General features: G+C 45.4%; 192 protein-coding genes, 1 tRNA gene, 1 pseudogene and 2 riboswitches. Of the genes and pseudogenes, 89 read left to right on the forward strand and 105 right to left on the reverse strand.

The window, feature by feature from the left end:
- Positions 1 to 180: 180 nt before the first annotated feature.
- Complete coding sequence (gene tyrS, locus C3Y98_RS03475) at positions 181 to 1,380, reverse strand: tyrosine--tRNA ligase (RefSeq protein WP_135276728.1); 1,200 nt, start codon at positions 1,378 to 1,380, stop codon at positions 181 to 183.
- A gap of 105 nt (positions 1,381 to 1,485) precedes the next feature.
- Between tyrS and C3Y98_RS03480 the strand changes: the two genes are divergently transcribed.
- The 3 genes from C3Y98_RS03480 to gltA all read left to right on the forward strand — a co-directional run bounded on the left by C3Y98_RS03480 (position 1,486) and on the right by gltA (position 5,367).
- Entirely contained in the window at positions 1,486 to 2,868 is a 1,383-nt protein-coding gene (locus tag C3Y98_RS03480; protein ID WP_135276729.1) for a M23 family metallopeptidase, read from the forward strand.
- A gap of 23 nt (positions 2,869 to 2,891) precedes the next feature.
- Positions 2,892 to 3,992, forward strand: coding sequence for an anhydro-N-acetylmuramic acid kinase (locus C3Y98_RS03485; protein WP_135276730.1), 1,101 nt, complete (start codon positions 2,892 to 2,894; stop codon positions 3,990 to 3,992).
- 76 nt (positions 3,993 to 4,068) lie between these two features.
- Positions 4,069 to 5,367: a citrate synthase gene (gene gltA, locus C3Y98_RS03490; protein ID WP_135276731.1), complete on the forward strand. Its 1,299-nt coding sequence runs from the start codon at positions 4,069 to 4,071 to the stop codon at positions 5,365 to 5,367.
- A 287-nt stretch (positions 5,368 to 5,654) separates the two neighbouring features.
- Here gltA and erpA read toward each other — a convergent pair whose 3' ends face one another.
- The 6 genes from erpA to rplM all read right to left on the reverse strand — a co-directional run bounded on the left by erpA (position 5,655) and on the right by rplM (position 8,898).
- Positions 5,655 to 6,020 carry an iron-sulfur cluster insertion protein ErpA gene (gene erpA, locus C3Y98_RS03495; RefSeq protein ID WP_135276732.1) on the reverse strand — a complete coding sequence of 122 codons (366 nt, stop codon included), beginning with the start codon at positions 6,018 to 6,020 and terminating at the stop codon, positions 5,655 to 5,657.
- An 89-nt stretch (positions 6,021 to 6,109) separates the two neighbouring features.
- Entirely contained in the window at positions 6,110 to 6,481 is a 372-nt protein-coding gene (locus C3Y98_RS03500) for a bactofilin family protein (RefSeq protein ID WP_135276733.1), read from the reverse strand.
- A 77-nt stretch (positions 6,482 to 6,558) separates the two neighbouring features.
- A complete protein-coding gene (locus C3Y98_RS03505) occupies positions 6,559 to 6,909 on the reverse strand; it encodes a DUF6776 family protein (protein ID WP_135276734.1) in 351 nt (116 codons plus the stop codon).
- 4 nt (positions 6,910 to 6,913) lie between these two features.
- Positions 6,914 to 7,963 (reverse strand): N-acetyl-gamma-glutamyl-phosphate reductase, encoded by a 1,050-nt coding sequence (argC, locus tag C3Y98_RS03510; RefSeq protein WP_135276735.1) that lies wholly within the window; start codon positions 7,961 to 7,963, stop codon positions 6,914 to 6,916.
- A 104-nt stretch (positions 7,964 to 8,067) separates the two neighbouring features.
- Positions 8,068 to 8,460: a 30S ribosomal protein S9 gene (gene rpsI, locus C3Y98_RS03515; RefSeq protein WP_135276736.1), complete on the reverse strand. Its 393-nt coding sequence runs from the start codon at positions 8,458 to 8,460 to the stop codon at positions 8,068 to 8,070.
- Positions 8,461 to 8,469: 9 nt separating this feature from the next.
- Positions 8,470 to 8,898, reverse strand: coding sequence for a 50S ribosomal protein L13 (rplM, locus tag C3Y98_RS03520; RefSeq protein WP_135276737.1), 429 nt, complete (start codon positions 8,896 to 8,898; stop codon positions 8,470 to 8,472).
- A gap of 335 nt (positions 8,899 to 9,233) precedes the next feature.
- On the opposite strand from rplM, the gene C3Y98_RS03525 reads away from it, so the two are divergent.
- Positions 9,234 to 11,516 carry a type IV pilus assembly protein FimV gene (locus C3Y98_RS03525; protein WP_135276738.1) on the forward strand — a complete coding sequence of 761 codons (2,283 nt, stop codon included), beginning with the start codon at positions 9,234 to 9,236 and terminating at the stop codon, positions 11,514 to 11,516.
- A gap of 54 nt (positions 11,517 to 11,570) precedes the next feature.
- Here C3Y98_RS03525 and ubiA read toward each other — a convergent pair whose 3' ends face one another.
- The 13 genes from ubiA to C3Y98_RS03590 all read right to left on the reverse strand — a co-directional run bounded on the left by ubiA (position 11,571) and on the right by C3Y98_RS03590 (position 25,646).
- Positions 11,571 to 12,464 carry a 4-hydroxybenzoate octaprenyltransferase gene (gene ubiA, locus C3Y98_RS03530; RefSeq protein WP_135276739.1) on the reverse strand — a complete coding sequence of 298 codons (894 nt, stop codon included), beginning with the start codon at positions 12,462 to 12,464 and terminating at the stop codon, positions 11,571 to 11,573.
- Positions 12,461 to 13,009, reverse strand: coding sequence for a chorismate--pyruvate lyase family protein (locus tag C3Y98_RS03535; protein WP_209308735.1), 549 nt, complete (start codon positions 13,007 to 13,009; stop codon positions 12,461 to 12,463). Before C3Y98_RS03535 ends, ubiA begins: the two co-directional genes overlap by 4 nt.
- A 41-nt stretch (positions 13,010 to 13,050) precedes the next feature.
- A complete protein-coding gene (gene recG, locus C3Y98_RS03540) occupies positions 13,051 to 15,093 on the reverse strand; it encodes an ATP-dependent DNA helicase RecG (RefSeq protein WP_135276740.1) in 2,043 nt (680 codons plus the stop codon).
- 84 nt (positions 15,094 to 15,177) lie between these two features.
- Positions 15,178 to 15,564: a RidA family protein gene (locus C3Y98_RS03545; protein ID WP_135276741.1), complete on the reverse strand. Its 387-nt coding sequence runs from the start codon at positions 15,562 to 15,564 to the stop codon at positions 15,178 to 15,180.
- A 59-nt stretch (positions 15,565 to 15,623) separates the two neighbouring features.
- Positions 15,624 to 17,870 (reverse strand): RelA/SpoT family protein, encoded by a 2,247-nt coding sequence (locus tag C3Y98_RS03550; protein WP_135276742.1) that lies wholly within the window; start codon positions 17,868 to 17,870, stop codon positions 15,624 to 15,626.
- Positions 17,871 to 17,922: 52 nt separating this feature from the next.
- Complete coding sequence (gene rpoZ / locus C3Y98_RS03555; protein WP_135276743.1) at positions 17,923 to 18,135, reverse strand: DNA-directed RNA polymerase subunit omega; 213 nt, start codon at positions 18,133 to 18,135, stop codon at positions 17,923 to 17,925.
- A 77-nt stretch (positions 18,136 to 18,212) separates the two neighbouring features.
- The gene (gene gmk, locus C3Y98_RS03560) at positions 18,213 to 18,824 is read right to left on the reverse strand and encodes a guanylate kinase (protein ID WP_135276744.1); all 612 of its coding nucleotides are present in this window, start codon (positions 18,822 to 18,824) and stop codon (positions 18,213 to 18,215) included.
- A 76-nt stretch (positions 18,825 to 18,900) separates the two neighbouring features.
- Entirely contained in the window at positions 18,901 to 19,635 is a 735-nt protein-coding gene (locus C3Y98_RS03565; RefSeq protein ID WP_135276745.1) for a proteasome-type protease, read from the reverse strand.
- A 133-nt stretch (positions 19,636 to 19,768) separates the two neighbouring features.
- The gene (locus C3Y98_RS03570; RefSeq protein WP_135276746.1) at positions 19,769 to 20,977 is read right to left on the reverse strand and encodes a hypothetical protein; all 1,209 of its coding nucleotides are present in this window, start codon (positions 20,975 to 20,977) and stop codon (positions 19,769 to 19,771) included.
- Positions 20,978 to 21,026: 49 nt separating this feature from the next.
- Positions 21,027 to 21,932, reverse strand: coding sequence for a transglutaminase family protein (locus C3Y98_RS03575; protein ID WP_135276747.1), 906 nt, complete (start codon positions 21,930 to 21,932; stop codon positions 21,027 to 21,029).
- A 22-nt stretch (positions 21,933 to 21,954) separates the two neighbouring features.
- The gene (locus C3Y98_RS03580) at positions 21,955 to 22,911 is read right to left on the reverse strand and encodes an alpha-E domain-containing protein (RefSeq protein WP_135276748.1); all 957 of its coding nucleotides are present in this window, start codon (positions 22,909 to 22,911) and stop codon (positions 21,955 to 21,957) included.
- A complete protein-coding gene (locus C3Y98_RS03585) occupies positions 22,905 to 24,395 on the reverse strand; it encodes a circularly permuted type 2 ATP-grasp protein (RefSeq protein ID WP_135276749.1) in 1,491 nt (496 codons plus the stop codon). The genes C3Y98_RS03580 and C3Y98_RS03585 overlap by 7 nt, the downstream gene beginning before the upstream one ends.
- 384 nt (positions 24,396 to 24,779) lie before the next feature.
- A complete protein-coding gene (locus C3Y98_RS03590) occupies positions 24,780 to 25,646 on the reverse strand; it encodes a YicC/YloC family endoribonuclease (protein ID WP_135276750.1) in 867 nt (288 codons plus the stop codon).
- Positions 25,647 to 25,901: 255 nt separating this feature from the next.
- Here C3Y98_RS03590 and C3Y98_RS03595 point away from each other — a divergent pair, with 255 nt between their 5' ends.
- The 8 genes from C3Y98_RS03595 (at position 25,902) to C3Y98_RS03630 (ending at position 32,885) form a co-directional block, all read left to right on the forward strand.
- Positions 25,902 to 26,876, forward strand: coding sequence for a serine/threonine protein kinase (locus C3Y98_RS03595; protein WP_135276751.1), 975 nt, complete (start codon positions 25,902 to 25,904; stop codon positions 26,874 to 26,876).
- Positions 26,873 to 27,784, forward strand: a complete 912-nt coding sequence (locus tag C3Y98_RS03600) for a PP2C family protein-serine/threonine phosphatase (RefSeq protein ID WP_135276752.1) — start codon at positions 26,873 to 26,875, stop codon at positions 27,782 to 27,784. Before C3Y98_RS03595 ends, C3Y98_RS03600 begins: the two co-directional genes overlap by 4 nt.
- A gap of 50 nt (positions 27,785 to 27,834) precedes the next feature.
- Complete coding sequence (rph, locus tag C3Y98_RS03605; RefSeq protein WP_135276753.1) at positions 27,835 to 28,560, forward strand: ribonuclease PH; 726 nt, start codon at positions 27,835 to 27,837, stop codon at positions 28,558 to 28,560.
- A gap of 4 nt (positions 28,561 to 28,564) precedes the next feature.
- Positions 28,565 to 29,188 carry an RdgB/HAM1 family non-canonical purine NTP pyrophosphatase gene (gene rdgB, locus C3Y98_RS03610; protein ID WP_135276754.1) on the forward strand — a complete coding sequence of 208 codons (624 nt, stop codon included), beginning with the start codon at positions 28,565 to 28,567 and terminating at the stop codon, positions 29,186 to 29,188.
- The gene (locus C3Y98_RS03615; protein WP_012777539.1) at positions 29,181 to 29,402 is read left to right on the forward strand and encodes a hypothetical protein; all 222 of its coding nucleotides are present in this window, start codon (positions 29,181 to 29,183) and stop codon (positions 29,400 to 29,402) included. The genes rdgB and C3Y98_RS03615 overlap by 8 nt, the downstream gene beginning before the upstream one ends.
- 6 nt (positions 29,403 to 29,408) lie before the next feature.
- Positions 29,409 to 30,653, forward strand: a complete 1,245-nt coding sequence (gene hemW / locus C3Y98_RS03620; protein WP_135276900.1) for a radical SAM family heme chaperone HemW — start codon at positions 29,409 to 29,411, stop codon at positions 30,651 to 30,653.
- 231 nt (positions 30,654 to 30,884) lie between these two features.
- The gene (locus C3Y98_RS03625; protein ID WP_135276755.1) at positions 30,885 to 32,222 is read left to right on the forward strand and encodes an ammonium transporter; all 1,338 of its coding nucleotides are present in this window, start codon (positions 30,885 to 30,887) and stop codon (positions 32,220 to 32,222) included.
- Between the two features lie 21 nt (positions 32,223 to 32,243).
- Positions 32,244 to 32,885 (forward strand): hypothetical protein, encoded by a 642-nt coding sequence (locus C3Y98_RS03630; protein ID WP_135276756.1) that lies wholly within the window; start codon positions 32,244 to 32,246, stop codon positions 32,883 to 32,885.
- 56 nt (positions 32,886 to 32,941) lie between these two features.
- On the opposite strand, the gene argH is transcribed toward C3Y98_RS03630, so the two are convergent.
- The gene (argH, locus tag C3Y98_RS03635) at positions 32,942 to 34,387 is read right to left on the reverse strand and encodes an argininosuccinate lyase (protein ID WP_135276757.1); all 1,446 of its coding nucleotides are present in this window, start codon (positions 34,385 to 34,387) and stop codon (positions 32,942 to 32,944) included.
- Between the two features lie 277 nt (positions 34,388 to 34,664).
- Between argH and C3Y98_RS03640 the strand changes: the two genes are divergently transcribed.
- Complete coding sequence (locus tag C3Y98_RS03640; RefSeq protein ID WP_135276758.1) at positions 34,665 to 35,684, forward strand: sensor histidine kinase; 1,020 nt, start codon at positions 34,665 to 34,667, stop codon at positions 35,682 to 35,684.
- Complete coding sequence (locus C3Y98_RS03645; protein WP_135276759.1) at positions 35,662 to 36,432, forward strand: LytR/AlgR family response regulator transcription factor; 771 nt, start codon at positions 35,662 to 35,664, stop codon at positions 36,430 to 36,432. The genes C3Y98_RS03640 and C3Y98_RS03645 overlap by 23 nt, the downstream gene beginning before the upstream one ends.
- 101 nt (positions 36,433 to 36,533) lie before the next feature.
- Here the strand turns inward: C3Y98_RS03645 and C3Y98_RS03650 are convergent, their stop codons facing one another.
- Positions 36,534 to 37,214: a mechanosensitive ion channel family protein gene (locus tag C3Y98_RS03650; protein WP_135276760.1), complete on the reverse strand. Its 681-nt coding sequence runs from the start codon at positions 37,212 to 37,214 to the stop codon at positions 36,534 to 36,536.
- A gap of 154 nt (positions 37,215 to 37,368) precedes the next feature.
- On the opposite strand from C3Y98_RS03650, the gene hemC reads away from it, so the two are divergent.
- From hemC to C3Y98_RS03670, 4 genes are read left to right on the forward strand one after another with little or no spacing between them, the layout of a single operon-like run.
- Complete coding sequence (gene hemC / locus C3Y98_RS03655) at positions 37,369 to 38,310, forward strand: hydroxymethylbilane synthase (RefSeq protein WP_135276761.1); 942 nt, start codon at positions 37,369 to 37,371, stop codon at positions 38,308 to 38,310.
- Between the two features lie 34 nt (positions 38,311 to 38,344).
- A complete protein-coding gene (locus tag C3Y98_RS03660; RefSeq protein WP_135276762.1) occupies positions 38,345 to 39,121 on the forward strand; it encodes a uroporphyrinogen-III synthase in 777 nt (258 codons plus the stop codon).
- A complete protein-coding gene (locus C3Y98_RS03665; RefSeq protein WP_135276763.1) occupies positions 39,114 to 40,151 on the forward strand; it encodes a uroporphyrinogen-III C-methyltransferase in 1,038 nt (345 codons plus the stop codon). The genes C3Y98_RS03660 and C3Y98_RS03665 overlap by 8 nt, the downstream gene beginning before the upstream one ends.
- Positions 40,152 to 40,157: 6 nt before the next feature.
- A complete protein-coding gene (locus C3Y98_RS03670; RefSeq protein WP_135276764.1) occupies positions 40,158 to 40,580 on the forward strand; it encodes a heme biosynthesis HemY N-terminal domain-containing protein in 423 nt (140 codons plus the stop codon).
- A 30-nt stretch (positions 40,581 to 40,610) separates the two neighbouring features.
- Here the strand turns inward: C3Y98_RS03670 and C3Y98_RS03675 are convergent, their stop codons facing one another.
- A complete protein-coding gene (locus tag C3Y98_RS03675) occupies positions 40,611 to 41,639 on the reverse strand; it encodes a CDP-6-deoxy-delta-3,4-glucoseen reductase (RefSeq protein WP_135276765.1) in 1,029 nt (342 codons plus the stop codon).
- A gap of 40 nt (positions 41,640 to 41,679) precedes the next feature.
- The gene (locus C3Y98_RS03680; protein ID WP_135276766.1) at positions 41,680 to 42,084 is read right to left on the reverse strand and encodes an FxsA family protein; all 405 of its coding nucleotides are present in this window, start codon (positions 42,082 to 42,084) and stop codon (positions 41,680 to 41,682) included.
- A gap of 35 nt (positions 42,085 to 42,119) precedes the next feature.
- Between C3Y98_RS03680 and cutA the strand changes: the two genes are divergently transcribed.
- The 9 genes from cutA to C3Y98_RS03725 all read left to right on the forward strand — a co-directional run bounded on the left by cutA (position 42,120) and on the right by C3Y98_RS03725 (position 51,092).
- Complete coding sequence (cutA, locus tag C3Y98_RS03685) at positions 42,120 to 42,449, forward strand: divalent-cation tolerance protein CutA (RefSeq protein ID WP_135276767.1); 330 nt, start codon at positions 42,120 to 42,122, stop codon at positions 42,447 to 42,449.
- A gap of 8 nt (positions 42,450 to 42,457) precedes the next feature.
- Positions 42,458 to 44,314 (forward strand): protein-disulfide reductase DsbD, encoded by a 1,857-nt coding sequence (dsbD, locus tag C3Y98_RS03690; protein ID WP_135276768.1) that lies wholly within the window; start codon positions 42,458 to 42,460, stop codon positions 44,312 to 44,314.
- Entirely contained in the window at positions 44,308 to 44,850 is a 543-nt protein-coding gene (locus tag C3Y98_RS03695) for a TlpA family protein disulfide reductase (protein ID WP_135276769.1), read from the forward strand. The genes dsbD and C3Y98_RS03695 overlap by 7 nt, the downstream gene beginning before the upstream one ends.
- 190 nt (positions 44,851 to 45,040) lie before the next feature.
- A complete protein-coding gene (gene aroQ / locus C3Y98_RS03700; protein ID WP_135276770.1) occupies positions 45,041 to 45,490 on the forward strand; it encodes a type II 3-dehydroquinate dehydratase in 450 nt (149 codons plus the stop codon).
- A gap of 35 nt (positions 45,491 to 45,525) precedes the next feature.
- Positions 45,526 to 45,978, forward strand: a complete 453-nt coding sequence (gene accB / locus C3Y98_RS03705; RefSeq protein ID WP_135276771.1) for an acetyl-CoA carboxylase biotin carboxyl carrier protein — start codon at positions 45,526 to 45,528, stop codon at positions 45,976 to 45,978.
- A gap of 87 nt (positions 45,979 to 46,065) precedes the next feature.
- Positions 46,066 to 47,415 carry an acetyl-CoA carboxylase biotin carboxylase subunit gene (gene accC / locus C3Y98_RS03710; RefSeq protein WP_135276901.1) on the forward strand — a complete coding sequence of 450 codons (1,350 nt, stop codon included), beginning with the start codon at positions 46,066 to 46,068 and terminating at the stop codon, positions 47,413 to 47,415.
- A gap of 105 nt (positions 47,416 to 47,520) precedes the next feature.
- Positions 47,521 to 48,417, forward strand: coding sequence for a 50S ribosomal protein L11 methyltransferase (gene prmA, locus C3Y98_RS03715; protein WP_135276772.1), 897 nt, complete (start codon positions 47,521 to 47,523; stop codon positions 48,415 to 48,417).
- Complete coding sequence (locus C3Y98_RS03720; protein ID WP_135276773.1) at positions 48,405 to 49,415, forward strand: DUF3426 domain-containing protein; 1,011 nt, start codon at positions 48,405 to 48,407, stop codon at positions 49,413 to 49,415. The genes prmA and C3Y98_RS03720 overlap by 13 nt, the downstream gene beginning before the upstream one ends.
- A 105-nt stretch (positions 49,416 to 49,520) precedes the next feature.
- Positions 49,521 to 51,092: a sensor domain-containing protein gene (locus tag C3Y98_RS03725; protein ID WP_135276774.1), complete on the forward strand. Its 1,572-nt coding sequence runs from the start codon at positions 49,521 to 49,523 to the stop codon at positions 51,090 to 51,092.
- Here the strand turns inward: C3Y98_RS03725 and C3Y98_RS03730 are convergent.
- Positions 51,061 to 51,963 (reverse strand): hydrogen peroxide-inducible genes activator, encoded by a 903-nt coding sequence (locus tag C3Y98_RS03730; RefSeq protein ID WP_135276775.1) that lies wholly within the window; start codon positions 51,961 to 51,963, stop codon positions 51,061 to 51,063. The two genes, C3Y98_RS03725 and C3Y98_RS03730, sit on opposite strands and share 32 nt — an antisense overlap.
- A 359-nt stretch (positions 51,964 to 52,322) precedes the next feature.
- Between C3Y98_RS03730 and katG the strand changes: the two genes are divergently transcribed.
- Positions 52,323 to 54,518 carry a catalase/peroxidase HPI gene (gene katG / locus C3Y98_RS03735; protein ID WP_135276776.1) on the forward strand — a complete coding sequence of 732 codons (2,196 nt, stop codon included), beginning with the start codon at positions 52,323 to 52,325 and terminating at the stop codon, positions 54,516 to 54,518.
- A 159-nt stretch (positions 54,519 to 54,677) separates the two neighbouring features.
- Here the strand turns inward: katG and C3Y98_RS03740 are convergent, their stop codons facing one another.
- The gene (locus C3Y98_RS03740) at positions 54,678 to 56,342 is read right to left on the reverse strand and encodes an electron transfer flavoprotein-ubiquinone oxidoreductase (RefSeq protein ID WP_245234309.1); all 1,665 of its coding nucleotides are present in this window, start codon (positions 56,340 to 56,342) and stop codon (positions 54,678 to 54,680) included.
- A gap of 14 nt (positions 56,343 to 56,356) precedes the next feature.
- On the reverse strand, positions 56,357 to 57,283 hold the full coding sequence (locus tag C3Y98_RS03745) for a LysR family transcriptional regulator (RefSeq protein WP_135276777.1): 927 nt from the start codon (positions 57,281 to 57,283) through the stop codon (positions 56,357 to 56,359).
- A gap of 102 nt (positions 57,284 to 57,385) precedes the next feature.
- Between C3Y98_RS03745 and C3Y98_RS03750 the strand changes: the two genes are divergently transcribed.
- The 3 genes from C3Y98_RS03750 to C3Y98_RS03760 are packed head-to-tail and all read left to right on the forward strand — an operon-like array spanning position 57,386 to position 59,871.
- Positions 57,386 to 58,138, forward strand: coding sequence for an electron transfer flavoprotein subunit beta/FixA family protein (locus C3Y98_RS03750; RefSeq protein WP_135276778.1), 753 nt, complete (start codon positions 57,386 to 57,388; stop codon positions 58,136 to 58,138).
- Entirely contained in the window at positions 58,135 to 59,067 is a 933-nt protein-coding gene (locus C3Y98_RS03755) for an electron transfer flavoprotein subunit alpha/FixB family protein (protein WP_135276779.1), read from the forward strand. Before C3Y98_RS03750 ends, C3Y98_RS03755 begins: the two co-directional genes overlap by 4 nt.
- Positions 59,068 to 59,094: 27 nt before the next feature.
- The gene (locus C3Y98_RS03760) at positions 59,095 to 59,871 is read left to right on the forward strand and encodes a ferredoxin--NADP reductase (RefSeq protein WP_135276780.1); all 777 of its coding nucleotides are present in this window, start codon (positions 59,095 to 59,097) and stop codon (positions 59,869 to 59,871) included.
- 26 nt (positions 59,872 to 59,897) lie between these two features.
- On the opposite strand, the gene C3Y98_RS03765 is transcribed toward C3Y98_RS03760, so the two are convergent.
- From C3Y98_RS03765 to C3Y98_RS03790, 6 genes are all read right to left on the reverse strand, one after another.
- Positions 59,898 to 60,539 (reverse strand): VTT domain-containing protein, encoded by a 642-nt coding sequence (locus tag C3Y98_RS03765; protein ID WP_135276781.1) that lies wholly within the window; start codon positions 60,537 to 60,539, stop codon positions 59,898 to 59,900.
- Positions 60,540 to 60,765: 226 nt separating this feature from the next.
- Positions 60,766 to 62,277: an NADP-dependent phosphogluconate dehydrogenase gene (gndA, locus tag C3Y98_RS03770; RefSeq protein ID WP_135276782.1), complete on the reverse strand. Its 1,512-nt coding sequence runs from the start codon at positions 62,275 to 62,277 to the stop codon at positions 60,766 to 60,768.
- Between the two features lie 299 nt (positions 62,278 to 62,576).
- Entirely contained in the window at positions 62,577 to 62,795 is a 219-nt protein-coding gene (locus C3Y98_RS03775; RefSeq protein ID WP_135276783.1) for a hypothetical protein, read from the reverse strand.
- A gap of 165 nt (positions 62,796 to 62,960) precedes the next feature.
- Positions 62,961 to 65,765, reverse strand: coding sequence for a bifunctional diguanylate cyclase/phosphodiesterase (locus C3Y98_RS03780; RefSeq protein ID WP_135276784.1), 2,805 nt, complete (start codon positions 65,763 to 65,765; stop codon positions 62,961 to 62,963).
- Positions 65,766 to 65,920: 155 nt separating this feature from the next.
- Positions 65,921 to 66,283 carry a hypothetical protein gene (locus C3Y98_RS03785; protein WP_135276785.1) on the reverse strand — a complete coding sequence of 121 codons (363 nt, stop codon included), beginning with the start codon at positions 66,281 to 66,283 and terminating at the stop codon, positions 65,921 to 65,923.
- Between the two features lie 67 nt (positions 66,284 to 66,350).
- On the reverse strand, positions 66,351 to 67,334 hold the full coding sequence (locus tag C3Y98_RS03790) for an L-threonylcarbamoyladenylate synthase (protein WP_135276786.1): 984 nt from the start codon (positions 67,332 to 67,334) through the stop codon (positions 66,351 to 66,353).
- A gap of 118 nt (positions 67,335 to 67,452) precedes the next feature.
- Between C3Y98_RS03790 and C3Y98_RS03795 the strand changes: the two genes are divergently transcribed.
- On the forward strand, positions 67,453 to 67,779 hold the full coding sequence (locus tag C3Y98_RS03795; RefSeq protein WP_135276787.1) for a cupin domain-containing protein: 327 nt from the start codon (positions 67,453 to 67,455) through the stop codon (positions 67,777 to 67,779).
- Between the two features lie 8 nt (positions 67,780 to 67,787).
- On the opposite strand, the gene alkB is transcribed toward C3Y98_RS03795, so the two are convergent.
- A complete protein-coding gene (gene alkB, locus C3Y98_RS03800; protein ID WP_209308741.1) occupies positions 67,788 to 68,423 on the reverse strand; it encodes a DNA oxidative demethylase AlkB in 636 nt (211 codons plus the stop codon).
- Between the two features lie 83 nt (positions 68,424 to 68,506).
- Here alkB and C3Y98_RS03805 point away from each other — a divergent pair, with 83 nt between their 5' ends.
- Complete coding sequence (locus C3Y98_RS03805; protein ID WP_135276789.1) at positions 68,507 to 69,115, forward strand: DNA-3-methyladenine glycosylase family protein; 609 nt, start codon at positions 68,507 to 68,509, stop codon at positions 69,113 to 69,115.
- Positions 69,116 to 69,121: 6 nt separating this feature from the next.
- Here the strand turns inward: C3Y98_RS03805 and C3Y98_RS03810 are convergent, their stop codons facing one another.
- Positions 69,122 to 70,063: a P-loop NTPase family protein gene (locus C3Y98_RS03810; RefSeq protein WP_245234310.1), complete on the reverse strand. Its 942-nt coding sequence runs from the start codon at positions 70,061 to 70,063 to the stop codon at positions 69,122 to 69,124.
- Positions 70,064 to 70,373: 310 nt separating this feature from the next.
- Here C3Y98_RS03810 and C3Y98_RS03815 point away from each other — a divergent pair, with 310 nt between their 5' ends.
- Positions 70,374 to 71,594: an MFS transporter gene (locus C3Y98_RS03815; protein ID WP_245234311.1), complete on the forward strand. Its 1,221-nt coding sequence runs from the start codon at positions 70,374 to 70,376 to the stop codon at positions 71,592 to 71,594.
- A gap of 14 nt (positions 71,595 to 71,608) precedes the next feature.
- Positions 71,609 to 71,959: a DUF4186 domain-containing protein gene (locus C3Y98_RS03820; protein WP_135276791.1), complete on the forward strand. Its 351-nt coding sequence runs from the start codon at positions 71,609 to 71,611 to the stop codon at positions 71,957 to 71,959.
- Here the strand turns inward: C3Y98_RS03820 and C3Y98_RS03825 are convergent.
- The 8 genes from C3Y98_RS03825 to C3Y98_RS03855 all read right to left on the reverse strand — a co-directional run bounded on the left by C3Y98_RS03825 (position 71,956) and on the right by C3Y98_RS03855 (position 81,891).
- A complete protein-coding gene (locus C3Y98_RS03825) occupies positions 71,956 to 73,161 on the reverse strand; it encodes an NnrS family protein (RefSeq protein ID WP_135276792.1) in 1,206 nt (401 codons plus the stop codon). The two genes, C3Y98_RS03820 and C3Y98_RS03825, sit on opposite strands and share 4 nt — an antisense overlap.
- 109 nt (positions 73,162 to 73,270) lie before the next feature.
- Positions 73,271 to 75,559: an EAL domain-containing protein gene (locus C3Y98_RS03830; protein WP_135276793.1), complete on the reverse strand. Its 2,289-nt coding sequence runs from the start codon at positions 75,557 to 75,559 to the stop codon at positions 73,271 to 73,273.
- Positions 75,552 to 75,779, reverse strand: a complete 228-nt coding sequence (locus C3Y98_RS03835) for a DUF3820 family protein (RefSeq protein ID WP_135276904.1) — start codon at positions 75,777 to 75,779, stop codon at positions 75,552 to 75,554. The genes C3Y98_RS03830 and C3Y98_RS03835 overlap by 8 nt, the downstream gene beginning before the upstream one ends.
- 261 nt (positions 75,780 to 76,040) lie before the next feature.
- Positions 76,041 to 78,086, reverse strand: a complete 2,046-nt coding sequence (locus C3Y98_RS03840) for a putative bifunctional diguanylate cyclase/phosphodiesterase (RefSeq protein ID WP_135276794.1) — start codon at positions 78,084 to 78,086, stop codon at positions 76,041 to 76,043.
- A 1-nt stretch (position 78,087) separates the two neighbouring features.
- Positions 78,088 to 79,812 carry a putative bifunctional diguanylate cyclase/phosphodiesterase gene (locus tag C3Y98_RS03845; RefSeq protein ID WP_135276795.1) on the reverse strand — a complete coding sequence of 575 codons (1,725 nt, stop codon included), beginning with the start codon at positions 79,810 to 79,812 and terminating at the stop codon, positions 78,088 to 78,090.
- A gap of 18 nt (positions 79,813 to 79,830) precedes the next feature.
- Entirely contained in the window at positions 79,831 to 79,995 is a 165-nt protein-coding gene (locus tag C3Y98_RS12820) for a response regulator (protein WP_245234312.1), read from the reverse strand.
- Between the two features lie 5 nt (positions 79,996 to 80,000).
- On the reverse strand, positions 80,001 to 80,282 hold the full coding sequence (locus tag C3Y98_RS12825; RefSeq protein WP_245234313.1) for a response regulator: 282 nt from the start codon (positions 80,280 to 80,282) through the stop codon (positions 80,001 to 80,003).
- Positions 80,272 to 81,891 (reverse strand): protoglobin domain-containing protein, encoded by a 1,620-nt coding sequence (locus C3Y98_RS03855; protein WP_135276796.1) that lies wholly within the window; start codon positions 81,889 to 81,891, stop codon positions 80,272 to 80,274. The genes C3Y98_RS12825 and C3Y98_RS03855 overlap by 11 nt, the downstream gene beginning before the upstream one ends.
- Positions 81,892 to 81,988: 97 nt before the next feature.
- A riboswitch (cyclic di-GMP riboswitch) is annotated at positions 81,989 to 82,076 on the reverse strand.
- A 289-nt stretch (positions 82,077 to 82,365) separates the two neighbouring features.
- Here C3Y98_RS03855 and C3Y98_RS03860 point away from each other — a divergent pair.
- Together C3Y98_RS03860 and ubiM are read left to right on the forward strand one after the other, a co-directional pair.
- Positions 82,366 to 84,684, forward strand: a complete 2,319-nt coding sequence (locus tag C3Y98_RS03860) for an HDOD domain-containing protein (protein ID WP_135276797.1) — start codon at positions 82,366 to 82,368, stop codon at positions 84,682 to 84,684.
- Positions 84,685 to 84,821: 137 nt separating this feature from the next.
- Complete coding sequence (gene ubiM, locus C3Y98_RS03865) at positions 84,822 to 85,997, forward strand: 5-demethoxyubiquinol-8 5-hydroxylase UbiM (protein WP_135276798.1); 1,176 nt, start codon at positions 84,822 to 84,824, stop codon at positions 85,995 to 85,997.
- Positions 85,998 to 86,044: 47 nt separating this feature from the next.
- Here ubiM and C3Y98_RS03870 read toward each other — a convergent pair whose 3' ends face one another.
- Together C3Y98_RS03870 and C3Y98_RS03875 are read right to left on the reverse strand one after the other, a co-directional pair.
- Positions 86,045 to 88,267 carry a putative bifunctional diguanylate cyclase/phosphodiesterase gene (locus C3Y98_RS03870; RefSeq protein ID WP_135276799.1) on the reverse strand — a complete coding sequence of 741 codons (2,223 nt, stop codon included), beginning with the start codon at positions 88,265 to 88,267 and terminating at the stop codon, positions 86,045 to 86,047.
- A gap of 552 nt (positions 88,268 to 88,819) precedes the next feature.
- Positions 88,820 to 88,896: transfer RNA gene (locus tag C3Y98_RS03875), tRNA-Pro, on the reverse strand.
- Between the two features lie 149 nt (positions 88,897 to 89,045).
- On the opposite strand from C3Y98_RS03875, the gene C3Y98_RS03880 reads away from it, so the two are divergent.
- A complete protein-coding gene (locus tag C3Y98_RS03880) occupies positions 89,046 to 90,017 on the forward strand; it encodes a quinone oxidoreductase family protein (RefSeq protein WP_135276800.1) in 972 nt (323 codons plus the stop codon).
- Between the two features lie 28 nt (positions 90,018 to 90,045).
- Here the strand turns inward: C3Y98_RS03880 and C3Y98_RS03885 are convergent, their stop codons facing one another.
- Positions 90,046 to 92,046: a RelA/SpoT family protein gene (locus tag C3Y98_RS03885; RefSeq protein ID WP_135276801.1), complete on the reverse strand. Its 2,001-nt coding sequence runs from the start codon at positions 92,044 to 92,046 to the stop codon at positions 90,046 to 90,048.
- Between the two features lie 6 nt (positions 92,047 to 92,052).
- Positions 92,053 to 92,262: a dodecin gene (locus tag C3Y98_RS03890; protein WP_135276802.1), complete on the reverse strand. Its 210-nt coding sequence runs from the start codon at positions 92,260 to 92,262 to the stop codon at positions 92,053 to 92,055.
- A gap of 232 nt (positions 92,263 to 92,494) precedes the next feature.
- Between C3Y98_RS03890 and C3Y98_RS03895 the strand changes: the two genes are divergently transcribed.
- Both C3Y98_RS03895 and C3Y98_RS03900 read left to right on the forward strand, forming a co-directional pair.
- On the forward strand, positions 92,495 to 92,761 hold the full coding sequence (locus C3Y98_RS03895) for a hypothetical protein (protein WP_135276803.1): 267 nt from the start codon (positions 92,495 to 92,497) through the stop codon (positions 92,759 to 92,761).
- A gap of 37 nt (positions 92,762 to 92,798) precedes the next feature.
- Entirely contained in the window at positions 92,799 to 93,194 is a 396-nt protein-coding gene (locus C3Y98_RS03900) for a surface-adhesin E family protein (RefSeq protein ID WP_135276804.1), read from the forward strand.
- Positions 93,195 to 93,345: 151 nt separating this feature from the next.
- Here the strand turns inward: C3Y98_RS03900 and C3Y98_RS03905 are convergent, their stop codons facing one another.
- The 5 genes from C3Y98_RS03905 to C3Y98_RS03925 all read right to left on the reverse strand — a co-directional run bounded on the left by C3Y98_RS03905 (position 93,346) and on the right by C3Y98_RS03925 (position 98,862).
- Positions 93,346 to 94,062: a class II aldolase/adducin family protein gene (locus tag C3Y98_RS03905; RefSeq protein ID WP_135276805.1), complete on the reverse strand. Its 717-nt coding sequence runs from the start codon at positions 94,060 to 94,062 to the stop codon at positions 93,346 to 93,348.
- Between the two features lie 30 nt (positions 94,063 to 94,092).
- Positions 94,093 to 95,169, reverse strand: a complete 1,077-nt coding sequence (locus C3Y98_RS03910; protein ID WP_135276806.1) for an ABC transporter substrate-binding protein — start codon at positions 95,167 to 95,169, stop codon at positions 94,093 to 94,095.
- A 4-nt stretch (positions 95,170 to 95,173) separates the two neighbouring features.
- On the reverse strand, positions 95,174 to 96,328 hold the full coding sequence (locus C3Y98_RS03915; protein ID WP_135276807.1) for an LLM class flavin-dependent oxidoreductase: 1,155 nt from the start codon (positions 96,326 to 96,328) through the stop codon (positions 95,174 to 95,176).
- A gap of 20 nt (positions 96,329 to 96,348) precedes the next feature.
- Positions 96,349 to 97,416 (reverse strand): LLM class flavin-dependent oxidoreductase, encoded by a 1,068-nt coding sequence (locus C3Y98_RS03920; protein WP_135276808.1) that lies wholly within the window; start codon positions 97,414 to 97,416, stop codon positions 96,349 to 96,351.
- 237 nt (positions 97,417 to 97,653) lie between these two features.
- A complete protein-coding gene (locus C3Y98_RS03925; RefSeq protein WP_135276809.1) occupies positions 97,654 to 98,862 on the reverse strand; it encodes an MFS transporter in 1,209 nt (402 codons plus the stop codon).
- A gap of 23 nt (positions 98,863 to 98,885) precedes the next feature.
- Here C3Y98_RS03925 and C3Y98_RS12880 point away from each other — a divergent pair, with 23 nt between their 5' ends.
- Positions 98,886 to 99,011, forward strand: a complete 126-nt coding sequence (locus tag C3Y98_RS12880; protein WP_280818741.1) for a hypothetical protein — start codon at positions 98,886 to 98,888, stop codon at positions 99,009 to 99,011.
- Here the strand turns inward: C3Y98_RS12880 and C3Y98_RS03930 are convergent, their stop codons facing one another.
- The 5 genes from C3Y98_RS03930 to C3Y98_RS03950 all read right to left on the reverse strand — a co-directional run bounded on the left by C3Y98_RS03930 (position 99,012) and on the right by C3Y98_RS03950 (position 105,489).
- On the reverse strand, positions 99,012 to 101,381 hold the full coding sequence (locus C3Y98_RS03930) for a TonB-dependent receptor (protein ID WP_135276810.1): 2,370 nt from the start codon (positions 101,379 to 101,381) through the stop codon (positions 99,012 to 99,014).
- A gap of 332 nt (positions 101,382 to 101,713) precedes the next feature.
- Positions 101,714 to 102,496 (reverse strand): ABC transporter permease, encoded by a 783-nt coding sequence (locus C3Y98_RS03935; protein ID WP_245234314.1) that lies wholly within the window; start codon positions 102,494 to 102,496, stop codon positions 101,714 to 101,716.
- A 12-nt stretch (positions 102,497 to 102,508) separates the two neighbouring features.
- The gene (locus C3Y98_RS03940; protein ID WP_135276811.1) at positions 102,509 to 103,285 is read right to left on the reverse strand and encodes an ABC transporter permease; all 777 of its coding nucleotides are present in this window, start codon (positions 103,283 to 103,285) and stop codon (positions 102,509 to 102,511) included.
- 2 nt (positions 103,286 to 103,287) lie between these two features.
- Positions 103,288 to 104,379 (reverse strand): ABC transporter substrate-binding protein, encoded by a 1,092-nt coding sequence (locus tag C3Y98_RS03945; RefSeq protein WP_135276812.1) that lies wholly within the window; start codon positions 104,377 to 104,379, stop codon positions 103,288 to 103,290.
- Positions 104,380 to 104,433: 54 nt separating this feature from the next.
- On the reverse strand, positions 104,434 to 105,489 hold the full coding sequence (locus C3Y98_RS03950) for an ABC transporter substrate-binding protein (protein WP_135276813.1): 1,056 nt from the start codon (positions 105,487 to 105,489) through the stop codon (positions 104,434 to 104,436).
- A gap of 401 nt (positions 105,490 to 105,890) precedes the next feature.
- On the opposite strand from C3Y98_RS03950, the gene C3Y98_RS03955 reads away from it, so the two are divergent.
- From C3Y98_RS03955 to C3Y98_RS03970, 4 genes are read left to right on the forward strand one after another with little or no spacing between them, the layout of a single operon-like run.
- The gene (locus C3Y98_RS03955) at positions 105,891 to 106,784 is read left to right on the forward strand and encodes an ABC transporter ATP-binding protein (RefSeq protein WP_135276814.1); all 894 of its coding nucleotides are present in this window, start codon (positions 105,891 to 105,893) and stop codon (positions 106,782 to 106,784) included.
- A 39-nt stretch (positions 106,785 to 106,823) separates the two neighbouring features.
- Positions 106,824 to 107,633 carry an energy transducer TonB gene (locus tag C3Y98_RS03960; protein ID WP_135276815.1) on the forward strand — a complete coding sequence of 270 codons (810 nt, stop codon included), beginning with the start codon at positions 106,824 to 106,826 and terminating at the stop codon, positions 107,631 to 107,633.
- 13 nt (positions 107,634 to 107,646) lie between these two features.
- Positions 107,647 to 108,372 (forward strand): MotA/TolQ/ExbB proton channel family protein, encoded by a 726-nt coding sequence (locus tag C3Y98_RS03965; RefSeq protein ID WP_135276816.1) that lies wholly within the window; start codon positions 107,647 to 107,649, stop codon positions 108,370 to 108,372.
- Positions 108,372 to 108,779 (forward strand): ExbD/TolR family protein, encoded by a 408-nt coding sequence (locus C3Y98_RS03970; RefSeq protein ID WP_135276817.1) that lies wholly within the window; start codon positions 108,372 to 108,374, stop codon positions 108,777 to 108,779. The genes C3Y98_RS03965 and C3Y98_RS03970 overlap by 1 nt, the downstream gene beginning before the upstream one ends.
- Before the next feature lie 103 nt (positions 108,780 to 108,882).
- On the opposite strand, the gene C3Y98_RS03975 is transcribed toward C3Y98_RS03970, so the two are convergent.
- Together C3Y98_RS03975 and C3Y98_RS03980 are read right to left on the reverse strand one after the other, a co-directional pair.
- The gene (locus C3Y98_RS03975) at positions 108,883 to 109,431 is read right to left on the reverse strand and encodes an NAD(P)H-dependent oxidoreductase (RefSeq protein ID WP_135276818.1); all 549 of its coding nucleotides are present in this window, start codon (positions 109,429 to 109,431) and stop codon (positions 108,883 to 108,885) included.
- A 179-nt stretch (positions 109,432 to 109,610) separates the two neighbouring features.
- Positions 109,611 to 110,729, reverse strand: a complete 1,119-nt coding sequence (locus C3Y98_RS03980; RefSeq protein ID WP_135276819.1) for a sigma-54 interaction domain-containing protein — start codon at positions 110,727 to 110,729, stop codon at positions 109,611 to 109,613.
- A 281-nt stretch (positions 110,730 to 111,010) separates the two neighbouring features.
- Here C3Y98_RS03980 and C3Y98_RS03985 point away from each other — a divergent pair, with 281 nt between their 5' ends.
- From C3Y98_RS03985 to C3Y98_RS04000, 4 genes are all read left to right on the forward strand, one after another.
- Entirely contained in the window at positions 111,011 to 111,490 is a 480-nt protein-coding gene (locus C3Y98_RS03985; protein WP_135276820.1) for a MarR family winged helix-turn-helix transcriptional regulator, read from the forward strand.
- A gap of 53 nt (positions 111,491 to 111,543) precedes the next feature.
- Positions 111,544 to 112,563 carry a catalase family peroxidase gene (locus C3Y98_RS03990; protein WP_135276821.1) on the forward strand — a complete coding sequence of 340 codons (1,020 nt, stop codon included), beginning with the start codon at positions 111,544 to 111,546 and terminating at the stop codon, positions 112,561 to 112,563.
- 278 nt (positions 112,564 to 112,841) lie between these two features.
- On the forward strand, positions 112,842 to 115,166 hold the full coding sequence (locus C3Y98_RS03995; protein ID WP_135276822.1) for an ATP-binding protein: 2,325 nt from the start codon (positions 112,842 to 112,844) through the stop codon (positions 115,164 to 115,166).
- A 14-nt stretch (positions 115,167 to 115,180) separates the two neighbouring features.
- Positions 115,181 to 116,371 carry an EAL domain-containing response regulator gene (locus C3Y98_RS04000; protein WP_135276823.1) on the forward strand — a complete coding sequence of 397 codons (1,191 nt, stop codon included), beginning with the start codon at positions 115,181 to 115,183 and terminating at the stop codon, positions 116,369 to 116,371.
- A 103-nt stretch (positions 116,372 to 116,474) separates the two neighbouring features.
- Here C3Y98_RS04000 and C3Y98_RS04005 read toward each other — a convergent pair whose 3' ends face one another.
- Positions 116,475 to 117,710, reverse strand: coding sequence for a sensor domain-containing diguanylate cyclase (locus tag C3Y98_RS04005; protein ID WP_245234315.1), 1,236 nt, complete (start codon positions 117,708 to 117,710; stop codon positions 116,475 to 116,477).
- A 474-nt stretch (positions 117,711 to 118,184) separates the two neighbouring features.
- On the opposite strand from C3Y98_RS04005, the gene ycaC reads away from it, so the two are divergent.
- The 3 genes from ycaC (at position 118,185) to C3Y98_RS04020 (ending at position 121,428) form a co-directional block, all read left to right on the forward strand.
- Positions 118,185 to 118,811, forward strand: a complete 627-nt coding sequence (gene ycaC / locus C3Y98_RS04010; RefSeq protein ID WP_135276825.1) for an isochorismate family cysteine hydrolase YcaC — start codon at positions 118,185 to 118,187, stop codon at positions 118,809 to 118,811.
- Between the two features lie 95 nt (positions 118,812 to 118,906).
- Positions 118,907 to 120,421, forward strand: coding sequence for an alginate export family protein (locus C3Y98_RS04015; RefSeq protein WP_135276826.1), 1,515 nt, complete (start codon positions 118,907 to 118,909; stop codon positions 120,419 to 120,421).
- 143 nt (positions 120,422 to 120,564) lie between these two features.
- Positions 120,565 to 121,428, forward strand: coding sequence for a bestrophin family protein (locus tag C3Y98_RS04020; RefSeq protein ID WP_135276827.1), 864 nt, complete (start codon positions 120,565 to 120,567; stop codon positions 121,426 to 121,428).
- A 40-nt stretch (positions 121,429 to 121,468) separates the two neighbouring features.
- Here the strand turns inward: C3Y98_RS04020 and C3Y98_RS04025 are convergent, their stop codons facing one another.
- The gene (locus C3Y98_RS04025; protein WP_209308736.1) at positions 121,469 to 121,990 is read right to left on the reverse strand and encodes a DNA-deoxyinosine glycosylase; all 522 of its coding nucleotides are present in this window, start codon (positions 121,988 to 121,990) and stop codon (positions 121,469 to 121,471) included.
- 167 nt (positions 121,991 to 122,157) lie between these two features.
- Entirely contained in the window at positions 122,158 to 122,493 is a 336-nt protein-coding gene (locus C3Y98_RS04030; RefSeq protein WP_135276828.1) for a hypothetical protein, read from the reverse strand.
- A 371-nt stretch (positions 122,494 to 122,864) separates the two neighbouring features.
- On the opposite strand from C3Y98_RS04030, the pseudogene C3Y98_RS12830 reads away from it, so the two are divergent.
- The 3 genes and pseudogenes from C3Y98_RS12830 to ptuB all read left to right on the forward strand — a co-directional run.
- Positions 122,865 to 123,149, forward strand: a pseudogene (locus tag C3Y98_RS12830) (translation initiation factor IF-2 associated domain-containing protein); the annotation flags it as partial.
- Positions 123,126 to 124,634: an AAA family ATPase gene (locus tag C3Y98_RS04035; protein WP_245234318.1), complete on the forward strand. Its 1,509-nt coding sequence runs from the start codon at positions 123,126 to 123,128 to the stop codon at positions 124,632 to 124,634. The pseudogene C3Y98_RS12830 and the gene C3Y98_RS04035, both read left to right, overlap by 24 nt.
- A 4-nt stretch (positions 124,635 to 124,638) precedes the next feature.
- Positions 124,639 to 125,268, forward strand: a complete 630-nt coding sequence (ptuB, locus tag C3Y98_RS04040; RefSeq protein ID WP_135276830.1) for a retron Ec78 anti-phage system effector HNH endonuclease PtuB — start codon at positions 124,639 to 124,641, stop codon at positions 125,266 to 125,268.
- Positions 125,269 to 125,399: 131 nt separating this feature from the next.
- Here the strand turns inward: ptuB and C3Y98_RS04045 are convergent, their stop codons facing one another.
- Positions 125,400 to 126,098, reverse strand: coding sequence for a TSCPD domain-containing protein (locus C3Y98_RS04045; protein ID WP_135276831.1), 699 nt, complete (start codon positions 126,096 to 126,098; stop codon positions 125,400 to 125,402).
- A gap of 161 nt (positions 126,099 to 126,259) precedes the next feature.
- A complete protein-coding gene (locus tag C3Y98_RS04050) occupies positions 126,260 to 128,425 on the reverse strand; it encodes an adenosylcobalamin-dependent ribonucleoside-diphosphate reductase (RefSeq protein WP_135276832.1) in 2,166 nt (721 codons plus the stop codon).
- Positions 128,426 to 128,803: 378 nt separating this feature from the next.
- On the opposite strand from C3Y98_RS04050, the gene waaA reads away from it, so the two are divergent.
- Both waaA and C3Y98_RS04060 read left to right on the forward strand, forming a co-directional pair.
- Positions 128,804 to 130,078 (forward strand): lipid IV(A) 3-deoxy-D-manno-octulosonic acid transferase, encoded by a 1,275-nt coding sequence (gene waaA / locus C3Y98_RS04055; RefSeq protein WP_135276833.1) that lies wholly within the window; start codon positions 128,804 to 128,806, stop codon positions 130,076 to 130,078.
- A gap of 37 nt (positions 130,079 to 130,115) precedes the next feature.
- Positions 130,116 to 130,616, forward strand: coding sequence for a hypothetical protein (locus tag C3Y98_RS04060; protein ID WP_135276834.1), 501 nt, complete (start codon positions 130,116 to 130,118; stop codon positions 130,614 to 130,616).
- 43 nt (positions 130,617 to 130,659) lie between these two features.
- On the opposite strand, the gene C3Y98_RS04065 is transcribed toward C3Y98_RS04060, so the two are convergent.
- The 5 genes from C3Y98_RS04065 to C3Y98_RS04085 form a co-directional block, all read right to left on the reverse strand.
- Positions 130,660 to 131,217, reverse strand: coding sequence for an isochorismatase family protein (locus C3Y98_RS04065; RefSeq protein WP_135276835.1), 558 nt, complete (start codon positions 131,215 to 131,217; stop codon positions 130,660 to 130,662).
- A gap of 1 nt (position 131,218) precedes the next feature.
- On the reverse strand, positions 131,219 to 132,574 hold the full coding sequence (locus C3Y98_RS04070) for a TolC family outer membrane protein (RefSeq protein WP_135276836.1): 1,356 nt from the start codon (positions 132,572 to 132,574) through the stop codon (positions 131,219 to 131,221).
- A gap of 32 nt (positions 132,575 to 132,606) precedes the next feature.
- On the reverse strand, positions 132,607 to 133,296 hold the full coding sequence (locus C3Y98_RS04075; protein ID WP_135276837.1) for a protein-L-isoaspartate O-methyltransferase family protein: 690 nt from the start codon (positions 133,294 to 133,296) through the stop codon (positions 132,607 to 132,609).
- A 110-nt stretch (positions 133,297 to 133,406) separates the two neighbouring features.
- Positions 133,407 to 134,780: a sigma-54-dependent transcriptional regulator gene (locus C3Y98_RS04080; RefSeq protein ID WP_135276838.1), complete on the reverse strand. Its 1,374-nt coding sequence runs from the start codon at positions 134,778 to 134,780 to the stop codon at positions 133,407 to 133,409.
- 26 nt (positions 134,781 to 134,806) lie between these two features.
- Positions 134,807 to 136,549 carry a sensor histidine kinase gene (locus C3Y98_RS04085; protein WP_245234316.1) on the reverse strand — a complete coding sequence of 581 codons (1,743 nt, stop codon included), beginning with the start codon at positions 136,547 to 136,549 and terminating at the stop codon, positions 134,807 to 134,809.
- Positions 136,550 to 136,711: 162 nt separating this feature from the next.
- Here C3Y98_RS04085 and C3Y98_RS04090 point away from each other — a divergent pair, with 162 nt between their 5' ends.
- From C3Y98_RS04090 to C3Y98_RS04115, 6 genes are all read left to right on the forward strand, one after another.
- Positions 136,712 to 137,722: a hypothetical protein gene (locus C3Y98_RS04090; RefSeq protein WP_135276839.1), complete on the forward strand. Its 1,011-nt coding sequence runs from the start codon at positions 136,712 to 136,714 to the stop codon at positions 137,720 to 137,722.
- Positions 137,722 to 138,201, forward strand: a complete 480-nt coding sequence (locus C3Y98_RS04095) for a type 2 periplasmic-binding domain-containing protein (RefSeq protein WP_135276840.1) — start codon at positions 137,722 to 137,724, stop codon at positions 138,199 to 138,201. Before C3Y98_RS04090 ends, C3Y98_RS04095 begins: the two co-directional genes overlap by 1 nt.
- 546 nt (positions 138,202 to 138,747) lie before the next feature.
- On the forward strand, positions 138,748 to 139,392 hold the full coding sequence (locus C3Y98_RS04100; RefSeq protein ID WP_135276841.1) for a thermostable hemolysin: 645 nt from the start codon (positions 138,748 to 138,750) through the stop codon (positions 139,390 to 139,392).
- Between the two features lie 20 nt (positions 139,393 to 139,412).
- The gene (locus tag C3Y98_RS04105; RefSeq protein ID WP_245234317.1) at positions 139,413 to 140,897 is read left to right on the forward strand and encodes an AMP-binding protein; all 1,485 of its coding nucleotides are present in this window, start codon (positions 139,413 to 139,415) and stop codon (positions 140,895 to 140,897) included.
- A gap of 5 nt (positions 140,898 to 140,902) precedes the next feature.
- Complete coding sequence (locus tag C3Y98_RS04110; RefSeq protein ID WP_135276843.1) at positions 140,903 to 141,580, forward strand: iron-containing redox enzyme family protein; 678 nt, start codon at positions 140,903 to 140,905, stop codon at positions 141,578 to 141,580.
- Positions 141,581 to 141,591: 11 nt separating this feature from the next.
- Entirely contained in the window at positions 141,592 to 142,392 is an 801-nt protein-coding gene (locus C3Y98_RS04115; protein WP_135276844.1) for an SDR family oxidoreductase, read from the forward strand.
- A 46-nt stretch (positions 142,393 to 142,438) separates the two neighbouring features.
- On the opposite strand, the gene C3Y98_RS12740 is transcribed toward C3Y98_RS04115, so the two are convergent.
- A complete protein-coding gene (locus tag C3Y98_RS12740) occupies positions 142,439 to 142,585 on the reverse strand; it encodes a hypothetical protein (RefSeq protein ID WP_012777404.1) in 147 nt (48 codons plus the stop codon).
- Positions 142,586 to 142,855: 270 nt separating this feature from the next.
- Positions 142,856 to 142,956: riboswitch (TPP riboswitch) on the forward strand.
- 64 nt (positions 142,957 to 143,020) lie between these two features.
- Here C3Y98_RS12740 and thiC point away from each other — a divergent pair.
- The 10 genes from thiC (at position 143,021) to C3Y98_RS04165 (ending at position 154,656) form a co-directional block, all read left to right on the forward strand.
- The gene (thiC, locus tag C3Y98_RS04120; protein ID WP_019896733.1) at positions 143,021 to 144,904 is read left to right on the forward strand and encodes a phosphomethylpyrimidine synthase ThiC; all 1,884 of its coding nucleotides are present in this window, start codon (positions 143,021 to 143,023) and stop codon (positions 144,902 to 144,904) included.
- 202 nt (positions 144,905 to 145,106) lie between these two features.
- Positions 145,107 to 146,750: a hypothetical protein gene (locus tag C3Y98_RS04125; RefSeq protein ID WP_209308737.1), complete on the forward strand. Its 1,644-nt coding sequence runs from the start codon at positions 145,107 to 145,109 to the stop codon at positions 146,748 to 146,750.
- A gap of 214 nt (positions 146,751 to 146,964) precedes the next feature.
- Entirely contained in the window at positions 146,965 to 148,224 is a 1,260-nt protein-coding gene (locus C3Y98_RS04130; protein WP_135276846.1) for a pseudouridine synthase, read from the forward strand.
- 46 nt (positions 148,225 to 148,270) lie between these two features.
- On the forward strand, positions 148,271 to 148,660 hold the full coding sequence (locus C3Y98_RS04135; protein WP_135276847.1) for a YidB family protein: 390 nt from the start codon (positions 148,271 to 148,273) through the stop codon (positions 148,658 to 148,660).
- A gap of 163 nt (positions 148,661 to 148,823) precedes the next feature.
- Positions 148,824 to 149,651 (forward strand): undecaprenyl-diphosphate phosphatase, encoded by an 828-nt coding sequence (locus C3Y98_RS04140; protein ID WP_135276848.1) that lies wholly within the window; start codon positions 148,824 to 148,826, stop codon positions 149,649 to 149,651.
- Positions 149,652 to 149,731: 80 nt separating this feature from the next.
- The gene (locus C3Y98_RS04145) at positions 149,732 to 152,404 is read left to right on the forward strand and encodes an AsmA family protein (RefSeq protein WP_135276849.1); all 2,673 of its coding nucleotides are present in this window, start codon (positions 149,732 to 149,734) and stop codon (positions 152,402 to 152,404) included.
- 52 nt (positions 152,405 to 152,456) lie between these two features.
- Positions 152,457 to 153,509: an A/G-specific adenine glycosylase gene (mutY, locus tag C3Y98_RS04150; RefSeq protein ID WP_135276850.1), complete on the forward strand. Its 1,053-nt coding sequence runs from the start codon at positions 152,457 to 152,459 to the stop codon at positions 153,507 to 153,509.
- A 131-nt stretch (positions 153,510 to 153,640) separates the two neighbouring features.
- A complete protein-coding gene (locus C3Y98_RS04155; RefSeq protein ID WP_135276851.1) occupies positions 153,641 to 153,967 on the forward strand; it encodes an ElaB/YgaM/YqjD family protein in 327 nt (108 codons plus the stop codon).
- 5 nt (positions 153,968 to 153,972) lie between these two features.
- Positions 153,973 to 154,356: a phage holin family protein gene (locus C3Y98_RS04160; RefSeq protein WP_135276852.1), complete on the forward strand. Its 384-nt coding sequence runs from the start codon at positions 153,973 to 153,975 to the stop codon at positions 154,354 to 154,356.
- 9 nt (positions 154,357 to 154,365) lie between these two features.
- Positions 154,366 to 154,656: a YqjK-like family protein gene (locus tag C3Y98_RS04165; protein WP_135276853.1), complete on the forward strand. Its 291-nt coding sequence runs from the start codon at positions 154,366 to 154,368 to the stop codon at positions 154,654 to 154,656.
- 102 nt (positions 154,657 to 154,758) lie between these two features.
- Here the strand turns inward: C3Y98_RS04165 and fae are convergent, their stop codons facing one another.
- Positions 154,759 to 155,310 carry a formaldehyde-activating enzyme gene (gene fae, locus C3Y98_RS04170; protein ID WP_019896743.1) on the reverse strand — a complete coding sequence of 184 codons (552 nt, stop codon included), beginning with the start codon at positions 155,308 to 155,310 and terminating at the stop codon, positions 154,759 to 154,761.
- Positions 155,311 to 155,560: 250 nt separating this feature from the next.
- Here fae and C3Y98_RS04175 point away from each other — a divergent pair, with 250 nt between their 5' ends.
- A complete protein-coding gene (locus C3Y98_RS04175; protein ID WP_209308738.1) occupies positions 155,561 to 156,745 on the forward strand; it encodes an HPP family protein in 1,185 nt (394 codons plus the stop codon).
- A 2-nt stretch (positions 156,746 to 156,747) separates the two neighbouring features.
- On the opposite strand, the gene C3Y98_RS04180 is transcribed toward C3Y98_RS04175, so the two are convergent.
- The gene (locus C3Y98_RS04180) at positions 156,748 to 157,935 is read right to left on the reverse strand and encodes a GGDEF domain-containing protein (RefSeq protein ID WP_135276855.1); all 1,188 of its coding nucleotides are present in this window, start codon (positions 157,933 to 157,935) and stop codon (positions 156,748 to 156,750) included.
- Between the two features lie 205 nt (positions 157,936 to 158,140).
- Between C3Y98_RS04180 and pqqA the strand changes: the two genes are divergently transcribed.
- Entirely contained in the window at positions 158,141 to 158,212 is a 72-nt protein-coding gene (pqqA, locus tag C3Y98_RS04185) for a pyrroloquinoline quinone precursor peptide PqqA (protein ID WP_012777389.1), read from the forward strand.
- An 85-nt stretch (positions 158,213 to 158,297) separates the two neighbouring features.
- On the opposite strand, the gene C3Y98_RS04190 is transcribed toward pqqA, so the two are convergent.
- Complete coding sequence (locus C3Y98_RS04190) at positions 158,298 to 158,774, reverse strand: GNAT family N-acetyltransferase (RefSeq protein ID WP_135276856.1); 477 nt, start codon at positions 158,772 to 158,774, stop codon at positions 158,298 to 158,300.
- A gap of 39 nt (positions 158,775 to 158,813) precedes the next feature.
- On the opposite strand from C3Y98_RS04190, the gene C3Y98_RS04195 reads away from it, so the two are divergent.
- Positions 158,814 to 159,188: a DoxX family protein gene (locus C3Y98_RS04195; RefSeq protein WP_135276857.1), complete on the forward strand. Its 375-nt coding sequence runs from the start codon at positions 158,814 to 158,816 to the stop codon at positions 159,186 to 159,188.
- Between the two features lie 52 nt (positions 159,189 to 159,240).
- Here C3Y98_RS04195 and C3Y98_RS04200 read toward each other — a convergent pair whose 3' ends face one another.
- A complete protein-coding gene (locus C3Y98_RS04200; RefSeq protein ID WP_135276858.1) occupies positions 159,241 to 160,179 on the reverse strand; it encodes a quinoprotein relay system zinc metallohydrolase 2 in 939 nt (312 codons plus the stop codon).
- A 112-nt stretch (positions 160,180 to 160,291) separates the two neighbouring features.
- Here C3Y98_RS04200 and C3Y98_RS04205 point away from each other — a divergent pair, with 112 nt between their 5' ends.
- Positions 160,292 to 160,888, forward strand: a complete 597-nt coding sequence (locus C3Y98_RS04205) for a cytochrome b (protein WP_135276859.1) — start codon at positions 160,292 to 160,294, stop codon at positions 160,886 to 160,888.
- A 59-nt stretch (positions 160,889 to 160,947) separates the two neighbouring features.
- On the opposite strand, the gene C3Y98_RS04210 is transcribed toward C3Y98_RS04205, so the two are convergent.
- Positions 160,948 to 161,913, reverse strand: coding sequence for a TerC family protein (locus C3Y98_RS04210; RefSeq protein ID WP_135276860.1), 966 nt, complete (start codon positions 161,911 to 161,913; stop codon positions 160,948 to 160,950).
- 149 nt (positions 161,914 to 162,062) lie between these two features.
- Positions 162,063 to 162,935 (reverse strand): protease HtpX, encoded by an 873-nt coding sequence (gene htpX / locus C3Y98_RS04215; protein ID WP_135276861.1) that lies wholly within the window; start codon positions 162,933 to 162,935, stop codon positions 162,063 to 162,065.
- Between the two features lie 139 nt (positions 162,936 to 163,074).
- Between htpX and nhaR the strand changes: the two genes are divergently transcribed.
- Together nhaR and C3Y98_RS04225 are read left to right on the forward strand one after the other, a co-directional pair.
- Positions 163,075 to 163,962, forward strand: a complete 888-nt coding sequence (gene nhaR, locus C3Y98_RS04220) for a transcriptional activator NhaR (protein ID WP_135276862.1) — start codon at positions 163,075 to 163,077, stop codon at positions 163,960 to 163,962.
- An 81-nt stretch (positions 163,963 to 164,043) separates the two neighbouring features.
- Complete coding sequence (locus tag C3Y98_RS04225; RefSeq protein WP_135276863.1) at positions 164,044 to 164,805, forward strand: hypothetical protein; 762 nt, start codon at positions 164,044 to 164,046, stop codon at positions 164,803 to 164,805.
- 38 nt (positions 164,806 to 164,843) lie between these two features.
- Here C3Y98_RS04225 and C3Y98_RS04230 read toward each other — a convergent pair whose 3' ends face one another.
- Together C3Y98_RS04230 and C3Y98_RS04235 are read right to left on the reverse strand one after the other, a co-directional pair.
- Positions 164,844 to 165,275: a UPF0158 family protein gene (locus C3Y98_RS04230; protein WP_135276864.1), complete on the reverse strand. Its 432-nt coding sequence runs from the start codon at positions 165,273 to 165,275 to the stop codon at positions 164,844 to 164,846.
- 31 nt (positions 165,276 to 165,306) lie between these two features.
- Complete coding sequence (locus tag C3Y98_RS04235) at positions 165,307 to 165,711, reverse strand: winged helix-turn-helix transcriptional regulator (protein WP_135276865.1); 405 nt, start codon at positions 165,709 to 165,711, stop codon at positions 165,307 to 165,309.
- Between the two features lie 93 nt (positions 165,712 to 165,804).
- Between C3Y98_RS04235 and C3Y98_RS04240 the strand changes: the two genes are divergently transcribed.
- The 7 genes from C3Y98_RS04240 to C3Y98_RS04270 all read left to right on the forward strand — a co-directional run bounded on the left by C3Y98_RS04240 (position 165,805) and on the right by C3Y98_RS04270 (position 175,328).
- Positions 165,805 to 166,653, forward strand: a complete 849-nt coding sequence (locus tag C3Y98_RS04240) for an SDR family oxidoreductase (protein ID WP_135276866.1) — start codon at positions 165,805 to 165,807, stop codon at positions 166,651 to 166,653.
- 100 nt (positions 166,654 to 166,753) lie between these two features.
- A complete protein-coding gene (locus C3Y98_RS04245; protein WP_135276867.1) occupies positions 166,754 to 169,858 on the forward strand; it encodes a type I restriction endonuclease subunit R in 3,105 nt (1,034 codons plus the stop codon).
- A complete protein-coding gene (locus tag C3Y98_RS04250) occupies positions 169,852 to 171,486 on the forward strand; it encodes an HsdM family class I SAM-dependent methyltransferase (protein WP_135276868.1) in 1,635 nt (544 codons plus the stop codon). The genes C3Y98_RS04245 and C3Y98_RS04250 overlap by 7 nt, the downstream gene beginning before the upstream one ends.
- Positions 171,479 to 172,741 carry a restriction endonuclease subunit S gene (locus tag C3Y98_RS04255; RefSeq protein WP_135276869.1) on the forward strand — a complete coding sequence of 421 codons (1,263 nt, stop codon included), beginning with the start codon at positions 171,479 to 171,481 and terminating at the stop codon, positions 172,739 to 172,741. The genes C3Y98_RS04250 and C3Y98_RS04255 overlap by 8 nt, the downstream gene beginning before the upstream one ends.
- Position 172,742: 1 nt before the next feature.
- The gene (locus C3Y98_RS04260; protein WP_135276870.1) at positions 172,743 to 173,588 is read left to right on the forward strand and encodes a hypothetical protein; all 846 of its coding nucleotides are present in this window, start codon (positions 172,743 to 172,745) and stop codon (positions 173,586 to 173,588) included.
- A gap of 207 nt (positions 173,589 to 173,795) precedes the next feature.
- Positions 173,796 to 174,848 (forward strand): helix-turn-helix domain-containing protein, encoded by a 1,053-nt coding sequence (locus C3Y98_RS04265; protein WP_135276871.1) that lies wholly within the window; start codon positions 173,796 to 173,798, stop codon positions 174,846 to 174,848.
- Complete coding sequence (locus tag C3Y98_RS04270; protein WP_135276872.1) at positions 174,849 to 175,328, forward strand: PIN domain-containing protein; 480 nt, start codon at positions 174,849 to 174,851, stop codon at positions 175,326 to 175,328.
- 416 nt (positions 175,329 to 175,744) lie between these two features.
- Here the strand turns inward: C3Y98_RS04270 and C3Y98_RS04275 are convergent, their stop codons facing one another.
- The 5 genes from C3Y98_RS04275 to C3Y98_RS04295 form a co-directional block, all read right to left on the reverse strand.
- Positions 175,745 to 176,809, reverse strand: a complete 1,065-nt coding sequence (locus tag C3Y98_RS04275; RefSeq protein ID WP_135276873.1) for a DUF3800 domain-containing protein — start codon at positions 176,807 to 176,809, stop codon at positions 175,745 to 175,747.
- Positions 176,810 to 176,846: 37 nt separating this feature from the next.
- Entirely contained in the window at positions 176,847 to 177,653 is an 807-nt protein-coding gene (locus C3Y98_RS04280) for a hypothetical protein (protein ID WP_135276874.1), read from the reverse strand.
- A gap of 207 nt (positions 177,654 to 177,860) precedes the next feature.
- Complete coding sequence (locus C3Y98_RS04285; protein ID WP_135276875.1) at positions 177,861 to 178,532, reverse strand: hypothetical protein; 672 nt, start codon at positions 178,530 to 178,532, stop codon at positions 177,861 to 177,863.
- Positions 178,529 to 178,963, reverse strand: a complete 435-nt coding sequence (locus C3Y98_RS04290) for a hypothetical protein (RefSeq protein ID WP_135276876.1) — start codon at positions 178,961 to 178,963, stop codon at positions 178,529 to 178,531. The genes C3Y98_RS04285 and C3Y98_RS04290 overlap by 4 nt, the downstream gene beginning before the upstream one ends.
- A gap of 33 nt (positions 178,964 to 178,996) precedes the next feature.
- Positions 178,997 to 179,668 (reverse strand): RipA family octameric membrane protein, encoded by a 672-nt coding sequence (locus C3Y98_RS04295; RefSeq protein ID WP_135276877.1) that lies wholly within the window; start codon positions 179,666 to 179,668, stop codon positions 178,997 to 178,999.
- A gap of 224 nt (positions 179,669 to 179,892) precedes the next feature.
- Between C3Y98_RS04295 and C3Y98_RS04300 the strand changes: the two genes are divergently transcribed.
- Positions 179,893 to 181,128, forward strand: coding sequence for a hypothetical protein (locus C3Y98_RS04300; protein ID WP_135276878.1), 1,236 nt, complete (start codon positions 179,893 to 179,895; stop codon positions 181,126 to 181,128).
- Positions 181,129 to 181,134: 6 nt separating this feature from the next.
- Here C3Y98_RS04300 and C3Y98_RS04305 read toward each other — a convergent pair whose 3' ends face one another.
- From C3Y98_RS04305 to C3Y98_RS04345, 10 genes are all read right to left on the reverse strand, one after another.
- The gene (locus tag C3Y98_RS04305) at positions 181,135 to 181,626 is read right to left on the reverse strand and encodes a hypothetical protein (protein ID WP_135276879.1); all 492 of its coding nucleotides are present in this window, start codon (positions 181,624 to 181,626) and stop codon (positions 181,135 to 181,137) included.
- Between the two features lie 29 nt (positions 181,627 to 181,655).
- Positions 181,656 to 181,985: a hypothetical protein gene (locus tag C3Y98_RS04310; protein WP_135276880.1), complete on the reverse strand. Its 330-nt coding sequence runs from the start codon at positions 181,983 to 181,985 to the stop codon at positions 181,656 to 181,658.
- A 28-nt stretch (positions 181,986 to 182,013) separates the two neighbouring features.
- Positions 182,014 to 182,448 (reverse strand): ubiquitination-like system serine protease family protein, encoded by a 435-nt coding sequence (locus C3Y98_RS04315; protein WP_135276881.1) that lies wholly within the window; start codon positions 182,446 to 182,448, stop codon positions 182,014 to 182,016.
- A complete protein-coding gene (locus C3Y98_RS04320; RefSeq protein WP_135276882.1) occupies positions 182,445 to 183,644 on the reverse strand; it encodes a ThiF family adenylyltransferase in 1,200 nt (399 codons plus the stop codon). The genes C3Y98_RS04315 and C3Y98_RS04320 overlap by 4 nt, the downstream gene beginning before the upstream one ends.
- On the reverse strand, positions 183,619 to 183,876 hold the full coding sequence (locus C3Y98_RS04325) for a multiubiquitin domain-containing protein (RefSeq protein WP_135276883.1): 258 nt from the start codon (positions 183,874 to 183,876) through the stop codon (positions 183,619 to 183,621). The genes C3Y98_RS04320 and C3Y98_RS04325 overlap by 26 nt, the downstream gene beginning before the upstream one ends.
- Complete coding sequence (locus tag C3Y98_RS12745; protein WP_167759892.1) at positions 183,873 to 184,049, reverse strand: hypothetical protein; 177 nt, start codon at positions 184,047 to 184,049, stop codon at positions 183,873 to 183,875. Before C3Y98_RS12745 ends, C3Y98_RS04325 begins: the two co-directional genes overlap by 4 nt.
- A gap of 121 nt (positions 184,050 to 184,170) precedes the next feature.
- Positions 184,171 to 184,725, reverse strand: coding sequence for a helix-turn-helix domain-containing protein (locus C3Y98_RS04330; RefSeq protein ID WP_135276884.1), 555 nt, complete (start codon positions 184,723 to 184,725; stop codon positions 184,171 to 184,173).
- A 28-nt stretch (positions 184,726 to 184,753) separates the two neighbouring features.
- Positions 184,754 to 185,839, reverse strand: coding sequence for an ATP-binding protein (locus tag C3Y98_RS04335; protein WP_135276885.1), 1,086 nt, complete (start codon positions 185,837 to 185,839; stop codon positions 184,754 to 184,756).
- 63 nt (positions 185,840 to 185,902) lie between these two features.
- Positions 185,903 to 186,523: a hypothetical protein gene (locus tag C3Y98_RS04340; RefSeq protein WP_135276886.1), complete on the reverse strand. Its 621-nt coding sequence runs from the start codon at positions 186,521 to 186,523 to the stop codon at positions 185,903 to 185,905.
- A 165-nt stretch (positions 186,524 to 186,688) separates the two neighbouring features.
- Positions 186,689 to 187,696 (reverse strand): DUF697 domain-containing protein, encoded by a 1,008-nt coding sequence (locus C3Y98_RS04345; protein ID WP_135276887.1) that lies wholly within the window; start codon positions 187,694 to 187,696, stop codon positions 186,689 to 186,691.
- A gap of 299 nt (positions 187,697 to 187,995) precedes the next feature.
- On the opposite strand from C3Y98_RS04345, the gene C3Y98_RS12750 reads away from it, so the two are divergent.
- A complete protein-coding gene (locus C3Y98_RS12750; RefSeq protein WP_167759893.1) occupies positions 187,996 to 188,136 on the forward strand; it encodes a hypothetical protein in 141 nt (46 codons plus the stop codon).
- Here the strand turns inward: C3Y98_RS12750 and C3Y98_RS04350 are convergent, their stop codons facing one another.
- Both C3Y98_RS04350 and C3Y98_RS04355 read right to left on the reverse strand, forming a co-directional pair.
- The gene (locus tag C3Y98_RS04350; protein WP_135276888.1) at positions 188,137 to 189,237 is read right to left on the reverse strand and encodes a hypothetical protein; all 1,101 of its coding nucleotides are present in this window, start codon (positions 189,235 to 189,237) and stop codon (positions 188,137 to 188,139) included.
- Complete coding sequence (locus C3Y98_RS04355; RefSeq protein ID WP_135276889.1) at positions 189,234 to 190,235, reverse strand: hypothetical protein; 1,002 nt, start codon at positions 190,233 to 190,235, stop codon at positions 189,234 to 189,236. The genes C3Y98_RS04350 and C3Y98_RS04355 overlap by 4 nt, the downstream gene beginning before the upstream one ends.
- Positions 190,236 to 190,533: 298 nt before the next feature.
- On the opposite strand from C3Y98_RS04355, the gene C3Y98_RS04360 reads away from it, so the two are divergent.
- Positions 190,534 to 190,929 carry a YccF domain-containing protein gene (locus C3Y98_RS04360; protein WP_135276890.1) on the forward strand — a complete coding sequence of 132 codons (396 nt, stop codon included), beginning with the start codon at positions 190,534 to 190,536 and terminating at the stop codon, positions 190,927 to 190,929.
- 40 nt (positions 190,930 to 190,969) lie between these two features.
- Here C3Y98_RS04360 and C3Y98_RS04365 read toward each other — a convergent pair whose 3' ends face one another.
- The 10 genes from C3Y98_RS04365 to C3Y98_RS04405 all read right to left on the reverse strand — a co-directional run.
- A complete protein-coding gene (locus C3Y98_RS04365; RefSeq protein WP_135276891.1) occupies positions 190,970 to 191,722 on the reverse strand; it encodes a metallophosphoesterase in 753 nt (250 codons plus the stop codon).
- Between the two features lie 400 nt (positions 191,723 to 192,122).
- Positions 192,123 to 192,545, reverse strand: coding sequence for a metallophosphoesterase family protein (locus tag C3Y98_RS04370; protein ID WP_135276892.1), 423 nt, complete (start codon positions 192,543 to 192,545; stop codon positions 192,123 to 192,125).
- Positions 192,546 to 192,641: 96 nt separating this feature from the next.
- Positions 192,642 to 193,085: a metallophosphoesterase gene (locus C3Y98_RS04375; RefSeq protein WP_135276893.1), complete on the reverse strand. Its 444-nt coding sequence runs from the start codon at positions 193,083 to 193,085 to the stop codon at positions 192,642 to 192,644.
- A 9-nt stretch (positions 193,086 to 193,094) separates the two neighbouring features.
- A complete protein-coding gene (locus C3Y98_RS12885; protein ID WP_280818742.1) occupies positions 193,095 to 193,220 on the reverse strand; it encodes a hypothetical protein in 126 nt (41 codons plus the stop codon).
- Between the two features lie 82 nt (positions 193,221 to 193,302).
- Positions 193,303 to 195,165 carry a TniQ family protein gene (locus C3Y98_RS04380; RefSeq protein ID WP_135276894.1) on the reverse strand — a complete coding sequence of 621 codons (1,863 nt, stop codon included), beginning with the start codon at positions 195,163 to 195,165 and terminating at the stop codon, positions 193,303 to 193,305.
- Complete coding sequence (locus C3Y98_RS04385) at positions 195,158 to 196,198, reverse strand: TniB family NTP-binding protein (protein ID WP_135276895.1); 1,041 nt, start codon at positions 196,196 to 196,198, stop codon at positions 195,158 to 195,160. Before C3Y98_RS04385 ends, C3Y98_RS04380 begins: the two co-directional genes overlap by 8 nt.
- Positions 196,195 to 198,207 (reverse strand): Mu transposase C-terminal domain-containing protein, encoded by a 2,013-nt coding sequence (locus tag C3Y98_RS04390; protein ID WP_167759894.1) that lies wholly within the window; start codon positions 198,205 to 198,207, stop codon positions 196,195 to 196,197. Before C3Y98_RS04390 ends, C3Y98_RS04385 begins: the two co-directional genes overlap by 4 nt.
- Positions 198,149 to 198,787, reverse strand: a complete 639-nt coding sequence (locus C3Y98_RS04395; RefSeq protein ID WP_135276897.1) for a TnsA endonuclease N-terminal domain-containing protein — start codon at positions 198,785 to 198,787, stop codon at positions 198,149 to 198,151. Before C3Y98_RS04395 ends, C3Y98_RS04390 begins: the two co-directional genes overlap by 59 nt.
- A 301-nt stretch (positions 198,788 to 199,088) precedes the next feature.
- Positions 199,089 to 199,463, reverse strand: coding sequence for a helix-turn-helix domain-containing protein (locus C3Y98_RS04400; protein WP_135276898.1), 375 nt, complete (start codon positions 199,461 to 199,463; stop codon positions 199,089 to 199,091).
- A gap of 232 nt (positions 199,464 to 199,695) precedes the next feature.
- A partial coding sequence (locus C3Y98_RS04405) for a restriction endonuclease subunit S (RefSeq protein ID WP_209308739.1) occupies positions 199,696 to 200,067 on the reverse strand: 372 nt, incomplete at its 5' end.

Consider the following 200,067-nt stretch of genomic DNA (forward strand, 5'->3'; position numbering starts at 1 on the left):
GGTTTTAAATCTCGTCAACAGTAATTTTGAAATAAATCTAATTAATATTGAATATAGTTTTTACGGCACTTTTTATTACTTTTAATTCTTGCATTTGCTGCTAATCGTTAACAGTACTTCGTTAGCGAAGGCGCGCATTCTACAGGGCTAAACTATTTGGTCAACCCCAAATACACGCCGTTACAAAATTGTTACATTTGCAAACTTACGTTTACCTACCTGGGCGACAACGGCACTACCTTTATTCAGCACAAACGCTTTATCCGATATCTTTTCACCATCCAATTTAACACCCCCCTGCTCAATGGCACGGAATGCTTCTGAGGTGCTAACCACCAAACCAGCCAATTTAAGCATCTGTGCAATACCAACTTGCTCAGTATCAATCGTCACTGTTACTTCTGGCACATCGTCCGGGATGCCCCCTTTTGAACGCGTTTGAAAATCAGCTAAAGCCTTCTCGGCATCCGCTTGCGAATGGAAACGCGTTACGATCTCTTGCGCGAAGCGCACTTTAATGTCGCGCGGGTTACTGCCTGCAGCCACATCCGCTTTCCATTGCGCAATGGTTTCTAAGGACTCAAAAGAAAGCAGCTCTATATAACGCCACATTAACTCATCTGATATCGACATAATTTTAGCGAAGATGATTTCTGGCGCTTCTGCGATACCTATATAGTTACCTAAAGATTTGGACATTTTATTGACGCCATCCAAACCCTCTAGCAATGGCATCGTCAGCACACACTGAGGAGTCTGCCCCGCTTGCTTTTGTAGCTCGCGCCCCATGAGCAAGTTAAACTTCTGGTCGGTGCCGCCCAACTCTACGTCTGCACTCAGTGCAACAGAATCGTAGCCCTGCAATAAAGGATAGAGGAACTCATGAATCGCAATCGGCTGGTTACCCTTAAAACGCTTAGAGAAGTCATCACGCTCTAGCATGCGCGCCACTGTGTGGCTAGCTGCCAGCTTGAGCATACCTGCAGCCCCAAGCTCGGTGAGCCATTTAGAGTTGAACACCACCTCTGTTTGCTCAGGCTTAAGTATCTTGAAAACTTGCGCAGTGTAGGACTTGGCGTTCTCCTGCACCTGCTCGGCCGTTAATGGTGGACGCGTTGCACTCTTACCGGTAGGATCCCCGATCATGCCCGTGAAATCACCAATCAAGAACAGCACTGTATGCCCAAGCTCTTGAAATTGACGTAGCTTATTAATAAGTACAGTATGTCCAAGATGCAAATCTGGCGCTGTTGGGTCAAAACCGGCCTTAATTCTTAATGGCTGACCTTTTTTTAGCTTTTCAATTAACTCGGCTTCGATTAACAATTCATCTGCGCCGCGTTTAATCACCGCAAGCTGTTGGCTGATTTCAATATTCACGTTTTAACGTCCTTAAACTCTATGGTTTTTTACCGCTAGTTTATTTGTATAAACTTAATTTTCTGTTAGTATCAAGAGCTGAAATAATTAAGTAAAGGTTAGCCCGTGGATATTAACGAGCCCAATCATCACCAATCACCCCAAAACGCTATTTTAACGCAAAACGCCAATAAAGCTGAACGCAAGCAACAACGCTTATCAGAGCGCAAATTTAAGCTGCGTTGGGTATTGGCAATTTCTTGCTTACCATTATTTGGCATTTACACCGCATTTGGTATCGCACCACAAACAATCACAACGAATATTGCAACTTCTATGGTGCTTGAAGAAGTGGCACTGCCTGCACTTGAGCAGGCCTTAGATAAGGACGCCAACTTAACCGAGAAATTTTGGTATAAAGATTACGTACGCAGAGACGATACACTACAAAGCGTATTAGCTAGGCTCAACATTCGCAGTCGTGATGCTTTGGAGTTTATTCGCACAGATAGCGTTGCCAGTGAAATTGCGCGTTCAATCATCCCCGGTCGCCAAGTTAAGGCAGAGACTGATGCGGATGGTAATTTGTTTCACTTCGAATACCAAGTCAGTACTGACACATTTTTAACAGTATCTAAAACTGATGATGGCTATACGGCCAAGCAAGATGATCGCGTGTTAGAAGTGCGCCCTGTATTAAAATCAGCAAAAATCACCAGTTCGCTATTTGGCGCAACAGATGCAGCCAACATTCCAGACAATATCGCAATCCAGCTCGCAGACATTTTTGAAAGTGAAATTAACTTTCATACTGACTTGCGCCGTGGTGATCACTTCAATGTGATTTATGAAGGCAGCTACGATCAGGGTGAACTGATTAAAGTAGGTGAAGTGCTGGCGGCAGAGTTTGTGAACGACGGTAAGGTTTACCACGCGGTCGGCTTCCGCGACAGCAATAATCAAATGCAGTACTACACACCTGAAGGTAAAAGCACGCACAAATCGTTTTTACGCTCACCTTTGGAGTTTAGCCGTGTAAGTTCTGGTTTTAGCGTTGCAAGATTTCATCCGGTGCTACAAAGAATGCGTGCACATAAAGGCGTGGACTTTGCCGCACCTACCGGCACACGTATTAAAGCATCTGCGGATGCTGTGGTTGACTTTGTTGGGCAAAAAGGCGGTTATGGCAACGTGATTATCCTGAAACATGCAAATGGCGTAAGCACTTTGTACGGACACCTCTCACGCTTTGCACCAGAGTTACGCCGTGGCTCAAAAATCACGCAAGGACAAATGATAGGATTTGTAGGGATGTCGGGCGTGGCGACAGGCCCACATTTACATTATGAGTTCTTAATCAATGGTCAGCACCAAGACCCTATGAAAGTTGCATTGCCTAAAACCAATATCATTCAAGGCAGCAACAAAGCTAAATTTGAAGCGATCAGCAGTCAAATGACAGCTCAGCTTAGATTGCTAGGCACCAGCAATATTGCGGCCTTAGAATAATTTAGTAGCATTACATCACCATCATGGCTAGCGAGCTTTTTATCGGCTTAATGTCGGGTACTAGCCTAGATGGGGTGGACGTTGCCTTAGTCACGTTCAATCAAGCACAGCAACCAAAACTGCTGAATACACATTTCGTGGCTTATCCTGCCGATTTACGCACGCAGATCCTCGCTTTACAACATCCCACCACAAACGAGCTAGAAACAACCGCACAAATGGGCAACACCCTTGCCCGTTTGTATGCAGATGCAGTGAATGCAATGCTTGCAACCGCGCAAGTGGAGGCAGCTACCATCACCGCAATAGGTTGTCACGGCCAAACCATCAGACATCGCCCAGAACTGGGCTTCACCATGCAAATTGGTAATGCAGCCCTACTGAGCGAACTGACCGGCATCACCGTAGTGAGTGACTTCAGGAGCAGAGACCTTGCAGCAAGTGGACAAGGCGCACCGCTGGTGCCTGCATTCCATCAGGATGTTTTTAGCAGTAGCGCCCATGATCGTGCGATTATCAATATCGGCGGAATTGCCAATATTACTTACCTGAGCACTACAGGTGATGTATTCGGCTTTGACTCAGGCCCCGGCAACATGCTACTGGATGCATGGATTAAACAGCATTTAGGCTTAGACTACGATGCGGATGGCCAATGGGCTAGCACTGGCAAAACTATTGAGCCGTTGCTCACTGCGATGTTGAATGAACCTTACTTTACAGCCGCACCACCCAAAAGTACGGGCCGTGATTTATTTAATGCGACATGGCTAAACCATTATCTCACTCAACCCGATTATGCAGCTCAGGATATTGCACGTACTTTAGTGGCCTTAAGTGCACACTCCATTGCCAATGCCGTCCATCAATTTTGCGGCTCAGTCGATGAAATATATCTATGCGGCGGCGGCGCAAAAAACAAACTCTTGCTGAGTGAATTACAATCGCTCATGGGCACAACCACCATTGCAACCACAGACCAACTAGGCATGGGTGTGGATTGGGTTGAGGCGATTGCCTTTGCGTGGTTAGCAAAGAAATGTATCGCCAAAGAAACGGCAAACCTACCGCAAGTCACCGGCGCCAAAGGCTTACGCATTTTAGGTGCGATTTACCAAGCTTAGTAAGCTTTTTACATTCATCTGCTCGCCTTGATAAAGTATAATCACAGTCAATGATGATTAGAACTGCAAAAACACCATGAAAAACAATACAAGTACCGCAACACTCAGCTTTGAAAATGGCAAGTCACCGATTGAATTGCCTATACTTTCAGGCTCACTGGGCAACGATGTGATTGATATCCGCACCTTAGGCAAGCACGGCGTATACACTTACGACCCAGGCTTTATGTCTACTGCTGCCTGCAACTCCAACATTACTTTTATTGATGGAGAACAAGGCCTACTGTATCACCGTGGTTACCCGATTGAAGAGTTAGCTGAGCACTGTGACTACTTAGAGGTTGCTTACCTGTTAATGCACGGTGAGCTACCGAATGCCGCGGAAAAACAGCAGTTTACCGACACCATCACCGGCAGCACCATGCTGCACGATCAGCTCAGCAATATTTTCCGTGGCTTTAGACGTGATGCTCACCCGATGGCAGTCATGGTAGGTGTGGTTGGCTCACTCTCGGCATTTTACTTTGACTCAATGGACATTCTTAACCCTAAGCATCGCGAGATCTCCGCGCACCGCTTGCTGGCTAAAGTACCAACCATTGCAGCCTGGAGCTACAAGTACAACATAGGCCAGCCATTTATGTACCCGCAGAACCATTTGAACTATGCGGAAAACTTTATGTACATGATGTTTGCTACGCCATGTGAGCAATATGTACCTAACCCTGTATTGGCAAAAGCATTTGAACGCATTTTAATCTTGCATGCAGACCACGAACAAAACGCATCGACATCGACAGTGCGTCTAGTAGGCTCTAGCGGCGCTAACCCGTTTGCTTGTATCTCTGCGGGTATTGCATCGCTATGGGGGCCTGCACACGGCGGCGCGAATGAAGCTACGCTGAATATGCTGGAAGAAATTGGCGACGTTTCACGCATTGGTGAGTTTATTAACCGCGCCAAAGACAAATCAGACAGCTTCAGACTCATGGGCTTTGGTCACCGCGTTTACCGCAATATGGATCCGAGAGCCGCTATCATGAGAAAAACATGTCATGAGGTGCTAGATGTATTAGGCCTCAACAATGACCCTATGTTTAAGCTTGCATTAGCCTTAGAGAAGATTGCGCTGGAAGACGAATACTTTGTGTCACGTAAACTCTACCCTAACGTAGACTTCTACAGCGGCATTGTGATGCGTGCGATGGGTATTCCCAATAGCATGTTTACCGCTATCTTTGCACTTGCCAGAACAGCGGGCTGGATTGCACAGTGGTCTGAAATGCATTCTGACCCTGAAGCTAAAATTGGCAGACCACGCCAGCTTTACACAGGCTCAGCAAAGCGCTCATTTGTGGAATTAAATAAAAGATAGAAATTAACCTGAGGTGCAACACAGTAGTGAAGTGACAGCTGGGTTGCACCTAAGTTAGCGCCCATTTCAATAAAGACTATTGAATTGATGTCGATTTAAAACCTAGCCCACTCAACTACCGCAGCTAACGCCCTTGGCCTGCCTTATCTGAGAGATGTAATAACAAAGGGCTGGTAAGGCTCCAGATAACAAAACACGCTCTGCTAATCGGGTACTTATACCTGCAAGCAACCAAATTAACACAAGCGCGTCATTGTAAATTTAGCAGTTCTAAACTGAGCTAAATTTTAAACCGAGAAAGATGAACCACAACCACAAGTTGTTTGTGCATTTGGGTTACGAATCACAAATTGTGAACCCTGCAAGCTATCTTGGTAATCGATCTCTGCACCCATCAAATATTGCAAGCTCATTGGATCGATCAGTAAGGTAACTGAGTCTTTTTGTACTTGTGTGTCGTCATCGTTCACTTCCTCTTCAAACGTAAAGCCGTATTGAAAACCTGAACAACCGCCACCGCTAACAAAAACACGCAACTTAAGATCTGGTGATCCTTCTTCTTCAATTAATTCTTTTACCTTTTTAGCCGCATTATCGGTAAAAACTAAAGGTGAAGGAATGTCTAATTCCTGAACTTCTGCAACTGTACTCATGGTGTACTCCTAAAATTTCAATTAAATATCTCTGTTAATATGCGACCTAACGCACTGAATTTCAATAGCAAAAGCCTATATGCACTAGCTTATTCTGCATTATCATCCAAATAAACCAATTTCCCCTCAATCACTGCACCGGTATGCATTTCTAGGGTGTTGTAATAAACATCGCCAGTCACTCGCGCCTTGGTTTGTAGCTCTATAAACTGCGCCGCCTTCACCGGGCCAATCACAGTCCCGTTCACCACAACCTTAGATGCAGTAATCGCACCCTCGATACGGCCTAACTCACTAAGTATTAGTGTACTTGGCTGGTCATTAGGTTCAGACACTGTGCCAATTACTGTACCATCTACACGCAAACCGCCAGCAAAATGAATATTGCCCTCAACTCTAGTTCCTACGCCAATCAAGGTATCAATGGTATTTTGTACACGGTTACTTTTTTTAAAAAACATCGTAAATCCTCTAAACTTTGATAGCTAACTCATTCATAAACTACTACGCATGATACTGCCATAAAAAGTAAGTACGATTACCTTTTACTGTTCGTCATATTCTTATAAAAAGCCAAATCCTCTTTAAGATGAATATTTTCATCTTGAACATCACGTAATTCTTTAGTTAAAACACTCTGTGCCGCTTGTTCAATTTGCAGTTGCCGCTCTACTTGTATCACCTTGGTATTCAAGGCCTGATTATCAAGCATGGTCTGACGTAAACTCTCGCTGCCCGTTGCATACTGCCAGTAGGCGACAGCATAGCCCAGCCCGACAAACACAAACGCTGCACCGGTCTGAAAATACCATGGGCGCTTGGATCTGACGGCCACTTGTTTGGCTGTTAACCCAAAATGACGACGAATTCTGCGGCGAACTGGCTTCATTCAGTTAAGGCAATAAGGGTAAAACTTCTAAACCACTGCGCTCATCAAATCCAAACATGATGTTCATATTTTGCACGGCCTGACCCGCTGCCCCTTTTACTAGGTTATCTTGCACTACTATCAAGGTCAAATAGTCAGAGCCTTGCCTATGCAGGGCGATACGCAATTGGTTGGAACCACGTACTGAACGGGTTTCTGGCAACGCGCCCGCTGGCATTACATCGACAAAGCGCTCATGTTGATAACGCTGCTCATATAAAGCATGCAAATCCACAGCTTTGGCAGCATCAGTCAGTTTAACGTAAATTGTTGATAGCATGCCACGTATCATCGGAATTAAATGTGGCACAAAAATAAACTGAATGTCTGCATTTGCTAATTGCGTCAGCTGCGCATGAATCTCAGGATGATGACGGTGCCCAGCCACACCATACGCCTTCATGCTATCACTGGACTCCGCAAACAAAGTTGCGACTTCCGCTTTTCTGCCTGCGCCAGACACGCCAGACTTAGCATCAGCCACAATCGGTGCAGAAAAATCAATATAACCCTTCTCTAGCAATGGCGCCAAACCCAGCAATACCGTGGTCGGGTAACATCCTGGATTACCAATCACCTTCGCCGATTTAATATTCTCGCGATTTAGCTCAGGGATACCATACACCGCCTCACTGAGCACATCAGGGCAGCTATGTGGCATTTTGTACCACTGCTCAAACACAGCGGTATCTTGCAAACGGAAGTCCGCGGCAAGGTCAATCACCTTAACATTGGCAGCCAACAGCGCTTGCGCCTGACTCATAGCCACGCCATGTGGCGTTGCAAAGAACACGACATCGCAAGCACTTAAATTTGCAGTGGCCGGATCAGAAAATGCTAAATCAATATAGCCACGTAAGCTAGGGAACATATCAGCAACGGGCAGACCTGCATCACCACGCGAGGTAATCGCCGTTAACTCCACCTGTGGGTGCAGTGCTAATAGGCGCAACAGCTCAACACCTGTATATCCGGTGCCGCCAACAATCCCTACTTTTATCTTTTTCGATGCCATGTTGTTTATATTCATTTACCAAGTGTTCTGATTATAAGCGCTCTATCTTTTTCATCCAATAAAAAAGGCCGCCAAAGCGACCTTTTTCCAATCCAACCGCCTGATTAGCGTTTAGAGAATTGTTTACGACGACGCGCTTTGCGTAGACCAACTTTTTTACGCTCAACTTCACGTGCATCACGTGTTACATAACCAGCGTGTGACAATGCACTTTTCAGTGTAGCGTCAAAGTCGATCAAAGCACGTGTAATGCCATGACGAACTGCACCAGCTTGACCAGACTCACCGCCACCAATCACGTTAACCATGATGTCGAAGCTGGCTGTGTTGTTTGTTAACTCTAAAGGTTGACGCAAAATCATGCGTGATGTCACGCGTGAGAAATATTCATCAACTGGCTTGTCATTAACAATGATGTTGCCTTTACCTGATTTCAAGAACACGCGCGCTACTGAACTTTTGCGGCGGCCTGTACCGTAGTTATATTTACCGATCATTTTTTATCCTTAGATGGTCAATGGTTGCGGTTGTTGTGCCGCATGGTCATGCTCACTACCTGCATAAACCTTCATTTTTTTGATCATTGCATAGCCTAAAGGACCTTTAGGCAACATGCCTTTAACCGCTTTTTCTAAAGCACGACCTGGGAAACGATCTTGCATTTTAGAGAATGTTGTTGTTGTGATACCACCTGGATAACCAGAGTGACGGTGATAAAGCTTGTCATCTGCTTTATTACCAGTTACTTTTAATTTGTCGGCATTAATAACAACTATATAATCACCTGTATCAACGTGAGGCGTATAAATTGTTTTATGTTTGCCGCGTAAACGGTGTGCAATTGCGCTAGCTAGACGGCCTAGCACTAGGTCTGTGGCATCAACCACAAACCAATCGCGCTTCACTTCGTGTGATTTTGCTGAAAAGGTTTTCATCGTGTTACCAATACTATGAGCTAAAAAAATTAAGAGGCGGATTTTATGCTAAATAAATACGTCTTGTCAAACAGTATTATACTGTTCTCCAGATATTTTTAAGTTTATTGCTGACTTACAGCAATATGTTTAGCGCCATATCAAACAACTCGCATCCATATATTGCTTGATATTCACACCAACACTTATGTTGGCATGAGTTGTGCTTTTTGTTATGGTAGTGTTACATTGCTCTATACGCGCTTTACCATAGTATGTCAGCACAAACGAGATTCTAACAGACCAGCTTAACAATGCAATAAAAATCAGCATAACAATTTGAAAACAAACATATTTTGAGATTATTCATACCCATTATTTTCGTCCTCTACGCCAATGCGAGCTTCGCATTAGGCCTAGGCGAAGCTACGCTTAAGTCGTACCTGGGTGAATCGCTCATTGTTAAATTAAATGTCACTGACGTTGAAAAGTCGCCAGACACCAGCTGTTTTACAATATCAGACACTAACGACACCCCGGCTTTTAAAAGAGCATTTTCTTCATTAAGCGCACAAAAAGATGGCTTTTTACTTACCATCACTACGCAATCTGTCATTACAGAACCCATTCTGAGCTTGCGCGTTTCTTATCATTGCGAACCACAGCTACACCGTGACTACGTTTTGTTATTAGATCCTGCATCGACTCTTAGCGAAACCTCTGCTAACAACGTCGTCGCCAACACGACAAGCATGGTTGGCAAGCAACAAAGCAACAAAACCAAGCCTTCAAGTAATGCAGACAATAGTGCTGTGAGCTTATCTAGTGACGACACGGGCAGCTATACACCTCCAAAGGCAAAGCGCAAGCTGAAAAAACGCCACGCCAATGTCGCATCCAGCGCTGACGAAAAAATTATGGAGGCCTATGTCGGCAAACAACAAAGCGCCGCAAAACCAACGGCACCAGCTAGCGTAACTACCAGCGAACCGCCTGTACCAGCCAAACCAGACACCTCAAGCAAGCCATACTTAAGCATTTCTGGGGGCAGTCTGGCATCAGATGCATCCGCAGGGAAACATAGCATCAGCTTGCAGTTTGAAACACAAATCGACCTTAATCGCGCAGCGCCAAGCAACCCACCTAGCAGCACGGACTTGCAGGATGAAGCGACCGTGATGTCCAATCGACTGGCTCACCTAGAAAAACAGATTATCAGCCTGCAAACACAAAATACGCAGTTAAGAAGCGAAGCAGCACAGGCAAAAAATGCGTTAGCAGAGCAGCAATCTGGCTGGCTCAACTACTTATGGGTGGTAGTTGCAGCAATACTTGGATTAGCCGCACTTGAATGGCTACGCCGCATCATCATGACTAGACGCATGATTAAGCAAGAGCAGCATTGGTTTGACGCGGACGAAAATGCCAATAGCGAACAAGCATCCTTTGCCGCCACTACTCCGGCAACTGCCGATTACAAAGCGAGCAAGCACAACACGTTCTCGGATAGCTTTCTTGACGATGAGACTGACGATGAAGAGGAAAAAGCTACGCCAGCTAAGTCCGGCATACTATCGCCCGCGGAGCATGTAAGTGATGAGCACGACAGCATTATCGATAATGCCGATGTGTTTATAGAGCATGAACGCCCACTATTAGCCATTCAGTTACTGCAAAACCATTTGAATGATTTTCCAGCAGAATCGCCCAAAATCTGGCTTAAGCTGCTATCACTGATTGCCAAAGAAGGAACGGAAGCAGAATACGAGGCAACCGTGATGGAAGCCAACAAACACTTCAATATCAAAGCGCCGAACTTTGCAGAGGCTAATCTCGAAGACAATTCTTCAATTGAAGAATACGCCAACATTGTTGCCAGACTTGAAGGGGTTTGGGGCTCACCATTTGCTGTTAAGTTTTTAAATGATTTGATTTACGATCATTATGCACAGCCAGCTGAAGGCTTCTCACCCAACAATTATGAGGAATTATTCTTCCTGAAAAGGATCGCAGAACTGCTCAACACAGGCATTTCAACTAGCCAGCACACTCTGTATCGAAGCGCGCCCCCTAAAACAGAGAGCGAACATACAAACTCTGCACCCAGCAATTTAGATAACACAGTACTTAACACCGTAGCATTTAACAGTGTCGCTTTTGGCGATGATATTTCTGTTGATGCAGACACCACGAGCCTAAGCACGGCAAAACCCAAAACCAGCACAATCAGCGATGCAGATTTCACTGTTGCACCATTTCCAGAGATGCCGGAACAGGCCGCTTGGAGCAGACCTACACAGGAAGAAATGAATGCTCAGTTCGCGAATTCGCCTTTTCAAAAAGTACCGTCTTACGAAGTGGACATGCTCGCCGACTTTGATGACCACATTGAGGTGATTGCACCGACCTTTGGCAAAGACAAAGATGCTACGCATGCAACTGAGGAATCAGCTGCGCCTACCTTGGCAAAGACTGCATCGACCGAAATGGCGGAGGAGTTTCTCTTCCCTGCAGATATCTACCTAGAGGAAACAGTCTTAACAGACACTGCGACAAGCAAACCTGAGGAGGAGTTGGAGACCAAAAAAGCTAAAGACTCCAACATTATTGAGTGGGATTTGCCTAAATCAAATACTTAATTTAAGCCAAATACTTAAAATGTATAGGCTAACTAATACGTTTACGCTTAATCACTAATGCGCACGAATCAAGTAATGCGCAAGCAACCCAGCAAACACAAAAAAACCAAACCAGTTATTACCTAAAAACGCCTGAAAGCATTTTGCTCTGATACGCGCTCTGATCAGGTAATAGTGATATAGCGCAACACACGCGGCCAAGCCCAAACCAACATAATACGCATACGACAGTTTGAGCTGATAACCTGCCAGCCCGAGCAATGCCAAGGTCAAGCCATAACATAACATAATGGCAATAACATCAAAACGGCCAAACGTAATGGCAGATGATTTAATACCTATTTTCAAGTCATCTTCCCTATCTACCATTGCGTACTCAGTATCGTAGGCAATCGCCCAAAACACATTGGCACACAACAGCAGCCATGCAACAGCAGGAACCGCATCCGTGACCGCTGCGAACACCATGGGGATACCAAAACCAAAAGCCACGCCTAAATATGCTTGCGGCATCACAAAAAAGCGCTTGGTTAACGGGTAAGTCATGGCTAAAAACAGTGCCAGCACGGATAGCTTAATTGTTAACACATTCAGCAAGCAGACAAGCGCAAATGCCATGACACTTAACGCCAACGCCAATAAGTACGCTTCTTTTTTAGTGACTTCTTTATTGGGCAAAGGGCGATGCTGTGTACGCTCAACCAACCCATCGTACTGACTATCGGCAATGTCGTTCATCACACAGCCAGCGCTACGCATTAACACTGTACCAGTGATAAATATCAACACAATAATCCAGTCGGGCTTACCGGCTGAGGCAATTAAAAGCGCCCACAAAGTAGGCCACAGCAACAGCAAAATACCTATCGGTTTATCTAAGCGCATCAGGCGCTCATAGCTGTTAATCTTGTTTACCAAGTCTTGTATTTTTGGGGTTTGTATTTTCATGTGGCAACGATACTCGGCAAGAAAACTTCAGTAACCATAATACTAGCGCAGTTCAGACTAAACGCTGAACGGCGCGCCCAAAGATAGCCGGGTTTAACCATTAAATGCCTGCTCGCGTGCTGATACAGCACGTGATTGGATGATAGTTTTTTATAACTTAATGCAGTACGTTTAACTTTGGGGTTGGCAAACAAGGTGGCGCCCAGTGGCTTACTACCCAGTTTACCCAAGCCGTGCCACACACCACGTAAACGCTTAGTAGGCAAAACACTGTGCGCAAACACCACCGGCTCTGCTCCGCCACACAGCAACACATCGCGCACCAGCACCAATTTATCCGCACATAAACTTAACAGTGCGGCCTCATCACGGATAGGTTTACGCAAAGCTACAGTGAGCGGCATCACGTAAAAATCCGGATAGCATTGCTGCAACTTAGCAGTTAAGGATTGACCATGCATTAGCCATGAACGATAGCGATGGCTATGCAACGGTTTTACTAACCAGCGATAACGCGCTTGTGGGGTGCTTTTACGTATTTTCACGGCAGAATTATCGCATGTAGTGAATAAAATCAGACATGTTGTTACACTTTCACCAATTCGCCCGCCGTACTCATCCAGCGATCTAGATGCTGCTCAACTTCGGCTGGATAGTTTTGCAGCAGTGTATCGGCCATATCTTTTGCTGCTTCCAGTAAATCAACATCTCGCTCTAAGTCTGCAATTTTAAGCATAGGCACACCGCTTTGACGCACCCCTAACAACTCACCCGGGCCGCGAATCTGCAAGTCCGCTTGTGCAATGGCAAAACCATCATTACTTTCATAAATCACTTTTAATCTGGCACGTGCAGTGTCTGACAATTTGTTCTGGTAGAGCAAAATACAAGTGCTTTTTGTCGCGCCCCTACCCACTCGCCCACGTAATTGGTGCAGCTGTGATAACCCCATGCGCTCCGCATGCTCAATCACCATCAAGCTGGCATTTGGCACATCCACGCCCACCTCAATCACGGTGGTGGCCACTAAAAGCTGCGAATGCCCGGCACTGAACTCAGCCATGACCGCCTGTTTCTCGGTTGGCTTCATGCGACCATGTACCAAACCAACCTTTAACTCTGGGAACTCCTGTTGCATCAGTGCGTAAGTGTCATTGGCCGTTGCCAATTGCAAGGCTTCAGACTCCTCAATCAACGGGCAGACCCAATAAGCCTGATTGCCCTGCAAACACGCCTCACGCACGCGCTGCAAAATTTCGTCGCGCCTAGCGTCAGACACAATTTTGGTGACGATAGGCGAACGCCCGGGTGGTAGCTCATCTATCACCGACACATCAAGGTCCGCGTAATAACTCATAGATAACGTACGTGGAATCGGTGTTGCAGACATCATCAGCTGGTGCGGCTCTGGCTGTCCTTTCTGGCGCAATGCCAAGCGCTGATGCACACCAAAACGATGCTGCTCATCGATGATGGCTAAACCCAGGCTTTTAAAACGCACCGATTCTTGAAACAAGGCATGCGTACCCACCACTAATTTTGCTTCGCCACTGGCAATAGATTCAAGCGCAGCATCACGGTCTTTTTTGTTTTGGCTGCCAGTGAGCCATGCAATCTTGATATCCAGTGGCTGTAGCCAGCTAAGCATTTTACGGTAATGCTGCTCTGCCAATATCTCCGTGGGAGCCATTAAAGCAACCTGCCAGCCATTTTCCACACATTGCAATGCCGCCATGCACGCCACGATGGTTTTACCGCTGCCGACATCGCCTTGCAGCAAGCGCTGCATAGGGTGTGCTTGCGTTAAATCGCGCTCGATTTCCAACGCCACTTTTTGCTGTGCACCAGTTAACGCAAACGGTAAACTTTTCAGTAAAGCAGAAACCAACTTTGTAGAACGCTTAAATTGCGGAGCACTCACGCTACGACGACGTGCGTAATGCTTACGCATGGATAGCTGCTGCGCCAGCAATTCATCAAATGCCAAACGCCGCCAATGTGCCGTGGTTTTATTATCCAGTGCGCGCAGACTCACATCGGGGCTAGGATGATGCAGTGCCGTCAAACTTAAAGCAAAACTAGGGAGATTTAAATCGGCATAAATCTGTGCAGGCAATGTTTCTAGCATCTCGCCTTGCTGCTGCAAGGCAATGCCTATGGCCTTACGTAGACTAGCCTGGCCCAAGCCGGCAACCGTAGGGTAAACCGGCGTTAAGGTTTCTGCGACGATGGTTTTTTCACCCACTGCTTTACAGGTAGGATGCACCATCTCATAGCCAAAAAAGCCACTACGCACCTCACCATAAACACGTAGCTTAGCGCCCACTTTAAGGGCATTAATCTGGCTGGGATAGAAATGTAGAAAACGCAGGGTGAGCTGTCCACTCGCATCCTCCAACCTGGCAATTAGTGCTTTGCGTGGCTTGTAAGTCACTTCTGCATGAACGATATCACCTTCAACCTGTGCAGACTCACCCATACGTAAATCACGCACCGCCGTCACATGGGTTTCATCAATATAACGTAAAGGTAGATGTAGCAATAAGCCTTGCAGATTACTAATGCCCAACTTTGCCAAGTTGGCAATCAAGGGCTTACTGAAGGCTTTAATTTGAGTGAGTTGCGTCACATTGAATGTGGCTGACCGAAAGCACAGAAAGGCATTTACTTAAAATAACGTAAAGGCACGCGCCCTAAGCCAGCATTGAGCTGATTAAAGCACCATCACGGCATCAGCTTCAACCAGCGCAGCGCGTGGTAATGAAGCAACGCCTACCGCAGCACGTGCTGGATATGGCTGGCTAAAGTACTCAGCCATAATGGTATTCACCAAAGCAAAGTGAGATAAGTCTGTCAGGAAAATATTAAGTTTAACCACATCAGCCAAACTACCGCCTGCAGCATCAGCCACCGCTCTTAGGTTTTGAAATACGCGATGCACTTGTGCTTCAATGCCGTCCACCATTTGCATAGTGACTGGATCCAGCCCGATTTGACCAGATAGATAGACAGTATCGCCTACTTTCACAGCTTGCGAGTAAGTGCCAATAGCTGCTGGTGCGCCTTGTGTTTGAATAATTTGTTTTGTATTAGTTGTCATTTAATTAAACCACGGTTTGTTAAAGAAATCATGCATTGCGACTACTGCTTGCTTTGCCTCTACTGAGAGTATAGTTTTACATTCGAGTTTTTACGATTGCCGGGAGCACTGCCTTTGGTGCGATTAATACGCACCACATCGGGAATCTTGCGCAGGCCACGCATCAACTCGGCCAAATGCACACGGTTTTTTACCTGTACGGTAAAGTATAAATTAGCATATGCGCTGCCATCTGCCTCCTCAACACTGACGTTATCAATGTTAGAGCCTGCATCTGCAATGCCTGAGGCGATTTGCGCCAGCATGCCAGGCTGGTTTGCCACCGTCAGATTTAAATTAGTTTTGAATAAGCGCGAGCTTTCTGGCTCCCACTCTACATCCAGCCATTTATCCGGGTCTAGTTTAAATTTACGCACACTCGGGCAATCGTGTGTATGAATCACCAAGCCTTTATCTTTATTGATAAAACCTAAAATCGGGTCACCCGGAATCGGTCTGCAACAAGGTGCAAACTGTACTGCCATGCCTTCAGTACCACGAATGGTGATGGTATCCAGCGAGGCCGCTGGCAACTTGGTATGCTTCTCGGCATGGTCATCGGTCATCGCCACCAATTGATGTGCCACCATCACGTTTTGGCGCTTACCTAGGCCAATGTCAGAAAGTATTTCAACTTTTTTCTTCACGCCATAGTCACGAATCAGCTTTTGCCAATGCTCTTCTGAAATATGGCTAGGGTCTACATGCAAGGCACGCAAGGCTTTATTCAACAAGCGCTCACCCAAGTGCGCGGACTCAGTAGATTGCTGTGATTTTAAGAAGTGGCGGATATGCGCACGGGCACGTCCGGTCACTACGTAATTAAGCCAAGCAGGGTTAGGTTTGGCTAAAGAACCAGTAATAATTTCAACGTGGTCGCCATTATGCATCTCGGTACGCAATGGGGCTAAGTCGTGGTTAATCCGCACCGCCACGCAGCTATTACCAATGTCAGAATGTACCGCATAGGCAAAATCAACCGCAGTCGCGCCTTTAGGCAAGGCCATGATAGAGCCCTTGGGTGTAAATACATAAACCTCGTCTGGGAACAAATCAATTTTAAGATGCTCAAGAAAATCGAGAGAATCTGCGCTCTCGCTTTGGATATCCAGCAAGCGCTGTAACCACTGGTGGGTTTGCTGCTGCAACGCGGTCAGCTGCGCGTCGCTTGCCTTATACAGCCAATGCGCGGCAACACCCGCATCTGCAATATTATGCATGTCGGCACTACGAATCTGCACCTCAATTGGCGTACCAAATGGGCCAAATAAAGTGGTGTGTAACGATTGATAACCATTTGCTTTAGGGATAGCGATATAGTCTTTAAACTTGCTAGGAATCGGCTTATACAGCCCATGCAACGCCCCTAACGCCAAATAGCAGCTAGGTAAATCTTTGACAACAATCCTAAAACCATAAATATCATACACTTGTGAGAACGGCGTTGCCTTACTTGTCATCTTTTTATAGATGCTATACAAGTGCTTTTCGCGCCCTGACACTTCCGCTTCAACATTAAAACTACTTAACTGCTGCTTGATTGACTCTAATATTTTGCTAATAACTTCTTTACGATTACCACGCGCGGCCATAATCGCTTTAGAAATCGCGTTATAGCGCATAGGGTGAAGGTATTTAAAACTGAGATCCTCTAAGGCCTGATAAACATCATTTAAGCCTAAGCGATTGGCGATTGGCGCATAAATATCCAGTGTTTCTTTGGCAATGATGCGTTGCTTTTCTGGTCGCATCGCCTCCAACGTTTGCATGTTGTGCAAGCGGTCTGCCAGCTTAACCAGAATAACACGTACATCTTGCGACATCGCCAACAGCATTTTACGGAAGTTTTCCGCCTGCGCCTGACTCGCGCTTTGGAATTCGATTTTATCCAGCTTGGTCACGCCATCTACTAGTTCAGCGACTTGCGGACCAAACTTTTGCTTGATATCTAAAGTGGTAATGTCGGTATCTTCGACCACATCATGCAGCAGCGCGGCGAGAATAGTTGGCACATCCATATGCAAATCGGCCAGAATGCAGGCAACAGAGACAGGATGCGTGATATACGGCTCGCCCGTTTTACGCACGACGCCATCATGGGCAGCAAACGCATAGCGATAGCCTTCCCATACTTGTTCTATATCTTGAGGTTTTAAATACGAGTGTAATCGTATACTTAAGGCTGAGCCCTCGCTGTCCGCTGGCAGCAAGGGAGCCGATGTTAACTTTGATAATTCCGCTTTAAGATTGTTTGCGGTTTTTGGCATGCCGGTGTCACTATTTTTACGAATAAATTAATAAATGCCAAGACACGGCAGATTACGCATGCCCGCGCGCTAAAATTTCCACACCAATTTTACCAGCAGCAATTTCACGTAATGCAATCACTGTTGATTTGTCGCGTGTGTTTTGCACGTTCACTTGTGGTTCTGCGCCATTGTGCAACTGACGGGCACGATATGCAGCCACTAAAGTTAATTGGAAGCGGTTTGGGATTTTTTCTAAACAGTCATCTACCGTGATACGTGCCATGATGATATTTCCTAATGATAAACAAAATTAATTACTAAAAGACCAGCAAGCGCGCTAAGCAATATACAACTTAGCAATTAAGTAAGCGCTTGAATTAAACTGGCATAACGTTGCAACTGTGCGGCACCAACTAGGCGATGTGCGCGGATGATAGCGCGAATGTCCTGCAACGCTACGTCAAAATAGTTGTTAATTGTAACATAATCGAACTCGCTCACATGGCGCATTTCAGCACGTGCAGCGGCAACACGTTTAGAGATAGTCTCTTGGCTATCCTGCCCGCGGCTATTCAAGCGCTGTTCCAATGTTTCGATGGAAGGCGGCAATACAAAAATGCTGATGGCATTGGGATACAGCTGACGCACTTGCGCAGCGCCCTGCCAGTCAATCTCCAAAATCACATCATGTCCAGCTTGCAGTGGCGCATCCACGGCAGACTGCGAAGTACCGTAACGCGCGCCATGCACCTCTGCACTTTCCAAGAACTTTGCTTCGCCTAGCATCTGCAAAAACATGGCGTCATCCACAAAGTGGTAGTCAACGCCATTCTGCTCACCCGGACGCGGCTTGCGCGTGGTGTGCGAGATAGATAATTTCAAATGCGTATCTTCAGCCAGCAATGCCTTAATTAGGCTGGTTTTACCCGCGCCTGATGCTGCGGTGATGATAAAAAGATTACCTGGAACCATTCAATGACAACTCTCTATAGCGATATGTTCGGATTATTAAAAAATTCTAATTATTAAAATAATCTAGCAAGCTAGATTAACACCAATCTGGACTCGGTAATGCACTAAATACTGAGCGCAAGCCATCTGCCCAACCTTGGCGAATTTGTACGTAATATGGGTCAGTTTCTGTAATGCGCTGCTGACAGTCAGCATGCAGGCTATCTACCCGATAAATCAGCAAGTCTATCGGTGCAGCCACAGAAACATTGCTGCGTATGGTGGAATCAAACGAAATCAGCACACATTTCACCGTATCCATAATGTCGCTATTCTGCGCCACCACGCGGTCGATAATCGGTTTGCCGTACTTAGTTTCACCAATCTGAAAATACGGTGTTTCCTGCGTGGACTCAATAAAGTTACCTGCCGCATACACATTGAACAAACGCGGCCTTTCACCTTTAATTTGGCCGCCCACAAGGATGCTCGCGTTGAAATCAATCTGATGGTTTTTAAAGTGCTCACCGTCACGTTCAAACGCTGCTCTTAGTTCAGCGCCCACTAACCCTGCCGCATCAAACAAGCTGTCCACATTGTGCAAGTGCTTACTATCCGGCACATTTTTCTCGACACGCGCTCTCAGTGCGTTCACCACAGACTGGGTAATCGCAAGATTACCAGCCGTTAGCAACACAATCACGCGCTCGTTTTTAAGCTCAAAAATATGCATTTTAGGCGTAGAAGCCACCTGATCCACACCTGCATTCGTGCGTGTATCAGATGCCAACACCAATCCTTGTTTCAGTAATAAACCGACACAATAAGTCATAATTTTTGTTTAATTTGGAAGAATTGCCATCATACCATTTTGCGTAATCGCTCGCCAAAAAACTGCGGCACATCAATGCACATAATCACGGCAAAGGTTATCAAGTTGCATGCGGGCAACCATTCATCGGCTTTTACATAAACCCTGCAGCTTCAGTGAGCTTAGCTACATTCTCTTTAGTAAAAAATCCATCAAAGTTGCCATAACGCTGCACGTATTCGATAATCAGTGAAGAGTGTTCGGAGGCATTGGAGAATATCTGCTTTAGCCCTTGCTCTTTGGAGCCAATCACATCCAACAAAAAGCCTTTGCCGTTTTGTGAAATCGCATCGACAACGATATCGATGTGCTCTTTGCCATGACGCTCACCATCTTTTACGGCGATTGCCATGTGATGCAGGCGCGGCCCGTAGTTACGCACAAAAATCTCGGTGGGTGATGGCAGGTGCTCTAGATGGCTGATGAAATAAGGCGTGTTATTGGCGGTAAACACTTTGGCCGGACTTTTAGACTCGGGGATGGCATGGGTGCTTTTAGTCACATTGGTCGATGAGTTCTGGTCTTTAATATTATATGCACCCCAGAAGTAATAACTAGACCATGATAAATATTCCAAAATGGCAACTTCACGGTTTTGGCTATAAACACGGGTTGCCAGATGATCCAGCGGTAACAACAAATCGCTGATACCCAGCTTAGTCTGTAAAGACTTTGCATTTTCATAAGCGGCCTGCGCCTCGGGCGAAATAGTGCTTAAACCTAACGAGTACACGCGCGTTTCGTCAGAAGCCCTTTCCAAATAAGCGACAATATTATGGGTATACGGAGAGGGCTTGCTTACCGCAAGGTTACCCGGCAGCTCTAACTTACGCACTTCATCCTGACTGAAAAACCTGAAATCGCGCGCTTGCTGTAAATCCACCACACCATGTAAATCAGTCACCCGCAGTATCTCCCCCATATAACGGCTATTCGGCCGTTTAGCACCGATGGGGTAAACCTCGTTCAAGCTTCTAAAAATATCGCGAAGACTAGGGTCTTTTACCTCGCGCAATAGAATATCCGGTGAATTTAAATCAATACGCAACACATGCGTGAGGTGCTGCTCACTCTCTAGCGTGACCAGATAATGGTAAGGCGTCATTAACGCCAGCTCTGCAATATATTGGATAGCGTGCCCGGGGTCGACTGAAATCATGAGCGCATCAATTTCATGAATCATGGCAGTTAAACCTAGTGCATCACGCTCTTCTAACAAGCGAATCAGGTTTTCTTCAAAAAATGTAGAATTTACTTTGTCACCATGACGTTCATACATGAGCGAGCTAACAGGTTTTTTCATCAGTAGTTTGCTTTCATTGATGGCTTGCTTGCAAGCCTGACACTAAACGCTATTGCTGCTGCGCATACTGCGACTGTTTTTCCAACACAGCTTCAGCACGTGCTACACGGTTTAGTTGTGCCTGCTCCAGTAACTGCACTGTATTTATTTTTTTCGGTTGCTCTACGACCAAACCAGCCTGATTCACAATCACGCTAGAGGCCATGCCTTCAATACCGCCACCCGAACGCATACCGCTAATCGGGCTGGCGCTACGGTAATCCAAGCCGGTGGCAAGACGCACATGGGTTTCACCCGCACGGCAGCCATTTGACACATCAAAACTCTGCCAACCTTCGCCAGCGACAAACACATCTGCCCACGCATGAGTCTGCATTAAACTGCCATCTTCTGTAAACAAATATCCGCTCACATAGCGCGCAGGCAGCGCTATAGCGCGGCAACAGGCGATGAACACATGAGCGTGATCCTGACAGACACCTTGCCCTAGCGCAAACGCCTCAACCGCCGAAGTAGTCACCTGCGTTGCACCTTTAATATATTGTACGCGCGACAACAACGCGTGCATCATCTCCTCTAGGGCTGCATTCTGGCGCTGAGGCTGCAAGTACTGTTGGGCGAACGCGACCATCTCTGCACTGTACTGCGTGAGGGCTGTATCGCGTAAATAAATAGGCAGGGGTAATGCCATATGCTGCGACACCGCATCCAGCCCGGTTTCAATTTGCCCGGCGGCAACAATCAGCAACTCGCTATGCGGTGCATCCACCACCAACGTATGCGTCACATTGCCATAAGCATCTTGCGAAGGCTGCAGCTCACCATTGACTTTAATGTCCCAGTGCCGCACATGCTGGCCAAAGCCATGCTGCGGAGTGAGGCGCAACTCCTGTATGGTGTAGTTCACATCTTCACTATAAGCGTAGCGCGTGTGGTGTTCTATGTTAAGTAACATGATAGTCCTGCCTGAATTGAGGTTAAGAAATGCTTAAAAAGGTTTTATGCACTTCCACACCCAATTTGTTATTGGCGGAAATAAAATCACTTAAAAACTCATGCAAGCCACGCTGAAAAATATCGCGCATTTTGCCGAAGCGCAATTTTGAATGCAGCTCGCCCGCCATACGCTTGCATTCACCTGCACGTGAGCTGGACAATTGCTCCAGAATTGAAGTAATTTCATCAAAACAGGCATGCAAAGACCTTGGCATATCACGCCTCAGCACTAGTAGCTCTGCCACCCGCCACGGCTCTATCGTGTCGCTAAATATTTTTTGGTAGGCCTGAAACGCAGAAACCGAACGCAGCACCGCACTCCACTCGTAATAATCAACCGCACCACCCACCTCCTCTTGCTCCGGCAGCAACAAGTGATACTTCACATCCAGCAAGCGTGCAGTATTGTCTGCACGTTCGATAAAGGTACCTAAGCGCACAAAGCTAAAGGCGTCATCGCGCAACATCGTGCCAAAACACACCCCCCTGAATAAATGCGAGCGGGCTTTTACCCAATCACAAAACTCACTCAATCCACTTTGCGATAAATCCTGTCCAAAAAACTGCCCAAACTCCAGCCACAGTGAGTTAATGTTCTCCCACGTTTCCGAGGTCATGGCGACGCGCACTGCGCGTGCGTTTTCCCGAGCACTGCGCAATGAGCTATAAATACTGGAGGGGTTGTTCATATCCATTGCCAGATAATGAATCACATCTGCCGCCGTATACTCCTGCTGGGTTTCATTAAAATAATCGCGCTCGTATGCTTCTACATTGCCAGAAATCTCTAATGCAGGCAGCCACAGCGCAGCCTCACTCTCAGCCGCATTCGGCACTAACGACATGTTGTAGGTTACGTCCAGCACGCGTGCCATGTTCTCGGCACGCTCAATATAGCGCGCCATCCAATAAAGGTGATCTGCTGTTCTGCTTAACATAGCATTTCCTCTGCCTGATTAACGTTAGCCTTGCTTGGCATCGCCACATCCTCCTCCAGTACCCAAGTATCTTTGGTGCCACCACCTTGCGATGAATTCACGACTAGCGAACCTTCTTTCATGGCAACTCGGCAAAGTGCCCCTGGCACCAACGTGCAGGTTTTCCCCGAGAGCACGAAGGGTCGCAAATCCACATGCCGCGGCGCAATGCCCTCTGCCACCAAGGTTGGGCAGGTAGAGAGCGCCAGCGTAGGCTGTGCAATGTAGCTGGCAGGGCTAGAGATGATGCGTAAACGGAACTCTTCTAGCTCTTGTTTGCTGGCGGCGGGGCCTACCAACATGCCATACCCACCGGAGCCTTGGACTTCTTTCACCACCAACTCATGCAAGTGCGCCAAGGTATAGGCTAAATCATCTTCTTTGCTCAGCTCATAGGTAGGCACATTTTCCAGCAGCGGCTCTTCACCCAAGTAAAAACGTATCATGGCTGGTACGTGAATATAAGTGGCTTTATCATCTGCCACGCCGGTACCCACCGCATTAGCCAAAGTCACGCCACCATTGCGGTATACGGACAGCAGACCGGGCACCCCCAGCATAGAGTTGGCGTTAAACACTAAGGGATCGATATAATCATCATCAATACGTCGGTAAATTACATCCACGCGTTGCGGCCCCTCTGTGGTGCGCATATACACTGCATTATTACGCACGAACAAATCCTGCCCCTCTACCAGCTCAATACCCATTTGCTGCGCTAAAAACGCATGCTCAAAATACGCGCTGTTATATGCCCCTGGCGACAGCACCACTACCGTAGGCTCTTGCACATTGGTTTGCGCCACAGCGCGCAGATTGTTAAGCAACACTTGCGGATAATGTTCAACCGGCGCTATCGGATATTGACGGAATAACTCAGGAAATAATCGCATCATCATTTTGCGGTCTTCCAACATGTAGGACACACCAGACGGCGTACGCAAATTATCTTCCAGCACGTAAAACTGCGATTCACTAGTGCGCACTAAATCCACACCTGCAATATGCGCATAAATCTGGTTAGGCACATCCACGCCAAACATCTCAGGGCGGTATTGGCTGTTGGCTAAAATGGTCGCCGGCATGATGCCTGCTTTGATAATGTCCTGATCATGATAGATATCATGCAAAAACATATTCAACGCTTTCACCCGCTGAATTGAGCCTGCGGATAAATGGCGCCACTCGGCTGCCGACAAAATGCGCGGCAGCACATCAAATGGGATCAAGCGTTCTGCGCCATCATTCTCGCCATACACATTAAACGTAATGCCTACGCGGCGAAACAACAGCTCAGCCTCCATGCGTTTGCTGTTAAGCTGGTGATGCGGCACATTCTTGAGCCACTGGTGATAGGCTTTATAAATCTCACGCACGCCCTCGGGGCTGCTTGCGGCTAAATCCAGTTGCATTTCATTAAAAAATTGCGGTTGTGATTTTTTCATGATGTAAGCCTTCCCTTGATACATAAAGCATAAGCAAGGGGCATACCAGATAATTAACTGATTAAAATCATTAGGTTAACAACAACACAAACAATTAACTCAGCATAACGCCCACAATAAGTGCATTAATACATAGCATCCAGCAATTACGCTAGATTAGTGTGCAGATATGGTGAAAAATTGATATGTAACATCAGCAGGCCACTGGCAAAACAGCGCAATGCAACAACTATGCTTGACGATTTAAGGTCAGGCAGTGAAGAAAACTTAATGGGAGGGAATGGATATTTACCACATGATGCAAAGGATGCATTAGCAAAAGGCGGCGCATGCGGGTTTACTGCTGAGCGCCACCCGCATACCTCAAACTTAATCTATAAAAAATTACTCAATATTTTGAATCTGCTCACGCATTTGCTCGATCAGCACTTTCAGCTCCATAGACACTTGGGTAGTGTGCACCGATACTGACTTGGAGCCTAAGGTATTCGCCTCACGATTCAGCTCCTGCATCAAAAAGTCCAAGCGCTTGCCTGCCGGCGCATCACTACTTAAAATGCGCTTTACTTCTGACACATGCGCAGTTAAGCGGCCAAGCTCTTCATCCACATCAATACGCTGTGCAAACAGCACTAACTCTTGGGCGATGCGGTCTTGATCTATGGTTTTTAGTGTTTCGTGTAACTTATGCTCAAGCTTTAACTGATACTCTTTGTTTAGGGCTGGCAATAGCGGCTTAACCTTAGCTACCAAGGTCTCAATTTGCAGGATGCGGTCTAAAATAATGACTTTTAGCTTTTCACCCTCACGCTGGCGTGAAGCGTTCAAATCTTGCAAGCCACGTTCCACCAGTTGCTTTACATCTTCTATCAATGATTCCTGGCTTAAACCATCTTGCATCACCACGCCAGGCCAGCGCAGGATATCTGCCACGCTGAGTTCACGGCTTGCAGGGAACAAGGCCAGCGTTTTTGCCTGTAATGTCGCTAGCTGCTGCATTAGCTGCTCATCCAGCTTAGGGGCCTGATTGGATTGTGAACGCTGGATAAGATTAACCTTACATTCCAATTTGCCACGGCTCAAATGCGCCGCGATAAGTTCACGGATCGCTGGCTCTAAACTGCGGATGCTTTCATCCAATTTAAAATGTATGTCTAAGTAGCGGCTATTAACTGCGCGCAACTCTAATAACAGCGTGGCATTTTCTATCGGCTGCTCTAATGCCGCAAAACCCGTCATGCTAAAAATCATCTTAAGATTTTCCAATGAATAAAATAAATTGGCATCATGTTATCAAATACTAGGCGTTAAGCACTAAAAGTTTCATCACCACACAATCCATCACCCTAAATTTAAACATTGCATCAAAAAACTTTAACTTAAGCCCATTACGCGCTATATTGCTGTAGTAAATTTAGACAAAAGTAGCCCACCCTGAAAATGCAGGCTTGCGCGCATGATGCACACAAGCTTAATGGTAAATATCATCAAAGAAATCAATTTAAAGTGACCTCTACCAAGAATTTATCGTCAGTGAATTTAGCGTTAACTGCTGGCTACAAACTACATGACTATGAAATTACCAAAGTACTAAGCTCTGGTGGCTTCAGCTTTGTTTACCTTGCGCGCGATAAAGAAAAAAATATCGTTGCTATCAAAGAGTACTTGCCGACCTCTATCGCCACTCGCGCAGATAGCGCCACCGTACTGCCCAACGCAGACGATGTAGCCTTGTTCCGGCACGGCTTAAAATGCTTTTTTGACGAGGGCCTGGCGCTCGCAAAAATTGAGCACAAAAACATTGTGCGGGTGCTTAACTTCTTCCGCGCCAATGAGACCGTGTATATGGTGATGCAGTACGAACGCGGAAAATCGCTGCAAGAATATATCTTGAGTCAATCAGAGCCGGTATCAGAAAAGTTTATACGGCGCGTGTTCAGCGAGTTGTCGAACGGCTTGCGCGAGGTACACACACAAAAGCTGCTGCACTTGGATATCAAGCCGGCCAACATTTATATTCGCCTAGATGGCTCACCGGTACTGCTAGATTTTGGCTCATCACGCCAAGCACTCACCGAGAACCAAGCTAAAGTTTCACCAAGCTACACGCCGGGGTTTGCACCACCCGAGCAGTATTACGACAGAAAACTACTAGGGCCATGGAGCGACATTTACAGTATAGGCGCCACCATGTACTCCTGCTTAACACGCACCTCACCGCTGGCGGCTAATCAGCGGATTAAAAACGATTTACTGGTACCAGCGGTTAAAATCGGTAAAGACCATTATTCGCAAGACTTGCTGCAAACCATCGACAAGTGCTTAAGCTTAGATTACCTTAAGCGCCCGCAAAGCGTATTTTCACTACAAAAATCACTGCTGGAAAACATGCCTAAGACTGACAAAAAGGCTGGCCTAGTACATAGAGTGATGAATGTTCTAAACAAATCAATATCGCTAAACAGCAATAAATCACAATGAAATTCACCATTTTCCAGAATAGCCGTCAGGGTCCGCGCCCTTACAACCAAGACAGGCTCGCTTACTCCTATAGCAAAGATGCGCTACTGCTTGTAGTGGCAGATGGCATGGGCGGCTATCGTCACGGGGAGATTGCGGCACAGCTCGCAGTAACCACCATGACTGATGCCTTTCAACGCTTGGCAGTGCCTGCACTATCTAATCCGGCCAAGTTTTTAACTGACCATATCCAGCAAGTGCACGACATGATAGACCAGCTCACGCAAGAGCGAGAGATGCTAGAAGCACCGCGCACAACTATCGTGGCAGCTATCGTACAACGCGGCATGTTGTATTGCGCACACGTAGGTGACTCACGGCTTTATCATTTTCGTGATGGGCATTTACTCTACCGCACTGAAGATCACTCTGTCGTACAGTCGCTCTACAATCGCGGCATGATCGAAAAAAGCGACATGTCCACGCACCCATACCGACACAAAGTCTATAGCTGCCTGGGCGGTGATGTCCCACCTAAAATCACACTGTCAGATAGGCAGGAGCTGATAGAAGGCGACACTGTGCTACTTTGCACCGATGGCGTATGGGGCGCACTGACCGATGACCAGATCAAACTCATGCTAAATGGCCCCTCCATTTCGGACAACGTAACTCAGTTACTTGACGAAGCTGAAGCTGTCAGCCAAGAACGAGGCGATAATATGAGTGCAATTGGCCTACAGTGGGGCGATAAGCAACATAGCCAACTAGCCGTTTCCACCATTACCATGCCGATGGGCGCAACCACTACCATCATGAATCCCATCACGCGCCCAGACAATCAGGCTAATCTGGATCTCTCCGATGATGACATTGAGAGAACCATTGCCGAGATTCAGCAGGCTTTACGCAAAACCAAACGCGTTTAAACATTTATACATTTCTAGAAATTTCAGGATTTAACTTCAGGATTAAAATCATGCAACAAAATATTAGACCCAGCCAACGCGCCTGTAACCAACTTAGACCGGTTGAGATTATTCGCCATTACACCAAGCACGCAGAAGGCTCGGTATTAGTGAAGTTTGGCGACACGCACGTGCTGTGTACCGCCAGTGTGGATGAAAAAGTACCGGGTTTCCTTAAAGGCAAAGGCCAAGGTTGGGTCACCGCAGAATATGGCATGTTGCCACGCTCTACAGGTAGCCGCATGGACCGAGAAGCCGCGCGTGGTAAACAATCTGGCCGCACCCAAGAAATTCAGCGCCTGATCGGGCGCTCGCTACGTGCCATTATCGATTTAGAAAAACTAGGCGAACGCAGCATTCAAATTGACTGTGACGTAATTCAGGCAGACGGTGGCACCCGCACCGCCAGCATCACAGGCGCCTACGTAGCCTTGCACGATGCAATTTCATTTTTGCTGAAAAACGGTAAAATCAGCGAATCACCATTAAAAGATTCTGTTGCGGCAATTTCTGTAGGGGTGTATCAAGGTACACCAGTATTAGACCTAGACTATATTGAAGACTCTGACTGCGACACCGACATGAATGTAGTCATGACCGGCAAAGGCGGTTTTGTAGAGATTCAAGGCACCGCAGAGGGTGAACCTTTTGAGCGTGATGCAATGAATGCGATGCTGGACTTGGCTGCACACGGTATCCAACAATTAATTATTGAACAAAACAAAGCACTCGGTTAAACACATGGCACTTCCATTTAATCAACTTGTCATTGCCACAGGCAACAAAGGCAAATTACGCGAAATTCAGCACTTACTCAGCCCACTCGCGATTGCAATCACTCCGCAGTCAGCGCTGAACGTGCCTGAGTGCGAAGAACCATACTGCACTTTTATCGAGAATGCATTAGCCAAGGCACGCCATGCCAGCAAACATACTGGCTTGCCAGCACTGGCAGATGACTCCGGCCTGTGCGTGGATGCATTGTTAGGCGCACCCGGTGTGCGCTCAGCCAGATATGCAGAAGCAGCCCCTGCCTCTAGCCTAAGCCAAGATGCACGCAATAACCAAAAACTGCTCAATGCTTTGCAAGGTGAAACCAATCGCCACGCACATTTTTACTGCGTGATGGTACTGGTGCGCCACGAGCACGATCCTGAACCTATCATTGCAGAAGGCCAATGGATAGGCGAGATACTCCACGAACTGCGTGGCACGGATGGCTTTGGTTATGACCCCTTGTTTTTGGATGCAAAAACCGATAAAACAGTAGCCGAACTACCCTTAGATATTAAAAGCCGCATTAGTCACCGTGGCCATGCCATGGTAAAACTACTGCAAAAGCTAGAAAGGCTGAGCCATGACTAAGCCAGAACAAGCATGGCCTAAATGGTTACGTGATGATGGCAGCGTAGTCTCATGCACAGAAAAAGTTAAAGTGATGACAGAAAACTTTGACGAGCTGAAACAGATTGCACAAGATGCGCTTGAAGACGGCTTACTGATGGAAGTATCCGAACAGCAAATGCGCGAAGCACTACACCAACTGGTCGATGCGCTTATCAATCCCTACCAAAGGTAATTGACCATTAAAAAGATTATTGAAATCAAAGCTGCGGCTGAATTTAAGCCGCAGTCGATTAATACCGTAGCACCATTGGCGGGTGCTGCCACCCTGTCTGGCCTGAGCAATCCACCCCCGCTGGCTTTATACATCCACATCCCTTGGTGTGTGCAGAAATGTCCATATTGTGACTTTAACTCCCATGAAAGCAAGCACAAAAACGGCGAACTACCAGAAGCGACTTATGTTGAAGCGCTTATCAAAGATTTAGAGCTTGCCACCCCAAAAGTGTGGGGCAGAAAAATCAAAAGTGTATTTTTTGGCGGCGGCACACCTAGCTTATTTTCACCTGCGGCTATCGATACCATTTTAAGCCAAGTGCGTGCGCTCACCCCCCTAGAGTACGATGCGGAAATCACACTGGAGGCCAACCCAGGCACAGTGGATATTGCCAACTTTGCTGGTTATAAACAGGCTGGCGTCAACCGGCTTTCGCTAGGTATACAAAGCTTTAATGCCGGCTATTTAAAGGCACTAGGTCGCATTCATGATGACAAGCAGGCGATTAAGGCCGCAGAGCTAGCACTCGCCACCTTTGATCGCGTGAATCTGGACGTGATGTACGGCTTACCTCAACAATCACTGGCCGACGCACTGGCCGATGCCAAACAGGCGGTGATGCTTAATCCCGATCACCTCTCGTTTTATCATTTGACGCTAGAGCCCAATACACCGTTTTACCATACCCCACCCAGCCTGCCGGATGACGACACCAGTGCGGAAATGCAAGTGGAGATTGAGAACTTCTTAGCACAGCATGGTTATGAACATTATGAAACCTCCGCCTTCGCTAAAAAGGGCAGTCAGGCACGGCATAATCTCAATTACTGGCAGTTTGGCGACTACTTGGGCATAGGTGCAGGTGCACATAGCAAATTAAGCTATCACGACAAAATTACCAGAGAAACTCGCCCTAAGCACCCCAAAGCCTATATGGAGCAAGCTCTGCAGGGCAATGCAGTGGAACGTGAATCTATCGTTAGCCAGGATGCACTAGGTTTTGAGTTCATGATGAATGCCCTCAGGTTGATTGACGGTGTGCCACTCACCTTATTCCAGCAGCATACTGGGCTGAGCCTCATCACCTTAGAGCCTGCCATCAGAGAAGCGCAGCAGAAAAAATTGCTCGTGATTGAAAATGGCTATATCAAACCCACCCTACTCGGCCAACGCTACCTGAACGAGCTGCTTCAATTTTTTTTAGACTAACGCGCATCCAAGACTCAGGCAGCTACACAGTTGCCTGATATTAAAAGTAGTAGCGCATTACCGCTGCACTGTGCCTACCCTGCCATTCAATCGCTACACCTCCCGTAAAACACGCATATTAGCGAATGCCGCCATCTAGCCATGCATAGCTTTCACCACCCTACCTGTGGCACATATATTGCTTTTATATAACGCAATAACGATCACTCCTCTACATTTAACAGGTTCTATATGCAAAGAATTACTCGTGAACTGATATTGAGCAGTACCTTAGCATTACTCATTCCCTCTGCGGCCTTTGCTGGCGCTGTAGGTGGCGCAGCGAGTCAGCCTGCCGCATCAACCATTTCCATCAATAGCGTATGGGTAGTATTGGCCGGTGCATTGGTATTTTTAATGCAAGCCGGGTTCGCCATGCTCGAAACTGGGATGTCACGCTCTAAAAATGCTGTGAACATTATGATGAAGAACTACATGGATTTATGCGTAGGCTCCTTACTATTCTGGCTGCTTGGTTACGGCTTAATGTTTGGCCTCAACCCAACAGGCTGGATAGGTACCGATCACTTTGCACCTAGTTATGGGGGAGATTGGGACTTCACCCTACTGTTCTTCCATATAATGTTTGCCTCCACAGCCGCCACCATTGTAAGTGGCGCAATGGCGGAGCGAACCAACTATTTATCCTACCTTTTTGGTGCTATTGGTATCACAGCAGTTATTTATCCAGTACTGGGCAGCTGGATCTGGAATAGCAATGGCTGGCTGAAGCAAATGGGATTTATTGACTTTGCCGGGTCTACGGTCGTACATTCGCTTGGGGGCTGGTGTGCGCTAGCAGGCGTTATGCTGCTGGGACCGCGTTTAGGGAGATTTAGCGGGACGGGAACGATTCATAACATTCCAGGCCACAATGTCGGCATGCTGGGCCTGGGTGGCTTTATCTTATGGTTTGGCTGGTTTGGCTTTAATGCTGGCAGCACGCTGGAGGCTAGCACCAATATTGGGCTGATTGTACTCAACACGCAACTATCTGGAGCGGCAGGTGCTATTAGTGCATTGCTGATTAGCGTTATTTTACGCAAACCTATTTTAATCAGCAGCGCGGTCAATGGCAGCATTGCAGGCTTGGTTGCCATTACTGCCGGCTGTGCCACCATGGATGTACCTTACGCAGTATTAACCGGGTTTATCGGCGGCATTATCTCTGTGCTAGGCGTACTGTTGCTGGAAAAAGTACGGATTGATGATGTGGTCGGCGCGATTTCAGTGCATGGCTTTGCCGGCGTTTGGGGCACACTGGCGGCAGGCATATTCTTAAAAGGCAATCTGTTTAATGGTGACCAAATTATTGTGCAGCTGATCGGCATTAGCGCCACATTTATTTGGGTGTTCTTTGCTGCGCTGATTATGTACGGCTTAATCAAAATCACGTTTGGCTTACGTGTTAGCACCATGCATGAGCAGCGCGGCCTGGACATTACTGAGCATGGCGAGATTGCATACCCTGAGTTCACGCACAACGCAGCTTACAAGACTGAGCATCTACCCCACTTACAGAAACTATAAGCAGAAATCACAAGACCGATCATGGACCTAGTATTAAAACGCCGCGCCATTTATACCGGACTCAAACCATTTTTAAACGCTGCTGAGATGGCGCCTGCATTAAGCATGTGGGAAACAGAGTTCTCTTCTAAACCCAACTATGCCTTGGCAAACTTTGTAACACGCTGCTGCACGACAGATGCATTAAGAAGAATACGTACACAAATCTTAAGCGCACTCATCGCCGCGCTAGAGTCACCTGAATCGTTACTATTAAGCGACCCTGGCTCTCAGGTGGGCAGACTCACCATGTCGGATGAAAGTGCGCGTGAGGTGGTGCTAGATGCAAAAAATTCGATATTTATTGCACTCTCTACCCAGCTATGGGCCGCCGTTGATGAATTGACAGAAAAAAGCATCATCGATTTTATATTAAGAAACCTAGCCCATCTTAAATTGAGCAGCGAGCACGCCAACAGCCTCAAAGACTGGTTTATTAACCGAAGCACAAAGTTTCCATGTAATTTTGAATTGGCAACCTTGCAGAAACTGATTAACCTCAACTACATTGCGCTCTGCGAATATTACGGGCCAGTAAAAGCAGACAGGCTGTTATCGCAAGCGACACATGCAGTTGAGGCTGAAGCAATACAGCGGCAGTTCAACTTGCATGATCTACTTTAGAAACAATTAAGACGGCAGCACCAACCTAGGCAATTAGCCGGTTGGCGCCCCAATAACTATTTGTTTGCTAAGAGTTGTCTCGCGCGTGCAATGGCAGCTTTTACCTGTGCAGGTGCAGTGCCACCAATATGATTGCGGCTATTTAGCGAACCATCCAATGTAAGCACGGCGTATACGTCGTCCGTGATTTCATGGGCAAACTCTTGCAGCTTGGCCAACGGCAAGTCACTTAAATCGACTTTTTGGTCTACCGCATAACGCACAGCCAAAGCGACTGCTTCATGCGCATCTCTGAACGGCATGCCTTTTTTAACGAGGTAATCAGCCAAATCCGTCGCCGTTGCAAAGCCTTCGCTCGCGGCCTGACGCATATTTTCTTTATTCACGGTAAAGCCGGCTTTAACCACCACGCCGTTTTCCACCACAGGCAAACGCAGCATATCTGCATAAATTTCCAGTGTGACCAACAAGGTATCAGCGGTATCAAACAGTGGCTCTTTATCTTCTTGATTATCTTTATTGTAAGCTAGCGGCTGACCTTTCATCAAAGTCAGTAAGCCAGTCAAATGACCGTAAACACGGCCAGTTTTGCCGCGGACCAACTCAGGCACATCCGGGTTCTTTTTCTGCGGCATAATGGATGAGCCGGTACAGAAGCGGTCAGCAATATCAATAAAAGCGAATCTTGGTGAACTCCATAAAATCAGCTCCTCTGATAGCCTGGACAAGTGCATCATCACGGTAGATGCCGCGAAGGTAAATTCAATCGCAAAATCACGGTCAGACACCGCATCCAGTGAGTTTTCACAGACGCCGGCAAAACCCAAACTCGCCGCCACGTTTTCACGGTCAATCGGGTAACTGGTACCTGCCAATGCCGCAGCACCTAATGGCAACATGTTCATGCGGTCTTTACAGTCTTCAAAACGTGAAATGTCACGTTTCAGCATTTCGTAATACGCCATTAAATGGTGACCAAACGTCACTGGTTGCGCCACCTGCAAATGGGTAAAGCCTGGCATGACTGTATCAAAATTAGCCTCCGCCAAATCCAATAGGCTGGTTTGCAGGTTCACCAAACCGACAATTACCTGCTGACAAGTCGCACGTAACCATAGACGCACATCGGTAGTCACCTGATCGTTACGGCTTCTGCCTGTATGTAAGCGTTTACCAGCATCGCCAATCTTGTCGGTTAAGCGCTTCTCGATATTAAGATGCACATCTTCCAAATCTAGCGACCATTCAAATTGCCCCGCCTCGATTTCAGCCAAAATCTCCAATAAACCAGTCTCAATCGCATTGAAATCAGCCACTGAAATAATGCCCTGTTTGCTCAGCATGCGCGCATGCGCAATAGAACCCTCGATATCGTAAGGAGCTAAACGGTAATCAAAACCAATAGATGCCGTATATTTTTTAACCAGCGCTGCTACTGGCTCGTTAAAACGCCCAGACCAACTGGTATCTTTTTTATTGAGCGCGCTTATTTTCTCTGTCACTTTATTTGCCTATCTAATATTAACTGTCGTATTCCGATCAATGATAAAAATGCTTAAAAAGCACACGCTACCGCCTTAGCTTACACAAGCGTGCCTTTTCTTTTTATATCTTCACTTTTATATCTGAGGAAATTAAATTGCGATTGTTGTACAAATTTTATTCAACATTAAAAAAATGCTTAATAACAATATACTTATATGCATTAGTATAATGCAAAATAAAGTCATTTAAGATAAAGCGATTGTACTTGGCGATATAAATGCAGATAAAAACCCGATGAAAAATACCAGCCGCCTGCCCAATCTACGTAACTTAGGGGTTGCATTACGCATACTCATCATCGCTAATTTCGCGCTGATATTAGGGGCTTTTATTTTAAGTGACGGCATGCAGACATTTATGTATCAGCTCACTAGCATTTCCACCTTCGCGCAGCCTACCTTACTGATTAGCCTGTTTTTACTCTACAGCGGCTACCCCTTAATCTGCAAACTATCTTATGCAGGAGCCATTGCCGCCACTTTTATCCTAATTGCACTCAGCGCGGCTGCAGTCCATGCGTTTTTCTCACAGTTTTGGATTTTTACCGAGCTACCCTCCCTTGCTCGCGTTATTTTATATGCATGGGTAATCAGCGCACTTACGCTGTACTACTTCAACCTGCATCATCGCGCCTATTCACCAGCTGTCACCGAAGCCAGACTGCAAGCCCTACAAGCACGCATACGCCCACACTTTCTGTTCAACAGTTTAAATGCAGTACTGTCATTGATTCGCGACCAGCCTAAACAGGCTGAAACGGCACTGGAAGATATGGCGGATTTATTTCGGGTACTCATGGCGGAAAATCGTGAGTTGGTGCCACTCGCGCAAGAGATCGCACTGTGCCGCCAATACTTAGCGCTAGAGAAGTTGCGCCTGGACGAAAGGCTAAACGTAGAATGGCTGATTGATGAAGTGCCGCCGGACATTTTAATCCCACCATTACTACTACAACCTCTGATTGAAAATGCGGTATATCACGGCATAGAGCCATCAGCCAGTGGAGGCACCATTACTATCCAGATTTACACCAAGCAAAACGAGGTGCACTTGCTGCTAAAAAATCCATGCACTGCGCACAATAAGCACCACAACGGTAATAATATGGCGCTAAAAAACATCAAAGAGCGGCTGACGCTACACTTTGATCTGGAAGCCTCGCTGAAGAGCAAGCAGCTAGGCGACACTTACCAAGTACATATTATTTTGCCGAACCAACAACACAAGACTTATGCCCAATCATACTCATCTTAATATTGTCATTGCGGATGATGAAGCCCCGGCACGTAACCGCCTGCGTAGCCTGCTGGGAGATATTGAAAATACGCAAGTGCTGGCGGAAGCTAAAAATGGCAAAGAGCTGCTAGAGATTATTAATCAGGCGTACGATACACAAACTGCTGCCAACATCGTACTACTAGACATCCGCATGCCGGAGATGGATGGCATAGAAGCTGCACAGCACTTACAGAAACTGCCCAAACCGCCTGCAGTGATTTTTACTACCGCCTACGACAACTATGCCATACAGGCGTTTGATATCAGCGCCGTGGATTATTTATTAAAACCTATTCGCCTAGAGCGCCTGCAAACTGCACTACAAAAGGCACGCGCACTATTGCCCAGCCAGCTTGAAACCCTAACGCCACTTAGCCCAAAACGCACACACCTCAGCATTAACGAGCGTGGCCGCATTTTGCTGGTGCCGATTAGCGATGTGATTTATCTACGTGCTGAGCTCAAATACATTACCGTACGCACCGCTGAGCGCGAATATTTAATAGAAGAGTCACTCTCGCATCTGGAGCAAGAGTTCAGTCACATTTTCACACGGCTGCATCGCAACTGCCTAGCTGCCAATGCCTATATTCTGGGCTATGAGAAGCGTCACCACGATGAACATGCAGAAAAGCAATGGGTAGCACTACTCAAGCATGTGCCTGAAACCATTAGCGTTAGCCGCAGACAGCAGCATTTGATTCGCCAGACGATACTAAACTAAACATTTGACGCTATGCCTATGCGGCTCTGCTAGCTGTGAGCAGACCGCATGGGGCTAACAGTAAAAACTGCACATGGGGCTAGCGCCCCGTGCATCAAAACTTACTTATTCTTAAGCCTATTGGCATCCAGCTCAGCAATGGTTTTCGCCGCCCACTCTTTACCGCCTAAACCAAACGCCAAAGCTAAGGCCAAGAAAATTGCGCCAAACACAATCACAAATAGTGAATGTATCAGTTGCATGCCTATCCCCAACTGCTCTAATGCCACGAATATGGCCAATATTTGGATGCCATACTCAGACGAAGTGCTCACTGTAAGAGCCGCAGAAAATTTAATGCTATGCAACCATGCAAACATCAATTTGTTCACAAAACGTGCCAGTAGCGTACCAAAGATAATGACCAGAATCGCCAGAATAATACGTGGCAAATAGCCTGCCAGTTGCTGCAGCAAGCTCGCAACTTCAGTGAGCCCCAGCATGCTGGCACCGGTGGTAATAAATAAAATAATCACCAGCCAGTACACCACCTGGCTAATAATACCGCTCAGCGTGACATGTAAACTGCCGCTGTTCATAAAAGCCTCTAAGCCAGACCGCTGCGCAAATTTATCAAATTGCGTAAGCTCTAACAAACGTTTAACCGCCAGCCTTACCAGCTTTGCCACTATCCAGCCAAAAAACAGAATCACCACTACGGCTAATAATTTAGGTACAAATTGCACAAGCTGTAACCAGAACTGGTTGAGAGATTCAATGAAAACTTCAAATTGATATTGCATTTTTACCTCCTTAACGCTGTTAAAAGTGTACTTTCCATTTCGATTAATTTTAACTAAGTCATAAGCTTACCTCATAAGCTAACATCATTTAAACACGAAACGGAAACTTTCGCCGCCTAATGCTTGGCTGCAAGTGCTGTGTTAAAATCATCAGATGCAAAACTCAAACCTACACACAGCTCCTAAAAAATTAGTGATTGCTTCACGCGAAAGCGCGCTCGCCATGTGGCAAGCTCGCCATATTCAAAGCAGACTGCAAGCACTCTATCCTCAAACAGAAGTCACCATTCTGGGGATGACCACCACTGGCGACCAAATTTTAGATACGCCATTAGCGAAAGTGGGTGGTAAAGGATTATTTGTAAAAGAATTAGAAACCGCATTAGCCGACGGTCGTGCGGATTTGGCAGTACACAGCATGAAAGATGTGCCGATGAACCTGCCAGAAGGCTTTATCCTCGCCGCGACCGGTGAGCGTGAAGACCCACGCGACGCCTTTGTTTCTAATGATTACCCATCACTGGAAGCGCTGCCAGCTAACAGCATTGTTGGTACATCTAGCTTACGCCGCCAAAGCCAGCTACAAGCCCGCTTCCCACACCTTAAAATCGAGTCACTGCGCGGCAACCTACAAACCCGTTTACGTAAACTGGATGAAGGCCAGTATGCGGCAATTATTCTGGCAGCCGCTGGCTTAATTCGATTAGAGCTAGGTAGCAGAATTCGTCAATTCATCGCGCCAGAACACAGCATCCCAGCAGTAGGGCAAGGTGCTTTAGGTATAGAAATCAGCGCTGACCGCCCTGACCTGATTGCGACGCTAGCCCCGCTTAACCACCCAGATACCCAAGTATGTGTAGAGGCTGAGCGCGGCATGAGCCGCACGCTTGCTGGTAGCTGCACCGTACCGCTAGGCGCTTACGCAGTATGTGAAGCAGATAGCATCCGCATTACTGGCTTTGTGGCGAGTGTAGATGGTAAACAAATGCTGGTAGAAACTGCAGTAGGTAGCAGAGAAAACGCTGAGGCACTAGGCAAATCGCTAGCGAATCAACTCGTCGCCAAAGGCGCAGACAAGATTCTCGCTGCCCTGTAATCACACCAGGCAATCACATCAGACTGGCTTAACCATGCGTGCCGACCATCTACTGAGCAACTTGCATATTGCAGTCACCCGGCCCTTAGACCAAGCCGCCAGCCTGAATGTTGCCATTACCCAGCATGGCGGCACGGCGATTGCATTCCCATTACTGGCCATCGTCGCGTTGGATGACTACCAAGCGTTTGAGCAACAGCTAAACCGCATTAATACCACGGACCTGGCAATTTTCATCAGTTCCAATGCTGTTGATTACGCCATGCCGCATTTAATCAAAAAATTTGGCAAGATTCCCGAACATTTAAAGTTTGCCGCCATCGGCCACCAGACGGCAAAAGCGCTGGCGCAGTATGGCGTACACGAAGTGCTGGTACCACACACCCGCTTTGACAGTGAAACTCTGCTTGCGCTGCCAGAACTGCAGGACGTGTCGGCAAAAACCATTGCGATATTTCGCGGCGTGGGTGGCCGCGAACTGATGGCGGAGACGCTAAAAGCCAGAGGTGCAGATGTCTATTTCGCAGAAAGCTATCGACGCGTAAATCCGCAGCACAATGCCGACTTGCTAGCAGCACAATGGCGACAAAACAAACTGGACGCAGTGATTGTCACCAGCAGCGAGGCCATGCGCTACTTGCTACAGATGGCGCAACATGCAGAATGGCTAACGCATGTCACATTATGTGTAAATCATGAGAGAATCGCAGAGCAGCCTAGACAGTTAGGTTTAAAAGTACTGGTCGCCAGTGCACCGGGAGATGAAGCCATGCTGCAATGCCTATCACAACTTGTAAAACATCATGACTAATACAACGGACACACCATTTGTAGATAGACCAAGGCCTTCCATGTTTGCAGTTGGCACCATGGTGTTGGTTATCATTGCCATTTTGACATTGGCTTGGCAATGGCTTAACACGCGCCACCGCTTCAACGAGATTGAAAAATCCCTAAGCATCAAACTAGAAACATATCAGGCACTGAATCAGCAAAGCTTGGCGCTAGCCAAACAGGCAGAAGAGCGCAGCACACAAGCCAATGCGCGCACGGTCATTTTAGAGCAGAAACTAGCAGAATCGCGCGACCAGCAAGAGGCGCTGCAAACCCTGTACACACAGCTCGCAGAAAACCGTGAAGCAACCGCCGTTGCTGAAGTAGAGCAACTGTTAACCATTGCCAAACAACAATTGCAGCTTGCCAGCAATGTGAAGTCAGCATTATTGGCACTAGAAGCGGCAGACCACAGACTAGAACCACTGGACTTACCAAGAGCAGTGCAGTTACGCGAAACACTGCAGCTTGAAATCGAAACCTTACGCGACCTACCGCAAATCGATATGATTGCCCTTAGTGCGCAGCTCACCTATCTCACAGAGCTATGCAACACCATCCCGCTCATTAGCGAACGCCAACCCACTCTTAACATGAATGCGGGCAAGAGTACGACGCCAGCTCAACCACTACATGACGTACAAAAGTTCTGGTGGGCAATCTGGGATGATATTAAAAACCTGGTAACTGTAGAGCGCATTGACAAGCCTGAGCCGCCACTCTTATCACCAGACCACGCTTTATACCTGCGCGAAAATGTAAAACTGCGTCTGCTTACTGCTCGCATTGCCTTGCTGCAGCACGATGAAAGCACCTACAAAGCGGATCTTGGCATGGTAAAAACCTGGCTTAATCAATATTTTGATACCAAACATCCGGATACCATCAAGGCACTGGTGCTGTTGAATAAGCTATCCAGCAACAACATCAGCCTCGAACTTCCACAATTAAGTGACAGCTTAGCGGCGGTTAACAGCTACAAACTCATGCTTGAGAAAAACGAGTAACCTGCCATGCTTAAAAACAGATTTTTTTGGTGGGCGCTCACATTATTCGCCATCATGCTGATTGTGTGGCTAGCCAGCAATAATCAAGGCTATGTGCTGATCATACGCTCACCATATCGCATCCAAATTTCGTTTAATTTCTTTTTATTAGTATTTGTACTCAGCGTTTTTGGCTTGCATCACTGTTTAAGATTCCTCAGGTTTCTTAGACATTTACCGGCAATGCGTAAAAGCAAAAAAGAATCGCTGCGCTTGAAAGCAGGGAATACCGCGCTACTAGAAGGGATGCATGCGCTAGCCGCTGGTGACTTTGAAACCGCAGAGGCTTCAGCAAAACTAGCACAAGAGTTGATTCAGAACTCGGACCTTGAAACACTGATCCAAAAACTTGCCGCAGAAAAAAATAAACGCTCGCTACCTTCTCAATAAGCAGCAAGCGCTAACACTTAAGCTGACGCGCTAAACGCTAGGAGTAGGCACAGGTTTCGCGTAATTAAAAGCATCCGAGTAGAAGGCACCTTCAGGCAAGCCGGCTTGTGCGAAACTAGCATGCGCTACTTCAACCATGGCCGGTGCGCCGCAGCAATAAACCTCAACCCCGCTTAAATCACTAAAGTCATCCAACACTGCCTGATGCACCAGCCCTGTTCGGCCTTGCCAATTATCTTCTGCCAGCGCATCAGATAACACCGGGATAAACTCAATATTGGCGTAAGCCTCAGCCCATGCCTGTGGGAGCGCTGGCATATACAGATCTTCCAACGCGCGCGCGCCCCAATATAAAGTCACTTTGCGCTTAATATCATTGTGTATCATGTGCTCGATAATTGCCTTGATTGGCGCAAAGCCAGTACCGCCAGCTACCATCACCATTGGTTTTTCCGAGTCACTTCTGTAGTAAAAACTGCCAAACGGCGCTTCTATGCGTAAAATCGCTTTATCAGGCATCTCATTGAACACATACTCAGTAAACTGCCCGCCTGGAATCAAACGCAAATGTATCTCTAATAAGTTATCTGCATGCGGTGCATTCGCCAATGAAAAAGCACGGCGCTTACCGTCTTTAAGCAAAAATTCAACATACTGCCCCGCCATAAACTGCAGGCGTTCGCTGCTTGGCAGCTTTAAAAATAAAGCCATAACATCATGTGACAGTTGCTCTTTGCGCTCTACTCGCGTGGGCAGAATACGCGGCGGAATCACTCCTGAATTAATCTCTCTGCACTCTATCGTCAAATCCGTAAGTGGACGGGCGCAACAGAACAATGCCTTGCCTGCGGCTCTATCCGCATCCGTCAACGCACTGCTAGCGTAATCGCCATGATCCACCTCACCGCTTAACACCGTGCCTTTACAACTGCCACAAGCGCCATTGCGGCATCCATAAGGAATATTAAAACCAGCTTCTATCGCTGACTCAAGAACCGTCTCATAAGCTTTTGCCTGATAGCTATGCCCGCTTGGTTGAATAGTAATTTGATATGTCATGTCGTATGTTTCTGTTGATGTATTTTTTAAGTATGTCTAATTAATCTTCGCGGCGGAACTCGCCCTCGATCACGTCATCATTTGCGGCCTGGCCAGCTTGGTACGGTGACTGCGCATTAGGTGCTTGGCGAGTTTTAATCGGCACTAGCAATAAAATCACTGCAATCATATCAGTAATCACGCCTGGCAATATCAACAACACGCCAGCAATAATATTGCGCGCACTGCCAAAAATTGCTTTTACCGGGTGATTGCCGGCACTTAAGGTTTGTAGCACGCGCCCAGTAAACAATGCTTTTTCATCTTGAATTAAGCGCAAACCTAATAAGGCAATCCCTACCAGATAAACCAGCAACCACCATCCATATTGCTGCCCCAGCTCAATCAACAGCCATATCTCAGCGACTGGAAAAGCGAGTAAAATCAAACCTATCAATAAACGCATATCTTGCTATCCTAAATAATTTCGAACCCAGAATAATGTCAAACCCAGAAAGTATTTTACTAGTGCTCACCAATGTGCCGGATACAGACACTGCCAATCTCATCGCGGAAACACTCGTCACGCAAAAACTAGCAGCATGTGTCAATATATTAAGCGCATGCCAATCTACGTATATGTGGGAAGGCAAGCTTACACGCGCAAATGAAATACCCTTGCTTATTAAAACTACCCAATTACAGTATCATGCACTGCAGGACGCTATTATAAAAGCACACCCTTATGAACTTCCTGAAATAATCTCTATCAACGTAGATGGCGGCTTACCTGAATATTTACAATGGGTAAGCACGCAATTATCTGCGTAAGGAATAAAATGTTTAAAAGATTCTCGTATTTTTTGTTGCTTAGCCTTTTTATATTTTCAGCGTCTATTAGCCACGCAGGCAACACCAGCAGTGGCCTGAAAAGCTTATTTACGGGAGAATCCGCAGAAGATGAATTTTTATCTCCGGATACCGCTTTCGGCGTGATCATTAAACAAGACGGGCAAAATATCCTCGCAAATTTTACGGTTGCACCCAACTATTACCTTTATAAAACGCGCACTAAATTTGAGTTCACGCCCGCGCAAACGTTCGACACGACATTACCTAAAGCTGACATTAAGAATGACCCCAATTTTGGAAAAATGGAGGTCTATCATCAGGACTTTAGCGCGAACTTGCTGATAAAAGACAAGATTACCGCGCCTATTAATCTCAAAATCACCTACCAAGGCTGTAGTGAAAAAGGCCTATGCTACGCTCCGCAACACAAAAGCTTCACCATCACACCTGGCACTGGCACAACATCTAGCGCAGCCGCGGCATCAGACAATATAGCCACATCCAGCAGCGACAATGCCTCAGACAGCGACAGCCAAGCAGCCAATCTGCTTAAAAGTGGAAAGTGGTGGCTGATTATTCTCGGCTTTTTTACCGCAGGGCTGTTGCTCGCGTTCACCCCCTGTGTATTTCCGATGATCCCTATCCTATCTTCTATCATCATCGGCAAAAATGCACATGTTACACGCCTGCATGCGTTTAATTTATCGCTGGCTTACACCTTAGGCATGTGTCTCACCTACACGCTTGCCGGTATTGCCGCAGGCCTCTCTGGGCAGATGCTCAGCAGCGCACTGCAAACACCCTGGGCATTAGGTTTTGGCGCATTCATATTTGTAGTGTTGGCCCTTTCCATGTTTGGCTTTTACGAACTCAAGCTCCCCAGCAACATGGAGAACGGCCTCATGAACTTGAGCCGCCGCATCAAGGGTGGGCGTTTTTTCAGTGACTTCCTCATGGGTGTACTCTCAGCGCTGATTATCAGCCCGTGCGTAGCGGCACCACTAGCTGGCGCATTGCTTTATATTAGTAAAACCAATGATGTACTCTTGGGTGGCGTAGCACTGTTCTCACTCTCGGTTGGCATGGGAACACCGTTGTTACTGATAGGCGCCTCAGCCGGGACCCTGTTACCCAAAGTTGGCAGCTGGATGAACGCTGTGCGTAATTTATTTGGCGTACTGATGCTGGGCGTTGCAATCTGGCTCATCGCCCCAGTTATTCCCATGCAAGTGCAACTGGCATTATGGGCGGCAATATTAATTGTGCCTGCCATTTTCATGCATGCGCTAGACAGCCTGCCTACCGGTGCCAAAGCTGCGCTTAAATTCTGGAAAGGTATCGGGGTGATGATGGTAGTCACCGGTTTAGCACTGTTAATCGGCGCCCTCTCCAATGCAAAATCACCGTTACAGCCACTCAGTGGGCTGGTTGCCACTAGCGCTAAGGAGCAAGCACATAACAATCTTAGCTTTCAGCCGATTAAAAGCATAGCCGAACTGGAAAATGCCCTTAACAATGCGTCCGGCAAACCTGTAATGCTCGATTTTTATGCCGACTGGTGCGTGGCATGTAAAGAGCTAGAACAGTTTACTTTTAGTGATGCGCGCGTGCAATCTGCCTTAAAGGACACCTTATTATTACAGGCGGATGTCACCAACAATACCGAAGACGATAAAGCCTTAATGCAAAAATTCAATATCTTTGGCCCACCCGGTATAGTGTTCTTTAATGCTAAAGCGGAAGAAGAAAGCCATTTAAAAGTGGTTGGTTATAAAAATGCGGATACGTTTCTGCAAATTCTGAATCAGCGCGGCAGCTGCCTGCCAGAAACTATCGAATGCTAAAAAGCATACTGAAAGCATTTTTCTTTACCGCCCTAACCTTCTGCTTGGCATTAAGCATCGCAATCGCTGTGCGCTACTTTGCAGACCCCAGCGACAAACCTGACAGCGCAACCTTATATGCTGCCAACTTGCCGGATACATCCGGAAAATTGCAGAGCCTTGGGCAATATCAGCACAAAATCATCATCGTTAACTTTTGGGCGACATGGTGCCCACCATGTCGTGATGAAATGCCTGAGCTGATTGCGCTGCAGCAATCCTACCAGGATAAAAATGTCGTTGTACTGGGCGTCGCACTGGATGACCCTGCTCTGGTTGCAGACTACTTAAAGGCTACTCCTGTGAACTACCCTATTTTCGCTTCCGAGACAGCAGGCAGCTTGCTCGGTGAGCAATTGGGCAATGACAAGGGCGTTCTGCCTTACACAGTGATTATCGATGGCGATGGTAAAATTATCAGCACCCACTTTGGACGCATTACGAAAGCGATTATCGAAGCCAACATCAAGCCTTTAGTCTCGGCGCCAGTCCATTAGCGACAAGTACAATCTATGCATTTTCGCAGAAGTTAAGCTACTCACTTAGCATAGAGAACATACGAAATCAACTTGGGCAAATTCGCTTAAATTCTCTAAAGTTGCTGGACAAAACCCTTTAACTTCGGCAAACTCGCGTTTATGAATTATAGTAATTTATGCATAAATAGTTTAAAACGGGTGGATTGCCATGGTAGCTAAGCGTATTTTGGTATTACATGGCCCTAACCTGAACCTATTGGGTCTGCGTGAACCACAACATTACGGGAATGCTACACTTGATAGCATTAACCAGACCCTAACAAACAAAGCAAAGTTAGCCAATATCACATTAGAGAGCTTCCAAAGCAATGCCGAAGCAGATCTTGTCGATAAAATTCAGTCTATTGCAACTAAAAGCGTAGATTTTGTCATCATCAACCCCGCAGCATTCACGCATACATCAGTTGCAATGCGTGATGCACTGAGTGCGGTTAAGGTTCCATTTATAGAAGTACACTTGTCAAATGTGTTTGCACGAGAAACATTTCGTCACCATTCATATTTTACAGACATCGCTGTAGGCATTATTAGCGGGCTAGGTGCAAAAGGTTATGAACTTGCACTGGATTTCGCTATTGAAAAAATCAATCATTCTTAAAATAATAATTTATATCGAATTAGTTAGGGGTCATCATGGATTTACGTAAACTTAAAAAGCTTATTGATTTGGTAGAAGAATCAGGCATTTCTGAACTAGAACTGACAGAAGACGGCGAAAAAGTACGCATTAGCCGCAACTTCACCGCCAGCATGCCAGCACAAAATTACGGTCACTACATTCCTCAGCAACAGGCACCTGCACCTCAAGCTGCACCTGCGGTGGCCGTTGAAGCTGCACCAGCTGTAGAAGAAGGCCATGCGGTTAAATCACCGATGGTCGGCACTTTCTACCGTTCACCATCTCCAGATGCTAAAGCGTTTGTTGAGGTAGGCGATACCGTGGCAGTAGGCGACACACTATGTATCATCGAAGCGATGAAGCTATTAAACGAGATTGAAGCAGATAAAGCTGGCGTCATCAAAAAAATCTTGGTTGATAACGGCCAAGCCATTGAATACGGCGAGCCACTGTTTATCATCGGCTAATGCTGTTAGCTTATTCAATTACTGCTTAATTTATTAGGTCTTACATCAACACTAAGACCTAAATACTAGGATTTCACTTTCATGGCAATGTTTGACAAAATTTTAATCGCCAATCGCGGCGAAATCGCGTTGCGCGTACAGCGCGCATGTCGCGAACTCGGCATCAGAACGGTAGCCGTACACTCCGAAGCTGACCGTGAAGCTAAATACGTAAAATTAGCAGATGAGTCAGTTTGTATCGGCCCTGCCCCATCTGGCCAAAGTTATTTAAATGTCCCTGCGGTGATTAGCGCTGCTGAGGTGACTGATGCGCAAGCCATCCACCCTGGTTATGGTTTCTTATCAGAAAACGCGGACTTTGCAGAACGCGTAGAACAAAGCGGCTTTGTGTTTATTGGCCCGCGCGCTGAGACCATCCGTTTAATGGGTGACAAAGTATCGGCTAAAGATGCAATGCGTAAAGCTGGCGTACCTTGCGTACCTGGCTCAGAAGGCGCACTGCCGGATGACCCGAGCGAAATCATTAAAATCGCTAAGCAAATTGGCTACCCAGTCATTATTAAAGCTGCTGGCGGTGGTGGTGGTCGTGGTATGCGTGTAGTACATACCGAAGCTGCGTTACTGACTTCAGTCAACATGACCAAAGCTGAGGCTCAAGCTGCATTTAGCAACCCAATGGTTTACATGGAAAAATACCTTGAGAAACCACGCCATATTGAAATTCAGGTATTAGCTGACCAGCATGGCAATGCAGTGTTCTTGGGCGAGCGCGATTGCTCTATGCAACGTCGCCACCAAAAAATTCTGGAAGAAGCGCCAGCGCCATTACTCAATGCGCGCTTACGCGACAAAATTGGCGAACGCTGTGCCGAAGCCTGCCGTAAGATTAAATATCGCGGCGCGGGTACTTTCGAGTTCTTGTACGAAAACGGCGAGTTCTATTTCATTGAAATGAACACACGTTTGCAGGTAGAACATACGGTGACTGAAATGATTACCGGTATCGATTTAGTACAACAACAGATTTTTGTAGCGGCTGGCGAAAAGCTTAAATTCCGTCAAAAAGACATTCAATTGCGCGGGCATGCGATTGAATGCCGCCTAAACGCAGAAGATCCTTACAATTTCGTGCCTTCACCAGGCAAAATCACTAAGTTCCATATGCCGGGCGGCCCTGGTGTGCGTATTGATACACATGCATATTCAGGCTATACGGTGCCTCCGCATTATGACTCGATGATTGGTAAGTTAATCACTTACGGCGATACCCGCGAACAAGCAATTGCTCGTATGCGCATTGCACTATCTGAAATGATGATTGAAGGCATTAGCACCAACATAGCATTACATGCCGATTTAATGGCTGATGCAGCGTTTCATTTAGGTGGCACAAGTATCCACTACCTAGAGCAAAAGCTTGGCATTTATAACAAGTAATTGTTATTTCTGAAGCAACACTGAGAATACGCGTTACCGTGCATGCGGTATACGCGTATTCTCATACATGTAGTTTAAATCGGTTAAGTATTAGATAGGTTAAGTATGGCGTGGGTATCATTAAAAATTGAAGCACAAGACAATAATGCTGACTTAATTAGCGATACGCTCATGGAGCTAGGCGCCCTATCTGCGATTATTGAAGATGCCAATGCTGAAACCATTGATGAACAACCGATTTTTGGTGAGCCAGGCGACCCACCTCCGGGTATCTGGCAACAGAACCTAGTGAGTGCGTTGTTTGACGAAGGCGTTGATGTGGCCGCGGTGATACAAGCGTTACAACAGACGGCAAAGCTAGGCGCGCTTAATTACACCACCGAAACCATACAGGAACAGGATTGGGTACGTGCCACACAGTCGCAATTTGACCCAATTAAAATCACCGACACACTGTGGATTGTGCCAACCTGGCATGAATCACCTAATCCAGATGCGATTAACATCGTATTAGACCCTGGCCTAGCCTTTGGTACCGGTAGCCACCCGACCACCCACCTGTGCCTGGCCTGGTTAACAAAAACAGTGAGCGCCGGCAGTTCCGTGCTGGATTATGGCTGCGGCTCAGGCATTTTAGCGATTGCTGCAAAGAAACTAGGGGCAGATGAGGTAGTAGGTACCGACATCGATACTCAAGCCATACAATCTAGCTTATATAACGCTGAGCAGAATCAGGTTGAAGCCGAGTTCTACGATGCGAATCAATATCAATCTAAAGAGTTTGATATTGTGGTTGCCAACATCTTATCCAGCGCCTTAAGTGTTCTGGCGCCTGCGTTGGCAAAATCATGCAAGGCCGGCGGCAAGATTGCGCTTTCTGGGATTTTACGTGAACAAGAAGCCGCTGTTTCTGCCATTTATGCTGAATGGTTTGATATGAGCGCCCCACAGCACATGGATGCTTGGGTGCTGCTCACAGGCACGAAAAAATGCGCGACATAACCCATTGCCCAAACTGCCAAACTCAATTCTTTGTTAGTGAAGACCAGCTCAAGCAGCATGGAGGCTTAGTGCGCTGCGGGCAGTGCCTGCACGTATTTAATGCCAAAGAGCAATTTGTCCCCACCAGCACACCTACACCAGAAAACACGGCATCCGTAGCACCTAACGCTACGGAAGCGGCCACAGATACATCAGCCAATCGCAACGCACCGTCGACCTGGCCAGCAATTGATCTGAGTTTTGAAGAAGCCACTCCAGCTACGAATAGCCTAGAAGCTAACCCAGAACCTGCCGCACCGACAGTTGCTCAATCGAGCGTAACGTCAGCAGACACAGCATCTGCTAGCGAGCAACCCACGGCAACCATTACACATACTGGCGCACTTGCTGAACTACCGCATGACCCAAGCAGCATAGCGGAACATCCGCCTAACGACACGGCGATACTAAACCTTTCCCACCATCACCCTAACGATTTTAACGAGCTAGCCAAGCACGCAAAGCGAGATGGCAAGAAAACTACTAGTCGCCGCTGGCTGTGGGCGTTAGGTACATTTGTATTCTTACTAAGCGCGGTGGCGCAAAGTGCCTATTTCTTACGCAATACCATCGCTATCTATTACCCCAATCTCAAACCGCAGCTAGTGCAAGCATGCCAACACCTAAAATGCAGCATAGAATTACCCAAGCAAATTGAGTGGATTGTGATTGATGATTCTGACATGCAGGAAGATCTGGAACACACAGGGGTGATGCACTTGAGTAGCAGCCTCTTAAACAAAGCAAGCTTTGTGCAGGCGTACCCCAACCTGGAGTTAACTCTAACCAACACTGACGACAGCGCAGTGTTAAGACGTGTATTTAAGCCAGCTGAATATTTACCGCCACATACGGACATTGCTGCCGGCTTTAGTGCCGGCAATGAAATCAAAGTGAAGCTTGCCATCACCACGCAAGATGTTAACGTTGCAGGCTACCGTATTTACGTAACTTACTAACACTCTCCCACAAAACTTAAAACAATTGCTGCTTGACTTGCATCAATAAATACCTAGACCTTAAGTATACGATGGTAAAACCATATGACTACATTGGATATTTAAATGGAACAGCCTTCATCAAATATTGTTTCCAAACACTCCCTTTCTCTACTTTGGTTAATATGCTCGGTCATCGCCATATTGTTTACATCTGGTTTGTTAGTCTGGGTACAGCGTCTACTTGAAAGAAAAGTAGCAATACCTGAGTTTATAGGTATTGTTTTATCCAGCTTTATCTTCAATGGGTTGGCTATTTATCTATTTGCAAGAAATAGCAAACAGATACTCTCTAGCAAAATATCAGCGCTGAATATTGACATCAGTGCTTTAAAACAAAGTGAATCAAGACTACAAAGAGTTGAATATTACCAGCGCGCCTTTATTGATAGCCTACCTTTTATGGTCTGGCTCAAAGATGAAGAAAGTCGATTTATATCGGTTAATAAAGTCCACGCCAATAACTATGGGGAGGACAGCCCTGAAAAGATGATTGGCAAAACAGATTTTGATTATTCACCGAAAGAGCTTGCTGAATATTATCGCCAAGAAGATTTAAGTGTTCTCGAATCGAGGCAACCAAAACTGGTCGATGAAACATTTATTGACCCAGAAGGCAAGACGCATTGGATAGAAACCTTCAAAGCACCAGTCACAGATAATGATGGAAATTTATTAGGTACTGTCGGGTTTGCACGTGATATTTCTGAGCAAAAAAGAATTGAAAATGAACTTAAAGTTTCGGCTATAGCCATGGAATCGCAAGAGGGTATTATTATCACGGATGCCAATTCCAGAATTCTAAAAATTAACGATGCGTTTACTAAAATAACAGGCTTTACTAGTGAAGAGGCAGTAGGCAACAGGATGACGCTATTAAAATCTGGTGTTCATGATGCAAACTTTTATAAAGAAATGTGGGAGTCAATTTCTACTCAAGGCTCATGGCAAGGTGAGATTTGGAACAAACGCAAATGTGGTGAAATTTATCCAGAATGGCTAACTATTTCTGCCGTAAAAAATTCAGAGGGTATAGTGACCAACTACGTTGGGACGATGATTGACATTACTGCTAGAAAATCAATTGAAGAGCGCGTTCATCATATGGCGCATTATGACCCTCTCACAGATCTGCCTAACCGCAGCCTACTAACTGACCGCTTGCATCAAGCCTTAGCGCAAGTACGTAGAGAAAACACTATGCTAGCGGTTATGTTTTTGGATTTGGATAAATTTAAAATAGTCAATGACACGCTAGGCCACGATATTGGGGATGCCTTACTCAAAGCAGTAGCCATTCGCTTAACTAATTGCTTTAAAAGGCAAACAGATACCGTATCACGTCTTGGTGGCGATGAGTTTGTGGTTTTACTTGCCAAGATAGAAACAGAGCAAGATGTGGCAATGGTGGCTCAAGAAGTAATACAGTCGCTGACAGAAACTTTTTACATTGAAGAGCATGTGATTAATATTTCTTGCAGTATTGGTATTAGCTTGCATCCTAAAAATGGTAGTGATGTAGCATCATTGTTGCGTAGTGCTGACAATGCAATGTATGAATCAAAACATGCGGGAAGAGGTTGCTTCAGATTCTATAATGATATTGCTAATCAATCATCTCAAGACAATCTGAGCTAATCGCCTTAATTGCATCAGCTACACATTTTACCGCCAGGTCTCTCGCATAGCTTTTACGCCAGGCTAACGCTACTCTGCGCACAGGCACGGGGTCTGAAAATGGAATCACTCTCACCAATGGATTTAAATATCGGTCGGTTGCTGCACTGCATGGCAATACTGTAATGCCCAGATTAGAAGCAACCATATTGCGTATGGTTTCTAAAGAGTTACCCTGCAATACTTGCCCTTTGCGCGACAAATCGGGGCAAGCCTGCAACACTTGGTGGCTGTAACAGTGCCCGCTGTTTAATAGCAGGACATTCTCATCGGCCAGTTCATCAGCACTCACGGAGGCGCGGCCTGCCCAAGCGTGATTAACCGGCACCATCACTAGGTATTGCTCATCATATAGCGGCAATGTATTAATTCCGGCCACCTCAAACGGCAACGCAACAACCGCTGCGTCAATCACGCCATTCTTGAGTTGAGACTCCAATTGAACAGTTAGATTCTCTTCAATATCCAAAGGCATATCAGGTGCATTCTGTCGCAAAATGGGGATAAGCTCAGGCAACAGGTACGGACCCACCGAGTAGATTAAACCAAGCCTGAATACGCCACCCAACTGATTATTACCCTGCAGGGCAATCTCACGAATATAGTTCACTTCCTCGATGGCTTTAATTGCCTGCTCAATAATCTTTTCACCAATAGGTGTTGGGTTAATGTCAGTACGGCTACGTTCAAAGATCTGTACGCCTAAATCTTCTTCCAGCTTCTTAATCGCCAAACTGAGGGCAGGCTGGCTGACGTAACACTTCTCGGCAGCACGCCTAAAGTTGCGCTCTTTTGCCACAGCCACCACAAAACGTAATTCACTTAGTGTCATTGATAGCACTCTGCTTATGTATTATCGATAAGCATAGCATATCAATAAAATTAAAACATTCAATTATACAAATCAACATTAGGTCTATACACTGGTCTCACTTGCTACTCAACATTGCTTTTCTAAACCATCGAGATGGCAACATAAATGGAGAGAATAATGAAAAACTATTTACACGAGTTACAAGAAATTTTTATTGAGATGTTTGCACAATACGCATTAAGCCAATAGCAAACAATACGTGCGACCACCTGCCGACTTTTATACTCTATGTATTAAGTTTGGAATATTCGAGCTTGATGTTCAGCATAGATATTGAAACAGGTCGATCACACTCTATACAACAACAGGAGAACACAATGACAGCCGAATCTAAATGCCCATTCTCTGGAGGGGCCTCTAAACCAACAGCATCTGCGGGCGTTGCCAATGCAACCTGGTGGCCAGAACAATTAAACCTCAACATACTGCACCAACACTCTTCTAAATCAGACCCTATGGGTCAAGATTACGATTATGCGGCAGCGTTCAATAGCTTGGACCTAGATGCAGTCATCAAGGACTTGCATGCATTAATGACTGACTCGCAAGAGTGGTGGCCGGCAGATTATGGTCATTATGGCCCATTTTTTGTGCGCATGGCGTGGCACGGTGCTGGTACTTACCGTATTTACGATGGCCGTGGCGGCGCTGGTTCAGGCTCACAACGTTTTGCACCGCTCAATAGCTGGCCCGATAATGGCAACCTAGATAAAGCACGTCGTTTGCTTTGGCCTATCAAACAGAAGTATGGGCATAAGCTGTCTTGGGCAGATTTAATGATACTGGCTGGTAATGTTGCACTAGATTCCATGGGACTTAAGACCTTTGGCTTTGCCGGTGGGCGTAAAGATATCTGGGAGCCAGAGCAGGACATCTATTGGGGCCCAGAGACTACATGGCTAGGGGACAAGCGCTATCAGGGTGATCGTCAATTGGATAACCCGCTAGGCGCGGTGCAAATGGGTTTGATTTATGTAAATCCAGAAGGCCCGAATGGCAACCCAGACCCACTTGCCTCTGCTAGAGATATTCGCGAGACATTTGCACGTATGGCAATGAACGACGAAGAAACGGTAGCATTGGTCGCTGGCGGCCACACTTTTGGTAAATGCCATGGTGCAGGCGACGCTAGCCATGTTGGCGCAGAGCCAGAAGCAGCAGAGATTGAGGCACAAGGCTTTGGCTGGCAGAACAGCTTTGGCAGCGGCAAGGGGGTGCACACCATCACCAGCGGTATCGAAGGTGCATGGACCAACAATCCAACGCAATGGGATAACAACTATTTTGAGAACTTGTTCGGCTACGAGTGGCAGCTTACCAAGAGCCCTGCCGGTGCGCACCAATGGACACCTAAAGAAGCGTCTGCATTAAACACCGTACCAGATGCGCATGATGCATCTAAACGCCATGCGCCTATCATGACCACTGCAGACATGGCCATGAGAATAGACCCAGCATATGAGAAGATATCCAGACACTTTTTTGCCAACCCAGAAGCATTTGCAGATGCCTTTGCCAGAGCTTGGTTCAAACTGACACACCGTGATATGGGCCCAGTGTCACGTTATCTTGGTCCTTTAGTACCTAAAGAAACGCTGATTTGGCAGGACCCGGTTCCGGCAGTGAATCACGCATTGGTAGATGCACAGGATATTGCCCTGTTGAAAACAAAAGTATTGGCGTCAGGATTATCTATCTCGCAACTGGTCAGCACAGCTTGGGCATCGGCATCGACATTCCGCGGCTCAGATAAACGTGGCGGCGCCAACGGCGCACGTATCCGTCTCGCCCCACAAAAATACTGGGAAGCTAATCAGCCCGCAGAGTTATCAGCCGTACTACAAAAGCTAGAGGCAATACAACAGGAGTTCAACGCCACACAGGGTAGCAGCAAGCAGATTTCGATTGCAGATCTTATTGTGCTGGCTGGCAACGCAGCGATTGAAGTTGCCGCCAAAAATGCAGGACATACGCTACAAGTACCTTTCACACCGGGACGTACAGATGCAAGCCAAGCGCAAACAGATATTGAATCATTTGCCGTGCTGGAGCCGATTGCCGATGGCTTCCGCAACTACACAAAAAGCAATGTGGAGGGCAATCCGGCCGAATTGCTGTTAGATAAAGCGCAGTTGCTCACGTTAACTGCACCGGAAATGACAGTGCTCATCGGCGGCTTGCGTGTGTTAAATACTAATCATGGAAAATCTAAACATGGCATGTTCACGCAACGCTCAGAAGCATTAACCAATGACTTCTTTGTGAACCTACTGGATATGAGCACAAAATGGCAAAAGTCTACTGGTGCCAAACACGTGCTTGAAGGCTATGACCGTGCCACCAATACGCTTAAATGGACAGGCACTGTGGTAGATTTAGTATTTGGCTCTAACTCACAGCTACGCGCAATTGCTGAAGTTTATGCAGCCAGCGATGCTCAAAACGCATTTTTACGCGACTTTGTGCGGGCATGGACTAAAGTAATGAATCTAGATCGTTTTGATTTAGCTTAATTGCACTAGCCAAGCATAGGCGTCACACAATAAAAAGCCCCAACCTGAATCAAGGTTGGGGCTTTTTTAATGGCTCAAGATTTATCACCCAATTTAAGCTGCGCGCTTACTTGCTTAAAACAAGCATCTGTCACGCAGAGCGTATTGATACGCGTGTTACTACATGCCCATGTAAGTTGGGCCACTGCCGCCCTCTGGTGGCACCCAAACAATATTTTGCGTTGGGTCTTTAATATCGCATGTTTTGCAATGTATGCAATTTTGCGCATTAATGTGTAAATAATTAGCGTCTTTCGTCCTCACTATTTCATACACACCTGCTGGGCAATAGCGCTGCTCAGGCGCGTCATAGTTGGCTAAGTTAACGCTGATAGGTACGTTTTTGTCTAACAGCGTCAAATGGCAAGGCTGATTTGCATCATGTGCAAGATTGCTCAAGCTGATTGAGTTGAGGCGATCAAAGCTATACACACCATCGGGTTTTGCATAATGGATAACTGGCATTTCAGCAGCCGGCCTAGTGCACTCATGGTCAGCCTTCTGGTGCCTCAGCGTCCATGGTAAGCGGATATTCAGCGCGTGCAGCCACATCTCAATACCGCCCAACAAAGTACCGCCCCAACTGCCAAATCTCGATAACAGCGGTTTGACATTACGCACCGCATCCAAATCACGCCACACCCATGAATCTTTAAGCGCTTGCGGATATGTTTCCAGCAACCGGCTATCTTGTTTCCCCGCCTGCGTTAAGGCGTTAAATACGGCTTCTGCTGCCAACATACCTGATTTCATTGCATTATGGCTACCTTTGATGCGCGGCACATTGACCATGCCGGCACTGCAACCAATCAGCGCACCACCGGGAAAAATCAACTCAGGCCAAGCTTGTACGCCACCTTCACTAATCGCACGTGCGCCATAACTTAAACGCTCGCCATCTTTCAGCAAGGCTTTAATCGCAGGGTGTGTTTTAAAGCGCTGGAACTCATCAAATGGAGAAAGATGTGGATTAGCGTAGTCCAGATGCACCACAAAGCCGATTGACACTAACTGTTCGCCATAATGGTAAATAAAAGAACCACCTCCGGTATCAGCACTTAGCGGCCAACCGATGCTATGTTGCACCAAGCCTGCACGATGCTGCGCCGCAGGCACGCGCCATACCTCTTTGAAACCTAAACCATATTTCTGCGGTGAAGACTGTTGACGTAGCCCGTACTTACTTTCCAGCTCACGCGTGAGTGAGCCACGCGTGCCCTCTGCCACCAAGGTATATTGCGCCCTAATCTCAATGCCCTGCGTGAACTGCGCTGTTTCTGCACCATGTGAATCACGGCCCATGTCGCCGGTAATCACGCCCACCACTTGCTGCTGCTCGTCGTAGAGCATAGCCTGCGCCGCAAAACCTGCGTAGATTTCTACACCTACGGCATCTGCCTGCTCACCCAGCCAGCGGCTAACATCACCCAGACTTACAATATAATTGCCTTGGTTACTCATCAGAGGTGGCATCAACCAATGTGGAATCGACCACGATTTAGTTTGCCCCAACAGCAAAAACTCATCTTCATTGACGCTGGTATGTACTGGCGCACCTTTTTCACGCCAATCCGGAATCAGCTCATTCAAAGCGATAGGGTCTATCACCGCGCCAGATAGAATATGCGCGCCAACTTCGGCCGCTTTTTCGAGCACACATACACTGAGCTCCTGCCCAGCTGCATTTGCCAGCTGCTTAAGCCGAATCGCTGCCGCCAAGCCAGCTGGCCCAGCCCCTACAATCAAAACATCATAATTCATTACATCGCGTTGCACATCTGTCATTTAAAGACCGTCCTTTAAGCTATTTCTGGCAAATTAACTTGATCGCTGCGTTCCGCGCCAATCACCATTTTTTTGCATATCATGATAAATTCACGCATACCTGTTGTCTGATACTTTTGCTTGTGCCAGAGAAAGTAAAAATATCTTCCCAAGCTGAGTTCTGGTGTTGCTAACGGCACCAAGCTACCTCGACGAAAAGCGTCTTTCAACGCCAAGCGCGAGATACAGCCGATGCCCAAGCCAGATTCTACTGCCCGCTTAATTGCCTCGGTGTGCTCCAGTTCCAGACGGATATGCAGCCTCGCGTTGTTATTATGAAAAGCACGATCAAAAGTTGCCCGGGTACCAGACCCCTGCTCTCTTAAAATCCATTGCTCCTGCAATAATTGTTCTATCGAAATTGCTTTTAACTTGGCCAACGGATGATTAGGCGCAGCAAAAACGACCAGTTCATCTGCCACCCAGCGCTGCACCTCTATATCCGGATGGTTACAGTCCCCTTCAATCAAGCCCAGATCCAGCTCATGATTAGCGACTTGCTGCACAATGGTGCTGGTGTTGTGTACTTGTAATTGAATACGGCTTTCAGGATGGTCCTGCAAAAACTTTGCGACCAGCATTGTGGCAAGATAATTGCCAACCGTTAAGGTTGCGCCAATTTTCATATAGCCAAAACCCACATGACCGCGCAACATATTTTCTATTTCACTTGCCCGGTCTAATAGCTCTACAGCCTTGGGAAGTAGCTGTAGCCCGGTTTCATTGATGCGTAGCGTTTTACCTACACGATCAAAAAGCTGCAGGTCGAATTGTCGCTCCAGCTCGCTCAGTGCTGTGCTGGTTGCCGATTGTGATAACGCTAAAGCATCGGCTGCGCGCGAGACACTCTCGGTACGACTGATGACAACAAAAATCTCTAGTTGCCTTAGGGTATATTTCATACACTCCTATATCTATTTCACAGATATATAATATCTTTACAATCTAATTTATATATATTATACGCTGATGTAAAATACGCAGCAATTACTGAGGAAATTGCAATGAAAATATTGGTCGCAATAAAACGTGTCGTCGATTACAACATCAAAGTGCATATCAAGCCTGATGGCTCAAATGTAGAGACTGACGGCGTAAAGATGAGTGTAAACCCATTTGATGAAAATGCAATCGAAGAAGCCTTAAAACTAAAAGAAAAAGGCATTGCATCTGAAGTGGTTGTGGTGTCTTTGGGTAGTGCAGCAAATCAAGATGTATTAAGGCACGGTCTGGCCATGGGCGCCGACCGCGCTGTGCTGATTGAAAGTGATGAAGAACTACAACCATTGGCCGTTGCCAAACTACTGAAGGCTTTGGTAGACCGTGAGCAACCGGGGTTGATTATGTTAGGCAAACAAGCGGTAGATGATGACGCAGGGCAAACTGGTCAAATGTTAGCTGCGTTACTCAATTACCCACAAGCCACTTACGTATCAGCAATCACCATTAACGGTAACGAAGTGGTAGCCACACGTGAAGTAGATGGCGGCACAGAAACCATAGGTTTGAACCTGCCTGCAGTGATTACCGCAGACCTGCGTTTAAACCACCCACGTTTTGTAAAACTACCAAACCTAATGATGGCGAGAAAAAAACCGATTGAGACAATCAAGGCTGCTGAATTTGGTGTGGATACCAAACCACGTTTGCAGTTGTTAAAAGTAGCAGAGCCGCCAGCAAGAAAGGCTGGCATTAAAGTGGGCAGCGTACAAGAATTGCTGACGAAATTGCGCGAGCATGAAGGAATACAACTATGAAAACCCTAATTCTAGCCGAACATAACGGCACCACACTGCATGCATCCGCTTATCAGGCGGTAACGGCTGCGCAGTCCTGGAATACCCCGATTGATATTTTAGTGACTGGCAGCAACGTCAGTGCTATTGCACAGCAAGCCGCGTTAATTGATGGCGTAGCGCGCGTTATTCAAATCGATGCCGAACATTTAGCGCACCAACTCGCTGAAGATGTGTCACAGATTATCGCCAATATTGCTAATGAATACAGCGTGGTGTTAGCTGCGCATTCATCGTTTAGCCGTAACATATTGGCACGTGCCGCTGCGTTGCTTGATGTTGCCATGATTTCTGACGTACTGGAAATTCAAGACAGCAACACCTACGTGCGTGCGGTGTACGCTGGCAACATATACACCACGGTACAAAGCACAGACCGCATTCAACTGCTGACTGTACATAGTAGCAACTTTGGCGCAGCCAGTGCGCATACGCAAAGTGCTGAAATCAACACAGTAGTAGCCCCGGCAGTGCAGCATCAAACCCGCTGGTTATCTGAAACACGCACATCATCAGACCGTCCTGCACTAAGCACAGCAAAAATCGTTATTTCTGGCGGTCGCTCATTAGGCAGCGCAGAAACATTTGAACAAGTACTAGCACCGCTAGCCGCTAGACTTGGTGCTGCGCTCGGCGCCACTAGAGCTGCGGTAGATGCAGGCTACGCACCTAACGATATCCAGGTAGGCCAAACCGGTGTAACCGTCGCGCCTGATTTATATATCGCGGTTGGCGTGTCAGGTGCCGTGCAACACACCTACGGGATGAAAGACAGCAAAGTCGTGGTTGCCATCAACCAAGACCCTGATGCGCCTATCTTCCAAGTGGCAGACTACGGGCTAGTTGCCGACTTATTTGAAGTGATTCCAGAACTGACTGCAGCCATTTAAAAAAATTTAAACTAAAAGAAACCAACTATGAGTAAATATTCTACCGAACGCATCTTAAGCGTACACCACTGGAACGACACCCTGTTCAGCTTTAAAACCACACGCGACCCTGGCTTACGCTTTGAAAATGGCCAGTTTGTCATGATCGGCCTTGAGGTTGATGGCCGCCCACTTACGCGCGCTTACAGTATCGCTAGCCCAAACTATGAAGAACACTTGGAGTTCTTTAGCATTAAAGTACCAAATGGGCCGCTCACATCAAGATTACAGCACTTGAAAGTAGGTGACGACCTGCTAGTAAGTAAAAAACCGACTGGCACATTGGTCACTCACGATTTGAAACCAGGTAGAAATCTGTACTTTCTATCTACAGGTACAGGTCTAGCGCCTTTTATGAGCCTGATTCAAGACATTGAAGTATATGACCGCTTTGAAAAAGTAGTGTTAATCCACGGTGTACGTCATGTGAACGAATTGGCTTATGCTGACTTTATTGAAAAAGAACTACCAAACAATGAGTTCTTTGGTGAAGAAGTACGTAAAAAACTGATTTACTACCCAACGGTGACCAGAGACCCGTTCCGCAATCAAGGCCGCTTAACCGACCTCATTAACTCAGGTAAACTATTTGAAGATATCGGCCTGCCACCGCTAGATCCAGCGAATGACAAAGCCATGATTTGCGGTAGCCCGCAAATGCTTAAAGATACCGAAGAGCTATTGGACTCAAGAGGATTTATCGTTTCACCACGCGTAGGCCAGCCAGGTGACTACGTAATTGAGCGCGCATTCGTAGAGAAATAAGGCTTGATAAAATAAAGCAGCAAACCTCAAGCACGTGATTGCATCATGTGCTTGAGAAACACCCAAACCGCAGGCAAGCTAGGAATAACAATCAGCGCCAGCGCCACCACAGAGAAGTTAGCCTGTACCCACGGGTGATTCCCCACCAAAAAGCCGATACCGGTTAAGCCACAAACCCAAATCAAACCGCCTATCACGTTATAAAAAGCAAACTTTGGATAGGTCATCTGAGCCACGCCGGCAACAAATGGGGTAAAGGTGCGGATAAATGGTAAAAACCTGCCTACCACGATAGTGATAGCACCATGCTCCTCATAAAATGCATGCGTCTTGTTAAACGCATCTTTATTAAACCAGCGCGAGTTCTGCCAAGCAAACACCCTATGTCCAACCCATTTTCCTACTGAATAATTAACCGCATCACCGCTAATAGCTGCCAGTGAAAGCAATGCCATCAATAACGGCAGACTCATGCCGCCAACCGCAGCAATAGCACCCGCCACAAACAGCAGTGAGTCTCCCGGCAAGAAAGGCATGGCTACCAAACCGGTTTCTATAAATATGATCAGAAACAAAAGTACGTAAATCCACACACCCCAAGTGCTGGCTACAACCGCCAAATGTTTATCCAAATGCAAAAATAAATCCAACATATTCTGTATATCCATATTTAAAGCACCCCTCACTCTGCTGCTCAGCAAAGTCATGGCGTATATTTAACTATCCACCAACAAGCGCTGATGGGTGAAAATCTAGCAAATTATTATGTGCATGGCTAAGCATAGAACCTAACATGCTTATTCATCGCCATTACAAGACCTGAAGCCGTCACATTATAGCGTTAGGACAATAAAAAACCCGCCGTTAAGCGGGTTTTTTATTGTTTAGAACTGATTACACTTCTAACTGTGGGCGACCAGCTTCAGGCCAATCCAAGTGGAAGAACTGACCACGTGGTTGATCTTTACGCTCATAAGTGTGCGCACCAAAGTAGTCACGTTGACCTTGTAGCAAGTTTGCTGGCAAGTCAGCACTGCGGTAGCCATCGTAATAAGCCATTGCAGAAGCAAAACCTTGTGCTGGGATACCGTTAGTCACTGCCAAAGCAATCACTTTACGCCAGCCGGCTTGACCTTCGTTCATCGCTTGCGTGAAGTATGGGTCTAGCATCAAGTTTTTCAAACGTGAGTTCAATGCGTAAGCATCAGTGATTTTTTGCAAGAAACGTGCGCGGATAATACAACCACCACGCCAGATTTGAGCAATTTCACCGAAGTTCAATTTCCAGTTGTAAGCCACTTGTGCTTTGTCGATCAATTGGAAACCTTGTGCGTATGCACAAATCTTAGAGCAATATAAAGCGTTCTTAATCGCTTCAATAATTGCTTTCTTATCAGACTCAACTTTAATCACTGGGCCTTTAAGGATTTTGCTTGCTTCAACACGCTCTTCTTTTAAGCTTGACAATGCACGTGCGTATACCGCAGCTGCAATCGCGTTAGCTGGCGCGCCTAATTCAAGCGCATTCGCTGCTGTCCATTGACCTGTACCTTTTTGACCAGCTGTATCCAAGATTTGGTCAACCAAGAAACCTTTACCCATTGGATCTTTTTGTTGCAGGATATCCGCAGTAATTTCAATCAAGAAGCTTGATAATTCGCCTTTGTTCCACTCAGCAAATACTTTACCGATTTCATCCGCTTGCATGCCTAGCAGATTTTTCATCAACCAGTAAGCTTCACAAATCAATTGCATATCGATGTATTCGATACCGTTGTGCACCATTTTTACGTAGTGCCCAGCACCGTCTGGACCGATGTATTCAGCACATGAGAAGCCGCCTTCTACTGGCTTACCTGGTTTGCCGCCTTCTAAAGGCTCGCCAGTCACAGGATCAACCTTAGCTGCGATATCACGCCAGATTGGCTCTAAACTCGCCCAAGCTTTACGTGTACCAGATGGCATCAATGATGGGCCGAAACGCGCACCTGTTTCACCGCCTGAAACGCCAGAACCGATGAAATCAATCCCTTTAGCCGCTAATTCTTTTTCGCGACGGATAGTGTCTGTCCACAACGCGTTACCGCCATCAATAATGATGTCGCCTTGCTCTAGGAATGGTAATAACGCATTGATAGTTACATCAGTTGCGCTACCCGCTTTAACTAACAAGATGATTTTACGTGGGCGTTTGATACTTAAAACAAATGAAGCTAAGTCAGCATGACCAACAACGTTGGCATGTGAAGGTTCATTTTTTTTGCAATCTTCAATGAAATTCACCATTTTTTTTGGGTCACGGTTGTAAACCGCAATGGTGTAGCCATGATCGGCAATATTGAGAGCCAGGTTCTGGCCCATAACAGCTAGGCCAACTAGGCCAATATCAGCATTCTTCGTAGTCATTTATCTTCTCTTTTGGAGTTGTTTAATGGAAAGGTTTTTTTGGTAGGCAAGATTATAGAACTTTTTTATGAATTAATTGCTGAAAATTGACGTAGATCAGAGAATTATTTTCAATTTATGACAAGATTCGACATAAAGTGCTGAAACTGCGGATAAAGTTGGGGTTTGCACCCTCTAAACTACAGTCATCTCTAAACGTGCGAAGACTACTGCCATCGAGATAAAAGGCTGGAGATTTGAAATTTGAACTGACAGACGCTACGTCGTTTTTATACGGTACACGTAGACAATGCGTACCTTTAATAATCACTACTTCTGCCAGTTGAGTAGCCCACTGGCACATCATTTTGCCAGGCGCCGCAATCAGCACAGCAATGGTCGTGCATGGTCGGACTTAACACCAGCCGCATGCTTTTGCACACTTTACAGTGAGGGACGTTTTCTTCAGCAACTTTATGATGCAGGCGATGATGCTCAGTCGCCACCTTGCTACTGCCTAATCCGTATTTATTATCCATGGCAAACTCCATGTGAGATATTAAGTTGACGGTAATAAAGTTACGCTTCTTTCATGAAGCCAGCAAGTCATTTAACACAATTAGGATTACTGGACATCTCTCTTAAAGGTGAAGCTAGCGTAAAAGTTAATCGTACTTAATCCAAGCACGCTATGCCAAGGCCGATTAAACCAGCCCCTGAGTCCAGTCCGGGGCTTGCTGATAAGACTCCACCCAGTGCTGCACTTCATCTGCGCCCATAGGACGAGCGACCCCATAACCCTGCACCACAGAGCATCCCATACGCAGTAACCAAAGCCCCTGCTCGGAGTTTTCTACACCTTCCGCTACCACTTTGCGCTTAAAGTCACGGCTCAGGCTGATAACGCCAGCCACCACCGCTAAATCATCCACGTCTTGCAGCATATCACGCACAAATGACTGGTCGATTTTAATGGTTTCTACCGGCAAGCGGCGCAAATAGGTGAGTGAAGAATAGCCTACACCAAAGTCATCCAGCGCAAAGCTGATGCCTAACTGCTTGCAACTGTTAATCGTGTTGGCCACGCCCGACACGTCTTCAATCGCAGCGGTTTCTGTAATTTCCAGCTCAATTTTATGCGGGGCAATCTCAGGGAAATCAGACAGCAGCAAAATCAGACGCTCGGTAAAGTTGGATTGCACAATATGTTTTGCTGAAATATTCACACTGACCTGGAAGTCCAAACCAGCGGCTTGCCAAATTCGGATTTGTCCTAAGGCCTCGCGAATCACCCACTCACCCAATGGAATAGAGAAATCCGTATCCTCTACAAGTGGCAGGAAGGTGGCCGGTGAGCGCAGACCCAACTCAGGGTGCTCCCAACGAATCAGTGCTTCCATGCCGACAACTTTGCCTTGACGCAAATCTACCTTAGGCTGGTAGTACAAGCGGAACTCTTGGTTAGGCAACGCGGCCTCTACACGCTCACGATCCTGACGCAGGCCTCTGAATTGGCGGTCATGATGTGAGTCAAACTGTTGCACACGGCTACCGCCGTTAAGTTTTGCCTGGTACATTGCATGGTCGGCATGCCTTAGCAAGGTATCAGGCTCGCAGCCATCATCAGGGAAAATTGTGTAGCCAATACTGGAAGAAACCGTCACGGATTTGTCGCCGATGCTATAAGGCGTTTTAATCACACTCAATAAGCGCTCTAGGGTCTGTACGCACTCATCTACATTTTGCAAGCCACATAACAGCACTGCAAATTCATCGCCACCTAAACGCGCTACCGTATCACTATCACGCAAGCAGGCACTCATGCGCACAGCAAGCTGCACCAGCAGATAATCTCCAGCCTCATGCCCTAACGTATCGTTGACCGGTTTAAATCCATCCAGATCTAGGCAGCACACTGCTAACAGCTCACCGGAGCGCTCCGCTCTTGCCAGCGCTTGCTGCAAACGATCAGAGAGTAAAGCGCGATTGGGTAATTGCGTCAGCGGATCATGGTAAGCCATACGCTCCAGATTTTGCTGCTGCTCTTTGGCTTGGGTAATATCTGAAAACAGGCCAACAAAGTTCCTAATCTGATTAGCTTCGTCACGTACGCAAAAGATATCGAGCCAAGCGGCATAAACGTCACCGTCCTTGCGACGACTCCAGGTCTCGCCGCGCCACTCACTGTTACTTTCAGCCTGCAACCACAGCATATCCAGCAGACTGTCATCGTAAGTGACGAAACCCAGCGCCTGCGGTACGCGACCTAGCGCATCATCGCGTGAGTAGCCGGTAATTTGGGTAAACGCATAGTTGACTTCAACAATATTGGCATGGGCATCTGTAATAAAAATGCCGTCATGCGCATGATCAAATACGCTTGCAGATAAACGCATGCGCTCAGCATTTTGGCGCAAGGTATCAATAGACTCACGCAACTTCTGCCGCATTTCCAGAACGCTCGCCATCAAGGTGTCTGGCTTGGCGTGCAAGCCATCCTGTGCCAAATCGCCAGCAGCAATGCGTTTCACCACATCGATCGCCAGCGCCGGGTCACCGCCGATTGGGTTCAGAATCAGGCGCCTTAATTGCCACAGAATAATCACGATCAATAAAGTGCCAAGCAAAATGCCCGCAAAGACTACGAACCATGCATTCGCCAAACTGACGGCACGTGCTTCGCTGAGCGGGTATGCCACGATGACATTAAAGCCCCATTTGGGCACAGTCTCAGTGACGAACTCCCAGTTATCAGGCCTGGACTGTAGCAAGCTCACTGCTTTGGCGGCAGTGATATGAGATGAAAGGAAGCGAATGTTATTGGTTTCATCCAATATCACCGCAAAGCCAGTGGTGAGCTGACGCATGTTTTGTACGGTATCGCGCAGCACTTTAATATCGACTTTATAGCCGATATAGTAAGCACCAATCACATTGCCGTTAGCATCAACAAGGGGGTCATAACGAGTGATATAAGGCTGGCCCAAAATATCCACCACGCCGCTATACTCTTTGCCGGCCAGTAAGGCGCGAATCACTTTGCCTTTTGGATTAAGGAGTGTACCTACGGCTCGACTGCCATTCTCGTGCTTAACATTGGTAGCAATGCGCACAAAACTGTCGCCAGAGCGCACAAACATGGTGGCAGTGCCACCAAACAGATCGCTCACGCCATCCACCAGGTCAAATTGCCCAGTGATTTCAGTACTGCCCATTTTGAGGTTAGGTAAGGTTTGAGCCTGCAGTTGCACCAGACCATCAATACTGACCTCACCAAGTTGCTGACTGCGTTGCTTCAATAAGCGCATGGCAGCATTGGCTTGCTCACTGACCAACTCCTCGGTGACATCCAAAAGGCGAACTAAGGTATGTGCTTGCTCAGTTGCACCTGCATGAATATGCCCTAGCTGTTGCGAGGCTTGCTGCCCTGTCAATACAAAAGGCGCGACCGTCAGCAGCACTAACACGGGCAGCAGGAAACGCCAAATTGTGGAAATCTTTTTTTGCATAAAGGACTAGAAGCCTAGGTTGAAATTATCCTATCATAATTTTATAGGGTTGCAGGTCGCGAACAGACTGAATCACCAATAAAATTAAGATTGCCAGTTACAACTAATCAAAAAAACATTGCCCTGCTTCATGCAGATGATGTTTTTTGAAAGTACTATTTTTTCAACTGCGGCTTGCAATTAACGTAAGCTATTTTTTCACCGTCATTGAGCGTGGTGGCGTCACCATTAACGACTAATGCAATCAAACCACTCGCATAACGGCGACTATCATCGCTTGATTTCGGTAAATTCACTTCATGATCAGGGTAGATTAGCCAAGCATCGCTACCATTATTCAACATACGCACGTAAAAGTGTTTATCGCCATCACAGACGTACTCGGTTGCATCTTTCGGATTACGTGATAGCTCGCTGCTATTAGTGCCAAAAGGGTTGCTCAAGCCAATAGAGCTGCAGGCCGGGATTAAGACCGCCAACAAAAATGCTAGAACGAACTGTTGTAATTTAATAATCATATTTAAAACCTAAATTATGCTGACAAATCACTTAAATGAACTTAAGCAATCCGTAATATACAACAAATTATCGATATCCCGCGCGACTTAATCTATCCAGCACCGCCATCCATATGGGTAGACTGGGCGGCAACTCCACCAACAAGCGGTCAACTTTCATCGCATCCAAGCTATGCAACGTGCTGTACAACAACTCCGCAACCTTGTCTGGCGAGTCTGGCAATGTGACATGGGGGCAGTTTGGCACATCTCCGTTGCCAATCAGCATAGCGGCACAAGACAAGCCCGCCTGTTGCAGCGACTCGCACTCTTGCGTCAGCGCTGTTCTGTCTTTAAACAACAATAAGGGAGTGCGCGGTGAGTAATGTAAAGCATGCTGGCCTGGTGCTTTAGGCAGTGGCTGCTGCACTGCAGCATCAGCGCTTACCCCTGTTGGTGCTTGCTGGTGGGCAGCACGCGTTGCGACAGCGGCAATTGCTTGCTCACTGATCATGCCAGGGCGCAACAGTTGCCATTGCCCATCTGCGCTGACGCTGACGATGGTTGACTCTATCCCCACATGGCAGGCACCACCATCTAATACTGGAATATCCTCACCCAAACCAGCCTCAACATGGGCAGATGTCGTTGGGCTAAGCTGCGTAAATAAATTAGCAGAAGGTGCGGCGACACTTAAACCGCCTTTAGTCAGCAACGCCAAGGCAACCGGATGGTTAGGCACACGTAGCGCTACTGTGGGTTCATCACCACGCACGACGCGCGAGACATGTGGCTGTGCGGGTAACACCAAAGTCAGCGGACCTGGCCAGAATGCTGTTGCGAGTGCGATTGCCACTTCAGGAAAAGTAGTCACCCACTCTTGCACTTGGCTTATGTCACCAATATGCACAATCAAAGGGTGGTCTGCCGGGCGCTGTTTAATCGCGAAGATTTTCCTCAGCGCGCTATCATTAGTCGCATCTGCGGCCAAGCCATAGACTGTTTCGGTTGGAATCGCAACGACACCTCCGTTTTTGAGCTCGGCAATTGCCTGTTCTAAACTAACACGCATAATATTTAACGATAACTAAAATGTGCATTTTACTACTTTACGCGCATCAGCACCTAAATTAGAACATTTCAGCTTTATGGCCTGATGGGATAAAATGGATTTTTTAAAAGGAAGACTCATGACCCAAATCACCGTTGAAAAGAACCCAAGCCAACAACGTTTAGAAGCTTTGAACGTAAGCAAATGGCCAACATGGGAGAAAGAAGTTTCTGTTTTTCCGTGGACGTTTCCTGAACAAGAAATTGCATACATTTTAGAAGGTGAATGCGTGATTACACCAACCGGCGGCACACCGGTGACCTTTGGCAAAGGTGATTTGGTCACTTTTCCAGCAGGCATGACCGCAAGTTGGGAAGTTAAAAAACCGCTACACAAACACTACCAGTTAGATGGCTCAAAACTTTGCCAAATCTACCGCCGTATCAAACTTGCGTTAAAACTGTAAGCTTTGCGTTACCCGGCTTTACGGAAAGTAAGATTGATTCTAACTTTCCCTAAAGCTGGGTGTACATTTGCCTTAAGTGGCAGTATGCCGTGATAGCGCAAACGCGCGTCCCCACCCCAGACGACTACATCACCATGATAGAGCGGAAAACTCAAAGCTTTATCTGCACGCTTAAAACCACCAAACTGAAACATTGCTGGCACACCTAAAGACACCGAAACAATAGGTTGCGTGAAATCTCGCTCGTTTTTATCTTGATGCAGCCCCATCCGCGCACCGGTTTGATAACGATTTATTAAACAGGCATCAGGGGTAAAGTCAGCATAGCCTGCAGTGAATGCAGCCGCTCGTGACAAGGTTAGGAAACTAGCTGGCATAGCTGGCCACGACGCCTGTGTGAGCGGATCTAGCTGAGTATAACGGTAGCCTTGACGGTCTGTCACCCAACCTAATTCACCACAATTTGTCATGGCAACCGACATAGCAAACCCGCTCGGGGTAACCATATGACGAAATGGTGCCTGTGTAACAATGGTTGCTAAATCTGCAAGTAAGATTGCCTCATTTTTAAGCGCAAACTCCTTAAGCAAGCTAACGCCAGCAAGTGCGGTTTCAATGGGCGTTATGTTGCCAAATAAATCCAAGCTCAATCACTCCATCCATCTGTGTCTGGTTTGTTTAATCACAGTACTGGTCAATATTGAATACAGGTGCCTATAATCACAGCATGAACGCTCCTTACCAGCAGGCAGAAGACTTTTTGCGCACGATAGACAGCGACTGGTCACAATTGATTGACCACGTTGGCGCATGCAAGTTTACAACAAAAAGCGAACGCGACCCTTACGAGGCATTAGTGCGCGCCGTGGCGTATCAACAACTCAGCACCAAGGCTGGTGACGCCATTTTAAAAAAGCTGGTTAATCATTACGGGCAGTTCCCGCAGCCACCACAGTTACTCGCGACTACATTTGATGAACTGCGTGCAGTGGGCTTTTCAGGCAGAAAGATAGAGACGCTGCAAGGCATCGCAAACGCAGCTTTAAGCGGGTTAGTCCCCACACAGACGACTGCGGACAGTATGAGCAATGAAACCTTAATTCAACAGATCACCACCATTAAAGGCATAGGCCAATGGACGGTAGAAATGATGCTGATGTTCACTTTAGCGCGCATGGACATTTTGCCCGCGGATGACTTTGCTATTTTAGAAGGCTACAAACGGCTTAAAAAACTGGAAACTGCGCCTAAACGCAAACAAATGGCAGAAATTGGCCAGGCTTGGAGCCCTTATCGCACAGTCGCCAGCTGGTATTTATGGCGCGTGCCCAAATAAGCTATTTTAATGGCTGACCCATACGATGGTGATACCCTGCTCTCGTGCGATTTGTTCAAACAAAGGGATGGCATCTTGCAAATGCTTTAAATAAGAGAATGCGGTTTCTTGATGAAAGCCCAGTACTAGCACCTGCTTGTTATGTGCAATCAGTGTTTTAAAAATTTCCACCAGTTGCTGTGTATTGGTGTAATCAGCCAAACTGCCATTATTGGGGTACTCCATCACCGAGACGGTTAACTGATACGGCTCATCCAACACTGATGCATCAGGATGCAAGGCTTTGACCATTTGTACTAAACCGCTATTTTCTGCCCACTTAGTGGTCAGTAAGTTAGCATCGGTACGTGAGCTATCGAACACAAATTGATTCGCCTCCAACGCGCTCGCTAATTTAGGCCCAAGTTGCCAGCCGCCAGCCCGAAAGTAACGAGGGCGTGCAAAACCCTGCTTCACTAATAAATTGGCACTGCAGGCTATTAACTTTGTTAAATCCTGCGCTGAGTAGGCATATTCTAAACTTACTGCATATCCACAATCACCCGCCTCGCACACATTGCTTTGTGCTGCAAATGTAGGGGCACTTTGATAGGGCACCTCACACGCATCCAGCAGCGATTTCCAGCCATGAACATGCAAACCCATGCTATCTGACGGTAAAAAAGTAGCGCGAATTTTCTCGGCTGCTAATGTAGCATCGCTATCTGGACGCAACAAATAGACTGGGTTTAACAACTGCATCATGGGGATATGTGGATATTGCTTACGAAAAGCCTGCATCACCTCGATATTTTCATCATCGAGCGACCATCCTTCCCAATCGACGGTAACGAAGATTTTAATTGTGGGCTTGGCGTCGTCCTCAGCGTAGCAATGTAAGCTGGCGAAGAGGCAGACAGCAGCCAGACATAGACTCAGCAGCTTGAGGTGCAAATTAAAATGAGCCATGAAACGCATCAAATGATTATCACGCTTTGCAACAAAATGCGATGTTGAATGGTAATGTGCCATCACGATGAATACTCTCGTTTTGGTGGTTAGTGCGCCTAATCTATATCGGTAGAATCACACTAGGTCAATGATGACTCATCGGCAAGTTCAGATAAATCTTTCAGCTTGCTTACTACCTTATTCACTGCACTAACCTGTACATTCTATCCGTTTAGCTATTCGCTTTAAATGTTTTTATCAACGCTCATATGCCAATTCACCGCTACTGCCGATTAAGCAATGGCTATTTGCACTTATAATGTCGCCCATGGAATTATTTAAATATCATCAATTTGCTTTCGCCAAACTTCTGGCATTTCGTATTCAACTGGTACTGGCTTACCAAATATTAGCGGTAGTGGTCGGCTGGCATATTTATCAGATTACACACAACCCATTGTCTTTAGGATTAATAGGTTTGGCCGAAGTGATTCCTTACTTTGCCTCTGCGTTATTTGCTGGCCATGCAGTAGATCACTATTATTCACGCCGGTTATTTGCCGGCTTAGCAGCAGTGCTGCTCACTATTAATGCATTCACGCTCGCCTTGGTGGCACTAGGCTGGCTAGATGGCAACATCACCTACTGGATTTATGGCTCTATTGCCTTTACCGGCGTGGCACGTGCATTTATTGCACCCAGCTACAATACTTTATTCGCCGTCATCTTGCCGCGTGAGCAATATGCACGCGCCGCGGGTATCGGCACCTCTACGTTTCAGATAGGCTTAGTATTAGGCCCGGCTATTGGTGGCATGCTGGTCGGGTTTGGCAGTAAAGCCCTCGCCTACAGTGTTGCCACTGCGCTATGCCTAGGTGCAGCCACCTCGATTGCTTTACTTAAGTTAAAGGAACCGGAAAAAGCGGAAAGCATCCCAGTTTTTACCAGCATTGCACAAGGCCTACGTTTTGTATTTAGTAACCAAATCGTATTAGGTGCATTATCCCTCGATATGTTTGCTGTGTTATTTGGCGGTGCGGTTGCCATGCTACCCGCGTTTATTCATGACATTTACCAAATGGGGCCAGAAAGCCTAGGCATTTTACGTGCAGCACCCGCACTGGGCGCCATTGCCACTGGGCTTTGGCTCACGCGGCACCCGATTAACCTAAACGCCGGGCGCTGGTTACTTGGTACGGTTGCAGGGTTTGGCTTATGCATTATTGGTTTTGGCCTCAGCACTAGCTTCTGGATGGCGGCCGTATTATTGCTGCTGTCAGGCGTGTTTGACGGTGTTTCCGTCATCATGCGTCAAACTATTATGCAGCTAGCCACACCGGATGCCATGCGCGGGCGGGTCTCTGCGATCAATGGTATCTTTATCGGCTCTTCTAATGAGTTGGGCGCATTTGAATCAGGGGTGACGGCACGGCTGATGGGCTTGGTACCATCTGTGGTCTTTGGTGGCTTCATGACATTAAGCGTGGTTGGAATCACCGCAAAACTGGCACCGAAGCTACGTAAATTAGAGCTACACCAACTACACTGAGCCAAGCCAGCAACGTGCGTGACCTAGACCAGTTATTTGCCGCCCTAGCGCAATCCACGTTCAGAACCAGCTTTGAATTACGCGCTAAAGATTTAGCCTATTTGCGGCAAAAAGGCTTATCTACTGTGTTGGACCATGCTGAAGACTTTATAGGCAAACGTCTGGCACCCGCTAGCATCGACAACGATGGCAAGCAAACGCCAATGCGGGGCCATCCCGTGTTCGTAGCACAGCATGCTACCGCTTGCTGCTGCCGTGGCTGCTTACAAAAGTGGCACCACATTCCACTGGGGCGTGCGCTCACATTGGCAGAGCAAGCCTATATTGTTGTTGTACTGGAGCGCTGGCTGCAGGACAGGGTTTAACCAGGACTGCCATCGACTCTGGGCTTGTATAGGATGGGCGCATATATCCATACAAAAATTGCAAATGCGATTATCCAGCATAGCGCAGAGGCAACAATCCAATGCGGGTAAAACTGCATCGCAAACATTGGTGCAAACACACGCAACAGCAAACTTAACATTACGGCAATAAAAGTTGGCACTAACCAGACCGATGAAGCGCGGATATCACGCCCAGTATGCCCAAGCGCTACACGTGCCATCATGGCTAGACTCATTAGGCCTATGCCACCAATCGTGAACAGGTGCAGCACCAAAATTAACGGGATAGCGCACAAAGCATGTAGTCCATACAGCAAAAATCCTACATTAATCATCCACGCCGATAAGTAGAGGCTCCACAACAATGGCACACGCCAGATGCCCCACACATGCCAACGAGATAAGCGGTAACCATTCATCATGAACAAACCGATCGCTAAGTAAGGCGTTAACTCAGCATGCTGATAAAAAATCTCATTAATAAACAATGCAAGAAACGCCACTAAAATACTGGTATCCAGCCATTGATGATGTTTAATTTTGAAAGGCTGTGATACGCCACGCTCTATGAAAAATGGAATAACGCGGCGCCCTATCATTAAAATCAAACCGATTAGCAACAACACCGCGCCGTTAATAGCGTACAGCATGCCATCTTGCAGGATTTGGTAGTAACCCAGATAAAACACGATATTGCCTACCCACAGCATAGCGACCTTCACAATCACCGCAAGTTGCGGCCACTGCTTTGCACGAAAAATAGGAATGCTAATGGCGATAATTAACATCAGCCCGAATAGCAAATCGGCAATGGTGGCCCACAGCATTAAGCTGGTACCAAATAAAAACAGCAGCCGCGCACTAACCCACAATGCAAATAAGCCCATCAAGGGCTTACCATGCGGGGTGGAAACCCCGGTCCAATTACGCACAGCGGTGAGCAAAAAGCCAGCAACCACCGCTAGGCCATAGCCATACAGCATTTCGTGCGCATGCCACTGCGCGTTGGTAATCGATTGAATCTGCACAAAGCCGTGCCCGCTATATACCAGCACCCACCAAACAATGGATACGATGGCAAAAATACCTGCGCCTAGAAAGAATGGGCGGAAGCCAAGGTTGAATAATGCACAGCCTTTAACTGGGCTAGCCTTACGCATCTGAATTTGCACAACTGCCATAGTCATCATGCCTTTAATTGAACAAGTGGCATTCATCTTAGCGCAAGCTGCATCAGATAAAATTGATTTAGGACAGGTTATTTGCACGCGCCCAAAATAATTTTCATGATTACATTTTTTGATGTTCAAACAAAAACTGCATGAAATCAGCAAATGACTTAGGCTTAGAAATGAGATAGCCCTGACCATAGTCACATTCAAAACTACTTAACATGCGTGCTTGCGCTTCAGTCTCTATCCCCTCAGCCACCACCGTCATCCCTAGCTTATGCGCCATGCTGGTAATGGCTTCACACAAAATTGCATCTTGATTATTTGCCTGCAGGTTATGTGTAAAGGAACGATCGATTTTTACATACTCAATATCAAACTTGTTTAAATAAGCCAGTGCAGAATAACCTGTACCGAAATCATCGATAGAAAACTGAATACCAAAATCACGTAAAGCGGAAATAGTATTGACGACAGACAGGCTAGGTTGGAGTAATAGGCCCTCCGTGATTTCAATACAAATATGACGCCCTGCCACGCCTGCATTTACTATGGCTGTTTTCCAGGCTAGCAAGCGCTCTGGCCGGATAAACTGTTTAGGGGACACGTTCACACTGACTTGGAAATCTGGCGAATATTGCGCATGAATATGCTTGATATCATGAAGCACTTGGTGAAATACCCATGCCCCAATTTCTTCGATGAGGCCAGTTTCTTCGGCAAGTGCAATAAACTCTGAGGGATTAATCAGCCCATTGGCAGGGTGATTCCATCGAATTAACGCCTCTGCCTTTAAAATCTCTTGTGTATCTAAGTTGATGATTGGCTGGTAATAAAGTTCGAATTGCTGCTGCGCAATTGCCTCTCGCAAGTCATTCATGAGCGCCAATCTTGTCGTCGTATCAAGCTGCATGGAAGCTTGAAAGAACTGAAAGCGGTTACGGCCTAGCTTTTTGGCTTCATACATGGCTTGATCGGCGTAACTAAACAACGCTTCTGGATCAGAAGTATCATTCGGATAGATGGTAAGCCCTATGCTCGCCGAGATATAAAAAAGCTCATTATCAATCTGGAACGGCTGCTGCAAGACTGCCAATATTTTCTTTGAAGTTTTTTCCAACGCCTCTTCGTTATCAAAATCGGACATGACCACCATAAATTCATCACCGCCAAATCGCGCGGTAGTGTCATAAGCCCTTACACAACGTGTGATTCTATTGGCGGCTTCTTTAATCAGCTTATCCCCGATGGAGTGACCAGCGGTATCGTTCACATGCTTGAAGTTATCTAAATCTATAAACAGTATGCCCACAGGTGACAAGGACTCATCCGCTTTATCCATTGCCTGTCTTAACCGACTGTCCAACAAGTGGCGATTGGGCAGATCGGTTAAATAATCATAATTTGCCTGATGCCAAATCGTTTTCTGAGCCGCGATATTTTGTCGCCTGATGGTCTGCTTTAATTTAAAGATTCTCATCAGGCCAGCGATTAAGAATAGGCTCGCAATAATGGCCGCAGGCGCTAACCAGCGTTGATATTGGCTGTCTGAGATTTGCCAATTTTCGAGTATTTCCTGATTATTCTTGCCTATGGCCTGCAGGCCTTTATTCAGTATAGAAGCCAGTTCTGGCAGATCATCCCTGACCGCCATTGATACATCGGAGCTAAAAGGGGTCATCGCCACTTTTTCTACAAATTTCAAACGATGCACCACAATATGATAATCAATAATGATCTCGTTACCGATATAAGCATCGACCCGCTGCAACCTTAGCTCTTCTATCGCCTCGTCAGCAATGTCCACATACAACAATTTAATTTGTGGGTAATTTGCCGCAATCTCTTTCGCTACCGGCCCATTCTTAAATACGGCAACGCGCTTATGATTGAGATCAGCCATCGAGGTGATTTCAAGGTGATCATTTGATTTTTTATTAACGTAGATTGCAAACGGGAAAGTTAAAAACGGATAAGGTTGCCGCTTGAACTGTGGATATTTGACATTGGTACTCACTACGCCTGAGATCACATCAACAGCAGAAGTGTTCATATTCTCTGAGTAATCTGAGAGCACAAAGCGAATGTTGAAAATACTGCTGAGTGCTTGCAGGTAATCCACACTAATCCCACGGTGCTGGTTACTCTCTAGCTTAAACTCTATGGGCATCCAACCATGCTTAACTGCAACACGCACCTCAGGATGCGTCTTTAGCCAGGCAACTTCATTTGGCGTTAACTGGATTTCACCATACTTGTGGTGCACTTTCACGCTGTTTTCGCTTTTAATTGCTACGGGAATAAGCAAAATGCTGAGCCCAACCAGAAACAACAGCGCTCTCAGCTGCGCGACACTGAAACGACTTTGCTTGATAGAGCGAAGATCAATGAATAGTTTTTTAATCATTTCGAGGCGCTACTTTTCTCAGCGGATCCAGCAGCTGCGACAAGCCATTATGGTCTATTTCCTGCATTAACTGTAGCAAGCGGCCTAAGTCCCCCGCAGGAAAGCCCTCTCGTGCAAACCAGTTTAAATAATTGCCAGGCAAATCGGCAATCAGCCTCCCCTTATATTTTCCATAAGGCATGGCTAATGTGACTAATCGCTGTAGATCTTCTGGGTTCATCATTGCAGGACGACTTTATCACACTTTGGCAATTCATTATCTGTGCAATAGCGCCGCCCTTGCTACTAAACACCTTCAGTCTATCGACACCCTATTTGCGCCTGTGCATATTGGCACTCGGTAAGCCGATATGAAAACCTTGCACATAGTTAATGCCCATGTCCTTGAGGTCTTCTAAATCCAACTGCAGCAGCGAAAAGTCATGCTTGTGGCACAAACCCTTCTTACGCCCTACATCCACAACCTCAAAACAGCCACTAGTTAATTGTCTTGCAGCTTGCTACCATTTAACAACTGATTCAACTCGTCCACCGGCAAAGGCTTGCTGAACAGGAAACCTTGGAAATAATCACAACGCCGCTCTCGCAAGAAATCAGCCTGCTGTGCATTCTCAACACCCTCGGCAACGCTGGTAAAGTTCATGGCTTGCGCCAAACCGAGTACCGCGCTGGCAATGGCACTATCGTCATTATTGTGTGGCAGATTAAGTACAAACGACTGACAAATTTTAAGTGTATCCACAGGGAAGTCTTTTAAGTAAGCCAGCGATGAAGCGCCACTGCCAAAATCGTCAATTGCGAGCGATACGCCCAAGGCTTTAAGCTGCGTAAGTTTATTGACATCGCCAGTCGCGCTATCCATAAACATACTTTCGGTTAACTCCAGCTCCAATAGCTCTGGCGGTAAACCACTTTCAGCCAGAATCTCCGCAACATCAGCCACTAGACCCGGGTGTTTAAACTGACGGACTGAAAGGTTAACCGCCACCCGTACCGGCGTGCCGGCGTCATACCATGCGCGCCCCTGCTGGCATGAGGTTTTTAACACCCATTTGCCGACAGGAACAATCAGGCCGCTTTCCTCCAGCAGCGAAATAAACTCGCCCGGCGCCACCAAGCCACGCTCTGGGTGCTGCCAGCGTAACAGGGTTTCTACTGCGGTGACACGGCCGCCCTCTACCGCGATTTGCGGCTGATAATACAAAATGAACTCATTGCGGTCCAAGGCATGGCGCAGGTGATTCTCCATCACTAAGCGCTCGTAAGCCACCTCATCCATCTCCGAAGAATAGAACTGGTAGTTATTACGGCCACGCTCTTTAGCGTGATACATCGCTACATCGGCTTTTTCTAGCAATACGTCTCTGTCATCTTGGCCGGGGCGATAAAAGGTAATGCCGATACTTGCCCCAACAAAAACCTCATGATCGTCCACCATAAATGGCAAACGGAGCGCATCGATGATTTTTTCTGCCACTACTGCAGCATCGCGCTCCTCCCTTACGTTCACCAACACAACAGCAAACTCATCACCGCCCATCCTTGCTACGGTGTCAGACTCGCGGATACAAAGACTGATACGAGCGCCGACCTGCTGCAACAGTTTATCGCCTACGCCATGCCCTAGTGTGTCGTTGATATTCTTAAAGCGATCCAGATCAATAAACATGACCGCAATCGTATCGCTGGTACGATTCGCATACGTTTGTGCCTGTTGCAGGCTTTCATTAAACAGTAGCCGATTCGGCAAACCTGTCAGCGTGTCGTAGTGGGCAAGAAAATGTAGCTGCTGCTGGGTGCGCTTGCTCTCGCTGATATCGCGTACGATGCACAACACCTGCTCTTCACTTGCTCGGATAAAGCGGGACTCGTAATTAGTTACCCCTTGCGGTAGTGCCATCTGATATTCAAAAGAGGCAATACCACGGCCAGCCACGGCCTTTTCCAGGCAGAGCATGGCCTGATCAGCAACCCCCTCGGGCAAAGCCTCATGGATGGTTTTGCCCAGAAAGTGCTCAGGTTCGATGTGTGTTTGAAAGTCTTTAGCCGGTTTGTACTCCAAAAAGCGCCCTTCTAAATCCAGAAACAGCAGCAGATCAGGCACAGCCTCGTACAAAGCGCGCACTTTGGCCTCGCTCTGGCGCAACTCAAGCTCGGCGCGCTTGCGCTCGATAGCGTAACGCATTACACGGAGCAGCCAGCGCCCATCCACGCTACCTTTCACCAGATAATCTTGGGCACCCGCCTGTGCCAATTCTGTCGCCAGTACTTCATCATCATGTCCGGTCATCACTACTATCGGCACGTTGGACACCACGTCGTGCAGGCGCCAGAAAGTACTGCTGCCTTGCGAGTCTGGTAGGGACAAATCCAGCAAAATGATATCAAACTGCATTAAACATGCATGTGATATCGCCTTACCTAAAGTATCGGCATGCGTGAGCGTGCATGCTGTCAGCACGTCATGCAGCATAATCTCTAAGAGCCGCGCGTCGCCTTGGTTATCTTCTACCAGCAATATTTTCATACTATGCCGCCGCCACTGGGCCAAGATGCTGGCCACGCTCTAACAATGCGGTCGCGGCATCGGAAGGCAGTGGATGGCAATACAGATAGCCCTGCGCATCATCGTAAGCAAGATTACGCAAGGTATCGAGCTGCGCTGTGGTTTCTACACCGCCAGCCAGACCTTTCATGCGGAACACATGCGCGACTTGTATCACGGCACGTGCCATATCGGCGCCATCTGTGCTGGCAGATGCGGCTTGAGTAAGCCGACGATCCAGTTTAATCGCGTGGAAAGGAAACTTGCGTAGGTAATAGAATGAAGCGCGGCCATTGCCAAAGTTATCCAGTGCCAAGCGCACACCTAACTGATTAAGTTTAGTGACTTGCTTGAACGCGCACTCCTCGTCTTCCCATAACGCATGCTCGGAAATATCAAGCTCTAAGCAGTGCGGAGGCAAGCCGGTCTCAGCCAGTACCGCAGAAACCTGCTCAGCAAAATCGTCTTGCAGTAACTGACGTGGTGATAAATTAACTGACAATACCAAAGGCACATCAGCAGTCTCTCGCCATGCCTGGCCTTGTGTGCATACGCAGCGCAATACCCACAAACCAACTTCTAGGACAAGTGGCGAGCTTTCCAACACATTCATGAACGCTGCTGGCAATAACAGGCCGCGTGTTGGGTGCTGCCAACGCAGCAATGACTCCATGCCATTGATATGGCCTGTTTTCACATCCACCTGCGGCTGATAGTTAATGACAAACTCGCCTTGTGTGACAGCGGTTGCTAGCTCACTGAGTAACACACGATCTTCAGTGGCTCTATCATTCATATTCGCCGAAAAGAAACGGTAAGTATTTTGCATACCAATCTCAGCTTTAGCCTGATACATCGCAACATCGGCATTCCGCACTAGCGACTCCAGGTTATCTGCATCTGTAGGGTAAATACCGATACCGATACTAACGCCCACATCTAATGCGCGTCCATCAATTAGGAAGGGGTGTCCAACCGACTCAATAATTTTGCTGGTAGCAGCAACAGCATCCTCTTCGTCATAAATGTCGCTCAATATCATGGTAAATTCATCACCACCGATTCTGGCCACACAATCCGTTTCGCGCATACACTCACGCAGGCGCTGTGCGACGCCTTGCAACAACAGATCACCCACATAGTGACCCAAGGTGTCGTTAATTGCCTTAAATCCATTCAAATCCAACAGCAGCAGCGCCAGCTTGGTTTCATGCCGACGAGCTAGTGCGATGGAGTTTTTCAGCGTATCGTAAAAATGTTTGCGGTTGGATAGGCCAGTCAAACTATCATGATGAGCAAGATGATTTAAACGCTCTTCTGTACGTTTACGCTCAATCGCATAACGCAAAGAGCGCGTTAACTGGTGTGCATCCACATAGCCTTTTACCAGAAAGTCCTGAGCGCCTTGCTGTACCGACCTCACTGCCAGACTCTCGTCAGCAGTACTGCTCAGCACAACAATCGGGATGCCTGGCGCGTTTGCATGTATTTTCAGGAGCGTATTCAGGCCACTACCATCTGGCAGCTCTAAATCAAGTAATATCGCAGTAATATCCTGACTATCCAAAATAGCCAACGCAGTTTCTTGCCTGTCTGCTGTGACTAAAACGAACCGTTCGCTTTGGTCCGCGGCCAATAGCTCTCGCACCAGACGAATATCACCTGGATTATCTTCAACCAATAAAATGGTCAGTGACGTGCTATTCATACACCCCCCATAATACAGCTAGTCTCTAACGTCCGATGGCAACTTAACAATGGTCAGCCAGAAACTTTCAATTGCTTGAATCACTTTGATAAACTGATCTAAATCTACCGGTTTGCTCACGTAGCAATTGGCATGCAAATCGTAAGTACGCAGGATATCTTTCTCTGCTTCAGAAGAAGTCACAATCACTACTGGGATACGTTTAAGCGCAGGGTCTGATTAATTTCAGCGAGTACCTCACGCCCGTCTTTTTTAGGAAGGTTCAGGTCCAGCAACACCACATCAGGGGTGGGCGCATCTGCGTATTGGCCTTCTTTACGCAAGAACGCCAGCGCTTCCACGCCATCTTTAACCACATTCAGGTTGTTACTTATCTTACTTTCACGCAATGCTTCCTGCGTTAATCTAACGTCGCCGGGGTTGTCCTCAGCTAATAAAAACTCAACCTGCCTACTCACTTCATTCTCCATGATGTTTCCTTTCCCCATGATGTATGGGTAAGGTAAAATAAAAAACTGCACCCTTGCCGACTTCGGACTCTATCCAAATCCTACCGCCATGTCGTTCAACGATTTTCTTGCAAACAGAGAGGCCTATACCCGTGCCCGGGTACTCATGCTTACCATGCAAGCGCTGAAAGATAATAAAAATGCGCTCAAAGAAATCTGGGGCGATACCGATGCCGTTATCGCGTACGGAAAATAACCACTCACCCTCTTTTTTCTCTGCGCCTACATGAATAATGGGGGAAGTATCCCCGCGAAACTTGATACCGTTACCTATCAGGTTCTGGAACAACTGCGTAAGCTGTGAAACATCCGCGTCCAGCCTAGGCATAGGGTCACGCGTCACTACCGCGCCAGACTCTTCAATAGCCAGGCGCAAGTTTGACACTGCACGCTCTAATGCAACGGAGGTCTCGCATGTTTCCATTTGCTTACCATGTGTACCAATGCGCGACATGGTAAGTAAATCAATAATAAGTGCCTGCATGCGGGTAGCACCATCTACCGCATAGCCGATAAACTCGTTCGCATCCTGATCCAGCTTATCTTTATAGCGCCTTGCCAATAGCTGCGTATAGCTGGCCACCATACGTAAAGGCTCCTGCAAATCGTGTGAGGCAACGTAGGCAAACTGCTCCAGCTCACGATTAGAGTTGGCTAACTCTTCTGTACGCTGCGCCAGCGCCTCTTGGGTCTGTTTAAATGCGGTAATATCCGAGAACTCAGCAATCACCTGCGTCACTTTGCCGGCCGCGTCTTTAACGGCATTCATATTCATCCAGGCCAAATAATCATCACCCTGCTTATTTTTTAACCAAATTTCCCCTTGCCACTGGCCGCCACCTATCACTGTGTTCCAAAGGTCTTGGTATAAGGTCGGCTCCAGCTCTGCCAGCAAGTTTTGCATCGGTGTGCCAATCAGCGCGTCGGAAGCATAGCCCGTAATCTTAGCCACCGATTTATTGACATGAAGCATACGGCCTTTCACATCAGCAATAATCACGGCCTCTAAATTACTTTCAAACACTTGCGCTAGTAAGCGCAGCATTTCATGGTCAGCATGGAAATAAGCAGAAAGGGAAAGCTCAGAATCAAACATGGCAATTTTAGTAATCGCCTTTGAATATGCGAGAAAACGTTCAGCATCATTGCCCACCAAACGCATTACTTCCGGTAGGACCAAAGATAAATATTTGTTATATGCGCCTAAATACCAGCGTGGCTCCAACCCTATTTGCTGATAGCTAACGCCGACCTGCAAGCGGCTTTTGATATAGTCAGGGCCGTAATCTCCGGCAAAAACCTTCTTAAAGTATTCTTGTTGTTTTTGTTTAAGCTGTGACAATTGCTCAGGATTACTAAGGTTCGCAGCCATTTCTGGGTGGCTGTCCAGATGTTGGGATAAGCTGTCAGCAAAGGCACTCTCAAGTGGCGCTAGCAAAGGCCCCAGCTCCTTAAGCAACAGAGAGTCTTGCTCGCTGAACTCAAGCACATCCTTACGCGACTGAACCTCATCGGCGCTCGGGGTCATGCTGTCGATTAAAGCATCAACGGTAGGCTGGTGCAATAACATATTGTCTCCCACAAAAGTACTAATCTCGTTCCTGAATCCCTAAGGAGGGCTGGAGGTAGCATGGGAGTAATATGTAGAGATACGGGGAATCCGCACATCTGGTACTCCCGCTATCTTAGAACTTACGCCCCTTAGACCGGTGATTTTGCGCCCTCGCTTTTCAGCTGAGTTTGCCTTTTTCAAATGCAATGCCGCATGAGTATCAGTAGATTTATAAAATCAGTCAACCACCCATTCTAGTGAATGACCTGTATGCTAAGTTTAGCCATGCATCACAACCATCGACTACAAACCCACCAGATTTGATGCTTGCCATCAAGCCTAGTGATATGATGTAACCGTATAAACACTTAAGATGACATAACAAAGATTAGGTGTGACTTTTGCCAAAAAATGGGCACAGAATGATGTAGCACTCACATCAGCAGACCCAGTGTTAATCCACGCAAAATCACATCCCGTCAGGAAAAATCCATGCTCAGCAAAATAGGCCGCTTTGAATTGCTACGTAAGCTTGATGAAAGCAAACAAAATACCGTCTATTTAGCCCGCGACTCTCACATGGAGCGTGAGGTCTTGATTAAACTGCTACCCAATGGCGATTGGCCACTTGAGGTTTTGTTACCGCAGGTACGCCTTGTCAGCAAATTACAGCATAAGAATATTGCCACACTACTGGACGCAGGCGAGCATGAGGGCGCACCTTATCTGGTCTACGCATTGGTTAACGGCACCATGCTATCGCAGCAATTAAAATCATCTGAACCATGGGCCGCCACACTAGCTGCTCAAATGATTGCTGACGTACTCAAAGCAGTGAGTTACGCACACGCTCAGGGCTTACTGCCCTTAGGTCTGCAGGCAGAGCACATCATGATCGCCAAAGATCAAACGCCCATGCTGATAGGTATCGGCATGGCTGGTTTTGCAACAAAAAACCAGCATACGCACTACACCGCACCCGAGCTTATCGCTGGTAACAAGGCTACAGTTGCCGCAGATATATTTTCATTAGGGGTTTTGCTGCATGAGCTAGTGACAGGGCTGCCTTTTATTGAAAAAGCAAAAACACCTACGGCTCTAGCCAAGGCTGGCGTCATCCCCCAGCAACCGATGCAGATTCATCTTGATGAAGCCTTAGAGTGCATCACCCTGAAAGCCACGAGCAAAGCGCCGGAGGATAGGTTCGCAAATGCTGAAAGCATGCGCAAGGCTTTGCAAGATTACCTAACGCCAGTACAAGGCGAGCATAAACCCGTAGACGCGCACAGCACGATGGATTTTTTGCTGCGGCGCATGCGTAGCAAAAGTGACTTTCCTGCACTGTCACACACCATTAGCGAAATCAATCGGCTGGCAGATGACGACTCCGCCAGTAACAACGCGCTGGCGCAAAGCATTCTGAATGACTTTGCACTCACTAATAAATTATTAAAACTGGTGAATACCGTTACCTACGGGCAATTTGGCGGTCATATCAACACTATCTCCAAAGCCGTGGTCATCTTGGGCTTTGAAACCATACGCAATGTAGCAATGTCACTGATATTACTGGATTTTCTGCAAAATAAAGCACAGGCATCCCAGTTAAAAGACGACGTACTTTCATCATTCTTTGCCGGCATCGTCGCGGCACAGTTAGCGCCCACTAGCCATGTCAGAAATGCAGAAGAAGCAATTATTTGCTCCATGTTCCGCAATTTAGGCAAACTACTCGCCAGCTTTTACTTTTTTGAAGAAAGCCAGCAAGTTGCACGCCTGATTGACCAAGGTGATAGTGAAGACAAAGCCGCAGTTAAAGTGCTGGGCATGACTTACAACGAGCTGGGTATAGGCGTTGCAAAAAGCTGGAACTTCCCGCCGCGCTTAATCGCCGGTATGCGTAAACTAGATAGCAATAAAATCATCAAACCGAATGGTGAGCTGGAGAGCTTGTCGCTAACGGTTAATCTGGCCAATGAACTATGCACGATTGCCAGCAACGGCAATATCGCCGACAAATCCAAAGCGCTCAAACAACTGACAACCCGCTACGAAAATGCACTTAGCGTATCAGAACAGCAACTGCGTAAATCGATGGAGCAGGCTTTAGATGAGCTTGCCGCGCGCGCCAGAGTAGTGGGCATCAACGTGGCACAAAGCCAGTTAATGACTCGTGTTAACACTTGGATAGGCGCGCGTGCTGAGGCATCGCACAAAGCGACGGAAGAAACCGAGCTCACCGCATTAGGTATCAATCTTGAGGCAGCAGATGAAAAAGGCAGCGAGCCGACGAAGCCTGATTCTGAGTCCATCCTCACTGAAGGTATTCAGGAAGTCACTAACACCCTGATTGAAGACCACCAACTCAATGACATTATGCAGATGGTGCTGGAAACCATGCACCGTGGCATGGGCTTTAACCGCACCATCCTGTTTATTCGAGATGTCAAAAACAATCAAATGGTGGCACGCTTCGGCTTTGGTCAGGACATTGATACGGTACTGAAGAAATTCAGGTTCGGCTTAGACTTCACTCCTGATGTATTTCACCTTGCAACCAGCAAGGGTGCCGACTTGATGCTAGAAGATATTACGGCGGAAAATGTAACAGCTAAGATTCCGCAGTGGTACAGGCAAGCGGTATCGTCACAAAGTTTTTTACTGCTGCCGATTATGGTAAATAACAAAGCACTCGGCATGTTTTACGCAGATATGGAGCATGCCAATAGCATGCAGGTTTCGACCAGACAGCTCTCCCTATTGCGCACACTGCGTAATCAGTCAGTGCTCGCGATCAAGCAAAAAGGCTAGATTCAGGGATGAAAGCTAGGCGGTAATCTGCAAGAATTGTTAACAATCAACGGCAGCTTGACGTGAGTCAATGCCAAACACAGCATTTACCGTCATCATAAGCACCATGTCTAACACCAATAGCGCTTGGTAGCATTATGCTGAACTTTGATATTGTGATTGTCGGGGCCGGCCCGGCTGGACTATGCTTTGCGCAGGCTGTTGCCGGATGCGGCCTACGTATTGCCATACTAGAGCGTCAGCCGGAATCAATGCTGGCAGACCCCGCTTTTGATGGGCGTGAAATTGCCCTCACACATCACTCCGCACATATCATGCAAGCACTGGGGTTGTGGCAACGCATTGATAACAATGCTATTTCTCTATTGCGCGATGCACAGGTACTTAACGGCCCATCGCTTTATGCCATGCAGATTGAGCACGACGCCAATAAAACCGCGTCCTTAGGCTATTTAGTCGCCAATCACCTGATCCGCAAAGCTGCCTATGAAGCTGTGAAAGCATCTCCGGATATCACTTTACTTACAGCGTCGGACATTACCGCCATCAGCACGGATAATGACGGCGCCTATATCAGCCTTGCCAATGGCACCAAAGTGCAAGCACAGCTATTGGTGGCGGCAGATAGCCGTTTCTCTGAAACCAGACGTGCGATGGGCATCCCTGCCACCATGCATGACTTTGGCAAAACCATGATGGTATGCGTGATGGAGCATAGCATCCCGCATCATCACGTAGCATGGGAGTGGTTTGACTACGGCCAAACCTTGGCGCTCTTGCCAATGAACGGCACACAATCCTCTGTGGTCATCACCCTGCCCGCTGCTGACATTCAACGGCTGATGTCGCTGAACGAAGCCGAGTTTAATCAGGAAATTGCGTTACGCTTTAAGCATAGATTAGGCAGCATGCAACTAGCATCGACCCGCCATGCCTACCCCCTAGTCACCGCCTACGCCAGCCAACTAGTTGCAAAACGCTTTGCTTTGATTGGGGATGCTGCGGTGGGGATGCACCCGGTCACAGCACATGGTTTTAATTTTGGATTATTTGGTATCAATGTGCTTGCCGATGAAATTAAAACGGCTAAATCACGTGGCAGCAATATCGCCGCCAGTGCCCTGCTTGAGCGCTACCAAAGAAAGCATCGCTTCAAAACACGCCCACTGTTTTTGGCGACCCATGCAATTGCCAAGCTGTATGGGAATGACACGATACCGGCACGCCTGATTAGAGCGGCATCATTGCGCCTAGGTAACAGCATCTCGCCTTTTAAACGTGCCGTGGCGCACATGCTGACAGAAGCTAGTTAATAGGGAAGAAACCTAGCGTCTGGTATCGCTGCAAGACAAGCGTAGGCTTAAACTAGCTTGGTGATATTGCCATGCTGCGCATAATCATGCATTAATGCATCAAACTGCTCAATAGGTAACGGCTTGCTAAATAAATAGCCTTGATACGCCTTACACTCATGCTGCTTCAGGAACGCCAGTTGTGCTTCAGTCTCTACCCCTTCAGCAATCACGTTGAGACTAAAGTTCTGCGCCATATCGATAATCGTTTTGACCATCACTGCATCACTTTTATCGGTGGTGATATCACGTACAAAGCTTTGGTCAATTTTAATCTGATCCAGCGGCAAACGTTTTAAATAAGAGAGTGAAGAAAAGCCAGTACCAAAGTCATCCAAAGACAGCGTCACGCCTACCGTTTGCCTTAGCAGGTTCTTTTTGGCGATCACATCAGTAATATCATCCAATGCAACACTTTCTGTCAGTTCTAATTTAAGGCGCGACGGGTCAATCCCATGTTTATGAATCGCCGCAATCACCTGATCTACGAAATGCGTTTGTTTAAACTGCTGTGCACTAATATTTACCGCCAGCACTAAATCACACATTTTCGCATTGTTGCTCCAAAGCGCAATCTGGCGGCAGGCTTCATCCAGCACCCAATCACCAATATTAAGAATCAATGCGCTTTCCTCTGCCACCGGAATAAAATGCGCGGGAGAAATCATGCCGCGTTGCGGGTGCACCCAGCGAATCAAGGCCTCTGCACCGATTGGTTTATTTTCATGATCGACCTGTAGCTGATAATGCAACTCAAATTGATCAGTCTCCAGTGCATTATGTAAATCAGACTCCAAGGTAGCGCGCACCTCCACCAGCTCTTGCATTTGCGGATCAAAAAAGCGCGTGCGGTTACGACCACCATCCTTTGCCTGATACATGGCCATGTCGGCACGCTTAATCAGCTCATCGACATCTTTATCATGGCCACAAAACAGCGAGACACCAATGCTGGATGAGCTGTGAATATGCACATTATTAATTTTGTAGGGCTCGGCCAGCGCCAGACGTATGGTTTCTGCAATCTTAGCCGCCGTACGCGAGGCTTCTTCCAAGCTCTCGCCTAAGCGTTCCACCAGCACGACAAACTCATCACCGCCCTGGCGCGCCACGGTATCAATCTCACGCACACAAGCGGTAATTCTTTTTGCCACTTCAATTAAGAGCAAATCGCCATCACCATGGCCTTGCGTATCGTTAATGACTTTAAATTTATCTAAATCCAGAAATAGCAAAGCGCCATACTGCATGCTGCGCGCCGAAGTCGCCAAGGCTATACCTAATCTATCCAGCATTAAGCGTCGATTAGATAAACCGGTTAACGGGTCTTTGTACGCTAACTTCTGCACCTCTTCTTCTGCCCGTTTACGGTCACTAATATCACGGCCTACCGATTGGATCTCTGTGAGCTGACCATGCTCATCAAAAATACCGCGGTTACTAAACTGCATCCAGTGAACGGCTCCCGTTGCCGACAGTACCCGATTTTCTATCATCACCACTGGGTTAGCAAAGGACAACATAGCTAACTCGTCCACCACGCGCTGTAAATCTTCGGCATAGACCACAGGCTTCCAGGTGGAGCCTATCATCTCCTGTTCAGTCTTACCAAAGAAGCGACAATAAACATCATTCACAAAAATATAAGTACCGTCTGCACGCAACCTTGAAATCACTTCAGTCTGATCCTGCACCACTGAACGGAAGCGCTCCTCACTCCCGCGCAGTACCGCCTCTGCTTTTTTAATCGCACTAATGTCGGTGAGCAGCACAAAAAAACCTTTTACCTCACCATCTCTCACATCGGGGATGTAATTTGTTAAAGAGTGGCGTGAGCAGCTACTGTCTGCATTAGGGATAATTCGCTCAAAGGTCTGTGGCTCACCTCTTAATGCGCCTTCAATATGCGGGAGATTGAGGCGGTAAAGTTCATCCCCCAGCAACTCCCAAATATACTTGCCTCTCAGCTGGCTAGCCTCAACACCAAACCACGCTTCATATGCTTTATTGGCAAGGCGGTTTTTTAGTGTGTTATCCCAATAGCCGACCACGGATGGCAAGCAATCGAGTACCTTCTGAATAACAGCGCTGGATGATAATAATGACTCTGCCTCTTGATCAAAAACAGAAGAAAGCGTGGATAAGGCTTCTGCTGGCATCATGCCTTCAGCATCCCCAGCGGGTACACTTGTGGAGCTAGCGGCTGGGGTTGGATTGTGCGGAAGTTTCATAATGGCATAGTGCCATAACTTATTAAAGTTAAAAAGCTATTAGTCATAAACCAACCATTAGTTGACGCAACGCTGCATCATAAAACCGCTTTTGCCAGCTGCGCTAATTAGGTAGGCTTCATCAAGATGCCGCAACAAAAAAGGAGCCTAAGCTCCTTTAAAGTTAAATACACGGCACCCGCCCTCCACATGAGCCAAGGTGCACATCCATCTTATCCTACTTTTTGGGCATACTAGGCTTGCTTGGCATGACGGTGGAACCCGGCATCACTACTGCTTTTTTGCTTTGCTTAGGTTTTTTTGCCTCTTTGTTTTTGTGTAGCTGTCCTTTTGCCATGATGTTTCTCCTCAAATGTTTAACATCAAACTGATTGCGCAAACGGGTTTGTCCTAGCAATCACTGGATTGGACTAAGCGCTGCATCAATGGTTTCATTCTGGAATACTGGAGTGATATGCAAACGAATGATAGGACAGCAGTGTGGGCGCCAAACAGAAGCCACGGTGCGGTTCGCCAATGATGCAAACCTAGAGGTAAAAACTGGGGAATATATGGTCGGCGTGGAGAGATTCGAACTCCCGACATCCTGCTCCCAAAGCAGGCGCGCTACCAGGCTACGCTACACGCCGAAGGCCGGCACTATACTGACAACCCACCAGATAGTCAATATCAGGCTGATTCAATTACCATAATTATTCACACTGGCTGTACATATCGCCCAATATTTAGTGCTATTATTTTTAGCATAATTTTCATCAAAATAGAGAAGTTTAGCCCCATGTCACATGCGATCAAAGTTAACCAAACAGGCGGCCCCGAGGTATTGCGCTGGGAGCCAATGACGGTAGGCGCGCCGGAGGCTGGTCAGGTCAGATTGCAGCAAACCGCAGTGGGTATGAACTTCATTGACGTGTATCACCGTACTGGGCTGTACCCGCTGCCGCTGCCGTTCATTCCCGGCATGGAAGCTGCTGGCGTTGTGGAGGCAGTGGGCGCAGGAGTCTCACATTTAAAAGTGGGGGATCGTGTGGCGTATGCCTCAGTGATTGGCGCTTATGCGGAATCTAGGCTGATTGCGGCTGAGCGCTTGATTAAGCTGCCGGACAGCATTGATGACCTGACTGCCGCCGCCATGATGCTACAAGGCATGACCGCACGCTACCTAATCCGAGATATCTACAAAGTAAGTGCTGGCGATACCATACTGGTGCATGCAGCGGCTGGCGGCGTGGGGCTTATCGTTTGCCAATGGGCTGCGGCGCTGGGCGCAACCGTGATTGGCACCGTCTCTACCGAAGAAAAAGCGGCATTGGCGAAAGCCAATGGCTGCCACCACCCCATTATCTACACCCGCGAAAACTTTGCAGCACGCGTATTGGAGATTACCAACGGCAAAAAACTGCCGGTAATCTACGATTCAGTAGGTAAAGACACCTTTATGCAATCGCTAGACTGCCTGCAACCCAGAGGGCTCATGGTGTTATTCGGCGCCTCGTCTGGCCCGGTGCCACCGCTAGATTTATCCGTGCTGGCACAAAAAGGCTCACTTATGGTGACTAGGCCAGCACTTGCCACCTTTATTGCCAGCCGTTCACAACTTGAGGAAAACGCTTCCGATTTATTTGAAGCAGTCGCGGGCGGCAAGGTAAATATTCAGGTCAACCAGACCTATGCACTCAAAGATGCTACCACCGCTCACCGCGACCTTGAGGCCCGTAAAACAACCGGTGCAACGGTGCTGACAATTTAACTTACAACACGGCAATACCGATGCATACTTAGCCTGTGTGTTTTTTGTCTTTAGTGATGCGCCACTGCGCGTGCAGCAGGCGATCATGGCGCTCATCAGGCAAGCGCCGAATAAACGTGCAGGCTTGGCTGTGGATAGTCACACCGCGGTCGCAGGTCACATAGCCGACAATAGCATCCGGAAAGGCCGGCTTGCAGCACTGTGCCATATAGGTCTGTAGATTGCCAACGCCTTCTACCGTGACCTCAGTTGCCACTGGCTGTGCCGTTGTCTTCCGCGAAACCACCTGATTGATTTTTTCCATCGGTTTCAGGTGTGCGATTTCATGGATAGCACCTGCGATTTGATACTCGCTCACATCACCACGGCCTATCGCGCTTAAAAAGTCTTCCAGCTTATTAAAGTGCAGCTTCTGTGCGATTTTTTCCTGATTAATCGCCCCGGCCCCTGCACGGTGTAGCTCTTTATCTAATTTGGCACGGCCTTGCGTCACGTTTTCTTCTGCGTGCTGATGCCTGAACCAGTGCCGCACCTTGGCGCGCGCACTGGCACTTTTTAAGTAGCCTAAGGTCGGGCTTAACCAGTCACGGCTGGGCGCACCATGTTTAGTGGTAAGAATTTCAATACGCTGTGCATTTTGTAACTTGTAATTGAGCGGCACGATATTACCGTCCACTTTAGCGCCACGCGTTCTATGCCCTAAATCCGTATGCAGCGCATAGGCAAAATCAATAGGCGTCGCGTCCTTGGGTAAATCTATCACCCTGCCTTGCGGCGTAAATACATACACGTTCTCCTGAAACAATTCGGTCTTAAATTGCTCCAGTAAGTCACTGCTATCAGTGGCGCCTTCTTTCCATGCCAGAATCTGACGCAACCAGGCGATTTTCTCGTCCAACACAATGTCGGACTTACCACCTTCCTTGTAGCGCCAGTGGGCGGCAACGCCCAGCTCAGAGTACTGATGCATTTCAAACGTGCGGATTTGCACCTCTAGTGCCAAACCTTGAGGGCCATTGACTGCGGTGTGCAATGAACGGTAGTTATTACTTTTAGGGCGTGCGATATAGTCATCAAACTCGCCTGGAATCGCCTGCCACAAGGTTTGCACCAAGCTGAGCGCGCTGTAGCAATCTTTTACATCGTCAACCAGAATCCGCACAGCACGCACGTCGAACAACTGCTCAAAATCCAGCTGTTTGCGCCGCATTTTATTGATAATACTGTAGATGTGTTTAGGCCGGCCTGAAACCTCTGCCCGAATACCAGCCTGCGCTAATTTTTGCTTCAGTATATTCTCAACATCTGCAATGTACTGCTCACGGTCCACACGGCGTGAATCCAGTAACTTGGCGACTTCTTTGTAGAGCTGCGGCTCTAAGTAGCGCAATGAGAGATCTTCCATCTCCCACTTGAGCTGCCATACCCCAAGACGATTAGCCAGCGGAGAAAAAATACCCTGCACCTCGCGCGCGATCAGTATTTGCTGCTCGCGGCTAGCACCAGCCAAGCTACGCAGTATTTGCGTGCGCTCTGCCAATTTAATCAGCACAACCCGAATATCCTGCACCATCGCCAACAACATCTTGCGCAGGCTCTCAACCTGCTTGCTGTTATCTGCATTTTCCTGCCCTTGCAGATGCAGACGCTCAAGCTCACTGAACTCCTGCACTTGCGCGATACGGAGCAAGCCTTCAACCATGCTTACAATATTGCTGCCAAAGCGCAGCTTGATGGTTTCCTGCCAATTATCGATATGCTTAGGTGCCGCATATAAAATGGTCGCAATAATGGATTCAGCATCCATATTTAGGCTGACTAATATCGCGGCAGTGCAGGTTGCATGCCGCAACAGCGGCTCACCAGTCAGCTCGGTCTGCGCATCATAAGCCAAGGTTGCCAACTGGCAAGCCTGACGAATGAGCTCCACGTCTGCTGGCGAATAATGCTTAGCTAACGAAACTATCCATGCTTGCGTATCATTATCGGATAAAGCAGGTATTTGTAATGAGCTGGAACCATGGATCATTATTATTTAATCTTCTATTCTAAAACCAACCTTGATGGTCACTTGAAAATGCGCAACCCCACCATTCACAATATGTCCTCTAGTCTCAACTACTTCAAACCAGTCCATATGCTTAACGGTGAGGGCAGCCTTCGCAATCGCATTACGGATTGCATCATCAGTACCAACGCTAGAACTGCCTACGAGTTCGATGAGTTTATAAGTATGTGCAGACATAGCATTCTCCTTGACTAAAAATCTTGGAATAATTCCAGATAACTATAATCATCTACCTTTTAGCCATAGATTACCAATTTTTATTTGGTGCCTAAGCTTGAACTTTCAAGCAATTTTTAAACAAATACATCATGTCACCCAATCTGTACCCATCGATGCCAAGCGCTCCATGCAAGGCCGCCTGTGATAAGATTCCACCATCCTTTAATTTGATTATGCATTTGACCTGCCCATGACAAACACACCAACACAACCATCAGCCGAGCTAAAAAGCATTACCGGCCTCAATGACCAAGAATACGAAGCACTGAGTGCAGCCCTTGCTAAAATGCGAGCACCGCAAGTAGAAACGCAAGCGCCTCAGACAAAAATGCTAGCGGCCGTGCGCAATCAATTGCAACAACGCTTAAACAACCCGCAGTTGAGTGAAGCCGAAAGAACCAAACTCACCAATGACATTGCTGATCTTGATCGCAAAATGAATGCGAGTCAGTCATAACACGTTACTCTGCGTGCAAGCCATAATGGAACACAACATGAAAAAACTGCTAATCGCACTCACACTGGCGCTGACCAGTACTAGCACATGGGCGGATTGGACTGAGTTTAGCGGCTCAAGCAACCAAGGTGGCGTCAAGGTTTATTACAATCTGGCTACGCTGCGCAACCAAGACCATGTGCTAAAAGTTTGGCAAATGCAGGACTACAACGCACCGCAAACCGTGCAAAGTCAAACTTACCTCTCGGTAAAATCTTTGCTTGAGGTTAACTGTAAAACCAAAATGCGCAGGACCATGGCCGCGAGCAACTACAAGCTGAATATGGGGCGTGGCGAAGCTATCCTTAAAACCAGCAGCCCTGCACAGTGGGAATATATTGCCCCGGATATAACGGGCGAAGCCATGCGTAAGTTTTATTGTGGCCGTGAGTAAGCAGGGCTAAACCTAACTTACCATACTGCAACTGCAAGCGTTTAGATAACTGGTATTGAAAACAAGTACTGATAAAAAAATGGATGCAGCCCGGTAATCGGCTACCTACATAGCACAACTACCGGGCCTGCAATATTGCGATACCGACGTATTAGAGATCAGTAATTGGCAGCAAGCCTAAGGTTTTAGCTTCATCAAACAAACCTGTCATGGTCCAATTTTGCCTTAAAGCACCCGCACCATAGTTTCTTGAGCCACCCACCGCCTCAGCCAGCAATTGTAAGCGCGCAGTTTCTTCGAGCAGAATAATGGTGTCAGTCAGCGCTCGCACGCCGCCTTTGCCCCATACTGTACCGCCGCCATTGGCTTCAATAATGGCAAAGTTATGCGGGTTTTCATTCACTTTCTCAACAATAAAATCTACTTCTGGCTGGCGTCTATCAATATAAACAGGCAGCTCGCGCACCAGATGGTGGCGATTAAACGCAACATAGTTAATTGGAAAAGTACGGTGCGTTTGTGCCCAAGCAGCCAGATACAGGGTATGTACGTGTGAAATGATATTGACGTCTGGATGCTCTATAAACAGCTTGTTGTAACGTTTGCCACCGCTATGGTTGCCAGCATACACCGTACCATCAAAGCCAATAATAGCCGGTGTGATTTCTGCGCCCCTATTCCACGGACCCGGGTCGTTCACCACCACCAGTTTTTCGTGCCCAGGCACGCGTACCACAAAGCCTACCGTACCATAGGCCGTAGTGGTGTCGGTTTCGCGCAGCACTCTAAAGGCGTGCTCGGCGTCTTGCTTCACACTTTGTGCAAATGCCGTGACATCTGCCGCTAATTCTGTATCGATTTTTCCCATGCTAAAACTCCTTCATTAAAATTAAATAAATTACGCAGCTTTGCTCTGCGTTTGGTAATAGTTATCCAGCCACTGACGTGCAGCCGCCAATGGCCTGTGGTCTACCCATGCGTCCAGATTAAAATCACGGTCTAACACACCGTGAATTAAGGTGAAGTTCTTTTGGATTTTGAATAAATCCAGCAACTCTTTTGATAGGCTAGGATGTAACGACTGATGAAACCCATCGCGGTAAGCCGTTGCCACCCCGTCGTCGCCGGCACGAGTTTCGCCTTTTAAAATTTGATGCACACCGTCCAGATTAGAAGCTGCCCAATCTGCAGCACGCAGGGTTTGTGCAAGAAAGCGCACTAACAAATCAAAGTGGTTCTCGATAAAATCTTCATGCACAGTAATCGGCCGCGGCGTGCCGTTATTGACGCGATATTGGCGATCGGTGAACCTGTCAATATCAATACCCACTACGGCGCCGTAGCGTTTGGCGGCATCAACTGCCGACGCGCCTTTGACGTAAACCGCATCGACTTCGCCGCGTGCCAAGTTATCAAGCCCAGCCCACAGCCCCCCCAGACCGGCATCTGAATCCTGTCCCGAGCCCACCTCAACAAAGGACACGTCATCCAGCGTTAAGCCTGCATAAGCCAGAACGCCCTTCACTCCTTGCAAGGTCATGCCGCGCGCAATACTGCTGCCGCGCACATGCGACTGTATTTCACGCTCTACATACGCTGGCAACGCAACACGCCGCCCTTTCAGGTCTGCCGGCCGATTGATGTGAGAGTCCGGGCGCACCAAAATCACCTGCCATTCGTCTATCCAGGTTAAGCCGATGACTTTTGTTTTTGCGCCCTGGGCTTTAGCCGCTAAGGCGAGCAAGCTGCCACCTTCCCGAATCAAGCTGTTGATTTCATGGTCGTAATGATGGCGCGCAAGCGCTTGAGGTGCGTCCTGAATCGTTGCCACCGAAATACCGTCTTTTGCAAACTCTTCTTCAAGCCATCCTAATTTATAAGCCAGGCCAGTTGCCGTGGGCACTGGGCAGCGCGTAAACCAGATGTCTTTAAGTTGCGTATTGGCTGGCGGATTCACTGATAATGGATTGGTCATTTAATTACCCCACGGCGCGCAAAATCGCGGTATCTGTTTTGCCGCGCAATAGCGGCAGCACTTCTTCACCCACGCGATACGCTTCTTCAAGGTGTGGTGTACTGGCTAAAATAAATGCATCTGCACCCAACGCCACCAATTGGTCCAAGCGTTCCGCTACCTGCTCATAGCTACCGACGATGCCGTTAGTTTGACCGCCGCGCAGCAGGCTAAAGCCAGACCAAACATTCGGTTCAATAATCAAATCTTTATAACTATTGATAGTGGTCGGTCGATTGCCACGCTGACGCGCAGCGCCTACAGAATCACTGGCATCTGGGTTCTGAAATTTATCCAAAGCCTCACGACTCAGGCTGTTAAAGCCTTTTTCAATCTCCGCCCAAGCCTCTTCTTCAGTGGGTCTGGCAATGATATCCACACGGATTGCGCATTTAATTTTGCGCCCAAGAATCTGCGTGCGGGCTTTCACACGGTCAAACTTCTCACGCAGTTGATCAAACGGCTCTAGCCACGTTAAATAATAATCAGCATGTTTAGAGGCAGAGGCGAGCGCCGCATCTGAGGAGCCGGAGAAATAAATTTCCGGATATTCTTCCTGCGACAATGGGTGCGCCAAACCAGCATCTTCCACTTGGTAGAATTTGCCATGATATGAAAACGGTCCACCATTCCAGACACCTTTCAATACATCCAGAAACTCTGTGGTTCGCCCATATCGATCATCATGCGAAGCGGAGTCTCCCCACCACAACTGCGCAGGGCCACCGCCACCGGTAATGATGTTGTATAAAGCGCGGCCACCGGTGGCACGTTGCAAGCTTGCGGTCATCCGCGCAGCAACCACTGGGTTGAGAAAGCCGGGCTGAAACGGAATCATGAAACGAAAGGTAGAAGTCTCACGCGCCAGTAACGAAGAGATCACCCATGGCTCATCCGTCATTGGGAACGATGGAATCAAACCGCCCTGAAAACCTGAAATCTCGGCAGCACGCGCAATCTCTGCCACGTAATCGATATAGCCCTGCCCTGTACCGCCTACACTGCCTGGCTTGGCTTTAGTGTCATCGCCAGGAAACCAGTCACCGCGATGCGGAGTGCGATTACGGTGTGAGCTTGGTTCGCCATGGGTCGGAATCCGCCAGAAAACATCAATAGTCATACAATATTCCTTAAATTTAGTTAGGCAGCACGACGTTGGTCGTGCTTGATTTGGGCCCGTACCGCAGGTAAAACGTGTTCACCTAGGCGATAGGCCTCTTCAAAGTGCGGGACAGATGACAGCAGGAAGCTGCTGACTCCGGCGGCGGCATAAGCCACAAGCGCTTCTGTCACTTGCTCGTAGCTACCGACCAGCGTGGCATTGGCTGCCGTGGTATCAGTTGATAGGCCAGCCCATAAATTGCCGTTAATGACAGGCTGATGATTGCCCTGCTCCGACTGCTGCCAATAGCGGCGTGCATCAAAAGTCGCTTCATCCTCAGTTTCGCGGCTGACGATATCAATACGCAGCGCAAACGCAGGCTCACGTCCATAAGGCTTGGCAAGTGCACGCAGCTCTTGGATTTGCTGTTGAATACTCTCAACCGTGTCTGCATCAAAAATGTGAAAGTCCGCAACCTTAGCGGATAGCGCTAAGGCTTCTTGACTCTTACCGGAAAGGTAAATAGGCGGCACTTTCTGGTTAGATAACGCTCCCTGAAACCCGCCATTGAGCACCTCGAAATACTTGCCTTTAAAGCTATATGGAGACTGGGTGAGCACACCGCGCGCCACGGTAACAAACTCTTCAATGCGCGGATTAATTTCACTATCTGCCACAAAATCGCCCAAGGCACGTCTATGCTTATCATCACCACCAGCACTAATTTGCCAGGCAAAACGCCCATCGGTAAAGCGCTGGTAGCTCACTGTATTTTTTGCCGCGTACACCGATGAACCACGTGAGGCATCAAACTCGGTGACTAGCTTTAAATGGCGGCTGCCACGTGCCACATAGCCGGCAATAATCCATGGTTCATCGCCATTGATATCTTCCGGAATACGGATGCCGTCGAAGCCGGCAAGATCTGCCGCACGTGCAACCTGATGCAGGTAATCAAAATAGTTGAAGCTCAAACCACGCGGGTCGGTCACACCATCCGAGTAGGGATGCGCTGATGAGGCACGTTCTGCACGGCGCTCTTTTCTACTATTGCCGTAACGTCCATCACCACTGGTTGGCAATTGCCACAAGAACTCTGTAGTCATACATTCCTCCTAAAATTAAACTGGATTAACTAGCTACATTGATATGTCTGTAGCACTATCTCTTTTAATTTGCAGGATGCATGCCAATATCCGGCACCAATGAAAATAAACGCAACCAATTGATTTGTATTGTTTTTTAACAAAACAACAGCTCACTGTTATTTTGCAAAATAAATAGTTGCTGCAAAATCAACAAGGCGATAAACAGCGCTGTTGATTTTGCAAACCATTCACCCCTTATGCAGCCAGCTTTTTAAAGTTGCTGCTGATAAACGCACGAAAGCCTGGGCATACTGCCAACCAGATAGGAATCCACAGTAAAAATATATCCTGCAGCACAAAGCCTTTGCTTAAAAAGCCACCCAGAGTGGCGCCCACAAAGCCACCAGCCATGCCAACCATCGTAAACAAGCCGGAAACGTGACCCATATTTTTACCAGAATGTGCCAAGCGTGAAATATTGACGAGATGATTAAACGCCTGACCTATCGCCTGTAATACAGCACCTATCAAAAGCCCGACCACGCCACTACTTAAGCCCAAAAACGCTAAGCCTATAATCAGGCTGGCATGGCTCAAGTTATAAGTGAGCTTTTCACCTAACTTTGCCACCACATGCCCCAGCAACAGCAGCACTGCAACAAAGGCGGCACCCTCTACCACCATGAGGGTGATTCCCTGCTGTGCAGTCCAATGGAATTGACGCACTGCAATCACAATAATAAAAGTGCCGAAGAAGCCACGCACCATGCCGCCTAAGCCATCATAGATACATACCTGACGCACCATCGGGTCAGTAAGGTATTGCAGCATTTCCTTCACCCCGCCACGTACACTTTTGGCACTATCAGCCGCACGTGTGCGCGATAAAATGGTGAAGCCATAAAACGACATCACGGCAAACAATATGCTGGTAATCCAGTAGCTACCCTGTATCCCCAAATGGCTGGACACCAGGTTGCCAAGTAATGGCCCGACCAAACCTATGCCCAGCATCAAGGTGCCTCGATACCAGCCGCCACGGCTAGTGCCAACCTCAGGCAGACGTTCCAGCCATGAGGTATTCATGGCTACCACGCGAAACGGAATACAAATGCCGGCAATAAACAAAAAGATGGCGGCCAGATACCAAGAAGTTGAGTAGCCAATCAACGGATATAAGGTCATGGCGCCCAAACTAGAAATTGCATATACCCAGCGCGCACTGAAGCGGCTGATAAAGATACCGGCCGGCAGCGACATCAGCATCATGGATAAACTTTCCGCACCGATTAACAAGCCTATCTGCCAAGACTCGGCATTCAGGTGCAGCGCTAACAACGTGACTAAAATCTTATTCATACCAATGGTGATGCCACTCATCAGCGCCAGGCCAACAAATGAATAAGTGAAATGATGGGTGGCTAATAAGGGACGTTGCGTATTTAACGTATTGGATTGGCTCATATTGATGCACTCTCAGGATAGAAATGAATAACAGAACTGTTTGCGCCAGCATCGGGCGCAATGATGCGATAGGTGTGGTGCTGATAAAAATAACGCCAGACTACCTAATGGGAATCTGGCGCTTTTTACATCAACGCTTGCGTGGATAATTACCAGCGCGTGGTGACTGAGACGCCAACTGTTCTTGGCGCTGCCCAATAAATGCTATCGCCATTAACGCCCTGAGCGGCGTTAAACGCTGGCAATGAATGGTTTTTGTACTCTTTATCAAATAAATTATTCACGTAGCCAGTAAATAAATATTTGTCATTGTGCGTAGCGAATGAAATCCGCGCATTTGCCAAGGTATAAGCCTCTTGATTCAAATGCCCACGCGCTTCAGACTGAGGATCAATAAAGTAATACTGTTTAGCTTGGTAACGTGCATCTGCACCGATAATCACCTTACCGTAGCGCACCGGGATACGATAATCAGCAGCAAGCTGTGCCGTTACATGCGGCGAACGCACTAATGACCTACCGCTCAAATCTGCCCCGCCGTTTACCACCTGCAGGCTGTCATAATCTGCGTCTAACAGACCTAGGCTGGCATTCACGTGCAAGTTCTCTAGTGGCAATGCTTCCACCTCAAACTCAGCACCATTTACCGTGGCTTTTTTAGCATTCTGCAAATAAGAAACGGTGGTATTGGCATTGGCATTAAAACCGACCACGTTCACCTGCACGTCTTTATAGTTGTAATGGAACAAGCTGGTATTAAAGTTTAAGCGCCCATCCAACCACTCTGACTTATAGCCAACCTCATAAGCATCTAACTGCTCAGGTTTTACCGTATTCACCGCGGCCAAGCTAGTCGCGGCAGTGTTAAAGCCGCCAGATTTCTCGCCATGCGAATATTTGGCATATACGCGGTCATGCGGGGTGATTTTATACTCAGGCGTAATGTCGTAAGTTAAAGCATTCCAGGTTTTAGAGTCTTTAGCGCTAAACGTGCCCGAGCCAGATGGCCCTGCTGCGGCATATGCGCCGGTATATGTGCTCCACCACTGTGCCAGGTTGCTCCAGCTACCAGTTCCGGTTGAGCCTTTTCTGTTCAGGTCATACTCTTTAGTCTCGCGCGTCCATCTCACGCCCAAAGTCGCATTGAACTGATCGGTAAAGTTATAGGTGTTGCTGCCAAACAATGCAAAACTCTCCGCATTATGCGTTAAGTCTGATTTGTTATAAGTTGCTCCCGGTGGCGCTCCAGCCAAACCAGGCACTGAAGCAGACGGCAACTTAGCTCCCTGCGTACTAAAGTTAACATTCTCATTAAAATAGTGAGCACCAGCTAACCAGTTCCAGCGGTCCTCTTTAGGCGATGCCAACCTAAACTCTTGCGTAAACTGCCGGCTTTTGCCATCGGTGTGCGATCTGGAAATCTCTAGCGGCGTGTAGTCGTTATCCGTCACAATTTCAGACTGAAAATCTTCATAGCCCGTAATAGAGGTCAACGCTAAGCGGCCAAGCTGCCATTTCAAATTCAAGCTCACGCCGTTTTGTGTGTTGTCGCTAGAGTCAGGCGCATTGGTACTCACATGCTTAATATCTTTACTTGGCTTGTAGCCGTTACGGAACACGCCATTCGCCGCATAACTTCTGGTGGTGGTAATGGCACCATCGGTTTCATATTTTCGGTAATGCACATTTAACAATGCTTCTAAATCCGGCGTTAAAACAGCCAACAACTGCCCGCGAATCGCGCCTTCAGATAACCCACTATCATTGCTGCCGGTATATTGGTTCTTTAAACGGCCATCCTGGTCTTCTTGTAAAAATGAAACACGGCCCGCTAGGCGCTCATCAATAATCACACCACCCACGCCGCCTTGTACGATTCTGTCGTTGTAACTACCGTAATCTACTTTCACGTAATTGTCTTTGGCATCGGTATTAAATGATGGTTTTTTTGAAACCACGCTCACCGCACCGCCTGTGGTATTTTTACCCCACAACGTGCCCTGCGGGCCGCGCAGTACTTCCACACGCTCGATATCAAATAAAGGGAAGCCGGTAGCACTGGCATTGCTGATATAGACTTCATCTAAATAAAACCCAACCGGATTGGATAAGTCATATTGCTGCTGACCGGCACCTACACCACGAATCCACCAGCGTGGGCGTCCATGCTGCTGCGTTCCAGCTGAGGCATTAGGTACATAATTCAATACTTCACTGGCTGAGCGACCTACACCTTGGTCTAGCAAATCTTTACCGCCTAGGGCCGTAATCGCGGTTTTCACTTCCTGCACACTCTCTTCGCGCTTCTGTGAAGTCACCGTCACTGAAGGTAGTGTCACGCCTTCTACTTTGGCTTTATCTTCAGCCTGGGCTGGGGCGCTCTCCTCAGCGTAAGCCAGATTGGCATTAAGTACAGTAGCCGCGCTAATTGCCAATGCTATCGATACATTCTTGACCAGCGGCTTTAACTGGAAGGTAGCTTGGCGCGGATGCGCGCCTTTAATTTCTTTACTTCTCATTGAATACTCTCTTTAACTGTGATTAAAATTTGCATGGCACAAATGCCTTAACAGTTATAGAGATTGCAGAATATGTGCCAAGTATCAAATAACGCACAAAACATTGATTTTATTGAATATAAACAACAACACACCAATCAATGCATGATTACGTTTGTTGTATAAGCAGCAACAATCTGAACAGTTGCTTGTTAATAAACAGCCCTTAGTGACGGTTGCTGGCTAAGCGTGATGTAGAAAAAACAGGGTAAGAATCTCTATATAAAAAAAATGCGGTGCATCCGCAGACACACCGCACACAACACCACGAGAATCACTTGCTTAAGACAGCATCAGCGTACGCTACGCCAACGCAGCAGATATTGGCGTAGATGAGACAAACTAGCGTTCATCAGTAAACCGGTCAAACCGATACTTACCACAGCCACAATCACAATATCCATTCTTGATGATTCCTGCGCCATCAGCATCAGTCCACCCACACCGGGCCCGGTTGAGAACAGTAGCTCAGAGCCTACGGTAGATACCCAGGCAAAGGCCAATGCGTGCATAAAACCGGTCATGATTGATGGCGTGGCTGCAGGCAATAAAACATGTATTAACAACTGCAAGCGGTTAAATTTAAGCACCGATGCTACTTCTACATACTTATGCTCGATGCCGCGCATGCCCTCAAAGGTATTCAGCACTACCGGATAAAATGCGGCAAGGCTGACAATTAGTATTTTAGAAAACAGATCATTGCCAAACCATAAGGCAATTAACGGGATTAGCCCTAACAACGGTACCTGCCGCATAGTGTGGTATAGCGGCCCGATCAGTTTATTAGCAAGTGGTGATACCGCCATTAAGCCACCCACAAACAGACCGGCAAAGCCGCCTATCAACAACCCGATCACGGTGGTCTGTAAAGTTGCCCCGAGGTTGATTAGCAATTCCCCGCTTTGAATCAGCTCCACAAGACCACTGCCAATTTGGCTTAAAGGCACAAAAATATAGGTATAAGCATCCCCCTGCCGCGACATAAATTCCCACACCACGGCTACCGTAACAGGCAGTAACAGCCCACTAAAATGCTTCACATTCAATAAAAACTGATTAATTATATTCATCATTACCTCTGCTAATTAGCTCTGTTGCCAGCGACCAAGATGCGTCTCTACAGCGCGCAAACTACGATCCAGCAAGAAACCGATCAGCCCAGTGACTAGCACGCCTACCAACACAATATCGATTCTGAACATCTGCCGACCCATTTCCATCATCTGCCCGATGCCGCTGTCTGCCGCGATTAGCTCGGCCGCCACCAGTACCATCCAGGAGCGACCCAGCGCCAGACGCAGACCGGTCAGTATCGGCGGTACCGTCGCCGGCAGGATGACATGCCTGACTAAGCTTATGTGGGACAGTTGATACACTTTAGAAACCTCAAAATAACTGCGTGGTATGCCTTTAACCGCATCATAGGTGGCCATAGTGATTGGGAAAAAGGCCGCTTTAGCCACCACTACAATCTTGAATGTTTCTTCCACCCCAAAAATCATCACCAGCATGGGGATAAAAGCGATAGTCGGCACCTGACGTAAAGCGTTAAATGTAGATGCAAAAAAAGCATCGATAGGCTTAAACAGCCCCATCAATACACCAAACACCAAGCCTAGCAGTGAGCCGATAGCAAAGCCCAGCACCAGACGATACAAGCTGTCATGCAGGTGCGATTGCAGCTCGCCACTGCCCCAGAGCTCGTGCGCGGTTTGATACACGCCAGCGGGTGAAACTAAAATCTGCTCAGGAAATATGCCAGCGCTGCATACCCACGCCCATGCAAGCAACAGCAGTATCGGCGACACAAAGAACAATACATTGGCATGCAGGCTATTAGCTAAATCCCGTATTTTTGTCATGACTAAGCCCCTTTAAGCGCAACTTTTCTCGGCTGCCAGTAGCCTTCAAGTTTGAGTTCCTTGATGGCGGCATTTAAAAAACGTGCATCAAATAACTGCTTGGTATTAATATCCTTGCGAATCAGGTTGGCCTGGCGGCTGTATTGGGCAACATTGGCATAGTGATCTAGCACCAAGTCATCAAACAGCGGGCTCCAGCGTAGCTTCCATGATACTGAGTCATCAGAATACTCTCGTCTGAATACGTTTTCAGGCTGTCCATTTTGATTGGCAATCTTCAAATACTCATCCAGATGTGCCTCTTGTGAGGTCCAGTACACCGCTCTCACGTAAGCAGTAGTAATAATCTGTGTGATGGCAGGGTTTTGCGCAATAAAGTCTTTGGCACCCCACAGCTCAGCGCGCATTTTCCAATCTTGGGCAGCGCTCTTAGTAGACCAAATGATCTTACCTACTTTTTTATCTTCCAACTGGTAAGCATCGCTCAAGGTGACAAACGCATCCACATTGCCCGCCGCTAAAGCAGCAGCACCCGCACCCGGGTTTAGGTTTGAAATCTTGAAATCAGAGAACTTAAATCCACTTGCGGCCACATAGCGCGCAAATGCGATTTCCCAAGGGCGACCACGATGCAACGCAATACGCTTACCTTTCAGGTCAGCCAACGACTTTGCGCTGGAGTTAGGCGGCACCACCAGATACACGTTGTTGCCGCGCCCGCCTGGCACCACAATGCGTGTTTCTACGCCGCCAGAGTTAAGGATAATCGATGGCAAATCACCATAGCCAGCAAAGTCTATGCTTTTATTGGCAAAACCCTCGTTAATGGTCACTCCCACAGATTGTGCAGTAACCGGTACCCAAGTCAGGGTGACGCCTTGCTTTTTAAGCTCCTCTTTTAGCCAACCCTGCTCCTCAACGATAGCCGCTGTACCGTTAAAGCCTATCTTGCCGTTCACGTTATAGGCTACGGTGGCAATCCTGACTTCTTTGGCCGGGTCTGCATTGGCATCGGTGAGCAGGCCAAACATAAAGGCCAAGCCCACCAATAGCCACGCAATCACAGGTGTTTCACTTTTAATACTGAAATTCATTTTGTTCTCACATTCAAATACAAGAATTAGCCAGGCACTTACATGCCTAGCCTATCAGGCGGTAATCGCCTGGCGTTTGCTGATCACGGCATCGTAAGGTCTGGTATCAATCCAATCATTCACATTGAATGGCTGAGGGATAAACTCCCAGCGATGCAGAAAATTCACAAAGTCCTGCAAACCATCGATAGACGTCTGTGCAAAATCGGTTTGCAGACGCAGATGTGCGTCAGTGCCATACGCCACGCTTACCCAATACTCACTACTATTAGTTTCTTTAGCCAGAAAGCGGCGGGTTTCATCCGGGTGCGCATGGGCCCAATCTTCGGCACGCAACACCTGCTCCACGATGCGTTCAGCAGCATCAAAATGATTTTCAATTAAATGCGTATCTACGCTCAAAGTACGTGGCGTACCATTGTTGGCACGTATCAGTGGCTCTGGATGTGCGCCAGTATCAATCACCGTCACCAGATTAAGCTGGCTTGCCAGTGCCACCGCGCTTGCCCCTTTAAGGAAAATGGCATCCACCTCGCCACGCAGTAAGCCAATTAACTCGTCGTTACGGCTACCGGACTGGCTGCCAAAGATATAGCTACCATCTGCACTTTTTTTGGCTGGCGCATCGCTATAGCCTATGCCAATCTCGTAATCCACAATCTCAACATCGCTTACCGCCAACCCGTCTAAGCTAAGTGCGTTTTCCAAGCCGCGTAGCGCCTGTGCACGTACAAAATCAATCTGTACATTGACCCACTTAGGTAAACCAAATTTCCTGCCTTTTAAATCCTTAACATTACGTATGCCAGAATTCGGCGTCGTTAAAATCAACTGCGCCTCATCTGCCCATGACAGGCCAATTACTTTGGTTTCGCGACCAATGGCACGTGCCCATATCGCTGGGATATTACCGCCATGTCGTACTGAGTTAGCCAAAGTATGGTCAAAGTGTGATTCACGTACCGATTGATTATTTGACTCACGTAATGACTCAATCTTGGTAGATTTCGCGCGAAAGCTCTCTTCTAGCCAGCCTTTTTGCACGGCGATGCCTAAGCCTGTCGGCACTGGGCAACGTGTATACCAAAGTGTATCTAATGCTGTACTCATGATTTCTCCTTAAATATTTAATGCGTGGATGCACGCAAGCTTGATAAGGATTGAGCACGCTTCATGCCAACAAATAATACATATACAAATCAATATGATACGCAACATAAACTGAATTATTAATCCAATCTGCTGATTACGCCGCAGGCTATATGTGGCAACAGCAACAGCACTGTTGCCTAAGCAGCAGCCGCGGCATGCGCACAGATGAAAATGCATATGCTGCTAATTCAACAGCAATCACTTAGTGACTGTTGTTTAAGCAACAAACATCAGTCTTAAAAATATACAAAATTTGTTAACACTATGTTTATAAACATAAATTTATTATGGCATGGCATTTGCAATATAGATTCAGAGCCACTCGTGGCAATTGTTTATCGGTATGGAGAATTTAAGGCATGACAACATATAACGTGGCTATAGACTTTAGCAAAAGCGCAGCACCTTTTAACAAGGTGAATATAGCAACAGATTCCCCTGCTGCGCTTCATCCTCATAAAGATCTGATCAGCACTGACAGTAATAAGACGACGACTGAAGAATCTTTACTGATTCAGGACGTAGTTAAAAGTTATCAACTGCAAAATACGACGCTGAAAGTGCTTGATGGCATTAACCTTGAGATTATCCCGGGTGAGTTTCTATCTATTGTCGGCACCAGTGGTTGCGGCAAATCCACCTTGCTTAGGTTAATCGCTGGTCTGGATAGCCACTACGAAGGTTCTATTATCTATCAGGGCCAGCTGGTGACTGGTACCGACCTCAGCCGCGGTATTGTGTTTCAGGAGCATCGCTTGTTCCCGTGGATGACTGTGGAAGAAAATATAGACCTAGCTTTCTCCGCCACGGATGTGCCTAGTCACGAGCGTAAGCTGCGTGTGCAGCAGCAGATTAATGTGGTGGGCTTAACTGGCTTTGAAAAAGCCTACCCTCACCAGATTTCCGGTGGCATGTCGCAACGTGTGGCTATTGCCAGAGCCTTGGTATTAAAGCCAAAACTACTGCTGCTGGATGAGCCCTTTGGCGCGCTGGATGCGCTAACTAGGCTAAAGCTGCAACAAGAGCTGCAACGCCTGTGGGAGCAAGAAGGCCTCACCACCATCTTGGTCACGCATGACGTAGAAGAAGCAGTGTTTTTGGGCGACCGGATTGTGGTCATGGAGTCCCACCCCGGTCGCATCAAGCGCATCGTCCCAGTACCGCTGCCTCGCCCGCGTGACCGCTCTTCGTATTTATTCCAAAGTATCAAGACTGATGTCATGTCTGATTTCTCAATGGCAGGGGTTGAGTAATGCTGGCTGCAAATCATCACCCCTGGCAGAAGGATTAATATGTCTACATTAACCAGATCTTCAGTCGCATTTGCCAGTGTTGGCATAGAGGCGCCGACCGCCTATGACACTGAAACGGTAACGTATCCGTACCGCACTGCATACGACTTTAAACCAGATGCTGTCATTGAGCATACGGCCATTAATAAGCGCCACCTATTGGCATTAGGTGCATTGGCGGCGCTCTTGCATGGCGCGGCTGTGATTGCCTATCTGAACTACCCGGCAACACCGGCAGTGCAGCAAACTAAGGTGAATAAGGTGGAAATTGAGTTTATCAAAGCAAAACCGCCTGAAGTGATAGAGCCACCTAAACCGCCACCTCCGCCGTCACCAAAAGTGGTGAAACCGTTAACGCCACAAGCAGCCAAACCTGCGCCAGCGCTACGCACTGCAGTCGCTCAGGACAACGTACCAGCCGAGGCTATCACGATTCCAGAGAACCGTCAGGCACCGGTCACTGCGGCACCAGTAGTGGCTGCACCACCGGCACCAGAAGCACCGCCGGTAAAAGCGGAAGAGCCAATCACCGAGGCCACTGGTAACGCTGCTTATTTAAATAACCCACCACCAGATTACCCAGCGTTTGCACAGCGCCAGGGCTGGGAAGGCAAAGTGCTACTGCGCGTGCATGTACTGGCAAACGGCAAGCCGGACAAAGTGGAAATAAAACAATCCAGCGGTCGTAAGACCTTGGATGAATCGGCAACCAATGCCGTAAGAAACTGGACCTTCATTCCATCCAAACGTGGCACCACCGCCATTGATGGCTGGGCGACTGTCCCTATTGAATTCAAACTAGCTAAATAAAGGTAATATTACTATGTATAATTTTTCTGACACCTCTACCTCCATTGTTGTGCAAGCCGTGCTGTTAACGCTAATTGCAGGGTCTTTTGTCACTTGGACTTTAATCTTGGCCAAATCTTTACAGGTATGGTTAATCCGTAAACAAAATGTTAAATACAGAGCGGCATTCTGGAGCGCACGTAATTTTCAATCAGCCGCAGATCTGAAAGACCACAACGGCCCTGCCTATCGGGTGGCAACAGTAGGATTTAATGTATTAAAAGACATTGACTCCAACACTGCCAATGATTTACAGCACTTTGGCGATAGACAAGATGTATTGGAGCGCGCATTACGCCAGCAAATCCAGAAAGAACGCGTCACCAGAGAGAGCGGCCTAGTGGTACTGGCCAGCATAGGTAGCACAGCACCGTTCGTTGGCCTGTTCGGCACGGTGTGGGGCATCATGCACGCACTCTCTGCCATCGGTAAAACCGGCTCTGCCAGCTTAGATGTAGTAGCTGGCCCCATTGGCGAGGCGTTAATTGCAACGGCAGTGGGTATTGCCGTCGCCGTACCAGCAGTATTGGCTTATAACTTCTTCTTACGCAGATTAAAAACCAGCAGTAATAATCTGGATGACTTTGCTGAAGACTTAATTACCCTGTCACGCAAAGCAACGTTCAGAAAAAATACTGATACAACCGCTAACCAAGGCGAAAAAGCCGTGGTGCATAACCTGAAAGGAGCGGTAGCATAATGGCTTTTTCCTCTCAAAGCGATGGGGATGACTTACTAAGCGAGATCAACGTCACTCCTCTAGTGGATGTAATGTTGGTGCTGCTGGTGGTGTTTATTGTGACTGCCCCGCTGCTCAATAACGCAATCACCGTTAACTTACCTAAAGCGAGTGCAACCAAACTAGCGGACTCCAGCACACCGGTCACCATTAGTGTGAATGCAGAAGGTAACGTTTACCTTGATAAACAGGCTGTGACACTGGCAGCACTGGAGCCTGAGTTAAAATCAAGGTACAACAGCAACCCGGACCAAACCTATCATTTAAATTCAGATGAGTCTGTTAAATATGGTTCAGTAGCCAAAGTCATGGCTGCAATTGAGCGCTCTGGCATCACTAAGCTTGCGGTAATTACTCAAGCAAATTAGAGCAATCAATAATCACCATTCCTCTAAAAAACCTAAGTTAAAACCAAAATAAAAAGCCCATGCATTTCTGCATGGGCTTTTTTATGTTCACTATGTTTAAAATCTAAGCAGCAAGTGCCTGTGCTGCTTTGTTCTCTAATAAATTAAGCGCTTGATTAACTGCTGTGTTAACACGCGCTTCAATCGCCTCGCTATGTAAACGGTAATCGATAAACTCATTATCGCGTGCATAAATGGCGGTAGGCGCTGTGGTGACACCAAAAAAGCTAACCAATGGTCTTAACTGATACTCCAGCACTAGTGCATGCTGGTCGGTGCCGCCAGTGGCAGCCAACACGGCAACTTTACCAACTAATAATTTTGGATCCAGCAAATCAAAAAAGTGTTTCAATAAACCGGTATAGGATGCTTTGTACACAGGGGTGCCAATAATAATTAAATCAGCCTCGGCAATCGCCGCATAAGCATCAAACAGCACTTTAGGGAAATCATTATAAGTCACGGTACTGCCTAACTCGGGAGCAAACTGTGCAATATCAATCAGGGTATGTTTGGCATGTACCTTCTGCGTTACGTTGTTAAGAATATTTTCTACCAATGCCTTGGTACGGGATGGCGCGCTGAGGCTGCCTGAGATAGCAACAACTTTCATTTTTTAATCCTTTGCGAATAATGCGTCAATTAAGTAAAACGTACCCATTAACATCAGCACGATTCATGCCTGCATTTAATGGCTAAAAATGGTGTTTTTGCTCGGTTTTCTGGTTAAAAAAAAACACCCCTGCTTGTTATGAAGCAGGGGTGTTGCAAAGTAAACAACATGGCAGCTAACTATTGAATCACGCCAAACTGTTTCAGCAGGGTACGTAATATGTTTCTACTAATGCCTAGCACCCGTGCGGTTTGCACCTGATTTTGGCGGCAATATGCATAAGCAGACAACACTAACTTGCGATTCACCGTTTCATATAATTGCTCAGGTTCGGATTGAATAATTTCGTTAAGCGCTTTATCCAAGGTGCACGCTTCATTGCTTGCATAATGCAAAGCATTATCCGCAGCCACGCCTGGCGATGAACCCGCTGCCAACTGTATCGCTGGCAAATTTAAATCGCGCGGACGCAGCTCATTACCATCACTCACCAATAACGCACGATGAATAACGTTCTCAAGCTCACGAATATTGCCCGGCCACGGGTAGTCATGCAGCAGCTTAATGGTTTCGGGCGCCAATATCGGCTGTTTTGTATGCAGGCGATTTTTGTAGATGGACAGAAAATGCTCGGCTAACGGCAAAATATCACCAACTCTATTACGCAAAGGTGCAATCTGAATCGGCACCACGTTAATCCTATAGTACAAATCCTCCCTAAAACGGCCAGCTTTTACTGCATCTTCCAAATTAACATTGGTTGCTGCCACTAAACGCACGTCAATAGGCGAGGCCTTTCTGGAGCCGACACGCACAATCTCACGCTGCTGAATAACGCGTAATAGTTTAACTTGTGTAGATAACGGCAAATCGCCAATCTCATCCAAAAACAAGGTGCCGCCATTAGCACTTTCAAACCATCCTTGCTTGCTGGATACGGCGCCGGTAAACGAGCCTTTCTCATGCCCAAACAGCTCACTCTCTACCAAAGACTCAGAAAATGCACCGCAATTAATCGCGGCAAATGGGCCATGTTTACGTGGGCTTAATGCGTGCAAGTGGCGCGCCACTAACTCTTTACCTGTGCCAGTCTCGCCCATAATAAAAGCGGTAACATCACTAGGGGCAACCCGTTCAATCAGTGACAGCAACTTGCATGACTCTGGGTCTTCAAACACCAGCGCACTTGCCCTAATTGAAAGGCTAACCTGATTGAGATTTTTAAAGGTGATGACGGGTGGGCCGCTTCTTGCCTTATATTCAGCCTCACCATACTCGTTAAATTCTATATGCCCCATAAAGTACCCCTAATGCAATTCAGGCTGGATAATATAACGGCATATATATAACTTTTAATATTTAAAACTTATATATTAAAAACTAACAATTATAACGAACTGCTAATCTGTTGACCCAAGCCACGCTCAGGCAATCTTGTCCTGCTGCTTGTCCGTACTAATTTTTTATCGTAAGCAAGCGCATGGCCACTCTAGCGAATGAAGCAATAAAAAACTCAAATCTGTGCTTTAACTACAAATAATATATTGTACACAATTTAATTGTGAAGTATTATATATCCATGACGAATACTACAGCACCCGATAAAAGTCTTTCAGCAACCAAAGTGTCGAATGTCGACTTGCAACTTTGCTTTGCGCTCTACTCAGCCTCATTGAGTATGACCAAGACATACAAACCTTTGCTCTCAAAGCTAAAGCTGACCTATCCACAATATTTAGTGTTATTAGTGTTATGGGAAAAAGATGGCATGACCGTCAATAGTATCAGCGAACGATTATTTTCAGACTCTGGCACGTTAACACCCTTGCTTAAGCGTTTAGAGAAACTAGGCATGATTCAACGCCAGCGTGCGCGCGAAGATGAGCGCAAAGTCATTATCACGCTCACAGAAGCAGGAAGGCTACTGCAAACAGAGTCGACTAATGTGCATAGTCAAATTGCGTGTAGTACTGGCTGCACAATCACCGAACTACAAGCGTTAAATAATCAGCTTATTATGCTTAGAACCAATTTGATTAAGAATTTAAATACTGTTTAACTGAACTACCTTTATTTAACGCGCCCATCACTTTTTATACTTAGGACAACATGATGAAAACAAAGAATAGCTTGATTAAAAGTTTTGCCCTCACCGCCCTAGTTTTAAGCATTTCTAACGCTTATGCCGAGAACGCATCTATCGCAGAAGGCGATAAGCCAGTCGTTGAACAAATTGTGAATACACTCACCAAGTTATCCGGTGGTCCACACAAGGGCTACCGCGCCAACCACGCCAAGGGCATTGTGGTGCAGGGTGAATTTATACCAGCAAAATCTGCGGCCAGCCTCAGCAGTGCCGCGCACTTGCAAGCAAAAGCCAGCGCTGTCACCGTGCGCTTTTCAGATGCTACCGGCCTGCCAACAATTCCGGATGCCGATGGCAACTCGTTTCCTAAAGGCATCGCCATCCGCTTTCAGCTCCCGGACGCAACTTATACAGATATTGTGAGTATTTCTACCAATGGATTTCCAGCAGCGACACCTGAAGACTTTTTAGGCCTGCTCAATGCAATTGCTGCGAGTGGTCCAAACGCTGCCAAACCAACGCCAATTGAACAATTTTTAGGTTCACACCCTGCCGCACTCAGCTTTGTGCAAATGCCTAAACCCGCGCCTGTAAGCTTTGCAACCGAAGCTTTTTACGGTGTAAACGCGTTTAAATTCACTAACGCACAAGGGGCAACCCAGTATGGCCGTTACCGCATCACCCCAATCAACGGCACAGAGTTCTTAACCAAAGAACAAACCGCCAATGCCGCGCCTAACTATTTAATAGATGAGCTACCAGTGCGCTTAAGCAAAGCACCTGCTAAGTTCAAAATTTCAGTGCAATTGGCGGATAAAGATGATGCCGTGAATGACCCTACAGTGGTGTGGCCAGAGACAAGAAAGCAAGTAGAACTAGGCACACTTACCCTTAAAAATGTAGATGCCAATGGCTTGGCGTTTGAAAAAGCTACTATGTTCAATCCGCTTAACTTAGTGGATGGCATCGAAGAATCTGATGACCCAATATTACTAGCGCGGCCTGCCGCTTACGCAGTGAGCTATGGCAGACGCCTAGGCCAGTAATTAGCTCAGTAATATAGCCCTAAACTGAGGATTTACTTTATCTACCAAGCTAAATCCTCAGTTGCCTAGCCCTCCATCTGCATGATGCAAAACACCACCATAAACGTCATTACCCATTGATTTTTATCAACTAATTATCAAGCCCTCTTTTGCATTAATTGTCATTTGCATTTCTTGTTGTAAACACTCATAATCAACCCGACGTCTAAAAAAATAATAAGGAACCCTATGTTAAATTGGGCGGCCGTTGTTATTAATACCGAGATTTATCAGCTGCAATGAGCCAGCGCAGTCTAAATAGTCTGCCTCTGATCTTGGCAACGCTGCCGCCTTGCCTTGCCTTCTTCGTACAATGGGAATATGGAAATGACGTGCAGCCGTTTGCATGGTTTCTGTTTTATCCCGCAGTTTTTCTAAGCGCGTGGCTAGGTGGCTTGCGTGGCGGATTACTCGCTACCTTCACTTCTGTCGCCATCGTCTGGTGGTTTTTCATCCCTCCCGTATTTTCATTCAGCCTGCAAAGCCCTGTTTCACTGATTTCTATCGGCGTGTTTACACTGATGGGGGTTGTTTTTAGCGTGGTGCTGGGTCGCCAGCGCAAATTTATCCAAGAGGTTGCACAGGCAAATGCGTCTTTACTGTATAGCGAAGAACGTTATCGCATGTTATTTAATTCGATGGATGAAGGCTTCTGCGTGATTGATATGCTTTATGACGCGGATGGCAAGGCGATTGATTATCGCTTTTTAGAAATCAACCAAGCTTTTGAAAACCAAACGGGGCTAAAGCAAGCTTTGGGCAAGACGATTCGTGAGATGGTGCCCAATCATGATACGTATTGGTTTGAAATCTACGGCAAAGTAGCACTCACGGGCGAAGCCATTCGCTTTGAAAACCGAGCCAATGCGATGAACCGGCATTACGATGTGTTTGCATCACGCATCGGGGGGGATGGTAGCACGCAAGTAGGCATTCTCTTTAAAGATGTCACCGAGCGTAAGAAAAACGAGCAGGCGCTGGTTTCAGCTAAAGAGCAAGCAGAGCTTGCGAATCGTGCCAAAGACTCCTTTCTTGCCACCATGAGCCATGAAATACGCACACCGCTAACTGGTATGCTGGGCATGCTGGAAGTGCTCTCCTTAACGCCCCTAGACCATGAGCAGAACGAAACACTACAAGCTGCCTGGGATTCCGGCAGAAGCTTGTTACGCATTGTGAGTGACATTCTGGACTGGTCAAAAATCGAAGCAGGAAAACTGGAGCTATCACCGCGTGCTACGCACATTCACCAGTTATTGCAAGAAGTAGATAACACGTATTCACGCGTCGCCAGCGCAAAAAGCCTCATGATTGTGCAGCACTCAGACCCGCGGCTCAGCCCAGCACATATAGTTGATCCGTTACGGTTATCACAAGTATTAAATAACTTTGTGAGCAATGCGATTAAATTTACCGAACATGGTGGAGTTGAAATCCGAGCCGAACTAGTCAGCCAGCAGGAGAATAGCGAAACCATACGCTTCTCTGTAAAGGATACCGGCATTGGCATGAGTAAAGAGGTGCAGCAGCACCTATTCCAGCGCTATCGTCAGGAAAGTGCAGATACCGCACGCATGTACGGCGGTACTGGCTTGGGGCTCGCTATTTGCCGCCGCTTGGCCGAGTTTATGGACGGTAAAATTGAGTTAGAAAGCGAACTAGGTCACGGCTCTACTTTTAGCCTTACTTTAACGCTGCCTGTTTCTAGCGCTTTAGCAGAGACCTTGCACAGCCAGCACCCAGAAGTAGCAAGAAGGAACGTGCAGCCTTTATTTGACTATAACAACCACGCCCCTCTTATCCTCGCAGTAGATGACCACCCCATCAACCGCAACTTGTTAGCACGCCAGCTCAAATTGCTTGGTTTACGTTCTAAAACTGCTGAAAATGGACAATCGGCACTGGCCATGTGGCGAAATGGCGGTTTTAACATGGTCATCACCGACTGTCACATGCCAGAAATGGATGGTTATGATTTTGCTCAAGCCATACGCAAAATTGAGGCAGAAGATGCCAGACCACGCACACCAATCGTTGCCTGGACGGCAAATGCGCTAGCTGAAGAAAATGAACGCTGCAAACTCGCAGGCATGGATGACTTATTAGTGAAGCCCGCCAATTTAACGCAATTGAAAGAGGTGCTCATTAAATGGCTCAACATTTCAGCAAACGATGAGCACCAAAGTGAAGTTTCGATCTCTGCATTCACCAGCCATAACAACAGCCCCATCGACTTTGATATATTGAAAGAAGTGGTACCCGACAGCATTGAGCAAACTCAGGTACTCACAGAGTTTCTGACCTATATTCGTGGAGATAATCCTAAACTGATAGAAGCGCTAGAGCAAGGTGATCAAGCCAGTGCACAGCGCATGGCACACCGCCTGAAAGGGTCTAGCCGCATGGTAGGCGCAACACAGCTCACCAAAATATATACCTTCATAGAGCTGGCGGCAAAAGGCAAAGAGCTCGCTAATCTTCAAACAACAACGGCGGCATTAAATGAAGCCATACAGCAGTTTGAAACATGCCTACTTGCAATAAAAACCCCAAAAACAAAATAAAAAGTGGAAAAATCATGCAAACGAAAGAGCTCAATATTTTAGTAGTTGAAGACGATGATTTTCAGCGTCAAATGGTCATTAATATGCTGCGTTCACTGGGGGTGGGCTCGATACATGATGCAGAAAACGGCCAGCTAGCCATTGAAATGGTGCGTGGAAATACTGAAAAACTGGTCGATATTATTATCTGCGACTTAAACATGCCAGAGATGGACGGCTTAGAGTTCTTACGCCACTTAAGCCAGGAGCGCCACAACGTTTCTATTATCCTGATGAGCGCACTCGGTGGCAGGCTGCTGGGCTCGGCGGCACGGATGGCAAAAATGTATGGCATAAAATTGCTCGGCGCCATTGAAAAACCCGTTGCACTAGTACAGCTCAAAAGCATGCTACTTAAATATGAACGCTCGGAAAATAAATGGCTAGACGCAGCAAGCATTGCAGATGGTTTTATGCTGAAAGATATCCTGCAAGGAATCGAAGCCGATGAGTTTGAGCCATTCTTTCAGCCTAAGATAGATTTAGCCACCGATCAACTTGTAGGCGCTGAGGTATTGGCACGCTGGAACCACCCCAGACTGGGCGTGGTTGGCCCTCATGGCTTTATCCCACAGCTTGAGCAAACTAATAATATTGAAGGCCTAACCTTTATGATGCTGGAAAAAGCCTCCCTCGCCCTGCGCGATTTTCACGATAAAGGCCATACCTTTAGTCTATCCGTGAATATCTCGCTAGCCTCACTGGATGACACTGCATTTGCCGACAAAATTACGCGTATCGTCCGAGAGGTCGGGCTTGAGCCTAACCACATTATTTTAGAAATCACCGAGACTGCGGCGATGTCATATGCCGCACATGCTCTGGAGAATCTAACGCGTTTATGCATGAAAGGATTCACGCTATCCATTGACGACTACGGCACCGGCTACTCCACCATGCAGCAACTGACGCGCATTGCATTTAGTGAGCTTAAGATTGATCAGTCTTTCGTAACCGATTTATCAGATAGCGAAGCAATGCGTATCGTGGTTGAATCCAGCATAGAAATGGCACATAAACTACAGGTTAAAAGTGTGGCCGAAGGCGTAGAAACACAAAAAGACTGGAATACACTGAAGCGCTTGGGTTGTGATACTGCACAGGGCTTCTTTATAGCTAAACCAATGAATCTGGCCTCATTTGTAGATTTTGTGCACAATAATTAAACGATTAGGCTAGCTTTAGATTGATCTACAGTTTTCTTCCGCGCTCGCCGCTGTAGGCACTACACGCTGCATCGCAGGTTAAGGTGATGCAGCCAAAAGACGACTACTTCTGATAAAAGTTAAAGCGGTTACGGCCTTGCGCTTTGGAGTCATACAGAGCGATATCCGCTTCCTTCAACAGTTCTTTAATGCTGACAGGATGCGCTGGGTCGTAAACCGAAATCCCTATGCTTAAGTGTATTGTGATTTCTTTATCCAGCACTAACCAGGGGCTAGCGAACACCTCAGTCAGCTTATTTGCGATTGCATGGACATTGTCTAAAACTTTAAACTCTTTCAGCAGCACAATAAACTCATCGCCGCCTACGCGGCTCACGGTATCAGTATCACGCAACGTGGCTTTAATGCCATTAGCCACGGTTTTAATCACCTCATCCCCAAAATCATGGCCATAAGTATCGTTAATTTTTTTGAAATAATCGATATCAATAATGAGGATTGCCATCATTTTGTGTAAACGGTTACAGGCGTAATAAGCCGCATCCATACGATCCTGCAACAGCCTGCGGTTTGGCAGATGCGTCAAACTATCCAGCATGGCTTGTTCAGATAGCCTGCGCATTGCGTGAATCATGCGATAAACCATTACCCCACATAACAAACTGAATAAAACCCCAATGATCTGGTAAACAAACAATTGATTGGTAAATGTGTTGGTATGGTTTTTAATCGCCCACTCCCATTTGCCATTGGGCACGATACTAGTCTGCTTATAAGTGTTTTTATCGGCAAACAACTGTGGATCCCCATAAAACACTTGCTTACTCTCATAGGAGCGGATAGCGAATTGATGATTTTTGGGAGTGTTTTTGAAGGCTGCATCTAAAAACTCATCGGTATCGATGACCGTAGACATGATTCCCCAATACTGATCATCTAAGTATATCGGGTAGCGATAAACAAAGCCCTTGCCGCCTTGTATTAAGTCAATAGGGCCATCAAACACGCCTTGGCGAGTATCAACAGCCTGCTTCACCTTGGGCCATTGTTTGGGAATATCGCGGAAATCCTTACCTATTACTTTTAGATTATTAGCCTCAGGGTATACATAAGTGATTTTGTAACCCACGGCCACACCCAAATTACGGACATGTTTAGAGCGCTCCCATAAATCTTTAAGGATGAATTTAATTTTCTCGGGGCGCAGGTCATCTCTATATGCTGAGATAAAACTGGCCATGCCATTAGAAATAAACAAAAGTGAATTTAATTCACGGTCTACTTCAGTCCAAAGCAAATTGCCATAAACAGACGACTTTAGCGTTTCATCTGCCTTCAACTTCTGCTTTTGCAAATTAAGAAAGTGATTTAGGAAAAGAAATACAACTAGCGCAGTGATCACAGCGGCTACGAGGCACTTAAGATTCCATCTCTTATCTGAACTCATAAATTTCGTCTGTATCAATGGTTTATATATGCAATAGCATCAGTAACAACGGCTTGTAAGGAACCTTCTTGGGCCGACAATCTTCCATTATCGGCTAAGCTCAAAGCTTATTTGAGACTTACTAGCATAGTAACATTACTAAAAAATTGTTTAACAAATTGTTGCCTGCGCTCAGCCCTAAACACAACGACACAAACCCAAAGCACCAACTACATCAGTCTAGTTACATTTGCCAATTGTTCATTTAAATGAAAAGTAATTTACCATTTAACCATCTAGTGCACAAGTTTTCATCTCCGTATAGTGGAACCGTTCCAGCAACAAACAAATTAAAACACTAAACATTATTAAAAAAGGGAAATGAAAATGAACAAACCATACGTACGTCTAGACCGCGATAACGCAGTAGTGTTACTAGTAGATCACCAAGCAGGCCTGTTATCTTTAGTGCGTGATATTGAGCCAGACCGCTTTAAGAACAATGTGTTGGCGCTAGCAGATGCTGCTAAGTACTTTAAGTTACCAACGATATTAACCACTAGCTTTGAGAATGGCCCGAATGGTCCGTTGATGCCAGAGTTGAAAGCGATGTTCCCAGATGCACCATTCATTCCACGTCCAGGCCAGATCAATGCGTGGGATAACGAAGATTTTGTGAAAGCGGTTAAAGCCACAGGTAAGAAGCAATTGATTATTGCTGGTGTGGTGACTGAGGTATGCGTGGCGTTCCCGGCATTGGCTGCGATTGAAGAAGGGTTTGAGGTGTTTGTGGTAGCGGATGCTTCCGGTACGTTTAATGAAATGACACGTGATGCGGCATGGCAACGCATGGCAGCAGCTGGTGCGCAATTTATGACATGGTTCGGTGTGGCTTGTGAGTTACATCGTGACTGGCGTAATGATGTGGAAGGTTTGGCGACTTTGTTATCTAACCATATCCCGGATTATCGTAATCTCATTACTTCTTTTAACGCGCAAAGCGGTAGTAAATAGTGCATCAAACCAGAAGGGGAATATTCCCCTTCTGCCCCGCTTGTTATTTGCCTAAATTAACTCGCCATTAAACCTGCATTTTAGAATTTTTAATCATGACCAAACAAATCAAAACAACTGGCGTGGTACCCATGCGCTTAACGGCAGCGATGATGGCCGGTGCAATCACTTTTCCAGCCTTAGCCGCAGATTACATCGTTGCCGACAACCAGCAACATGACGCACAATTCGTGCATCCTCATGAATCTATCCTCGCTGAGGATGTACCATTTGGGGCGCCAAATGCTAAGCCACCGCCTTATACCATCCTGCGCTACACCGAGCGCTATTCATATCTGGCAGACCCTGCAAAACGCATAGACCCTTTTGATACCTACAAATACATTCCGTTAGCCCCTGAAAATACTGAAAGCTACCTCTCTTTCGGCGGCGAAATACGGGAGCGTTATGAGCAGTATCACAATCAAGCCTTTGGCATCAAAGGTGCAGCCAGTGACCATTATGGCTTACAGAGAATCATGCTGCATGCGGACCTGCATGCAAATGAACGCCTACGCTTCTTTGTGCAAGGCATATCCAGCGTACAGTTTGGCGGCGAGCAAAAGCTAGACGTAAACCAGAACCCGCTCGACCTACAGCAAGCCTTTGTTGACTATACCTTTGGTGACCCAAGCCCGAATGGGAACAGGCAAACCGTACGTGCCGGCAGATTCTCCATGAGTTACGGCTCTGGTAGATTGATTGCCACCCGCGCTGGGCCCAATACCCAACTGAAATTTGATGGCTTACAGTTTATTCACTCTAACGAAGGTAATAAGAAACTGTATGCGTTTATTGCCCGCCCGGTAAAAGAAGATAGATACGAGGCCGACAGGCCAAATCAGGCGCAAAGTTTTAGTGGCATTTATGCCAGCACGCCCTTAAATGCCACATCTGGCGCCAGTGTGGATGCTTATTACCTCAACTACCGTAATGAAGAAGCGGCATATGTGGGTGCCAAAGGGGTTGAGAACAGGCACACCTTAGGCATGCGCTGGTTTGGCAAGACTGGGCAATGGGATTACGACTGGGAAGCTGTGGCGCAATTGGGCGAAGTTGGTGACCAAGAGATTCGTGCATGGACATTTGCCAGCGATACCGGTTACACCTTTGCTGATACGGCTTGGCATCCGCGCCTAGGCATTAAAGCAGATATCGCAAGTGGTGACCGCAATAAAAAAGACGGCAAACTAGAAACGTTTAATCCACTATTTTTTAAAGCCAATTATTTCAATGATGCCGCGTTTTTCCGCCCGGCCAACTTGGCAGACATTCATGCCTCGCTACAGATGCAGCCTAGAGAAGACCTGACCATCACGTTTGGCAGTGACTTCATTTGGAAACATAGCAAGCAAGATGCAATTTACGCAACCACTGGGCGTGTGCTTTTACCCGCTACAGATGCATCCAAATATGTAGGCACTGCATTAGAAGCCGCAGCCCAATGGAAAGTTAACCGACACATGGTCGCCACCGCATCCTATGTGCATATGTACACAGGCTCACAAGTAGACAAGGCCGGTGGCGGTGACATTGATTACCTTGCTACTTGGGTTAGTTTTATTTGGTAGCGCCTTAAAAGTTAGCACTATTTCGCGCAAAGGCATGTTGTAGATTTAGATTCTTGCGTGCGCCTAAGGCCTTATCCAGCCGACCATTGCTGTCATGCTATACTCGCTTCAAACTTTTAACAGGCAATGTTTAAGCACTCACCATGATTCAATATAACCCAAAAGACTGGATTATTTTTATCTTCCGTTTTCACGAATCGGATACCTTTAGGCGCCTTATCCCCATGATGATATTCATAGGGCTATACGCTGGCGGCATTGCCTACTTGGAATTAGAGTTTTGGCAGCTATCCGAAAAAAGCCATGTGAAAAATATCCCGCTAATGCACACCACAGTCGGTTTTGTACTGTCATTATTATTGGCTTACAGAACTAACACCGCCTACGAGCGGTGGTGGGAAGGCAGAAAACAATGGGGCGCCCTAGTCAACAACAGCCGCAACCTAGCGCTTAAACTTTCTGCTTATTTACCCGAAGAAAGTGACCGCAATTTCTTTAGAAAAGCCATTCCGACCTATGCATCGGTACTTTCTAAACATTTAGCCAATGAAGAAGTCAGCCAAGGACTGTTTGAAGGGCTAGATTTAGAAATCGACCACCACAAACACAGCCCCCTGCAAGTGGCTAGGCTGTTGTTTCAGAAAGCCAATGAGCTATACACCACAGGCAAAATCACAGGCGACCAGTTTTATATCATTAAAGATGAACTCCAATCGTTCACCGAAGTTTGCGGCGCATGCGAACGCATAAAAAACACACCAATCCCCTATTCTTACAGTGCATTTATTAAGAAGTTCATCTTCTTTTATGTGATGACACTGCCGTTTGGCTATGTGTTTAATTTGGGTTACTACGTGATTCCAGTGGTCGTGTTTATTTTCTATGTGCTAGCCAGCTTAGAACTGATTGCCGAAGAAATTGAAGACCCGTTTGGCGGCGATGATAACGACTTACCCACAAAAAAATTGGCTGCGAATATCAAAAAACAGGTAGAAGAATTGCTTTAACAATCAATAGCCCACCCTACTTGGCTGCTCAGGTTCAACCTCAATCATGCATAGCGTGCGCAGTACCGATGGCTGTACGCCAGGCCATCACTTTTTGCTCAAACGATAGAGCTGCATGTGCCGGGCTGGTTGATGGTAAGCGCATATAGTGGATAGCAGTATGCTTGCATGTGGGTAATACGTGCTTTTGATAACACTTTGCTGCTGCAGCACCGTTGAAACACACCCTTGTAATATGCGGGTGCTGCGCTAGAAACGCATTAAAGTCATTCACTTCGATTGAGTCGTTTTTAATCGCGGAATCCAGACTACCTTCACGGTAACATGAATGCAAAACATCCCATAATGCAATACCAGCAAGCGTCAGTGCGGTAACACGTTGCGCATAAGGCGCCTGCGGATCAAACCCAATAAGCTCCCCCATTATCTTCCAAAACGTATTGCGCGTATGCGCATAATATTGCCCAGCCTTAAGTGATGCCTCCCCAGGCATGCTGCCAAGTATCAGTATGCGTGCAGAGTTATTGGCTATCGGCTCAAAACTTACAATACGAGCGCTCATGGTACTCATCCGTGAAATAAAACAAGGGTATGCTAGCACCAATGGTGAAAACATTAGCGCGTAAAACTTGCGTCTAAGAAATGAGAAAAGCCGCTAATGAGCGGCTTAACATGCGTTGTTTTATTCATAACGCCGTTGAGAAAAAGCAACCGTTAATACCCACCTCGTTAGCGGTAGCCACCGTCATGATCATGGTCTCTATCCTTGTATCTATCTCTGTCACCATCTCGGTCTCTGCCATCACCACCGCGACCTCTATATCTGATTTCTTTAGGGTAATGGCTGCGAGGTAAGTCTAGCCAAGGCCCTGATCGTGAATGTGAATAACGCCAGTAGTGATTATCGTAATAATAGTAATACCCTTGTTGATAATAATAAGGCTCTGCACCAAACTCCACAACAACAGGCAAAGCCGGCGCTACAACAACCCTATCTGCGGGAGTAACCACGCAACCACCTAAGAGCAAAACTACAAGTGGTAAAACCATACGCATTTTGGACATTTAACGTCTCCTTTCGGGCGAGGCATCAAAATCCATCATTACTCACCATTCGCCCTAACAAGCCTGCAAAACTAAAACCACATCTAACACATTGCTATTACAGCCTTTAGATTCCCTACTTAATAATCTATTTGAATGCCTAAACGGGAGATAGTTTCTTACAATAAAGAATGCGATTCAGAGTATGATTCGCTTAATATTGGTGCAATTGTGGCGAAAGCGTTTTAATTAGGGGTGGTATGGGACAAGCTAAATACAGAGGCTCGCATCAGCAGCGAATAGTTCAAGCAAATCAGCGTTTGGCAAGTGAAGTTAAATCAGCCAAGGATTCAGTGCTTAAAAAAAATAATACTGATGAAATTAGAAACAAAATGGCACAAGTAACAGTAGAACAATTCGCAGGCGAATTAAGGTTGCCAACAGAGTTATTATTAGAGCAACTAAAAAATGCTGGGATAAACAAAGTTGCTGATGATCAAATAAGTGAAGCTGATAAAACGGCATTGCTAGTCCACTTGCGTAAAGAGCACGGTACGATTGCGCCTAAAAGTAAAATTATGCTCACACGTAAGTCCAGCACGGAAATTAACAAGGCAGGCAATACGGTTCGGGCACGTACTATTCAAGTTGAAGTGCAAAAAAAACGTGTTTTAGAACCTAATAATAATTCTGTAGATATAGAGCCGCATGTATCTCGCAAAGGTTTTCTAAAAATTCCAAGGCTTCACTTGGAAAATTTAGGACGTTTTCAAGACTTGCGGATTGATTTTGCATTAAATTCAAATGTAACCGTATTTGTTGGTAGAAATGGTGCAGGCAAAACATCAATCCTTAAAGCCTTAGCAACTTCATTGAGTTGGTTTGTGGCTAGACTGCGTAGAGAAAATGGTAATGGAAGCCCAATTCCTGAAATTGTAATTTTTAATGGGATGCCTTCAGCAAATATTGACGTGACTTTATTTGATTATTCAAATGACACTTTTAAATCAGACGCAGCAGTTGGAGCATACAGTTGGAGTTTGGCTAAAGTACGTGCTGGTAAAAAGGGAAGTCATGTAAGTCAATTGAACGATCTAACTAGATTGACAGATGAATATCGACACACCTTTACAAAAGATAGCAATGCAAGCTTACCTTTAATTGCTTTTTATTCTACAGAGCGCGTTGTCTTAGATATTCCACTCAAAATTAAAGGGAAGCATAGCTTCCTACAATTAGATGGATATCATAACTCACTAAATCAAGGTGTTGATTTCCGTACATTTTTCGAGTGGTTTCGTGAACGTGAGGATGCGGAAAATGAATCAGTAGTTTCACAGAAGGCTATTGATGACTTACTTGGCGTTTTTGAAAACAACCCAAATATCCCACCTAACATACAACAAGAGCTTTGGGGTACATTGAATAAGCTCAACGCAAGCTCAAAAGATAGGCAATTAACAGCAGTGCGCACCGCAATTTACAACTTCATGCCAGGGTTTAGTAAATTGATGGTGAAACGTAAACCGACATTACATATGTCTATAGAAAAAGAGAGTAAAGCGTTAAATGTGTTGCAATTATCGCAAGGCGAAAAGTCATTAATGGCTTTGGTGGGAGATATTGCTAGGCGATTGGCAATGATGAACCCAGCACTAGAAAACCCACTTACTGGCGGAGGAATTGTTCTAATTGATGAAATTGAGATGCATCTTCACCCAGAATGGCAACAAACAGTTGTTGGTAATTTAGAAAAAACATTTCCAAATATCCAGTTCATCATAACAACGCACAGCCCACATGTTTTGAGTAGCATTGATGCGTCTTGTATTCGTCTACTTCGCCAAGAGGATGATACAGAAACCAGTAATACAGTCACCAGTATCGAAGAAGTTCACACGCAAACTAAAGGCGTATCTAGTGCAGATGTGCTAGCAGAAATCATGGGGGTTAACCCTGTGCCAAATGTTCCAGAAGCAAAGGCACTGTCTGCCTACCATGCCCTAATTCAGGAGAATCTACATCAAACTGATAACGGAATGGAATTGCGCAAAAAACTTGATGCTCATTTTGGATATACCCATCCAGTAATGTTTGAATGTGAACGGATGATTCGTCTGCAAGCCTTAAAGCAGAAGTTTCCAATATCAAGCAAGGAATAAGGGGATGCATAAACTTATTCGCGGTGCTGCCCCACGTTGTTTGGCGAAATTTCAGCATGGAAGAGATAACTGGGGTAACGTTGATAGTAGTTCCAAGTCTGAAATTTGGATCGAACTAGAAACTATGCAAGGCGCGCGTTGCGCCTATTGCGAATCTGATATAAGCATTGGTAAAAAGCATATTGAACATTTTCGGCAAAAAGGGCGAGACCCTAAAGTTACATTTGACTGGAGTAATTTGTTTGGTTCTTGTATGCGAAAAAATAGCTGTGGTAAACATAAAGACGAGATTCCACTGTATGATTCAGCAAACCTAATTAAACCAGATAATGAAGACCCAGAGATTTTTTTAGTTTTTTCGGCAGATGGCTCCGTGCATCCGAGAGCTAACATATCCGAACAAGACTTTTTGCGTGCTAAAGAAACCATCAGGATATTCAATTTAGATGATCCACTGCAACAAATTAGGAAGAGTGCTGTTTGCGGCTACGTACAGACTGCTGAAGTGTTATATAAGCTTGCAAGTGAGCTTCCAGAGGAGAATGTTATGGAATTATTACTTGAAGAGATAAATAAAACAGCAAACTTACCATTTTGTACTGCCATCAAACACGTTCTACTGAATCAAGCCTAGGAGGAAGAGGGCTAGTGAACAGCTGTTGTAGAAATTATCTTACTGAACTCGAAGGTCTGGTAATCAACCGTTATGCTAGACATAAATAATGTCGAAACAAGAAAAAAAGGAGCCGAAGCTCCTTTTTTACTTTAACCGCACTTACTTTCACCACAATTCAAGCAAGTCAAACACCCATCCATAATAATGCTGGCTTTGGTGTTACATTTCTTACAAAGCTGCGCACCTTTTGGGAAGCCTTCTTCATTGACTTCTTCGCCTGATTTAGCGTGTTTTTCCAGGTATTCTGCTTTTTTCTCTTCTACCAATTTTTGTTGGTGTTCATCTAGGCCTGGCTTTTTAAGCATACCGATTTCTTGCAGGTGTTGCTCTACTACTTCGCCAATTTCTGCCACTAGGCTAGGTACAAACTTACCGCCCTTTTTGAAGTAGCCACCGCTTGGTTCGAACACGCTTTTTAGCTCTTCTACCAAGAAAGTCACGTCGCCACCTTTACGGAACACGGCTGACATCACGCGTGTTAGGGCAACAATCCATTGAAAGTGCTCCATGTTTTTGGAGTTGATAAACACTTCAAACGGGCGGCGGTGCTCTTGTGGTGTGCCTTCGTTCATCACGATATCGTTAATGGTGATGTAAAGCGCGTGCTCGGTGACTGGTGTTTTGATTTTGTAGGTGTTGCCTACCAATTTCTCTGGGCGGCCTAACGGCTCGCCTAGCTGCACAACGTTAGATGCGGCTTCTGCTACTTTGGCTTCGGCAGCTTTTGCTTTGTCTTCTTCTGACACTAGGTTGTAGCTAACGATTTTCTTTTCAATTTTAATTGCCATGTTGTTCTCCTTTTGAGGTTGCCCTCACATTTATTCGCTCTTGTTTTAAGCGTTGCGTGTGCAGTTAAGACAAGGCGGGTTTAAATTTTTTACCGGAATGTACAAGTAGTACATGAGGATTAAAAATTTAAACGCAACGCCGTATTAACAAACAAAGCAGCTTAGAACTTGCCGTAGTAGCCTTCTTTTAATGCATCGTATAAATTCGCTGCCGAGTGAATCTCACCATCATACTCAATCTCATCATTACCTTTGGCTTCAATCTCAGTGCCGTCTTCTAAGGTAAATTTGTAAGTGGTGCTTTCTAAGTCTTTCTCTGTCACCAATACGCCTTGGAATGCTTCAGGGTTGAATCTGAAAGTTGTGCAACCTTTTAGGCCTTTATCATATGCGTATAGATAGATGTTTTTGAAGTCTTCAAAGTCATAATCGGTCGGCACGTTAATGGTTTTTGAAATTGAGCTATCAATCCATTTTTGTGATGCGGCTTGAATATCCACATGTGCTTTGGCCATGATGGTTGAAGAATCTAGGAAGTAATCCGGCAATTGCTCTTCTGGCTTATCGCTAAATGGCATTGCATTTGGGTTAATCAACTCACGGTAAGCTAATAACTCATAAGAGAACACGTCTACTTTCTCTTTTGATTTTTTGCCTTCACGAATCACGTTACGTGCATAGTGATGCGCGAATGATGGCTCGATACCGTTACTTGCGTTGTTAGCCAATGACAATGAAATCGTGCCGGTAGGCGCGATTGAGCTATGGTGTGTAAAACGTGCGCCTTTGCTTGCGATTTGGTTACGCAAGCCTTCTGGGAACTGCTGCATGTAGCGGCTGTATTTACCCAGCAGTACTTTACCTGCGATTTTTTGGCCTACTTTAATGCCGTCTGCCGCCATTTCTGGGCGTTTTGCCAGCATGTCTGCGGTGACTTCAAACTTCTCGTCCATGATAGGGGCTGCGCCTTTTTCTTCGGCCAATTGCACACCTACGCTCCAACCTTCTTCGGCCATCACGCGTGTGACTTCTTCTGTGAACTTGATTGAATCTTCTTCACCGTATTTCATTTTCATCATGGTGAGGCTAGAACCTAAACCTAGGTAGCCCATGCCGTGACGGCGTTTGCGCATGATTTCATCGCGTTGTTGTTGCAATGGCAAGCCGTTGATTTCCACCACGTTATCTAGCATACGCGTGAAAATCGCCACCACTTCGCGGTATTCTTTCCAGTCAAAGTAGGCTTCGTCGGTAAATGGTTTTTTCACAAAGCGTGTGAGGTTAACTGAACCTAACAAGCAAGCGCCATAAGGTGGCAATGGTTGTTCGCCGCATGGGTTGGTTGCGCGGATGTTTTCGCAGAACCAGTTGTTGTTCATTTCATTGACGCGGTCGATCAAAATAAAACCTGGCTCAGCAAAGTCGTAGGTTGAGGACATAATTACATCCCACAAACGGCGTGCTTTGATGGTTTTGTATACGCGGCATGCTACTTTGCCTGCATCTACGCCATCGGTTTTAGTCAGGTATTTACCCTTGATTGGCCACTCGCGCCATACTACTTGGCTTTCGTCGTTAACATTCAAACCATCAATAATGGATTCTTTTTCTGTGACAGGGAATGCCAGTTTCCATTCAGCATCCGCTTTTACTGCTTCCATGAACTCTTTAGTGATGAGGCATGACAGATTGAATTGGCGTAAACGGCCATTTTCACGTTTTGCTTTGATAAAGTCTGTTACATCTGGGTGTGAGATATCAAACGTTGCCATTTGCGCACCACGACGGCCACCCGCAGAAGAGACGGTGAAGCACATTTTGTCGTAGATATCCATGAAAGATAATGGGCCGCTGGTGTAAGCACCGGCACCCGCGACAAACGCGCCTTTTGGACGCAAGGTAGAGAACTCGTAACCAATACCGCAACCTGCTTTTAGGGTTAAGCCTGCCTCGTGCACTTTACCTAAAATATCATCCATGCTGTCTGAGATAACGCCAGACACAGTACAGTTAATAGTAGAAGTGGCTGGTTTATGCTCTAACGCACCTGCGTTAGAAGTAATACGACCAGCAGGGATAGCACCACGGCGCAACGCCCATAGAAACTTCTCATGCCATTCAGCACGTTTTTCTTCTGTGGTTTCTACATCCGCCAAGGCACGCGCTACGCGTAGATAAGAGGCATCCATGTCGGCATCAACATTTTCGCCCTGCTTAGATTTCAAACGATATTTTTTATCCCAAATATCTAGTGAAACAGGCTGAACCGGGATTTCTTTTTCAACATCTGTACTTGAATTCTTAGCAGCATCTACGGCTTTTAGCATTATTTAACCCTCTTTATTGGTAGACTTAAATCAGCGATAAAACAATGAGATAAGTCTGTATTATTTAACGGCAACGCAGTTGAAGATGGTAAGCACACACTAACTTTTCAACACCACCACAACCATGCGTTAACCACTATATATTGTGTTTTTTTAGTAATTTAATCATTCTGTAGTGGTAGGTCAAGCTGTTTTTCTATAAATATTTTTATCCAAAACAGCAAATTTCTCTTGCCAAATTTCAAGGCCGCACTGGCGCTGGCTTAGGGCAAATCGGCAAATTAAATCTACTGCAATGCAGCTTAAAAAACTATATGAAAAAATTTATGCGAAAATACAACAACTCCATATTGCACCTGACCAGTACCGATAAACAAAATGACACGTAGCTTATACACATGCTTACTTTATCTATTGCTGCCGTTTACGCCGCTTAAGCTGCTTTGGCGCGGCAGAAAGCAGCCAGAGTACTTAGCGCACTGGCGTGAGCGTTATGGCTTTTATCAAGCACCAGTGCAAAAGCCTGTTATTTGGCTGCATTGTGTTTCGGTTGGCGAAACGCGTGCCGCAGAGCCCCTGATCAAAGCTTTATTAAGCCAATATCCCACCCACCAATTATTACTGACACACACTACACCAACCGGCCGCGCGACCAGCGAGCAGCTGTTTGGAGATAGTGTCACCCGTGTTTATTTACCCTACGATGTACCGTTTGCCGTTGCCCGCTTTTTACAGCACTTTAAACCGGTAGTGGGCGCACTGATGGAAACCGAGCTATGGTTTAACCTGATTGCAGGCTGCAAGCAACGCAATATCCCTGTGCTGCTGGTAAATGCCAGACTCTCAGAAAAATCTGCCGCGGGTTATGCCAAACTAGGCCAGCTACTGCCGCAAGGTTTGCAAAACTTAAGCGCGATTGCTGCGCAAACCGAAGCCGATGCTAGCCGCCTGCAACATTTAGGCGCAGCCGAGGTAGGCATTACCGGCAATATCAAATTTGACGTTACCCCACACCCCACCGCACACAGCTTAGGGGCACAGTTACGCCAGCAATTAGGCCAGCAACAAGATATAGCACGCCCAGTATTTTTAGCCGCAAGCACGCGCGATGGCGAAGAAAGTTTGATTATTGAAGCCGTCAGCAAAGCCAATATCCCGAACTTACTCACGATTATTGTGCCTAGGCACCCACAGCGCTTTGAGGCAGTAGCCGAGCTACTAAAAAAATCTAACCAACCCTTTATGCGCCGCTCCACGCTTAACGATGCGGCGGTAGCAAGCAGCACGCATTACCTATTGGGCGACTCAATGGGAGAAATGTTCACTTACTATGCCAGTTGTGATGTTGCCTTTATCGGCGGCAGTTTGCTGCCGCTGGGTGGGCAAAACCTGATTGAAGCCTGTAGCATGGGTAAACCCGTGCTGGTAGGGCCGTATACCTTTAACTTTGAAGAAGCTACCAAAATAGCAATCGCGGCTGGTGCAGCCAACCGGGTGCAGAATGTAGATGAGCTAAGCCAAAAACTACAGCAATTATTTGCACACGAGCAGCAAAGGCAAGCCATGTGTGATGCCAGCATTCAATTTACTGAGCAGAACCGCGGCGCCACGGAAAAAACCTTAAAGATAATGCAAGCTTATATTCAAGCGTAATATTAGAGGGAAGATCCTAAGTTAACCCAAAACAAAGATGCCTATCACTCCATTTCATTTTGGCCCTGGTGCAGCGATTCATGCTATTGCCCCTAAGCATGTAAGTTTTTTAGCCTTTTGCTCTGCCAATGTTCTTATTGATATTGAACCACTTTATTACATGGTCACAGGGCAGTACCCTCTACATAGATTTTTTCATACCTACATCGGTGCTACCATCATTATGGTTGCTACAGCGCTTATCTTCTTTTTCGTCCTAAAGTTGGCTTCACGGGTAAGGCTACCTAATTTATTTCAATGGCAAAGCTTAAAGCCACTCCCCATCTTGCTGGGTGCGGCGGCTGGTAGCTATTCTCACATTGTGCTCGATAGTGTAATGCATGCTGATATTGTTCCACTCTCACCATTCAGTGAGGTTAACGTGCTTTATCAGTTAGTTTCACTTGGTGAACTGCATCTTTTTTGTGTATTTGCTGCGGTGTTGGGTTTGGCTATACTTGGCATTCGTCGGCTACTTAAAGCTAGACATGCAGGCTAGCCAATCGCTCAGGCGTGACCGGTCACACCAGCTTATTCAAGCGTTAGCGAATCAACTTACTAATCGCCTTGAATGCATCGCCCTGCGCCACTCCTAGCCACTCGAACACTAGCGACTCAGTATTAGTGATGATGCAGCCAGCGCTGCGCATACGTGCAATGGCATTTGCCTTATTTGCCGGGTTGCGAGAGATGATGGCATCTTCCACCACAAACACCTGTTTACCAATAGCGATTAAATCCAGCGCCGTTTGCAGCACGCAAATATGCGCCTCCATCCCGGCAAGGGCCACTTGCGCATGATCACGCGTTAATTGGCGGCTAAATTTGGGCTCAGCCAAACAAGAGAAGCTTACTTTTTCTACCGGGTGGATATGCGGGCTGACCGCAGATAGCTCAGGTACGGTATGGCCTAAGCCTTGTGGATATTGTTCAGTAATAATCGCGGCCACATTCAGCATATTGGCGGCCTGCAGCAATATGCCGCAATTTTTAAGCACGGCCTGCATATCGTCAGTTGCCATGACTGCGGCTAACTTGGTTTGCACGTCCACCACGACCAGCTGACTTAACGTAACATCTGCCTTATGCTGAATATTCATATCAACGCGCTCCTGCAACCACTAACTGCTGGTTAATATCCGCTAAATCCACCTCGGCTACCACGCCAGTAGTTGCTTTCAAACGGATGATATTCACCAAATAGCTGTAACGCGCCTGCAATAAATCACGTTTAGCGCTAAACAGTTGCTGCTGCGCGTTCAGCACATCTACACTGGTACGCACGCCCACCTCATAACCTAGCTTGGTAGAGTCTACCTGACTTTGGCTAGACACCAGCGCCTGCTCGTAAGCTTTCACCTGCGCAATACTGGAGCTTAAATTAAGGTAAGCACGCTGTGTTTCAAGCTCTGCACTGCGGCGTGCGATTTGCACATCGTCCTGCGCTTTTTGCTGATTGAGCACCGCCTGGCGCACGCGTGAACTGACCGCGCCACCCTGATACAGCGGAATTTGTAACTGCAGACCGATGACAGCGGTTTTGAGCTCACTGCCGATGCCGTTTGCGCTGCCATTGGAGTAATTGTCGTTATAATTCGCCACCGCATCCAATGTAGGCAGATGCCCTGCGTTTAAACGCTCTACCTCTTGCGCAGAAAGCGCCAACGCATCCTGTTGAATCTGCAGTTTTAAGTTATTTTGGTTGGCAACCTCTAGCCACTTATCCACACCCTGTGTCAAACTGGTAGCTGCCATGTCTGACTTAACGCTAGCTAATTTCTGTGGTGTTTGCCCAGTAATGGCTTGCACCGAGCGCTGTGCAATTTGGTGCTCATTCACCGCTGCAATCTCTTGCGCGAACACTAAGTCATAACGCGCCTGCGCCTCGTTCACATCGGTAATGGTGGCGGTACCCACCTCAAAATTAGCCTTGGCCTGCTCGAGCTGGCTGAGAATGGCGGCTTTCTGCGCAATGATTAAGTCTATTTTGTCTTGCGCCAGCAATACATCAAAGTAAGCCTGCGTCACGCGCAAAATCAAATCCTGCTTACTCAGATTCAGCTGCTTATCTGCCTGACTAACCTTCACTTTGCTTTGGTCAATTTGCACCAGGCTATCTTTACGATAAATGGGCTGGCGCGCCTCTACACCATAGCTATAGCCTTCATAGTTAGAACGCCCTTGTACTCTGAATGGACTGTTTCCGGATAAATACTTAAGGTCAGACTGCGTAGCGGTGGCGGCTGCATTTAAATTTACCGTGGGGCGATACAAGGCCTTGGCTTGCTCTATGGTTTCTTGCGCCGCTTGATTGGCGCTCAACGCTGACGCCAGCGTGGGGTCATTGGCCAGCGCCTGCTGGTAAACCTCTATCAGCGAATAAGCTTTGTCATCAGCATAGGCGCAGGACACCAACACTGACCACAACACCATGCACTTGATTAAGACTTTAAGCATATTCAATGTGGGCGCTTAATCAATACTGGCGATTAAAAAGCAAACTTGGTGGCCTGTGGCGCGTTTTCCTGCACTGGCAAGCAGGTTTCAAAAATCGTTTCATGACGGAATGACGCTTCGCTGACACGCTCAGTCACCGTGGCTTCCATAATTGGTGCATCGCCCACGACCGCAAATAAACGGCCACCAACGTTTAACATTTTTTCTGCAGCAATCGGACGTAGCGGCAATGAACCTGCAAACACGATGACATCGTAAGGTGCAGCTGCAGCAAAGCCATTCACGCCATCGCCTACGTACAGCGTAGCGTTATGAATACCCTGCGCCTGCAAACGATATTGCGCGGTATTAGATAGCGCTGGGTAAATTTCAACCGCATGTACATGCTGTGCCAAAGTGGCCAACAGTGCAGCCAGATAGCCACTGCCGGTACCGATTAGCAATACTTTATCGGTCTTTTTAATATTAAGCGCTTGCAGAATACGGCCTTCCAGCTTAGGGGACAACATGGTTTGGCCTTCACCAATAGGCAACTCTACATCTGCAAATGCCAAGCCCACCTGAGACTCTGCAACAAACTTTTCACGCGGCACAGCATCTAGCACCGATAACACTACTGGGTCTAGTACCTCCCAAGTGCGAATTTGCTGCTCAATCATGTTAAATCTGGCTTCACCGATATTAAATTGAGCGCTTTCTACTGTTTTTGCTGTTTGTGTCATGTTGATTACTCTAAATGGGTTTTATTTAATGTTAATTATAACGCAAGTGCTTATTGGCTAAGGTACTTTTACGCTAAACCATACCGCCATCTAGGCTGGCAAGCCTCATGCTAACTGATGCCGTACTGGCTCAACTTATACCATAAGGAGCGTTCGCTAATTTCCAGCACTTTAGCTGCCTTGCTTTTGTTGCCATTGGTCTGCGCCAGTGCTTGGGCGATAAGCTGCCGCTCTAACTGCTCCACTGCATTTGGCAAGCATAGCGGGTTGTGCTTTGCTTCGGCAGTATCTGCATCATGACCTAACGCGGTGGCGACCATGAACTCACTGGTGCTATTGAGCATTTCAGCCGGCAAATGTTGTGGCTGTATCTGCCGATTGCCGCTGATGATTGCCGCGCGCTCCAATACATTTTCCAACTCGCGCACATTGCCCGGCCAGTCATACTGCATGAGCACCTGCACGGCTTGCGCTGAGATCTCTACGCGACGCTTAGCCAAAAAGTGCGTTGCCAGCAGCTCAATATCCGACTTACGTGCTTTAAGCGCAGGCAGATCGATACGGAATACATTTAAACGGTAATATAGGTCTTCACGCAGCTTGCCGTCTTTTATCGCATCACGCGGGTTGCGATTAGTCGCCGCCACCACGCGAATATCCACAGCAATCGGGCGATTACCACCCAAACGCTCAATCACATTTTCTTGCAGCGCACGCAGCAGCTTGGCTTGTAGCTGCATCGGCATTTCTGTCACTTCGTCCAGAAACAAAGTGCCGCCATCAGCCAACTCAAACTTACCGACCCGCTCTTTCACTGCACCGGTAAACGCGCCCTTTTCATGCCCGAACAGCTCTGACTCCAGCATTTCATGCGGAATCGCCGCACAGTTCACTGCAACAAACAAAGCATTGCTACGTGGGGAAGCGGCATGAATCGCACGCGCCACCAGCTCCTTGCCTGTGCCTGTATCACCCGCTACCAGCACTGTTGCCTTTTCGGGCGCTACCTGACGGATAGATTCAGCCAGATGCTGCATCGCGGGGCTATTGCCAATCAAACCGGTACCGACTGCTTTATCTTCACGCAGGAATCTATTCTCAACCACCAAGCGTGAAAAGGATAAGGCACGCTTAATCGCAAGCTCTAGCTCGGTTAAATCAAACGGGCGCAGAATGTAATCTGACGCGCCATTTTTCATGGCGTCTATCGCCGAGCTGATCTCACCTTGTGCCGTCACGATAATCACAGGCAACTCAGTGTCGTTTTTACGCACCTCTTTCAGGAGCTGTAAGCCATCCATACGCGGCATGTGTAAATCTGTAACCACGCAATCCACTTTTTGCGTATTAATCACATCTAGCGCTTCGCGCCCATCTTTGGCAGTCAGTGGCTGATAACCAGCCTGACGCAGGCTAATCTCTAGCAAGCGCAGCATGCTAGGCTCATCATCCACGGCTAATATGTATTTGGTACTGTCTGACATAATCTCACTTTGCCATTTTACTTTTCTTATGACGCCGCATCTTGCAGCAACTGTCGTTTCGGTAGTTCAATTCTAAAGTCTGCACCACTGCTACCCAATGTACTTTTCTCAACGGCCAACGTTCCGAAGTGAGCAGTTACTATCTGTTTAGATACCGCCAAACCTAAACCGATACCGCCTGGCCGCTGCGTAAAGAACGGGTCAAATATCTGTTCTTTTTGTGCGTCAGTGACGCCTGCCCCATTATCCGCCACGCTAATGACGACATGGTCTGGTGCATCAATAATAGACGCTACCACCTTGCCACCGGCTGGCAGTACCTGAATCGCATTTAATAGCAAATTCAGCAATACCTGTGTCATCTGCTCGGCATCGCACTCGACCAACACACGGCTTATAGCCTCAGTTGCTGAGGACTGAGGCAACACCACCGCTAGATTAACATCCTTTTTATTGGCCTGCATACGCAGCATTGCCACCGCATGCTCCACCATCGGCACCAAGTCATGCACAGCAAACTCCGGTGGACGTGGACGCGCAGAATCCACTAACGTAGACACCAATTTATTTAAACGTTCAGTTTCCATATTGATAAACGCCACCACCTCTTGCCCTTCTGGGCTCAGTTTTTTTTCACGCGCCAACACTTGGGCTGATGAGCGTAATATGCCGAGCGGTGTTCTGATTTCGTGGCTCATCGCTGCCGCCATTTCACCTGCCACCGCCAGTTTGGCTGCGCGGGTCAGGTTTTCTTTAGACAAAGTTAAGTCATCCATCATTTTGCTAAACGCGCTGGACAATGCGCGTACCTCTGTCGGCCCATCCACTTTGGGTGGTGCTCCGTTGGTAGATCGCATAAAGTGATTGGCGTAATCTGTCAGCCTAGCCAACGGTCGCGTAATGCGTGCCGACAATGGTGCTGCAAAGGTGGCGGCCGTTAAGCCGGTAATAATCAAGAGCAGAATAAACATATAGCCCATGCGATGCACTGGCGCCATTACCACAGAGCGATATTGTGCAATTGACACAACCCAGTTAAATATCGGCGGCTCGGCAGTAGGCTGCAAGACAGAGTCGACAGAAATATCATGGGCCGCCACGATTTTTTTCCAGTGCTGTGTTTCTGCCAGCACGCGCGTAGCTGGATGTGGGTCATCCGGATTAATCAAGGCAGCCGCACTCCCCTGATTAGCCGTGCTTTCTAAAATTCTGGTGACCGCACTCCAATCAAAAACCACCCATAAAGTGCCCACTTTATGTTGATTGGCATCCAAAATGTCACTGGCCATGCGCAACTTGTGCTGCTGCAGCTGATACAAACGCACAACACGATTTGCAAATGAAATTTGCAGCCATAACGGCACACTGGCATCTGGTTTACCAATATCCGCTGGCTGGCTGGAAGCCACGATCACATTGTGATTATTAACTACATAAATAGACTGGTATACCCCGTGATAAGTTACTTTCAGCTCATTGAGAAAGTTAGATAAGCGCTTGTCAAAGTCGCCAATCACGACTTCATCCATGATTTCCAGGCGGCTCCAGGAGGCAAGATTCTGCAACCGCTCAAACATCATGTTATCCACCTGACGCGCGGCTGCATTGGCGCGTGTTTGCATATCGCGCGCGATTTCCTCCCTCAATACGGTGCGCGCTTCGTAGAAGGTAAGCAGTGTCACTATCAGCATCGGCAGTAATGCCGTCATCAAGAAACCCAGCAAGAGCAGTTTCTTTACTGGCATTGATTTTACGGTGGATAGATTCAAAATATTTAGCCTGTGCTTAAGCACCTATAATTCATGCAGTACCGGATTAACAGGATTGCGCCTCCGTTGACCTGCCGCAACGCTTTGCGATAGATATCGAATATAATTCGCCTATGCATTTAATTTCAAAAATTATCGCTGATTTTAAAGCTTGGAGCTTCCATGCGTCTCATCAATAAATTCCGTATCAGCAGTGTAGCCGTGCTACTGCTGCTGTGCAAGATTACCTATGCCGAGGAAGCCTCCGACCTGCAAAAAGGCGTGCTGGATGGCTTCAGGCTAGGCGGCTACACCAGCGCAGGCATTACAGTGCCGCGTGAATCAGAAGCAAGCGCCGCCATTAACGAAATCAGCCTGATTTTGACTTGGGAGGGCGAAAGCCGCCTCAGGTTTTTTAGTGAACTAGAATTAGAAAAACCGCTTACTTGGGATGATGATAACAAGTTCCACAGCAAACAAAGCAATATTGATTTAGAGCGCTTTTATCTAGATTACAACCTGTCAGACAATATCAACCTGCGCGGCGGGCGCTTCCTCACGCCTACTGGCCGCTGGAACCAGCTACACGCCTCTCCATTGGTATGGACAAGCTCACGCCCCATTGCAACTAGCAGACTCTTTCCAACAGCAATTAACGGGGTCATGACCTTTGGCGCAATTTCGCTAGATAAAAGCGCGCTTGAGTACTCAATATACATAGAGACACTCAAAGACCAAGATGTCAGCAAGGACGAGCTAAACTTCAAAAACACTAAGGGTGCGCGTATTGCGTTTGGCCAACAGGCCAATATAGGCGTGAACTTAATGTCGTTTGAAGAAAAAAACACCACTAGCGCTCGTTACCATATGCTGGGGCTAGACTTCCTTACGCACTATCGCGACATTGAAATATTAGGTGAGGCATTCCAGCGCTGGGATGCACATAACAACAGCAGCGGCTATGGTGCCTATCTGCAAACCGCCATCCCGTTACCTATCGGTACCAACTGGTATGGCATTACACGTGTTGAAACCTTCCAGCGCCCTGACGAAGGGCATCAGCAACGCTGGTTACTAGGCGCCACTTGGCGCATTAAGCCCGCCCAGTTATTAAAGCTGGAATTTACCGGCGGCAGTGGCGACCAGCCTGAGTCACCGCGCGGCTTTTTAGCTTCATTTGCGGTGCTGTTCTAATGCGCTTACTGATTGCAATCTTGCTAGTAACAAGCAGCCTGTGCCTGCCTGCGCCTAGCTATGCCGCAGATAAAACCGTGATTGCGGTGATTGTAGCCAACGACAATCCCATCAAAAGCATTGCGGTGGGCGAGCTTAAACTCATTTACTGGCGCAAAAAAACTTACTGGTCACATGGCCAGCGCATTCACCCCATTAACCTGCCACCTGACAACCCGCTTAGACTGCACTTCTCCAATAGCATTTTAGGCAGTTTGCCTAATACACAAAGCGACTACTGGAACGGTTTATATTTCCACGGCGTATCACCGCCCCATGTACTATATTCGGACGAAGCCGCCATCCGCTACGTGCAGGAAACAGCAGGCAGTATTGCCTATGTAGACGCCTGCAAACTGGATAATCGCGTTAAAGCCGTGTTATGGATCCTGCCTAACGGTGAAACCAGTACCGACGCCGCTGTACTTAAATGCAATTAAGTGACGCTTTCTCAGCTTCTATCATCTTTAAATAGCGCCTGCCTGGTTAATAAAACTTACAGCAACTCTGCGCATTGCCGCAAACATGGCAATCCACGGCCGTTCAAATTAAACGCCGGCTGAATTCTGCTAAAAATAAACGCATCGGCGGCACCAACCAATAAATCCAATGTCAAAAATTCTGTAAGGTGCCAGCACGGCACGAGCAGTAACTGATTGTTATCTCAGGGATTATTAATTTACTGTACCAAGCTTAATTGCACCTCCTTAATTTAAGTGCAATATTTGCATGGTGTAAATTTATAAGTCTCAATGTTACATACCATTTTTGCATACACCTTGCTTGGTGGACGCAGGTATAGATGGTATGAATATATGATTGAAAGGGCTAAGCACCCATTTTATTAACAAATATAAGTTATTGATTATTAAATACATAGTCAATTATTTAACAAAAGTGATTGATACCAATCCTCACCTCAAGACAATACATCGGCATGCTAATTGCCTTAGCTTATATATGATTAATTGAAGGTGAACGACAACATGCTGAGCCTAAGTTTTGATGCAAGTCCATTATTTTTTAATGCAGAAGCTGCGTATAAAACCCGCCCTTTTGCTGCAGCCAAACGCCACCTTGCTAGCGATATCAAGGCTGCTAGCGTTGAGCTAGGGGCGCCTGATCGCCGTGAGGTTGAACAATTTATTCATGATGTATTCGCTCACACCTATGGTGCTGATATACAGCACTTTATGCCGCAGCTCATTAGCTTGCGCGGGGAGAATAACCAGTTAGTGGCGGCATTTGGTATGCGCAAAGCAGATGCAGAACCCTTGTTCTTAGAGCGCTATTTGGATGCGCCAATTGAAACAGTGATGTCTAATCACTTTAACCGTGCAATTACACGCCAGCAAATTACTGAAATTGGTAATTTAGCGGTGTCTAATCCCCGCAATGCCGGCGTTTTAATTGCGCATGTCATCCAATACAGCTTAGATAATAACGTTGAGTGGTGCGTAGCCACCGCCCACCATAGCCTACAAAATGGGCTCATTAAAGGCGGGCGCGATGTTTACGCACTACAAGGTGCGGACAAATCACGCCTCACAGCAGCAGAACAAAGCGCATGGGGGCGCTATTACGACAACTCACCACAAGTGGTGGCGGTAAGAGGTATAGCTCAGCTATAAGTGCGATGCAGCAAAATATAATGATCAGTGCTATCGCAAACCATGCAGAGCAGCATGGCGATAAAATCGCGCTGCGTGGCAAAGATAGCCAGCTCACCTATGCTGAACTGCAAGCTGAGATTCAAGCACAGCAACACATGTGGAATGGCTTAGGCCGGCAAGAACAACCCACCATTGCGTTGGCGTTAGACAACCATCCGGCCTGGGTGGTACTGGATTTGGCTGCACTAGCGAGTAACATCCCGCTTATTCCATTACCGTTCTTTTTTTCAAACACACAATGGCTGCATGCGATTACAGATGCCGGTGTGGATATCGTGATCACCGACCATCCAGAATTGTTTGAGCCCTTACTGGCAAATAACATTGCCAATCAGACACAGTGGACAGTGGCGGGAAAGACGCTCACGCAATTTGCATTAAAATCTCCAGCAAAGGCTGTGTTACCTGCTCACACTGCCAAAATCACCTACACCTCTGGCTCCACAGGCACCCCTAAAGGTGTATGCCTCAGTGCAGACAATATGATTAATGTAGCAACCTCTATTGCCGAGGCTACAGAACTAACCTCAAACGATATTCATTTAAACGTGCTGCCACTGGCTACCTTATTAGAAAATGTGGCGGGCGTTTACGCGCCATTGCTTGCCGGTGCCTGCTGCGTATTGCTGCCTGGCAGCGACATCGGCCTAACGCGCGCCACTGGGCTGGATATTCAAAAACTGCTCAATGCACTTGCACAAACGCAAGCATCCACGGCGATTTTTACCCCAGAGTTACTCAATGCCTTGGTGCATCAAATAGAAGCAGGCGATCAGCTCCCTGGCAGCTTACGCTTTTTAGCGGTAGGCGGCGCATCCGTGTCGCCAGCACTACTTAAGCGCGCACAGCAAGCCTCTATATCGGTTTACGAAGGCTATGGCCTTTCTGAATGCGCGTCCGTGGTAGCGCTCAATACCCCAGCATTGAATAAAATTGGCACGGTGGGTATGGTGTTGCCACACCTGAACGTGAGCTTTACAGACGAACATGAAATTGTGGTGAGCGGCAATGCCTACTTAGGCTACGTAGGGCAAACCGCCACATCATCTCCACAGCTTTACACTGGAGATATTGGCTATATTGATGCAGATGGCTATTTGGTAATTTCTGGCCGCAAGAAAAACATATTTATCACCTCATTCGGGCGTAATGTATCCCCAGAGTGGGTAGAGCGTGAGCTAACCATTTCGCCAGGCATTGCACAAGCCGCCTTGTTTGGCGAAGCAAAGCCATGGAACACTGCGATTATCGTCCCCGGAAAAAATAGCACGACAGAACAGATTAAAGCCACGATACAAAGCATCAATCATGGCCTGCCAGACTACGCCAGAATCACGCAATGGCTGCCTGCCGATGAACCGTTTACACTAAACAACCAACAGCTTACGGCCAACGGCAGAAACCGCAGAGACGTCATTTGGCAACATTACCAGCAAAAAATTAATGCGCTTTACGAAAGATAATGCATATGAACTTTTACCAAAGATTACTACAGGCCACTGAAAAAGAACGCAATGAACTACTCAGCCTGCCGCTTATTACCAAAGGCGCCACCGGCAAGATTTCACGCGAAACTTATGTGGGGTTTTTAACCCAGGCTTACCACCATGTGAAGCACACCACACCATTGCTCATGGCATGTGGCGGCCGCCTGCCAGCACATTATGAATGGCTGCGCACAGCCATCGGTGAGTACATTGAAGAAGAAATGGGGCATCAGGAATGGGTGCTCAATGACATTGAAGCATGCGGCGGCGATAAAGAAGCTGTGCGCCACAGCACAACAGCGAGCCACAGTGCCAGTTTCGCCACTGAAGTCATGGTAGCGTATGCTTACGACATGATTAACCGCGTGAACCCAGTTGGCTTTTTTGGCATGGTACTGGTACTAGAGGGAACTAGCACCGCAGTTGCCACGCACGCAGGTGAAGCGCTGATGCAATCATTAAACCTGCCGAAAAAAGCCTTTAGCTACCTGCTCTCCCATGGCTCGCTTGATATCAGCCACGTTTCTTTTTACGAGAGCTTAATGAACCAAATTACCAATGCTGACGACCAAGCACTACTGATTCACAGTGCAAAAACATTTTATAGATTGTATGGCAATATATTCCGTACAATAGAAGCCGAATACATGCAAGATTGAATAGGATCCCTATGCAACTAAAAAACAAATGCATTCTACTCACTGGCGCCACTGGCGGCATAGGCAAACATCTGGCACTCATGCTGGCACGCAAAGGCGCCAACATGATTTTAGTCGGGCGCGATAGCAATAAACTTGCGGCATTAAGCCAACAAATTCAAGACAAAGGTGGCAAGGCCAAAACCATTATTGCCGACCTTCAAGCCGCAGGCAGCGTGCAACAAGTGGCCCAACAAGCATTGCAATTATTTGATGGCATAGATGTGCTGATCAACAATGCGGCGATTCTCGATTTTATTCAATTTGAAGACCAAAGCCCTGAGCGCATAGCGCAAATGGTACACACCAACGTCACCGCGCCGATTCAACTAACCAACGCGCTGTTACCGCACTTTAAATCGAACAATCAAGGTCAGCTGGTGATGATAGGCTCGATTTTGGGATCATTGGGCTTTCCGCACTATGCTACTTACTGTGCTACCAAATTTGCAATACACGGCTTTTCACAAGCCTTACGCCGCGAGCTGTGCGATACCAATATTAGCGTTACCTACATTGCCCCGCGTGGGGTCAACACACCGATGAACGATGCAGCAACACTAGCGATGCTGGCTAAAACCGGCGGCAATATTGATGACCCGGAAAAAGTGGCACAAATGATTGTGAAAGCAATTGAACATCAAAAACAGGAAGTATTTATTGGTCAGCCAGAAACGTTCTTCGCCTGGCTCAATGGTGTACTACCCAGCGCTGTTAACCTAGGCCTGAAAAAACAGGCAAGACTGGCGCGTGAGTTTGTGACAAAAAAATAATGCAGGGCTAGATTGCAATGCGCGACGGCAGATTAAAGATAAAGGCTTAAACGTAAAGCACCACAGGAAATACAGTTGCTGCCAATACCAAAATCACCCACTCCATACCCCAGCGCTCCAAATGACCAGTGAAATGAAAAAAGAGCGCTGTAATTGCCACAAGGTAATAACCGATATAGATAGCTAATGCCATAATCTCACCAATACCATTTTAAGTTTGAGTTAAATACGATACGTACAATACAAGTGTACCAAAAAACCTACACAACCACTGCTTTTTAAGCATTGCCCATCAAAAACCAATGGATAGCCGCACTAGCAAGCGTACTGGCAGGCGTAGCGATACACCGCCAGCACCCTTAAATAGTTACGGTAATCTCCCGTCTTACTTTAATCCGCAAGTTACGGCAATTAAACACTTGACTTAAACACTTGGTTTTATAGCAAATTTAGCGTATATTTCGCTAATTGCTAGGGGTCTGTATTTTTACCTAAATACAGTGAGATATACCCTTCGAACCTGATGCGGGTCATGCCGCCGTAGGAAAGCATCTATCCGCTTTCCTACAAATATACTAGTAAGGGCACGCAGTTTTCCTGCTCCTTACGTTTTTGCTAGGAGCCACACTTGAACGCCACCGATAAAAATCTTACCAAGTTTCTTAATGAAACTGCCTCTGTAGATGAGAGCGCAACTACCCCTTTTGCCAAATCACGCAAAGTTTATGTTGAAGGCTCACGCCCAGACATTCGCGTACCATTTCGCGAAATTTCATTAAGCGACACCCCTTCTGCTTTTGGTGCAGAAAAAAACCCACCAGTTGTTGTTTATGACACCTCAGGCCCATACACAGACCCAACCATCAGCATCGATATCCGTAACGGCTTGCCTGCATTGCGCACTGGCTGGATTATGGAACGTGGCGATGTAGAGCAATTAGACGGCCCTACTTCAGAGTTTGGTCACCAACGTTTAGTTGACCCAGAGCTTTCAGAAATGCGTTTTAACCTGCACCGCAAACCATTGCGCGCAAAAGCAGGCCAAAACGTATCGCAAATGCACTACGCACGTAAAGGCATTATCACCCCAGAGATGGAGTTCATTGCCATCCGTGAAAATCAACGCCGTGAAAACATGAGCGAGTTGTTGCAAACACAACACCCTGGCCAAGATTTCGGTGCAAATATCCCTAAAATGATTACACCAGAGTTCGTGCGTGATGAAGTGGCTCGTGGTCGCGCCATCATCCCACTGAACATCAACCACCCAGAAATCGAGCCGATGATTATTGGCCGTAACTTCCTGGTAAAAATCAACGCGAACATCGGTAACTCAGCATTAGGTTCTTCTATCTCTGAAGAAGTTGAAAAAATGGTGTGGAGTACACGTTGGGGTGGCGATACCGTGATGGATTTATCCACAGGTAAAAACATCCATGAAACACGCGAGTGGATCATCCGTAACTCACCAGTGCCTATCGGTACTGTGCCTATCTACCAAGCACTTGAAAAAGTGAACGGCAAAGCTGAAGACCTAACTTGGGAAATCTTCCGCGACACATTGATCGAGCAAGCAGAGCAAGGGGTGGATTACTTCACTATCCATGCGGGTGTACGCTTGGCTTACATCCCAATGACAGCAAAACGTATGACCGGTATCGTGTCACGCGGTGGTTCTATCATGGCGAAATGGTGTTTAGCGCATCATAAAGAGTCATTCCTGTACGAACACTTTGAAGACATCTGCGAAATCATGAAACAGTACGACGTTTCATTCAGCTTAGGTGATGGCTTACGTCCAGGCTCTATCTACGATGCTAACGATGAAGCACAATTTGCAGAATTGAAAACATTGGGTGAATTGACACAAATCGCTTGGAAGCACGACGTACAATGTATGATCGAAGGCCCAGGCCACGTGCCAATGCACCTGATTAAAGAAAACATGGAACTGCAATTAGAGCATTGCGGTGAAGCTCCATTCTATACATTAGGCCCATTAACGACAGATATCGCGCCAGGTTATGACCACATTACTTCAGGTATCGGTGCTGCCATGATCGGCTGGTATGGCTGTGCCATGCTTTGCTACGTAACGCCTAAAGAACACTTAGGTTTACCAGATAAAGAAGACGTACGTGTTGGTATCATCACCTACAAAATCGCAGCACACGCGGCAGACTTAGCAAAAGGCCACCCAGGCGCACAAATCCGTGACAATGCATTATCTAAAGCACGCTTTGAGTTCCGTTGGGAAGACCAGTTCAATCTAGGCCTAGACCCAGAGAAAGCTAAGGAATTCCACGACGAAACATTGCCACAAGAAGGCGCAAAACAAGCGCACTTCTGCTCAATGTGCGGCCCACACTTCTGCTCAATGAAAATCTCACAAGACGTACGTGATTACGCAGCTGAGCAAGGTGTTTCAGAGCAAGAAGCGCTGACCAAAGGCATGCAAGAAAAAGCCATTGAGTTTGTGAAAAAAGGTTCAGAAGTCTACCAAAAGGTCTAAACACCTTTTGCTGGGTTTATTTGTAAGTTTAAATAAACTTCCTAGCTAATAAAAAAGCCAGCATCCTTGCTGGCTTTTTTATTTTTAGCATAGGGTTTAAGTCTTTAATCTTATTTGTCTGCTTTATTTCTGCGCGCATTTCAGCCAACCTGCATTATGCTAAACTTTTGCTATCCTCTTTTATCTTAGATCTGGCTGCGTCGTGAACAATATTGAATCCAGTGTCATTGCTGACTTTAGACAAACGCTGCTTTGGCCTGTCCAACTGATTTCAGAGTCGAACAGCCAAAAAATCCAGCGTCCGTGGGATATTCTTAAAGCTGAAAACTGCCCTTGGCAAGAGATTCAAGATGAATTTTCGTTAGCCAAACAATCGTTAAGTGAAGTGCGTTACCAAGAGTTTGTTACCTTCATGCCGTTTGCGCAGCGCTTTTTATACGGAGAAGGCAAGCATGGGCGCGAATCTGGTGGCTATGGTGAGTCGCCGATTCATATCTTTTCACGTTCTGATGTGAATCAGGTCCGCATTACGCTCAACAATCACGAAGCCCCTATCGTATTAAAAGTAGCGCATATTGAACTGTATTTTTTCTATGATATTGATGTCGCTTTTTTAGCGCTTGAAGTCACCGGAGAAAATATCCAGCTCAATCACGCGATGGAGATTTTGTATCGCTTAGGGCGCACCTACCCTAATTATTGGGAAGAAAATGGCGATGCCGGCCACTGTGCAAAAAGCATTGAGTGGTTAGATAAACAAGGCCATGTGCTTGCATGCTCTGACTACCAAGACAAGACCCGATATTTATCATTTGTAAAAGATAACCACGTACCCTGCGTTTCTTTGCACTGGGAATTTTTGATGCACCCCTTGGTGCAGCATTACTCCAGCCAAGAAGGCGAAATTCGTTATCGAGAAATTGAATATCAACGTATGCCATTAATGGCTTACCTAGCGTTTGAAGACGTTAGCAAGCTCACTCGTGGTGATTTGATACGCTTAGGTTTGGTTACCCAGCCGTGGGATTCCGAAACGCTACCATTTACCGAAGAGTTTTTAAGTAATTTTGAACACAAGCACTGCTACGACCGCTACTGGGATAATAATAAAAGCGACCCATGGAGCACCACTCGCATTATGTGCACAGGGCAAAATTTTATTGTAGTTGGCAGTAAACAGCACCGCGTATATACCAATGAAAGAACTGGCATTAAGCGCAACTATCAAAGCCAATATTTCTTACTGTTTCTAATTGCCCACTTTCAAAAAGCAGCACTGTTGATGCTATCAGACCGCATGGTACAAGCCATTAGTCGTTTAAATATTGAAGATGAGACTTCCATCAAAACCTTTAGACAAAGCATCCGTAATGTGATGGGCGTATTTCTACGTTTTACCCATCGCTATTGGTTTGAAAGCGTATCAGACCAAGCCGTTGCAAAAGATATATTTGCCATGATGCATCAACAATTAAACACGCTAGATTTATTTAAAAAAACGCGTAGCCGCATTATGGATATGGCTGAATATTTAGAAGGCGAAGAAATTAAACGCCAAGCAGATACAGTAGTCAGACTAACAGTTGTCACCATTTTAGGCTTAATCGGCACCATGACCAGTGGCTTGCTAGGCATGAATATTTTTGACTTCTCTCAAACAACTAGCATAGAAAAATTTGCCTATTTTGTAGGCATCTTTGTACCGGTAAGCATCCTCACCTTTTACACGGTCGTTAAATCACGCAGGTTATCCTTATTCTTAGACGCACTTTCTAATGAAAATACCGGCTTACTGTATAAGGTCGCTAAATTGAAAAGCGTCTGGTTTGGTAAAGTAGATAATTAGAGGTCACACTTTACGCTGACGCAAATGGCTACTGCTAATCGCAGATTTGATTAAATGACTTAGATTGCTTTTGGTCATTTTTAAGTAAGTTTCAACCTTGATGTGATCAAAACAGCCCGCTAATCGCTGGCTGTTTTGTTTTAAATTCAATCAATTGTATTCACGCCTAGCCAATAAAAAAGGCGTAAAATAGTAACATTCAAGGAAAAAACTTTTGACTACCCTAAAACTCTCAAAAAAATCTGGTGATGCCCCAAGCAATGTGGCAAGTAAAGCACCTGTACGCCGCTCAAACACGCCTACGCGTGATAGAACAACTGCACCGGTTAGACCACAACGCCCTAGCGCACCAGAGGCAAGCGCGCCGGTGCGTGCCAGAAGTGAATCTAGAGACCAAACTAGAGATCAAGCAAGGCCTGCGCATCAAGATGCGCCACGTCAACGTAACCACCGTCATGATGGCTCCTTGCACACGTCCTCTACACCTAGAGCACTAACACCAGATAGCCGTGCGCCATCACCGCGCCCAATTGATCCGGATGCGCGCAGACCAGATGCTCACAAATTAGACAGCATGCAAACTACCCGCGATAGAGCAGACCGTGAAGGTGCTTACCGCAACCCGCCACGCCGTGGCGGCAAGGTGCGCGATGGTTTTGTAGCCAGTGAGTTTGATAAAACACGTAATAATAAAGAAGCATTTGCCGCCAAAGCCAATGCCAGCCAGCCTGATTTGCCACGCTTATCTAAAGTAATGGCAGAACGTGGCTTATGTTCACGCCGCGAAGCAGATGAGTGGATTGCGAATGGCTGGGTAAAAGTAGATGGTGAGATTATTGAAACACTAGGCTCACGCATCAAACCTGACGCCGAAATCATTATCAGCAGTTACGCTCAGGAATACCAAGCTGAAAACGTGACGATTATTCTGCACAAACCTGTGGGCTATGTGAGCGGCCAGGCAGAAGATGGCTACCAACCTGCGATTGTATTGATACACCCAGATAACCAGTGGGAAGACGATCCAGAGCTACACCACCATCACCCCAAACAGTTCCATCGCGGCATGCTGCAGGGTTTAGCGCCAGCTGGCCGCTTGGATATTGACTCTACAGGGATGTTAGTGCTCACTCAGGACGGCCGCGTTGCGCGCCATTTGATTGGGGAAGACTCTACCGTAGAAAAAGAATACTTGGTGCGTGTGACTGGCGAGCTTAGCGATGCAGACTTAAAACGCTTGAACTACGGCTTGAGTTTAGATGGTGAAAAATTAAAACCAGCCAAAGTAAGCTGGCAAAATGAAGACCAATTACGCTTTGTATTACGTGAAGGCAAAAAACGCCAAATTCGCCGTATGTGCGAAATGGTAGGATTGCACGTAGTAGGCTTAAAACGTATTCGTATCGGCAGTGTGACTTTGGGTAAATTACCCGTTGGCGAATGGCGATATTTACGCAACGATGAGCGCTTTTAATGTAGCATCTGGCTTAATGATTAATTATTGATAGCGAGGTTGTATCATGGGATTATTTGATAGTTTAGCTGGTGCAGTGTTAAGCAACATGGGCGGCGATAAAGGCGCTATGTTGCAAATCGCCATGGATCTATTTAAACAGAACGGTGGCTTGGAAGGCGTAGTGGCCAAATTTAATGAGGCTGGTTTGTCTGAACAAGCTGCATCATGGATTAGCAAAGGCGACAACTTACCAATTTCTGCCGAGCAAGTAATAGAAGTACTAGGGCGTGACAGTATTGCCGGTATTGCCGAAAAACTAACGATGTCACCTAGTGACATCAGCGCAAAAATTGCAGAATACTTACCGCAGGCCATCGACAAAATGACGCCCAATGGTGAAGTAGACAGCAACTCAGGCAACCTGCTGACAGCCGTCATGGGGATGCTTAAATAACAGCACCACAATAGAAACGGCGCTTAGGCGCCGTTTCTATTCAATACTCACATACCTGGCATCACAATGCCCTGCTATGCACATACTAAAATTACTGTACGTTAACCTTTGCCTGTAAGCTCTGTTACTGCTTACCAATCACTTTATTTAATAAAATCAGCATATGGATATCTTGTTACTACTTAAAGCCGCCTTACTGGGCATTGTTGAGGGCGCTACCGAGTTCTTGCCTATCTCCAGCACCGGACATTTAATCTTGGCCGGTGACCTGCTCAATTTCATGAACCATGAAAAACGGAATGTATTTGATATTGCGATACAGCTGGGCGCTATCTTAGCGGTGGTATGGGAGTACCGTACGCGTTTTGTCAGTACATTTGCAGGGATCGGGCGCGACCCCATCGCCAACCGTTTATTCATTAATTTGAGCATTGCGTTCTTGCCACTAGCCATCTTGGGCTTGGCTTTTGGTAGCACCATCAAAACCCATCTGTTTAAACCAGTGCCGGTTGCCCTGGCGTTTATTATTGGTGCGTTTATTATTTTGTGGGCAGAGAGGCGCACACATACCGTGACCATAGAAACCGTGGATGACATTCGTCCCTTAGATGCCTTAAAACTAGGGCTGGCACAAGCAGTAGCGCTGATTCCAGGCATGTCACGCTCTGGCTCCACCATTATCGGCGGCCTATTTTTTGGTTTATCACGCAAAGCGGCCGCGGAATTTTCATTTTTCCTCGCTGTCCCAACGCTAGGGATTGCCTCTATTTACTCGATGTACAAAGATCGTGCCCTGCTCAGTATGGATGACATGGGCGCATGGGCAATGGGGTTTATATTTTCTTTCATTAGTGCCATGATTGCGGTTAGAGCGCTTATTCGCTACGTCAGCAACCATGACTTTACGATTTTTGCATGGTATCGCCTTGCATTTGGCGGAATCGTACTGCTAACCGCGTATACAGGCTTAGTCGACTGGACTGTACACTGAAGTAATAACAACAATATGAACGTGCATATACTGGTAATGACAACAGACGCATTATCAATATAGCTAACAAAGGTGACATCATGAAAAAATTATTGAAATACGGTCTCTACGGTGCAGCTGGCGTGGTTGCCTTGCTGGTTCTGGCCGTTGCCATCATCTCTGCAACATTTAACCCGAATGATTACAAGCCGCTCATCATTAAGCTAGTGCAAGAAAAGAAACAGCGCACCCTGAATATTGAGGGCGATATCAAACTCGCTTTCTGGCCTAAAATTGGGGCAGATTTAGGCAAACTTTCAATTTCTGAACACAACTCCGAGCAAACTTTTGCCTCGATTCAAGGTGCAAAAGTAGCACTAGCTCTGTTACCTTTGCTTAAAAAAGAGCTGGTGGTAGATACCGTCTACATTGATGGTGCGCAGGCTAACATCATTAAATATAAAGATGGCACTAATAACTTTGATGACCTACTCAGCAAGGATGAAGAAGAGTCCGAGCAAATTAAATTTGATGTGGATGGCGTTAAAGTCACCAACTCTGCCATCAACTATACCGACGAAGGCACGGGTGCAAAATATGCACTCTCTAAGTTCAATTTAACTTCTGGCCACATCGCATTAGCTGAGCCGATTGATCTGGCCACTGACTTTAGCGCAACGGCAAATCAACCGGCATTGGCGGCTAATGTAAAACTTAAGGGGACTTTCCTTGCAGATCCTGAGGCCAAACACTTTGCCGCAAAAAACCTAGACGCCAGCATTAAAGGCGATGTGCTGGGCGGTAAAGATGTAGCAATCACCTTAAGCGGTGATGTTGATGCCAAGCCGGAAACGCGTGAATTCTTAGTCGATAGCTTGAAATTAGCCTTAGCCGGTCAATTTGACGGTGCCAAAGTCACCTTGGATTTAAACGCACCCGCACTGGTTGCGCAAAAGGATGAAGTCACCAGCAAAAAAATCACCGTGAGCTTAAGCCAAGAAAAAGCGAGCGACAACTTTAAAGCAAACTTAATCCTGGCTGATATTAAAGGTTCGCCTAAAGCACTACAAAGCAGCGGCATTAGTGGTGACATCACTGGTACACAAGGTAAGCGCAGCATCAACGGCAAGTTTTCATCTCCGTTCCAAGGCAATCTGGAAAGCCTGATTTTTGACTTACCAAAATTTGCCGGCAATATCGACATTAAAGACCCTGCCATCCCTAATGGCAGTGCCAAAGTGAGTTTTGATTTAAGTTTGCACGCAGATGCTAAGCAAGAACAAGTGCATAGCAAATTCTTAATGAATGTAGATAACACCAAGCTTAACGGTAACGTAGCGCTCGCTAACTTTAAAAAACCCAATATTCAGTTTAATTTAACTGCGGATGCTTTAGACTTAAACAAGCTATTAGGCCCAAGCAAGCCTAAAAAAGCTGAGCCAGCCAGCCAAAAACCTGCTGATATGTCGGCATTGGCTAATTTACTCTTAGACGGCAAAATCAATATTGGACAAATCAGTTACGACAAATATCGCTTATCTGGCCTCAATGTTAATGTGAAAGCCGATGGGCAAAAGCTGGCACTATCCGGCTTAAATGTGAAGTTTGACGAGAGCCAGATTAAAGGGAGCTTGGGCATCAGCCAATTTCACAAACCGCTTTATACGTTTGATCTTGATATTGACCAGCTGAATCTTGATAAATATATCATTGCAAGTGACAAGCCAGTAGAAACCAAAGCCAACACTGGCGATGCTCCGCTGGATTTAAGCGCACTGAAAGCACTGAATGCCAATGGCTCTATCCGTATTGGCAATTTAAGATACGGCAAAACCAAGGCTTCAAACGTGCGTGTAGACTTAAAAGCCGCTGATGGCGTTGCCACTATTGCCCCACTGTCTGCAAATTTGTATCAAGGCAGTATGAATGGCTCACTTAGGGTAGACGCACGCAGCACCCCCAGCATCGCCTTCAAGCAAGACATGAAAGGCATTGCCATTGGCCCTTTGCTAGTAGATGCGATCAATAATGATATGTTAGACGGCAAAGGCACGCTCAGCGTTGACGTAACCGCAGCAGGCAATACTGTAGGTGCCATGAAAAAAGCGCTGAATGGCACATCCTCACTGCAACTGGCCGATGGTGCAATCAAGGGCATCGACATTGCCGGCACTATTCGCAATGCCAAATCTAAAATCAATATTTTCAAAGACAAAAACAGCATTGGTGCTGACCAAACACAGAAAACTGACTTTAGTGAACTCACCGCGTCATTTAACATTAAAAATGGGGTCGCCCACAACGAGGACCTTGCCATGAAGGCTCCTATTTTGCGCTTAGCCAAAGGTGATAGCCGTGGCGATGTAGATATTGCTAACGAAACCATTAACTACTTAGCTAAACCGACGATTGTTAAATCCCTTAAAGGCCAGGGCGGCGCAGAGCTTGATTCGCTTGCTGGTGTATCCATCCCCGTTAAGGTGACTGGTACTTTTTCTGCGCCTAAATATGGCATTGATTTTGCCGCACTGGGCACCGCTATTGCGAAATCCAATTTAATCGACAAAGTGGGTGGCGATAAAGCTGGTGCCGTGAAAGCACTGGTGGGCGATGGTAACAAAGTAGATGCATTAAAAGGCCTGCTCGATAAAAACAAACCTGCAGATAGTGCTACTGCACCGGCAGACGGCAGCACCACAGAGCAGCCAAAATCAGCTGAAGAGTTAGCGAAAGAAAAAGCAGAGCAAAAACTTAAAAAACTGTTCAAATTTTAAGCAACTTGCATACAGTTACACCCTCTTTCATTTTTATTAAGTAGCTTGATTCATGACTGACTTTGCCAGCCGCCTGATTTCTTGGCAAAAAATACACGGTCGACACGACCTACCTTGGCAAAACACTACAGACCCCTATGCCATCTGGGTATCTGAAATCATGCTACAGCAAACCCAAGTATCGGCGGTAATTGGTTACTACGGCAAATTCATGGCCCGCTTTCCAACCATTTCCGACTTAGCCAATGCCACACAAGATGAAGTATTGCAGCATTGGAGCGGCCTTGGTTACTACTCTAGAGCACGTAACCTGCACCATGCCGCACAAACTATTGTGGACGAACATGCTGGGCAGTTCCCACAAGACTTCAACACCATACAAACACTCTCCGGCATTGGCCGCTCCACCGCAGCGGCCATCGCCTCGTTTGCCTTTCATCAGGTGCAAACCATTTTGGATGGCAATGTAAAACGGGTGCTGGCAAGGCACTTTGCCATTAGCGGCTGGACCAGCGCACCCAAAATTGAAAAGGCACTATGGCAGCTAGCTGAGAGCCTATTACCTCAGTCTGACATGGTAGCCTACACCCAAGGCCTGATGGACTTGGGTGCAACCGTATGCACCAGAAGCAAGCCTAAATGTGCGGTATGTCCTTTAAATGAAAGCTGTTTAGCGCGCCAACAAAACCTCACCTCAGTATTACCTACCCCCAAGCCCAAAAAAAGCATCCCTGAGAAGAACACCACCATGCTCATCTTGCAGCAAGGCAATGAGGTGATGCTGGTCAAGCGCCCACCCTCAGGCATATGGGGTGGCTTATGGAGCTTTCCGGAATCGGACGATACAGAGAATCAGGATTACGCCGCGACCGTGCTCAAGCAATTTGGCATCAACGCAACGGTAGATGCACCATTAGCCCCCATCAGCCACGTTTTTACTCATTTTAAGTTGCATATTAAGCCTCAGCCCCTTACCGTTAGCCAGCACGCACTACAAGCGCGCGAAGCAACGGCAATCTGGCTGACGATCGAAGATGCACTTGGTGCCGCAATACCCACTCCGGTACGTAATATTCTCTTAAAACTAGCTCACGACCGCTCTTAACCATACACTTCTTGCCCTATGTCCAAGCAAGGCGTAGGATTAAAGCTATCATTACCATCAATTAAATTGAATCTAACGTTCAGATGGCGGTCAGACCTCTCTCAAACAACAACACATAAGGAGAAACATAAATGAACAACAACAATTTACCTTCACCAGTAGATGTTTCTAAAGAACAATTGATTGCCGACTTCAAAGTAGTCATCGCTGATGCAGAAGCCTTACTAAAAGCAACCGCTAGTCAGGGCGGCGAAGCAATGGCAAATTTACGTGCAAAAACTGAAGAATCACTTGCTGTTGCCAAAGAAAAATTAGCCGATGCACAAGAAGTTTTAGTGGCAAAAACCAAAGCCGCAGCACGCGCAACCGATGACTATGTGCACGACAAACCTTGGCATGCAGTTGGCATCGCAGCGGGCGTTGGCTTAGTGGTTGGTTTACTTATTGGCCGCCGTTAATTGCAATGAGTGATAGCAATAACAATGACGGGCTATTAGGCTCGCTGAAAAGGCTTACCAACACCTGTATTGGGATTGTACACACGCGCCTTGAACTCCTAAGTACAGACTTAGAAGAAGGACGCGAGCGTCTAATCTCATTACTGGCGATGACCTTTGTTGCCCTGTTTTGCCTGTGCTTCGGTATGGTGTTGTTGGCAATCCTGATTGTGGTTTTATTCTGGGATACGCATCGTTTGCTGGTGTTAAGCCTGCTCACCGGACTATTTATTTTCACTGGCGGCGTCATTGGTGCGCTAGCGATTCGCGCGCTCAAATCCATGCCTAGGATGTTCGAAGCCAGCTTAGCTGAGCTGGTGAAAGATCATCAAGAAACCAGCAGAGACTAGGAGCGATTTGTGAGTCCGAAACGCGCAACCATCGCCGAGCGCCGCGAAAAACTAATCCTTAAAGCGGCATCGCAACGTGCCTTACTCGCACAAGATATCGCCCCTTTAGGCAAACCGTTAACCATTGCTTACCGAGGCTTTCAACTTGTACGTTACGTACGGCAACACCCTATTTTGATGCTTGGGGTCACCACCGCAATTAGCGTTATTCGCCCTAGCCGTGTGCTCAAGTGGTTAAAAACCGGTTTTTCTGCACTCAATCTGGCACGCAGTGTCAGTGATATCTTAATCAGGAAATAAAAAAAGCGGCTTATAGCCGCTTTTTTGTTCACCTACAATTCTGATGTTTAAGCCTAGTACAGCTTAACCATCAATGTAGATGAGATAACTTAATCAGCTATCTTATTTTTGATCCCAAGAATCTTCCCACATGCAGTGTTTGATTTTGTGACGGTTAGCAATTAATTCGTCAATGCTAGGCTCGTCGTTCAATGCACGTTTGATCGCCAATTTAGTCGCATCGTAGTTGTTTTTGTACATATCAGCTTTGTCTAAAGTGCCTGCCTTTTCTAGCTCGATACAACCTGGGTCAATCCACACTAAGCTGATGATACATAGATCATTTGCTTGCTCTTTAGGGATGATGCCTTCAATTACACAGTCCAAAATCGCATCAGCTGTTGCCGCTTGTACCACACCGCCGAACAAGGCTACATCTGTGCTGCCTTTCAATGTTACTTTTGGTACGGTCATACATACTGGACGCACCAATTGGTTGATATCACGTACCGCAAACATTGCAGTGTGGCCTTTGCTTTGTGCCATCAAGTTTGCAAACGCTTGGCCTACTGGGCCGTCAACCGCGCCGATTAAGATTTCTGGCATTGCTGCGGTAACGTCTTTACCTTCTGAGTAAACAGTAGCTTCGCCTGCTTTGAAAATGATTTTTGACATGAGAAATCCTTGAGAAAATAAAACGATGGAAAATACGAATAAAATCAGTTATGAATAAAATTAATGATGCTACTCTATAAAGTAGGATTTTATAGAATAGCCCTGCTTTAAGCAATTTACATGCAAATAAAGCATCCCTAGCATGTATAAACCCTCCACAGTGGGCCGTGTACCGCATCAGCGCACTAATCTGGTGCGCCAAATTAGTGCATAGTGTAATATCATTAAAAACATACTTAGGTTCACAAGCTTGGATAAACTTAAAAACTGGCTGAAAGGCTTTGTCCCAGAACGCATTGCTGTTAATCATACTGAGCGCCTGCGCGCTGGTATTGGCGCTTTTGTCGGCATTTTATTAACTGGCCTAGTGACCGTTCTAATAGAGGGTGATACCAGCACTATCCCCTATCTCATTGCCCCGATGGGCGCTTCCGCCGTACTGTTATTCGCAGTGCCTTCAAGCCCGCTGGCACAGCCGTGGTCGATTATTGGCGGCAATACCACAGCAGCCCTCATTGGTGTGACTTGCGCTATGTGGATCCCACACCCAGCTGCTGCCGCTGCGATAGCCGTTAGTCTTTCCATTGTCGCCATGTTTGCGTTAAGGTGCATACACCCGCCCAGCGGCGCGGTGGCACTCACAGCCGTACTGGGCGGTGCTACCATCCATGCACAGGGTTATTGGTTTGTGTTGGCACCGGTCGCGCTTAACTCGTTGATACTTTTGCTGGTCGCCATTATCTTTAACAATGCAACACGCCGCCCTTATCCACACCTTGCAGTAAAAGCATCTCAGCAATTAGCTAAGGATATTCCCGCTGAAATGCGCTTTGGCTTTAATACTGAAGATTTAAATGCAGTGCTCAAAGAATACAACCAAGTGCTCGACGTAAGCCGTGATGACTTGCAAACCTTGTTACAACAAACCGAAATGCACGCTTATCGACGACGCTTTGGTGAGATTGTTTGTGCAGACATTATGTCTAAAAATGTGGTGAGCGTCGTATTCGGCACCTTGCTGGAAGACGCCTGGCTACTCATGCGACAGCACGAAATTAAAGCGCTGCCAGTGATTGATCGAGCACGGCGTGTGGTTGGTATCATCACGCAGGCTAACTTTATGCAGCATGCCAATTTAGAGGTATATGAAGGCTTTGAAACCAAACTTAAAAGCTTTATCCGCAGAACGCATACCTTGTCATCACACAAGCCTGAAGTAGTCGGCCAAATCATGACATCGCCAGCGGTCACCGCATCAGCCAATATGCATATTATTGAATTGATTCCACTCATGTCGCAAACCAAGGTCCACCATCATATTCCCGTGGTTGATGATGAGCGCCGCTTGGTGGGCATGGTGACACAGTCTGATTTGGTGTCTGCGCTCTATCACGGGCGCGTAGCTAACTTAAAAACGCTGGGCTTATCCTCTTAGTCTTAAGATGTACTGCACACATCCATCTCGGTATAGGTGACTACTCGGTTACGCCCGCTCTCTTTAGCACAATAGAGCGCTTTATCCGCGGCCGCTACTAAATCGCTAAACTCTAAACCAATCAAACTAGAGTCTGCTACGCCGATACTCACTGTAATGTTAAGCCGCTCTTTACCCACGGTTAACGTAAACTCAGCAAAAGCCAAACGCAAACGCTCCGCCAAATCTAATGCCTCATTTTCGTTTGTAGAGGTAAGCAACATGCAGAACTCTTCACCGCCATAGCGGGCAAAGTAATCCTCAGCCCGGATAGATTTTTGTGCGATATCCGCTACCGCACACAACACTTTATCCCCAACCGGGTGGCCATAACGATCATTAATAGATTTAAAGAAATCTATATCAATCATCATAATCGCCAAGGTCTCACCAGTACGCATGCAACGTGCCCTCAGACGCACAGCTTCCTCTTCAATCCGTCGGCGATTGAGCACGCCAGTAAGCGCATCACGCGACGCCATTTGGTAAACGTCAGCAATCAGACGATGATTAAGCATCAACAACAAACCAAAAGCCACACTAAATTCAAGTAGACTCGCAATCACAAATGGCAGAGTATTAATTGAGGTATTTACATGCAAGCCTATTTCAGCATCTGGAGATAGTAGCAGCACTACTGCTCGCGTTAACATTAATAAAGCTAAAGCTACGAATGAAGCACCGGTAAACCAGTACGCAAGTTTTTGTGAAGCCTCTACCTTAACTAGCAGCACGCGAGCGCACACAGTGTAAACACTAAAAAACAAGAGGGAATTAACAATCGCACGCATGCGTGTATCAGGATTAATCACACTAAACCAAGTAGCTTGGCATATAGTAATGACAATAAATAAGATCAGTATGCTCCATGAAACCGCTTGCTTTTTGAACGCTAGAATCCCAGTCAATTGTAAGCAGGTGCCCAATGCAAATAGAGTTAAACCAATCACCGCGGCCCATTCATGCCCTGGCGTTGTTTGCCCATAAAAATAGGCAAGGCTAAACCCTAGGCTCATGCACAGACTAGCTATCGCCCATTGCCTAACGCCACGTATATTACCTACCCGCAAACCTGCCAATTCAAACAAGCAGAAAAACATAAACGCCAGCATGGAAAACATCACCATGACAGTACGTGCATCTAAGCCCATGTAAACTCCTAATAACTATCAGTATTATCTATTAATTACGGATATTTAAGAAATTTATCGCAAACTTAATTAGCTAAATAATTACGTAAAATCATGATGCTGCATTCATTAAAGTACATACGCCTAGGCTGCAACTGTTGGGTATGATACTAATCATACAAGCACAGCATCAATCTTGATGTTAATAACTAACCGGAGAATTATTATGTGGACAACACCAGCAGCAACAGAAATGCGTTTTGGCTTTGAAGTGACTATGTACGTAATGAACAAGTAATACAACTTAGCCAGCGACGTCTCGCGAAATAAATAGCCTGCTCAGTAATGTGCAGGCTTTTTTAATAGCTAAAATTATCTACCCTTTAAACCAGTGATGGCTCTATGCGCTGCATATCCCTGTGCAAAATACCCGCATCCATATACGCCTCGCTACACACCTTAAAGCCAAACTTCTCATAAAAGGCAATCGCATGCACTTGTGCTGACAGGGTAATGACAGGCAATGCTCGTTGCTGATAATAAGCTATCGCCGCTTTGAGTAAGGCAGCACCTACTCCTGAGCCTCGCCAGGGCTTTAATACCGCCATACGGCCTATACTACCACCCCCTAACAATCTGGCGCAGCCTATGGCCTCTCCTGCTGCGTTGAACGCTAATAAATGTTGCGCTGCTTCATCTAAACCATCCCACTCCAGTCCTGCCGGCACTTTCTGCTCAACGATAAACACCGCTTCCCGCACCGCGATTAGTTGTGGCGCGCGCGTTTGCCAGCTTACTTGCTCTATATTGAAATGATCTTGCAATGTTAACCCCTTGCGAGCGTTGGCAGTAACAGGCATTATGCAGCCTTGGTCTTTAATTAATGATTAAGGTGTTATATGCAAAAATACTTAGCAACTGCAGCACGCGTTTTATTATCACAATTATTCCTGGTTCAAGTTGTGGTGCTGATTATTGGTTTTACTAATAATCCTGACGGATATCAGCAATATCAAGCTAGTTTAGGTAGCATGGGCTTGCCTGGCATTTTTGCCCCGCTCATTATTTTAGTGAACTGTATTGGTGGCTTAGCTTTATTACTAGGCTACAAAACCAAAGCCTTTGCGTTAGTCATGGCATTTTATATCGTGGGCTTAACCCTATTACTGAAATTGCCACTATTGCAATACTTGGCCATTGCCGGCGGTTTGTTGCTATTACACGCAAACCCAAATACAGCATGCAGCTTAGACAACTGCAAGAAAAATGCTTAACCGGCATTTAGCTTAAATCGGCAACACTCAAGCGGCTTCATTAGCCGCTTTTTTATTCCCACTCCAACACTGGGTATATCGTATTGACATTGCGTCGATTGGCAATTTCAAACAGCTGCCACTTATTGCGCTCACTCTCGGCCGCAGTATCCATGGTTTTTTCCATACTGATATTGCGCTTAATGTTAGTGCGTACATCGCTCAATAGTACGGTTAAATAACGCTCGGCATCGGTTAAAGCTGCTAACCAATCCTTGGTCACTGGACCATGTCCTGGTACCACCTGTTTTGCCGGGCTGCTCTTCAACTTAATAATTTCTGCGATTAAGCCTTTAATATCACCCTCCACCACTGGTGTACGCGTGATAAATAACAAATCGCCAGCAAACAAGGTACCGGTTTTGCTATCCAGTAAACTAATATCGGTATTGGTGTGGGCTGGGGGGTGTGCAGTGACTACCAGTAGCCGATCACCCAAATCAAGCTCTAACGTGCTGGTGACCGCCAATGTTGGCTTTACCAAATCACTGCCTTTAGCATCCTCGTGCAACAAGCGCTCATTCAGTTTGGTGTACTGCTCGCTTCTCAAATCCATGGCATGGCCTAATTTCTCATGGCCTACAAACTCAGGCTTGGGTTCATTCGCAGTTTTAGGCAAAAATGCTGCATTACCGTAAATATGGTCTGGATGTACATGCGTGTTAATCACATACAACACTGGTAGCTTAGTGACTTTACGAATCGCCGCATGTAGTTGCTCCCCCACCTTCAGGCTACCGCCACTATCTATCACGGCTACGCCCTTGCTACCGACAATAAAACCAATATTACAGATATCCCCTTGGTAGCCTGTATCAATATCTAAATGTTGTCCATGATGCACATAAACACCTTCAGCCACCGTCTCTAGCGCAAAGTTTTCATGCTGTATTTGCGCATGTGTACAGCCCATTATTGAAAATAGGCTCATGGTTATCATTAAAATTCTCATAAATGATTCCTTGCGTTAAAGTTAGTGATTAAAATGACTGCGTTTATGCAATCATTTGTGATGACTATAGTCACAATTGAACGTCAACTGAAGTGTTACTTAGGATATTACTATGAATCAAGATTCTTCACGCTATACAAAACCCGCTGTTATTCTGCATTGGTTGATTGCACTGGTGGTTATTGCCATGTTTGCACTGGGTTGGTACATGACAGAGCTGCCCAAAGAAGCTGCCAAACAAACTGCTTTCGATTTGTTCGACTTAGGTGTTTACACCTGGCATCTTGCGGAAGAAGTCAGCCCAAGAAACTTTTACTTTAACCTGCACAAATCTATCGGCGTTACTTTATTAGCACTGATTGGTCTGCGTGTACTATGGCGCATTACACACCGCCCGCCGGCGATGCTTGCTTCATATAAAGCATGGGAAAAGAAACTAGCCACAGGTACGCATCACCTGCTGTATTTATTAATGGTGGCAATGCCAGTGAGCGGCTTAATCATGGCCATGAGCGGCAAGTACGGGGTAAAGTGGTTTGGTATTGATATCATTGCAGGTTTAGATAACAGCACGCTGCGTGACATTTTCAAAGAAGCGCATGAAATTATCGGCGCCATCTTTCTGATTGCCATCATCCTGCATATTTTAGGCGCATTAAAACATAAATGGATTGATAAAGACGGCACGATGAAACGCATGTCTTTTTAATTACATACATCAAACAATAAAAAAGCCCGCTCAATGCGGGCTTTTTTATTGCAGTCACGTTAGTGCTCATCAGGCTTTCTGGTAGCAATCAAGCTCAGTAGCATGCTGGTACCCAATACCGCCACTACTACCCCCAATGACACCGCCACAGGGACTTTAAACCATTCCACTATCAGCATTTTTGTGCCGATAAAAATCAATACCAGCGCCAAACCAAACTTGAGCAAGTGGAAGCGCTCTGCCATATCTGCCAGCAAGAAATACAAAGCGCGCAAACCTAATATCGCAAAAATATTGGAGGTAAACACGATGAAGGGGTCATCGGTAATCGCAAATATCGCTGGGATACTATCCATCGCAAAAATCACATCTGAGAACTCAATCAGCACCAATACCAAGAACATGGGCGTAAACCAGCGCACACCGTTCTGCGTAATCCAAAACTTATCCGCATGAAACTTATCGGTAATACGCATATGTTGGCGCAACCACTTTAATAATGGATTCGTTGCTAAGTTAGGCTCATGGTCAGCAAACACAAACATCTTGATACCGGTAATCAATAAAAAGGCGCCAAACACATAAAGCACCCAGTGAAACTCAGCAATCAACCAAGCCCCGACCAATATCATTAGCGCGCGTAAGATAATCGCTCCTAGCACTCCATACACCAATATGCGCTTTTGATACTCCAGCGGCACAGCAAAGTAGCTGAATATCATCACAAACACAAAGATGTTATCCATAGCCAAGGTCTTTTCAAGCAGGTAACCCGTCACGTACTCCATGGCTCTGGCATCCGCAATTGCTCTGCCACTGGTATGGTCTAACCAGGCCCATAGGGCAGCGCCAAATAGCATGGCTAAGCTAAACCATACTAACGACCAAATAAGTGCCTCACGCGCCCCTACCTTGTGTGCGCCTTTGCGCCCTAATGCAAACATATCTATAGCCAGCATCACAATCACAAATATGCCAAACCCTGCCCACATCCACCAAGCACCTACCGACCCTAATTCACTCACGCGTGCCTCTCATTTCATACATCTCTATTAATTAATCGGCATTGCTTGCAATCACGCTACCGAACATAAATAAGGCCGAGAAATACCGTTTATATCTCTCAGCCTTGGTTTACTACAGCGGCCACCTTGCTAACGGTAGCCACTTTTACTTATTGTGCTTCACGCAATGCGGCAATACGCTCATCCAAACCTGGGTGGCTAGCAAATAGTTTTGATAACCCACCTTTGCCTGAGATACCAAAAGCAGCCATTTGCTCTGGCAATGCTGAAGGTTCATGCTGTGCCTGCAAACGTTGCAGCGCTGCAATTATCTTGTTTTTACTTGATAATTTAGCCGCACCAGCATCCGCCCTGAATTCACGTTGACGTGAAAACCACATCACAATCATAGACGCCAAAATACCTAATACAAACTGCGCAATCATCATGGTGATAAAAAATGCAGGGCCGGTACCGCGTTCAGTTTTAAACACTACCTTATCCACAACATAGCCAATCACGCGTGATAAGAACATCACAAACGTATTCACCACACCTTGAATCAGGGTCAATGTGACCATGTCACCATTGGCAATGTGTGATACCTCATGTGCCAGCACCGCTTCAGCTTCGTCTCGCGTCATGGCATTTAATAAGCCACTTGATACTGCCACCAAAGAACTGTTTTTAGTCATGCCGGTTGCAAATGCATTCACCTCTGGTGTATCAAAAATAGCCACTTCTGGCATTTTAATCCCCACGGCATCGGCCTGTTGACGCACTGTTTTCACCAGCCAGATCTCTGTTGGTGTGCGCGGCTCTTCAATCACTACCGCACCAGACATACGTTTTGCTGTCCATTTAGAAATCGCTAGCGAGATAAATGCACCGCCAAAACCCATAATGGCTGAAAAAACTAACAAGCTACTCAGATTCAAGCCGTTCGCATTTAAATATGGCTCTACCCCCAAAATACGCATGGTGATAGAAAGCACAAACACAATGGCTAGGTTGGTTGCTAGAAAATATAAAATACGTTTCATATGGTCTCCTTCGGTTGAATCAACGCTTTGTGAAATCAAGCATGATTATCATGCTGCTACTTTAGTCTGTTTCTATATTCAATAAAAGCAGAATATTTCTGATTGATTATTCGGTTTTTACGAGCTATTGTTCACCCATATGATTAATTACAAACAATTCCATTACTTTTGGGCGGTAGCAAAAGCTGGCAGCATTGTGAAAGCCAGCAGACAGTTACATTTAACGCCACAAACCATCAGCGGGCAAATTGCAATTCTTGAAGCCTCACTCGGTGTTTCACTATTCAGAAAAGTTGGGCGCGGCATCGAACTTACCGAAACTGGAGAGTTGGCACTCACTTACGCTGACGACATATTTCAAACCGGTAATGCACTAGAAGAAACACTGCGCGCAGGCTCCAAAGAACGTTCACGATTATTTAGAGTGGGTATTTCCGATGCTGTTCCCAAATCCATTGCCTATCGATTACTAGCGCCTGCAATGTCATTAGCAGAACCGATTAAAATTATTTGTCGTGAAGGTAAGCTAGAGTCTTTACTCGGTGAGCTTGCCATCCATCGTCTGGATTTGGTGTTATCAGACCGCCCTATGCCTAGTGAAATTGATATTAAAGGCCGTAGCCAGCAACTATTGGAATGCGGCGTGAGCTTCTTTGCAGTTTCTGGCCTTGTACAATCGTCTGCGCTAGTGTTTCCACAACATCTAAGTAACACACCGTTACTGGTACCAGGCGAGGACAGCGCTGTACGTAAACGCCTGATGTCATGGCTCAACACATTGCGTATGCAGCCACAAATTGTGGGAGAGTTTGATGATAGCGCGCTTATGCGTGCCTTTGGTCAGGCAGGCGTTGGAATATTCTGTGCGCCATCCATCATTGCAGATGAAGTGATTGCGCAACACAATGTGATTAAAATTGGCGAGACCGATCAAGTGACCGAACGATTCTACGCCATTTCTGTAGAACGTCGCGCCAATCACCCTGCGGTCGTCGCTGTTAACATGACATCATCAAAGATAAGCTAAAAAACCACCTCTATTGAAGAACTTATTATTTTTGCGTGGCTCATATCTAGCAATATTTTTTAAGATTAATAAGAGTTAGCCATGTGTAATCTAATATTTCGTCGCTTAGCTTTTACCGCAATGTGCTGTCTTTCATTAAATAATGCCTACGCCTGCCTAGACAATAAATCTATAGCGCAATTAAAGGCGAATGAGGAACTGTACTTAGCCTCACGTAATGTAGCCACCATGACAGATGCTATTGAGGACAAACTGTTATCTGTTGATGTCGAACAAGCAAAATCAGAGGTAAAACAAGCCGAGGATGCATGTAATGTAACGATTACTTATACAGTATCCAGTGCAGATATTGATGAGGCTAACCAGTTATTGAGTGCTAACCCAGCAAAACGCATTATGCTAGCTGGTCAAGGCTATGAACTGCCAAGCCAAACTAGATTAATTGCTACCGTTGGCGTCAAGCCAGATACTTTATCAATTCAACACAAGGATATATTACAAAGCGCTGCACTAGGCAAAAATCGCGCTTCCGTGGAACTGCTGTATGCAACACTTGCACAAACCAGAGCAACGATAAGCCCTCAAAGTATAAATACTGAACGCTGGCCAGCGAGCTTGTTAGATCAAGAAATAAGTTTATGCGAAAGCCAATATACTAGCGAAAGCAACGTGAATGGCTGCACTTGTAAAACCGATGCGATTAGTAAAAAAGTCAGTCCGCGCCAATTAAAATACATCAAATATCTAGCAAATGACCCTTATTCCTCCGCCACCGGCGCACTTTCCAGCTATAAAGAATTGTCAGACCAAGTGAATTTTGAGTGCAAATTAAAAAAACGTTAACTATTATTAATACTATAGCTAGATAATGGTTTCATCCTCTACTGTTCTGTATCTGTCAGGTTAACTCCATTTTCCTGACACCATGCTATCAAAGCATCATCCGAAGCTTGTGCCTCAAACGCATACCACTTCTCAAGCAAGCCTTGATATTGCAGCATATCTTTAAACCGCCTGTAGGCGCCTCGCTTGCGAAATAAACTAGCTACAAAGTTGTACTCATGTGGTAACTCTTGATCAATAAAAGACAAAGCGAAGCTCTGACCTAGCTTTAACTCGTTTTTATGCGGGACCTCTATGTAGTTTGATGAGGTTTCAAGGTCGTCTGGCACCTCTTCCTCCAGCGTCAATACGCTAGATGTCCAGTAAATTTCGCCCGTATCTTTATTGATATAGGCATGATGCTGCGCTGGCGAACCTGAGCTCACGAATTCAAACGCATTTCTAACCTCTGTAAAGCTCACACTAAGCATTAATTATTCAACCTATTGATTCATCGATATTTTATTCATCATATTCGCTAGCTACACCGCTCTTTTTGGCTTCTAATATTCTAGGTAAATTAATTTCTATCCAATCTACCAGCAGCTCTAACTGTTTTGCCAGCTCTTCACCTAGTGGTGTTAACGAATATTCAACATGCGGCGGCACTACTGGATAAGATACGCGCAAGATAAAACCATCCTGCTCTAATGTTTGCAGGGTTTGCGCCAACATTTTTTCACTTACGCCACTTAATTTTCTGCGTAAATCACTAAATCGGTGCATACCTTGCAATAGCGCCACTAACACCAGTCCACCCCACCGATTTGTCACATGCTTAAGTATTTCACGTGATGGGCATTTCTCTGAAAAAACCTCACCACGCAGCATGCGCTCAGCTAATGTAATTGCTTGTTGTGTTGTCATAATACTTACCTTTTTGTACGTACTTACTAATAGTAAGTATATAGATTATTATGCATTACACCAATTCATTCATCTTACTAGAAAGGTTTTTTTATGATCGTTATTACAGGCGCAACCGGCCAATTAGGCCGTTTAGTGATTACCTCACTTTTAAAAACAATCCCTGCATCCAACATCGTGGCAGCAGTTCGCAACCTTGATAAAGCCAAAGATCTTGCCGATTTGGGCGTTCAAGTACGTCATGCTGATTATAGCCAGCCCGAATCATGGGATACAGCTTTAGCTGGCGCCAGCAAAGTATTACTAATTTCATCCAATGAAATCGGCCAACGCTTTGCGCAGCACCGCACCGTGATTGATGCTGCAAAAAGAGCTAATGTTAAGTTATTAGCCTACACCAGCTTATTACATGCTGACACCTCACCACTGGGTTTAGCGGCAGAGCACCTATCTACCGAACAATACCTTGCAAACTCTGGTGTGCCATTTGTATTATTACGCCACGGCTGGTACACCGAGAATTACACCGGCTCCCTAGCCGCCAGCATTGCCCACGGCACACTCTATGGCAGTGCTGGTGACGGAAAAATCGCTTCTGCCAGCCGTGCAGACTACGCACAAGCAGATGCCACCGTGCTCACCACGGAAAACCAAGCGGGGAAAATATATGAGTTAGTCGGCGATAGCGCTTACACACTCACTGAGTTAGCAGCTGAAGTATCCAAACAAACCGGTAAAACCATCAACTACGTCAATCTGCCTGAACAAGACTATCGGGAATTATTGGTCAAGGTTGGTCTACCGGATGTATTTGCAAATCTCATCGCAGACTCTGATACAGGTGCATCCAAAGGTGCACTCTATGAGGACAACAAACAACTTAGTAAACTAATAGGCAGAGCAACTACGTCATTAAAAGACATGGTTGCAGCGGTAAGCTAGGTCATAGCTTGAATAGTTAGCTAGACGGTATTCAAAAATGGCAGCCATCTGGCTGCCATTTCTACGTTAGAATACATATCTAAAACAAAAGAGCTGACAAATGAAGTTTAATGAAGACTCTAGGGTAAAAATACCAGCTATTCTGCATTTAGTCAGACTAGGCTATACCTATTTGTCACTTAAAGACGCTAAATGGGATTTAGACACCAACATTTTTCATGATATTTTCAAGCAGTCTATCAAGCACATAAATCCAAGTGTAGATTCCAGCGATATAGATCGTGCTTTTTTAGAGCTAAAGTTATCCTTAGATAACCAAGATTTAGGCAAAGCCTTTTTTCAAAAAATCACAAGCCGATCAGGTATCAAACTCATCGATTTTGAAAACTTCAACAATAACAGTTTTCATGTTGTCACCGAGTTACCCTATATCAATGGTGATGAAGAATTTCGACCTGATATCACGCTTTTAATAAACGGCATGCCACTAGTGTTTATCGAGGTTAAAAAGCCAAATAACAAAGATGGTATCTTGGCTGAGCGAGAGCGCATTAATCGACGTTTTCAAAATAGTAAATTTAGGCGGTTCGCCAACATTACCCAGCTCATGGTGTTCTCCAATAATATGGAGTATGAAGATGGCGCCTTAGAGCCTATTGAAGGCGCATTTTACGCCACACCGTCTTACGATGCGCCTATCTTTAATTATTTCCGTGAAGAAGAAATACTCAATCTATCCGCATTATTAAAACCGCTACCAGAAGAGGTTGAGCTAGCCGTCCTTAAAGACAATAATTTGGAAGTCATCCGAAACAATCCAGAGTTCACTACTAACAAAGAGCCATCTCGACCCACCAACCGTATTTGCACCTCACTGTTTAATCGTGAGAGACTGGCTTTCTTATTGCAATACGGAATTGCCTATGTGAATGAAAGCAACGGTATTGAAAAACATGTCATGCGCTATCCGCAGCTGTTTGCTACCAAGGCGATTGAACAAAAGCTTAACGAAGGGGTTAAAAAAGGCATTATTTGGCATACACAAGGCAGTGGTAAAACCGCATTAGCGTTTTATAACGTACGCCATCTAACGGCCTATTTTCAACGCAAAAATACGATACCTAAGTTTTATTTCATTGTGGATAGGCTTGATCTTCTCACACAAGCCCAGCGAGAATTCTCAGCACGTGGTTTAGTAGTACATATCATTAACTCACGCGACGACTTTGCAAAAGACATTAAAACGACCAGCGTCATTAACAACAATGCTGGCAAGCCAGAAATCACCGTTGTAAATATTCAAAAATTCCAAGATGACCCTGACGTTATCTCTACAAAAGACTACGACATCAACATTCAGCGCATTTACTTTTTAGATGAAGTCCATCGAAGCTACAATCCCAAAGGGAGCTTTCTAGCAAACTTGGAGCAATCCGATACCAACGCCATCAAAATTGGTTTAACTGGCACACCTTTGCTGGGCAACGACTACAACTCGCGTAAGCTGTTTGGTGATTACATACACAAGTATTACTACAACAAATCAATTGCTGATGGTTACACGTTGCGTTTAATTCGTGAAGAAATCTCAACCAGTTATAAACTGACGCTACAAAAAGCCCTTGAGCAAATCCAAGTTCAGCAAGGCAAAATTGATAAAAGTGATGTATATGCAGATAGCCGATTTGTAGAACCGATGCTTGATTACATCGTGAGTGATTTTGAGAGCTCACGCGAAACCTATGGAGACAACTCAATCGGAGCGATGGTGATTTGTGACAGCGCAAATCAAGCAAAAATACTTTATGAAATTTTTAATGCAAAATACGCTAATAACTCGGCATTTGTTCAAGATGCAGCGAATGACGCCTATATTGAGCAAAGAATAGCCGCCCAGGAACGCGCAAGTTATCAAGTCAATAAAAAGCTAACCTATAAAGTGAAAACGGCCGCTTTAATTCTGCACGATGTTGGTGATAAAGAGTTCCGCAAAGACTTAGTTGAAGACTTTAAGTCAGGCAAGATAGACCTGTTAATCGTATTCAACATGCTACTCACAGGCTTTGATGCTAAGCGCTTAAAGAAGCTATACCTCGGCCGCGTCATCCGCAAGCACAACTTGCTACAAGCACTCACCCGTGTTAATCGCACCTATAAAAAATTCCGTTATGGTTACGTGGTCGATTTTGCTGACATCAGCAAAGAGTTTGCAGAAACCAATCGTGAATACTTAGAAGAGCTACAGTCTGAATTAGGGGATGAGATGGAGCACTACTCTCACCTCTTTAAATCACAAGAAGAAATCAAACAAGAAATTGAACACATTAAAGATGTGCTGTTTAGGTTTGATACCCATAACGCGGAAATCTTTTCACAACAAATCACGCAAATTCAAGATAAAAAAACCATCTTGGCGCTTAAAAAAGCACTCGAAGATGCACGAGCGCTTTACAACATTATCCGCCTGCAAGGTGATTACGATTTCTTGAATGATTTAGATTTCCAAAAGCTCAACTTGCTTTACCGCGAAACCAGCAATCATCTCGATTTGCTCAATACCAAAGACCAACTTGCCTCAGCTGAGAACACGGCAAACCTACTGGATATCGCCCTAGAAGACATTATTTTCAAATTCACCAAAATAGGTGAACAAGAGCTGGTTCTAGCTGACCAGCTCAAAAATACCCTGCGTCAGACACGCGAAGCCTTGGCTTCTAATTTTGATCAACAAGACCCAAAATTTATCAGCTTAAAAGAAGAGCTAGAGCGATTATTTAAGAAGAAGAACCTCAGTGAAGTCACCCAGCAAGAGATGACTGCCAACATTGAAGTGTTGGATAAAATCCATACGCGCATTAAAGCGCTTAATCGGGAAAACAATCAGTTGCGCCAAAAGTATCATGGTGACGTAAAATACGCCCGCATTCACAAACGCCTGCATGAGCATAGCGATTTGACCAAGAATGAACGCAAGATCTTTGAAGCGCTATCAGCTGTTAAAGCGGATACAGATGAACAAGTGTTAGTGAACAATCAATTAGTAGATAACGAGAGCTACTTTGCACGTATGGTCATGCCATCAGTCATAAGTCGCTTTGTGAAAGAACAAGAAATCAAACTCAACCCAACATCATCAAACTATATCAATCAACTGGTGGTGGCTGAGTATATGAAAGAGTTTAATAGTGGAGCACGTCCGTGGTAGAAATTGAGTTTCAACAAAAAACAAAAGAGCTTATCGATAACCTAAAGGCCATTTGCGCCAGTTATGGCTTAGGCAACGATGGTAACGAGTTCAAAATCATCACACAGGTGTTTTTATATAAATTTCTCAATGATAAATTTGCTTTTGAGATTAAAAAAATCAACCCAAAACTCGCCGATGCTGAGCGCTGGGAAGATGAAATTGCGAAACTCAGCGATGATGATTTTGAAATGCTCAAATTACAACTGGGGCCAGATACCGCACGCCTGAAAACCACGCATTTCATCAACCACCTGTTTAACCAACAAAACGCCGCTGATTTTGCCAAACTGTTTGATGACACCTTAATGGACATCGCCATCAGCAATAACGATATTTATGCCGTAGTCACCGATAGCGGTGAAAAAATCCGTTTGTTTGATCGTGTCAGCGAGTTTTTAACCGATGTATCCAAACGCGATGCGTTTTGCCGTGCCATTATCAACAAACTGGGTGACTTTAGCTTTGAGCGCATTTTTACCCAAAAATTTGATTTTTACGCCACCATCTTTGAATACCTGATTAAAGACTACAACAGCAACAGTGGCGGCAAATATGCCGAGTATTACACCCCACATGCTGTGGCCAGAATCATGGCAGCGATTTTAGTGCCTGAAGCGCAACGCGGGCAGATTAAAAACGCCAGCTGTTACGACCCAAGTGCGGGTTCTGGCACCTTGCTCATGAATGTAGCCCACGCCATTGGTGAAAACCGTTGCAGTATCTACACCCAAGATATTTCACAAAAATCATCCAACCTGTTGCGCTTAAACTTAATCCTTAACAACTTGGTGCATTCCATCCCCAATGTGATTCAAGGCAACACCATGTTGCACCCTGCGCATAAAGAGCAAGGGCAGCTCAGGCAGTTTGATTTTATTGTCTCTAACCCGCCATTTAAAATGGACTTTAGCGACTTTAGAGACCAACTCGATAGCAAAGAAAACAAAGCCCGCTTTTTTGCAGGCATCCCCAATGTGCCAAAACAAGCCACCGACAAAATGGCGATTTACCAATTGTTTTTGCAGCACATCATCCACTCGCTTAAAGCCACAGGCAAAGCCGCCGTGGTAGTGCCCACAGGCTTTATCACCGCACAATCGGGTATTGATAAAGCCATTCGCCAAAAACTGGTGGATGAAAAAATGCTCGCAGGCGTAGTATCTATGCCCAGCAATATTTTTGCAACCACAGGCACCAACGTCTCTATTTTGTTTATCGACGCCACCAACAAAGCCGATGTGGTGTTGATTGATGCCTCTAACTTAGGCGAGAAAATCAAAGACGGTAAAAACCAAAAAACTGTGCTTAAAGATGAAGAAGAACAACGCATTATCGACGTGTTTAACCACAAACAAGTGCAAGATGATTTTTCTGTGGTGGTGAGTTATGCGCAAATTCAAGAGAAAAATTACTCACTGAGCGCAGGGCAATATTTTGATGTGAAAATTGAGTTTGTAGATATTACGCCAGAGAAATTTGCGGAGAAGATGAAAGGCTTTACCGACAATTTGGATAGTTTGTTTAATCAATCACGCGAATTGGAAGTTGAGATTAAAAAGCAGTTAGCAAATTTAGATTATGATTAAAAATAAACTCAAAGACATATCTTTATCAATTTCGAGTGGGCTTACGCCATTAAGAAGCAACAACGAGTTCTGGCTAAATGGTGAGATACCATGGTTAAAAACTGAGCAATTGGGCGAGAAGTACATTTACCACACGAACGAGCACATAACTAAAAATGCACTTAATAAAACCAGCATTAAAATTAATCCTGAAAATACTCTGTCGATTGCAATGTATGGTGAGGGTAAAACTCGCGGTAACTTGTCAATCTTGAAGAGTCCGATGACTACTAATCAGGCGTGCTGTAATGTTGTAATCGACCCATCAAAAGCCCATTACGAATACATTTACTATTACTTAAAGACCCAATATGAGGAGATAAGAAATTTATCTTCTGGAGTAAGAAAGAATTTAAATTCTAATGACATTAAGAATTATCCAATCCGTCTTCCTAGTAGCTTAGACATCCAATTTTCAATCGCGAATGTTTTAAAGTCCTTAGACAACAAAATCGAACTCAACAACCGCATAAACGCCAATCTGGAAGCCATGGCTAAAACCTTGTACGACTATTGGTTTGTACAGTTTGATTTCCCCGATGCCAACGGCAAACCCTACAAAACCTCTGGCGGAAAAATGGTCTATAACCAAACTCTAAAGCGTGAGATTCCTGAGGGTTGGACAACTGAGCCACTAACCAAAAGTTGTGATGTAGTGGATTGCTTACACTCAAAAAAACCTGATTTTTATAACGAATCAGAAGATGCCTACCTTTTACAGTTGGATAACATTACTGACTCTCGGCAAATTAACCTAGAACAAAAATACTTTGTTTCAAAGCATGACTACTCTGAATGGACTTCAAGAATTGAGGTTAAACATTTTGATATTGTGATGACTAACGCTGGTCGAATCGCTGCATTTGCCCAAGTTCCCAAAGGTATACGATGTGGTATTGGGAGGAATATAACTGCAATAAGGCCAAATAACATTAAACCAAATTACTTTTATATGAGTCTATCTGGCAATGACATACAAAAACAGATTTTAAGCAACCTAGATCATGGTGCGTTTTTCAAAAGTTTCAACGTTAAGGGAATCAAAAAACTGTTTTTAACACGCCCAATTGATAATATTGAGTCTAAATTTGAAGAACTTATTTCCCCAATAATAGAAAAGCGTAATGCAGCTCTCGCTGAAAATGCGAAATTAGCTTCTTTGTGTGATTGGCTCCTCCCTATGCTCATGAACGGTCAAGTCACAGTTAAAGGCTAAGATGTTTAACCCGTTTGACCTACTTAAAATTAAAGAGCTGTTTAGCCTTAAAGAGTGGTGGGAAGATAGGGTTTACGGCAAAAACAAAGAGCTACGTGCGCTAGCAAGGCGCGTGCTCAAAGTGCTGGATGCTCACCAAATCCCCACCTCGCGCATACAAACGGTTTTTCCTCAGCTTGATATTCAGCCAAAGGATTTTAAAAGTTTGGATAGTGTGATTGCTATTCTCAATGAGCCATTTTTAGCGGCGTTTTCAAACAAGTTTTTTATTGATCGCGCATGGTTAGATACTGGCGTGAGTAACCCGCAAGACCAGTTAGAGCATGGCTATGATTTTGAATCCATTTATGATTATTTAGTTAAGCTTAAATCAACAGAAAATCAGAGTGTTATCGCACATTTTATAGCCCAAACAGGCACTAAGTTTGTGCCAGCAGAAGACCACGGCACATATGAAGGCTTAGTCGTGGCACTTGAGTTTATTGAATACGGTGATGGTAATTTTGAGTATTCGCGTTATCAATTGCTGTATGTGGGTTACTGGCATTACTACAAAACCCGCATGATGATTAAAGCGATTTCGCTGCTGTGCTTTCAATTAGGTTTTATTCAAAAAGGCTATTTCAGCAAATACGCTAATTACCAAGGTATAGAAAAATACATGGTCGCTGAAATTTTTGATCATGTATTTCCAAAGTCTTGGCATCCAGATGACTATATTTTTATCTCTGACCAAAGCGCTTGCTCCAAAGATAGAGATGACGCGCTGCGCTTTCATAGCTACTTAAAAGATATTGGTTTTTATGAGCGAATTAAAAATCTGAAATCTACGCCATTTTTAAGTTAATCATTGGCTAGCCCCCACTAGTAAATTGCACTACGCATAATAAATTTTGCTTACTTGTTTACGTAATGATGATTGCCACCAATCATTAAAAAATGATCAAGTATCTGTTATGTAAGCAGATTATTATTTTTTGTAATTAGTATATTTGCTAATATTGGTTTATAATTTCTATTATTTTAATAATTTTATAAACCTTGGAGGCTGATAATGATTGGTGAGCGTTTAAAACGAGCACGTTCGGCAGCAGGCTTTTCAATGGATGTATTAGGCACAGCTGTCGGTATAAGTGCCAACATGATCAAAAAGTATGAGCACGATTTAAGCATGCCATCCTCAGGTGTGTTGCTTAAACTTGCTGCTGCCTTAAACGTGCGTACAGAGTATTTTTTTCGCCCTGCTAAAGTTAAGTTAGCAGAGGTGGAGTATCGCAAGAAAGCGAACGCTTCTGCCTACATCATCAAAAAAATTGAAGCGGATGTATTAGATCAAGCGGAACGTTGGCATGAGCTCGCTAATTTATGGCCGCAATTTCCTATACCACCATTTTTATTTGATGCAGAATTACCGAATATATCGTGCCTAGACGATATAGACGAAGTTGTAGATTGCGTGCGTAGCCACTGGAATCTTGGTCTAAACCCTCTGCCTAATATGATTGATCTGCTTGAATCTAAGGGGGTGTTAGTCATCATCACCCAAACCGATGTTAAGAATACGTTTGATGGTTTGCAAGCGCACATTGGCAACCAACCAGTGATTGTTGTTTCTGCAGATTGGCCAGGTTGTCGCCAGCGCTTCACACTCGCGCATGAATTGGGGCATCTCATTATGCACGGCCACTTACCTGTTGGTATGGATGAGGAAAAAGCCTGCAATCGTTTTGCTTCAGCGTTTTTATTACCAAAATCTGGAATAGTTGAGCACTTAGGTAAAACTCGTAAAAATATTGAGCCGCGTGAGTTGTTTATACTCAAACATGAGTACGGTTTAAGCATGGCGGGTTGTCTGTTCCGGGCGAGTGATTTAGGGATTATCAGTGACCAGAAACGTGTAAGTATGTTTAAGCTATTTACAATGCGAGGATGGCGCACGCAAGAACCTGGTGAGCCATATCGAGCTGAAACTACTTGTCTCTTTGAGCAATTGGTATATCGCGCACTCGGTGAACAAATTATCTCTGAATCCAAAGCGGCTGAGTTACTGCAAATGCCTTTAATTCAATTGCATCGCTCTCGCGTGATGTCAGAAATGGCCGCCTAGATGCAAGTATTGATTAGCGATGCCAATATTCTGATTGATTTAGAAGAAGGATTACTAATTGATAAAATATTTGAATTACCTTTTGTCTTCAAAATACCTGATGTGTTATTTGAAGAAGAGTTAAGCGAACAACATCATCATTTGATTGCTCTTGGGCTACAACTGGGCGAGCTAACTGGGGAGTCATTGATAAAGGTTTTTGCTTTGATTGAACAATACCCCCAACCTAGCCGTAATGACTGCCTTGCGCTCGCCTTGGCGAAGCAGGAGAACTGTCCCCTCATCACTGGTGATAAAAACTTGCGTAAGGCTGCAGAAACTGAAGAGGTGCAAGTCTATGGCACTTTATGGTTGGTTGAATGCTTAGTGCAGCATAGTATTATCAATAAGCTTCAAGCTCATTCAGCATACGAACGTATGGAACAATATGGCAGAAGATTGCCTTGGCCAGAGGCTCATCAGCGTATCAATAATCTTTAAATTCATCTTAAGCTCAAAAATTGAGTTTATCGGATCAAACTCTATTCCACGATAAAACAGTGTGTACCACATCAGACTAATGCCCAAAAACCATTTTAAGACCCATTGCAGCCGAATTGTGATTGATTAGACCCTCTGGCATCATAAAAAGATAAAAGCCCTTATAGGGGCTTTTATCTTTAACTCCTACCAAATTTCAAATATCTATCAAAATATTAATATGAAATTTCTGGATTTATCTAGAAATCAGCTGGAATCTACAAGTGTAGGTTCTCATTTATATCAATATTTCGATATCACTAAATCAATAAGTTAACTGTATAGTAAAGAGACAACAATGTAAATTTGTCTCAAATTTCTAGATAATCCTATTCTTTTCTGCTTGTGAAAAACAAAGAAATTTAACTTTTCTTATGTTACTTTTCATATAAATAATCAACCATATGATCAACTGGATTAATACCATCTTCCGAAGCAGTACCCAAATCTTCAGGGGTTACATCAGGCGTAGGATAAAGACCATTGATTATCCATTTCAAACAGCCGGTGTCATGAATCATTACAGCTAGGCTATCCATTTTATTCATTTCTCGGCATTTAAGATAATGATTAATAGCCCCGGAACAAATATCAGCTATCTGAATTTGAGGATGACTAATAGAATCCCCCTGTTCTAATGAAATAGCACGTAACGGAAATAAATATTTCCTACGATCATAGCCGATAAGTTCAGATTTTTCATCATGCAACGCCATCATTTGCTCAAAGGTTTCGTGAGATGCTAAAACTGGCTTTGAACTATCATGAATGACCTGAAACCGTGCTAATTTACGTCGACCCCATTCATTAATATGTTCAAAAAGAGCCGGGATAGCTGGCTCTAGAGAGGCATTACCTATATATGGAAACCATCTATGAAAAAGACTAGAATCAGTAAAAAGTTGTAAATCATCTTTAAACTCATTGTCGACAGATGACTCCATCATAGATTTTCCGGCCTCAAAAAACTCTTTGATACAATCATCTGATCTAAATCGCATTAGATTTACAAAACTTTCTAAAAACCTATCTGTGTTCTCTATCCCACAAAATACTGGCATGCAGTAATAAAGCATGTTGGACATAGCGATATTTGCACCTTGTTTATACAAATCTTCACCAATATCGTTTATGAGTGTTTCTGCGATTAGATCAACCATTTTTGTAACAACCATAAACCGCTTGTGATAAATATCAACAACAACACGGGTTTCATTTAAACGCGGGTCGGTGAATAAATTGGTTAATCTCTTAATGCCTGCTTGAGACTTTTTAAGTACTTTAAATTTTGCTTCATCTCCTTGATGTGAACGAACATGCTCAAGTAAAGCTTCTGCTTCTGCCTTACTCAAGTCATTTGATGCTAATACGAAGTACGGTTGCTCATGATCAGTAAGTTTTTCGCCAGAATTGCCAGATTCATCACAGTAAATAGCTACCATTTAAAATTATTCTTTTCTAGTAATTATATAAATTCAACTAAATATTACGTGGTCTTGGCTGCCTTTGAGCACCTAATAATATTAATCCCGTTTCAGAATCACATCTTTCAAAGCATTCGTTATACCAGTCAAAGCTTGATTTATTAAATATACTATCTATTTTTAGACCACATAAATATTGTTGTTCTTCAAAAATAACTCCTAACGGCTTGGAAGCTGAATTACGTTGAATAGTTACCAATTGGGGAGCGCCGCCAGTGCATGGGTCTTTATGGCTTCTCAATGTATCGCAAAATGCAGAATAGACGGATCGGCTAGTATTTTTAATTTCGCTTCGCTGCCAAACCTGATTATTCTCATCGATGACTTTTTTACCTGTTCCTAAACTTACAACTTGGCCTGAGGTTGTGGGAATACTGTAGTCCTTGGAAGAAAATTCATTTTTTGAATCCCAACTTAAAGATCTAAGCTCAAATATACAATCATTACTTTCTCCTATTCTTGAACCATGCAAAATAGTAAACGGTAATGGTTTTTCCTTTGGGTAACTATTAAACGCACTAGTGATTAGAGTTTTGACTTTGTTAAATTTTTCTTCGGGACTGTCAGTCTTACAGTACAAGCCACCTAAGTTAGCTAAAGTCAAAACTCTACTAAGAATTTGTGATGGGAAAAGCACATCTCCACAATATCCAAAAATATCCGGGTAATTGTTTACACTAAACAGTTTAGCTCCATAATCCCATTTTTCTGATGACCCCCAACTAATACGGCTATCACTTGCAAAATATAGAGCTGAAGGTCCTCGACTATCAACAGCAATCCAAGCCATTAGAGATGTCATAAAGTTTACCTAAATTAGTTTGTAGTATTTTAAAAATACCTAGTATGATATTTCATGCTTTACATATTCAGTAAAGCGCCGATGCGACACCCGCGACCTCCACCTTCTAACAGCCGCAAACATTTTTTGGGGGTAGTCCAGGACAACCTCTCCCCTTGGGGAGGGGCAGGTGGGGAATTCAAAGATTCATTCCTTATTTAACTATTTTTAAGGGAATTTCAACTGCCTGACATATACTCCAAATTTATCTACAGGCTGTTGATATTTGATACATGCTACATCTTTTGAAAAAAGCATTAGAGGAATAGCAGGATCTGCTGGTATTTTTTTAATAAACCAGCGTGCACGACTTCTTATTGATGAGGATAAAAGCGCGGTTTCTCTCCTGAGTCCCAAAACCTCTCTCAGGTTCTCTTTTTTGAATTTCGTATCTTTACATGACGCTGCAAATGTTAATTCATATATATTTGGTCTACATGTAGTTGACTTTAAAGGGTAAAAAACTGCCACATCAAGTTCATGGTAACTAGCAGGGGAAGATAACGTGCTAGATTTAATCGCACTTAAAGTCATAACCTCTACTGAAATCCATGCTTCAAATCTTAGAATTCCATGTATGTTATAAATGCCGCAGTAGGTAAATTTATTTTTATCCGCCTTTGCTGGACCTCCAGCAAATCTAAGCTCATTGGGAGTTAAGCCACTGGGGCTATGTGCTTTAATAATATAGCCCTTTGACTTTAATTTCTGTAAGACTTTCAGCAAGGCATAGAGCTCAAAGGCCTTTCCATCAACATAACTACCTGCAATATTTGGTTTTGTAACATTTGAAATAGCTTTATCAAAAAGCTTTTCTAGGTCAGGTTTAGAAATTATCATGGTTTAGGCCTATTTTTTCTTGAATTATCGTTCGCTCTGAAACTATCAAATTCGTTTTCAAAGTTCGGATAGTACAAATCCAAAATCTTCCTTAGCTCAACTTCCTCTTCTGTACAATCTTGAACATCATTAAGTCCTATTTCTCTTCCAGTAATTGGATCTAAGAAAGTAATAGCTTTAACTGGCTCACCTAATACCCCAGATAAAGCTTCGTAGAGATTAGCTATATCTTTTTTATTTACAGGGAAGGCTTGTATTCGCAATAAACTTAAGACCTGTTCCACTTGATCTACTACTGAAAAAATTTCTTCTTTTGAATTAAAGATTTGGTTTAATTCATTAATGAAATATTGTTCTGGCCTTTGATTTGATCTCTCACTCATTATTTCTTGGAGATATTCTTTTATTTGATGCGCTTCTTCTAGAGTCATAATGAGTTTATTGAATCTTCGCTAGCAATTGATTTAAGTATTTTTATTGTTAATTTTGGTCGTACGATATGAACCCTTGTGCCAAAAACCTCCAGCATATGATCTTCCTAACCAGAAGAATAAAAGGATACTTATTACACTTAATATTATTAAGATAGAGTAAAAAGGATTGACTGGCAGAGTGCAATCAAATGTAGGCAAAGACTTTACCAATAAACAAAGCCAAAGTGCCGTAACGAACAAACTTATAATTTGATTGATTTTTGAGACTGAGAAATTAGATGGCCCAGTTATTAAATGGCTAAAGTGCTCACTAATTTTTTGAGGGTCATTTCTAGTTAGTACTACTTTATAGAGTGGGCCAGTGATTGCATTTTCAAGAAGATCCACATGCTTTTCCCAATTTTCTTGCCAATGTTTACTACCACGATTAACTAGTACCCAAGCAACTGAAAACACTACTCCTAAACATGAAAGCACTATTGAAAGTTCTTGTTTAGAAACCCTATCTGAAATAGCTTGAACAGCTAGATATCCTGCTAGTGTAGCGCCTATAAAAGTCCAAAAGTAACTAGCCCTTTTCCAATAAAGTTCAATCTCAAATTTTCGAATATCTAGCGCTGCATTCAATGCTGCAAGCTGAATTTTCTTATCTTTCAAAAAATCTCTTTCATAGTCATCTTGAGTGTAATTTTGCTCGGGCATGATATAGCCTTGTTGTTTAGTAATTCTAATAAAATCTTTTCAGACAATTCTGGTTTAGCAACTTTAATTTCAATCAAAATATAACTAACGAAAAAGGTCGCCTACCTTACACGGAATTTATCTACTCTGAAGGCAGGGTGCCGGACGTAAAGTATGTGACCTATGCTGTATTCTAACTCTAAAATTTAAACTAGTACTGAGTTTATAAATTATGGAGTTATGCTATGTCAGTTACTCGTGAAAAACTCTATGAAGAAATCTGGGCAGAACCAATCACAACCGTTTCAAAACGATACGGAGTTTCTGATAGTTATTTAATACGGATCCTCAAAAGCCTAAATATACCCAGACCACCTAGAGGTTATTGGGCAATGGTTGCTGCTGACATCCATCCTGAAAAACCTTCCCTACCCAAAGCACGACTTGGTGATGCGATTACATGGTCACGTGATGGACGAGTGGAATATGCTACTGATACGTCTCTGGAATCAAAGACAGTAAAAAGCTTTAAACTAGATCCGCGTACTTCTACTCACCGCTTGGTTCAAGAAGCTCGTGAGCACTTTAAGAATGTTAGAGACTCGCGTAGTGCATATCTAAAACCTAATAAAAAGTTAGTCATTGATTTGATCGTTTCAAAGGGCTGCCTAGAACATGCGCTTGATGTAACTAATCAGCTTTTCTTAATGTTAGAAAATCTTGGGCATCCAGTAGTGTTCGCACCTCCTAACCAATACTTTCACCGAGCTGATATCAAAGAACTTAAAGAGTCAACTTCGTCACTTGACTATTCAACCCCCTGGAGCCCATGCCGACCCACTGTAGTCTATATTCAAGATATCGGTATTGGTCTCACTGTATTTGAAACAAGTGAAGAGGTTGAGGTCGGTTATCTAAATGGTGAATTTATTCCTATAGCTGAGTATTGGCAGCATCCAAAAGTAAAAAATAAGTCTGTATATACATGGACGACTAAAGAAAGTCGACCTTCTGGTAGATTATGCATTCAAGCTTACTCAACTTATCCTGGAACGCATTGGATTAAGCAATGGAAAGAATCTAAACCGGGTGAGATTTCTAAAAAGCTTCAACCCATAGTCAAGGAACTGTGTGATTCAGTAACTAAAGTAGTAGAGGCAACTAAGGTTGCCATACAAGAAGCTGAAGAACGTCAGCGCAAATGGGATGTGCAAAGAGAGAAAGATCGCATAGAAGCTGAGGAGCGGAGGCGCGCCCAGAATCTAAAAGACAGCCAGGACGAGCTCTTTAAAATCATTGAGGCTTGGGCTGAGGCTAAGCGGATTGATGAATTCTTTAAAGATGCTCAACTTCGAACAACTGAATTATCCGAAAGCGACCGCCAAACCGTTGAAAGAAGATTGACGGAAGCCCGGAAGCTATTAGGCACATTAGATGCTCTTGATCGTTTTAAAGAGTGGAGATCACCTGAAGAGCGTTAATTGTAATTAATCTGGTATATAAGCCCAAGGGTCAGTTCGCCCAATTTCATCGAAGCTCATTTTCCAGCCTAACGATAACTGTTCACGTGCCACTTTTGCGAATCCGACTGCACTCATACTTGCAGAGAAGTTTTCACAAGAACTTACTATTTTCGGTTTTCGAACTTTATTAATACAGGCTGCTACATAATCTGCCGGCATCTCTAATGCTCTAACCATTTTCGAATCCAAAAATGTGCGACTTTTCCCGTGATATATTATCCAGAAATTCGCTGCAGCCTTAATCTTTTCTTCGGAGCTTGGCACTTTGTCTATATCTCCCAGAACTTCAAAAAGCTCATCTACAACTTCTATCTGCTTTTCGTAAAAAGGCTTTTTATACTCTCGCTCTTGTATATCTTTGTATTGAATAAAACCAAATACACCCGAAATTATCAAAGCAACAGCACCTAAAATTTTAATCAAAGTATCAATGTAATTATATTTTTCTTGGTTCATTTATTTTCCTAATTAAGTTACTGAAGCGATTAATTTGATATTCCGTTCTTATAGCGAAAATAGATTAGCCCAGCTGCATTCCAGAATGATGCAATAGAAAAACATAAACCTAACAATAAAGCCCCAATTCCAATACATTTATACACGATATAGGTTGCGTGTTTAATTCCATCGGTAGACTGCATTTCGAGAGACGGTGTAATTAACATTGCCGCCAGCATTAGTATCACAGCTATTACTGTATAAATTAAAATCCTTCTTTCATAAGCCCTATGTTCATTAATAAAGTTATAGGAACTTCTATTCCATAAACTTGCAATGCTTGATACCAAATTCAAAATCCATTCTAAAAAATTCATGTATTGCCCCCTAAATATTAATGATTGATTATTGATTTATCCATGTAATAAAACGCATCCATAAGCATTTGATAAATGATTTACTTTCTTTAATTACTTGTGCTTCTTTTTTCTGGTTAATATGGACTATATGCTTAGCTTTATCGGCGGCATCTCTTTCCCTTACTCGCTTGATCTCTTGCTGCGACATCGCTTTTGCCCATATCACCTGATTCTTACTAATCCAATAGTGTGATTGGCATTTAAAGCTCCAATTACCAATGGAAGGATATAACGTTACTGTTTTACCCTCTTGGCGAATCGACCACTCTGCTGGACTTAGTGGGGTAATGACCTCTTCCCCACATCCACAGCAACACTTGTGCGCAATGGTTTTATACTGCGTGCAAATGTACAAACGTCCATCTGCTAACTGCTCAGGTATGTATTCAACATATTCTGGTATCAGCATTGTTTGCTTCATTCTTCTTGGATTCCTGTAGTCTCGTCACGGGTTAAGGACTGAGAGTTAATAGAATAGGTCAAATGGTGCGGCTGATATATATCCTGATAAAACTCACAGAACTGCTTCCATTTAATGACCGCAAATGTTGCATTGAGCGCGTTCATATCCGCCACCTGTATATTTTTGCTATACAAGTTTTCTCCCACTTCTTCCATCATCGGCACATGCTTTTGAAAGTGTTCTGACTTATCCGGTGTACTCATCGTCACCCGGCACGTACCAATCAGATTGTTAACTTCCGATACCATCATAAGATCCATACCCACATCAATAAAGGGGATGTGTTGTTCTTGTAGATAATTGCTTATTAATTTTCTAACCGGCCCTTTATCTACACATATAAACACAAAATCGAATCCTGCCAATTTCTGAACATTATCATCTGTGAGATATTCTGTATGAGGCACGACTCCACTATGCATCGCATCGTATATACGGAAGTAGTATTCCACTTTAGATAGTTTATCTTTAAGAGCTTCGATGGTAGCAGCACCAGGCGCACGAAATGCATTGTGCTGCAGAAAAATGTCACCATCAAATAAGTTAATTTCTTTTACCGGTGTCTTCGCTATCAAATCGAGTATGTACGATCCTGTACCACCCAAGCCAATAATAGCTATTTTGTTCATAGCAAGCTTTGCTGATAGCGCAAGAATTTCTGCCCGACTTGAAGCAGTATCTCTATATCGAAAGACTGAATCTTCTTCAATCGACTCGATTACTTTATAGGTGCATGCTGTTGCAGCTGGATCAATTACCTTGGCTTCATTCGAAATAATGTTGGCGTAATTCTTGATCTTAGAATAATAGTCAGGATATATCTGCCCATTTATCTTATTTGAGAATCGATGCTGTATTTCGAACCCGTCCCAAAGCAATTGAACATTTGAAGTATGCCGAATAGCTTCAATAGGGGAACCTGTTGAATAGCACGGGTATTCGCCTAAAAACCATACTTGATGATCTTTTTGCGGCAGTAGCTCATCCACATTCATGTTCAAATCAGTGACAATAACTCCTGTTTTGACGTGTCGGTCTGCAGTGACGTAAGGAACGGAATGTATGATTAGATGCCCGTTCCTTATTTCAACTTCGTAACCGTCGTCGTACAGTCGCTTAATATCTGGGTTAAGAGCGGCTTGTTTTGGAGACATTGAAGCTCACCCCGCTTTTAATTACAACGTCTTGACCATCAACTAAAGTACCGTCTTTACCATGTGGATTAGCATAAGCCACTGTGTAAATAGTATTTGCATCAGGTTGGTCACTTGGAAAAGCCAAATGAACTACTTGTTGATAGGTTAATTTGTGATCTTCCACTTCGCGTGGACGACCATTGATAATAATTGTGTAGGTTTTATCATTACCTTTTTCTGCTTGGCTCATTTCTTTTCCTTAGTAACGCCTTTGAACGGCTGTTTGTTTGAAGTCTTTACATCCATAAACTGACCAGTATCTTTGTCACGCTTTACCCAGTGACCTGAAGAGGTCTGTGTTTGAGAACGATCTTTTACTGCGCCTATGCGATGTCCATCGCCTTTTGGTGGGTTAGTTGCCAATTTAAAATCTCCTTATATCTGTTTAAATTAATCTGTTTAACCAGAGATTAAAAAAAAGCAATTTCTGGTTAAGAGCATCTTAGCAGAAACATTCTGATTAAATCAATACATTTAATCAGAATTATTTTATTGCGCTGTATATATACTCAATTCCTCCAGATTCAGCTATAACTTCATTGCGTAGAATATAACCATCCGTAACGAGCTTTTTAAGTCTTGTACTCGCATTTGGCACACTAATACCTAAATCTGAAGCTACTTGAGATACCAAGACATTACCTCTGGTTAAAACATAATCAACCAACTCCTTGCTTGAACTAGTAAGTGACGATCCCAAAATCTCATAGTTTTTATTCTCCCAAGAGACAATAGGCTGCACTTTGGCAATTGCGGCGTAATTCCAAGTATCTAAGATATCTCTGTTTTTGAAATTCTCAAGGTATATCCCTTTCGAGCCCCGATAAAATTTGGCAATGGAAATTACACTTTCCCTTGGGAAAGATGCATCTGTAACTTCAATTCCATCTAAAGAAACACCATAAACAATTATTGAAGGATGCGAATCGATATAATTGCTTAGTTTTCGGAATGTTTCCTTACCTTGCTGATTTCCGAATGGATGCGTATTCCCATCAGTAAAGTCTAGGAGTCTTAATTTGTGTGAATTCTGATTCATTATATTTATTTAACGAGAATATCAGTTATTAGTCAAGTTTAAAATCAAAACAGATATGCGTTCCTAGTATGCTAGGCATGTCAGTTTGGTGTGTAATATTTGTTAATCTCCCATTTCTATAAAAAAATCTCACTTCACAATTTTCCTGTCTAACACCTATGGTGGCATTGAATTTTGATGCTGCAATTGCTGAACTATTTAAACCTAATCCACGGCCTTCATCATATGATTGAGATATGTGACCTTCTGTGAAAACTTTCTTCAAAAGATAAACATCAGGACTTATATCTACGGCTCTCATCTGTTCAGCAATTTCAGGATACTTTTCATCTAAAACTAGCTTAAGCGTATTTAATATCCCTGCACCACTGTCTGATATTACTGTTTGAATATGTGGTGGAGAAACGTTCTGATAAAGTTGTAGGCCAATAAATCCAAGTAATGGTGATTTAGAATGATCTCTCACATTGCCATATGACTCAGAAATTATTGTAAACGCAGTTTGCTCGTACTCATCTCCTGCATGCGAAACAAAAACCTTTTTGAATCTTTCCGGAATAGTTTCATCAAGATTATTTGCATCTATAGGCGCAAGCTCGACCAAGTTATCATTATTTTCTTTATAAACTTCTGCACTAGAAATTTTTGGCCTGTTTGGTAAAACTATAACTTTCTCATGGAGATGATCAAAAAAACCTATGCGATTAACATAAGTAAATGAGGAGCGATGACTACTAAAGTCTATAGTTACTTTTTTCCCTTGATGAGCTAATTGATTAGCCAATGCAATCAGCCTTGCTATTACCTCTAGCAACAAATTGCAGCCCTTAGGAATGATAAAAACTATTGCATTAGCTTGCGACTGTAAAGGCGACTCAACTGCAGATAAAGTTTTTTCGAACTTTTTACAATCAATCCAACTATCCGACTCAAATTCGATACGTAAACCTGAGGTTTTAACGGACCAGCAGTAATCCTCATCTTGCTCAAAATGGTTTAAATTCTCACGTAGAAATACACTTACTAAACTTCTATCTACTGAGAGCTTTTTTGCAATAACCCTAGCTTTAATTTTAGGATTCTCGAGCAATATTTTTTGTATTTTTTTTAACATGCAATCTCTTAAAGATATGAATCATCGCGAGTTTTGTAGACACTAATCAGCCGCTCTTCTGAATTAATTAGAGAGTTTGAGTTGAGGAAAATCAGCATACCAATCCGCAAACCCTTTTTGATCTTGTGCATCTTTAAGTAGCACTCTTGGAGTCATCCAACTCCTAATGTTTTTCTTAGGTATTTCATGCCAGTTGAGATTGAATGAACACATGCCTTTACCATCAAAAAACTCAAGCTCGCTATAAGGTAAATGATCATGAATCCAATAAGCTAAAGAGCGCCAGTCCGCACCGTCTGCATACTTATCCATAAACCATGGAATTACCACACAAGCAGTAGCGCCAATTTTTCCATTTTCATCTGGCTTATCCCATATGTGATGTGCAAAGTTGGACTCATTACTAGCACAGTTATGTCCTTTTTCATTACCGAATGAATTAACTGCTAATGACCTATAAGCTGACCTCACTGCAATCCGGCCAAATGTCGCGTTGAGGGGCTCTAATAACTCTTCACAAAGACGCTTTCCTGCCTCAACTGCTAATTCTGGATTCTCTGGAAAATTAGGGACGCCATATACATTCGAGATTTCGCTATAGAGAAAATCACGCATAAAGAAGTGTTTTGACAATCGAACACGTCCAAATTTATCCAGTGCTTCATACGAAGTTATTGCACGCATAGTTAATTCCCTCTTATTTACTGCTTGATGTTCTAAAAATCTAAATCAGCTAACCATCTTTGAACTGCCATCACCATTGCCAATTTATCAAGTTCGCAATATTGCATTAAATATGCTTAAGTCGCCACTAGCTTACTATACGACTCTAGGAGTCCCATTTGCCTCTTATTTTGGTGTTATTTTTCCTGCTATATTTTTTACACTATCGAAAGTGGAGCTAATCGTATTTCCAACGGCTTTAGCACTACTTAAGGATGAGTCCCCAACTTTGCTGGCAACGCTTTTAGCACCTTTTAAGGTCGAATCAACAGCACCCTTGAACATACCCCAGGATCCATTGACTATCCGCGCACCATTTTCTTTAACAATATCTCCAACTATAGCGATAGCTGAAATCGTCGCGCTTCTTCGAACAAAGCTTCTAGACGGCGTACTTAACGCTTCACAATACTGCTTGGTAATCGAGCCAACACGCAGAGTTAAAAAAGCATTTGCAGTACCGTTGGCAATGCTACTCATAATTAATGACATTCCTGGTATAGATGAAGTAACGCTAGATGCAAACAATGGAGCTACTATCTCTGAAAAATCAATTTCTTCAATCGATTCGGCAAACAAAACATTAACCCCTACATTGGAATATAAATATAGCATCTGCCTTGGTGAAGGGCGTTGCTGATATACACAAGCTATTCGCCATACCATTCTTGCTTGTGTGAAAAGTGTAATCAGTCCATCTAGGCGGCCATTTTGCATAATTGATGTACTGACAAAAACTGCGGTTGCCGTCTCGCGAACGACTTTATCAGACTCTTTAGAGAGTTTTTCAAGAGCAGATTCAATAGCCTCTTCTGACTCTAGCGAAACTCCATTTAACCGAGAGTTACGCGATAATCGCTGACGCAATTGAACTAGATATTTGTCAAACTCAGGCCCTGAGCTTTCTGATGGAGGAATAAGAGCTTTAGGTAGCTTAAAGTAGAGGTAAAAAGGCGATATAGCTGTGACAATAAATACTGAAAGCAAACCCCAAAAAATGGGTTGCCCTGCCCCTAGGTAAATGCGATCGGCAGCATCAGCAATTTGTATGATATTTCCGACTAATACAATACAAATATAGAGCAGAGCGAAGACTGATAGTGTCGCAATGATACGGAACATAGATTTATTCATTTTGTTTTATTATTTCTGTCAATCTTAACTGGACTGCATCCCATTGACTAGACACATTTAAGCCATACATTTTTTATTTGTTAGATAAGACCATTCAAACACTCCAGAGAAATGACCAAGGAGTGTCTAAAACACTAGTGGGAATTAATCTCAAATTCCCTCTGAGCCTTACAAAAGCTCGTTCTAAACCGTGCCACTGACCCTTTAAACTAAGCTAAGTATAGTTCTAACTTATCAGCATTACTGATCGCTTTGTTTAATTAATAAAGCGCAACCTAAGTAAGAAAAGGAAATTAAGTATGAGTAAAAGTTCAAACAGCGGCAAAACTACAGGCTCAGGTAGCAGAGCAACACCACCAGGTTCAGGCGGGTGGCCTAGTACTGTTCCACATGTACCCTCTGGTGGTAATCGTTATGTTGCACCACCCAAAAGCAAATAACTAGATATTTGGAGAAGATTTTATACCTTCTCCAATGATCTGCTTACTGTGATATTCAAACCAATACGGATAACGATTTTCAAACCATGTTTCTATAGTTTTAAATCCAAACGGCATGTCTGGCCAAGGTCTAAAGGCTTCTTTTAATTGCTCTGTTGTAGCTGTATTAGCCAATTTTTGAATTTTCTGTGCTTGATACCCAATAAAATTTAAATACTTTGCTGCGTAATGTAGTATCCAAATTTCATTTGCATCAGGGTCACTTAAAAAAGCCTCTAAGAAAGTCTTCAAAGTCTTTTCCGATGGCATATGACTTCCACTACTCCATCTATTCAATACCGAAACATCTAATGAGGGCATTCTTTTATCATTAAGAAGTGCACTAATTGTAGATATCCCAATTTGCTCTTTTAACCACCCAAAATATAATGAAGTAGGGTTTTTGTTGTCTGTCAGGTTAGTCGGTAATACATCTAAAACGAATGAGTTAGATCTGGACAATGAGTAGCCTGCTCGGGCATCAACCCCTGCGAGAAAACTAAGCATAAGCTCAAGGCCAATCAATCCTCTAAGTGGAGTTAGTACCTTCAAGCTGTTTCTATTGTTTAATATTTCAATTGCCTCGGGCCACAGTAATAACTGAATAATGGGGCTTTCCATCAATAAAGTTATAGCCTCAGCAGATCGCTGTTTACTGAGTAATTCACAAGGTTTATAAGTAGCCCTTTCTATTTTTATCCAAAATCTGAAGTGTTGTGGCCACTCATCCTCGGTTTTGTAATAACCTTTCATGAAACATTCCCATGCTCCAATTTCGTCGTAATATGCTTGAGCTTCCACGTCACCATTAATCGCAGCTATCAGTTCTTTTGGCAAGCCCGGTATCCGCAACACCATGTCATGAGCAAGTCGGAAGGCTGACGCTTCATCGGCTATGCTTCCCATACGCTTATAAAGAGACTCATGACCCTCTTCTTTCATCATGCCACTCATCGACAAATTGGATAACTTCAAAATATCGTCGATATCAAAAAGAAATAAAGAACTTAGCTTCAAAAGCTTTTTTCTGCCACCAATAGGATTGTAAAATTTAACGGTCATAATTTTTTGAATATTGCCTCTGCAGCTAGTTTGGCGAGTGTCTCTTGTTCTTTATAAAGCGGATCCAGACTGATCCCGTATATGCCATCAACATACATAGGGCCACCTACGTCATCATCATAGTCTGACCCATTTTCATGAATTGCGTAATGACGATCTTTAGTAAGATCCTTCCCAAGTAACTGAGATAAGTAGATCCAAGTCCAGCAGCGTACCAAGTCTTTACTATCAAAATCTTCTATCAACTCACGCATCGCCTCGATGTTTCCAGACTCTGCTGCGACTGTTAACCAGCGGTGTTGGTCTTTGTTACGTCCTAAGTTTTGCGCTATTTCCGCAATGCTCATCGGATCAGCTGCTACATTCCGATAATCGCCCTCAAAGAAAGTTGACTCATCAAACTGTTCTGCGAGATCTAATAGTGCCAAATCACAACCTAACGATGCGGCTTTTCGAAGATAGTTTTCATATCTGTTTCCGTTAGCTTGTTGCTCTTTATATTCAAGTGCCCAGGCTTTCTCAATACCACCTAACTGGCGACCAGCTTGCATTTGGTTGTACCAATAATCACTACCTACCTGATCATCGTCTGAAGAGTCCTCATAGTACAAGGCTAGACAATAAATTGCCCATGCATTTGTTTCAGCTGCAATGAGTTGATCTAAATCATCATCAACAAAGTGATCGTTCTCTCTAAGCTTGATTGCCAGCTCAGAAAATGTGAGCGTACCTAGCCCTTCTTCCTCAAGAGTTGCCACTAATTCTCCAGCTGGGAATGCTTGATATCCAAGCAAACTAGATCTTTGCAGAATCAAATCCTGATTAGCTTTAGTTGGATCGTCCAAATTAGTCAGTATGGCGACGCTTTTAAGTGAGGCGTAACTATTAAAGCCAAATGCTGCTGCAACCAACTCATAAACATGCGTAAGCTTGATAGGTGGGTTTGTGAGGTCTTTAAGTCTTTGGTGTAATGAATACACAGTGTTCTTGATTGTCATGATAAAACTACCTTTATAAATATGGACCCTGGGTAGCGCACACGTTTAATACCCCAGTGTCAATTTATAGGGTTAGTTTTACATCATTTAAATCTAGTATTTGAAGTGCCGATTTTTACTCATGTGCAGGTATGGCTGGCGCCGTACTTAGATAATAGCTCACGAAATTGTTATTTGTCTAGTAGATTGCAGACTCAATTGTTAGAAGGATTTGTTTGGCATGAATCGAACTTTGAAGAGATGAAATTCAACTTTTAGAGTAATCTATAAATTCTCTAAATTTTAGTAAGGCCGTCTAATGAGTTTAATTGGTAATATTCTGTGGTTTATTTTTGGCGGTGCAATAATGGGTTTAGGCTGGTGGTTAGCAGGCCTACTGGCTTACATCTCCATCATTTGCATACCTTGGGGTAAAGCTTGTTTTGTGATTGGTAAATTTGCATTTTTACCCTTTGGTAAAGAGGCTGTTAGTCGGAAACACATCAACAAAAAAGATGATATTGGAACAGGAACGTTAGGAGCCATTGGTAATGTCATTTGGTTTGTCTTTGCAGGCATCTGGCTTGCAATTGGTCATATGATTGCAGCGATTGCATGCTTTATTACAATAATCGGTATACCTTTTGGAATCCAACATCTAAAACTTGCTGGCATTGCGATTGCACCGATTGGTAAAACGATTGTTGAGAAATGAGCATTACGGTGAAAAGGTAATATCACTTTAATTAAAGCTTCTAAATTTCCACTATTAACCCTGGATTGAACTTTAAGTTTTCTTGAGTACCTTTATAAATATACCCTCGAGGGTTGCAAATTACCCTTGTGCCTTTTGCGATGTAATCAAAACTATCATGGGTGTGCCCATGTATCCAAAGCTTACTGTAACCAAGTAGTTCATCAAGATTGCTAGCAAAGCATGCGCTTAATATGTCGTTTTGATACCGCTCTGATACAGATTGCATAGATGGTAAGTGATGCGTAACAACCACTGTTTTAGAAATATCATCTACTGTGATGAGTTTCGCTCTTAGCCAGTCGCTACTCCTATTACATAAGACCATTGCATCGTTTGGCGTAAATGTATCATTCCCCTCAACAATCATTCGAAAATCATTAAGGCTATTCTTACCAACATTGATAGCCTTTTCTTGTAGGCTTGACCCAAACAACTCAAAATCTGTCCAAAGCGTAGTGCCTAAAAACCGGATATCGTTAATTATGACTTCGTCATTATCCAGAAAATATACTCCTGTATCTTCTGCAGCCGATCTAAGTAAGCTCAAGACAGCACTTCTGTCACTTCCATAAAATTCGTGATTCCCAGCAACATAGATAATTTCAGTATTTGGCCAAGTCTCTCTTGCCCAGTAGATGCCTTGGTCCTTTTTCCAAATATCCCCTGCAAGAATGATTAAATCCACTTCTTCGGAAGAGGGTGAAAAGCTTGCAAACTCTAGATGTAGGTCACTTAGAATAAGTATTTTCATGGTCGATTAATAAGCATTGAAAATGCTTAATGGTCTCTAAAGGCTAATTCACATTAACTATATTACCTTCTCGTTTGATAATAGAGGCTAATTTATAAAAAAGAAAAAGCCTCTATTAGAGGCTTTTAAGTGAAGAAAATGCGAGGAACCAATGGTACGCAGCTGCCTGACGGCGACCTCGCTGAGCTACGTTTCTCACGAAAAATCTACAGCCTATTTTTCGCTGTCCAGCTAGACATTAACCTCGAGGATTAGTGTGAGCCGACACTTGATAAGATTTTACCTAAATATTCAGCATTCTCAAAACTAAGGTCTCTATTTTAGCTTCGTTAACAAACCCTGATCAGCTAATACTGCCATTACTTTACCACGGGAAGAAGGTCCTCTTTCTCTAATTCAATTACTCCCTATTACTCTCCGTAGTTATTAACTCTGATGTCGTATCAATAACAAGACTGTGATCAAAACCATTTCTTGAATCTACATAATTACCGCGCGGATTACAGCTAACAATGGTACCAAATTTCACATATTGAATACGTTCGTGTATATGTCCGTGCAACCAAAAATCAACACCTGATCCATGTGCAGACCCGCAGCCTATCAAGTGATTGATATCTGATGCGTAAGCGGAAACGCGGTATAGTCCAGATTCGTCTCTTCTAACAGGTCTCCATAGCTTCTGATTCAGGTTTTCTTCTTTTATTAACTTGGCTTCCAATAGGGATTGATAACTTGGCGCATGATGGGTAACAACCACTGTTTTATATGGAGATTTTTTTGCCAGTTTGGCAGCCAGCCATTTCCGACTTCTTACATGCATGTCATAGGCACTAAGTGGTGTGAAATGCCCAGTGCTGCTTGAGGTATATCTACCTTTTAAAAAGTTGTAGTATCTTTTTGTATTGCGGTCTGACCACTAACGTTTAGCAGTGATCTTATTGTGGTCGTTCATGATTCCCATCGCGTGATACATCAACTCTTTGGGGGGATTTTGATTGTGCTCCAACGTTACTGGATGGTTCTCGCAATGTGCTTTTCCATAGTCTGTCCATAACGTGCACCCTAAAAACCTGACCGTCTCACCATTTAAAGTGAGGTCAATTTGTTTATTCTCCAAGAAGTGTACGTTGCTACCTTTCGCTGCCTTACGCATAGCTTTTAGGTTTTCGTAAATGTCACAGCCCCAGTGCTCATGATTACCCGCTACATAAATGACTGGCTTAGGAATTGCTTTAGCCCATTCTATCCCGTCAATGCCATTAGCTATATCTCCTGCGAGGATGAGCACATCTTCACCTTGATCTGCATAGGTGAATGGGTTTCGCTCCAAATGTAAGTCAGAGAGGATTCGAAGCTTCATTATTGAGCTTTAAAATATGTAATCATTAGAGGACTCAACATCCATTACATCGCCCTCCATTAGGCCAAGTAGCGACATGACTTCATCGGGCAATAAAATAATTGCGTCACCGCATCGATCAGTTTCGTTTTCCAAGTTTTACTTTTCATCGCGCCTCACTTGTGTAGCAGTAGACTCTAAATTACGCATAACTATCTGACATTATTCAGCTCTTTCATCAAGTCAGCCTGAACTCGGTTGGCGGTTTACCGCTATATTCGTCCATAAATTTCATTAATTTATCGGTTCTCTCATAAAGAACTTGTCGGCTGTCATCAACCCCAGGACCAGAAACAGGATGAATAGATCGCTCCGCAAGAATTGTGCGTAATTTAGTAGTCACCGTACCGAGTTTTGCGTTAACTTCTGTCGCAAAAATATATTTTTTATTAAATTCAAAAAACTGGCTTTTCTTGAGCCGATGTCCGCCACCACGCACTGTAGGAAGCCTTTCGGTTTCTATAAACCCATTTTTAACTAGCTTATAACCAACAGTCTGCTTGATTGATAACATCTTGCACAATTGCGGAATTGAGATCCAAGTGCCATAACCCTGCTGACTTTTCTCTCGCCATGTTTTAAGCTCATTTTCGTTATAAATAAGCCCACTAACTCCAACAGATCCATCTAAAACGGCAACTGGCTTAATTTCTTGCCGTTTACTTGCTTCGATCAATCCTACGATCTCCATCGTTTCCCATGGCCAATATCGCAACAGAAAATTAAGAGTAACGCAATCCTCGTCAGGAATACAAACTATTGGTAATCCATCGCTAAGATTTAATACGCTCTCAATGTCCGATCTTGGCACACGCCATGGCGTCAACGGAGAATGGTTATCTCTAGTCGCGTTCGGAAATAGAAATCGTAAAATAGCACGCATACGCTTTCTGGAGATTCCTAGCATTTTCCCTGCCTCTTCAATCGTAACACTGCCTGCAATCTTAGCCTTAGTACTCTCTAATTGAGCACCCATAACAGTTATGAATGATCGACCAGCTTCACTGATTTTTTCATGTCCTTCTATTAATCCATCCCTGACAAACCGTTTCAGCCTTCCCCTAGAAATACCCAATTCTTTGCATGCCAGATTGGCAGGAATCCATTCCGCATTTTTAAACCCCGCTTCAATAAGTCGTAAATTTCTTTTTGCTATACCTCCATAATATGAGGTTACATGCCAGAAGCTAAACTCATTTCTCAAAGGAGAAAATGCGTCTGCTGCCATTTCTTTATATATATAATCGATGCGTGAGCCAAAGATATTTTTAAGTGAAGTCCCTACGCTAGAAAATGCTTCCTTCTGCATCTGATTCAAAGTTTCAAAAAACTTTTGCGGCCAATTAGTCAGTATTTCTGAAGCGAATGAGCTAATTGACCAGGAAGAGCTCATAGCCCCTGCCTCCTTGATCTTCAAAGGCTTGTTACCAGCACCCGGTCGAAGACATGCTCCCAAAAATCTCACTAGTTGTTGTGTCTGGTCAAGATTAGTCTTTTCTAATGGAGCTGGTAAAGATTCGATGCTCATGTTATTTAATTTAGCAAGCATTACCCTAGCAAGATAAGCAACCGATTTTGTGCTGTGAGCAGGAATTTCCATTCTCAAATCTGCCCCGCATTGACATCTAACAACTCTTTCTCGTTGCCAAGATAATGGCTTGCCACAAGAACTACAGTGGTCAATCAGCCACACCTCATGCTCATGGCATGCATCATAGAAATACATCTCCCATCCAACTCTCCAATATGGGTCTTCGGCAAGACAAATTGGGCAAAACCTAGCGAATTTATGATTGAATATATTTTTTTTATAACTACTAAGCTCCGCGACAGTTTTAACATATTCATGTAATCCAGGATCTAGAGTCTGACTTGGCAAAAACCCATTTTGCTTCAACACATTGAAGTCATACACAATGCCCATGCTGGCAAGATCGGAGATCAACATGAAGTTTTCTGATGCCAATCTCAAAAGATAACCTTGTGGGCCTTCAGTTCTGTAGGGATGGGGATGTATAAGTAAAGATGGTTTATTATCCATTACTATCCCCTTTCTTCCGACCAACTAAACCTAATCGAATCGCCACAGGGGATCCTATTAAATTAGAGTAACCACTAGTTTCAAATGGCTCACCAGCTTTGATCAGCGGTCGAAGAATGGCGTCTGCATGGAATGGGTTCAGTCGATCAGGAGCTTTATCCCATACCTCGTTTCTAAAGCCACTGGCATAAGTAGGTAAATCCAGTACCTTGATACCGGCAAGATATGCAGCTGCTACTGCACCTTCCAGTACTTTACGAATGTAATCTAATCTACCGCCACTTGCGACTATGAAACGTCTCGCAAGGTTGGCTTCATGAAGGGGTGTTACCACCGGCAACGGCAATTTTTCCTGAAACGTTTTTAGCAGACCCCTAAACTCCCTGAAATCATCTTCATCCTCATATAAAAAAGGCGACAAAGCGATCCTTGAACTCAATCGTCGAGTCAACTGTGAATTAGTCTTTATTACCTCTTCAGCTTCTGGTAGACCAGCTACAATTAAACAAATAGAGGTTGAGTTCATCAAAGACTTAAGCCAGTCTGTGATTTCTCTGAACTTGTTTGTGTTTGCGGTAAAAAAACAATGATGGAATTCATCAAAAATTATTAACTCAACCTGACAACGTTCAATAAATTTTTTTATGCGTGCCGTCTTCTGCTCTCCTGAGTCCCGATGAGCCATAGGATCACCCATGGCAATCAAAATAGCTTCTCCTAGGCTGCGTAAAGATGGTTTACCAGGCGTGTTTACCACCAAGACAGGTATTCGTGTTACGCCATTCTCTGCAGAACGCGAAAATTGTTCCGCGTAGTACTTCACAATCGTACTTTTACCTACCCCAGTAAATCCTGATAAAACTAATCCCGTCGAGACCTGGTTAATCTGACTGTAATGATGCATCTCTGCAATGCGACAAATCGCTGAGTTGAAACGCCTATGCGGGAAGCAATGTGATTGAAGACTAAAACCAACATGTAAATTATCACTAGAATTTGAGGTATGTAGCCTGAGGATATCTAGGGGATTCATAAGTCACCCCCTTCATTCCTACGCATAGTCAAGTCATTAAAATTGGGCAAATCATCATCTAAACCTGAAGGTAAATCTGGTGGTGCTTGTATGATTATCTTCTTAGGTGATTTTGCGACAGTTAATGGATCCTCTGAATTTAAAACACTCTCACTGTCAACCTTAAGTAAATTTGCACTTTTCTTACGAGTCGCCATCTTTTTCGACTTCAGCGCCTCACTAATTTGTATTTGTATGGCTTCTTTAGCCTCATACAACTGGATTGCAGAGTATTGCTCACCATAAGTTTTGCGCGCATAGGCGCGTATTAATCGATGTGTCGAACGGTTCAGGCCTTTGGCATATTCGATATTTAATGCAGGCACCTGAATATATTCTTTAGCAAAATGATCATAAATGTGCACATACCCGATATCCTCTTCATAAAATTTGAGTTGAACTTTGATGTTTTCACCGGCGCGAAGGCGCATATCTTGCAAACGTCGCGAGTTGTAATGAATCCCATCAAGCTCTATGCCATAATGGAAAAGTGTTCTTGATGCTGGAATCCCAGTGATAACAGCTAATTGTTCTGGATATGCTGGTAATTCTATATTGCGCTCAGGTGCTGAAAGCTCCCAACGCCGCAATGGAACAGTCCCTAAGGTTCGCTGTCTAGTGACGTTATAAACATCTACAATCCATTTTGTCATCAGGTGCATCAATGTTTCCATGTCGATTGCAGCCATATCTTCTGATGGATAATCACCTCGTTCATCTATATTTGAAAATACAGTACCTGGTAGACGATGTATGAGACCTTTAGCAAGCGTTCTAAAAAATCTTTCAACAGAACCCTTATGCTCTGGTGTGGCAACTGGGCAATATAAGATTTGTACACCTATTTCCTGACAGACTTTTTCCAGGGCTTCAGAATGTAAGTCCATACCATTATCTAATGCAATAAGATCGGGTATTCCGTAACATGGCCAAGTACCTTTGATATCTGGAAAGCGCGCTAGCCATTCTTCTTTAGGAAGAATTGAGCGCCTCAAACACTGTAGAACAGAATAGCTCGAGGGTGCATTGAAGCTAATATAAAACCCTAAAACCATGCGACTATATCGATCAATTGCTAAGGTTAGCCACGTCCGGCCGGAAGGAATTTTGGTGTCTGGATCAATCACAAGCACATCCAAAGGTGTGTGGTCGATTTCAACTCTCTCTAAAACTGTTTCAACTTTAACCGTACCAAGCACCATCCTGTACTTGGCCCTAGCCGCCTCAGAACCAAGGCGTGATGCATCCACAATATCCTGATGCAACTGATTAATCCATCTGTAGATGGTTGCTCGCGCTGGTGCCCTTATCTGATCTTCCACCGGTCGTGCAGCATTTAAGCGACTTACTCTAAGGACAACGGCCTCATATACATCAGACTTTGGTAGTTTTTGTTTTCCTAAATATATTTCGGTAATGACATCTTCAAAAATAGAATATCGCTGCCCTCTGCTTTGAGTAGCAAGCCTTGCTGTTCTCGGTAATAAACTGTTAATAGTTTTCAGATTTCTATACCGCCTCCACCATCCATACACTGTAGTAGGCGCTGGTGGTTTAGGGTCTTTAAACCCTACTGCAACTTCTGATATCCGCTCCCTCCATTTTTTAATGTGGAACGGTGTTTTTTCTGGTTGGATTGCGTTTATGTATTGCTCTCTGTAGCGGGCAATTTCTTGCAAATGCTCCGGATAGGTGGCTAAATCCCTTGGTGTTGCAAGGTAAATGACGTCATTTAATGAACCTAGTGAAGTCTCATCAATACTCCATCTACCTGATGACCAGTGGGCAAGCACTTCAGAATCACCGTAATTCTGTAGCTCCCCGGTTTCAAGTTCAAACTGAATCTTACCGGTTGCTAACCTTCGAATGAGCTCCCGCCGTATCTGCCCTTCAAGGAACACTAACCCTTTTTTAAAACAAAACCTGAGCATGATCAGCCTCCATAGGATGAAATATTGGAGTACTGCCAATCAATTCCTGGTTTAAATCACAACTCACTTCTCCCAACGCAATCAACTTAAACAAAAGATGTTGACCAAAATGGCGAGCAAGAACCTCAAAAGTGACTGCACCGCAAGACAAGGTTTTCAATAACAGTGGTCGAGCTGATAAAACATGTTCATCCTCTCTACGATATCTACAAAGGTTTTTCAGGTTGGTGTGTAGAGGCTCACGTCTAATGATACTTTCTGAAACAATCCTGTATTCACGGTTTATTTCATAATAGTGAGCAGCCACTCTCTTTAATTTATCCCTTATATCAGGTAATTTTAATTGCTTCTCAGGCTTTACTTCCAAATGCGAAACTTGGTCGTCCATTCCTATAATTTCGAAATCAGGAAAATACCTTCGCATCTGGTCTCCGTCTGGATACATCACCAGCTCAGGCTGCTCTTGGTAACTCCTCACACCAGGTGAAAATTCAAATAAAAGAATTGCATCTCGCTCCAGCATAGACTCCCACTCCACCATTCTTTTAAGCTTCCATGAAGGAAAATAGCCTCTTGTCCTGCGCCCACTTCTCGTCACGACTTTACGTGCTAGCATCATTAATCCTCTCATGCGCATTGTGCAAAGCTTTTGGCTGAAAAAGTCCCTACACTTACGCGCATATTTAAATTTAATACTGAAAATTCAATTTTTAAGGCGAATAGTTGCCCAGTGGCTAGTTAATAACAGCCAAAAACTGAAGGTATTTTGTGGAGGCGGCTTGACGCTCTGAGATAAGAAGACGATACTTCGATTGTCGATGTTGGTAGCGTCAGCTATCTACTGTGAGGGGCAGGCCGCAAGGTTTGCCCTTTTTTACATGTTCATTCTCCTGTTATTAAAAAATTCTTAGTAACTTCAATTAATTAGATCTAAGTAAATTATTAACGTCTGAATTCAAGGCTATCTGCATTAAAAGTATCTGGTTCGGTGATAACTTCCCAAGTTGCTCATAGAGCTTATAAACCAATTCATATTCTTCGCATTTTGCTTTCAACGGAATTAGATAGCGTCTTTTCGAACGCCTCAATGAATCCATTAAGTTTTCTGTTTCCTCATCACTCAACTCATAGCGTTTGATCAATACCTGTATAAACTCAGATTGAGGCGTACCTTTATTGCCCGTTTCCAAAGCGCAAAGGTAGCTTTGCTCATATCCGAGTAAAGCCGCAGCTTCATTCTGGCGCAAATTACGCCTTTCCCTTAAGGTACGAATAAAGTGGGCGAATGGACTCATTTGGCACCAAAATATCAAATGCCAACTATATCTGACAAATCTGATTCATGCAAATTAAGTCATTGTTTTTAAATGGTTTTTGTAATACATTTACACGTACTAGTAACTTACAATTAGGCAAATTTCCAGTGTATTGCGTATTTTTTTGCGAGATTTACATTGAAATAATCGTTTTGGTGGATGTTTAAAACATGACAATATCTCCGCCTTGCGGAGATATTTTTGAATCAATTTATGATGCTACTGCCTGTACAACCATGGCATCCGCCAACAGCTGTTGCAGCTGATTGGATTCGGTGATGCGGGTTTTGAGTTGGTCGCATAGCGCCATGAGTGCATCGACTTTGGCTACGATACGGTGTTGTTCTACTTTAGGTGGTAGGGGCAATAATAAAGCTGCTATAGATTCAGAATTAAGTGTATTTCCTTTAATCGCACTTTTCGAATTACCTTCGTTTGCACGTGCTGGTAATATTTTAAAAAGATAATTTTTATCTATCGCAGGTGATGGATAAATTGAAATTATTGCTTCATTATGAAATGCAGGTGCATCAAGGATTGAAATCTTCCCTAATGTTAGCTTGAAGCTCATCAGGATTGTGCC

Origin of the sequence: Methylotenera oryzisoli, from assembly GCF_004661485.1 — a bacterium.
Classification (GTDB): domain Bacteria; phylum Pseudomonadota; class Gammaproteobacteria; order Burkholderiales; family Methylophilaceae; genus Methylotenera; species Methylotenera oryzisoli.

What these genes read in the sequence shown, in the direction of transcription:
- C3Y98_RS03485 (WP_135276730.1), top strand. Translation starts at nt 2,892, where the DNA reads ATGGCTAGCGAGCTTTTTATCGGCTTAATGTCGGGTACTAGCCTAGAT.
- gltA (WP_135276731.1), top strand. Translation starts at nt 4,069, where the DNA reads ATGAAAAACAATACAAGTACCGCAACACTCAGCTTTGAAAATGGCAAG.
- erpA (WP_135276732.1), bottom strand. Translation starts at nt 6,020, where the DNA reads ATGAGTACAGTTGCAGAAGTTCAGGAATTAGACATTCCTTCACCTTTA.
- C3Y98_RS03500 (WP_135276733.1), bottom strand. Translation starts at nt 6,481, where the DNA reads ATGTTTTTTAAAAAAAGTAACCGTGTACAAAATACCATTGATACCTTG.
- C3Y98_RS03505 (WP_135276734.1), bottom strand. Translation starts at nt 6,909, where the DNA reads ATGAAGCCAGTTCGCCGCAGAATTCGTCGTCATTTTGGGTTAACAGCC.
- argC (WP_135276735.1), bottom strand. Translation starts at nt 7,963, where the DNA reads ATGGCATCGAAAAAGATAAAAGTAGGGATTGTTGGCGGCACCGGATAT.
- rpsI (WP_135276736.1), bottom strand. Translation starts at nt 8,460, where the DNA reads ATGATCGGTAAATATAACTACGGTACAGGCCGCCGCAAAAGTTCAGTA.
- rplM (WP_135276737.1), bottom strand. Translation starts at nt 8,898, where the DNA reads ATGAAAACCTTTTCAGCAAAATCACACGAAGTGAAGCGCGATTGGTTT.
- ubiA (WP_135276739.1), bottom strand. Translation starts at nt 12,464, where the DNA reads ATGAAAATACAAACCCCAAAAATACAAGACTTGGTAAACAAGATTAAC.
- C3Y98_RS03545 (WP_135276741.1), bottom strand. Translation starts at nt 15,564, where the DNA reads ATGACAACTAATACAAAACAAATTATTCAAACACAAGGCGCACCAGCA.
- C3Y98_RS03550 (WP_135276742.1), bottom strand. Translation starts at nt 17,870, where the DNA reads ATGCCAAAAACCGCAAACAATCTTAAAGCGGAATTATCAAAGTTAACA.
- rpoZ (WP_135276743.1), bottom strand. Translation starts at nt 18,135, where the DNA reads ATGGCACGTATCACGGTAGATGACTGTTTAGAAAAAATCCCAAACCGC.
- gmk (WP_135276744.1), bottom strand. Translation starts at nt 18,824, where the DNA reads ATGGTTCCAGGTAATCTTTTTATCATCACCGCAGCATCAGGCGCGGGT.
- C3Y98_RS03565 (WP_135276745.1), bottom strand. Translation starts at nt 19,635, where the DNA reads ATGACTTATTGTGTCGGTTTATTACTGAAACAAGGATTGGTGTTGGCA.
- C3Y98_RS03570 (WP_135276746.1), bottom strand. Translation starts at nt 20,977, where the DNA reads ATGAAAAAACCTGTTAGCTCGCTCATGTATGAACGTCATGGTGACAAA.
- C3Y98_RS03575 (WP_135276747.1), bottom strand. Translation starts at nt 21,932, where the DNA reads ATGTTACTTAACATAGAACACCACACGCGCTACGCTTATAGTGAAGAT.
- C3Y98_RS03580 (WP_135276748.1), bottom strand. Translation starts at nt 22,911, where the DNA reads ATGTTAAGCAGAACAGCAGATCACCTTTATTGGATGGCGCGCTATATT.
- C3Y98_RS03585 (WP_135276749.1), bottom strand. Translation starts at nt 24,395, where the DNA reads ATGAAAAAATCACAACCGCAATTTTTTAATGAAATGCAACTGGATTTA.
- C3Y98_RS03590 (WP_135276750.1), bottom strand. Translation starts at nt 25,646, where the DNA reads ATGATTTTTAGCATGACGGGTTTTGCGGCATTAGAGCAGCCGATAGAA.
- C3Y98_RS03600 (WP_135276752.1), top strand. Translation starts at nt 26,873, where the DNA reads ATGAAATTCACCATTTTCCAGAATAGCCGTCAGGGTCCGCGCCCTTAC.
- rph (WP_135276753.1), top strand. Translation starts at nt 27,835, where the DNA reads ATGCAACAAAATATTAGACCCAGCCAACGCGCCTGTAACCAACTTAGA.
- rdgB (WP_135276754.1), top strand. Translation starts at nt 28,565, where the DNA reads ATGGCACTTCCATTTAATCAACTTGTCATTGCCACAGGCAACAAAGGC.
- C3Y98_RS03615 (WP_012777539.1), top strand. Translation starts at nt 29,181, where the DNA reads ATGACTAAGCCAGAACAAGCATGGCCTAAATGGTTACGTGATGATGGC.
- C3Y98_RS03625 (WP_135276755.1), top strand. Translation starts at nt 30,885, where the DNA reads ATGCAAAGAATTACTCGTGAACTGATATTGAGCAGTACCTTAGCATTA.
- C3Y98_RS03630 (WP_135276756.1), top strand. Translation starts at nt 32,244, where the DNA reads ATGGACCTAGTATTAAAACGCCGCGCCATTTATACCGGACTCAAACCA.
- C3Y98_RS03640 (WP_135276758.1), top strand. Translation starts at nt 34,665, where the DNA reads ATGAAAAATACCAGCCGCCTGCCCAATCTACGTAACTTAGGGGTTGCA.
- C3Y98_RS03645 (WP_135276759.1), top strand. Translation starts at nt 35,662, where the DNA reads ATGCCCAATCATACTCATCTTAATATTGTCATTGCGGATGATGAAGCC.
- C3Y98_RS03650 (WP_135276760.1), bottom strand. Translation starts at nt 37,214, where the DNA reads ATGCAATATCAATTTGAAGTTTTCATTGAATCTCTCAACCAGTTCTGG.
- hemC (WP_135276761.1), top strand. Translation starts at nt 37,369, where the DNA reads ATGCAAAACTCAAACCTACACACAGCTCCTAAAAAATTAGTGATTGCT.
- C3Y98_RS03660 (WP_135276762.1), top strand. Translation starts at nt 38,345, where the DNA reads ATGCGTGCCGACCATCTACTGAGCAACTTGCATATTGCAGTCACCCGG.
- C3Y98_RS03665 (WP_135276763.1), top strand. Translation starts at nt 39,114, where the DNA reads ATGACTAATACAACGGACACACCATTTGTAGATAGACCAAGGCCTTCC.
- C3Y98_RS03670 (WP_135276764.1), top strand. Translation starts at nt 40,158, where the DNA reads ATGCTTAAAAACAGATTTTTTTGGTGGGCGCTCACATTATTCGCCATC.
- C3Y98_RS03675 (WP_135276765.1), bottom strand. Translation starts at nt 41,639, where the DNA reads ATGACATATCAAATTACTATTCAACCAAGCGGGCATAGCTATCAGGCA.
- C3Y98_RS03680 (WP_135276766.1), bottom strand. Translation starts at nt 42,084, where the DNA reads ATGCGTTTATTGATAGGTTTGATTTTACTCGCTTTTCCAGTCGCTGAG.
- cutA (WP_135276767.1), top strand. Translation starts at nt 42,120, where the DNA reads ATGTCAAACCCAGAAAGTATTTTACTAGTGCTCACCAATGTGCCGGAT.
- dsbD (WP_135276768.1), top strand. Translation starts at nt 42,458, where the DNA reads ATGTTTAAAAGATTCTCGTATTTTTTGTTGCTTAGCCTTTTTATATTT.
- C3Y98_RS03695 (WP_135276769.1), top strand. Translation starts at nt 44,308, where the DNA reads ATGCTAAAAAGCATACTGAAAGCATTTTTCTTTACCGCCCTAACCTTC.
- aroQ (WP_135276770.1), top strand. Translation starts at nt 45,041, where the DNA reads ATGGTAGCTAAGCGTATTTTGGTATTACATGGCCCTAACCTGAACCTA.
- accB (WP_135276771.1), top strand. Translation starts at nt 45,526, where the DNA reads ATGGATTTACGTAAACTTAAAAAGCTTATTGATTTGGTAGAAGAATCA.
- accC (WP_135276901.1), top strand. Translation starts at nt 46,066, where the DNA reads ATGTTTGACAAAATTTTAATCGCCAATCGCGGCGAAATCGCGTTGCGC.
- prmA (WP_135276772.1), top strand. Translation starts at nt 47,521, where the DNA reads ATGGCGTGGGTATCATTAAAAATTGAAGCACAAGACAATAATGCTGAC.
- C3Y98_RS03720 (WP_135276773.1), top strand. Translation starts at nt 48,405, where the DNA reads ATGCGCGACATAACCCATTGCCCAAACTGCCAAACTCAATTCTTTGTT.
- C3Y98_RS03725 (WP_135276774.1), top strand. Translation starts at nt 49,521, where the DNA reads ATGGAACAGCCTTCATCAAATATTGTTTCCAAACACTCCCTTTCTCTA.
- C3Y98_RS03730 (WP_135276775.1), bottom strand. Translation starts at nt 51,963, where the DNA reads ATGACACTAAGTGAATTACGTTTTGTGGTGGCTGTGGCAAAAGAGCGC.
- katG (WP_135276776.1), top strand. Translation starts at nt 52,323, where the DNA reads ATGACAGCCGAATCTAAATGCCCATTCTCTGGAGGGGCCTCTAAACCA.
- C3Y98_RS03740 (WP_245234309.1), bottom strand. Translation starts at nt 56,342, where the DNA reads ATGACAGATGTGCAACGCGATGTAATGAATTATGATGTTTTGATTGTA.
- C3Y98_RS03745 (WP_135276777.1), bottom strand. Translation starts at nt 57,283, where the DNA reads ATGAAATATACCCTAAGGCAACTAGAGATTTTTGTTGTCATCAGTCGT.
- C3Y98_RS03750 (WP_135276778.1), top strand. Translation starts at nt 57,386, where the DNA reads ATGAAAATATTGGTCGCAATAAAACGTGTCGTCGATTACAACATCAAA.
- C3Y98_RS03755 (WP_135276779.1), top strand. Translation starts at nt 58,135, where the DNA reads ATGAAAACCCTAATTCTAGCCGAACATAACGGCACCACACTGCATGCA.
- C3Y98_RS03760 (WP_135276780.1), top strand. Translation starts at nt 59,095, where the DNA reads ATGAGTAAATATTCTACCGAACGCATCTTAAGCGTACACCACTGGAAC.
- C3Y98_RS03765 (WP_135276781.1), bottom strand. Translation starts at nt 60,539, where the DNA reads ATGGATATACAGAATATGTTGGATTTATTTTTGCATTTGGATAAACAT.
- gndA (WP_135276782.1), bottom strand. Translation starts at nt 62,277, where the DNA reads ATGACTACGAAGAATGCTGATATTGGCCTAGTTGGCCTAGCTGTTATG.
- C3Y98_RS03775 (WP_135276783.1), bottom strand. Translation starts at nt 62,795, where the DNA reads ATGGATAATAAATACGGATTAGGCAGTAGCAAGGTGGCGACTGAGCAT.
- C3Y98_RS03780 (WP_135276784.1), bottom strand. Translation starts at nt 65,765, where the DNA reads ATGCAAAAAAAGATTTCCACAATTTGGCGTTTCCTGCTGCCCGTGTTA.
- C3Y98_RS03785 (WP_135276785.1), bottom strand. Translation starts at nt 66,283, where the DNA reads ATGATTATTAAATTACAACAGTTCGTTCTAGCATTTTTGTTGGCGGTC.
- C3Y98_RS03790 (WP_135276786.1), bottom strand. Translation starts at nt 67,334, where the DNA reads ATGCGTGTTAGTTTAGAACAGGCAATTGCCGAGCTCAAAAACGGAGGT.
- C3Y98_RS03795 (WP_135276787.1), top strand. Translation starts at nt 67,453, where the DNA reads ATGACCCAAATCACCGTTGAAAAGAACCCAAGCCAACAACGTTTAGAA.
- C3Y98_RS03805 (WP_135276789.1), top strand. Translation starts at nt 68,507, where the DNA reads ATGAACGCTCCTTACCAGCAGGCAGAAGACTTTTTGCGCACGATAGAC.
- C3Y98_RS03810 (WP_245234310.1), bottom strand. Translation starts at nt 70,063, where the DNA reads ATGGCTCATTTTAATTTGCACCTCAAGCTGCTGAGTCTATGTCTGGCT.
- C3Y98_RS03815 (WP_245234311.1), top strand. Translation starts at nt 70,374, where the DNA reads ATGGAATTATTTAAATATCATCAATTTGCTTTCGCCAAACTTCTGGCA.
- C3Y98_RS03825 (WP_135276792.1), bottom strand. Translation starts at nt 73,161, where the DNA reads ATGGCAGTTGTGCAAATTCAGATGCGTAAGGCTAGCCCAGTTAAAGGC.
- C3Y98_RS03830 (WP_135276793.1), bottom strand. Translation starts at nt 75,559, where the DNA reads ATGATTAAAAAACTATTCATTGATCTTCGCTCTATCAAGCAAAGTCGT.
- C3Y98_RS03835 (WP_135276904.1), bottom strand. Translation starts at nt 75,779, where the DNA reads ATGAACCCAGAAGATCTACAGCGATTAGTCACATTAGCCATGCCTTAT.
- C3Y98_RS03840 (WP_135276794.1), bottom strand. Translation starts at nt 78,086, where the DNA reads ATGAAAATATTGCTGGTAGAAGATAACCAAGGCGACGCGCGGCTCTTA.
- C3Y98_RS03845 (WP_135276795.1), bottom strand. Translation starts at nt 79,812, where the DNA reads ATGAATAGCACGTCACTGACCATTTTATTGGTTGAAGATAATCCAGGT.
- C3Y98_RS12825 (WP_245234313.1), bottom strand. Translation starts at nt 80,282, where the DNA reads ATGGAGAATGAAGTGAGTAGGCAGGTTGAGTTTTTATTAGCTGAGGAC.
- C3Y98_RS03855 (WP_135276796.1), bottom strand. Translation starts at nt 81,891, where the DNA reads ATGTTATTGCACCAGCCTACCGTTGATGCTTTAATCGACAGCATGACC.
- C3Y98_RS03860 (WP_135276797.1), top strand. Translation starts at nt 82,366, where the DNA reads ATGCTCAGCAAAATAGGCCGCTTTGAATTGCTACGTAAGCTTGATGAA.
- ubiM (WP_135276798.1), top strand. Translation starts at nt 84,822, where the DNA reads ATGCTGAACTTTGATATTGTGATTGTCGGGGCCGGCCCGGCTGGACTA.
- C3Y98_RS03870 (WP_135276799.1), bottom strand. Translation starts at nt 88,267, where the DNA reads ATGAAACTTCCGCACAATCCAACCCCAGCCGCTAGCTCCACAAGTGTA.
- C3Y98_RS03880 (WP_135276800.1), top strand. Translation starts at nt 89,046, where the DNA reads ATGTCACATGCGATCAAAGTTAACCAAACAGGCGGCCCCGAGGTATTG.
- C3Y98_RS03885 (WP_135276801.1), bottom strand. Translation starts at nt 92,046, where the DNA reads ATGATCCATGGTTCCAGCTCATTACAAATACCTGCTTTATCCGATAAT.
- C3Y98_RS03890 (WP_135276802.1), bottom strand. Translation starts at nt 92,262, where the DNA reads ATGTCTGCACATACTTATAAACTCATCGAACTCGTAGGCAGTTCTAGC.
- C3Y98_RS03895 (WP_135276803.1), top strand. Translation starts at nt 92,495, where the DNA reads ATGACAAACACACCAACACAACCATCAGCCGAGCTAAAAAGCATTACC.
- C3Y98_RS03900 (WP_135276804.1), top strand. Translation starts at nt 92,799, where the DNA reads ATGAAAAAACTGCTAATCGCACTCACACTGGCGCTGACCAGTACTAGC.
- C3Y98_RS03905 (WP_135276805.1), bottom strand. Translation starts at nt 94,062, where the DNA reads ATGGGAAAAATCGATACAGAATTAGCGGCAGATGTCACGGCATTTGCA.
- C3Y98_RS03910 (WP_135276806.1), bottom strand. Translation starts at nt 95,169, where the DNA reads ATGACCAATCCATTATCAGTGAATCCGCCAGCCAATACGCAACTTAAA.
- C3Y98_RS03915 (WP_135276807.1), bottom strand. Translation starts at nt 96,328, where the DNA reads ATGACTATTGATGTTTTCTGGCGGATTCCGACCCATGGCGAACCAAGC.
- C3Y98_RS03920 (WP_135276808.1), bottom strand. Translation starts at nt 97,416, where the DNA reads ATGACTACAGAGTTCTTGTGGCAATTGCCAACCAGTGGTGATGGACGT.
- C3Y98_RS03925 (WP_135276809.1), bottom strand. Translation starts at nt 98,862, where the DNA reads ATGAGCCAATCCAATACGTTAAATACGCAACGTCCCTTATTAGCCACC.
- C3Y98_RS12880 (WP_280818741.1), top strand. Translation starts at nt 98,886, where the DNA reads ATGAATAACAGAACTGTTTGCGCCAGCATCGGGCGCAATGATGCGATA.
- C3Y98_RS03930 (WP_135276810.1), bottom strand. Translation starts at nt 101,381, where the DNA reads ATGAGAAGTAAAGAAATTAAAGGCGCGCATCCGCGCCAAGCTACCTTC.
- C3Y98_RS03935 (WP_245234314.1), bottom strand. Translation starts at nt 102,496, where the DNA reads ATGATGAATATAATTAATCAGTTTTTATTGAATGTGAAGCATTTTAGT.
- C3Y98_RS03940 (WP_135276811.1), bottom strand. Translation starts at nt 103,285, where the DNA reads ATGACAAAAATACGGGATTTAGCTAATAGCCTGCATGCCAATGTATTG.
- C3Y98_RS03945 (WP_135276812.1), bottom strand. Translation starts at nt 104,379, where the DNA reads ATGAATTTCAGTATTAAAAGTGAAACACCTGTGATTGCGTGGCTATTG.
- C3Y98_RS03950 (WP_135276813.1), bottom strand. Translation starts at nt 105,489, where the DNA reads ATGAGTACAGCATTAGATACACTTTGGTATACACGTTGCCCAGTGCCG.
- C3Y98_RS03955 (WP_135276814.1), top strand. Translation starts at nt 105,891, where the DNA reads ATGACAACATATAACGTGGCTATAGACTTTAGCAAAAGCGCAGCACCT.
- C3Y98_RS03960 (WP_135276815.1), top strand. Translation starts at nt 106,824, where the DNA reads ATGTCTACATTAACCAGATCTTCAGTCGCATTTGCCAGTGTTGGCATA.
- C3Y98_RS03965 (WP_135276816.1), top strand. Translation starts at nt 107,647, where the DNA reads ATGTATAATTTTTCTGACACCTCTACCTCCATTGTTGTGCAAGCCGTG.
- C3Y98_RS03970 (WP_135276817.1), top strand. Translation starts at nt 108,372, where the DNA reads ATGGCTTTTTCCTCTCAAAGCGATGGGGATGACTTACTAAGCGAGATC.
- C3Y98_RS03975 (WP_135276818.1), bottom strand. Translation starts at nt 109,431, where the DNA reads ATGAAAGTTGTTGCTATCTCAGGCAGCCTCAGCGCGCCATCCCGTACC.
- C3Y98_RS03980 (WP_135276819.1), bottom strand. Translation starts at nt 110,729, where the DNA reads ATGGGGCATATAGAATTTAACGAGTATGGTGAGGCTGAATATAAGGCA.
- C3Y98_RS03985 (WP_135276820.1), top strand. Translation starts at nt 111,011, where the DNA reads ATGACGAATACTACAGCACCCGATAAAAGTCTTTCAGCAACCAAAGTG.
- C3Y98_RS03990 (WP_135276821.1), top strand. Translation starts at nt 111,544, where the DNA reads ATGAAAACAAAGAATAGCTTGATTAAAAGTTTTGCCCTCACCGCCCTA.
- C3Y98_RS03995 (WP_135276822.1), top strand. Translation starts at nt 112,842, where the DNA reads ATGAGCCAGCGCAGTCTAAATAGTCTGCCTCTGATCTTGGCAACGCTG.
- C3Y98_RS04000 (WP_135276823.1), top strand. Translation starts at nt 115,181, where the DNA reads ATGCAAACGAAAGAGCTCAATATTTTAGTAGTTGAAGACGATGATTTT.
- ycaC (WP_135276825.1), top strand. Translation starts at nt 118,185, where the DNA reads ATGAACAAACCATACGTACGTCTAGACCGCGATAACGCAGTAGTGTTA.
- C3Y98_RS04015 (WP_135276826.1), top strand. Translation starts at nt 118,907, where the DNA reads ATGACCAAACAAATCAAAACAACTGGCGTGGTACCCATGCGCTTAACG.
- C3Y98_RS04020 (WP_135276827.1), top strand. Translation starts at nt 120,565, where the DNA reads ATGATTCAATATAACCCAAAAGACTGGATTATTTTTATCTTCCGTTTT.
- C3Y98_RS04025 (WP_209308736.1), bottom strand. Translation starts at nt 121,990, where the DNA reads ATGAGCGCTCGTATTGTAAGTTTTGAGCCGATAGCCAATAACTCTGCA.
- C3Y98_RS04030 (WP_135276828.1), bottom strand. Translation starts at nt 122,493, where the DNA reads ATGTCCAAAATGCGTATGGTTTTACCACTTGTAGTTTTGCTCTTAGGT.
- ptuB (WP_135276830.1), top strand. Translation starts at nt 124,639, where the DNA reads ATGCATAAACTTATTCGCGGTGCTGCCCCACGTTGTTTGGCGAAATTT.
- C3Y98_RS04045 (WP_135276831.1), bottom strand. Translation starts at nt 126,098, where the DNA reads ATGGCAATTAAAATTGAAAAGAAAATCGTTAGCTACAACCTAGTGTCA.
- C3Y98_RS04050 (WP_135276832.1), bottom strand. Translation starts at nt 128,425, where the DNA reads ATGCTAAAAGCCGTAGATGCTGCTAAGAATTCAAGTACAGATGTTGAA.
- waaA (WP_135276833.1), top strand. Translation starts at nt 128,804, where the DNA reads ATGACACGTAGCTTATACACATGCTTACTTTATCTATTGCTGCCGTTT.
- C3Y98_RS04060 (WP_135276834.1), top strand. Translation starts at nt 130,116, where the DNA reads ATGCCTATCACTCCATTTCATTTTGGCCCTGGTGCAGCGATTCATGCT.
- C3Y98_RS04065 (WP_135276835.1), bottom strand. Translation starts at nt 131,217, where the DNA reads ATGAATATTCAGCATAAGGCAGATGTTACGTTAAGTCAGCTGGTCGTG.
- C3Y98_RS04070 (WP_135276836.1), bottom strand. Translation starts at nt 132,574, where the DNA reads ATGCTTAAAGTCTTAATCAAGTGCATGGTGTTGTGGTCAGTGTTGGTG.
- C3Y98_RS04075 (WP_135276837.1), bottom strand. Translation starts at nt 133,296, where the DNA reads ATGACACAAACAGCAAAAACAGTAGAAAGCGCTCAATTTAATATCGGT.
- C3Y98_RS04080 (WP_135276838.1), bottom strand. Translation starts at nt 134,780, where the DNA reads ATGTCAGACAGTACCAAATACATATTAGCCGTGGATGATGAGCCTAGC.
- C3Y98_RS04090 (WP_135276839.1), top strand. Translation starts at nt 136,712, where the DNA reads ATGCGTCTCATCAATAAATTCCGTATCAGCAGTGTAGCCGTGCTACTG.
- C3Y98_RS04095 (WP_135276840.1), top strand. Translation starts at nt 137,722, where the DNA reads ATGCGCTTACTGATTGCAATCTTGCTAGTAACAAGCAGCCTGTGCCTG.
- C3Y98_RS04100 (WP_135276841.1), top strand. Translation starts at nt 138,748, where the DNA reads ATGCTGAGCCTAAGTTTTGATGCAAGTCCATTATTTTTTAATGCAGAA.
- C3Y98_RS04105 (WP_245234317.1), top strand. Translation starts at nt 139,413, where the DNA reads ATGATCAGTGCTATCGCAAACCATGCAGAGCAGCATGGCGATAAAATC.
- C3Y98_RS04110 (WP_135276843.1), top strand. Translation starts at nt 140,903, where the DNA reads ATGAACTTTTACCAAAGATTACTACAGGCCACTGAAAAAGAACGCAAT.
- C3Y98_RS04115 (WP_135276844.1), top strand. Translation starts at nt 141,592, where the DNA reads ATGCAACTAAAAAACAAATGCATTCTACTCACTGGCGCCACTGGCGGC.
- C3Y98_RS12740 (WP_012777404.1), bottom strand. Translation starts at nt 142,585, where the DNA reads ATGGCATTAGCTATCTATATCGGTTATTACCTTGTGGCAATTACAGCG.
- C3Y98_RS04135 (WP_135276847.1), top strand. Translation starts at nt 148,271, where the DNA reads ATGGGATTATTTGATAGTTTAGCTGGTGCAGTGTTAAGCAACATGGGC.
- C3Y98_RS04140 (WP_135276848.1), top strand. Translation starts at nt 148,824, where the DNA reads ATGGATATCTTGTTACTACTTAAAGCCGCCTTACTGGGCATTGTTGAG.
- C3Y98_RS04145 (WP_135276849.1), top strand. Translation starts at nt 149,732, where the DNA reads ATGAAAAAATTATTGAAATACGGTCTCTACGGTGCAGCTGGCGTGGTT.
- mutY (WP_135276850.1), top strand. Translation starts at nt 152,457, where the DNA reads ATGACTGACTTTGCCAGCCGCCTGATTTCTTGGCAAAAAATACACGGT.
- C3Y98_RS04155 (WP_135276851.1), top strand. Translation starts at nt 153,641, where the DNA reads ATGAACAACAACAATTTACCTTCACCAGTAGATGTTTCTAAAGAACAA.
- C3Y98_RS04160 (WP_135276852.1), top strand. Translation starts at nt 153,973, where the DNA reads ATGAGTGATAGCAATAACAATGACGGGCTATTAGGCTCGCTGAAAAGG.
- fae (WP_019896743.1), bottom strand. Translation starts at nt 155,310, where the DNA reads ATGTCAAAAATCATTTTCAAAGCAGGCGAAGCTACTGTTTACTCAGAA.
- C3Y98_RS04180 (WP_135276855.1), bottom strand. Translation starts at nt 157,935, where the DNA reads ATGGGCTTAGATGCACGTACTGTCATGGTGATGTTTTCCATGCTGGCG.
- C3Y98_RS04190 (WP_135276856.1), bottom strand. Translation starts at nt 158,774, where the DNA reads ATGCCTGTTACTGCCAACGCTCGCAAGGGGTTAACATTGCAAGATCAT.
- C3Y98_RS04195 (WP_135276857.1), top strand. Translation starts at nt 158,814, where the DNA reads ATGCAAAAATACTTAGCAACTGCAGCACGCGTTTTATTATCACAATTA.
- C3Y98_RS04200 (WP_135276858.1), bottom strand. Translation starts at nt 160,179, where the DNA reads ATGAGAATTTTAATGATAACCATGAGCCTATTTTCAATAATGGGCTGT.
- C3Y98_RS04205 (WP_135276859.1), top strand. Translation starts at nt 160,292, where the DNA reads ATGAATCAAGATTCTTCACGCTATACAAAACCCGCTGTTATTCTGCAT.
- htpX (WP_135276861.1), bottom strand. Translation starts at nt 162,935, where the DNA reads ATGAAACGTATTTTATATTTTCTAGCAACCAACCTAGCCATTGTGTTT.
- nhaR (WP_135276862.1), top strand. Translation starts at nt 163,075, where the DNA reads ATGATTAATTACAAACAATTCCATTACTTTTGGGCGGTAGCAAAAGCT.
- C3Y98_RS04225 (WP_135276863.1), top strand. Translation starts at nt 164,044, where the DNA reads ATGTGTAATCTAATATTTCGTCGCTTAGCTTTTACCGCAATGTGCTGT.
- C3Y98_RS04230 (WP_135276864.1), bottom strand. Translation starts at nt 165,275, where the DNA reads ATGCTTAGTGTGAGCTTTACAGAGGTTAGAAATGCGTTTGAATTCGTG.
- C3Y98_RS04235 (WP_135276865.1), bottom strand. Translation starts at nt 165,711, where the DNA reads ATGACAACACAACAAGCAATTACATTAGCTGAGCGCATGCTGCGTGGT.
- C3Y98_RS04240 (WP_135276866.1), top strand. Translation starts at nt 165,805, where the DNA reads ATGATCGTTATTACAGGCGCAACCGGCCAATTAGGCCGTTTAGTGATT.
- C3Y98_RS04245 (WP_135276867.1), top strand. Translation starts at nt 166,754, where the DNA reads ATGAAGTTTAATGAAGACTCTAGGGTAAAAATACCAGCTATTCTGCAT.
- C3Y98_RS04255 (WP_135276869.1), top strand. Translation starts at nt 171,479, where the DNA reads ATGATTAAAAATAAACTCAAAGACATATCTTTATCAATTTCGAGTGGG.
- C3Y98_RS04260 (WP_135276870.1), top strand. Translation starts at nt 172,743, where the DNA reads ATGTTTAACCCGTTTGACCTACTTAAAATTAAAGAGCTGTTTAGCCTT.
- C3Y98_RS04265 (WP_135276871.1), top strand. Translation starts at nt 173,796, where the DNA reads ATGATTGGTGAGCGTTTAAAACGAGCACGTTCGGCAGCAGGCTTTTCA.
- C3Y98_RS04270 (WP_135276872.1), top strand. Translation starts at nt 174,849, where the DNA reads ATGCAAGTATTGATTAGCGATGCCAATATTCTGATTGATTTAGAAGAA.
- C3Y98_RS04275 (WP_135276873.1), bottom strand. Translation starts at nt 176,809, where the DNA reads ATGGTAGCTATTTACTGTGATGAATCTGGCAATTCTGGCGAAAAACTT.
- C3Y98_RS04280 (WP_135276874.1), bottom strand. Translation starts at nt 177,653, where the DNA reads ATGACATCTCTAATGGCTTGGATTGCTGTTGATAGTCGAGGACCTTCA.
- C3Y98_RS04285 (WP_135276875.1), bottom strand. Translation starts at nt 178,532, where the DNA reads ATGATAATTTCTAAACCTGACCTAGAAAAGCTTTTTGATAAAGCTATT.
- C3Y98_RS04290 (WP_135276876.1), bottom strand. Translation starts at nt 178,963, where the DNA reads ATGACTCTAGAAGAAGCGCATCAAATAAAAGAATATCTCCAAGAAATA.
- C3Y98_RS04295 (WP_135276877.1), bottom strand. Translation starts at nt 179,668, where the DNA reads ATGCCCGAGCAAAATTACACTCAAGATGACTATGAAAGAGATTTTTTG.
- C3Y98_RS04300 (WP_135276878.1), top strand. Translation starts at nt 179,893, where the DNA reads ATGTCAGTTACTCGTGAAAAACTCTATGAAGAAATCTGGGCAGAACCA.
- C3Y98_RS04305 (WP_135276879.1), bottom strand. Translation starts at nt 181,626, where the DNA reads ATGAACCAAGAAAAATATAATTACATTGATACTTTGATTAAAATTTTA.
- C3Y98_RS04310 (WP_135276880.1), bottom strand. Translation starts at nt 181,985, where the DNA reads ATGAATTTTTTAGAATGGATTTTGAATTTGGTATCAAGCATTGCAAGT.
- C3Y98_RS04315 (WP_135276881.1), bottom strand. Translation starts at nt 182,448, where the DNA reads ATGAAGCAAACAATGCTGATACCAGAATATGTTGAATACATACCTGAG.
- C3Y98_RS04320 (WP_135276882.1), bottom strand. Translation starts at nt 183,644, where the DNA reads ATGTCTCCAAAACAAGCCGCTCTTAACCCAGATATTAAGCGACTGTAC.
- C3Y98_RS04325 (WP_135276883.1), bottom strand. Translation starts at nt 183,876, where the DNA reads ATGAGCCAAGCAGAAAAAGGTAATGATAAAACCTACACAATTATTATC.
- C3Y98_RS04330 (WP_135276884.1), bottom strand. Translation starts at nt 184,725, where the DNA reads ATGAATCAGAATTCACACAAATTAAGACTCCTAGACTTTACTGATGGG.
- C3Y98_RS04335 (WP_135276885.1), bottom strand. Translation starts at nt 185,839, where the DNA reads ATGTTAAAAAAAATACAAAAAATATTGCTCGAGAATCCTAAAATTAAA.
- C3Y98_RS04340 (WP_135276886.1), bottom strand. Translation starts at nt 186,523, where the DNA reads ATGCGTGCAATAACTTCGTATGAAGCACTGGATAAATTTGGACGTGTT.
- C3Y98_RS04345 (WP_135276887.1), bottom strand. Translation starts at nt 187,696, where the DNA reads ATGAATAAATCTATGTTCCGTATCATTGCGACACTATCAGTCTTCGCT.
- C3Y98_RS12750 (WP_167759893.1), top strand. Translation starts at nt 187,996, where the DNA reads ATGAGTAAAAGTTCAAACAGCGGCAAAACTACAGGCTCAGGTAGCAGA.
- C3Y98_RS04350 (WP_135276888.1), bottom strand. Translation starts at nt 189,237, where the DNA reads ATGACCGTTAAATTTTACAATCCTATTGGTGGCAGAAAAAAGCTTTTG.
- C3Y98_RS04355 (WP_135276889.1), bottom strand. Translation starts at nt 190,235, where the DNA reads ATGACAATCAAGAACACTGTGTATTCATTACACCAAAGACTTAAAGAC.
- C3Y98_RS04360 (WP_135276890.1), top strand. Translation starts at nt 190,534, where the DNA reads ATGAGTTTAATTGGTAATATTCTGTGGTTTATTTTTGGCGGTGCAATA.
- C3Y98_RS04365 (WP_135276891.1), bottom strand. Translation starts at nt 191,722, where the DNA reads ATGAAAATACTTATTCTAAGTGACCTACATCTAGAGTTTGCAAGCTTT.
- C3Y98_RS04370 (WP_135276892.1), bottom strand. Translation starts at nt 192,545, where the DNA reads ATGCATGTAAGAAGTCGGAAATGGCTGGCTGCCAAACTGGCAAAAAAA.
- C3Y98_RS04375 (WP_135276893.1), bottom strand. Translation starts at nt 193,085, where the DNA reads ATGAAGCTTCGAATCCTCTCTGACTTACATTTGGAGCGAAACCCATTC.
- C3Y98_RS04380 (WP_135276894.1), bottom strand. Translation starts at nt 195,165, where the DNA reads ATGGATAATAAACCATCTTTACTTATACATCCCCATCCCTACAGAACT.
- C3Y98_RS04385 (WP_135276895.1), bottom strand. Translation starts at nt 196,198, where the DNA reads ATGAATCCCCTAGATATCCTCAGGCTACATACCTCAAATTCTAGTGAT.
- C3Y98_RS04395 (WP_135276897.1), bottom strand. Translation starts at nt 198,787, where the DNA reads ATGATGCTAGCACGTAAAGTCGTGACGAGAAGTGGGCGCAGGACAAGA.
- C3Y98_RS04400 (WP_135276898.1), bottom strand. Translation starts at nt 199,463, where the DNA reads ATGAGTCCATTCGCCCACTTTATTCGTACCTTAAGGGAAAGGCGTAAT.